Origin of the sequence: Seohaeicola saemankumensis (assembly GCF_042678485.1) — a bacterium.
Classification (GTDB): domain Bacteria; phylum Pseudomonadota; class Alphaproteobacteria; order Rhodobacterales; family Rhodobacteraceae; genus Seohaeicola; species Seohaeicola saemankumensis.
Map to the genome: position 1 here is coordinate 1 of NZ_JBHTKR010000005.1, position 224435 is coordinate 224435.

The window sequence follows — 224435 nt, forward strand, 5'->3', positions numbered from 1 at the left end:
GCGCAGCTTTCGGCCCATTCCTCCTCGAAGCCGGCGGCGTAAGGGACGAGCGCGCCAAGGGGTTTGCGCTTGGCATGGGGGCGAGTGCCATCGGGACGGCGCGGGCCTTTCAAATGTCTGACACGGCCGGTGCTTTCGCCAGTGTCGGTATGATCCTGAATGCCATAATGACCATGCTTCTGGTGCCCCTCTTTCTTGCAACACACTGAAAAGAGAATGCGTCGGGGTGCTGTCCGATCATACTAACTTGAGCGGGACAGGGGGGGCTGGATAGCGTTCATATTAAGAAAACCTGGCTCCGTCCACGGGTTCAAGACATCTTCGGAAATCATCTGCCTAGCTGTGATGTGGTGCGTGGGTTTCCCGCTGTCATAGCTGAATGTCGAGGATTTTCTGCATGAGTGGCGGGATCGAGATAAGCCAAGAGACTGTCGGATTCTTGTGAAACAGGTTTGGCCCGATGTTCGCCGCTGAGATCTGGCGGAACCGGATCAGCCGTATGCGTGCAAGCTCGGACTGGCAATGGCACTGTCAGGGTTGAGACTGGCTCGAATTCGTCTGGCAGCTCTCAATCTGCATCTGCATGGCCGCAGGCATACGGGCGGCGAAGTGTGGGATTTACTACACTGAAGCAAATCGGCGCTGCCAATCGGCAAGAAACCGGTCGATGGCTGAACCGTCGGGCGGAGCACTGAAACCTTCCGCTCCGACGATGGGAGCGCGTAATACTCCGCTTCCGTCAGATGCGATATTTGCAGAAATTCGCCGCTGTCCATTCCTCGGTTCACAACCACTTTAATCAGGAACGCCACCTCTATTCACGCGAAAATTTCAAGGTCAACCGCGCCGCCGCCCTGGTCGAGTGGCGCGGTCTCGGCGCGGCATAAGGGGCAGTGTCACTGTCTAAGCTGAGACTGGTTCGAATTTGTCTGACAACACCCATCTAACCGTTTGGCTGTCGGTTGCGCCGGGTCTACTTTGCCACCATGACCGACAATCAACTCTCCGAAGCTTTACCTATTCGCTACCGTGTCTCGGGCATGGACTGCGCCAAGGATGCGGCGCAGATAGAACGCGCGGCACAGACCGCCGGAATTGCGCCAAACGCGGTGAAGGTATCGGCAGCCACTCACATCATGACCCTCAATGTACCTGAGGGGCGGCTCCCGGAAATCGAAAAAGCAGTTGCTGTTACAGGGTACGGATTTGACCGCATAGAGGGCGACGAGGTGCTGTCAGACGAATTCGAACCAGTCTCAGCTCGGACAGTGGCACTGCCCCTTATGCCGCGCCGAGACCGCGCCACTCGGCCAGAGCGGCGGCACGGTTGAGCTTGAAATTTTCGCGTGCGTAGAGGTGGCGTTCCTGATTGAAGTGGTTGTGTACTGATGAATGGACAGCGGCGAATTTTTGCAAACATCGCATCTGTCGGAAGCGAAGCATCGCACGCTCCCGTCGTCGAAATGGCAGGTGGGAATTCTCCGCCCGATTGTTCAGCCAGCGCCCTGTTTCCTGTTTCCAGATGTTTCCAACGACTTTCATCGCAGCACCATAGGATCGCAGTTTATCCGTCACCAGCACTTCCGGCTGACCATAGCGCTTCATTGATTTTCTGAGAAATTTCAATGCCGACTGGCGATCCCGGCGCTTGGTGACGAAGGTTTCCAGAACTTCGCCTTCGTGATCCACGGCCCGCCACAGATAGTGCGTCTCGCCATTGATCTTCACAAAAACTTCGTCCAGGTGCCATTGCCAGTTCGAGTACGCACGCATTCGGCTGATCCGGTTTCTCCGGATCTCGGCAGCGAACATCGGACCAAATCTGTTCCACCAGAACCGCACGGTCTCATGGCTGATCTCGATCCCCCGCTCATGCAGAAGATCCTCGACATTGCGCAACGACAGCGGGAACCGCACGTACAGCATCACAGCTAGCCGGATAATTTTGGGAGAGGTCTTGAAGTAGCGGAAGGGGCTAGGTTTTGTCATCGAGGAAGGCTAGCCAACCGCCCTGCCCTGCTCAAGCAGGTTTAATCTGACACTGCCCTACGCCACGCTCATGGAGCAAGTCTTCGACGTTCCGAAGCGAAAGCGGGAACCGGATGTACAACATCACCGCCAGTCGGATGACCTCGGGGCTGGTTTTGAAATACCGAAATGGGCTGCGTTTTTTCATCTGGCGAGGCTATGCAACCGTCCTGTCCGTCTCAAGCTGGTTTTCTTTGACAGCGCCTCTCGATAGCATTGAGACCTTGCCCGCCCCTCCCTGTTTGTCTGATATTTTTCTGGTTGATCTCGATCAACGAAGACGCGGGCGACTTAAGCGATGCTGCGGCGAATTCCGAAAACAACTGTTGTTAGAGGCTTCGTTCATGTCTTCCACTGCGATGAGAACGCAGACGAGCCTCCCGTCCTACGCGCTCCTGTTCTTCGCCTTGCTCACGTTCGGCATCACGTGGTGCGTGATCGGCGGCTATATCTACTTCCCGGAACAGGCAACCGCGACCTTCGGCGAGATCAGCGGCGGCCACCCCCTCTACTTCCTAGCCACCTGGGCGCCCGGCATTGCGGGCTTCCTTCTGGTGCTGGCGTTCGGCGGGGTGCGGGGCCTGCGCGCCTTCTTGTCGCGCCTTCTCTACTGGCGCTGCGCCCCAGTCTGGTGGGCCTTCATCCTAATCGGCATCCCCGCCGTCTTCATGATCGGATCGCTGATAAAGAGCGGGCCGCTCCTTGCCCCGATTCTCCCGGAAGGCGTGGACGCCATGGTCGCGCTCATGGTCATGATGCTCTTTCTGGGTCCGATGGAGGAATTCGGCTGGCGGGGCGTCGCCCAGCCGCTCCTGCAGCGTCACATAGCCCCCTTCTGGGCAGGAGCCATAATCGGAGCGGCCTGGGGATTCTGGCATCTGCCCGCCTTCTATCTGGCTGGTGTCGTGTACGAGAACTGGTCCTTCCTGCCCTTCTTCATCGGCAACGTTACGCTTGCGATCCTCGTGACGCCGATCTTCAACGCGTCGCGCGGCAGCCTGCTTCTGCCGATGCTGTTCCACTGGCAACTGATCAACCCGTTCTGGCCCGATGCCCAGCCTTACGACACCTGGATCCTCGTGGTGGTGGCCGTGGTCGTGGTCTGGCTGACCCGCAAGACGATGTTCAGCCGCAACGGCACAGTGACCGAGGTCATCCTGCCCGCACGGGACGCCGCGCCGCAACTGGCGGAGTAGGCAGATGCGACGGGGCCTTCTTATCGCCTTCTCGCTGGCTCTGGGCGGCCTCGCCGCGCCCGTGGCGGCGCAGGACGGTCGGCTGGCCGCGACGCTGGACGAGTTCCTGGAGCGCTATGGCTTTCCGGGCGCCACAGCGGCGATCGCCCTGCCGGACGGCACGGTGATGGCGGCGGCCACCGGCCTCGCCGATGTGGAGATAGGGCGCGCCATGACGCCAGAGACGCCCATGCTGGCTGCGAGCATCGGCAAGAGCTTTGTCGCGGCGACGGTGCTGGCGCTGGAAAGCGAAGGGCGTCTGTCGCGGGCCGATCTGCTGTTGGCCCATCTCGGGGACCGCCCATGGTTTGACGCGCTGCCCAATGCGGGCACCATAACCATCGATCACCTCCTGCAACACACATCTGGGCTGCCGGACCATGTGCATCTGCCCGAGTTCCAGGCAGAGTGGACCCGGTTGACGACGGACGAACGGGACTTCGACCCCGAGCGGCTCATAGACTTCGTGACCGGCGAGGCGCCGCTGTTCGAGGCCGGCCACGCCTGGGCCTACAGCGATACGGGCTATGTCCTGCTGGGACTCGTGATCGAGCAGGTAACCGGACAGGCGTGGCACGAGGCCGTCCGCACCCGTCTGTTGGATCCGCTCGACCTCGGCGGCACGGTCCCGTCGAACCGCCCCGACCTACCGGGGCTCGCGGTGGGCTATATCGCGCCCGACAATCCGTTCGGCCTGCCCGCGCGCACCGCCGATGCCGAGCGGCGGCTTCTGTGGAACCCAGCGGTGGAGGCGGCGGGCGGCGGCTTTGCCTCGACCTCCGCCGATCTGGTGCGTTGGGGACATCTCTTGTTCGGCGGCGAGGCGCTGGAGGGCCCCTATCTGGACCGGCTGCTCGACGGCGTGCCTGTGGCCCCCGACGCACCCGGCATCCTCTACGGCGCGGGCGTCGCGATCTACGCCGATACGCCGCGCGGGCCGGTCTGGGGCCATGGCGGCTGGATCCCCGCCTATGTCTCAAGCCTACGCCACTATCCTGATCACGGCGTCACCGTCGCCTTCCAGATCAACACCGATGTCGGCATCGCGAACGATGAGAGCGATCTTGTCCCGGCGCTCGAGGCGGCGCTAGCAGACCTTGCGATCGAGGCCGTCCGGTGATCGCGCGGCGCGCCCTGCTGACCGGCCTCGCGGGCATCGCGCTCGCAGGCGGAGCATGGAGCGCCGGCGCCTATCGCGGCACGATGGCTGGGGCAGAGGCCCGTATCGCGCGGCGCAGCAGCGTGATCGAGACCCGCGCCGGGGCGCTGGAATACGCTGTCGCGGGCCACGGGCCGCCGCTGATGATGATCCACGGCACCGGCGGCGGGTTCGACCAGGGCCTTCTCTTTGCCCATGGCCTGCTCGAGGCCGGCTTCCGGATTGTCGCGCCGTCGCGCTTCGGATACCTTGGAAGCGGTTTTCCCGACGACGCCTCCCCGGCGCGCCAGGCGGATGTGCTGGTCGACTTGCTGGACCATCTCGGGCTCCAACGGATCGCCGTGGCGGGCGGGTCGGCAGGGGCGCTGACAGCGGCGGAATTCGCGCGGCGCCACCCTGATCGATGCGCGCATCTCATCCTCATCGTGCCGGCGGCGAACCTCATGGGGCGCGACCCGGTGGCATTCACCGCCCTGCAGCGCGTGGCGGTGGAGCGCGTCCTGACCTCGGATCCCTTGTTTTGGGGCTTCGCAACACTTGCCCCCCAAATGCTGCTGCGCACGCTCCTCGCGACAGACCCAGCCCTGCTCGATCGGGTTTCGCCGGAAGAACGGCGGCGGGCCGACCTGATCCGCGAGGGCTTGATGCCGATCAGCCGCAAGGTCGAAGGTTTGCGGAACGACGGCTTTTGGGCGGGAACACCCACGCAGACAGCCTTCGAGACCATCACCCGGCCGACCTTGATACTGTCCTGCGAAGACGATCTATTCGGCACCGCCGATACGGCGCGTCAGCTGGCCGGTCGCATCCCCGATGCGCGGCTGGTCGTCTATCCCGATGGAGGTCACATCTGGCTCGGCCACGATGCCGATCTGACCCGGGAAATCGGCACATTCATTATCGCGGCAACGCGCCCCTGACCCTTTGAGGAGAAGCCCAATGCCCTACACCCGCGTCACACTGAAGGCCTTCGGCGGCCCTGAAAACCTCGAACTTGAAACCGTCGGAGACCTGTCCGAGCCCCGCGAAGGCGAGGTGCGGGTCCGCGTTTTGGTGACCAGCGCGGCCTTCACCGACGTGATGATCCGCAAGGGAATGTATCCGGACGTGAAGGACAAGCCGCCCTTCACTCCTGGCTATGACATGGTGGGGATCGTCGAGGCGACGGGCCCCGATGTCGTTCGGTTCAAGCCCGGCGACCGCGTGGCGGACCTGACCACCATCGGTGCCTACGCCGAATACATCTGCCTGCCCGAGGACCGGCTGACGCGCGTGCCCGACGGTGTGTCAGAGGTGGACGCGCTCGGCATGATCCTGTCGGCCGTCACGCCCTTCCAGATGCTGACCAGGGTCGCGAAGATGACGGCAGGCCAGACCATGCTGATCCACGGCGCGGGCGGCGCGGTGGGCACGGCCATGCTGCAACTGGCGCGCGACTCCGGGATCACGGCCTTTGGCACTGATGTTGCGGCCAAACACGGCCTGATCCACAGCCTCGGCGCCACGCCAATCGACGCCGATGCACCCGAAGCGGCCCTGATCGAGGCTACAGGCGGCGGGGTCGATGCCGTCTTCGACCCACTGGGAGGCGAAAGCCTGGCGCGCTCGCTGCACGCGTTGAAGCCGGGAGGCATGCTGGTGGCCTTCGGTTTCCAGAACGAGGTGCTGGGCCGGGGCGGCTCGATCCCGATGGATTTCGTGAAGCTGAAGCTATGGGACTGGCTACCAAACGGCCATGTGACCGCATTCTACTCGATCGGAGCGATGCGGCGAAAGCACCCCGACTGGTTCCGCGAGGATCTCGCCACCCTCTTCGGGATGTTGGCCGAGGGTCGCTTCGATCCGGTCGTGGCGGAGGTTCTGCCGCTGGCGCAGGTGCGCGATGCACACCAGCGGGTCGAGGCGGGCACTGTCGCCGGAAAGCTGGTGCTGAGGGTTTCGAACCCGTGAGACGCCGCGACGGAGCTTTGGTGCACGGGTTCGGCCGCGCCATAATAGCCGTGATGTCTGTCCTCTTGCCCGGCGGGATCCCGGCAAAGGCCGATGCCCCGGCGCCAGCACACCTGCTGGAAGCGACGATTCCGGTCCGCATGGCTGCGGACGACGTGGTCGGCGCGGTTGTCATGCTGATCGAAGACCGCGCGCTGGTCTGGACAGGCACCTTCGGCATGGCAGACCCGGCAACCGGTCGGCCGATGGGCCCCGACGCCTTGTTTCGGGTGGAGTCGATCTCCAAGCCCGTCACCGCTTGGGGTGCTATGCGGCTGGCCGAGACCGGGCGGCTTGATCTCGACGCACCTATCGGCGATTGCCTGAAGCGTTGGCATCTGCCGGACGGCGCGGCACGAATTACCCCGCGCGATCTTCTGAGCCACAGCGCCGGCATCGGCCTCGGCGACTATGCCGCCCGCTACACGCCCGACGCGCCGAGACCCGACCTGCCAGACCACATCGCCCAGGACTTCAAGATGATCGCCCCGCCCGGCACCCGGTTTGGCTATTCCGATACCGGCTATTCCCTTCTGGAACTGGCGATCGAGGATTGCACGGGCGAGGATTTCGGCAGGTTCATGGCGCGCGAGGTGCTTGGGCCGCTCGGCATGGCGGGCACGCGCTTCGACTGGACAGGCGCCGAAATGCCCGTGGGCCACGACCTGCGCGGGAGACCCGTCGCGCCTTACGTCTATCCGGCCCGCGCCTCAGGCGGGCTGCAGGCCACCGCCGCCGACATCGCGCGTTTTGCCGTCGCCGGGATGGCGGGCGCAGAGCAACAGGTGCTCTCGCCCGAAGCCGTGGCCAGCCTGCACCGGCCCGCCGTCCGTGCAGGTGGCCTTTTCGGCTTCGCCGCCGAGGGCTACGGGCTAGGGCATTTCACCGAGACGCTCTCGGACGGCCGCGCTGCAGTCTGGCATGGTGGCCAGGGCTATGGCTGGATGAGTCACATGCACCTCGTGCCGGAGACGGGCAACGGCATCGTGATCCTGTCGAACAGCCAGCGCGCCTGGCCGCTCTTTGCCGCCATCCTGCGGGACTGGTCGGAGAGCCTTGGCGTCGCACCGGTCGGCATGGCCCGCGTTCTCTGGGCCGAACGGGCTGCGCATGTCGGTATCGCCCTCGGCCTCTTCTTCGCGGCGCTCTCCCTCCGGACCGCGCTGCGTGGCGGACAGCGCCCACTCGTCGCCCGGACCATGGCAGGCGCGATCGGCGCGGCGCTAATCCTCTGGCCGCTCTGGGCCGCGGCACAGGAGTACCTGTTCCTGTTCTCGATCCTGCCAGGCATCTGGCCGTGGCTTGGGGCTACCTCAGGGCTGGTAGGTCTCAGCCTTGCTGCGGTCGCACTCGGCCCTAGGCGCTCGCGGTGAACGGGCATCCGAACCAGCCGCATAGCGGACTTCACCCGCCCGAGGCTCCGGTCAACCGGTCGCCCCGCACGAGGTAGCGTCCATCGATGCGCAGTGCCAGCGGTTCGCCCGAGATCGGTGGGGCGCCCTCTGCCGCCGAGTGTTGAGCGTGGATGTGCAGATGCGGCTCTGTCGATGCGCCGGAATTGCCGACCTCGCCCAGCCGATCGCCTACCCCCACAAGGTCGCCAGGCACGACATGCAGACTGCCCTGCCGCATGTGGGCCAGCACGATCTCGACCGCGCCGCAGCGCAGGATGACGTGATTGCCCAGTCGGTTGACCAGATCCTGCTGCGGCACCTCGAAATCGAGCATACTACCCTCGGCCGCGACCACCTCTCCGTCGCAAGGCGCGCGCAGTTCGGTGCCGAAGATTGCGTAGGCCGCCGGATCGGCGGGCCGCCAGCCGTTCGCGCGAAAACCCCATGGCCCCAGCCCGAAGAAATCCACCGCATGGGATTGCCCGCGCCAGGGCCGGAACCGTTCCACGCTGTCGTCCAGTGTTGATAGATGCACGTTCACCAGCCTGTTCGATCCACCATTGCCGACCAGATACCAGCCCGGCCCGAAGGGGTTGGCAATATCGACGATCTCCACGGGGGGCAGGCGGCTTCCTGCAAGGGCCTTGACACCATACCATCCCCCAAGGCCAAGCAAGAGGATCGAAAGCGCCAGCGCGAGCCATCCCAATACCGCCTCGGGCAGGAGCGGCGTCCCGGTGAAGCGCTTCCTGTAAAGAGAAGCGAGAGCCGCCAGCAACCAGAGCCCACCGTAAACCCAGGGAAGCCACCACCCCGTCACCGCCCATTGCGCAACCCGCGCCAGTGCGAAGAGAAACACCCCTGTGCCCGCTGCCTGCACCGTGAAACCGGTCAGGCTGCCCGCAGGCAGGAAGGCCAGCCAGGCGATCAGCGCGAGCGGTAGCGCTATTTGCAAGGCGAGGATCGTGAGTGTCATGGGCGTGCTCCTGGAAAGCGGATTTCGGTCACCTCGGCGATGAAGAACGGAAAGTAGTCCTCCGTGCCGAACAGGTTGCCCGCTTCGACGCGGAACGGCAGGCGATAGCCCCCCACCTCGCGGAAGTCCGACATGACGGCGCCGAAGGGCTGTAGCCGGTGCACCTTGTCGGGGTTCGCATTGCTCCAGCGCTGAAAAGTGACTTCAACCGGGCGGCCTTCGGCATCGACGGTCACATCGACGGCCTGCTCAAGATCTCCATGGGCCACGGTCACGCGGGCGGTGTTCTGGTCCACGGTCTCCCACGTGACACCCGGCCCGGGCAGCAGCGCCGCGGGCGACCAGATCGCGGCTTCGCCGACATACCGCCCGAAGGCCGAGCGGGTATGGTCGGGATCGCCGCCCAGCCGGGCGACGGGGATCACGCCGAAGATCCGGAACCGCGTCCAGCGCCCCGAATCCGATCCCGACACAGGCATGCCCCCGCGTGTGCGCATCGCCCAGACGAAGCCCTCCGGCGTGGCGAGGATCTGGCGCGCCTCCATCGGCTGGTAGTTCAGGGCGTCCTTGCTGCCGAGGCTGAACTGCCCGCCCATGTCGATCTCGACCACCGACCAAAGCGGCGTCCCCGGGCGGATCGTGTAGCCGAAATAGCGGCGCGCCGGCTCGGGCAGAGCGGCCACCATCTCGGCGGCGAAGATATCGGGATTTGCAGGCTGGAGTGCAGCCAGCCGCGCCCATTCGGCGCGGTCAGCCCGTCGGTCCAGAACCAGCCAAAGCATAAGCGCCGAGACCGCGGGGGCAAATGTGATCAGAATTGCAATTGCGAGTTTCATGCGTTCATTGATCCTAAAGGTGCTGTCAGACTAATTCGAACTTGTCTTTGCCAGGACAGCGGCGCTGTCCTTTATGCCGCGCAGAGAGCGCGCCACTCGGCCAGAGCAGCGGTTCGGTTTTGCTTGAAGTGGTCCCGTTTGGAGAGGCTACGATCCTGGTTGAAGTGATTGAAGACGGAGGAATGGACGGCGACGAACTTCTGCAGACTTCGCATTCGCCGAAAGCGCTGCATGGCTCGTTCTCGTCGTCGGAATGGAAGGTGTGAGTTCTCAACGCGGTTGTTCAGCCAACGACTGCAAGCTTGCCGATCCTCGCACCCCATGTCGCGAAGCGCCGCTTTATATGACGGAAACCGATCGGTTACCAAGACGTCCGGCTGACCGTAGCGCCGCATTAATTTTCTCAACATTTTCAATGCGGCGCTTTTGTTTCTTCGCTTCGTGACGACGCTCTCAAGAACCTCGCCTTCATGATCGACAGCTCGCCACAGGGAGTGCCGCTCACCGTTGATCTTCACGAATACCTCGTCCAGATGCCAGCGCCAAAAGCTGGATTTCATCCCCTCAATCCGCCTCTTTTTGATCTCCGAGGCGAACATTGGGCCGAACCTGTGCCACCAGAAACGGACGGTCTCGTGGCTCACGTCGACGCCACGCTCATGGAGCAAGTCTTCGACGTTCCTAAGCGAAAGCGGGAACCGCACATGCGCTTGCAGTCAGCGTCTGGTCTGCCCCGCTTGGCAAATTCTTCGCACTGGCGGGTCCCACTAACCTGGGTCAGTCCGCCGCCTGCCCCTATCGCCTACCCTTTTCGAGACCGTCGCGCCCGATATCGCGGACCTGCTGGCTAAGGACATCCCATGGCAAAACCCACACCTCCCGCTCCCGAAACCACCTCTCGGTTCAGCTTCCCCTCCGCCTATACCATTCTTTTCGCGCTGATCGTGATCACCGCGGGCCTGACGTGGGGGTGCTGTCAGACAAATTCGACAGTCTCAGCTTGGACAGTGACGCTGTCCTTACGCCGAGCAAAGACCACGCCACTCGGCGAGAGCGGCGGCACGGTTGAGTTTGAAATTCGGTCGAGTTGAGAGGCTGCGGTCCTGATTAAAGTGATTATAGACGGAAGCATGAACAGCGGCGAATTTCTGCAGACTTCGCATGCGCCTGAAACGCAACATCGCCCTCTCCCGTCGTCGGAATGGCAAGTGCGAATTCTCTGCCCTGTTGTTCGTCCACCGACCGGTTTCCTGGAGATCTGCTGCACCGAGCTCCTTCAGCGCCGCGCCATACGATCGCAGTCGATCCGTGACGATAACCTCCGGGCGACCATGCTTACGCATTGCTTTCCTTAGGAATTTCAACGCCGCTGCCTTGTCACGCGTCTTCGTCACAAAGCTTTCCAGGACCTCGCCTTCGTGATCCACGGCCCGCCAGAGGTAGTGCCGCTCACCGTTGATCTTCACGAAGACCTCGTCCAGATGCCACCGCCAACGGCTGGATTTCATTCCGGAAATCCGGCGCTTTCGGATCTCGGCCGCGAACATCGGTCCGAACCGATGCCACCAATACCGCACAGCTTCATGGCTCACGTCGATGCCCCGTTCGTGCAGCAGATCTTCGACGTTTCTTAATGAAAGCGGAAACCGGATGTACAACATCACCGCCAGACGGATGACCTCAGGGCTCGTTTTGAAGTAGCGGAATGGGGAGCGTTTTATCATCCGGCGAAGTTATGCAACCGCCCTGCCCGTCTCAAGTCGGTTTGCTCTGACAACACCTTCACGGATCTTGGCATGGAAGCCATATATGAACTGCAGGTCCAGGACATGCCCGTGACCGTGGCCGTGGACTGTCGTGGGAATTCGATTCACAAATCAGGCCCTGCCGCGTGGCGCAGGTCGCCTGTTCCAGAATAGTCCTAGGCTAGGCAACGGTTCAAATGCCTAACCATGAATGCTCCGCATCATCCCACGCGGCCAGCGCCTGAAGATCAGGAACCCATGCAAGGCCGGTTTTACTGTCGGACGAACGCGCCTCGGGCGAAGTGATTGCGTCGATCAAAACTGTTTGCCCCGCAGCAAGCGCAGAAAAGGCTGCGTCAAGGCAGGGGGCGATTTCCGCTTCGCCTTCGATGCGCCATGCCTGCAAACCAAAAGCCCTGGCCATCGCCGCGTAATCCGCGAATTGAAGTTCCGTGCCCACCGCCTTGCCGAAACGCTCCATCTGATCGCGCACTTCAATGGCCCAAGACCCGTTGTTGCTGACCACGATCAGGATGGGAACCTTGTGGCGCGCGGCTGTATCGATCTCGATCGCGGAAAAACCAAAGGCACCGTCGCCTGTAACCGCCACAACCTGCCTCCCTGGCGCAGCCTTTGCAGCACCGATGGCAAATGGCGTAGCCAACCCGATGCAACCCAAGGGCCCCGGATCGAGATAAGTGGCCGAAGACAGGGCAACCCGCGAAAAGCTTAGAAAGTCGCCACCATCCGCGATGACGACCGCATCCTCAGCCAGTCTTTTTCGGATCTCGCCCAGCAGGCGGTTGGGATGTATGCGTCCCGCTGCGTCTGACGGCGCATTCGCCAACATCTCAGCCAGCCCCGCAGTGCGTTGCAGATGCCGCTCCCGCAGTCCTCGTACCCAATCAAGTTCTCCGGTCTGTCCTTGCAGACGGTCGGAGAGCGCATCTAGGCTAGTGACCACATCACCCAAAAGGGCGATATCGCCTAACCGATTGTCTGTCAGTTCCTGTGCCACATCCGATAGACGCAGAAAACGCGCCTCCCCAAAAACAGCAGGCGCGCCGTAAGCCAACTGGAAATCCAGCTTGCGACCAACCGTAATGACGAGGTCGGCCCCCGTCATCGCCGCACCGCGCATTGCGCCAATGTGAGCGGGATGATCTTCTGGAACGATGCCCTTGGTTTCGCCCGTGTCCAAATATCCTGCCCCGGACACAGTCAGGAATCGCGCAAGTGCCGCAGCCGCTCCATTCGCCCCCCGGCCCGAGATGACGACGGGTCTTTGGGCCGCCGCAATCATCTCGGCCGCGGCATCTAGATCAGCCGCAAAGGCACAGGCGCGCGGCTTGGGACGCCCCGCAATCTGCTCAACCTCGAACAGGACGGACGGCAATACCTCACGCTGAACATCCACGGGAAAGTCGAGAAACGCTGGTCCGGGCTCACCTCCGTGCCCCTGTGCGGCGGAAATAGCATTGTCCAGTTCACGCGGCAGGGCATGAGCATGGCGCACAGTGCGGGCGATCCGCGTGATCGACTGTACTAGCGCGGTGTGGCTCATGTCTTGAAGCGCCCCACGGTTTTCCTGCGGGCGCGGCGGCGTGCCCGACAGTACAAGAACCGGGATTCGCGACACATGGGCATTGGCTATCCCAGTCATCGCATTGGTCACCCCTGGACCCGCTGTGACAAGCGCTACCCCGACCTCACCCGATACCGCGGCACTGGCATGTGCCATGTAGACGGCCGCCCGTTCGTCCCTGACATCAACGATCTCAATACCGACGGCATCCAGCGCCATCCAGATCGGCATGATATGACCACCGCACAGCGCAAAGACACGCTGAACCCCGCGCGCCTTGAGCGTTGCAGCTATCAGATCAGATCCGGTTCGGGTGTTCATGGCCTGTCCTTTCCACATATGTGCGTCATCGGATTGCGGGATTACAGCATCGTATGGGCAAAGCGATCGCGCAGAACCCGGTGCAGTATCTTGCCGCTTGTGTTGCGCGGCATCTCGTCCGCCGTGATGAACAGGATCTCCCGAGGCCGCTTGTAACCGGCCAGCTTGTCCCTCGACCACGCGATCAGATCCGCCTCGCTCAGCTGCGAGTCTTTGCGCCGCACAACGGCAGCCACGACCCTTTCGCCCCAGACGTCATCGGGCCGACCAACCACTGCGACATCCTTGACCGCGGGGTGCTGGGCCAGAACGGCTTCGACCTCGGTCGGATAGATATTTTCTCCACCCGAGATGATCATGTTCTTCTTGCGGTCGATAAGGCGGATATAACCGTGCTCGTCTCGCATCGCCATGTCACCTACCGAGAGGTAAGATCCTCGAAACGCTTCAGAAGTCTTTTCTGGCAGGTTCCAATATCCTTCGAAGGAATAGGGTCCGCAGGAGTAGAGTTCGCCTGGCTGGCCATCCGGCACCTCGTTGCCGTCATCATCCAAGAGCTTGATTGGGGCCGACCCAACCACCTCGCGTCCAACGGTGCCTAGATGGTCGAACAGCTCATCTGGATGCAAGAAGGTCACCCATCCAGCCTCGGTTGAACCGTACAGCTCATAGAGGCCGGAATTCGGAAACATCTCCATGATGGCGCGCTTGGTCTCGACCCGAGCAGGTGCCGAAGACACCAGAAGTTTCGCCACCCTAGAAAATCCAGCGTCACCACGATCGGCCTGCGGTACATCCAGCATCATCATGTAATGCGTAGGTGTCAGCGACGAGAAGGTCACCGCCATGGACCCGATTGTTCGCAGACAAAGGGCCGCATCGAAATTCGCTCTCGAGAAGATCGTGACAGTGGCCCCAATCGCAAGGAAAGAGGTGAAGAAGTTCAGCGAATTCGCATGGCACATCGGCATAACAAGCAAAGCGTTATCGCTGCGCGTGAGCCCCAGTTCGACTTGGGTCATCAAGGCCAGCATCGCCATTCCCCGGTGGCTGCGGATCGCGCCCTTGGGGTTTCCTGTCGTGCCCGATGTATACATGAGACACCACGTGTCGTTGGGCGTCACGGCCACGTTCGGCTCCTCTGCCGAGGCGGCAGCAATCAGATCTTCATAGCTCTGCCACCCGGGACGCTCTTCCGCGCCAATCAGAATGAAATTGGACGCAGGCACCTCCAAATCGGGGCGCATCGCATCGGCAATATCCGCCAACGCCACTTCGGCCACCACAGCCGATACGCTGCAATCGGCACAAATAAAACCCGCCTCCGGCGCGGTCAGGCGAAAATTGATCGGGACCGCCACCAGTCCGGCCTTAGCCACGGCCGCATAGATTTCTGCCCATTCCACACGGTTATACGCCAATACGGCGATCCTGTCCCCTCGGGACAGCCCCAAAGCCAGCAACCCGTTCGCGAGACCGCAGGCCCGGGTGTTCCACTGCGCAAAACTCATCGACCGTTCCAGATCGCGCGCGCCAAGCCGGTCAGGCTGGATGCGGGCCTGCGTGGTGAGCATCTGGCCTATGGTCAGCATCGCGGTCATCTATCAATCCTCCTTCGGGTGTCCAGACCCGTTGCCCGACGCATGGGCGGCCAAAGCGGCACCAAGCGTCTTTGCTGCATCTAGATCATGCTGGATCATCAGTGTTTCGGCGCGTACGGGATCGCCGGCACTGATAGCCACGACGATTTCGGCATGCTGGCGCCAGATCTCGTCAGGCAGCGTTGCGCGGCGCAGCACCTCGCCCATTGCACGCTGAAGGAAACGCCAATGCGGCTCCGCCGTACGGTCCAGGAAAGGATTGCCCGACATCTCGTAGATTAGCCTGTGTAATGCGCGGTCATGGCGCACCTGATCCGCCACCTTGCCCGCCTCGACAGCCTTTGTCCCAAGCTCAAGAATATCTTCAGCGCGGCGTGCAAACGTCTTGGCTAGCCCAGTCTCTGCGTGCAACCTCTGCGCAACAAGGCGCGCAGCCAAACCATCGAGCACTGCCCGCACATCATAATGATGCTCCATCAATGCCGGGTCCAGCCGCGTGACCCAAAGACCACGCCGCCCCTGTTCCTCAACCATGCCATCAGCCTTCAGGCGCGCCATCGCCTGCTGCACAGGCTGGCGTGAGACTGCCAACCGCTCTGCCAGCTCTTCCTGTACCAGATGCGCGCCTGCGGGTAGCGATCCATTGCAGATCTCGTCGACCAGAGCCTCATACACTTGATCCGCAAGACTGACCTGAGGTTTGAGGGCTTTCATGACGCTTTACCGCATTCTGAATTCAGTATTCAAAAAAGAATAGAATGAACACCACGATCAGTCAACTCCGTGATGCAAGGTGACGTTGATGGCGGTCAGCACTTTCCCTTTTGAAGCCATAAACCCAGCAACGCGGTGCTCGGGCAACCCAGTGCGACCTGGAACAGCGGCGTGAACCGCGACCAAGTCCGCGATGGGGCGGCCATTCTAACGGTGTAGATGTCGGTGTTCTTCAGTCTGATGATGTAAAATCCAAACGAGGACTGGGGAAGCCCGTTCTATCTGGTGGTGAGTTGACGCCTGTTAAGTGCTCTTGAGGAACTTACCCAAGTTTTCCGCAGTCCATGGCTTTCCAGTAGCCGTCAAATGCCCCTCTTCGTTGAGCGCCTCAGCCAGTTCGGAATAGTTGGAACAGCTTGGAGACAGCGCCTCGGCTGCGGCTCTGGCGGCTGCCAGCCTTTCGGCCTTGGAGGCAAAAGGATCGAGTTTGCTGGGCCGCTCCGGCGTCGCAAAGGAAGGCTCGATCGTCCCCGCGTTCAGATACTTCTTGATCGTATTGCGCGACAGACCTGTCCGCCGGGCAATCTCCCGGATCGGGAGGCCGTGCCGCAAACGCAGCTTCCGTATAATGTTCAAAAGTCCCATGTGGATCACTCCATTGCCCCCCTGCGCTCGTCGCCTGGGAGAAGGGTCACATGGGTCAATTCTCAATGGAAATTAGGACGCTAAGCGGGTCAGTTCTCGGTGGAAATCAACATGCACTTTGTCAAAGCGCCTAAATGGAGCGAAGGGGATTCGAACCGTCAGCACGCTTTTGTGCTCCCGCAAATTGCTGAGGCAGTTCCGGTTTCCCGGAGCCCCAGCAAGTATCCTTTCCGCCACCGTGCCGATTACGCCTGGATTTGACCAGTTCCGTGCTTTTCTTGTTGTCTTTCAACGGCATCAGAGCATTGCTTGTCTGCCGCTCGGATGAGCGGCGGCAGAGAGTCGCGGGACCTCTGCCCATACTTCAGGAGCAGTACGCATGCGCACGAGTATTTCACATCCCCTTCAGATTGCCGTTGTTCAACCCTTTAAGGGATCGGGTCGGATCGGCATCACCTTCTGCCCGGGCAAGGTGCAGCCCGGCGCGATGTCCGGCAGTTGGCAGCGCGACCTGGGGCTCGACCTTGATGCCGTGTCCAATTGGGGCGCCGTCGCGGTTCTCACGCTGATCGAGGACCATGAACTTGCCACTCTCAAAGTCACGGATATGGGCGCGCAGGTGCGTGCCCGTCATATGGATTGGTTTCACCTGCCGATCCCGGATGTGTCCGTGCCGGATGCGGCATTCGAGCGGCAATGGAAGACCGTCGGCACGGACCTGATGAACCGCCTGCGTGCCGGGTTTGACGTGCTTGTGCACTGCAAAGGCGGCCTGGGGCGCGCCGGGATCATCGCGGCTCGACTGATGGTCGAATTGAGCGTGACCGCCGCCGAGGCGGTGAAGGCCGTGCGGAGCGTCCGACCGGGGGCCATCGAGACCAGCGCGCAACTCGACTATGTCATGAGGCAGGAGGCCGTTCCCGAGCAGGAACCTGCCACCTCGGCAGATGCGATCCGCGACCGCGCGATCGGCGCGCTCATAGGCCTCGCTGTCGGCGACGCTGTGGGCACGACGCTCGAGTTCAAACCGCGCGATACCTATCCGCAGCTTCAGGACATGGTCGGCGGCGGGCCTTTCGGCCTGAAGCCCGGACAATGGACGGATGATACAGCGATGGCCTTGGCCCTCGCGGACAGCCTGCAAAAGAACCCAAACCTCGATGAGACCGACCTGATGCAGCGTTTTGTGGATTGGTACCTACACGGGACCTATTCCTGCACCGGCCAGTGTTTCGACATCGGGATCACCACCCGGCAGGCCCTCGCCCGGTGGCAGAAGACCGGTGATCCCTTTGCCGGATCGACGGATCCGATGAGCGCGGGCAACGGCAGCTTGATGCGGCTTGCCCCTGTCGCCATCCGTCACTTCGAGAACCGCGCTGCGCTGCGCGATGTTGCCGCGCGGCAAAGCCGGACCACCCATGCTGCCCCCGAAGCGGTGGACGCCTGCGTGGCCTATGCCGAGGTCCTGGCCGATACCATCGCGGGCGCCAAGCGGTCGGAAGTCCTGCGCAACCGCGAGGAGGCATTTGCCGGCAAGATCACACCCATCATGGCCGGATCTTGGCGCGGCAAGGCACGCGACAGCATTCGCGCCTCTGGCTACGTGGCCCATTCCCTCGAGGCCTCGCTCTGGAGCGTGGCGCGCAGCGGGGATTATCGCGGCGCCGTGCTGCTGGCCGCCAACCTCGGCGAGGACGCGGACACCACGGGCGCCATTGCGGGTCAGTTGGCCGGGGCGCTCTACGGTGCAGCAGGCATTCCGGCCACCTGGCGCGAGACGCTGGCATGGGGGCCACGCCTCGCGCAGGCAGCGGCGTCACTCTTGTGACGCCGCCTCGGCCTTGCCCTTGCGCGCGATATAGGCAGCCGGAAGCCCAGCCTCGATCTCCGCGATGAGAACGCGTGCATTGGCGGCCATCAGCCTGTTCGCATCTCGATCCTCGGGCTTTCTCAGGCGGACGTATCTCTTATCCAGATAAGACACCGCGCCGCAAAGCGTCAAAAGCGTCATCCGCGCGCCCTCGTAACGCACCACTTCCTGCGGCGTCATCGGCCCATGGTATTCAACCTCGCCCGTGTGAAGATTAATGACGATGTCATCCGGATGTGGCAGCGGATCAGGCAAATGGATGATGCCAAGGCGCGCGCGGCGATCCAGTTCTTGTTCCCAATACGCTTTGTATTCGCAGGCAGACTGTAAAGAACGTTCATGCAACTGGATCGCCGCAGACTGGGCCTTGTCGGTCACCTTCATGAACAACTCCTGCGCCCGCGGCCGGCCCTTCATCGCATCGACCCCGATCTTGCGCATCACGGCCTGCACCATCGGTATCCTTACAACCGAGTCCCGTTCATTGATCTCGATTACCCGATTGGCCTCGGTCAGAACAATGTTACGCAGGTCATAGGCGTCCAGTTCTGCGGGCTTGTTCTTCGATCCGCGCGGCCGCCCCGCGGGATTGCCGGACTGTCCCTTGACGAAGCGTGTCTCCGCAGGTGGTCGCCCGTAGCCGACCTCATGGGACCCAAGCTGCAGCCTTGACGGCTTCAGCTTGGGCTTGTCGTCATCATCCTTGCTCATTCCGCCGCCCTCAAGGCCGCTGCCGGAACAGACGCGCGCGGCCAGCCACAGACCAATTGCACCGCCTCGTCCTTCGCATAGGCCTCCCACCGCGCCAGGATCCGATCGCAATAGAGCGGGTCCAGCTCGCACAGATTGGCCTGCCGCCCCGTCTTCTCGGCAGCAATCAGCGTCGAGCCGGAGCCGCCAAAGATGTCGAGCACGATATCGCCGCGCCCAGATACATCCCGCATCGCATCGGCCATCATCTGCACCGGCTTCACCGTCGGGTGCAGCGCAAGTTCCTCCAGCCGCCCTGCACGACGCGTATTCACGCCCCGGTACTCCCAGACATTGGTGCGGTAGCGCCCATGCTGCCCCAGCTCAAACGTGTTCACATGCGCGGCCGTGCCCTTCTTGAACACGAAGATCAGCTCGTGGCGAGAGCGATAGAAGCTGCCCATCCCGCCGTTATCCTTGACCCAAACGATCATGTTTTTCAGCTCGGCATAGACCGCCGCACCCGCGGCCAGAATCTCGCCCATGTGCCGCCAGTCCATGCAGATGAAGTGGATCGAGCCGTCCATGGAATGGTCATGCAACTGGCGCATCGCCTGGGTCAGAAAGCCCGTGAACTCTTCCCCGCTCATCTCGCCGGCCGCCATCGCGAACTCGCGATGCCGGATCTTGCCAAGATTACCCACATGGCCATCGATCGGCACGTTGTAAGGCGGATCGGTGAACACCATCCGGGCCTGCTCCCCGTCCATCAGCTGGCCGATCACCGCAGGATCCCGCGCGTCGCCACAGATCAGACGATGGCGTCCCAACTGCCAGACATCACCCGGTGCGCAGCGCCGCGGCGGATCAACGGGCAGGATGTCATCCGCGGGATCGCCGGGTTCTTCAGGGGCCAGCCCGTCAATATAGATATCGACCTCGGGAATGGAGAAGCCGGTCACCCCGAGATCGAAGTCAAGGTCCGGATCTGCCGTCAACTCAAACAACTCACTCGCCAGCAGGTCCTCATCCCAGCCCGCATTCGAAGCCAGCTTGTTATCCGCCAGGATATAGGCCCGCTTCTGTGACGCTGTCAGGTGTTCGACCCGGACGCAGGGCACTTCCGCCATACCGAGCGAGCGTGCCGCTTCAATCCGGGCATGGCCCGCCAGGATCATGCCCGTGCCATCGATCAGAACCGGCACCGTGAACCCGAAGGTCGTGATGCTCTGCGCGATCTGCTGGATCTGCTTTTTGGAATGCGTTCGCGCATTCTTGGGATAGGGAACAAGAGACGCTGGGGGGAGATATTCCAACTTCCTGGTCATCGGCAAACCTCTTCTTGGGCCGTTCCACACCCTCGTGCGGACCGGGTCGGCCCCTCGGGGCCGGTGGTGGTGACAGCTAGGTTCTGCAGGACGCGGTTGCTTTATCCACGAGCCCTGCGATGCCAAAAATAGAGCTCCAGGAAAGATGCCAAGGCAAGAAAATTCAGCTGTAATTACTGGTATTTGAGTGGACTTTGGGACTTGGCCATGGCTCACTATCACAGGCGTGATACTCTCACGCTCCGGTCAGTACGGGGGGACGCAACATTCAGCACCCCGATCTGACAGGAAGCCGCGCCATGACCGAATCACCCCTCCCGTCACATCGTCCCTGGATCAGCCTCGAGACCACCGACAGGCCGGCACTGACCGCGCTTTGGACCGACCTCTTCGGCGCAGCCCCGCCGCCCAACATGAGCCAGGTCTTCCTGCGCCGCTTCCTCGCCTTCGAGATGCAGGCGCGCGCGACCTCCCCGCTCCCGCCTGCACTCAAGGCCAGGCTCCTGCGGATCACGGCGGGCAAGGACAGAAGCCCCACCCAGACCCTGCAGCCGGGTGGCCGCTACCTGCGGGTCTGGAACGGCGTCACCCATGTGGTCGACGTCACCGAGCAGGGCTATCTCTGGAAGGGGCAGCACCACCGCTCGCTTTCCGCCATCGCCCGCGCCATTACCGGCGCACAGTGGTCCGGGCCCCGCTTCTTCGGGCCAGTGCAAGGTGGCACCGCCTCCAAACAGGGGCGGGCCGCAAAATGACTGCCCGCCCGCAGATCCGCTGCGCCATCTACACGCGCAAATCCACCGATGACGGTCTTGAGCAGGGCTTCAACTCGCTGGATGCTCAATACGAGGCCTGTGCCGCCTATATCGCCAGCCAGCGCCACGAGGGCTGGCGGCTTCTGCCTGCCCGCTACGATGATGGCGGCCTCTCCGGTGGCACGCTGGATCGCCCTGCCCTGCAGCAGTTGCTGTGCGATGTAGACGCCGGGCGCATCGGCATGGTGGTGGTCTACAAGATCGACCGCCTGACCCGGTCACTGGCCGATTTCGCCAAGCTGGTCGAACGGCTCGATGCGGCCAACTGCTCCTTCGTCTCCGTCACCCAGGCCTTCAACACCTCCTCCTCCATGGGTCGGCTTACCCTCAACGTCCTGCTCTCCTTCGCCCAGTTCGAACGTGAGGTCACCGCGGAACGTATCCGCGACAAGATTGCAGCCTCCAAGAAGAAGGGCCTCTGGATGGGGGGCACCGTCCCGCTGGGCTATGATCCGCACCCCGACCCGCTCCAGCGCAGCCTCGTTCCGAACCCGGAGGAAGCCGTGGTGGTGCAGACACTGTTCGCGCTCTATGAGAACTGCAGCTCGCTGGTCGATCTCGAGGCAACCGCCAAGGCACAGGGGCTGGTGTCCAAACGCCGGGTCTCAGCGGATGGAACCGTCAAAGGTGGGCAGCCCCTGTCTCGGGGACAACTTCATTACCTGCTCAACAATCCGATTTATCGCGGCCAGATCCGCCACAAGGCCGAGCTTCATCCCGGCCAGCATCCGGCCATCATCGATGAAGCCCTCTGGAATAGGGTGCAGGTCAAGTTGCAGCAGGCGAGCCAGCGCTCACGACAAGGCGCAGCCGATCCTGCGGTGGCTGATCTTTCCGGAGTGCCACCCGCGGCGCTCACGGGGCTGCTCCGCGATGAGACGGGCGATCGGCTGACGCCAAGCCATACACGACGCAAGGGGCGGCTGTTTCGCTACTATATCTCCAACCGCCTTGTCTCCGGCGGTACGGATCCCACCGGCTGGCGTCTGCCCGCCACTGCACTCGAGAAAGCCGTGCTTGGAATCATTCTCGGCCATCTGGAAACGGCCGCGCAGACCCACGCCATCCTGGCAGCACCTGATGCAACGACAGCCGCACAGGTCTCAAAGGCCTTGTTGGCGCTGGTGTCCACCCTCCGCACCGAAGGTACAGCTGCGCTATCCACTCTGCTGAGTTCGGGTCATGTGGCCCCGCCAAACCTGCATCTGCAGCTTGCTGCGCCCTTCCTGGCGCAGAGCATGGGCGTCGATCCGCAGGACCTGGCTCCTACATTCCTCAATATCTGCGCACCCTTCCAGCTGCGCCACCGGGGCGTCGAGACCCGTATCGCGGCGGGGCAGATGTCGCCAAGGCCTGACCCGACCTTGCTGCGCATCCTCGCGCAGGCCCATCTCTGGATGGATCGTCTGAGAGCCGGCACGACCTTGGCAGAGGTTGCCCGCGACGCTGGCCATTCAGAAGCCTATATCCGCACCCGTGCCCCCCTGGCCTTCTTGGCCCCCTCCATCCAGAGCGCGATCCTTGCCGGCACGCAGCCGCCAGACCTGACGCTTGCACGTATCGTCCGGACCGGCGTGCCCCTCGATTGGGACGCCCAGGCGCAGCTCTTCGGCTTCGTGTGAAGCGGGGACATCGGAATTCCGGTGTATCAGGATCAACGAAGGAGCCCAACGCGCTCACCGGGCGCTCATTGGTAGAGCTCTCACTCTCACAACAAGCTGAAATCCAATCCCGACGGGAAAACCGGCGGGTCACGGCCGCCAGTGACGGGCATGGCGCCAGTCGGAAATGATGCAAATTCCCTGTAAATTCCCTGTTCTTTGAAAGCGCAGGTGAAACCGAACCGAGGCGCAGGCGCCGCTGAGACTGACCGGACAAATGACAGAGGAAGGGGCGTATTGCGCCGTCTCTCTGCAAGAGTAACGCGCGCAAGGCACGGAAATCGCGTGGGAATATTCGCGAATTGCGTAAACTGGGGGCAGAGACAGGGGTGGGTGGCGGAGGAGGTGGGATTCGAACCCACGGTACGCTTTCACGCACGCCGGTTTTCAAGACCGGTGCAATCGACCACTCTGCCACTCCTCCGGCCGGGATCGTCTAACCATCATTATGTGATTCTGAAAGCATCAAGCGGCAGAGGTTTCTTGCTCATTTTCGATCCCGGCCCCGAGAGCCGCTTTTCTTGAAGCCGGCTTGCCGCTACTGTGCGCGCAAGACGTCTGCCCGTGGAGGGAACAGCCTCTGGCCGATCCGGTCGGAGGAGGTTGCCAAGCCTTGGGCAAACTGGTTGCAGCAATGACCGGAAAACCGGCAAACATGTTCAGAGGCAGAGGGTTAGGGGCAAGTCATGACAGCAGATCGTATCAACACACCATTCCGGCGCAAGGCGGGGACCGCCGTGCTTGTGGCGCTTGGGATGCTTGCACTGACCGGATGCGATGAAAGCGGGCAATTCAGCCTGCTGCAAAACAATGGCGCGTCCGGCGGCGAGACCTCGGCGAACCGCTCCGTGCGCCTGGTAGAGCGCGATGTCGAAGCGCCCGATATCTTTCAGGTGACCGAAGCCGGCCTGTGGGATGGCCGCCCCTCGCTGGGCGGTGTCTGGGTTGCCCATCCGGACGTCACCGAACCGGAGCGTGTCATCATCCGCAACACGAGCAACGGAAATTTCGTGATCGGGGCCCTGTTCCGGCGCGAGGTCAATACACCTGGTCCGCGGGTTCAGGTCTCGTCCGATGCGGCGGCGACGCTGGCAATGCTGGCGGGTCAGCCCGTCCAGTTGAACGTGACCGCCCTGCGCCGCGAGGAAGTGCCGACCGCCGCATCCGAGGAGACGGACGAGGCGCAGGCCATGTCCGAGGCGCTGCCGGCACCCGGCGCGATCACGGAATCGCGGCTGGATCCGATCGCATCCGCCGCCGCCGCGATCGAGGCCGCACCTGTACGCCCGGCCGCCGCCACGGCAAGCCCGACACCGCCGCCCACACGGCCAGCCACCGCGCCGGGAACAGCGGTTCAAACAGCGGCGGCCGCCCCTGCGCCGCGCGCGTCGGGGCTGGACAAGCCCTATCTGCAGATCGGGATTTTCAGCATCGAGGCCAATGCCAACCGCGCCGCGACCGCCATGCGCAATGCCGGGATGGTTCCCGAGGTCAGGCAGCAAACCAGCCAGGGCAAGACGTTCTGGCGGGTGCTGGTCGGCCCAGCCGGTACAGCCGCAGAGCGCAGCACGCTTCTGGCCAAGATCAAGGAAGAAGGCTTCACCGACGCCTATGCCGTCCGGAACTGAGGCCGCGAAGGAAGGTTAGATCCATGACGACACGAACGGACACCCCCCCGCGCCGATCCAGCCGTCTGCGCCATATCCTGTCGGCAACGCTGACCTGCGCGATCCTCATGGCGCCGGCGGCCCAGGCTTTTGACACCCGCGCCACCTCGGCCTGGGTGCTGGATCAGACCACCGGCACCGTGCTTTTGTCAAAGAACGCCGAAGTGCCGCTGCCGCCTGCGTCCATGTCCAAGCTGATGACGCTCTACATGCTGTTCGACGCGCTCAAGCGTGGGGCGGTGACGATGGACACCACCTTTCCCGTCTCGGCGCGGGCCCGTGCCATGGGCGGCTCGACCATGTTCCTGAACGAACTGGATCGCCCCAGCGTGCGCGAACTGATCCTGGGCATCATCGTGAATTCAGGAAATGACGCCTGCGTCGTGGTCGCCGAAGGTCTGTCGCCCACCGGCACCGAAGACGGGTTTGCCGCCCTCATGACCCAGCGTGCGCGCGACATGGGGATGAATGACACCACGCTGGCCAACGCGTCGGGCTGGCCCAATCCCCAGCATCGCATGTCCATGCATGACCTCGGCATTCTGGCCCAGCGCCTGATCGAGGATTTTCCCGATTACTACGCGTTCTTCAACGAGCGTGAATATGACTACAAAGGCCGCGCACCGGCCAACCGTTTCAACCGCAACCCCCTGTTCCAACTGGATATCGGGGCAGATGGCCTCAAGACCGGGCACACCCAGGAGGCAGGTTTCGGCCTTGTCGGCTCGGCCGCCCAGGGGGGGCGCCGCGTGATCTTCGTCATCAGCGGCATGGAAACAGACAGGGTCCGCGCCGAGGAATCGGCGGCCATCGTCAACTGGGCCTTTCGCCAATTTGCCGAACGCACCGTCGCCCAGGCCGGACAGGTGATCACCGAGGCAGAGGTCTGGCGCGGCAACCAACCCAAGGTGGGTCTTGTGCCGGAGACGGATGTGAAGGTCCTGCTGCCGATCCTGACAAGCGACCAGGTGGATGCCGAGGTCGTGCACAAGGGCCCGATCAATGCGCCCGTGGCAAAAGGCGATGTTCTGGGCGAGATGATCCTCAAGCGCGAAGGGCTTGAGCCCCTGCACATCCCCCTTCTGGCCGATCGCGATGTGCCGCTGGGCGGGTTCACCACCCGCGTCCTGACCACGTCAAAGGTGCTGATCGACCGCTTCATCCAACCGCAGCCCGCGACCACCGGGGGCGAGTCTTGACCCCGCGCGGCGGGTTCATCAGCTTCGAAGGCATCGACGGGTCGGGCAAATCGACCCAGGCACGCCTGCTGGCGGCACATCTTGAGGCCCGGGGCCATGCGGTCGTGCTGACCCGCGAACCCGGCGGATCACCGGGCGCCGAGGAGATCCGCAAACTGGTTCTGGAAGGCCCGCCAGACCGCTGGTCGGCCGAAACCGAGATCCTGCTGTTCACCGCAGCCCGGCGCGACCATCTGGAACGCACGATCCGCCCGGCGCTGGCGGCGGGGAAACTGGTGATCTGTGACCGCTTTGCCGATTCGACCCGCATGTACCAGGGTCTGCGCGGCGCGGGTCTGCGCCGGATGGTTGACGCCCTGCACGATCTGATGATCGCGCAGGAGCCGGATCTGACATTGCTGATCGACATGGACCCCGCGATCGGTCTGGCGCGGGCCCTTGCGCGGCAGGGCGGCGAGGAACGGTTCGAATCCTTCGGCCAGTCGATGCAGGAACGCATGCGCGCCGGGTTCCTTGATCTGGCGCACAGCGCTCCGGCCCGGATCCGCGTGGTCGATGGCGCCCGCGCGCAAGACAGGGTCGCCGCCGATGTGGCCGCCATCGTGATGGCCCATCTGGCCGGGACGGATGCCGCATGACCGACGACGCCCTGCCCGAACCCGATCGCCTGGACGGCGCCCCACACCCGCGCGACACGGCCGCACTTTTTGGCCAGGCCACGGCCGAGGCCGGTTTCCTGCAGGCTTTCGCGTCGGACCGGCTGCATCACGCATGGCTGCTGACCGGCCCGCGCGGCGTCGGAAAGGCGACCCTGGCCTGGCGCATCGCACGCTTTCTTCTGGCAACGCCCGCGCCCCAGACGGATGGCCTGTTCGGCGCGCCCCCACCCCCCGAAAGCCTGGACATCTCCCCCGACCATCCGGTCGGCCACCGCCTGCGCGCCCTGTCGGAACCGGGGCTTTTTCTGCTGCGCCGCGGGCCCACGGACAAGGGTGACCGGCTGTCGAATGACATCCGCGTGGACATGGTGCGCAAGCTGGCGAATTTCCTGCAACTCAGCGCCACCGACGGCGGGCGGCGCGTCATCATCGTGGACAGCGCCGACGAGCTGAACCCGCAGGCTGCGAATGCCCTGCTCAAGATGCTCGAGGAACCGCCCGCACGCTGCATCTTTCTGATGGTCTCGCACCAGCCGACCGGGCTTTTGCCGACGATCCGCTCGCGGTGCCGCGAATTGCGCCTGGGCCCGCTTGACCCCGACGCAATGGCGCGCGCGCTGGATCAGGCCGGCATCGACATGCCTGCGGATCCGGCCGCCCTGACCGCGCTTTCGGCCGGATCGGTCGGCGAAGCGATCCGCCTGATCGCGCAGGACGGCCTTGCGATCTATGCCGAACTGGTCGGGCTGTTCGGGCGTCTGCCCGATCTCGACCGCCCCCGCGCCCTGCGCCTGGCCGAGGCCGCGGCCACGCGCGGCGCCACCGACCGGCTGGACCTGCTGCTGGCGCTGACGGATCTGTTCCTGGCCCGCCTCGCCCGTACCGGCGCCACGGGTCGTCCCCCCGCCATCGAGGCCACCCCAGGCGAGGCCGCCCTGCTCGCGCGGTTGTCCTTTAGTCCCGCCCGCGCCCGCGCCTGGGCCGATGCGGCCCATCAGATCAGCGCCCGCACCATGCATGGGCGGGCAGTCAATCTTGACCCCGCCTCCCTAGTCCTAGATACGGTCTTCAGGATTCAGAAAACCGCGGGCGGCTGATCAGTCCCGCAAGGTAGACAATGACCGACCAGCTTCACTCCAAGGCCCGGATCACCGACAGCCATTGCCATCTCGACTTTCCCGATTTCAACGGGGAACTGGATGCCGTGATCGCGCGCGCCCATGCGGCGGGCGTGACGCGCATGGTGACGATCTGCACCAAGGCCCGGAACGAACCTGCCGTCCGCGCCATCGCCGAGGCGCATGACAGCGTGTTCTACGCCTTCGGCATCCACCCCATGTCGGTGGCTGACAGCCCGCAGATCAGCCTTGATGAACTGCTCACCGTCGCAGCCCACCCCAAATGCGTCGGCATCGGCGAAAGCGGGCTGGACTATCACTATACCGCCGAGAGTGCCGCGGCACAGCAGGACAGCCTGCGCACCCATATCGCCGCCGCACGCCAGACGGGCCTGCCGCTGATCATCCACGCCCGCGCCGCCGACGATGACATGGCCCGCATCCTGACCGAGGAATACGGCAAGGGCGCCTATTCCTGCGTGATGCATTGCTTCTCCTCTGGGCCGGATCTGGCCCGCGCCGCCCTGGATCTGGGCTTTTACCTGTCGATGTCCGGCATCGCCACCTTCCCCAAAAGCCAGGACCTGCGCGCCATCTTCGCCGCGGCCCCGCTGGACCGTATCCTGGTGGAAACCGACGCACCCTATCTTGCGCCCAAACCGTTCCGCGGCAAGCGCAACGAACCCGCCTATGCAATCCACACCGCCGAGGTGGGCGCCGAGATCTTCGGCCTGTCCCTGCCCGATTTCGCCGCCGCGACCCAAGCCAATTTCGACCGCCTCTTCACCAAGGCCGCCGATTATCGCAGGGCTGCGGCATGACCGGCGAGATGCGCTTTACCATCCTCGGCTGCGGCTCCTCCGGCGGCGTGCCGCGGCTTGGCGGCCATTGGGGCGATTGCGATCCCGCAAACCCCAGAAACAACCGCCGCCGCTGCTCGCTGCTGATCGAACGCGAAGGGGACGAAGGCATCACTCGCGTCCTGATCGACACCTCGCCCGACCTGCGCGCGCAACTGCTGGATACGGGCGTGGGCGAACTTGACGCCGTGGTCTATACCCACAGCCATGCCGATCACGTCCATGGTCTGGACGATCTGCGCATGATCGTCTTCAACATGCGCCGCCGCCTGCCCGTCTGGGCCGATGGCGACACGCAGAACGATCTCTATTCCCGTTTCGGTTATGCCTTCGTGCAACCCGAGGACAGCCCCTATCCGCCCATCCTGGACATGCATACGATCACCGGGCCGTTCACGATCTCCGGCAAGGGCGGCGACATCACCCTGACGCCATTCCGCGCCAATCACGGGTCGATCGACGCACTGGGCTTCCGCATCCTCGATCTGGCCTATCTGCCCGATGCCGTGCGCCTCTATGACGAGGCGTTGCCGCATCTGCAGGGGCTTGATTGCTGGATCGTCGATGCGCTGCGCCGCAGCCCGCACCCCACCCATGCGCATCTGGACATGACACTGGACTGGATCGCGCAGATGGCGCCGCGCCGGGCGGTGCTGACCAACATGCATATCGACCTTGATTACCAGACAGTGCTGGACGAAACACCGGCCCATGTCACCCCGGCCCATGACGGCATGATCATCCGCTATGCCCTCTGACAGACGCGCGGCCCCTGTTTCTTCTTGCCCCAAATATCCCCCGCGCGGAGCGCTCCCGCCCCCGCAACCCGTGCAAGGGCCGATCTGATGCAAGCCCTCCTGGATGTGATCCTGCCGGTCTTTGGCGTCATCGGCATGGGGTATCTCGCTGTCAGGCTTGGGTATTTCAAGGACAGCTCGGTGGACGGGCTGATGAACTTCACACAGAATTTCGCCATCCCCTGCCTGCTGTTCAGCGCCATCGCGAAACTTGACCTTGGCCAAACCTTCGACCCGCGCCTTCTGCTGTCTTTCTACACCGGGGCTGCGCTCGGCTTTGTCGCGGGGCTTCTGGGCGCGCGCTACATCTTCGGGCGCGACTGGGAAGACAGCGTGGCCATCGGCTTTTGCTGCCTCTTCTCAAACTCGCTGATGCTGGGCCTGCCGATCACCGAACGCGCCTACGGGCCGGACGCCCTCGAGGCGAATTATGCGATCATCGCGATCCATTCCCCCTTCTGCTACGGCCTGGGGATCACCGCGATGGAGATTGTCCGCGCCCGCGGCCAGGGCAAGTCGCCGGCGGAAATCACCATGACCGTCGGGCGTGCGATGTTCCGCAATGCGCTGATCCTCGGGATACTTTTGGGCTTCGTGGTCAACCTGGGTGGCATTCCGCTGCACGCCCCGGTCACCGAGACGGTCGATCTGATGGTGCGCGCAGCCCTGCCTGCCGCGCTCTTCGGTCTGGGCGGCATATTGGTGCGCTACCGCCCCGAAGGCGACATGAAGGTCATCGCCTATGCCGTGGCGGTCTCCTTGCTGCTGCATCCTGCGACCGTCTGGATGATGGGCCGCGCCACCGACCTGTCGCAGGCCAGCTTTCGCTCGGCCGTGCTGACCGCATCGATGGCGCCGGGGGTCAACGCCTATATCTTCGCCAATATGTACGGCCGGGCGCGCCGGGTCGCCGCCTCGACCGTGCTGCTGGGCACGGCCCTGTCCTTCCTGTCGGCCTGGCTCTGGCTGACCCTGCTGCCCTGATCGGAACCGCCGCGCATGACGCCCCTTCCCCCCGCGACAGCAAAGGCCAGCGCGCAATGGGCCTTCGATGCCTATCAGCAGGTGCGCGCCAGCCTGCCGATCGCGCGGTTTTCGGCACAGTCGGGGCATGCCCCCGATCTGACCGCGCTGATTGGGCATTTCGATGTGTTCCTGCTGGACGCTTTCGGCGTTCTCAACATCGGTGAACGCGCGATCCCCGGCGCAATCGCCCATGTGGCCGCGCTGCAGGCGGCGGGCTGTCATGTCATGGTGGTGTCGAATGCCGCCGGCTATCCCAAGCGGTTCCTGATGGCGCGGTTGGCCCGCCTGGGCTGCGCTTTTGCCCCACAAGAGGTTCTGTCCAGCCGTGAGGTTCTGCTGGACGCGCTGCATCACGCGCCATCCCGCCGCTGGGGCCTGATGGCCGAGGCGCGCTATGGTCTTGAAGAACTGGAGCGGCTTGATGCCCGGATCCTGGGCGACGATCCCGCGGACTATGATGCAGCCCAGGGGTTCGCCCTGCTGGGATCGGGCAGCTGGACCGAGGCGCGCCAGTCCCTGCTTGCCAAAAGCCTGGCGCGCAACCCGCGACCGGTGCTGGTCGGCAATCCCGACATCGTCGCCCCGCGCGAAGGCGGGCTGTCGCTGGAACCGGGCCATTTCGCGCACAGGCTGGCCGATCTGGCCGGTGTCGCGCCACGCTTCTTCGGCAAGCCCTACCCCGCGATCTTTGACATGGCGCTGGCCCGCGTCAGGGCCGCACGCCCCGACGTGACCGATGCCGCGCGGATCCTCATGGTTGGCGATACCCTGCATACCGATATCCTGGGGGGTGCCGCGGCGGGCCTGAAGACGGCGCTGATCACCGGCCACGGCGCGCTGGCGGGGCTGGATGCGGCGCGCGCCATCGCAGCGGCGGAAATCGTGCCGGACCTGATCCTGCCCACGACCTGAGCCCCGCGAAACCAGGACGGATGACGCAGCAATCCCCGCACCTGATAAAGACGTGAGGCAAATCGGGTGGAGGTTTGTCATCAACCCGGCTAGTTTCATTCGGGAAGGCCTGCGGTATCTGCCACCGCACGACAAAAGACTGCCGAGGAAAGGACCACAGGTGTTCCAGACCGTATCTGCCCCTGCCCGAACAGCCCGATCCGCTGCGGTCCGCAGGCCAAGGCGCATGGCTGCCTTTCTGGCGCTGGCGCTGGCCGTGGCGACGCCGGCCGCAGCGCTGGACCGGGCCGATGTGATCCTTGAGGCGGGCGGGTCCGACCGGCTGCGCGACCGTCTGGTAGAGGGCTCGCTTCTGGTGGCGGCCCGCCGCGACAGCGTCACCGATCCGCAGGATATCCTGGCCGCAGCCCAGGCCGATTACCGGCGGATGGTCGACCTTCTTTATGCCAGCGGATATTACGGCGGCACCGTCAATATCCGCATCGACGGGCGCGAGGCCGCAACCATTCCCCCGCTTGATCCGCCGACGCGCGTATCGGTGGCCGAGATCCGCATTGATCCCGGCCCGCGTTTCACCTTCGGCCGCGCCGAAATCGAACCGCTTGCCCCCGGGCGTCGCCCCCTCACGGAATTCCGCACCGGTGAGATCGCGCGCGCCACCGTCATTACCGAGTCTGCCAGAACCGGCCTGGCTGACTGGCGCTCGGCAGGCCATGCCAAGGCCGACATCGCCAACCAGCAACTGACCGCCCTGCATCGCGAGGCAAGGCTTGATGCGTCCATCACCCTTTCGCCCGGTCCCGCCGTCACCTTTGGCAATCTTGTCGTGCAGGACGGCAGCCGCGTCCGCACCTCGGCGATCAGGCGCATCGCGGGCCTGCCCGAAGGCCAGCGCTATGATCCCGAAGATGTTGCGAAAGCCGCACAACGGCTGCGCCGCACCGGCGCATTCCGATCCGTCGCTCTGACCGAGGCAGAGCTGCTGGGCCCGAACAATACGCTCGATATCGGCGTGGCGGTGGTCGACGAACGCCCGCGCCGCTTTGGGCTTGGGGCCGAAATCGCCAGCGATACCGGGCTTGGCCTGAGCGGATTCTGGATGCATCGCAACATCCTGGGCCGCGCTGACAGGCTGCGGGTCGAGGGCAATATCGAAGGCATCGGCGCCAATACCGGCGGGCTGGACTATGGTCTGAGCGCCCGGTTCGACCGTCCCGCCGTCTATGGGCCAGATACCGGGTTTTTCGCGATCCTCGGGGCCGAACGTGAGGACGAGGAGTTCTTTCTCACCGAACGGGTCTACATGGGCCTGGGCGTCACGCGCACGTTTTCGGACACGCTTCAGGCCGAACTGGGCCTGACGCTGGAACGGGCCCGTGTCACCTCGCGCGTTCTGCAGCAAATCGCAGGGGCCAGCTCTCCGGTGCGGGAATACAACTTCGTGACCCTGCCCGGCTCTTTGACATGGGATCGGCGCGATGACCTGCTGGACCCGACAAAAGGGTTCTATTTCAAGGCGCAAGCCAACCCATTCATCGATTTCGACAGCCAGGACCCGGGCGGCAAGGTGCGGCTGGACGCGCGCGCCTATCGCGCTCTGGGTGACAGCGACCGGATCGTTCTGGCGGGCCGCGCCCAGTTCGGCGCATTGATCGGTCCCGACCTTCTGGATACGCCACCGGAGTTCCTGTTCTATTCGGGCGGTGGCGGCACGGTCCGCGGCCAACCCTACCAGTCGCTTTTCGTCGATCTGGGCGGTGGAAACGGCATCGGCGGGCGCAGCTTTCTTGGCTTTTCGGGCGAGGTACGCGCCAAAGTGACCAATACGATCAGCATCGTGGGGTTTGCCGATGCCGGCTATATCGGCGCGGAAAGCATCTATGACGGGACCGGCGCCTGGCATTCGGGCGCGGGTCTGGGCCTGCGCTATGACACCACGGTCGGGCCGCTGCGGCTGGATGTGGCCGGTCCCCTGGGCGGTGATACCGGCAACGGGGTGCAGATCTATATCGGGATTGGACAGGCATTCTGATGCACATGGTTCGACATTTCCTTCTACGGCTCGTGATCCTTCTGCCGCTCTGGCTGGCATACGGCCTGGCCCTTCCTGCCGTGGCGCAAACCGAGTCAGAGGATCGCGGCTATCTTCAGGGTCTGCTTGAGGACAATCTGTCCGGCGTTGGCCGCGAGGTGCGGATCACCGGCTTCGAGGGTGCGCTGAGCGCGCGCGCCGCGATCGCCGAATTGACCATCGCAGATGGCGAGGGGGTTTGGCTGCGCCTGTCCGACATCGTCCTGGACTGGAACCGCGCCGCCCTGCTGCGCGGACGGATCGACGTGAACGAACTGACCGTGGCCCGGATCGACCTGATCCGCCCACCGGTCGCGGACCCCAGCCTGCCCGCGGCCGAAGCATCATCAGGCTTCAGCCTGCCGGAACTGCCCGTCTCGGTGCAGATTGGCCAGATTTCCGCCGCCCGTGTCGACATTGGCGCGGATTTCATCGGCCAGCCGGTCGGGATCAGCATAGATGGCTCTGCCACGCTGGGCGACGGAGAGGGCCAGGCCGACCTTTCGATCACCCGGATTGACGGCCCGCAGGGGCAGGTGCAGCTGTCCGGCGCCTATGCCAATGAAAGCCGCCAACTGACGCTGGATCTGGCCGTCGAGGAAGACGCGGGCGGTATCGCCGCCACGCTGCTGGACCTGCCCGGCAGCCCGTCCGTGCGGCTGACCGTGGCAGGGGACGCGCCGATCGACGATTTCGCAGCGGATCTTAGCCTGGCGACCGACGGGCAGGACCGCCTGTCCGGGCAGGTCATCCTGCAAACCTTGCGCGAACCGGCCCCTGTCCTGCAGGGCGCACCGGCACCCGCAGAAGACGCCCCCGCGGCCGAGCTGATCACCCGCCGCGTCGTCGCCCGTATCGGAGGGGATATTGCCCCCGTCTTCGCACCTGATTATCGCGCCTTTTTCGGCCCCGACATCCAGCTAGTCGTGACGGCCACCAGCACACCGGATGGCCGCATGCTGCTGGACGGGCTGGACCTGACCGCAGCGGCGATCCGCCTGTCCGGGGATGCGGCACTGTCCGCCGATGGCTGGCCCGAACGCCTTGCCTTGAGCGGGCAGATCGCGTCCCAGGAAGGCGGCGCGGTGCTGCTGCCCCTCTCGGGTCCGCAGACACGGGTTGATCGGGCCGATCTGAACCTGACATTCGACGCCGCGACCGGCGATGCCTGGACCCTGCGGATGGATATCGACGGGCTGGACCGCCCCGACCTGACCGCCGCGCGCGCGGTTCTGACCGGCGAAGGGCTGATCCGGCGCGGTGATAGCGCAGAGGCCATCGGCCGCGTGACCGGGCAGTTCCGCTTCGACACCGAAGCGCTGGACATGACCGATCCCGCGATGGCCAACGCCCTTGGGGGCGATGTCGCCGGGGCGCTGGCCTTCGACTGGTCCAGCGACGGGCCATTCCTGATCCCGCGCCTGTCCCTGACCCTGGCCGATACCAGCCTGGGCGGCAGCGCCGAAATCGACGCCGGATCAACCGACGCCATGGGGGACCTGAGCGCCGCTTTCGATCTGCGACTGGTCACGGCGGATCTGTCACGCTTTGCGGGGCTTGCGGGGCAACCGCTGAACGGCGCCGCGGACCTGACGGCGCGCGGACAGATCCTGCCCCTGACCGGGGGCTTTCGCATCGACCTGTCAGGCCAGGCACAGGATCTTGCCATCGGCCAGCCGCGTATCGACCCCTTGATCACCGGCGCAAGCCGGATCGCCTTGCAGGCCAGCCGCGACACCGCGGGCACCCGTGTCGACCTGTTCGAGATGACTACAACCGGAACCGACCTGCGCGGACGGGCCATGCTGTCATCCAGCACAAGCACGGTAGACCTTTCAGCGCGGCTACTGGATGCCGGACTGATTCTTGAAGGGGTCAGCGGCCCGGCCAGCCTGACGCTGGATGCGCGCCAGCAGGCCGAAACCTGGCAGATCACGCTGGATGCCGCGGCCCCGGGGCAGACCACCGCGCGGCTGACCGGGTCCGTCAGCGGCGACGGGATCGACAGCCTGCTGGCCGAAGGGCAACTCAGCGCGGCATTCGGCGATCTTCGCCCCTGGTCCAGCCTGGCCGGACGGCCCCTGTCGGGCGCCATGCAGATCAGCCTTGATGCCGCAGGGGACGTGCTGGGGCGCAGCGGCACGGCCAGCGGCCAGGTGAACGGCACCAACCTTGCCCTTGGCCAGGCCAATGCGGATGCGATCCTGCGCGGCGACAGCAGCCTGGCCTTCGAGATCCGCCAGACGCCCGAAGGCATGACCATCCTCGACAAGGTCGAGCTGCGTACGCCCCAGGGCATGACAGATGTGACCGGCCGCATCTCGGCCGATGACAGCCGCCTGCGCTTTGACGCCTTCATTCGTGACATCGGGCTGATCGCACCGGAAGTATCGGGCCAGGCGGCAGCGCGCGGCACCGTGCAGAACTCTGGCGGCGACTGGCAGATCGAAACCACGGCGACCGGGCCGGGCGGGATCACGGCCGAGGTGGCGGGCAGCCTGGCCCCTGACGGGCAGCAGATCAACCTCACGCTGCGGGGCGACGCACCCCTGTCACTGGCCAACAACCGGCTGCGGCCCAATTCGGTGTCCGGCCTGCTGTCCTATGACCTGGCGGTCAACGGGCCACCTGCGCTGTCTTCGGTCTCGGGTGTGTTATCCACGCAGGGCGCCCGCATCGTGCTGCCCGGCGCGGGCCTTGCCCTGTCCGACCTGCAGGCCACCCTGCGCCTGTCCGGCGGGCGGGCGCAGGTCGATGCGGGCGCTGCGCTGACATCGGGGGGGCGGATCGCCTTGTCCGGGCCGATCACGCTGAGCGCGCCCTTTCCGGCCGATCTGACCATTGATCTGTCCCGCGCGGTCTTCAGCCAGCGCAACCTCTACGAGGCCACAGCGGATGGGCAGGTCACCTTGCGCGGGCCACTGACCGGCGGGGCACAGATCGGCGGGCGCATCGCGCTGGATATGGTCGAACTGCGCATCCCTGAATCCCGGGGCCCGACCTTTGCCAACCTGCCGGAGCTGGACCATCGCGGCGAAAATGCCGCTGTGCGTCAGACCCGTATCTGGGCCGGGTTGATCGCAGACCCGACCGCGACAAGCGGCCCGTCCGTCGCCTTTCCGATCGACCTGATCATCGACGCGCCGTCGCGGATTTTCGTGCGCGGCCGCGGGCTGGACGCCGAGTTGGGCGGACGGCTGCGGCTGACGGGGACGACCGCGGCGCTTGTACCGCAGGGCCAGTTCGAACTGGTGCGCGGCCGGCTGAACATCCTGGGCAAGCGCCTGGACCTGACCGAAGGGCTGGTGCGGCTGCAAGGCGCCTTCGATCCCTACCTGCGGTTCATCGCCGAAACCGAGGCGCAGGGCAGCGCGATCCGCATCGGCCTGGAAGGCGTCGCATCGCAACCCGAACTGACGCTCACGTCCAGCCCGGAACTGCCGCAGGACGAGGTGCTGGCGCTGCTTCTGTTCGGGCGCGGGATCACCGACATCTCGGCCCTGCAGGCGGTGCAACTGGCCGGCGCGATCCGCACCCTGTCCGGCAAGAGCAACGGGTTGAGCGAGGGATTGCGCAACTCGATCGGCGTCGATGATCTGGATCTGAGCACAACCGAAGACGGCCAGACCGAAGCGCGCGTGGGCAAGTACATCTCGGAGAATATCTATACCGATGTCACCGTGAACACGGCCGGTGAGACCGAGATCAACCTGAACCTGAATGTGACCCGCTCGATCACGGTCCGGGGGCGGCTTGGATCGGATGGGGGCACCGGGATCGGCGTCTATATCGAGCGCGACTACTGACCGGGATCATCCGGACAGCGCGGTTGCGGTATGGATATTTGAAGCAAGAAGAAACAGGGCGCGCGGGCAACCGTCAGGCCGCGCGCCGCCCCGCCGACCAGACCCCGCGCACCACGGCGCTGCCGGCCACAGGGCGCAGTCGCACCAGGTCGGCGCGCAGCCCCGGCGCGATGCGTCCGCGGTCGGTCAGCCCCGCTGCCTGCGCGGGGGCTGCCGTGACCGTGGCGATGCCACGTGCCAGATCGCCCCAGATCTCACCGAGCATCAGCGCCGATGTCAGCAGCGACGCAGGGACATAATCGGATGACACGATATCAAGCAGCCCCATCCCGGCCAGATCTGCCGCCGCCACATTGCCCGAATGCGACCCGCCCCGGATCAGGTTGGGCGCGCCCATCATGATCGCGATGCCATGCGCGCGGCAGGCGGCAGCCGCCTCGGGCGTGGTGGGAAATTCAGCCAGCCGGATTCCATGCCCCGCGGATACGGCCACATGATCGGCGGTCGTATCGTCATGGCTGGCCAGAACCGCACCATAGCGGCGCGCCTCGGCCACGGCCGCCGCCTCATGCGCCGGGCCGAAACGGGCGCGCATCTCGCGCAGGCGGGCGACATGTTCGACGAATTGCGCCTCGGTGATGTTGTTCTTGCCCATCACATAGGCGCGCAGCTTGTCGATGTCGCGAAACTGCCGCTGGCCCGGCGTGTGATCCATCAGGCTCACGATACCCACCCGGTCTTCCGGGCCAAACAGGGCCATCTCGTCGATCAGGGTCTCGGAACAGACCTCGGCGCGCAGGTGCAGGAAATGGCTGATCCTGAGCGCGCCCTGCGCCCGCAATTCCAGCAATTCGCGCGACAATCCGCGCGCATAAGGCTTGTAGCGCCCGATCCCGGAGGGGATCGAGCCTACGCGCATGGCGTCGAACACCGTGGTGATGCCCACGCTGGCCAGTTCGGCATCATGCGCGATGATCGCCGCCGCATGGGGCCAGTCCACGCCGGGGCGCGGCTGGATATGGCGTTCCAGATTGTCGGTATGCAGCTCGATCAGGCCGGGGATCAGCAGATCGCCCTCGCAATCCTCGCCGCCTTGCACCAAGCCTGCGCCCGTTTCGGCGATCAGCCCGTCACGGATCACAAGATGACCGTGCAGCGTCGTGTCCGGCAGGACAAGCGTGACATTGTTCAGGATGGTTTCAGTCATTTCATGCTCCTGCCGGGTGCTGTATCAGGACCTGTGTCACCGTAGTGTGACAAAACTGGTGCAAGCCCGATCCATGACACGATTTCAAAGATATGCGATCTATGTGATGCCCGAAGGCGCGCTGGCGCGCTTCGGCGCGCATTGGCTGGGCTGGGATCCACTGTCCGGCTGCGCCGTGGATTACGCCGCGGTGGATGGCCTGCCCCGCCCGCTGGCCGAGATCACGGCCACGCCCCGCAAATACGGGCTGCACGCCACGATCAAGCCGCCCTTCCGGCTGGCCGATGGTGCGAACCTTGCGGGGCTGATGGCCGATCTGGCCGCAGTTTGCGACGCGCTGGACCCGGTGACGCTGGACGCCCTGACCCTTGCCCGGCTGGGCGGTTTCCTGGCGCTTGTGCCGGAAGGCCGGGCCGACCGGCTGAATGCCCTTGCCGCCGCGGTGGTGACACGGCTTGACCGCCACCGCGCGCCGCTGACCGAGGCCGAGCTGGCGCGTCGCCGTGCGGGCGGGCGCCTGACGCCGCCGCAGGAGGCGCACCTTGCACAATGGGGCTATCCTTTCGTGCTGGAAGAATTCCGCTTTCACATCACACTGACCGGCCATCTGCCCCGCAAGGAGGCCGAGGCGGTGGCAACCCTGCTGACCCCGCATCTGGCACCGCTTTTGCAAGACCCTTTCGTGATCGCCAGCCTTTGCCTGATGGGCGAGGATGAGGCGGGGATGTTCCATCTGGTCCATCGCTACCCCCTTGGCGCGGCAGCAAGCCGGTCCAGCACGGCAACCAGCGCCTGAACTCCCTCCGCCACAGACCCGCTGTTGTCGATCACCTCATGGGCAATCCCATCCGGCATGGCGACATCCGCACGGGCCAGACGGCGATCCAGATCGGCCCCGCTCTCGCGCCCCCGCGATGCCAGACGGGCGCGCAAGGCGGCACGATCCGCCGTCACCACGACCACCGCCAGATCGGGAAAGAGGACTTGCGCCCGGGGCAACACCGCCCGCGATCCGTTGAACAGAACCGTCCGCCCCGCCTGCATCTGCGCGACAATCCCGGCAGGAATGCCATAGGACAGCCCATGCGCGACCCAGTGCAGCGCAAAGGCGCCCCGCGCCTTGCGCGCCTCGAACTCGACAAGGCTCACGCCTTCATAGGGTTCGCCGCCCGCCTCTTCGGGTCGCGTGATCACGCGGCGCGCCAGCATCAAGGCAGGTCGCCGGGCCAAAGCCCCCGCCAGCAGCGTGTCCTTGCCCGCACCCGATGGACCCACAACAGCGATCAGCCGCCCCGGCGTGACCGGCCCCGCCATCACGCGGCAAGCCCCGGCGTGAAGCGGGTCACGTCCACTACCCGGTCACAGACCCGGTCACGGGCTGCCTCGTCATGGAAAATGCCAAGGATCGCCGCACCGTGCCCCTTGGCCTGCTCGATCAATGTCAGGACCACCTCGCGGTTCGCGACATCGAGGCTGGCGGTCGGTTCATCCAGCAGCAGTGCCGGGTAGCCATGGGCGAAACCGCGCGCGATATTGACGCGCTGCTGTTCGCCGCCCGAGAAAGTCGTGGGCGACAAGGCCCACAGCCTTTCGGGAATATTCAACCGCCCCAGCAGATCACGCGCCCGGTCCAGCGCCGCATCCTGAGGCACGCCCAGCGCCAGCAACGGCTCGGCCACCACCTCCAGCGTGGGGACACGCGGCACGACGCGCAGGAACTGGCTGACATAGCCCAGCGTCGCGCGGCGCAGGGCCAGCACCTCGCGCGGGGCGGCGCGGGCCACGTCCAGATCACCCACCCTGATCGCGCCCGCATCCGCAAGGTAGTTGCCATAGACCATCCGCATCAGCGTGGACTTGCCAGCGCCCGAGGCGCCGATCAGCCCGACGCATTCGCCCGGCGCCACCGACAAGGACGCATCCCGCATCACCGGAATGACAGCGCCACCCTGATTGTGCAGCACGAAATTCTTGCACAGCCCGGAAATCTCGATCATCGCCATGCCCCCGCTCATGCCTGCAACACGCTGGAAACCAGCAATTGCGTATACCCATGCTGCGGATCGTCCAGCACCTGATCGGTCAGACCCGCCTCGACCACATGGCCCGATTTCATCACCATCAGCCGATGCGCCAGCAGCCGCACCACCGCCAGATCATGGGTCACGATGACCGCACTCAGCCCCATCTCGCGCACCAGACCGCGCAGCAGGTCCAGCAGCCGCGCCTGCACGCTGACATCCAGCCCGCCGGTTGGTTCATCCATGAACACCAGACGCGGCCCGGTCACCAGGTTGCGCGCGATCTGCAAACGCTGCTGCATCCCGCCGGAAAAGGCCGTGGGGCGGTCGTCGATCCGGTCTGCCGCGATCTCGACCCGGTCCAGCCAATCCAGCGCTTGCCTGCGGATATCGCCGTAATGGCGCGCGCCCACGGCCATCAGCCGCTCGCCGACATTTCCGCCCGCGCTGACGCCCATCCGCAACCCGTCGCGCGGGTTCTGATGCACGAAAGCCCAGTCGGTGCGCGCCAGCATCCGCCGTTCAGGTTCGGACATGGCCCGCATATCGCGCAGCCCATCGGTACGGGTGTCGAACATCACCTGGCCACTATCCGCCTCAAGATGCCCGGCCAGACAGTTCAGCAGCGTTGATTTGCCCGAACCGCTTTCGCCCACGATCCCCATCACCTCGCCAGGGTAAAGATCGAAACTCACATCCGCACAACCGATCCGCGCGCCATAGCGTTTGGTCAGGCCGGTCACCTGCAACAGCGGGGTCATGCCGCATCCTCCTGTCCCGGCGCGGCAAGCCGCCCCAGATGCCCCGCAGCGCGGCGCGTCTCGCAATAATCCGTGTCGGAACAGACGAACATGCGCCCACCCGCGTCATCCACGATCACCTCATCCAGATAAGAGGTGCCGGAACCGCACAGATCACAGTCATGATCGGCCTTGCTGGCCACGAAAGGGTGATCATCGAAATCAAGGCTGACCACCTTGCAATGGGGGGGCAGCGCGTGAATGCGCTGCTCACGCCCCGCGCCGAACAGCTGGATCGCCTCGCTTTCCAGCTTGGGATTGTCGAATTTCGGGATCGGAGAGGGGTCCATCACGTAACGCCCCTCGACCTTGACCGGATAGGCGTAGGATGTCGCGATCTGCCCATGCCGGGCGATATCCTCGTAAAGCTTCACATGCACCAGCCCGTATTCCTCAAGCGCATGCATCTTGCGGGTCTCGGTCTCGCGCGGTTCCAGAAAGCGCAGGGGTTCCGGGATCGGCACCTGATAGACCAGGATCTGGTCGCGCGTCAGCGGCTCTTCGGGGATGCGGTGGCGCGTCTGGATCAGCGTCGCCTCGGAGGTACGACCCGTGTTGGCGACACCCGCCGTTTTTTCGAAAAACCGCCGGATCGACACGGCATTCGTGGTGTCGTCGGCCCCCTGGTCGATCACCTTCAACCGGTCCTCGGGGATCAGGCAGGCGGCGCTGACCTGCACGCCGCCCGTACCCCAGCCGTAAGGCATCGGCATTTCGCGGCTGGCGAAGGGCACCTGGTAGCCGGGCACGGCCAGCGCCTTGAGGATGGCGCGGCGGATCATCCGCTTGGTCTGCTCGTCCAGATAGGCAAAGTTGTAATCGCTCATTCCACGGCCTCCTGTGCGGCAGCTTCAGCCTTGGCGCGCAAGCGGCGCACCAGTTCCATCTCGGATTGGAAATCGACGTAATGGGGCAGCTTGATATGTTCCAGAAACCCGGTCGCCTGGATATTGTCGGCATGGGACAGCACGAATTCCTCGTCCTGCGCGGGCGCGCCCAGATTATCCTCGCCCAGCTCGCGCCAGCGCAGCGCCCGGTCCACCAGCGCCATGGAAATCGCCTTGCGCTCGGTCTGTCCAAAGACCAGCCCGTACCCACGGGTGAATTGTGCAGGTTCCGTCTTTGATCCCGCAAACTGGTTGACGGTTTCGCATTCGGTCAGCTCGACCTCGCCGATCGCGATAGAGAAACCCAGTTCGGGGATCTCCATCTCGACCGGCACGCGACCGATCCGCAATTCGCCGACAAAGGCGTGGTTGCGCGCATAGCCGCGCTGCGTGGAATAGGCCATGCCCAGCACGAACCCCTCGTCCCCGCGCGTCAGCGATTGCAGCCGCAGGGCGCGGTTGGCAGGAAATTCCAGCGGTTCGCGGGTCAGGTCCGGTGGCACCGCGTCGCTGCGCGCCTCGGCCTGGATCAACCCGTCACGGTTCAGGAATTCCGTGATATGCGGCACCGGGCCTGCCTGCGGCGCGGCCTGCGCGGCGGGCGGCACCGCGCCTTCGGCGGCCAGTTTGAAATCCAGCAGGCGATGCGTGTAGTCGAAGGTCGGCCCCAGCACCTGCCCGCCGGGTGCATCCTTGAACGTGGCCGAGATGCGCCTGTCGCAGGCCATCTCGCCCGTATCCACCGGACAAGAGGACCCGAACCGGGGCAGCGTGGTCCGATAGGCGCGGATCAGGAATATCGCCTCGATCAGATCACCGCGCGCCTGTTTGATCGCCAGCGCGGCCAGATCGGGATCATAAAGCGATCCTTCCGCCATCACCCGGTTCACCGCCAGCGCCATCTGTTCGCGGATCTGCGCCAGGCTCAGTTCCGGCAGGGACGGATCGCCGCGCCGTTCTTCGGCCAGCCAGGCATGGGCATTCTCGATCGCCCGCTCGCCGCCTTTGACAGCCACATACATCAGGACACCTCTGCCGGATCGCGGACAACCGTGCTGCGCGGCAGAGCCGCCAGCCTGTCGTCACAGGTAAGAAAGAAGTCCAGCCCCAGTGGAAACAGGGCGCGGTTGGCCTGCAAGGCCGGCACATCGGGCAGGTTCAGACATGCCGCATCCTTGATGCCCGGACCCGTCAGAACCGGGCCCGCCGATCGCAGACGATCCATCTCGACGATCAGCGTGGCGGATCGGTCGGGATAGGCGGGCGTGCCGATCCGATACGCCGCCAGCGGCAAAAGGCTATCCCAGGCGCCAAGCGCAAAGGCCGCATCGCCGCGCGCATCCACCACGGGCGCGCCGGTGTGAAAGGCGATCCAGCGGCGCAAGGCATCGCTGTCATGCGAAGGCGCCAACCAGACGGGCGTATCCGGATCGCACAGCACCAGCAGCAGCACAGCCGCCGCCGCGCTTGCCGGCGCGGGCGCGACAGCCCCGGTCACGGTCACGATTTCGCCGGGCCGCGCCATCGCCGTCATCGCCGCGCGAAAACCCCGTGCCGCCTGGATCGGCGGATCGTCAAAGCCGCCGGTCATCACCGCCCTATCCATCATTCATCCCCCCGCACCAGCGTGAAAAATTCGACCTTCGTGGCCGCCGCCTTGGCCGCGCGCGCAGCCCGCCCGGCCTGCATCTGGGCGGCCAGCGGTTCCAGCAGCGCGGCACGCACCTGCGCGGCCGTCGGCCCCTGCATCAGCGCATCGACCAATGCGGCCTGTTCCGCCTGCCGCTTGTTGCGCCCCTGCACATAGGCGTGGCCCACCGCGTCACCCTCCAGCGCAAGCGCACAGCGGGTCACCGTCATCTCGCCAAGATTGAACGGCGCGCCGGTGCCGCCCATGCGCCCCTTCACCATGACGGCCCCCACCTCGGGCTGGCGCAACCAGCGAAACCTGGGCGCAACCCCAAGGCCCTGCCACAGGCGATCCAGTGCATCAGCCGGTGCGCGGGCCAGCAGCCCCATCCATTCCTTGCGATCCATCGCCGCCCCCTTTTTCCCGCGCATAGAGCACGTGCAACCAGACATCTTGCCGAGTTGTCTATACTACTATACAACTAGACAAATTCTTACCGACTACCCGCCTTTTCCGCAAGCGCGGCTTCATGAAATTTTGGTGACACTCCATGACGACAACACCGCTCTGGTCCTCGATCGCAGAAACGCTGCGCGCCGAAATTGCCGCCGGACAGTTCCGGCCCGGCGATCGCCTGCCGACCGAGGCCGCGCTTGCACGGCGCTTTGGCGTGAACCGCCATACGGTGCGTCATGCCCTGTCCGGTCTGGTCGAGGATGGCACCGTCACCACACGGCGCGGAGCCGGGGCCTTCGTGACGCGCCCGGCGACGGATTATCCCCTGGGCAAGCGGGTGCGCTTTCACCAGAACCTTGCAGCGGCGGGACGCCTGCCGGAAAAGGTCTTTCTGCATATCGACACCCGCCACGCCGACCCCGACGAGGCCGAGGCGCTGTCGCTCCCCCCAGGCGCAAGGGTTCACCGTGCCGAGGGGATCTCGCTGGCCGATGGCTTGCCCATCGCCCATTTCATCAGCACCTTTCCTGCGGACAGCCTGCCCGATCTGCCAGAGCATCTGCGCCGTACCGGATCTGTCACCCAGGCTCTGGCCGCCTGCGGGGTGCCCGATTACATCCGCGCGGTCACGCGGTTGTCGGCGCGCCGCGCCACCGCCATGCAGGCGCGTCACCTGATGCTGCGCGAGGGCGATCCGGTCCTGCAAAGCCTGGGCATCAACCATGGGCCAGACGGGCAGCCCGTCGAATTCGGCCGCACGGTCTTTGTCGGCGATCACGTCACGCTGATCATGTCGCAAGACGGCTGAAACCGTCACAGAACAGATACGATTGTCGGTTATCCACAGGCCCAGCCAATCAGGGAACCGATGATGTCAGTCCAATTTCACCCCCCCTTGCGCCTTGTCGGCGCCACCACGCTGCGCGACGGCAAGATGCAGAAACGCTCCGTCGCGATCGAAGGCGGCGTGATCTCCAAGGGGCCGCTGCCAGAGGTGGACCTGACCGGCTATCTTGTCCTGCCCGGCATCATCGACCTGCATGGCGATGCCTTCGAGCGGCACATCGCACCGCGCCCCTCTGCGCCGTTTCCGCTTGAAACCGGGCTGCATGCCACTGACCGCGACGCCGCCGCCAACGGTGTGACAACCGCCTGGCTGGCGCAAAGCTGGTCCTGGGAAGGCGGGCATCGCAGCCCCGAGGCGGCCGAAGACATGATGCAGGCGCTGTCGAGCCTGCGGGCGCATCTGATGACCGATCTGCGCCTGCAACTGCGGGTCGAGACGCATACCGTCGATACCGCCGACAGGCTGCTGGCCGCCGTGCGCCGCTTCGGGATCGACTATGTGGTGTTCAACAACCACCTGGACGAGGCGCTGACCCTGGCGCAGGCGCGGCCGGTTGAACTGGCGCTCTGGGCCGCGAAATCCGGCCGCACCCCCGAGGCGCAACTGGCCCTGGTCGAGACTGCGCGCAAGCAATCCCACCAGGTGCCGCGCTACCTGTGCCGCCTGGCCGAGGCTTTCGATACACTGGGCGTTCATTACGGCAGCCATGACGACCCGGATGGCGAAACGCGCGAACGGTTTTCGATGATCGGCGCGCGGATCTGCGAATTCCCCACCACGCGATCCGCCGCGGCCCTTGCCCGCGCCGTGAACGACCCGGTGCTGATGGGCGCGCCCAACGTGGTGCGCGGTGGCTCGCAATCCGGCAATATCGCGGCCGTCGATCTGATCCGGCGCGACCTCTGCGATGCCCTGGTCTCGGATTATTACTACCCTGCCCTTGCGCGCGCGGCCTTCCGGCTTGTCGATGACGGGGTGATGGATCTGCCCGCCGCCTGGGCCATGATCTCTGCCCGCCCGGCGCAGATCCTGCACCTTTCGGACAGGGGCATCATCGATCATGGCAAGCGCGCCGATCTTTGCGTGATCAACGCCACCACCCGGCAGGTCGAGGCGACGCTGGTCGCGGGCCGTCTGACCCATCTGACGGGCGAGGCGGCGCGCCGCTTCCTTGGCGGCCGGGCGGGATTGGCCCTCGCCGCTGAATGAATGGTCTCAGCCTTCGTATCTGTCCAGGAAATCGGCGACCGGCAGCTTGCGGAAATCGTCCAGTGCGGCACGCAGCAGCGCATGATCCCAGTCCCACCAGGCCAGCGCGATCATGCGGGCAGCCAGATCTTCGGGCAGGCGCATGCGGATCACCCGCGCCGGCACGCCCGCCACGATGGCATAGGCCGGCACATCGCGCGTGACCACCGCCCCCGATGCGACAACGGCGCCATGGCCCACGGTCACCTCGGGCTTGATCTGGGCGTTATGCCCGATCACTGTCCGCCGCGCGCGCCGCTTTTCGAACCAATCCGCATCATCCTGCGCATCAGGCCAGTAGGCGGCACTACGATACATGAAATGATGCAGCGAAGCGCGGTCCAACGGATGATCCGTGGCCCCGATCCGCACGAAGCTTGCGATATTGGCGAACATGCCGACCGTGGCATTGGCGATATCGCAATAACGATCGCAATAGCTGTAGTTACCGATCCGGGAATGCGTGATCCGCGATCCGCGCCCCACCTCGCACCAGCCGCCGAATGTGACATCCGTGATCTCGCAATCGGGATGCAACATGGGCGCATCGCCTTTCAGGTCCTTCACGACATCCCGCCTTTCATCGTTCTGCAAATACTCATTGACCCGCTCTCAATGCCCGCTGCCGTCGCCCTTGATCAGCCGCCGTCGCAACGCGCCCGACACCGTGTACATCACCATGACCATCAACACGATCAGCACGATGTAATAGCTCACCTCTTCCCAATCCTTCTGGGTGATGATCGCCTGCGTCAACAGCAGACCGATGCCGCCCCCGGTGATCGCGCCGATCACCGTCGCGCTGCGCGTGTTGCTTTCCAGATAATACAGCACCTGGCTGGCCAGGATCGGCATGATCTGGGGGATCACGCCAAAGCGGTATCGCTGCAGCGGCTTCGCGCCGGTGGAGTGCAGGCCCTCGATCTGCTTGTCATCGACATTTTCCAGCGCCTCGGAAAACATCTTGCCGAAGCCGCCGGTATCCGTGATCAGGATCGCCAGCGCCCCGGTCAGCGGGTCGGGCCCGAAGGCGCGGCTGAGGATGATCGTCCAGATCAGCCCATCCACACCCCGTACGAAATCGAACAGGCGGCGCAGGGCGAAACGCACCGTGCCCAGCGCCATGAAGTTGCGCGCCGCCATGAAGGCCAGCGGCAGCGCGACCAGCGCCGCCCCCATCGTGCCCAGAAACGCCATCAGGATCGTCTCGAAGATCGCCCAGACCACATCCTTGTGCCGCCACATCCGGTTGTTCCAGACATCATGCACCATCGCCGACAGGTTCGACCGGTCGGGAACCACCCGTTCCCCCGACAGGGCCAGAGCGGCCAGCTCACGCGGGGATTTTCCGTAAAACGGGCTGTCCAGCGTGAACCAGAACAGCTCCCACCCGAAGGAATAGCGGAACACTTCCGTCCGGGCGCGGGTCATGCTGATGCGGCCCGCATCGGTCGTGATCATCACCCGGTTGGCGGCGGCATTGATCCAGCCCGGCACCTCGGCCGTGGGCAGGTCCATATCCACTCCCCGCGCTGTCGCGGTCAGGGTGATCACACCGTAATCGGGTATCGTGACGCGGGTCACATCGCCTGCGATGTCAACGCCATGCGCGCCCGGCAAGGTGATGATCGCGCCATCATCGCCCGTCAGCCGCACCCAGTCCGGGGTCATGCCCTGCGGATAGGTGCCCTTGGTCTCGCCCTCGATCGCGATGCTGATGCCGCCATTGCGGTTGTCGCGCGTCACATGGGTCTTGTAGCTGTAGCTGTCGGCCACAAGGATCTTCGCATTGTCCATCCGGGCGCGGTCCGCAAGCCCCGCGATGTCGAAGGCAACAAGGACATAAACGAAATAGGCCAGGATCACGGCGGGAACCGCCAGCGCGAACAGGCGCTTGCGCCGGAACATCGCATGGGCCGCCGCCACGCGCGGCATCGTTGCATCAAGCATCGCCATGGTCAGACCCGCCCCACCAGTTTGTTGCGATAATGCCCGGACAGCTGATCGAAGAAGACGATCGTGCCGAACAGCAGCAGAAAGATCGCCGCCACCTCGTCATAGCGGCCCTGCCCCCAGCTGAAGGCGTTACGCAGGTCATAGCCGATCCCGCCGGCGCCGACGAAGCCCAGGATCGCAGAGGCGCGGATGTTGATCTCGAACCGCAGCAGCCCATAGCTGAGGTAATTCGGCGCAACCTGCGGGATCACGCCCAGCACCATGCGCTGCGACCAGCGCGCGCCCACCGATTGCAGCCCCTCCACCGGCTTGAGGCTGGCATTCTCGTTCACCTCGGAGAACAGCTTGCCCAGCGCACCCGCCGTATGGATCGCGATGGCGATCATCGCAGGCACCGGCCCTGCCCCCATGATGAAGATCAGCACCAGCGCGATCACGATCTCGGGGATGGCGCGCATCATGTCCATCAGGCGACGGAACAGCGGAATCAGCCCGGGCCAAAGCGCCAGCCCCCGGGTCGACAGCAACGACAGCACGATAGCCGCCAGCGCCCCCAGCAGGGTCGAGGCCGCAGCGATATTGATCGTCTCGACCAGAGAGGGCAGAAAGGCCAGCATCAGCCCCGGCAGCAGATCGATCTTTTCACCTGCTTCGGCCAGAACCTCTGACGGGAACTGGAAGATGTTGCCGATGCCGGACCAGAATCCGCCCGCGTTGCGACTGTCGGCCAGCATGAAACCGGATATCATCAGCGCCACGAACAGCGCCATCATGATACCGCCATACATCTGCTTGCGGCGCACCATCGCCATGTAGCTGTCCTGCACGCGCGTCAGGCTTGCCTGCGGCCCCGCCGTCGCACCAGTCATGATCTCTGCCATCACCCACCCCTTTTCCACAGGCAGAACCGGGCCCCGCATCAGGGCCCAGTCCGCACATGTCGCGCGATCACATCTTGGATTTGCGCGCCTCGATGATCGACAGATAGGCATCATGGTTGATCGGCATCAGGCCCATCGCCTCACCGGCCATGAAGTTATAGGCGCAGTCCTTGTCCATGGCCGGCATCGCGGCCAGCATGCCGATCACGTCCAGCTTCACACGCTCGGGAAGCGCGCGGCGCAGAACCACCGGACCTTCCGGGATCGGCCTGGATTTCCAGATCTGCACCAGGTCGTTCATGTCCACCAGACCCGCATCCGAGGCCTTGCGCAGCGCGCCCGAGTTATAGCCGTCTTCCCACGCGCCCAGACCATCGGCCCAGGTCACACCGCCGTCCACATCGCCATTGGCGACGGCGATGATGGTCTGCTCATGCCCACCGACGAACCGGACCTCGCCGAACTAATCGCCAGATTCCATGGTGGCGCCCGTCGCTTCGGGGATTTCGATGGACGGGATCAGATACCCGCTGGTCGAGTTCGGATCACCAAAGGCAAAGACCTTGCCCTTCATGTCCTCCAACGAGGTGATGCCGCTGTCGGCGCGGGCAAACCCGATCGAGTGATAGCCGTAAGAGCCGTCCACATTGACCTTGACCAGCACCGGCTCGACCGCGTCGGGATCGGTCAGATAGGTCTTGGCATAGGCCGATGCCCCCAGCCAGGCCAGGTCGATCGTGCCGCCCAGCAGCCCCTGGATCACACCGTCATAATCTGCGGGTGCGAACAGTTTCGTGGGCACGCCCAGCAATTCTTCCGCCTTCGCCCGGACGCATTCGTTCGAGGTCATGCGGTCCTGCGCGTTCTCGCCGCCCAGGATGCCGATGCGGAATTCGGTGATCTGGTCCTGTGCCATGGCAGGGCTGACAAGGGCGGTGGTGGCCACGATGGCTGCAATCATTTTCTTCATGGGTTTCTCCGGTTTGCAAAAACCCCCGCGCGATGGCGACGGGGGCGGTTTCAGGAGTCTCGTGTCAGACGGCGGCCTCGGCTTCGCGGATGGCGCGCGCGGCGGCCTCGCTGCGCTCCAGCGCCTCGAGGCTAGTGCTGGTGGCCTCTTCGCTGAAGCTGGCATCGGCCCCGTAGATGTCGCGGGCAACGCCCGTGGTCAGTTGCTCGGGCGTGCCGTCAAAGACGATCCGCCCGTCACGCATCCCGATGACCCGGTCGCAATAACGCCGGGCGGTATCCAGCGTGTGCAGGTTCGCGATGACCATGCGGCCGTCTTCCTCGTGGATGCGGCGCAGCGCCTCCATCACGACCTGGGCGTTCATCGGATCAAGGCTGGCGATGGGTTCATCGGCCAGGATGATCTGCGGGTCCTGCATCAGGGCGCGGGCGATCGCCACGCGCTGCTGCTGCCCGCCCGACAGCGCCTCGGCGCGTTTCGGCGCATGATCCGCGATACCCAGACGGTCAAGAATGGCAATCGCCTGTTCGATATCCGATGACGGGTAGAGGTTGAACAGGGTCGCCAGGGTCGACCGGCGGCTCAACGTGCCATGCAGCACATTGCTGACCACATCCATGCGGGGCACAAGATTGAACTGCTGGAAAATCATCGCGCAGGTCGATTGCCAGGCGCGCTTTTCCGCACCTTTGAGGGTCAGGATATCGCGCCCATCGTGCATGACCTCGCCCGATGTCGCATCGGTCAGCCGGTTCAGCATGCGCAGCAACGTCGATTTACCGGCACCCGAGCGGCCGATGATCCCGATCATCTTCGGCGCCGCGACCGAAAAGCTCACATGGTCGCAGGCGGTATTCGCGCCAAAGCGCTTGGTCAGCTTGTTCACGGCAAACATGGCGGTCCCTTCTGCGGTTCGGGACCCGGATACGCGGCCAGCGCAACCGATTTGTTGCGGTCGTGTGAATTTTTTGTAAAGGAAGGCGCGGCAGCGGCCCGCCCTGACCGCCCCTGGCAGAAAGGCCGTTTCATCATGCAGAGCAGCGATATCGCCATCATCGGCGCCGGACTGGCCGGGCTGACATGCGCCCGCTTGTTGCACGAACAGGGCGCAAACGTCACCCTGATCGAGGCCGCGGCGCAGATCGGCGGGCGCATCCAGGCCCTGCGTGATGAAACAGGCAAGCCGCTGGCCGATCTGGGCCCGACCTGGGTCTGGCCACCGCATCAACCCGTCGTGGCCAACTGGCTGGGCCGGCTGGCCCTTGCCACCTTCGTGCAGGCCAATGACGGCGACGCGGTGATCGAAGGCTACCACCCCGCCCCCATGCGCGCGCCTCTGCCGGGCCAGGACGGCATGCTGCGGATCGCGGGCGGCCCGGCGGCAATGGTGCAGGCCATGGGCGCGGGGTTGCCTGACGCGGTCGTGCAGCTGAACCGCCGCATCACCCGGATCGACGTCAGCGGCGACAGGCTGATCCTGACCGATCACGCGGGTCGCCAGACCGGCGCCAGTCACGTGGTGCTGGCGACACCCCTGCGTGTCGCGGCCACCACCATCACCATCCCGGATGCGCCCGCCGCCCTGATCACGGCGATGCGCGCGACACCCACATGGATGGCCGGACAGGCCAAGGCGGTGATGCTCTATGACCGCCCGTTCTGGCGCGAACAAGACCTGTCAGGCCGTATCGCCAGCCGCATCGGCCCGCTGGCCGAGGTGCATGACCACAGCAGCATCGACGGGCAAGCCGCGCTCTTCGGCTTTGTCGGCTGGCCGCCCGAGGCGCGCGACCCGGCCAGGCTTGAGGCGGCGATCCGCGCGCAGCTGATCCGCTGTCTTGGCCCGGACGCGGGCCACCCCCGCCGGATCATGATACAGGACTGGGCCCGCAACCCGCTGATCTGCACAGAGGCCGATCACGATGGGGCCCATCCTGGCCATCCCCCCGCCATCCTGCACCAGCCGCATCTGGACGGACGGCTGCATATCGCGGTGTCCGAGACCTCCAGCCTTAGCCCCGGGCTGATCGAAGGCGCGCTGGACGCCGGACAGAACGCGGCCCAGGCAATACTGACCCGGCACTGACCCCGCCGCTGAGGCTCCTGCGACGCCCTGGTTCTTCTTGCTTCAAATATCCATGCCGAACCGCTCAGCCCAGAGCATGGACGCGGACCGACGGACAGATGCTGCTTGCGATCTCGCACAGATGGCGGTGATGGGTCAGGTAGATGACCTGTCCGACCCCAGCCATATCGGCCAGCAAGGAAAACGTCTCGGCGGCGCGGTCATCGTCGAAGGTTTCCATGATGTCATCGGCGATGAAGGGCACCGTGGTTCTGGCGCCCGCGATCTCGTGATAGCCTGCCACCCGCAACGCAAGGTAAAGCTGGAACCGCGTGCCCTTGGACAGATCGCGCGCCAGTTTCGACCCGCCTTCCGCACTGATCGCAACCAGCACCTCGCGCTCGGCTTCGGATTGGGCGGCAAGACCGCTGTAGGCGCCCCGCGTGATCGTCCGGAACGCATCCGAGGCGCGCTGCATCATCGCGCTGCGGTGGGTGTCGCGATAGCCTTGCAAGGCGTGATCCACCGCCATCGCGCCCAGCCGCAGCCGCAGGAAACCGCGCGCCTCCTCGGCGATCTGCAGCAGCAGGGTCTGCCGGGCGGCTTGCAGCCGGGCCACGGCATCGTCGCCTCCGACCGCCTCGATCCGGGCCTGCGCCTGTGACAGGGTTGCGTAAAGCGCCTGCAGTTCCTGCGCCTGCTGTGCCTGTGTCGTGCTCAACCCGTCGCGTTCCGCCGCCAGCACCGGGCGCTCCAGCCCGTCCAGCGCTGTCATCGCCTGCGTCAGCTGATCCGTGCCCATCGTCTCGCAGATGTCGCGGGCCAGCTGTTCGCGCTGCGCCAGCAGATCGTCACGGCGCTGCGCCTGCGCGACGCAGCGATGCAGATCCTCGGGGCTGGCACACACGAAATGCGCGCACATCTCGTCAAGCCGCGCGGCCTGCCTGGCCTGTGTCTGCCGCAACTCATCCGCAAGGCGCGCGGCCTCCTGCAGCCTCTGGCGCAACTTCCCCGCCTGGGCCTGGCCATCCCGGGCCCGTTGCAGCCTGTCGCGCAACGCGGGCCAAAGCGCGCCTGCGTCATCACCGGACAGATCGAGGGCCTGCGCCAGATCGGCCATCGCGCCATCGAAACCCGCGCAATTGGCCTGCATCTTGGCGATGCGGTCCTTCAACTGACGCAAAGCGGTCCAATGGCGGTCAAGCTGCTGCAGCAGGTCCAGCGCCTCGCCCATCGCCGCGACCGTTTGACCCGCGTCCCCAAGCCCGGTGCGCGCGCAGGCCGCGTGCCAGTCCGCCTGCCAGGTCTGCATCGCGGCGGTGGCTCGCGCCTCGGTCGCCTGTCGCTGCGCCAGATCGGCGGCAGCCGCGGCCCTTGCCGCGCCCTGCGCGGCCAGCTGGCGGCCCCGATCAAGCATCAGCCGCGCCTGGACGATCAGCACCTCCAGCGGCGCGTCGGATGCCACAGCGTGACCGCAGGCGGACATCGCCGCGACCAGCGCAGATTGCGCGGCGCGCAGCCTGTCGAGGGCCGCGCTTTCCTCGCGCTCTGCGGCCTGCACGGCCTCATATGCCTCAAGCGTCCCCTCGCGGCGACGCATCCAGTCCTCAAGCGCGTCCAGCGTCGTCTGGGGATCCAGCCCCTGCGGCACGGCGGCGGACAGGGCCGCCCGCCACGCCTTGTCGGTCTGCACGGCCTCGTCATGCTGGGCTTGGTGGCGCGCCAGCGCTGCCGCAAGGGCGGAAAGACGGGTCTGCGCCTCGGCCCGCCGATGCGCGTCGGCGGCGGCGCGGGCCTGGGTGGCGGCAAGCTGGTCATCCTGCCGCAACGCAGCCTCGAACCGGTCGGCACTGTCCCCCGTCAAGGCGGCACGATGCTCCGACCAGAGCTTTTCGCGCCGGGCCCGGACCTCGGCCGCCTGGTCGATCGTCACCGGCGCGACAGCCCCCGCGGCCTCCAGGTCAGCCTGAAGCAGGGTGATCTCCTCGGCGGTCTGCGCGATCGCGGCGCGGCTGCGTTCCATGGCATGGCGCGCCTCGGACAGACCCTGACGCCAGGTCTGCATCTGGCCGGATGTCGGCAGGGCCACGGCGGCAAGCTTGGCCCCGTCGCCGCGCCAGGGCGACAGCCGTGCCAGGGCGCCCTCGCACTTGTCGCGGGCGGCGCGATGCGCGGCGGTGGCCCTTTCCAAAGCGGCCGCCGGATCGCTGCGCGCAACCCCTTGCATCACCTGTTCCAGCATGTCCAGATCGGGCGGGGTCACATCATCGCCGCCGGTTTGCGCCGCCAGCCCGGCCTGGCGCGCCAGCGCGGCGCGTGTTTCGTCCCGTGCCGCATCCAGGGCCGCGACCACGCCCGAATGACGTTCCATCAGGGCACGCAGATCTGCGATCACGGGGGCAGGCAGCACCAAGGCGGCGGCATCGCCATCCGCGCGTCCCAGTTGGCGCAACAGATCGTCGATCTGCCCTTGCAGGCTGGCGGCTTCGGCCAGGCGGTTGGGCAGATCGCGCACCGCGCCGTCACGGTCTGCCTTCAGCATCTCGACGGCTGCCATCGCATCGGCTTGCGCCAGCATCGCAGGGTCATCGACCGTCGCCGCCAGCTCATCGCGCATGGCGGTGATCTGCCTCTCCTGCTCCTCGATCCTGACGGCAATCTGTCCATGCGCGCGCCACAGACCTGCCAGTTCGTCCGCCCACCCCGCCGGTAGCGGGGCGGCCACGGGCAACGCGGCCAGTTCGGTTTCAAGCAGCTTCAGCCGCGTTGCCAGCGGCAAGGCGGCCAGCAGGCGCTCGACCTCGTGCAGCCGCCGCACGGTCAGCCTTTGCGCCGCATCGACATTGGCCCAGGCGTCCTGCGCCTTGTCCCGGTCCTGGGCCAGTATCGCGAAATCGCGGGCGCCGACATCCTGGTCCTGGATCGATTGATCCAGCGTGGCCAGTTCCTTTTTCAGATCGGCCAACAGGCCGCTGCGGCCGCCCGGACGATAAAAGCCCTGCGCGCGGGCGCGCAATATGTCCAGCGCCTGCCCCATCTCGGCCAGCCCGCTTGATGCGGTGAACAGCATCTGCCCCAGATCGCCCTGGCTGGACAGGATGCTTTCACCGCCCTTTTCCAGAGAATCGTCATCCAAGCTGAACATCGCCTCGTAACCCGCGCGGTCGATTCCGCCCAGAAGGCCCTGAAGCATCGCCTCGGGCAGTGCATTGCCGGCAGGGTCGGTCAACGTGCCGGTCCGCCCCTTGGTGCGGATCACCTCGTGCTGGTCACCGCCCGCATCCATGCAGGCCCCCAGCCGCATCGCGCCATAAGGATGCAGGAAATCCATCCGGCTTTGTGCGGGGATACCATAAAGCAGGTCCAGCCAGCCCTGCATCGTCGTCGATTTTCCGGCCTCGTTCGGCCCGTAGATGATGTGGAAATCCGGCCCCTTCGCCGGTGGCGTGCCGAAATCCAGGCTGCGGTCGGTGAACTTGCCGTAGCGGATCAGATCAAGGCGGCGCAGGCGCATCAGGCCCCGTCCTCCAACCCGTGCAGATGGGCCAGAACCTCGGCCGCGCCATCGCGCAGCAGCGCGTCGCGCGCCGCGGCCTGCGCCTCGGGATCGTCACCGACGATACCGCGCAACTCGCGCGGCAGCACCTTCACCAATGCGTCGATCAGCGCGTCAGCTTCTGTCAGGACATGCGCGGGCAGCGTGGCGGGCGGTGTCGTCATCGCCGCGACAGCACGCGCCAGTTCCGCCAGCGGACCGGCCGTATCGGCGCGGGGCATGTCGCTGCACTCCACCGAGATCCCGTCGATCCACAGCGTGCCGATCGACTCGGCGGTCAGGCGCGCCTCTTCCAGCAGCAGCCCCATGTCGCGCCTGAGCCGCCACAGCAGCGGGGTCCGCCCCGTCAGCACCGGGCGCAGGACCAGGTGATCCTCGGCATGGGCGCGGCGCGCGGCGCGCAGGGCGGCACCCAGCGCCAACACGATCCCCGGCCAGTCCATGTCGTCATCCAGCACCACGTCAAGCCGCGCGAACCGGGCCAGCGCGGTGCTGCGCTCCTCGACCGTCAGGGTGCCATCATCGGCCACGGTGACCAGGGTCACCGACTTTCCCCCGGCCTCGCCGATGTCGCGGCCCTGCGGGATGCCCGGCATGACGACATGCACCGCGCCGGGGTGATGGGCGCGCGCATGAATATGCCCCAGCGCCCAGTAGTCGAACCCGCTGGCCTGAAGATCGCCAAGACGGCAGGGTGCATAGGGATCATGGCCTGGCGATCCATCAAGGCTTGTATGCATCATCCCGATATTGACCGCCCCCGGCACCGGCGCCTTGAATCGGTCCAGCAGGCTGTCCGGCGCATGGGGCCGGGCAAAGCTGATGCCGTGGATAGCGATATGCAGATCGCCCTTGTCGCGCCGCGCAAGCCCCGCCTTGGCCCCGAACACGGTGACGGATGGCGGCAGGATCAGCTGCCCTGTGATGCGCGCCTCCGCGTCATGATTGCCCTTGATGATGAAAGTCTCGATCCCGGCCTCATCCAGCCGCCTGAGCTGCTGCGCCAGAAAGCGGGCGGTCTTCATCGAGGTTTGCGCCCCATCATAAAGATCGCCCGCGATCAGTAGCGCGTCGACCTGCTCTTCAAGGCACAGCGCGATGATCCGCTCGAACACGGCGCGGCTGGCCTGGCCGATCACCTCGGCCAGCGCGGGATCGCGCAGCGCCAGCGATCTGAGCGGCGAATCAAGATGGAGATCGGCCGTGTGAACGAAACGGTAGGGCACGCATTTGTCCATCTGGAGAAGGGAAACAACGGGACCGCCAGCCTGTCGCCATGACCCAGGGTTGTCAAATCCAAAGCAGAGCATCCCGCATTGACGTGGCCCGTCCATGCATAGTTGCGGTGCAGCCAGGCAGGATCCAAGGCCGCCCATTTTGTATTCTTTACAGTGATATACAGCATAAATTGTATACAATGTTGATGATAAAGGCCTGCGCGATCTTGCGGATCTCGTCGATGGTGTTCCTTGTTTTTCCTGACCCCGCCCTGAGGCGGATCGGTGGTCTGCCTCAGGCGCGCGACCCCGCCCGAGGCAAGCACTCTGGACATTGGCAAGGGAGCAATGCCATTCATCGGGCTGAAGGCGCTTGCCTTGGCACTCGTCTTTTTCTTCCCCGGGCTTGCCCTTTGGCTGCCCCAGGCAATCGGATGGTGACATGCTGACTTCTTCCATGGGCTATAATGGCGCGATGAGCGCGCCGCATCGCGCGGCTGCACTGGCCGGACGCGACATCCTGAACGCAGGCGGCACCGCGATCGAGGCGATGGTCGCCGCAGCCGCAGCCATTGCGGTGGCCTATCCGCATATGAACGGCATCGGCGGCGATGGCTTCTGGGTGATCCACCGCCCCGGTCAGGCCCCCGTCGGCATCTCGGGCTGCGGGCGCGCGGCCGGCCTTGCGACACCGGAATGGTATGCCGAACGCGGCGTGACAGGCAGCCTGCCCGCGCGCGGGCCGCTGGCGGCGCTGACCGTGCCCGGCACGATCGACGGCTGGGCCAAGGCCCTTGCGCTGGTGCCCGAAGACCGCCGCCTGCCAATGTCGGACCTGCTGGCGCCCGCCATCGCCCTGGCGAAGGACGGCATCGCCGTCACCGGCAACCAGTCCATGACAACGGCCGCCAAGCTGGACACGCTGAAAGGCGTTCAGGGTTTTGACGAGACATTCCTGGTCAACGGGCAACCCCCCGCCCCCGGCCACCTGCTGCGCCAGACAGCACTTGGCAACACGCTGGCGCGGCTGGCCGAGGTGGGGCTGGACGACTATTACCGCGGCGAGATTGCCGCCACCCATGCGCAGTTTCTGGCCGATGCGGGAAGCCCGCTGCGTCTGGCAGATTTCCACCTGTTCACCGCCGATCAGGTGACGCCATTGACCGTGACGACCGGCGCAGGCCAGCTTTACAACATGATCGCGCCCACGCAGGGCGTGTCATCGCTGATGATCCTTGCGCTGTTCGACCGGCTGGGCGTGCGCCAAGGCGAGGGTTTTGACCATCTGCACGGCCTGATCGAGGCGACCAAGCAAGCCTTCATCCAGCGCAATGCCGAACTGGGCGATCCCGACCAGATGGCCACACCCGCGCAGGACTGGCTCAAGGCGGATCATCTCGACACGCTGGCGGCGAAAATCGACATGGACCGCGCCCTGCCCTGGCCGCATGAGGCGAAACCCGGCGACACGATCTGGATGGGCGCCGCGGACCGCGACGGCATGGTTGTCAGCTTCATCCAGTCGGTGTTCTGGGAATTCGGATCGGGCCTGACCTGCACCGATACGGGCGTCTTCTTCCAGAACCGCGGCGCGGGCTTCTCGCTGGCCGAGGGACCAAACCAGCTGGGTCCGTTCCGTCGCCCCTTCCACACGCTGAACCCGGCGCTGGCGCAGCTGAACGACGGGCGCGTGATGGCCTATGGCACCATGGGCGGCGAAGGCCAGCCCCAGACGCAGGCCGCGGTTTTCACCCGCCACGTGCTGTTCGGGCAGGACCTTCAGGCGGCCGTCACCGCGCCCCGCTGGCTGCTGGGCAAGACCTGGGGCGAGACGACCACGACCCTGAAACTGGAAGACCGGTTCGATCCGGCCCTTGTATCCGCGCTGAAAGATGCCGGCCACGAGGTCGAGATGATCGCCCCCTATTCCGATACCGCAGGCCATGCGGGTGCTGTCGTGCTGCACCCCGAAGGCCTGATCGAGGCAGCATCAGACCCCCGCGCCGATGGCGCGGCGCTTGCCTTCTGACCAAGGAAAAGAACGGATAAAACTTTGGAACTACTGACGAATACGCAGATCACCCTGTTGATCATCGGGGTGATCCTCGCTGCTGGTTTGGGTGGAATTCTCGCTGGCCTCCTGGGTGTGGGTGGCGGCATCGTGATCGTGCCGGTACTTTTTTGGGTGTTCACCTTCCTGGACTTCGACCCGATGCTTGCCATGCCCGTGGCAGTCGCCACATCGCTGGCCACGATCATCGCGACGGCCTTTTCATCGGCCCGCGCGCATCACAAGCGCGGCGCGGTGGACATGGCGCTGGTCAAGCGCTGGGGCCCATGGATGGCGGCGGGCGCGCTTCTGGGCGGGGCCGTCGCGGGACTGGTCGATGCCGGCGCGCTGATGCTGGTCTTTGGTCTTGTCGGGCTGGCCGTGTCGGTCAACCTGGCGCGCACCAATACGCTGGTGCTGGCGCCGGAATTGCCCAAGGGCAAAGCCGGGCAGCCCGCACTGGCCGGCGCGATCGGGACGGTATCGGCAATGATGGGTATCGGCGGTGGCACCTTGGGCGTGCCGATCCTGACCGCCTTTTCGGTACCTGTTCATCGCGCGGTCGGCACGGCATCGGCCTTCGGCCTGATTATCGGGATCCCTGCGGTGATCTCTTTGATCGTGGCGGGTTTGCGCGTCGAGGGATTGCCACCCCTGTCGCTGGGCTATGTCAACCTTGTGGCTGCTGCGATCATCGTGCCGATCTCGACCTTCATGGCGCCGCGCGGTGCGAAACTGGCCCATGCGCTGGATCCAAAATGGGTCAAACGCGCCTTCGCCGTCTTCCTCACGATCACCTCGCTCAGGATGCTCTGGACTGCGCTGACATAGCACCCGCGCGGTTACGTTCCCATTTCTCAAGCATGGCTTGCGCCGCACTCAGCAGATGGCGGCGCAGCGCCTTTTCGGCCAATTGGCCGTCCCGCTCGACGATCGCCTCGACGATCAGGTCATGTTCCGCATTGGATCGCGCCATCCGTTCGGCATCGGCCAGCTGGGACCGGCGAAACGGTGACAGTTTCATCCGCATCGCCTCGGCCATCTCGGCGAAATCCTCGTTATGGCTTCCGGCATAGATCATCTGGTGAAACCGGGTGTTGGCCGCGTCATAGGCTTCGGGATCGCCCGCAGCCGCCATCCGCGCCATCGCCTCATGCTGGTTGAGAAGGGCTGAACGCTCTTCCATCGTCATGCGTTGCGCGGCGAAACGGCCGCAAAGCGCCTCGATCTCGCTCATCGCTTCGAACAGCTGGTCGATCCGCTCATGTGAGATGTCACTGACGACAACACCCTTGTAAGGTTGCCGCATCGCCAGGGACCGGGCGACCACGATCTGCAGGGCCTCGCGCACAGGGGTGCGCGACACGCCAAAGCGTCGGGCCAGCGCGACCTCGTCCAACCGCATGCCGGCCGCGACCTGGCCCAGCAGGATCTCGGCCTCCAGGGTGGCGGCGATCGACTGGCTCAGCACCTGTTTCGGAGTAGCGGACTGGTCGGACATGGTCTTGCCTTTCTTCTTGTGCACAAATTATCCCGGAGCACGGTTGTTCGCATACAGCAAATTGACCATTCCGTAAAAATACCACCGCCAGACCGACGGCATCGCCTCCTGAACGGGCAGGCTCTTGTGCCTTGGGCCTTGCCATGGGCCAACCTGCGGCAGATAAGCGGGCGCATGACAGACAGCACCCCCTTCGAGATCTTTCTGGCCGTCCCCCCGGGCCTGGAGCCGCTGCTGGCCGAAGAAGCCGCAAGCCTGGGTTTCCCGGCGCCCGCCATCGTGCCCGGCGGGGTGACCTTTCAGGGCGGCTGGCCCGATGTATGGCGCGCCAACCTGTCGTTGCGCGGGGCCACCCGCGTGCTGGCGCGGATCGGCAGTTTCCGCGCCATGCATCTGGCGCAGCTGGACAAGCGCGCGCGCCGCTTCGACTGGGCAGGGGTGTTGCGGCCCGATGTGCCGGTGCGGGTCGAGGCCACGTGCAAGGCGTCCAAGATCTATCACGCGGGCGCCGCACGGCAGCGGATCGAGACGGCGCTGCGCGACACGCTGGGGGTCGAGGTGCTGACCGGGCCAGCGGCCGAGGATGCGCCGGACGACATGTCGGAACTGCGGCTGAAGGCCCGGATCGAGGACGACCTGTGCACCTTCAGCCTGGATACAACGGGCATGTCCCTGCACAAGCGCGGCCACAAGCAGGCGATGGCCAAGGCCCCCCTGCGCGAAACGCTGGCGGCGCTTTTCCTGCGCCAATGCGGCTATGATGGAACCGAGCCGGTGGTCGATCCGATGTGCGGGTCGGGCACTTTCGTGATCGAGGCGGCCGAGATGGCGCTTGGCCTGCTGCCGGGCCGCGCACGCCACTTCGCTTTCGAATCCCTGGCAAGCTTCGACCCTGTCGCCTGGGAGGCGCTGCGCGCCACCAGCGCCAACCGGGACACGACGCTGCATTTTCACGGATCGGACCGCGACGCCGGCGCGATCCGCGCCGCCACCGCCAATGCCGAACGCGCGGGCGTTGACCATGTCACGACCTTCAAGACCCACGCGATCAGCGATCTGATGCGCCCTGACGGCCCGCCGGGCCTGGTCATGGTCAACCCGCCCTATGGCGCGCGCATCGGGGACCGCAAGCTGCTGTTCGCCCTTTATGGCGCCCTGGGCAAGACCCTGGCGGAACGGTTTCGCGGCTGGCGCGTGGGCATCGTGACCAGTGACCCCGCCCTGGCCAAGGCAACGGCGCTGCCATTTCTGCCACCCGCGCCGCCGGTATCGAATGGCGGGCTGAAGGTCGCGCTTTACCGCACCGCCCCTTTGCCCTGATACTGCGCGCAAACGACAACAAGGACATCACGGAATGACCCATCCGCTTGTGACGCAGCAGGATATCGACGACTATCAGCGCGACGGCGTCGTGATCATCCGGGGCCTGTTCAAGGATCACGTCGCGACCCTTGCCGCCGGGATCGAACGCAACATGGCCGCGCCCGGCCCCTATGCCGCCGAAAACCTGAAGGCAGGCGAAGGCGGGCGCTTTTTCGATGACTATTGCAACTGGCAGCGGATCCCCGAATTCCAGGAGGTGATCCGCACCTCGCCCGCCGCAGAGGTTGCCGCCGACCTGATGCAGTCGCGATCGGTGCAGCTGTTTCACGACCATATCCTGGTCAAGGAACCAGGCACATCCAAACCCACGCCCTGGCACCAGGACGGGCCCTACTACTTCGTCGAGGGTCGCCAGACCGTCAGCTTCTGGTCACCGCTGGACCCTGTCCAGTCCGCCAGCCTGCGCTGCGTGGCAGGCTCGCACCTGTGGCCGCGCCCGGTCCTGCCCACCCGCTGGCTGTCAGAGGAGAATTTCTATCCCGACGCGGATGCCTATATGCCCGTGCCCGATCCTGACGCCGAAGGCATGGACATCCGCGAATGGCACATGGAACCGGGCGACGCCGTCGCGTTTCACTACAGCACCCTGCATGGCGCGCGCGGCAATGACACCGCGCAGCGCCGCCGCGCCTTTTCGTTGCGGCTGGTGGGCGATGATGCGCGCTATGTAGAACGGCCCGGCCGCACCTCGCCCCCCTTTCCGGGGCATGACATGCGGGCGGGGCAAAAGCTGCGCGAAGACTGGTTCCCGGTGCTTTACACCCGCTGACACTTGCCCTCGCGGCAGGGCTTTCCCTCCCGGATCGGCGGGATTACCCTTGGTCGGTCCAGAAAACGCGAAAGTTGCCGATGCGGTTGCCGGTCCTGTTCATCCTGATCACCGTGGTGATCGACGCCATGGGGATCGGGCTGATCCTTCCGGTCATGCCCGACCTGATCCGCGAGACGACAGGTGGCAGCCTGGCGCAGGCGGCTGTGTGGGGCGGCATTCTGTCCACCGCCTTCGCCGCGATGCAATTTCTGTTCGGGCCGATCCTTGGCGCGCTGTCAGACCGTTTCGGGCGGCGGCCCGTTCTGCTGACCTCGCTGCTGGTCATGGCGGCGGATTACCTTGTGATGGCGCTGGCCGGGTCGATCTGGCTGCTGCTGGCAGGGCGTATCGTCGGCGGGATCACGGCGGCCACACATTCCACCGCCTCGGCCTATATGGCGGATATTTCGCAACCCCATGAAAAGGCGCGCAACTTCGGGCTGATCGGCGCAGCCTTCGGCGTCGGTTTCGTGCTGGGCCCGGTCATTGGCGGTCTGCTGGCCGAATGGGGCACACGCGCGCCCTTCATCGCGGCGGCCCTGCTGGCACTGGCCAACGCGGGCTTCGGCTGGCTGGTGCTGCGCGAGACGGTGACGGACCGGATCCGTCGCCCCTTCACATGGCGCCGCGCCAACCCCTTTGGCGCGATCCGCGCGGTATCGCGGCTGGCCGGGGTCGGCACGCTGATCTGGGTCTATTTCCTCTACCATTTCGCCACGGTCGTCTACCCGGCGATCTGGGCCTATTTCACGGCCGAGCGCTTTGGCTGGTCGCCAGGGCTGATCGGGATCTCGCTGGCCGTCTACGGCCTTTCGCTGGCCGTGGTGCAGGGTACCCTGATCGGCCCCGCGATCCGCGCCTTCGGCGAGGCACGCACCGTGCTGCTGGGCCTTGTGATCGAGGTCGTATCGCTTGTGATCCTGGGCTTCATCTCATCCGGTGTCCTGCTGTTGCTGCTGATCCCGGTCACGGCCCTTGGCGCGATCGGCCTGCCGGCGCTGCAAGGCATCCTGTCGCGCGCCGTGGCGGACAACGCGCAGGGTGAATTGCAGGGCGTACTGACCAGCCTGACGGCGGTGGCCATGGTGCTGGCACCGCTTGTGATGACGCAGACCTTCGCGAGCTTCACCCGCGCCGAGGCCGCGCTCTACCTGCCGGGTGCGCCCTTCCTGCTGTCAGCGGCGATCATGGCGCTGGCCACCGTGATCTATCAGCTCCGCGGGCGGCGCATCGCGCACTGACAACGCAGGTTTCCGACAGGCGCGCGGTTGTTTTGCACTTGCACGGCTGATCAGGCGGGGGCAGGTTCGGGCGGACTGACAGGACCAGATCGGAAAGGAACCCGCCATGCAGATGATCAAGGCCGCCGTATGCCATGCCTTCGGCACCCCCCTGACCATCCAGGAGGTGCGCCTGCGCGCCCCCGAGATGGGCGAGGTCGAGGTCAGGCTTGACGCCGTGGCGATCTGCCATTCCGACATCTCATTCGCCGAAGGCGCCTGGGGCGGCACCCTGCCCGCAGTCTATGGTCACGAGGCCGCCGGCCGCGTGACGGCGGTGGGCGCGGGGGTGGCGGGGCTGGCGGTGGGCGACAGCGTCGCGGTCACGCTGATCCGCGCCTGTGGCGGCTGCACCAATTGCGGATCGGGCAAGCCGACGCTGTGCGAAACCCCCTATAACGGCGACAAGGGGCCGCTGTCCGCTGCTGACGGCGGCGTTCTGCACCAGGGCATGGCCTGCGGCGCCTTTGCCGAAGCTGTCGTGGTCGACCAGAGCCAGGTCGTGAAGATCCCCGATGACCTTGCCAAGGATGTGGCGGCCCTGCTGTCCTGCGGCGTGATCACCGGGGTGGGCGCGGTGGTGAATGCCGCCGGTCTGCGCGCAGGGCAGGACGTGGTCGTGATCGGTGCGGGCGGTGTCGGGCTGAACGCCATCCAGGGCGCGCGGATTGCGGGCGCGCGCCGCATCATCGCTGTCGACATGAGCGAGGAAAAGCTTGAAATCGCGCGCGAATTCGGCGCGACCGACGGCATACTTGCAACCGATGCAAAACCCTGGAGCCGCGCCAAGCGGATCCTGGGCCGTGGCGCTGATGCGGTCATCGTGACCGTGGGCGCAATCCCGGCCTATGACACGGCCCCCCGTTACCTGGGCTATGGCGGGCGCGTGGTGATGGTGGGCATGCCGCATTCCGGCCAGACCTCCAGCTATGAACCCGTGGTCATGGCCGCCGTGGGCCAGGGGCTGATCGGGTCCAAGATGGGCGATGTGGTGATCAAGCGCGATATCCCCTGGATGGTGGATCTTTACCAGCAGGGGCGGCTGAAACTGGACGAGCTGATCTCGGGCCGCTGGACGCTCGCGCAGATCAACGAGGCGATCGCCGACACCAAGACCGGCGCCGCGCGGCGCAATGTGATCATCCTGAACGACTGACGATACCTTTCACTGTTCCAAAAATACTCATGGGAGCGCGCGACGATGAAACTGGGTGACCTCGATATCATCGTCACCGCGCCGCCTGCGCCGGGCTGGGGTGGGCGCTACTGGATCTTCGTGAAGATCACGACCGACACGGGCATCGTCGGCTGGGGCGAATGCTATGCCTCGACGGTGGGTCCCGATGCCATGCGCGCGGTAATCGGAGATGTGTTCAGCCGCCACATGCAGGGCGAGAACCCCGAGAATATCGAAAAGATGTTCCGCCGGGTCTATTCCTCCGGCTTCACGCAGCGTCCCGACCTGACGGTGATGGGCGCGTTCTCGGGTCTGGAAATCGCCTGCTGGGATATCTTGGGCAAGGATCGCGGCCGGCCGGTCTGGGCGCTGCTGGGCGGCAAGATGAACGACCGGCTGCGCGCCTATACCTATCTTTATCCCCTGCCGCATCACGAACACGGGCCCTTCTGGGTATCACCCGAGATGGCGGCGGAATCCGCCATTGATGCCGTGGATCGCGGCTATACGGCGGTCAAGTTCGACCCCGCCGGCCCCTATACGATGCGTGGCGGCCATATGCCCGCAATGTCGGATATTTCCCGATCAGTCGCCTTTTGCCGCGCGATTCGGGATGCTGTCGGCGATCGTGCAGACCTGTTGTTCGGCACCCATGGGCAATTCAGCACCGCAGGCGCGATCCGTCTGGGCCAGGCGCTGGAGCCCTACAGCCCGCTCTGGTACGAAGAACCGATCCCGCCCGATAATCTTTTGGAATTCCAGAAGGTTGCACAGGCGGTTCGGATTCCGCTGGCGACTGGCGAACGGATGACCACCAAGGCCGAATTCGCCACGATTTTGCGTACCGGCGGGGCGGAAATCCTGCAACCCGCGCTGGGTCGTGCCGGCGGCATCTGGGAAATGAAAAAGGTCGCCGCCATGGCAGAGGCGTTCAATGTGCAGATGGCGCCGCATCTTTACGCAGGCCCCGTGGAATGGGCGGCCAATATCCACCTGGCCGCATCCATCCCCAACCTGCTGATGATCGAATCCATCGAAACGCCGTTCCACGACAATCTGATCAAGGGAAAGATCCGGGTCGAAAACGGGCATGTGATCCCCCCCGAAACACCCGGTCTTGGCATCGAGATCGACGAGGATCTGGCCCGCGCACATCCCTTCACCGGAACGGGTCTGCACCTGCAAATGCAGGAAGACCCTTGCGATTATCAGAATGAGAACCATTTTGAAGGGGGCGCGCCGGCCGACAAGCAGTAATGTCGCGCTTTCCGGATGTGTGTGATAATGAAGATGAGCGACCCCATGCAGGAACAGTCAGAGTTGACACCGACACAAAGCCCGCCCGCTCCCCCCTCCGAAATGGCGCGCAGCGCCGAGGCGGCGGCAGCCTTTCTCAAGACGCTGGCCCATGAGGGGCGGCTGATGATCCTGTGTCATCTGGGATCGGGTGAGAAGTCGGTCGGCGAACTGGAAAACCTGCTGGAGATCCGACAGGCCGCCGTCAGCCAGATGCTGGCCCGCCTGCGCGAAGAAGGTCTGGTCACCACCCGTCGCGAGGGCAAGACCATCTTCTACAGCGTGGCCGATGAAAACACCTTTGAGATGATCGGCCTGCTCTACCGGCTGTTCTGCAGCCCCGAGGGCAAGGACACGACCCGCACATCCTGCTGATGCGGGGGCGTCAACACCCCGACCACCATCGGGCGACCTGATCGCGCGTGATGCCCGCCTGCGGCCCAAGCGCGACCAGGCGGGTGCGCGCCACCGCGTCAAGCGCGGGCTTTATCTCGGCGCTGCGGCCCACGACCTGCACCTCCCACCCTGGCCCCTCCGGCGCGCATACCAGCCCCTTGATGCGATAAAGCGCCTGTGGCGCCTGCGAAAGTTTCCCCGCCAGGGACTCGCGGGTCATGACCTCGTCGCCTTCATGGGCCCAGCCCAGATAGGCGGGATGCGCGCCGCCTTCAGGCTTGCCCTGCAAGGGAGAGAGGCCGCCCAACAGCAAGGGCGCCACAGCGGCGTCATCGGCAAGGTCGATCTGCGGCGCGGCGCTGAGCGCGGCAAGACGCGCCGACAAAACGGGGGGCACGCCGCCTTCCGCCTTCGAGATCAGCAGCAGGTCCGCGGTAGCGACTTGGCCCCGGATCTGTGCCCCGATCTGCGGATCGTCCGCCAGGGCAAGCCAGTGCAGCGCGTCCACGACCACGGCAATGCCGCCATAGGCCAGATCCGGCTCGGCCCGTGCCGCCGCAGCGATACGCGCCGGATCAGCGATGCCTGACGCCTCGATCACCAGGTGATCGGGGCGCGGGCGGCGGTCCAGCGCATCGCCCATCGCCATGAACAGATCGGCCCCCATGGTGCAGCAGACACAGCCATTGGTCAGGGTCATGGTGTCGCCATCGGCAGATACCAGCAGATCGGCGTCAATGTTGATCGCGCCGAAATCATTGACCATGACCAGCACACGCTGGCCATGATCCTCGCGCAGCAGGCGGTTGATCAGCGTGGTCTTGCCTGCCCCAAGATAGCCGCCGACCACGGTCAGGGGCAGGCGCGGCAGGGCAGAGGGCGGCAGGCTCATCCCAGGTGAACCCGCCCGTCCAGCACCGTGCCCAGCACCGGCACGTCCTTCAGCGCCATCGGATCGACGGTCGTCGGATCATCGCCAAGGATCGCGAAATCCGCGCGTTTGCCGGTCTCGATACTGCCGATCTCGTGATCCATTTTCAGGGTAAAGGCCGCGCCCAGCGTTATCGCATGCAGCGCCTCGGGCACGGTGATGCATTGCGCCGCCCCCAATGTGCGCCCCGACATCGTCTTGCGGTTGACCGCGCACCAGGCCGTGAACAACGGGCCCAGCGGCGTGACCGGCGCATCGGAATGCAACGCGACATGCACGCCCGCATCCAGTGCCGCACGGGCCGCATTCATCCGGCAGGCGCGATCCTCGCCGACGGTCAGGGCCGCGTGCTGATCGCCGAAATACCAGATATGGTTGGAAAATATGTTGGTGCAGATCCCCAGTTCGACACATCGCACGAACTGATCCATCCCCATCAGCTGGCAATGCTGCAACACGTGGCGCGCATCCTGCCAGGGATGGTGGCGCGCGGCATCGGCGATGGCGTCGATGGCAACGGCGCTGGCCTCGTCGCCATTGACGTGGATATGCATCTGCACACCCGCCCGCTGCATGGTGGCGACCATGCGGTGAATTTCGGCCGGGGCCATGTTCCAGATCCCGTTGGCCTGTCCGCCCACGTAGCCCGGCCATTTCACCCGCGCGGTCCAGCCCTGGATGGACCCGTCCGTCATCAGCTTGACCGCCCCCAGCCGCAGCTTGTCGCGCGACTGCGCCTTGAGCGAGAGGGCCCGCGCCGCAACCTGATCCGGATCGGACCCGGCCACGCCCAGCACCGGCACAAGCCGGGCCGGAAACCCCGGATCATCCGTGACCGCGACCAGTGTCGCCAGATCGGCATCCTCCATCTGCGAATAGAGATCGGTCACCGTGGTCACGCCCGCACGCATGCAGACCTCGCCATAGCTGCGGATCGCGCCTTCGGTTTGCGACAGGCCGCGAAAATCCATGCCGACCCGTCGCATGACCGGGAACATGGCGGCCATCTCCTGCAACTCGCCGGTGGGATCGCCATGTGCGTCCTTGACCACGCCTTCGGCATTGGTGGCGCGGTCATAGCCGGCCATGTCCAGCGCCTTGGAGTTCACGCACATCAGATGAAAATTCGAGAACATGATCGCCACGGGGCGGTCGGTGCTGATCTGATCCAGGTGCTTGCGGCTCAGGCGCTCGCCCGCGAAGAAGATCGGATCAAGCCCCCAGCCCAGCAGCGGCTGCCCCGGTGCAAGCGTCTTTTCATAGTCGGACAGATCGCGCACCACCGAAGCCAGGTCTGGCTTGCCCTTCCACCATCTTCCCTTTGGGTCCATCCGGTCGTGATAGCCGGCATAGGCGAAATTCCACATCGCCCCCGCCATCATATGGGCGTGCCCCTCAACGAGGCCCGGCATCAACACGGCATCCTTGAGGCTGTCATCATGGCGCACCGCGCCCCAGGCATCGGCGCAAGTGGCATCACCCACCGCCAGGATCCGCCCCTCCCTGACCGCGACATGGGTCGCCTCGGGGCGGTTGGGGTCCATGGTGATGATCTTTCGGGCCTTGAAAACAGTGATGTCCGCCATCGCTTCCTCCTAGTGTTGTTCAAGGCGTAAACCAGCTTTGACCTGTGGGAAAATGGTTTTACTGTCAGGAGAAACCTGATCCGATAGGGGAACGGCATGCATTTCACGCTCAAGCAGCTTCGCTATTTCGATGCTGCCATCCGCAGCGGGTCCATCGCCCGGGCCGCTGCCGAGATGAATATTTCGCAATCCTCGATCACCGCGTCGATCGACGCCATCGAACAGCGCCTTGGCATGGAACTGTTCCGCCGCGTGCCCGCCAAAGGGGTGCAACCGACCGAAGCCGGGCAGATCGTGGCCGAACGTATCGCCGAATTTCTTGAACAGGCGCGGGTTTTCGAATCCGACGTGATGTCGTTGTCGGGCGATCCGACCGGCACCTTGCATCTGGGCTGCTATGCCCCCACGGCGCCCTATGTGCTGCCGCGTGTCCTCAAGCATCTTTCGAAAATCTATCCGGCGATCAGGATCGACCTGAAGGAAGACAACCTTGAGGCGCTGCTTGACCTGCTGCAGACGGGCAAGATCGATCTGGCGCTGACCTATCGGCGGCGCGGCGCAGAGGGTGGCCCCTTCCAGCCACTGTTCATGGCCCGCCCCTGGGCCCTGTTGCCGCTTGATTCACCATTGGCCGAAAAAGACAGTGTCGAGCTTGCCGAACTGTCGGGTCTGCCCATGGTGCTGCTGGATCTGCCAACAGCCAAAAGCTATTTCCGGGGTGTGTTCCGCGACCACGGGCTGGATCTGAACGTCGTGCACACGACAAAATCCAGCTCGGTGCTGCGCGGGCTGGTCGCGGCCGGGTTCGGCTATTCGATCCTGAACATATGTTCCAGGGCGGATCGCGACGGATCGAACGGCTACGTGGCGCGGCCCATTGCCGGCCAGGTGGACTCACCCGAATTCGGTGTGGCCTATACGCAGGCCTCGCGCCGCTCGACGTTGGTGCAGGCGGTTCTGGACATCAGCGCGGATCTGGCGCGTCAGGGGATATTCGACGATCTGATCCTTGCGCCTGACAACCGCGCCGTGACCAGCGGGCCATCCGGCTATTCCCACAAAATTTAGATTTATTCTCCACAGAAAACACTGTTTTCCGGGCATAGGGTCGCGGCTAGCGTTGATGGAAAGGGAATAAAACAACAACCCAAAGCCACAACCGGGAGACAGACATGAAAATGATGACACGCCTGATGGGCGCGGCGGTGATTGCTGCGTCCGCTCTTTCCTCGGCCCCGCTGCAGGCTGAAGGCACATTGGTGATCGCCTCCAGCCAGGTGCCGCGCCACCTGAACGGCGCGGTGCAATCGGGGATCGCCACCGCCGTGCCCTCGACCCAGATTTTCGCATCGCCCCTGCGCTATGACGAGAACTGGGAACCGCAGCCCTATCTGGCGGAAAGCTGGACAGTCAGCGATGACGGGCTGAGCGTGACCCTGAACCTGGTGAAAAACGCGACTTTCCACGACGGCACGCCCGTTACATCGGAAGACGTGGCCTTTTCGATCATGACGATCAAGGAGAACCATCCCTTCAAGTCCATGTTCGCCCCGGTCGAGGCGATCGAGACACCGGATACCCATACCGCGGTCATCAAGCTGAGCAATCCGCACCCCGCCCTGCTGCTGGCCCTGTCTCCCGCCCTGGCGCCGATCCTGCCCAAGCATATCTATGGCGACGGTCAGGACGTGAAAGCGCATCCCGCCAACGCGGCGCCGATCGGTTCGGGCCCCTTCATGCTGTCGGAATTCACACCCGGCGAAGCCATCGTGCTGAAGAAGAACCCGAATTTCTTCATCGAGGGTCGCCCGATGCTGGATGAAATCATCATCCGCATCATCAACGATCCTTCGGCCCTGCTGATCGCGATGGAGAATGGCGAGGCGGATGTCTATCCCTTCATGGCCGGCAGCCAGGAGATCAAGCGCCTGAGCGAGGCCGATCACCTGAACGTCACCAACGAAGGCTATGCCGCCGTCGGCCCGATCAACTGGCTGGCCTTCAACACCAAGTCGCCGAAACTGTCGGATGTCCGCGTGCGCCAGGCGATTTCCTATGCCGTCGACCGCGACTTCATCACCAAGGCCCTGCATCGCGGCGTCTCGACTCCGCAGCGCAGCCCGATCATCGAAAGCTCGCCCTTCTTCGATGCCGCCGCCGTCACGGCCTATGACGTTGACCTGGAAAAGGCCAAGGCGCTGATGGCCGAGGCCGGATTTGGCGACGGGATGGAACTGACCGTCGATTATATCCCCGGCCCGGCAGAGCAGCAGAAAAGCATCGCCGAATACCTCAAGTCGCAGCTGGCCAAGATCGGCATCGACGTGACCGTGCGCGCCGCACCCGATTTCCCGACCTGGGCGGGTCGTGTGGGCGGTCATGACTTCGAGCTGACGATGGACGTGGTCTTCAACTGGGGCGATCCGGTGATCGGCGTGCACCGCACCTACCTGACCGACAACATCCGCCAGGGTGTGATCTGGTCGAACACGCAAAGCTATTCGAACGCGCGCGTGGACGAGATCCTGGCACAGGCCGCGATCGAGGGTGATTTCGCCAAGCGCAAGGCGCTCTATTCCGAGTTCCAGGCCCTGGTGACACAGGATGTGCCGATCTACTACATCAACGCGACCCCCTATCACACGGCCTACAAGAAGGACCTTGTGAACGCGCCGATGGGCATCTGGGGCACCATGCACCCGATGGACCAGGTCCACTGGGCCAAGTGATCCCGGCCCGTGAACGGGCCGCCCGCACCCTGCGGCGGCCCGTCTCTTTCCTGTAAGCGGGAGATGCCATGACACCCTCCTACCTGCTGAGGCGCCTGTTCTACGGCCTGTTGCTGATGCTGGGCGTCGTGGTGCTGAACTTCCTGCTGATCCGTCTGGCGCCGGGTGATCCGGCGGTCGTGATCGCGGGCGAGATGGGCGGCGCGGACGAGGCATTGCTGGCGGCGATCCGGGCCGACTATGGCCTGGACAAGCCCGTGCTGACCCAGCTTGGCATCTATATCGGCAATGTGCTGAAAGGCGACCTGGGCCAATCCTTCTTTTTCAATCAGCCTGTCGCGACCCTGATCGGCGACAGGATCGGCCCGACGATCCTGCTGGTGCTTTCCGCGCAGGTCCTGTCGATCCTGCTGGGGGTGTTTCTGGGCGTGATCGCCGCGCGCAAACCCAATGGCGTGCTGTCGGGCTTCGTGTCGGTCTTTGCCACCATCGGCTATGCGGTGCCCGTGTTCTGGACCGGGATCATGCTGATCATCCTTTTTGCCAGCGTCTTTCCGATCTTTCCGGTGGAAGGCATGCAATCCGTGCGCCTGCGCGATGCAGGGGTGCTGACCCGCGCGCTGGACGTGGCCCATCACCTTGTCCTGCCGGCCTTTACCCTCGCGCTGATCTATCTGGCGCAATATGCGCGCCTCAGCCGGGCCTCGATGCTTGAGGTGCTGGGCTCGGATTATATCCGCACTGCGCGGGCCAAGGGGGCCTCGGAACGGTCGGTGCTGTTCAAACATGCGCTGCGCAACGCCTCGCTGCCGATCCTGACGGTGGCGGGCCTGCAGTTCGGCAACCTGATTTCCGGCGCGCTGCTGGTCGAGACCGTGTTCAACTGGCCCGGCATGGGGCGGCTGGCTTTCGATTCCATCCTGCGACGGGATTATCCCACGATCATGGGCGTGCTGTTCTTTGCCAGCGCCATGGTCGTGGTGGCGAACCTGCTGACCGACCTCAGCTATCGCCTGGCGGATCCGCGCCTGCGGGGCAAGTCATGAGCGGCGGCGCACGATTGCGCGCGTGGCAGCGGGGGCCAGCCCCCGTCGCCGCCCCCTGGGCGACGACTCCCCCGAGATATTTGCGGCAAGAAGAAACAGCCGGAAGGAGCAGGCCGTGACCGATGCGACCACGTTCAAGGCCGAAAGCCCCGCCCGCGAGGCGTGGCGCATGTTCCGGCGCAACATTCCCGCCGTTGCGGGCGTGGTCATGCTGACCGGGATCGTGCTGGCCACGCTTTGGGGGACGTTCTTCTATGGCGGCAATCCCTACGAGATCGTCTGGGCCCCGCATGAGCCGCCCGGCGTGACGCCGGACTTTCCGCTGGGCACCGACTATCTGGGGCGCGACATCTTTGCCGGGCTGATCGCGGGAGGCGGGCCCACGCTGGCGGTAGGGGCGGCGGCGGCCCTGATCACCATGGTCATCGGCATCAGCCTGGGCGCGCTGGCGGGCTTTTATGGCGGCTGGGTCGACAACCTGCTGATGCGGATCACCGAGTTCTTCCAGGTCTTGCCGACGCTGCTGTTCGCAATGGTGCTGGTCACGCTGTTCTCGCCCTCGCTTTTCACGATAGCCATGGCGATCGGGGTGGTCAGCTGGCCGCAGACCGCGCGCCTGACCCGCGCCGAGGTCATGAAGATCAAGGAGCTGGAATACGTGACCGCCGCCCGGGCCATCGGCGCGAAGAACCGCCGCATCATCTGGACGGTGATCCTGCCCAATGCCGCACCACCGCTGATCGTGTCGGCCACCCTGACCATCGGTGTGGCGATCCTGTTCGAGGCCGGGCTGTCCTTTCTGGGGTTGGGTGATCCCAACACGATGAGCTGGGGCCTGATGATCGGATCGAACCGCGCCTATATCCTGGACGCCTGGTGGCCGGTCACATTCCCCGGGCTTGCGATCTTTCTGACGGTCTTTTCGGTCAGCCTGATCGGCGACGGGCTGAACGATGCCTTCAATCCGAAGCTGAGGGAAAGATGAGCGCGCTGTTGCAGATCGAGGACCTGCGCGTCACCTTCAACACGCGCCACGGGCCGGTCACGGCGCTGGACTCGGTATCGCTGTCGGTCAATGCCGGCGAGACGCTGGGCGTTGTGGGCGAAAGCGGCTGCGGCAAGTCGATCACCGCGCTGTCGGTCATGGGGTTGATCCCCAGCCCGCCGGGCAAGATCGCAGGTGGCGCGATCCGGCTGGCCGGCGAGGATCTGACCCGCGCCAGCGAGGCGCGGATGCGCGCCCTGCGCGGGGCCGAGATGGCGATGATCTTTCAGGAGCCGATGACCAGTCTGAACCCGGTTTTCACCGTGGGCGACCAGATTGCCGAAGCGATCATGCTGCATCAGAATGTCAGCGCGGACCAGGCGTTCCGCGATGCGGTGGCGCTGCTGGACCGGGTGGGTATTCCCAGCCCGGACCGGCGCGCGCGGGACTATCCGCACCAGTTGTCCGGCGGCATGCGCCAGCGGGTGATGATCGCCATGGCGGTCAGTTGCCGGCCGCGCGTGCTGATCGCGGATGAACCCACCACCGCGCTGGATGTCACGGTGCAGGCGCAGATCTTCGACCTTCTGAACGAGATCCAGCGCGACTTCGGCGCGGCAATCATCCTGATTACCCATGATATGGGCGCGATTTCCGAAATGGCCGACCGTGTGGCCGTGATGTATGCGGGCCGGGTGATCGAACAGGGCAAGGCCGATGACGTTCTGGACCTGCCGCAGCATCCCTATACGCGGGGCCTGATCTCGTGCATTCCGGCCCTGGGCAAGGGCGAGGACAGCTTGCGCGAAATTCCCGGCGTCGTGCCACCGCTGCACTTGCTGGGGGCGGGCTGCGCCTTTGCCGAGCGTTGCGCGCATCGCGCCGCCCGTTGCGACAGTGAAAAGCCGCTGTTGCAGGCCCATGGGCATCACCCCGTGGCCTGCCACGCCGTCGCGGAGGGCCGGATATGAGCCTGCTTCTGGATGTGCGTGACCTGACCGTGCAATTCGCCCTGCCGCGCAAGGGATTTTTCGGGCCCCGCCCCGTGCTGGAGGCGGTGCGGCAAGTATCCTTCAGCCTGGAGCAGGGCCGCGCCCTGGGGATCGTGGGCGAAAGCGGATCGGGCAAGACCACCACCGCGATGGCCACGATCCGGCTGGTCGAGGCCGCAAGCGGCAAGGTCATGTTCCAGGGCGAGGACCTGCTGCAACTGGATGCCGAGACAATGCGCCAGCGCCGCCGCGATGTGCAGCTGATCTTTCAGGACCCCTACAGCAGCCTGAACCCGCGCGCCCGCGTGGCCGATATCGTGCGCGAACCGATGGACCTGATGGAGATCGGCACGCCGGATGAACGCCGCGCGCGGGTCACCGAACTGTTCCGCCTGGTGGGCCTGCGGCCCGATCAGCTGAACCTCTTCCCGCACCAGTTCTCGGGTGGCCAGCGGCAGCGTATTTCCATTGCCCGCGCCCTGACCACGAACCCCAAGCTGCTGGTCTGCGACGAGCCGGTATCGGCGCTGGACGTGGCGATCCAGGCGCAGATCCTGAACCTGCTGGCGCGGCTCAAGGCCGAGCTTGGCCTGAGCTACCTGTTCATCAGCCATGACCTGGGCGTCGTGCGTCATGTCTGTGACGATGTGGCGGTGATGTATCTGGGCAAGATCGTCGAAATGGCCCCGCGCGATGCGCTTTTCGATGCGCCGCAGCATCCCTATACGCAGGCGCTGCTGTCGGCGGCCCCCAGCCTGGCGCGGCGCAAGTCGCGCGGCTATGTGCGGCCCGTCAAGATCAGCGGCGATCCCCCCAGCCCGATCAACCCACCCAAAGGCTGCGCCTTTGCGGATCGCTGCCCCAAGGCGCAGGATGTCTGCCGCCAGATCCAGCCGGGGCTGGACCCGGTGGGGGCAAGCCGCGTCGCCTGCCATTTTCCGGGCTGATCACGGAACCGACGGGGCCTCGGCCTCGATTTCCGAAGCGATCTGACCGATCAGGCCGCGCAGCCAGCGATGCATGGGCGAATGATGGGTGCGCGCGGTCCAGTAGAGGTCGATGGCGAAGGGCGCGGGAAAGGGGCAATCGACGATCCTGAGACCCGCACCGAAAGACCGGGCCGTGCGCAACGGCACTGTGGCGATCAGGTCGGTGCCTGGCAGGATCGCCTTGAGCGTGGCGGGGCTGGGCAGTTCCAGCACCATGTTGGGCACAAGACCCGCCGCCTCCATCTCGAGCAGGTAGCGCGAGCGCCAATTGCCGCCATAGGTCACAACCACTTGCGGCGCGGCGGCAAAGCGGTCCCTGTCCAGCGGGCTGTCGCCCAGCGGATTGCCCGGCGCCATGACGCAGACATAGTGATCACCCAGCAGGCGGCGCCCGAAGAAACCCGCATCTCCGATCTGGACCGGGCCGATCAGCAGGTCGCTTTCGCCCCGGCTGAGTTGCTCGCGCCCGCGCACGGTCGAGGTGATCACCTGCACCTTCAGCCCCGGCGCCAGCGCACGCAGGCGTCGCACCAGCAGCGGCACCAGCGTGGCGCGTTCGTAGTAGTTGCACGACAGCGTCACGGTTGCCGCGGCCCTTGCGGGATCAAAGGCGCGCGGCGTGGTCAGGGCCATGAACTCGTCCAGCATCCGCGCCGCCTCGCGGACGATCTCTTCGCAGCGATCGGTCGGCACGATTCCCGCCCCCTGCCGCACGAACAGGGGATCACCGAAGGCGCGGCGCAGCCGGTCCACCGTATAGCTGACCGAAGACTGGTTGACGCCCAGCGCCTCGGCCGTGCGCGAGAACGAGCCGTGGTCATGCACAAGCCGCAGCACCCGCAGCGCAGCGAAATCCACGCTCATGGGGTCACTGTCCTTGGGTGTCGCCATGCTGTGCCCCTTGATTCCACGCCCCTTCCTGATCAGATTATCCGATACCAAGTATCGGTTCCATCGGATTGTCCCATGCCTCCTGATCCTTTAGGGTTCCCTGACACGTTCAGGCAGGGGAGGGCAGGACCGTGACGCTTGATACATCCGTGGCCCCCGAGGCACCGTTCGATGACCAGATCACCATCCAGCAACTGACGCTTGATCCTTACAGCGTCTACAAGCGGCTGCGCGCCGAAGCGCCGGTGCTGCGGGTCAAGGCAGTGGGCCGCACATTGCTGACCAAGGCAACGGACACGAAATACGTCAAGGACAACCCCGCGCTTTTCAGCTCGAACGATCCCAACACGCCGATGCAGCGGGCATTTCGCGCCCATACCCTGATGCGCAAGGACGGGGCCGAACATGCGGCCGAGCGCGGCGCGATGGCCCCCGCCTTCAGTGCGCGCAACATCAAGCAATGCTGGGAGCCGATCTATACGCAGATCGCCGAGGATTACGTATCCCGCCTGCCCCGCGGCGAAACGGTGGACCTGTTCACCACGCTGGCCGGCCCCTTTGCCGCACGCTGCCTGACCCATCTGCTGGGCATCCCCGAAGCGTCCGACGCCGAGATGCAACGCTGGTCGCAGATCCTGATCGACGGGGCGGGAAATTTCGGCTGGGCGGACGCGCTTTTTGCCCAATGCGACGCCGCCAATGACGAAATGGACGCGCTGTTCGATGCCGCATCCGACCGGCTGCGCGCGGAGCCGGACCAGAGCGCGCTGTCGGTGATGGTCAACGCGGCCGATCCGATCCCGAAAAGCCAGATCTATTCAAACATCAAGATCGCCATCGGCGGCGGCATCAACGAACCGCGCGACGCGCTGCTGACGATCCTTTACGGGCTGTTGCAGGACCTTGATCAATTCGAGGCCGTCAAGCGTGACGGTCTGTGGGCCGATGCCTTCGAGGAAGGTGTGCGCTGGGTCGCCCCGATCCAGGTGTCATCCCGCCTGGTGACCGAGGACACGATGATCCGCGGCTTCCACATCCCCAAGGGCGATACGGTGATGACGATCCAGGCCTCGGCCAACCATGACGAGGAGATTTATGAGGACGGGCACCTCTATAACGTGTTCCGCCCCAAGCTGCCGCATCAGGCCTTTGGCAACGGTCCGCATTTCTGCCAGGGCACCCATGTGGCGCGGCGGATGCTGGCCAATATCATGCTGCCGCTGCTGTGCGACCGCTTCCCGAACATGCGGTTGCCCGAACCGGACAAGGTGCAATTCTACGGCTTCGGCTTCCGCGGCCCGCGCAGCCTTCCCGTGACACTGAACTGACGCGCAGCCGAAGGCCGGGAAAGGTTCGCTATGATACATAATCAATTGCGCTGGCAACAAACCTGACACAAAATGCAACGAAGGGTCGGCCAAACCGGCCCGTTTCTGGGAGGAAACCAATGATTCGACGTAACCTGATGAAGACGGCGGCCGCGGCTGCCTTTGCCCTGGCGCTTGCCCCGGCCAGCCTGTCGGCGCAGGAAGTGACGCTGCGGCTGCACCAGTTCCTGCCGCCCCCCGCGCCGGTTCCGGCCCATATCCTCAAGCCATGGGCCACCGCCGTGGAAGAGCGCGCCGGCGGCAAGCTGAAGATCGAGCATTATGACGCGATGGCCCTGGGCGGACGCCCGACGGATTTGATGGATCAGGCGATCGACGGCACCGTGGACATGGTGATGACCGTGGTGGGCTATACCCCCGGCCGCTTCCCCAAGACCGAAGTGTTCGAGCTGCCCTTCATGATGACCAACCCGGTCGCCACCTCGAAAGCCTTCATGCAGCTGGTCGACAGCGAATTGCAGGCCGAGGAATACAAGGACGTCAAGGTTCTGGGTGCCTGGGTCCACGGGCCCGGCCTGATCCATTCCAAGGATCCGATCAACAGCCTGGAGGACATGGCAGGCAAGAAACTGCGCGGGCCGACCCGCGTGATCACCGACATGCTGAATGAACTGGGCGCAACCCCGGTCGGCATGCCCCTGCCCGCGATCCCGGAATCGCTGTCCAAGGGCGTGATCGACGCTACCGTGATCCCGTGGGAGGTGACGACCGCCGTGCGCGTGTCCGAACTGGTGGGCAACCATGTCGAATTCGCGGGCCCCGAGGCGCTTTACACCGCGACGATCGTTCTGGTCATGAACAAGGCCCGCTACGAATCCCTGCCCGCGGACATCCGCGCCGCCATCGACGCGGAATCAGGTGAAAAGCTGGCGGCCTTCGCGTCGCAGGTCATGTGGGATTATGACGTGCCTGCCCGCAAGATCGCGGTGGATCGCGGCAACAACATCGTCCAGCTGGACGAGGCGGAAGTCGCGCGCTGGAAGGAAAAGGCCCAGCCCGTCATCGACCGCTGGGTGGCCGACATGGGAACCAAGGGGATCGACGGGCGCGCCCTGATCCAGAAGGCCAAGGACCTGATCGCCCAGAACGGCGGCTGATCCACATCGCACGCAGGACAGGGAAGGGCCGTCGGATCATCCGGCGGCCTTTTTCCATGACGTGCCGTGGGAATGAGTATTTGGGGAAAGATGAAGGGACGGGCGACCTATTCGCGGGCAATGCCTTCGGGGGCGTCATGGACCCGCCGCACCGCATCCGGCCTGTGACGGACAACGGCGCGGGCGTTGATCGACCCCTTGTCGGTCACCTCGCCCCGGTCCAGGCCGGGCGGGTCGCGCAGGATCAGCATCCGCGCGATCCTGTTGGAACTGCCGGTTGCAGCGGCCACGAAGGAGGCATGGCGCGCCTCAAGCTCTGCCATGATGCCGGGTCGATCCATGACGCCCTCGGCGGGAAACAGCAGGGCGGCCAGCGCCGGGCGATCCTCGCCCAGGATCACCGCATCGCGGATCAGGCCCCCGAAATGATCCACGAGCCGCGCCCGCAGGGCACCGACCGCGACCCATGTGCCTGTGGCCAGCTTGAAGTTTTCAGCGATGCGGCCATCGAAGAAGAACCCTTGCGTCAGGTCATCCGGATCGGCGGGGCGCAGCGCATCGCCCAGGCAATAGAAGCCCTCATCATCCAGCATCTTCGCGCTGCCGTCCGGATCGCCCAGATACCCCGGCGTGATCGAGGGGCTTTTCAACCGCGCCTCAAGCTTGCCTTCGTTCGGAACCAGCTTCAGGGTGATCCCGCGCGCGGGCAGGCCGACATTGCCGGGTGCCGCCTGCTGCCGCGTGCACATCAACGCGAAAGGCCCGGTTTCGGTGGCGCCCAGGCCCGTCGTCAGCAGAACCTCGCGGCCTGTCACCTGCCGGGCCATGTCCCGCAATCCGTCCCACAGGTGCTGCGCCATCCCGGCGCCCGCATACATCATCAAGTCCAGCCGGCTGAAGAAGCGCGCAGCAAGGTCTGGATCGGCGCGAAACGCGTCCAGCAGCATCTCATAGCCGGCAGGCACGTTGAAATACCATGTCGGCGCGACATCGCGCAGGTTATCCAGCGTGCGCGTGATCAGGGCCGGCGTCGGCTTGCCCTCATCGATGTGATAGGTGCCGCCATTGCAGAGCACCATGTGAAACACCTTGTTGCCGCTGGCCGTATGGCTCCATGGCGCCCAGTCGACCACGACGGGCGGATGATCGGCAAGAAAGCGAAAACAGTCAGCGACCATGTCCTGGTTGCGGGCGATCATGTCATGGGTGTTGATCACCGCCTTGGGGCTGCCTGTCGAGCCGCTGGTAAAGAGGTACTTCGCCACCATGTCACCCTTGAGCGCGGCAAAGGCCGCATCTGCGGCCGCCGTTTCCGGGAGGGGAAGATCGGCGAAAGCCAGCCCCCCCGGTGGCGCGTTGACGGAACAGGCGATCCGCAGCCCTTCGGGCAGAGCTGCCAGAGCCCGGCCATAGCGCGCCCCGTCAGCCGCGTAGACCAGTCCCGGCCTGAGCAGCGCAACGGCATCGCGCAGCTTGTCATGGCTGTCCGACAGAAGCGAAAACGCCGTCGACAATGCCGCTGTCGGCACGCCCGCATATTGCCCGGCCAAAGCCAGAACCGCATGATCCAGCGCGTTTTCCGACAGGATCAGCACCGGACGGTCCTGCCCAAGCCCCTGCGCCAGCAAGCCCGCACCAAGGTGGCGCATGCGTTCCCACAACATGCCGTAGCGGATGCGCTGCCAATCACCGGAAGGCCCGCGCTGCGCCAAGGCCACGCGGTCCGGCGCAGTCCTCGCCCAATGCCCGATCCGGGCCGCGATCGTATCCGCCAGCCGTGGCGCCTGACCCGAATGCTGCATCAGGATCGTGCCATCGTCACGCCGGTCGATATGGAATGCAGGAGTCCAGAAACGTGGTTGCGACATGTTCACCCCTTCTTCGGACCCATATGCGCCGATCCGCTGGACAGGTTCTGGCGTGGGTAGTTATGGTTTATAGCGATAGCATTTGCCACTCAATCCCGATCACCCCACGGAGGGCCGCATGACCCAGTCCATTTTCACCCCAGGCCTGCGCCATGTCTGCGATCTTTTCGTATCCCTTGATCCGATCCGCGAAATGGGGGCCGGCCAGGCCGGACAACGCCGGATCATCCCCATCATTGGCGGTAGGGTAACAGGCCCGGCCATCAATGGCCGCATTCTGAACCTTGGCGCGGACTGGCAGACCATCTGGTCCAATGGCGTGGCCGAACTGGACACCCGCTATGCCATCGAAACCGCGGATGGCGCGACCATCGAGATCAGGAATTACGGCTACCGCCACGGCCCGACCGAGGTGCTGGCCGCCATCGCGAGAGGCGAGGAGGTGGACCCCTCCAGCTATTACATGCGAACGCATGCGCGGCTGGAAAGCGGCGATCCGCGCTATGATTGGGTGAACCGCACACTTTTTGTCGGCACGGGCGCGCGCAAATCGGGGCAAGTCGTCATCTCGCTTTTCGCGCTTGAATAACGCCTGGCCGGAATAACAGCCTGCGGGGCTGGACCCGGCACGCGCGCTGCCCGACAGTCACGCAATCATGAGCCTGATTCTCGTCTTCCTTGCCTTTGGTCTTGGCGGCATCCTGAAAGGGGCCACCGGCGCCGGTGCACCGATCATTGCCGTGCCGGTCATGACGATCTTTTTCGGCGCGCCCTTCGCCGTGGCGGTCTTTGCCATTCCCAATCTGGTCACCAATATCTGGCAGGGCTGGAGCTTTCGCCGCCATGCCCTGGCCAGCCCGCTGACCTTGCATTTCGCGGTGGCGGGCGCCCTTGGCGCGGGGATCGGCAGCTTCATGCTGGCATGGTTGCCCACCGAGGCGCTGAACCTGACCGTGGCCCTGTCCGTTCTGGCCTATGCCGGCTTTCGCGTGTTGCGCCCTGGCTGGACCTTGAGCCTTGCGCGGGCCGAGGCATTGGCCGCCCCGGTCGGCATCCTTGGCGGCATCCTGCAAGGCGCCGCGGGCCTGTCCGCCCCCGTATCGCTGAGCTTCCTGAACGCGCTGAAGCTGGAGCGCGTGCAATTCATCTTCACCATCTCGGTGTTTTTCTTTGCCATGGCAGTCGTGCAGATCCCTCTGCTGACCGGGCTTGGCATCCTGACCGGCGAGCGTTTCGTGATCAGTTGCCTGGCGCTGATCCCGCTGATGGCAACCATGCCGCTGGGGTCATGGCTGGGCCGCCGCATATCGGCCAGCACCTTCGATCGGGTGATCCTGGGCCTTCTGACCGTGCTGGCGCTGCGCCTGGTCTGGCAGGCGGTGGCGGGTTGACGCCACCCCGCAAGCAGCGGGCTTGAAAGCGGCGCGTGACCTTGCCATCTAGGCGCATAAGGCAAGGCAGCGGGGCAAACCCCGCCCGACAGGCAGACAGATAACCAAAAGGAATGACGATCATGCGCCTTCGCGCGATCATCACAAGCATGGCCATGGTCACGGCCACGGCATGGGCAAGCCAGACCCTGGCCGCGCCCACGCAGTGCACGACCAAGATCGAAGGCGAAAGCGTCACGATCTTCTATGATGACGAGGAACCCACCTATTCCTCGTTCCGCGAGCGTTATTTCAGCCGTCGCAACACCTGCCCCGGCGCCGTGGTAATCACCTATCTCATGCCGGATCTGACGGCCGAGGAACGCCAGGTCTTCTGCGCCAATTACGATCCCGAAACACAAAACCATTCACGGCCCGCCCAGGGCCGGAGAGACGCTTTCGGCCGTTGCGCCGAACCCTCGCGCACCTGCAATCTGGTCAACACCACGCGGCAGGAAGCGCTTGCACTTGTCGGTATCGGCACGCGTGCCGAAGAGGACACAGTGTCCGGCCGCCTGTCGTCCACCATTTCGGCTGTCACGCACAGCTCTGGCGCGATGGTCCTTTCGGGAAATACGGCAAGCCTGTCGAGCCTGCTGTCGTCGGCAGGCACCGCCATCGGCACAGCACTTGGCACACCGGCGGTACTGGCCGGGGCCGCGGCCAGTGTCGTGGTCATCGGGGGCGCGGTCTATCTGTGCAGCGACGCGGACTGAAACGATAAATGGCGATCCCAGAAGGACTCGAACCCTCAACCTGCTGATTAGAAGTCAGCTGCTCTATCCAGTTGAGCTATGGGATCGCATTGATCCTATGTGCCGCCGCGCGGCAACAAAGGCAAGCCGTCAATCTATCGGTAATCAGTGGGTCCAGGCGCCGCGACGGTTCGTGGCGAAATTTTCGCCATAGCCACCGGGGCGAATATTAGGCTTGCGGGTCTTGGGTTCGACCACGACAGCGTCGATGCCATGCGCCCGCGCATATTCGACGGCGGCTTCCTTGCTGTCGAACCGCAGCTTCACCTGCGCCTGGGTGTCACCAGAGGATGTCCAACCCATCAGCGGATCCACTTCGCGCGCTTCTGCGGGGGCGAATTCCAGAACCCAGTCATGGGTCTTGGCCATGCCCGAGGACATCGCGGTCTTGGCTGGCTTGTAGATACGCGCTCGCATGGGAACCCTCCGGTTTGCGCCCCCTATATCGGAGAAAGCGGCGCCAAGAACAAGACCGCAGAACGCCACAGGACGCGGTTTTTAAGCGCAGTCAGCGCGAAACGGTCGGAAAATGGGGAAGTCTGGTTGCCGATGCTTGCGCTATGAGCGAGGGGTGGGTCTTGCGCAGGCACCGGCAGCCAGGGTCGTCCACTTGCAACATCAAGGCTAGAAAAAGGAATCTGTTCCTGCAAGAGATTTTCGCAATATCTGTCAGTTTTTTCTTACACAAAACTGTCATCCAAATCATCAAGCCATTGATTTAATTTGATACTCACTGTGCTGAACGATTTTTTCACTTTCGCGCCCGCATCCAACCGGGCGACAGGGGTTGAAACAGGCGGCGAAGGCGTCAATCTCTGCTCTCTGAAAAGGAATCTCTGCCCATGACCCAGCCGGTCCTGCATGCCCCCGCTCCAGATGTGAAAAACCGCCCCAAGCTTGAGGGCGGCCGGCGGTTTGTGATGAAGACCGAATTCCAGGCGGCCGGCGACCAGCCCCGCGCCATTGCAGAACTGACAGCCGGCGTGCTGGCGGGCGAACGTGATCAGGTGCTGCTTGGCGCGACCGGCACGGGCAAGACCTTCACCATGGCCCGCATCATAGAGGAAACACAGCGCCCCGCCATCATCCTGGCCCCCAACAAGACGCTGGCGGCCCAGCTTTATGGCGAATTCAAGGGGTTCTTCCCCGATAACGCGGTGGAATACTTCGTCAGCTACTACGACTACTACCAGCCCGAAGCCTATGTCCCGCGCAGCGACACCTATATCGAGAAGGAAAGCCAGATCAACGAGCAGATCGACCGGATGCGCCACTCGGCCACCCGGGCGCTGCTGGAACGCGATGACGTGATCATCGTGGCCTCGGTCTCGTGCATCTACGGCATCGGCTCGGTCGAGACCTATGGCGCGATGACCCAGGATCTGAAGGTTGGCGGCCGCTATGACCTGCGCGCGGTCATCGCCGACCTGGTCGCCCAGCAATACAAACGCAACGATCAGGCCTTCCAGCGCGGCAGCTTCCGGGTGCGCGGAGACAGCCTTGAGATTTTCCCGGCCCACCTGGAAGATCGCGCCTGGCGGCTGTCCTTCTTCGGCGAAGACCTGGAAAGCATCACCGAATTCGATCCGCTGACAGGGCAGAAGACCGACACATTCGACCAGATCCGCGTCTATGCGAATTCGCATTACGTGACGCCCAAGCCCACGATGCAGCAGGCCATCATCGGCATCAAGAAAGAGCTGCGCCAGCGGCTGGATCTTCTGGTGAACGATGGCAAGCTGCTGGAGGCGCAGCGGCTGGAACAGCGCACGAATTTCGATCTGGAAATGCTAGAGGCGACAGGCGTCTGCAACGGCATCGAAAACTATTCGCGCTACCTCACCGGCCGCGCCCCGGGCGAGCCGCCCCCCACCCTGTTCGAATTCATCCCCGATCATGCCATTGTCTTTGCCGATGAATCCCACGTGTCCGTCCCGCAGATCGGCGGCATGTACAAAGGCGACTACCGGCGCAAGTTCACTCTGGCCGAACACGGGTTCCGCCTGCCCTCCTGCATGGACAACCGCCCCCTGAAGTTCGAGGAATGGGACGCGATGCGCCCGCAATCGGTCTTCGTCAGCGCGACCCCTGCGGCCTGGGAACTGGAACAGGCCGGCGGCGTCTTCACCGAACAGGTGATCCGTCCCACCGGGCTCATCGACCCCGAGATCGAGATCCGCCCGGTCGAGATGCAGGTCGACGACCTGCTGGACGAGGTGCGCAAGGTCGCCGCCAAGGGCTACCGGACGCTCTGCACCACCCTGACCAAGCGCATGGCCGAGGACCTGACCGAATACATGCACGAACAGGGCATCCGCGTACGCTACATGCACAGCGACATCGACACGATCGAACGGATCGAAATCCTGCGCGACCTCCGGCTGGGCGCTTTCGACGTGCTGATCGGGATCAACCTGCTGCGCGAAGGGCTGGATATCCCGGAATGCGGGCTGGTGGCGATCCTGGACGCCGACAAGGAAGGATTCCTGCGTTCGGAAACCTCGCTGATCCAGACCATAGGCCGCGCCGCGCGCAACGCCGAAGGCCGCGTGATCATGTATGCGGACCGCATCACCGGCAGCATGGAACGCGCCCTGGCCGAAACCAACCGCCGCCGCGAAAAGCAGGTCGCCTACAACATCGAACACGGGATCACGCCGCAGACCGTGAAGAAGAACGTCGAGGATATCCTGGCCGGTCTGTACAAGGGCGATGTGGACATGAACCGCGTGACCGCCAGGGTCGACAAGCCGCTCGCCGGGGCGAACCTCAAGGCCGTGCTGGAAGGGCTGCGTACCGACATGCGCAAGGCCGCCGAGAACCTGGAGTTCGAAGAGGCCGCGCGCCTGCGCGACGAGGTCAAGCGCCTGGAAGCCGTGGATCTTGCCATCGCCGACGACCCGATGGCGCGCCAATCCGCCATCGACGCGGCTGTCGAGGCCTCGACCACCTCGCAAGGCCGCTCCACCGCCGGCCGCGGCGGCATGCGCGGCGGCAAGGCAAGGCCACGGCGGCGTTGAGGGCCGACGTCAAGGGATTCGGTGAAGGTGGCGCACCGGATCTGACAAGGTTTGCGACACGAAACCCTGCACCGCATCGAAGTCGACGAACAGAAACGGGTTCCGATAGGGTTCTCTGTCCGCCTCGGTCATTGACAGGTAAAGTTCAAGACCACGGGCGGCGCGCTCAATGGCATTGCGACGGCCTGCGATAAGCAACAGCGAAAGCCCCAAGCGTTCAAGCCATATTGGGAAATCGTGCTCCCAAGCCTTGCAGACCTCAGGTCCAAGTGGCACGGACACCTTCTTGCCCGTTCTGATGACATGCCTGAACCCCCATCTGTTCATCTTGAAAGGCCTGTCGTCGGCGGGATTGCCACGCTCCAGCGTTGCAACATATTCGGGAAGGCTGCGAAACATTTGATGCAGGATCATGCCGTTGCCGGGATGATCCGGCGCCCCTAGCGTAGCATGGCGGCCGGTCAGGGGACGTCCTGACACGACAATCTCGCGCTGAAATTCAGGGGCCGTGACGACATGGGCGTTGAGAACAGTAACAGTTCCCCCGTAGCGCCACAGCATCTTCATGTGATTATGCGGCACGCCGACAAAATCGGGCACGAAAGCATTGCTGAAAGGCGCATCGTCCTTGTCCGGCACCACCCAGTTGAACATCATGGTATCCGGCGCATCATGACGGTTGATATAGGCTGACACCGTAGTGTCACCTGTCAGGGGAACCCAGAACTCATCGACGTCAAGAAACATCACATAATCCGGTTTCACCTGCATACCGTCGATCATGTGCAACGCCAGTTGATAGGCGCGCTTCTGAAACTCATTGATAGGCCAAACCTCACGCCAGGGGTCTGCATCTATGTGAATGACCTCGGGCAGGCGCGCAGCCATCTGCGCGGCCATCACGGCCGTGTCGTCTTCGGAATTGTTGGTCATCAGGATGATGGGCGAAAACCCCATCCGCAAATGATGATAGACGAATTGCGCCATATAGGCCGCTTCGTTCGCGGCAATCGCGACCAGCGCAACCTTGAAATTCTTTGACATCGGGACCCTGTTCACTCGCAACAAACCGCCCCGCACAGGGCAAGATCAGATCATAAAGGGCGGCCCCCTCGAATGCCAGAAAAACCGCGCCTCACTCTCCGGTCACGCTTAGCCCCAGAACCCGCCAGCTTTGCATGCCACCCCGGTAATAGCTGATCCGGTCGGCCGGATAGCCCGTGGCGATCATCGCCCGGATGGCAGAGGGCGATTGCCCGCACCACAGCCCGTTGCAGAACAGCGCCACGCGGCGCGCGTTCTCGCAATCCCAACCGTCGAAATCCGGCTCGCAGCCCAACTCGCCCAAACGGTCCACCATCCGGTCATAGGGCATGTTGACCGCACCGGGGATGCTGCCACCGGCAAACCAGTCGGGCGTGCGGCTGTCGATCACCAGCACATCGGGATCGGCCAGCATCTCAAGAAGCTCCAGCTCACCGATCGTGGTGACGCCATCGGCGGGGCTCATCGGCTGGATGCAGAACGGCGGGCAGGCACGCGAGGTCCGCGCCCATTCTCCCGTCACCTCGTGGTCATTATCCTGAATGCGCCCGATCTCGACCGGGCCCGTCTCGGTCTGGACGGTCACGCTGGGAATATCGGGGCGAATGTTGACGGGCCCCGGCTGCTCGGCCTGTCCCGGTGTCAAAGCCAGCACGGACAGGATCGCGGCCAGCGCGAGTGTCAGGATAGGTGGGCACATGGTCTTCTCTCCTTCGTGTCGCCCGGGCATAACACACGGGCCGATCACACGGGCCTATTACAGGGGCCGATCACACCGGCACGGGCCGGACGGCGCACACGGGCCCTGCGTTCTTCTTGCTTCAAATATCCATGTCCGCCCGCGCCGTGATGGCGCAACGCCCGCTAGCGCAGGACATGCACCGCGCAGCCCGCATGGCGCACCACTGTCGTGGCGGTCGACCCCAGCAGCAGGTCCTGCATGCCGGGACGATGCGAGGCGATGACGATGCAATCGACCCCGTGCTTGTCGGCCCAGTCAAGAATCGTACGGCCCGAATGCCCTTCGACCAGAACCGCTTCAGCCCCCGGCGCGCCCGAGGCCATGGCCTCCAGCTCGGTCTGGATCGCTTTGCGGCTTTCCGTGATGTATTCGGGGGGCATGTAGGAAATCGCATAGCCCGGAATCTGTTCCATCACATGCAGAAGGGTGATTTTCGCGCCCTCGCTGGCCAGTGCCTTGGCCACTCCGATCGCGCCTTCGGCGTCACGATCCTCATCGAACGAAATCGGCACCATGATATTCCTGTACATCGGGTTTTCCTCCTGTGATGGCGCGATCATCAGACACCACAGACCCATGCCGGTCCTTGATCCATGTCATATCCGCGCAATGGCCAGGGTCAGTAGGTCGCGACGACATCATACATGACAGGTTCGAACGTCTTGCACAGCGCGGCCAGGGTCCGGTTGCGCGCGCGCATGTCCGGGGTGCGCAACATGGCCTGGAAATCCTCGCGGCTGCGCCATTGCGAGTAGTTGGCGATGCGCGTCTGGGCATCGTTGACATGCAGCCCCGCGGCAATGAAACCGGGCTGCTTCGAGATGAACTCGGCATAGGCGGCATTCAACGCCTCAAGCAGATCCTGGCAGGTGCCCGGTGTCATTTCGAAGGTCGTGATCACGGTCTGGCAATCGGCGGGTGTCTTGATGCTGGGCATGTCTGGTCCTCCCTGTCCTGCAATGGGCGCGGCGGCTGCGGCCAGCGCAACCCGCCGCCGACATGATAACATGACACGCACCCGCTCCAAAGACGGCGGTGTTAACCATTGATTCACCTTCCCGGATGATCCTGTGCCGGTGGAGGGTTCCCTTGATGGGGCGGTTGCTGGTCATGTTCTGCTGCCTGCTAGCCGGGCATGCCAATGCCGGCGCCTGGCCGCGCGCGGCCGGTACGGGCTTTGCCAGTGCCGGCGTGTGGCATGGGGTGGACGACACCGACAGCTATGCCACGCTTTTCGCTGAATACGGCCTGCTGCCGCGTCTGACCATTGGGCTGGATGCGGGCCGCAGCGTTTCGGGCCAGACAAAGGCGGTGGTCTTCCTCCGCGCGCCGCTTGGGCGGACGCTCGGGTTGCTGACGGCGGGCGAGATCGGACTGGGCGAAATCGCAGGCCAACCCGTGCTGCGCCCCGGCCTGTCCTTCGGACACGAGATATCCACCCGCATGGGCCAGGGCTGGCTGTCGATCGACACTCTGCTGGAGGCGGATCTGGAAACCCGCCGCCTTGATCTCAAGGCGGATATCACGCTGGGGTTCACACCCCATGTCATGACCGGACAGGCCGAGGCCCCGCCCTCGGACTGGACCCTGATGCTGCAACTCCAGACCGGTCTGGTCGATCTGCACGAGAGCCTTTTGCAGCTTCAGACCGAGGGGATTGTCCCCGAACCCAGCTTTCTGCGGCTGGCCCCCTCGGTCACATACCGGATCAACGACCGGACCAGGCTTGAATTCGGCTTCTACAGGGGGCTGCGGGACACGCGCGAACGCGGGTTGAAGTTCGGTGTCTGGACCACGTTCTGAGGCCCCTGCCGCCGGGCAGACCGCGCCGCTTGCCCCGCTTCCGACGCGCCCCTAATCTATGGGCATGAGCACCGACAAACCCAGCCCGATCCGCCCGACGGATGACGAAGCCCGCAACCTGGCGCGGGGGCTGATCGCGCAGGCGCGGCACGCGGCCCTTGGCGTGATCGACCCGGAAACAGGATCGCCCATGGTCACGCGGATAGCCTTTGGCAAGACGCCACAGGGCCATCCCGCGACGCTGGTGTCCGACCTGTCGCATCATACGCGCGCATTGAAGGTCAACCCCTCCGCATCGCTCCTGCTGGGAGAGCCGGGGCCACGGGGCGACCCGCTGACCCATCCACGCCTGACCCTTCAGGCCGTGGCCCATTTCTTGCGACAGGGCGAAGCCGGACATGCCGAGGTGGCCGCGCATTGGCTGCACGACCACCCCAAGGCCAGGCTTTATATCGGCTTTGCCGATTTTTCCTTTGCGCGGTTCGACGTGCAGCGCGCCTATCTGAACGGCGGGTTCGGACGCGCCTTCGTGCTGACAGCGGATGATCTGGGCTTCTGAGCCGTCATGGATTGTCCATCCGCGCCATCACCGATACCGCGCCTGTCACGGCCTGGGGCCAGCCCAGATGGACCTGGTTGCGCGCAGGGCCCTGTTCGGTCACCGCATGGGGCATCTCGTAGCGGATCACGTTGGAGGTGTTGCGGATGGGCCCCCGCGCCACGACGGCCTCGACCTGCTGGACAAAACCACCGAACGGCAGCGGGCCGGCCGCGTTGACCACCCATGTTTCGGCGGCCGTGTTCTGCGTGTGCTGGATCGCGAAAGGGTTGACGATCCCCTGCACCACGGAATTGAACAGGTTGCCCTGGACCAGGATGTTCCGCATCCGGCCATAGTCGAGATCGGCAAACGAGGTATCGACATGTTCGACCCGGTCGATATCACCCCGGATCGCGCGGAACACGTTGCCTGTCATCGTCAGACCGCTGATGAAATGCCCTGCCCCATGCGGCTTGACCACGAAGAAGCGAAACCACGGCGCCACGTCAATCGCCTGGAAGATATTGCCCGTGACACTGAGCGCGCTGAACGAAAACTCGCTGCTGAAGGCGGGTTCGGGATCATGCTCGTTGGTCCATTCGATAAAACAGTTGTCGATGTAATTGCCGATGATCGTCGCACGGTTATGGCTTGAGGTCAGGATCAGGCCGCCGGTCCGCACGCCGCCCGGTTCATCATCGCCCTGGAACCAGTGATTGCCCGCAATGATGCTGGCCGTGCCGCCCAGCACCGCGAAATGGCGAAACTGGGTGATCCGGTTGTTGCGCAGCTTGACGTCGTTGGCATTGCAATTCAACGCGATCGATGCGCGGTCCTGCGCGCGGGTCTGGATCTCGTTGGACAGGAACTGGCAGCGGTCGATCAGCATCCCCTGGCAACCGATCCCGATCGAGGTGATGCCACGGTCACGCGGCGTGGTGAAAAAGCAATCCTTGACGTGAAAGGTCAGGCCCGTGGGGGCCAGCATGATCCCGCTGGCGCGCCCGCCACACAGGAATTCGATATCCGACATGGAAAACCGCGACAGTTGCGAAAAGCCACTGAAATCAAGGATATATTTGAACCGGCGGAACGTGTAGGTCTGCGTGCCGGCCGCATCGAACAAGGGCATCGAAAGGGTAATCTCGCCGGTGCCCACGTTCTTGTCGCGGACATAGACCTCGCGCCCCACGCCGTTGCCCTCGATCAGCGATCCCACGGGGATATTGGCGACATTGGCCACCCCGGTCAGGCGCAGGGGGTCGCCCAGCGCATAGGTCGCCTGCGAGGTGAAGACATCCGTGGCCCAGGCGGCATTCTCCTCGACGAAGAACTGCCCGTTGCGGATATGGCGGCGCTGCGCGAATTGCGTACGGTTCGGCACGGCGGCGGCCATGTCGATCGGAGCGCGCAGCTGGATGCGCCGCCCGCCCAGGTCCAGCGACTCGTGATCCACGTTGTTCAGCAGGGCCTGGAACGCCTTGCGGAAGCCCAGCACCTCGTCCCCGAAAGCGTCGATATAGGCGGGTAGGTCGAAATCCCTGGTCAGCGACAGGATCGCCTCGGTCGGCATGGTCAGCCTGCCCTCGAACTGGATCCGGCTGTTGATCGTAAGGCTCTGCCCGATCCGATAGGTGCCGTTGGAGACAAGGATACGCCGCCCCGCCGCCGCCTGATCAGCCGCGACAAAGGCCGCGCGATCATCGGCAACGCCATCGCCAACGGCCCCGTAATCACGCACATCGACCCAGTTCATCATGTCGCGGTGGAAGACCGATGTGATATCCTCGATCACCAGATCGTCGATCCGCACGATCCCGCCATTCGCGCCGGTCAGGTCCAGTCCGAAATGACCGTACAGCGGCAGACCACCCCAGACCATATCCACGCCAGACCGCGCGCCCGCGCCCACGATCGCGCTGACCTCGGTCACGCGGCCATAGCTTTGCAATGCGACAGCCGGCCCGGTTTGCGGCACACCGGCCACATTGACCCCGCCCGCGCCCCCGGCCCATCCGGCAATCCGCACCGTGGGCAAGGCACCGCTGATCGCCTTTACACGCGCCGTAATCTTCAGGTAGCAGCCCGGCAGCAGCGGGGTTTCCCCCATGTAGCGCAGGCGCTGCACGGTCTGGGTCTTCTGCATCTCGAGACAGCCGGCAAAATCCTGATCCGCCGGAACAAACCCGGCGTTGGCCGCCGAAAGATAGGTGTCCGAACCGGGCGTGCCGTCCTGGCTGGACCACACGTCAAGCCCCGCCTCGAACGGAGGGGGCATCAAGACCACGCCATCGGTAATCGCTTTGTTCATCAGGATCCCTTTCCATCACGGCCGGCATCGCGCCCGGCTGGTCAGGGATCTATCAACGAGTCATTAACGAAGCCCGATGGCACCGTGACGGTGCCCGGTTGCGGATCAGGCGCTGACCTCGGGCTGTTTCAGCAGTTGCACACCATTGATCTGCCAGCCTTCGGGTGTCTGGATCATCTGGTAATCCAGGACATGCACCCGCCCGGCCCCGTCAACGATCTGCACCTTCTGCCAGATCGCACCTGCGATCTCGCGCTGTTCCAGATAGGTGACCTCGGCCGGCCGCCAGACCATCGGGTAACCCTGGCGGACCATGGCGCCGAAATTTTCGGGCGTGCGGAAGATATTCCTGATCGAGGGACTTGCGAAATCGAAGGCTGCGCCGAAGTCATCCGCCTTGAACGCCTCAAGCTGCTGCCCGATCGTGTCTTCGATCCCGCGCTCCTGCGCCTTTGCGGCACCTGTGCCCAACCACAAGGCCAGCACCAGCAGCGCCACCATCCGTCCCAATGCCTGCAAAAACGTCATGGCCGATCCTCCGCGATGTCACGAGGGATCAGCTAGACCGGGGTGGCGGCGCGTCAATCCCTCAGGTCAGATCGCCCGCCAGCGCGCGGTCGATCAGGACCACGGTTTCATCCACGCCGTAAAGGGCGATGAACCCGCCAAAGCGCGGGCCCTGGCTTGCACCCAGAAGCACCTCGTAGAGGGCCGTGAACCAGTCGCGCAGCGGATCGAACCGGTCGCGGCCCACGGCAAAGACCAGGCCTTGCAGGGCCTCGGCATCCAGCCCGCCCTCCCAGGTCTTCAGCTGGTCGCGCAGGTCGATCAGCGCCTCACGCTCCAGGTCGCTGGGCGCGCGGTAAACCTTATGCGGCTTGACGAAATCGTTGTAGTAGCGAACCGCGAAACCGGCCGCCTGATCCATGTCGGGATTGGCCTCGGGCGTGGCGTCCGACGCGTAACGCTGGATGAAGCCCCACAGCTTGTCCTTGTTCTCGGCCGCCGACACCGACGCAAGGTTCAGCAACATCGAGAAGGGCACGACCATGTGGCTCTCGGGCGGGTTGCCGCCATGGATATGCCAGACCGGGTTGTTGACCTTTCCGGCCGCATCCTGATCGGGATAGGCGCGCAGCTGCTGATGATATTCGTCCACCGCGCGCGGGATCACGTCGAAATGCATCCGCTTGGCGGTCTTGGGCTTGAGATACATGAAATACGACAGCGATTCCGTGCTGGCATAGGTCAGCCATTCGTCGATGGTCAGACCGTTGCCCTTGGATTTGCTGATCTTTTCACCATTCTCATCCAGGAACAGCTCATAGGTGAAATGCTCGGGCTTGCGGCCGCCCAGGATCTCGCAGATGCGGTCATAGATCGGCGTGTTGGTGCTGTGATCCTTGCCGTACATCTCGAAATCCACATCCAGCGCCGCCCAGCGCGCGCCGAAATCAGGCTTCCATTGCAGCTTCACATTGCCGCCCGTCACCGGCAGCGTCCATTCGCGCCCGTCCTCGTCATCGAAGGTGATGGTGCCATCCTTGGCATTCACCTCCTTCATCGGCACATACATGACGCGGCCCGTTTCGGGATGGATCGGCAGGAAGATCGAATAGGTCTGCCGGCGTTCTTCACGCAGGGATTTCAGCATCACCTCCATCAGCGCGTCATAGCGCTCTGCCGCGCGCAGCAGGATCGTGTCGAACTGGCCCGACTTGTAGAACTCGGTCGCGCTGATGAAGTCGTACTGGAACCCGAAAGTATCCAGGAAACGCCGCAGCATCGCATTGTTGTGATGGCCGAAGCTTTCATATTGGCCGAACGGATCCGGCACGGACGTCAGCGGGCGTTGCAGATGCTCGCGCAGCATCTCGGGGTTGGGCACGTTTTCGGGGACCTTGCGCATCCCGTCCACATCGTCCGAAAAACAGATCAGCCGTGTCGGGATGTCCGAGATCAGCTCGAACGCGCGGCGGATCATCGTGGTGCGCGCCACCTCGCCGAAGGTGCCGATATGCGGCAGGCCCGAGGGGCCATAGCCTGTCTCGAACAGCACGTAACCCTTTGCGGGCGCCGCCTTTTCATACCGTTTGACCAGTTTGCGCGCTTCTTCGAATGGCCAGGCTTTCGAGGCAAGGGCGGCATCGCGCAAATCGGTCATGTCAGTCTCCATCATATCGGGACAGCAGGCGGGGAACCGCGCAGATCGCGCGGAGTCAATCGTGGCTTCCTATTGCTACGCCCCCTGACAGTCAATATTCTGCGCTGCAACACGCCTTTGTTCGCCCAAATTTCAGGACCTGCCATGACGGATCAACTGCCCCACCCTCTCAGCCCGCAGGATTGCCTGGTTGCCGTGATGATCGCCGTATCCCTGTCGGATGAAAGCATCCGCACATCGGAACTGGTGCGGATCCAGGCCGCGGTGAACCATCTGCCGATCTTCGGGGACTATGACATCGACCGGATGAACCTGACCGCGCAGACCGTGTTCGATCTGTTTTCAGAAGAAGACGGGCTGGATGCCCTGTTCGGGCTGGTGCGCGACAATCTTCCGGAACGCCTGTTCGAAACCGCCTATGCCCTGGCCTGCGACGTGGCTGCCGCCGATGGCAGGATCCTCGAGACCGAGCTGCGCCTGCTGGAAGAAATCCGCTATGAGCTGAATATCGACCGGCTGCACGCCGCCGCGATCGAACGCGGTGCGCGCGCCCGACACATGAAGGCCTGAACGCCAGTTCACCCTGAAAACCGGCCCTTCCCGGGGTGAACGGCATCGCATATGCGGCAAACCTTGGTCGTTGACGTGAACGGTTTGATCCATCGCCCTGTTCACCCACCCATCCCGAAGAGAGGTCGCGATGCAGCGCCCCGCATGTCTTGCCACCGGCTTGTTGATCCTTTGCCCCGTCTCGATCATCGGCGCCCCCGGCTGACGCCGGACGATCGCTGTTGCTGCAATGTGACGTGTCACGCTGCCCGTCTCCGGGCATGTAATCTATGGTTGCGAGGTTTTCCTGGCCGACCTAGCCTTTGATCACTCGATTTGATTCGATTTAGCCTTGATTTCAACAGTGTTTGTGAGTGTCGGAGTAACCAGTCTTGAAAAACGCATTCTTTGCAGGGGTCTTGTTGGCCTCTGGTGTCGCGGCAAGTGCATCGGCGCAAAGCCTTGAGAACCTCACGGTCGAGGGCGGCCTGTCCACCCTGGGCCTCTACATCGCACCGAAGGTCGAAATCGCCGGGCCATGGAGCGCACGCGTACCGCTGTATCTGGGTTCGTTTTCGGATACGTTCGACCTGGACGGTAACGACATCGACGGAAAGCTGACGTCGAACTCTGCCGCGATCATGGCTGATTACGGCCTTGGCAACAGCGGCTTCCGGCTGTCGGGTGGTGTGTCGCTGGGGGGATACAAGCTTGAAGGTACAGCCTCGACCCTGACCATCGAAGGCAACAGCTATACCGGCAACTTCACCGCCAAGATGCAGCAGAAACGCGAGGTGGCGCCGGTGCTGGCCATCGGATATGCCCGGTCCTTCGGCAATAACTGGGGTATCGTTGCGGAAATCGGCGCGCGTATCACCAGCCTGGAACTGACCACGACGGGGCAGGATGCGATCACCAACCCCGTGAGACGGGCGCAGTTCGACGCCGATCTGGCCCAGGCGAACCGGGACCTGAGCGATGTCAAGATACTGCCCTTCCTGACCTTGGGCGTCTCCTACAACTTCTGACGATCACGGCCTGATGTGGCGCGCCTGCAAACGGTGCGTCGCATCAGGCGCGATCGCATCAGGCGCTGTAAAGCGTGCCCCAACGCTCGATCAGGTCCTGTTGCAGGGCCTTGGCACGGCGGTTCCAGCCCTGTGCACCGGCCGGGCGTTCACGTTCGGCGCGCGGGATGCCGTCGCGCCGCTTGGCATCGGCGGCAAAGATCGCGAAGGCCAGGGGGCGCCCGTTGTCTCGGGCCATGTAGCCCGCAAGACCGCTGACAAAATTCAACGTGCCGGTCTTGGCGTTGACCTTGACCTGATGAGCGTCCGTCTTGCGCCCTTTCTCATCCTTCAGCGGATAGGCCCGCAGCAAGTCAGGCAGCATCCCCTGCCGGCGCGCCCGCACAAGGGCCGCCACCATGTCTGCCGCAGCCAGACGCGACTGATCGCCCAGCCCCGAGTGATCGACAAGCGACGGCGACGACAGGCCCAGCGCCGACGCGGCCCAGGCATTCATCGCATTGGCCGATGCCGCCAGCGACCCAGGCTGCCCGCCCTTGGCAAGCGTAGCCGCCAGCCCCACCATCTCGGCGGTCAGGTTCGTGGAATAGCGCAACATGTCGCGCAGGATCTCGGGCAGCGGCAGGCTTTGCTGGCGCACCAGCACCGTCCCGCCCGGCAGGCTGCGGGCCGCACCCTCGGCGGGCAACCGGATTCCATGGGCGCCTGCGAACGTGCGGAACACTTCGCCCGCATAGATGTCGGGGCGTCGCACGGGCAACCATCGCGCGCCCCCCTTGCCCAGGGCTGACTGCGCCACGGTCCATTGATCGACACCCTGCGTATCGGCATAGGTATAAACAGGCAGTTCACGCGCCACGATGGACATGCGCGCCACGCGGACATCGGGCCGGTAACGATCCGATCTTGCATCCATCGTGATGCCATAGCCCTGCCCGTTGCGTTTCCATTCGAAATGCACCCGGTTGAAATTCAGCGAAAGGCCGGACACGGCAGGGTTATAGCCCACATGTTCAGGCTGTTCCGCATCGATCGCGCGGGCATAGGGCAAGGCACCGCCCCAGACCAGGAAGCGGCCCCGCACTTCGCGCACCCCGGCCGTTTTCAGCTTGGCCGCCATTTCGGCCAGCGCATTGGTATCCAGCATGGGATCGCCACCGCCCGCCAGCACCAGATCGCCGGACAGGATCCCGTTCTGCACCGGCCCGGTTGCGATCAGTCGCGTTTCAAAGCGATGCGAGGGGCCCAGCGCATCCAGCGCATAGATCGCCGTCAGGGCCTTGACCACGCTGGCGGGGGGCAGCCCGCGCTGCGGTTGACGCGCCTCCAGCATCTGGCCGGTGTCCGCATCGGCCAGGGCATAGACCACCTCGCCACCCAATTGCGCCTTGCTGACAAGCGCATCGGCCGCAGGCACCGTGGCCGCAAGCCCCCCGGCCGGCCGCAAGGCCGGGCGCAGCGATTGTGAAGGCGCATTCGCGCAGGCGGGAACGCCCGTCAAGGCCAGCGCCGCGACCGAACCGGCAAGGAAACCACGTCTGGAAACAAAATCACTCATGCCTGAATCCTACTCGTCCCGGCCCTGACCAGACAAGCCCACATCCGCGTGAGGCACCTGCCCCGCCATCCAGCCCCCGCGCGCCCGGATCGCCGAAGACGATATATCCCGCAGCGGCACATTCACGAAACACCAGGCCGGGGCATCCGCATGGGCCAGGGCCCGGCTGAACTTGGCCTTGATCCGTGCGGCATGAAAGGTCCGCGCCGCGCGGCTGGCCCGCGCCGGCAGGTTCTGCCCCGGCCGCGCCAGGACGCCGACCGGCACCCGCGCCATGATCTGCCGCCAATCCTGCCACCGATCGAACTGCACAAGGTTATCCGCCCCCATCAGCCAGACAAAGCGCACGCCCGAATAGGTCGCCTGCAACGCCGCGATGGTTTCCGCCGTATAGCGCGTGCCGGCACGCGCCTCGAAGTCGGTGACGATCACGCGCGGATCGCGGATCAGCGCGCGGGCGCGCGCCATCCGGTCCGCCATGGGGGCGGGCCCCCGCGCCTTCAGCGGATTGCCGGGACTGACCAGCCACCAGACCCGGTCCAGCCCGAACAACCGCAGCGCCGCGCGGGTGATATGCACGTGCCCCGCATGGGCCGGATCAAACGATCCGCCGAGAAGCCCGATCACCTGACCGGGGCGTGCATGGGGTATCTCGTGGCGCATCATGTCTCCGTTCCGGGCCCCGTCCTGCCGCGACATCCGGGGGCGCAGTTGTCAACGCCGCGCCCGCTTTGTCAATCAGGGGCGGGTCTGTCCTTCGCGGCGCATTGCCCCCGCGCCCCTTGATCGTTATCTACGGGCCAAATCCACGCATTCCCCTCAAGGAGCGATCCGAATGGCAGCCTATCAATACGTCTATCACATGCAGGGTGTGTCCAAGACCTACCCCGGCGGCAAGAAATGCTTCGAGAACATCCACCTGAACTTCCTGCCGGGCGTCAAGATCGGTGTCGTCGGGGTCAACGGCTCGGGTAAATCGACCCTGCTCAAGATCATGGCGGGCATGGACAAGGATTTCCAGGGTGAAGCCTGGCACGCCGAAGGCGCGACCGTGGGCTACCTGCCGCAGGAGCCGGAACTGGACCCCTCGCTTGACGTGCGCGGCAACGTGATGCTGGGCGTGGCCAAGAAAAAGGCCATCCTGGATCGCTACAACGAACTGGCGATGAACTATTCCGACGAGACGGCGGATGAAATGGCCGCCCTGCAGGACCAGATCGACGCGGAAAATCTGTGGGACCTGGACAGCCAGATCGACATCTCGCTCGAGGCGTTGCGCTGCCCGCCGGATGATGCCGATGTGACCAAGCTGTCGGGCGGTGAAAAGCGCCGCGTGGCGCTGTGCAAACTGCTGCTGGAAGCGCCCGACATGCTGCTTCTGGACGAACCGACCAACCACCTTGACGCCGAAACCATCGCCTGGTTGCAAAACCACCTGATCGCCTATCCGGGCACCATCCTGATCGTCACCCATGACCGTTACTTCCTGGATGACATCACGGGCTGGATCCTGGAACTGGATCGCGGTCGCGGCATACCCTATGAGGGGAACTATTCCAGCTGGCTGGAACAGAAGGCCAAGCGTCTGTCGCAGGAAGCGCGCGAGGACAAGTCCAAGCAGAAGACGCTGGAACGCGAACTGGAATGGATGCGGCAAGGCGCAAAGGCGCGGCAGGCCAAATCCAAGGCCCGTATCAACGCCTATAACGAAATGGCCAGCCAGTCCGAACGCGAAAAGCTGGCCAATGCCCAGATCGTCATCCCCAACGGTCCCCGCCTTGGCAACAAGGTGATCGAGGTGAACGGGCTGAAGAAACACATGGGAGACAAGCTACTGATCGAGGATCTGAGCTTTTCTCTGCCGCCGGGCGGCATCGTCGGCGTGATCGGCCCCAACGGCGCCGGCAAGACCACGCTGTTCCGCATCCTGACGGGGCAGGAACAGCCCGATGAAGGCACCGTGGAATATGGCGACACGGTCAAGCTGTCCTACGTGGATCAGAACCGCGACGATCTGAACCCCAATGAAAACGTCTGGGAAGCCATCGCCGACGGGCAGGACATCATCAAGCTGGGCGATGCCGAAGTGAACGCGCGGGCCTATTGCTCGGCTTTCAACTTCAAGGGCGGCGACCAGCAGAAGAAAGTCTCGCTTCTGTCGGGGGGCGAACGGAACCGGGTGCACATGGCGCGCCTGCTGCGTTCGGGCGGGAACGTCCTGCTGCTTGACGAACCGACCAACGACCTTGACGTCGAAACCCTCCGCGCGCTGGAAGATGCGCTGGTGGATTTCGCGGGCTGCGCTGTTGTCATCTCGCACGACCGTTTCTTCCTGGACCGGATCTGTACCCACATCCTGGCCTTCGAAGGCAATGCCCATGTCGAATGGTTCGAAGGCAACTTCGAACAATACGAGGAAGACAAGAAACGCCGCCTTGGCGCCGACGCGCTGGAACCCAAGCGGATCAAGTTCAAGAAGTTCACCCGCTGAACAAGGGCGGGCGGATTGGTCCGAAAGGCACGATCCGCCCCCAAAACAAGGCACAAGGGTTGCCGCGCCTTGATCGAATCCTCTGGGAATGGCACATCTTTGGTATAGCCAACAAGGATTTGACCCCGACATGATCACGCGCCGCTCTTTTATCGCCTCGACCCTGGCTGCCGCGACCCTGCCGCAGACGGTATTTGCCCAGGCAAAGACGTTTACCCTCAATCCGCGGTTTGCGCCGCAGGATGTGACCATCGACGCCAAATATGGCGTGGGTCAGTTGCTGGTGCTGCCGCGCGCGCATTTTCTGTATTTCGTGACAGATGCGGGACGGGCACGCCGCTATGGCGTGGGCGTCGGCAAGGCCGGGCTGGAATTCACCGGCACAGCCACGATCGACGTCAAGAAACAGTGGCCGACATGGCGCCCCACGAACGAGATGATCGAACGTGATCCCCGCGCCTACGCCAAGTTCATCGACAATGACTATGTCCAGCCGGGTGGGCCGGGCAATCCATTGGGGGCGCGCGCGCTCTATCTGTTCCAGAACGGGCGCGACACCTATTTCCGCATCCATGGCACGACCGAGCCACAAAGCATCGGCCGGTCGGTATCGAACGGATGTATCCGGATGATCAACGACCATGTGATCGATCTTTACGAACGCGTCCCCGTCGGCACGGTCGTCACGGTTCTTTGATCCACACAGTTTCGCCACAAAACAAAAGGGGGCGCCACTGGCACCCCCTTTTTTCATTTTGCCGCGCGACCTTATTTGAAGGCGCAGCCGCTTTTGACGCCAAGTTTGCGGAACACAGTCGCTGCGGGGCAGAAGCCCGTGATCGACGACTGGATCAGGTTCACGCCGATGAAAACGGTGAACCACATGAACAGCGGCGAAACCACCGCAGTCAGCACCACGCTGAGCAAAACCATGAAACCTGCAAACATCATCACGCTACGATCGAGTGTCATCTCTTGATCCTTGTCCGGGGCAGGCCCACCATGCGCCCGCGTTGACCCGAATATAGACCAGATCACTTTGACATTCAAGTATTGGAATACGATTACAGCAAAACGTGCCAAACCAGATAATTCGGCGTCAGAAAGGCGAATGCGATGCAGAACAGCTTGGCGCCATGCACGATCTTGGGGAACAGGCCCTTGCCCTCAGCCGCCTCGCCGAACCCCAACAGGCCCGCCATGACCGCATGACCGCCAGCCATCTGCGCCATGTCCTTGCGCCGGATCGAGGCCATCGCCGCCTCACGCACAGCAGCCTGCCGCTTCGCTTCATCCTCGCGTGCCATCATGAATCCTCCATCCATTCTTGCCGATCCTTCAACTCATCCAAATGCTTTTGATAGCTGCGAGATGTGACGAAACCCCAAAATGTCGAGGGCGGATCGCAAAAACTTCAGACATTTGGCGCAAAATCTGCCCGATCGCGCGAAAGTCCCGAATATCCTTGCCTTATGGGCACCACTCTGCCATACGCGGCCCTGCTACGTTATTCTTTTTCGACCACTGTCTTCCGTCCAACGGCGCTCAGTCCTTCGATCCAGACCGACCAACGCCGGGCCATCGCACTGACGCGGATGGCGACACAAGACAGGAGAACACGGATATGGCTACTGGCACCGTGAAATGGTTCAACACCACCAAAGGCTTCGGCTTCATTGCACCCGATGGCGGCAGCAAAGATGTGTTCGTGCACATCTCGGCCGTCGAGCGTTCGGGTCTGACCGGCCTCGCCGACAACCAGAAAGTGACCTTCGACATCGAAGCAGGTCGTGATGGCCGCGAATCCGCGACCAACCTTTCGCTGGCATGATGTATCGCCCTTAGGGGCGTGAACGGAAACGGGCGTGCAGGAAACTGCGCGCCCGTTTTGCTTTTCGTACTGGTCTTGCAGCCTCGGGCGCGACCGTCAGACCGCGCCCTTGACCCAGTCCACGATCCCCGCCGCGGGCATCGCACCTGACTGGCGCTTGCGCTCGCGCCCGCCGGCGAAAGCCGCCATCGTCGGAATGCCCCGGATATTGTAGAGCGCGCCGGCCTGGGGATTTTCCTCGGTATTCAACTTGACCATCCGGACCTGCCCCGCCAATGAATCCGCCGCTTTGGCAAATTCGGGCGCCATCATCCGGCAAGGCCCGCACCATGGCGCCCAGAAATCGACCACAAGCGGCAGATCATCATTGCGCGCGGCCTTTTGCAGCGTGGCAAGATCAATCTCGACCGCCTTGCCCGAGATCAGCCCTGCGCCGCATGTTCCGCATTTGGGACCAGCGCCCAGCCGTTCCTCGGGCACGCGGTTCACCTGCCCACAGGACAGGCAGGTCAATTTTCTGGATGCCATGACAGCGCCCTCCCTGCAAATATTCGACAATAAATATACGATCTTCGAATCGCCAAAAAAGGCCCCTATCGGCAAAAAACCGCATGAAAAGCCCTGAAAATAGGCGATTTCGGCCAAATATCCCTCTTGAAACGACTCTGGACCGCCCACATAATCCTGAATGCGACGTTACCAATATCGAATAGCCTGCTCCTTCACAGGTCAGTACCTCGATTATGCACTGACTAGCCGGGCTGCCGCACAGTGCGGGCAGCATATCTGTAAAGGAGATGCGGTATGGCCACTGGCACCGTGAAATGGTTCAACACCACCAAAGGCTACGGCTTCATTGCGCCCGATGGCGGCAGCAAGGATGTCTTCGTTCACATTTCGGCAGTCGAGCGTTCGGGCCTGACCGGCCTTGCCGACAACCAGAAGGTCAAGTTCGACATCGAACCCGGCCGCGATGGTCGTGAATCCGCTGTGAACATCTCTCTGGCCTGATCACCGGGTCAACCGAAGACGAAAAAGGGGTCCTGTCGCGGGGCCCCTTTGTCATTGCATCGGGCCGTGACCCACCTGCGCCGGTTCACCCCCGGATCAACCCAGGTTCACCCCCGGATCAACCCGGATCAACCGTTGTCGTCGCGCCGGGCTGCCGCAGCCTCGATCAGTTCCAACACAGCAGGCCCCATCGCATCCACGATCAGACCGACACCTTCCGCATTGGGATGAATGCCGTCATCCTGAAAATAGGCCCGTGCCGCTGACAGGTCGCCTTCCCCCAAACCCTTGAAGAAACTGTCGAAATAAAGCGCGCCATAGGTTTCAGCCAACTCCGGCCAGATCGCCTCGAAGGCAGTCTTGAACTCCGGGCCGTAATTTCCGGGCGCCTGCATGCCCACCAGCAGGACCGGCACATCAGCCGCTTGCGCCGCCTTCAGGATGCCCTCGACATTGGCGCGTGTCACCGCGGGATCCAGCCCGCGCAGCACGTCATTGCCACCCAGCGCCAGGATCATGCCGTGGATATCCGGCGTCAGCGTCCATTCGACCCGCGACAAGCCGCCCGCCGTCGTGTCGCCGGACACACCCGCATTCACAACCCGCACCGCCTGCCCCTGCGCGTCAAGCCAGGCGCGCAATTGCGGCACGAAGCCTTCCTCTTCAAACAGGCCATAGCCCTGTGTCAGACTATCGCCGAAAGCCACGATCGACAGCGGCAGCGTACGCGCCTGCTGTGCGGCAGCCCCCTGGGCCAGGACCAGCCCAAGCACCAGAACAAGGGCGGCGTAGCCCTTGCCCCATGCCCGCAAGGCCCCATATGTCAGACAAGCAATTGAAAGCAGGCGCATACTGATGACATCTCCGGTAATTTCGCTGACTGACGCGGCCCTCTCGCTTGATGGGAACGCAGGCCGCGTGGACATCCTCCACGGCATCTCGCTGGATGTCCAGAAGGGTGAAACGCTGGGTCTTGTGGGGCCATCTGGGTCTGGCAAGTCGTCTCTCCTCATGCTGATGGGCGGGCTTGAGCGCGCCAGCGGTGGACGGATCACGGCCCTGGGTCAGGACCTGACCAACATGACCGAAGACCAGTTGGCCCGCTTCCGCAGGGATCATATGGGGGTGGTGTTCCAATCCTTCCACCTCATTCCCACGATGACCGCGCTGGAAAACGTGGCAACCCCGCTGGAACTGGCCGGGCACAAGGATGCTTTCGCCCGCGCCCGCGCCGAGCTTGAGGCCGTGGGCCTGGCCAGCCGCGCCGATCACTACCCCTCGCAGATGTCCGGGGGCGAACAGCAGCGCGTGGCGCTGGCGCGCGCCTCGGCGCCGCGGCCCCGCATCCTGCTGGCGGATGAGCCGACCGGCAACCTGGACGGCAGCAACGGCACCGCGATCATCGAGCTTCTGTTCGGGCTGCGCGACAAGCACGGGGCAACTTTGGTGCTTGTGACCCACTCGGACGAGCTGGCCGCACGCTGCGACCGTGTGATCCGCCTGCGCGACGGTCGCATCGACACGGACGCCGCCACCAAGGCCGAGGCCGCAGAATGAGCCTGAAGATCGCCGCACGTTTCGCCGCGCGGGAATTGCGTGGCGGGCTCAAGGGGTTTCGCATCTTCCTGGCCTGCCTGACGCTGGGCGTGGCGGCGATTGCCGCCGTGGGATCAGTGCGCTCCAGCATCGAGGCGGGCCTGGCCCGCGAAGGCGCGGCCATCCTGGGCGGCGATGCCGAGATTGATCTGACCTATCGCTTCGCCACGCCGGAAGAACGCGCCGTGCTGGACAGCCTTGCAAAAGCCGTGTCCGAGGTGACGGATTTCCGGTCGATGATCGTCAAGGGCCAGGGCGATACCGCCGAGCGCGGTCTGACACAGGTGAAATCCGTCGATGCGGCCTATCCGCTGATCGGTCAGGTCGAACTCTCGCCCGCGATGCCGCTGTCGCAGGCGCTGGCGGGGTCGGATGGCCTGCCCGGCGCCGTGGTGCATCCATTGCTGATCGACCGGCTGGGCCTTGCGGTCGGGGACACGTTCCGCCTGGGCACGCAGGATTTCCGCCTGGTGGCCGCAATCATGCGCGAACCCGATGCCGGCGCCGACGGCTTTGGGCTGGGGCCGCGCACGATCGTCGCCACGGATGCGCTTGCCAATGCGGGACTTCTGACCGCCGGATCGCTTTATTCCACCGAATACCGGATGCTTTTGCCCGAAGGCAGCGACCTTGACAGCTTGCGCGCGCAGGCCATGGCCGCGTTCGAGGGCGCGGGCGCACGTTGGCGCGACAGTCGCAATGGCGCGCCCAGCGTCGCGCGCTTTGTTGAACGGCTGGGGTCGTTCCTGATCCTGGTGGGCCTGTCCGGCCTGGCCGTGGGCGGCGTCGGCGTCTCGGCCGCGGTGCGCGCCTACCTGGCTGGCAAGACCAGCGTCATCGCGACCCTGCGGACGCTTGGCGCGGATCGTGCCACGATCTTCCAGACCTATTTCCTGCAGATCGGCGCGCTGAGCCTGTTGGGGATCGCCATGGGCCTGATCCTGGGCGCAGCGATACCGCTGGCGATAGGACCGTTTCTTGAAGCGCGCCTGCCGGTGCCTGCCGTCTTCACCATCCACCCCGCCCCCCTGCTGGAGGCGGCGATCTATGGCGCGCTGACGGCGCTGATCTTCACGCTCTGGCCCCTGTCGCGCACGGAAGAGGTGCGCGCGGCCACGCTGTTCCGCGATGCGCTCTCGTCAAGCCGGGTATTGCCGCCGCTGCGGATGCTCGTGGTGATCCTGCTGCTTCTGGCCGCATTGATCGGCACCGCCATGGCCTTTTCCGGTGCGGCGATGCTGACGCTATGGACCGCAGGCGGCATTCTGGGCGCCTTGCTGCTGCTGGTGCTCACCGCGTTTGGGGTGCGCGCCCTGACCAAACGCATGCGCGGCGCGGCCAGGGGCCGCCCGGTGCTGCGCTGGGCGCTGGCGGCCATCGGCGGACAGCGGGACGAAGCGACGTCTGTCGTGCTCTCCCTCGGGCTTGGCCTGTCGGTGCTGGCGGCCGTCGGCCAGATCGACGGGAACCTGCGCGGCGCGATCTCGCGCGATCTGCCGGATGTGGCGCCATCCTACTTTTTCGTCGATATCCAGCGCGACCAGATGCCCGCTTTCATGGAGCGGCTGGAAAATGATCCCGCCGTGTCGCGCATCGACAGCGCACCGATGCTGCGCGGCGTGATCACGCTGATCAACGACCGCCCCGCGCGCGAGGTGGCGGGCGATCACTGGGTGGTCACCGGCGACCGCGCGGTGACCTATGCCGGGGCCATGCCCGACGGCACGCGTATTCTTGCGGGCGAATGGTGGCCCGATGACTACGACGGTCCCCCGCAGATCAGCTTTGCCGAGGAAGAAGCCCGCGAGATGGGCATCGGCCTGGGCGACACGCTGACCATGAACGTACTGGGCCGCGACATCACCGGCACGATCACCAGCCTGCGTGAGGTGGATTTCTCCAGCGGCGGCATGGGCTTCGTTCTGACGATGAACGAACGCGCGCTGGCCGGCGCACCCCATACTTTCATCTCGACCGTCTATGCCGAGGAAGCCGCCGAGGCGCAGATCCTGCGCGACGTGGCGGGATCGGCCCCCAACATCACCGCGATCCGGGTGCGAGATGCCATCGATCAGGTGTCCGGGGTTCTGGCAGGGCTGGCCGCGGCCACATCCTATGGTGCGGCAGCGACACTGCTGACCGGCTTTCTGGTCCTGATCGGTGCCGCGGCGGCGGGCGAACGGGCCCGCACCTACGAGGCGGCCGTGCTCAAGACCCTCGGCGCCAGCCGTGGCCGTATCCTACGCAGCTTTGCCCTGCGCGCCGCCCTTCTGGGGGCGGCAGCGGGTGTCGTTGCCATCGGCGCCGGGATTGCGGGCGGCTGGGCGGTCAGCCATTACGTGATGCAGACAAGCTTTACCGTGATCTGGCCTTCCGCCATCGCCATCGTGCTGGGCGGCGTGCTGGCCACGCTTCTGTCCGGTCTTGCCTTTGCATGGCGCCCGCTTGCGGCGCGCCCGGCACAGGTGCTGCGGGCGAGGGAATAGGCGTCAGCCGTCCAGAATCCCCTGCGCGACAGCTCTGCCCGACATCAGCGCCCCATGCGTTGTGCCGAAATGGACAGACGCGCAGGCCTCGCCCGCGAACCACAGACGGCCATTCCAATCAGGCCCGGCCAAGGCCTGCCGCGCCGCGGGGCCCGTGCCCACGGCATTGAAACTGTAACTGCCAAGGCTGAACGGGTCCTGCGCCCAGCGTGTCACCTGCGCCGCGACGGGCGCGGGAAAGCGCGCGCCGAACATGGCGCGCAGCGCCTGGAGTGCTGCTGCAATCGTGGCCCGGTCATCCAGGCCTTCCAGCGATGCGGCGGCCTCTGCCGCGTTGAAGCCCAGCAAGACAGGCGCCTTCACGGCACGCGCCAGCGACACCCATTCACCCCAATACCCCGGCCTGGGACCAAGCCAGCCGATCCAGTGCACGTCATCCGGCCATGCCACGCGGTCGAAGCGCAACCAGCATTTGTTCAAAAGCCCCATTCCAAGCCCGTTGATCGCGGCCTGCCGCCCAGGCTTCAGGGCCTCGGCAAAGCGGATCCGTTCCGATTGCAGAACCCCCAGCGGGACGGTGCAGATCACGTGATCCGCCGCGATGCGCTGCCCGTCCATCAGACTTACCTGACCAGGCGCGATCATCGCCACGGGCGCGGACAGGCGGATGTCCAGACCGCGCGCCAGATGGGTGGTGATCTGGTCAAACCCCTGCGGAAACAGAACATCGGGTCCGCCGAACGCCGCGCTTTCTTGCCCATACCATGCCGAGAGCTGATGCGCCGGGCTGCCATAGTCCTGCTCCAGCTGGCTGTTGACCAGATACATTACCAAGCGGCGCTGTGCGGCGTCGGCCATTTGCCAGCCGGTCGATGCCTGCAGTGCGGCCAAGACCGAGGTGTCGGCGTCCAGCTGTCCGGTGGCGTCGATCGCGCGGCTCAGGATCGCCTGGGCCTGCTGGAGGTCCGGGTCGATCACCTGGCCGTCAAGGCCAAGCAGGAGTGCCGCGTCATAGCTGGTGGCGATCAGCCGCGCACCGGCGGCCTGCGCCAGCGGGGTCAGCGGGTTGCCCTGCCGCCCGTGGATCCAGCTTGCACCCAGATCCATGGGCAGATCCGGCCAGAGGCGCGAGGTATGTATGCGCCCACCAATGCGGGCGCGCGCCTCGATCACCGTGACCTGCTGCCCTGCATCCACCAGCATCCGCGCGGCGGCAAGACCGGCGATTCCCGCCCCGATCACAGCAATGCGGCGAGGCGCGGCATCGGCCCGCCGAGGGTACACAGGGGCAAGGCTTGCGGCGAGACCCGCCAGAAAGGGGCGGCGCGTCAGATGGTGGGGCATCGCATCACTCTTGACCAGTTGTGAACATTCAACCGCAAAACGCCGCCAAGGGTATCCCTGGCGGCGTTCCGGGCCCATGTCCCATGATGGGACATTTGGCAGGCCCTGCAATATCAGCGCGTTACAGGCTCGCGTTTACCGCTTTTGAACGCTTGGCCCTGTTTCGCGCCCTATTCAGCCGCTTCGGCGTAATCGCTCATCGGCGGGCAGGTGCAGACCAGGTGACGGTCGCCCCATGCGTTGTCCACGCGGTTGACCGGCGGCCAGTACTTGTCCACGCGGAACGCACCCGGCGGAAAGCAGCCCTGTTCGCGGGTATAGGGGCGATCCCAGTCGCCCACCAGATCCTCGACCGTGTGGGGCGCATTCTTCAGCGGGTTGTTCGCGGGGTCGATCCGCCCCTCCTCGATCGCGCGGATCTCGTCGCGGATCGCCAGCATCGCATCGCAGAAGCGGTCCAGCTCGGCCTTAGTCTCGGACTCGGTCGGCTCCACCATCAGGGTGCCTGCGACCGGCCAGCTCATCGTCGGAGCGTGGAAGCCGCAGTCGATCAGACGCTTGGCGATATCCTCGACCGTGACACCGGCGCTGTCGGCGAAGGGACGGACGTCGATGATGCACTCATGCGCGACCCGGCCTGTCGGACCCTTGTAGAGGATCTTGTAGGCCCCTTCGAGCCGCTTGGCGATGTAGTTCGCGTTCAGGATCGCGACGCGCGTCGCCTGTGTCAGGCCCTCGCCGCCCATCATCAGGCAATAGGCCCAGCTGATCGTGAGGATCGAGGCCGACCCGTAGGGCGAGCCGGACACCGGGCCCTCAGTGCCGCCGGTCATCGGATGGCCGGGCAGATAGGGCACCAGATGCGCCTTGACGCCGATGGGGCCCATGCCGGGACCCCCGCCGCCATGCGGGATCGCGAAGGTCTTGTGCAGGTTGAGGTGGCTGACATCGCCGCCCAGATCGCCGGGCCGCGACAGGCCCACCATGGCGTTCATGTTGGCCCCGTCGATATAGACCTGACCGCCGTAGTCATGGGTGATCTTGCAGACCTCGATCACGGTTTCCTCGAACACCCCATGGGTCGAGGGGTAGGTGATCATGCAGCCCGCCAGATTGGCCGCGTGCAGCTTGGCCTTGGCGCGGAAATCATCTAGGTCGATGTCGCCATTGTCCGAGGATTCCACCGGCACCACGGTCCAGCCCACCATCTGCGCGGAGGCCGGGTTGGTGCCATGCGCGTTCATCGGAATGAGGCAGATGTTGCGATGGCCCTGCCCCTGCGCGCGGTGCCATGCGGCGATGGTCAGAAGACCCGCATATTCACCCTGCGCGCCCGAATTGGGCTGCATCGACATGCCGTCATAGCCGGTGACCTGGCACAGCTTCTCGCTCAGATCCTGCACGATATGGGCATAGCCTGCGGCCTGTTCCATCGGCACGAACGGGTGCATGTCCGAGAATTCGGGCCAGCTGAGCGGCATCATCTCGGCGGCCGAGTTCAGCTTCATCGTGCAGCTGCCCAGCGGGATCATCGCGCGGTCCAGCGCAAGGTCGCGGTCTGCCAGACGGCGCATGTAGCGCATCATCTCGGTCTCGGCGCGGTTCATGTGGAAGACGCCATGGGTCAGATAGGGCGTCTGCCGCACCAGCGCATCGGGCAGCGCGTAGCCGGGGGCGATGCCTTCATCCTTGCGGGTGATGCCGAAGGCGCGCCACACGGCCTCGATCGTGGCGGGGCGGGTGACTTCGTCCAGCGTGATACCGATGCGGGTGCGACCCACGGCACGCAGGTTGATCCCCTCATCGACCGCCGATTTCATCACGGCCGCCTGCAGCGGGCCGACATCCACGGTGATCGTGTCGAAGAAATGCGTCTGCTCGACGGTAAAGCCCGCCTCGGTCAGCCCGCGTGCCAGGCGCACGGTCTTGCGGTGGATGCGTTGCGCGATGGCTTTCAGCCCTTCAGGCCCGTGGAACACGGCGTAGAACGAGGCCATGACCGCCAGCAGCGCCTGCGCGGTACAGACGTTCGAGGTGGCCTTTTCGCGGCGGATATGCTGCTCGCGGGTTTGCAGCGACAGACGGTAGGCGCGGTTGCCATGGCTGTCGATGGACACACCCACAAGACGGCCCGGCATGGCGCGCTTGAACGCGTCACGGCACGCCATATAGGCCGCGTGCGGGCCACCATAGCCCAGCGGCACGCCGAAACGCTGCGTGCTGCCCACGGCGATATCTGCGCCCATCGCGCCCGGTTCCTTGAGCAGGCAAAGCGCCAGCGGATCGGCGATCACGATGCCGATGGCCTTGGCGTCATGCAGCGCATCCATCTGCGCGGTGAAGTCGGTCAGGGTGCCGCAAGTGCCGGGGTACTGGAAGATCGCGCCGAACACGCGGTCAGCCTCAAGAGCTTCGGGCGCACCCACGATCACCTCGATCCCAAGGGGTGCGGCGCGGGTCTGGATCACGGCAATGTTCTGCGGGTGGCAGTTTTCATCGACGAAGAACGCGGTCGCCTTGGATTTGGCCACACGCTGCGCCATGGTCATGGCCTCGGCCGCCGCTGTCGCCTCATCCAGAAGCGAGGCATTGGCAATCTCAAGCCCGGTCAGGTCGCTGACCATGGTCTGATAGTTCAGAAGCGCTTCCAGACGGCCCTGGCTGATTTCGGGCTGATAGGGCGTATAGGCCGTGTACCAAGCCGGATTTTCCAGGATGTTGCGCTGGATCGCGGGCGGCGTGACGGTGCCGTGAAAGCCCTGACCGATCAGGCTGGTCAGCACCGTGTTGCGCTTGCCGACCTGACGCATGTGATAGAGCAATTCGCGCTCGGACCGGGGCTTTTCGAATTCCAGCGGCTCTTTCTGCCGGATCGCGGCGGGCAGCGTGTCATCGATCAACGCCCCCAGATCGGCAGCGCCGACCACCTTGAGCATATCCGCCATCTCGGCCGGAGACGGCCCGATATGGCGGCGGTTGGCAAAGTCATACGGCAGATAGTCGGTCGGCTTGAAGCTCATCGCCCGGATCCCTTACTGTTCGATAACATGGCGTCAACGGGCGCTTGCACGCCCGCTTTGGGCCGGCCCCGCGGATCAGCCGCGAAGCTCTGGCCGGGTGGAAACTGTCAATCCACCAGTTGCTTGTATTCGTCCTCATCCATGAACTGATCCAGAGCGGACAGGTCATCGATCTTCATCTTGAAGAACCACGCAGCCCCCATCGGGTCTTCGTTGACCTTGCTGGGTTCGTCCACGATGGCTTCGTTGATCTCGACGATCTCGCCATCCAGCGGTGCGGCGATGTCCGAGGCAGCCTTGACGCTTTCGATCACAACGATCTCGTCACCCGCGGCAACCATTGTACCGACCTCGGGCAGTTCCACGAACACCACGTCCCCCAGTTGCGTACTGGCATGTTCGGTGATCCCGACCACGACCAGATCGCCCTCGACGCGCAGCCATTCATGATCTTCTGTGTATTTCATCGCTCTGGTCCCTCTTGGTTGGCGCTGATGTCATCGTTTGAAATTCGCGGGTGTGAAGGGCAACGCAACCACTGTCACTGGCAGCCGCTTGCCGCGAACATCCCCGTAAAGCCCTGTGCCCTGGGCCGCATGATCCCGCAGGACCAGCCCCATGGCAACCGGCGCGCCCACTGTCGGGCCGAAACCGCCCGACGTGATGTGACCAACCGGATCGCCGCCCTCGGGGGCGGCGTAAAGTGCCACGCCTTCGCGCATCGGCGCGCGGCCCTCGGGGCTCAGGCCGACGCGGGCGCGCGGCGCGCCACCGTCAAGCTCGGCCAGAATCCGCGCCGCGCCGGGAAAACCGCCTTGCCTTGCGCCGCCTGTGCGCCGCACCTTCTGGATCGCCCAGCTCAAACCCGCCTCCACCGGCGATGTGCCAGCGTCGATGTCATGGCCATAAAGGCACAGCCCCGCCTCAAGCCGCAGCGAATCCCTTGCGCCAAGGCCGATGGCCTCGACCCGCGCATCTGTCAGCAGGCGTCGCGCCAGGGCTTCCGCCGCTTCGGCCGGCACCGAAATCTCGAACCCGTCCTCGCCGGTATAGCCCGACCGCGACACCCAGCAATCGGCGCCTTCCAGCACCAGATCCGCCACATCCATGAAACGCATCGCCCGCACATGATCGTTGAGGCCCGCCAGCACATCCTCGGCCAATGGCCCCTGCAAGGCCAGCAGCGCCCGATCCTCGATCACCTCCAGCGTGACATCAGCGGGAAGGCCCGCGCGCATCAGGGCGATATCGGCCGCCTTGCAGGCGGCGTTGATCACCACGAACAGGTGATCGCCCCGGTTGGCCAGCATCAGATCATCCTCGATCCCGCCAGCATCATTGGTGAAAAACCCATAGCGCTGCCGGTTCAGGCCAAGCCCCGCGATATCGACGGGCACCAGCGCCTCGAACGCCTGCGCCACCGCCGCGTAGGACGGCCCGCGCAGGATCACCTGGCCCATGTGGCTGACATCGAAAAGCCCTGCTGCGGCGCGGGTGTGCAGATGTTCCTTCATCACGCCCAGCCCGTACTGGACCGGCATGGAATAGCCCGCGAAAGGCACCATCTTTGCGCCAAGTTCGGTGTGCAGCGCCTCAAGCGGCAGGTGCAAAAGCTCGCTCATCGTATCCCCTTCGATGCGCCGCGCTGACAGTTCTGAAACAATCATCCGGCATCCGTCACCCGCGCGATCCGCAGGTCTTGATGCCCCCTCTGTCCTGTTGCCTGAGATCGTTATCCCGTCGGCGGACGCGCAGGGCGCCACTCTCCAGAGTTTTTCCTGTCTGACCGGTCCTTGGGCCTGAGAGTTTCCGGGGCGGTTGCTCCTTCGGCACCGGTTTCCCGGTTCTCCCGATCTGACATCTTCACGCTTAGCCGAGTCGCATCACCCCGACAAGTGGTCGTTTTCGGATCGCGCCCGCAAAAGGGACTTTCAAGCGCGACAGGCGACAGGCTGCATGATTTCCAGCAGACGTGAATTGCCGCAGACCAGCGCATCCAGCGTGATGTCGTCAAGATGGGCATAAAAGGCTTCGGCCGCATCGGCCACCGCGATCCGCAACCGGCAGGCTTCGACCAGCGGGCAGGTGTTGTCCACATCGGCAAAGCATTCGGTCAGTGGCACCTGGCTTTCCAGCGCGCGAAAGACATCCCCGATGCGGATATCGGCCATCGGCCGACCCAGCATCACCCCGCCTTTGCGCCCGCGCTGTGTATGCAGGTAACCCAACTGCCCCAACTGGTTGATCACCTGCGCCAGATGGTTCTCGGAGGTATTGCAACATTGCGCGATCTCGGATTTCGTGACCAGGCGGTCCTGATGCGCCGCGCAATACATCAGCACCCGCATGGCAAGATTGGTTCTTTTCGTGATACGCATGGCAGCCTCATCCCTCTTTGTGGGCGCGGCCCAGAATGCCCGCATTCCACGGCACGGGGTTTGACATGGATCAACAGGACCGGATTACTTGCATGAAAGATGTGTTTTTCTTTGGCTATGGCTCGCTGGTCAACCGCGCCACGCATGATTACCGGCAGGCCCGCGCCGCAACCCTGCCCGGCTGGCGGCGCGCCTGGCGGCATACCGCCCTGCGGCCCGTGGCCTTCCTGACAGCCGAACCCGATCCCGTCACCACCATCGAGGGGCTGATCGCCACCGTGCCGGGGGCGGACTGGACCGCCCTTGATGCGCGCGAGGCCGCCTATGACCGCCATCCGGTCTGCGATGACGTGCGGCATGATCTGTCACCGCGCCCGCCCGTGTCAGTTTATGCGATCCCGCAGGATCGCCAGCGCGCCCCGACCGAGGCCTATCCGGTTCTGCTCAGCTATCTCGACGTCGTGGTGCAGGGCTATGCACGCGAATTCGGCCCCGAGGGCGTGGCGCGTTTCTTCGCCACCACAACCGGATGGGAGGCGCCGATCCTTGATGACCGCGCGTCCCCCGTCTATCCGCGCCACCAGCGGCTGACCACAGCCGAACGCGCCATGACCGACGCCCATCTGGACCGTCTGGGCGCACGGATCATCACCGCGCGCCCGGCCGGTCTGTAAGCCATCCATTTCTTCTTGCCTGAAATATCCTCGGGGGGGATCGTCGAACTCTGTTCGACGTGGGGGGCAGACAGCCCCCCTTCCCCGGCCCGCAAGGATCACCCCCGCGCGCGGATCACCTGCAACAGCGGCATCAACGCGCCCATGTCGGGCCCATGCGCCTGACCGGTCAGCGCCAGGCGCAGCGGCATGAACAGCCCCTTGCCCTTGCGGCCTGTCGCCTCTTTCACGGCTGCGGTCCACTGACCCCAGGTCTGGTCGTCGAACGGGCCTTCGGGCAGCAGCGCCAGGGCCTGCGCCACGAAGTTGCGATCTTCCTCGGCGATCACCGGCGCGGCCCCGTCACGGCAGAGCGCCCACCATCCGGCCAGATCGGCGCGGGTGGTGATGTTGTCGCGCGCCACCTCCCAGAACCGAGGGGCCAGCGCCGCAGGCACCCCCAACGCGGCCAGATCGGCGGACACTGCCTCAAGCGGCAGCGTCTGCAGATGTTTCGCGGTCAGCGGGAACAGGTCCTGCTCATCGAACTTCGTCGGGGCCGCGCCAAAGCGGGTGATGTCGAAGCCCTCGATCAGCTCATCCATGTTGCCGCGCAATTCGACCGGGTCCGACGATCCCAGCCGCGCCATCAGCGACAGCAGGGCCATCGGCTCCACGCCCTGCGCGCGCAGGTCCTTGATCGACAGCGCGCCCAGCCGTTTCGACAGCGCCTCGCCCTGCGGGCCGGTCAGCAGCGAATGATGGGCAAAGCTGGGCACGGCGCCACCCAGCGCCTGGATGATCTGGATCTGGGTCGCCGTATTGGTCACATGGTCCGAGCCGCGCACGATATGGGTGACACCCATGTCCGTGTCATCCACGACCGAGGCCAGCGTATAAAGCACCTGCCCATCCGCACGGATCAGCACCGGGTCCGAGACCGAGGCCGCATCGATCGAGATCGGCCCAAGGATGCCATCGGTCCATTCGATCCGTTCCTGATCCAGCTTGAAGCGCCAGTAGCCCTCGCGCCCCTCGGCGCGAAAGGCGGCCTTCTGATCCTCGGTCAGACCCAGATGCGCGCGGTCATAGACCGGAGGTTTACCCATGTTCAGCTGTTTCTTGCGCTTGAGGTCCAGCTCGGTCGGGGTCTCGAACACCTCGTAGAAGCGGCCCATGGCGCGCAGGCTGTCAGCGGCCTCGGCATAGCGGTCAAGGCGCAGCGACTGCCGCTCGATCCGGTCCCATTCCAGACCCAGCCATTCCAGGTCGCGCTTGAGCTGGTCGACATATTCCTCTTTCGACCGTTCCTGATCCGTGTCGTCGATCCGCAGGATGAAGGTACCGCCTGATTTGCGGGCGATCAGGTAGTTCATCAGCGCGGTGCGCAGGTTGCCCACATGGATGTAGCCTGTGGGCGATGGGGCGAAACGGGTCGTGGTCATGGGGACATCTCCTGTTGGCTCGTCCTCTGTCACAGGCCGGGGCATTTGTCCAGAAATCGCCGCGCGCGGCGGCTTTGACGCATAAAGGCACATCACGTGATCGCGAGCGCACAACCATCGGAAGACAGACGTGCTATCTTGTCGCGTGCAACAACATCAGGAGGACCTCGATGACCAAGATCAACATGTCCCGCCGTTCCGTTCTGGCCAGCGCCGCAGCCCTGCCGCTGGCAGGCGTTGCCGCCACCGGAGCCAAGGCGGCCGCCCCGCTGATGGGTGCGTCGCGCGCACCCTACAACCGTATCAAGCTGGGTGGCTTCGATGTCACCTCGCTGCTGGCGGGCACCCGCACCGTGCCGGATCCGAACACGATCTTCGGCCTGAACGTCACGCCCGAGGAATTCGCAGCCGCCTCCGATGCCGCGCTAATTCCGACCGATAAATCGCAGTTCTTCTTCACACCCACCGTGATCAATACCGGCGCGGAACTGGTGCTGTTCGACACCGGCCTGAACGGCGCGGGCATCACCGCGGCGCTGGCGGCCGCAGGCTATACGCCCGACCAGATCGATGTGGTCGTGCTGACCCACATGCATGGCGATCACATCGGCGGCCTGATGACCGATGGCGCCCCGACCTTCCCGAATGCGCGCTATGTAACCGGGTCGGCAGAGTTCGACCACTGGAACGGCACCGACAATGAGGGCTTTGCCAACAACGTCCGCCCGATGGCCGAAAAGACCGAGATGATCGGCGACGGCGGCACTGTCGCATCGGGCATCACCAGCATGGCGGCCTTCGGCCACACGCCCGGTCACATGACCTACATGATCGAAAGCGAAGGCCAGCAACTGGTGCTGGGCGCCGATTTCGCCAACCACTATGTCTGGTCGCTGGCCCATCCCGATTGGGAAGTGCGCTTCGACATGGACAAGCAGGCTGCCGCAGCGACACGCCGCAGCATCCTTGGCATGCTGGCCGCAGACCGCATTCCCTTCATCGGTTACCACATGCCCTTCCCGGCACTGGGGTATGTCGAAGCGCGCGGCGAAGGCTTCCACTACGTTCCTGCAAGTTACCAGTTCGTGATGGACAGCTGATCCAGAGTACCAAGACGTTACCGGCTGTCCGGAACGGCGCGCCATCCTCCCTCGGGGGTGGCGCGTTTTTTTTAATGGCTTGCCGCGTCAGACCGATGCGATGAACCGCGCCGCGACGGAGCCGCTCATATGGGTGATCCGCCCGCCCGCGATGGTGGCGCCGACATGACCTGTGTGGTCCATGACCACCAGATCGGCGCGCAGGCCGGGCAGCAATGCGCCGCGATCCGCCAGCCCCAGCAGCCGCGCGGGTCCCGCCGCGACCAGATCCCAGGCCGCTGGCAGGCCAAGCGTATCCGCCAGCATCAGCGCCGCCTGTCGCGGTGCCGGGTAGTGATAGTCCGAGGCAAGCGCATCGCAGAGCCCATGCGCGACCAGATCGGACGCAGAAACATTGCCGGAATGCGAGCCGCCCCGCACCACATTGGGCGCGCCCAGCACGATCCTGTCGCCCCCCGCCCGCGCCGCTTCGGCGGCGATGCGGGTTTCGGGAAATTCCGACACCGCTGCACCGCGCCCGCGCCAATCGCGGCGCGCCTCGGCCGTGGCATCGTCATGACTGCCCAGAATCGCGCCCATCGCCTGCAATTGCGCGCTCAGGTCGTTCAACGCCGTTGGTACCTGCGCGGACTGATCATGCAGCTGTTGCATCAGGCGCAGGTGTTCATCCGGGCTACGCCCGCTTTTCAACGCCTGCCCTGTCAGACGCGGCGGGCGTTTGCCTGCCGACAGGGCCGCATGGGGCAGGTGGTCGTTGAACACGACATAGCCTATTGCGTACCGCGCGACGGTGTCCGCGATGGCGGGATAATCCGCCAACAGATGCGTCTCGACCCGCAATTGCGCGCGCAGGTCGGTGCCAAGCCCGCGATGCGCCGCCAGCACCTCCAGCAAGCGCCGCGCGAAGTCCGGCCCGCGCATCCCGCCTTCCCAGCTCCAGAACTGCGCCAGCACGGCCGTCGTGATCCCGTTCGCGGCCAGCTCGGCCTCGGCCGACGCAAGCCCCTGCCCCAGATCACGCATCGCACCACGCCGCGGGGCCAGATGCCGCTCGAACCCGTCCCCGTGCACGTCGACGATACCGGGCAGCACGCGGAACCCCGTCAGATCGACCCGGCGCGGTTGCGGGTCCGCCACGATCCGCCCCCCGGCCAGCGACAGCGGCACATGGTCAAGGCCACCGGGCAGCAACACCTCGGCCCCGGTCAGGGTCAGGGCCAGCGCCCCGGTCATTCCAGCACCGGCAGCGCCATCACCGCCTGACCCCATGTGATCGAGCGATCGAAGGCGCCATGGCGCAGGAACGCCAGCGTCTGCGCGATCACCAGCGGGTTGTTCATCATGAAGGTATGGGTGACATGCAGCACGATATGATCGGCCATGCCTTCGACCTTGGTCGTCTCGACCGACACCTTGCCATCGTCCGGCCCGTCGATCATCGCCGAAAAGACCGGGTTCAGCGACCTGTCCCCCGCGATCACGCCAAGATCGAAATCCACCGGCGGCAAATGCGCCGGCACCCCTTTTGCACCCGTGCGCAACTGCTTGCCGGCGGGCCCGTTCAGCCAGCCGAATGCCTCCAGATCGCCCATCGCGTCGACCAGCTCGGATCCGGCATTCGGCGGGGCCAGCATGACAACCCGGCCCAGCCGTTCCGGCCGGTTTGCGGTCATCCAGACGCGCGTCAGGATACCCCCCATCGAATGGGTGACGATATGAATGGTCCGGTCGCCACAGGCCGCAATCGCGCCCGGCAGCACCTGCGTCGCCAGATTGATGATCGTTTCCTCGGTCGAGGGATAGCCGGGATTGACCACCTTGAAGCCTTCGGCCTCGAACACCTCCTCCATCAGCAGAAAAGAGGCTTCGGTGCGGGCCAGACCATGCAGCATGATCACACAGTCCCCGGCCTGCGCGCCCTCACCCGCGGACAGGGGTTGCGCGGCCGGGGCCTGTGACAGGCTCAGCATGGCCAGAAAAGATGCGATGGCGTATTTCAGTGGATGGCGTTTCATGCCAGACAGATAGTCGCCTTTGCCACGCTGCAAAAGCCCAATCCGCCCGAGGTCAGATGCCGCAGCCAAGACTTGCCACACGCGCCGTGATCCTGCACGACAACCGGCTTTTGCTGGTCAATGCCTATCGCGATCCCGGATCGGACCTGTGGTGCGCGCCAGGCGGCGGGGCCGAGATGGGCCAGTCGCTGCCGGACAACCTGGCCCGCGAGGTGCATGAGGAAACCGGGCTGACCATCCGCGTCGGCCCGCCCTGCCTGGTGAACGAGTTTCACGATCCCGCGGGCGGCTTTCACCAGGTCGAGGTGTTCTTTCGCGCCACCATCACCGCTGGCCGGTTGACCGAAGACTGGATCGACCCCGAAGGCATCGTCAGCCGACGCCGCCTTGTCACGCGCGAAGAGATGCAGGGTCTGCGGTTCAAGCCCGACAGCCTGCCGCATGTCGCCTGGGCACGGGGCTTCGGCTATGACCCGCTGGAACTGATCCTCCCAGGCTGAGGCCGAAGGGCCGTGCGCGGTTCAGTCCAGCGGCAGACCAAGGGGATAGATCAGATCAGCAGTCACCCCGGCCATGCCCGGCCGGATCGGATAGAGCAATGTGCGCCCCGGTTCCGATGGCGTCACAAGGTTCTGCGCCGCGACATCGGAAAAGCCGAAGCGCCGGAACCAGACGGGATCGCCCACCACGGTCACGGCCTTGGCCCGGTTCTGCCGGGCAAGATCCAGCCCCTGGCGCACCAGCTCATCCTCGATCCCGCGCTTGGCACGCCGCGGATGCACGGCCAGCGTCGCAAGGGACCACCATCCCGCCGGACTTTCGTGCCGCGCAAAGCCAAGATAGCCCTGGATGGTCAGCCCCTCGACCCAGATGAGTTCCAGCGGCATGTCACCGACATCGCGCAAGGTGTCCAGCAGATCGGCCCGTTCGGCCCCACCGTAACAGCTGATCAGCAACGCGCGCAGTGCATCGCGGTCTTCTGGAAGCACATATCGCAGGCTCATGGATCGACCCCTTCCCGTTTTCGGCGCGTCACGCGCGCGCCCGCAGCGATGTGATCCGGCACAAGGACGCCGTGCCACAAGTCAGGCCGGCTGGCCAACAGGTTGCAGGGGATAACAAACCGTTGAGATGCCCGAAAATCAGGCGGCTTTGCCCGGCTTCTGCACCTTTTTCACCCCGGACAGCGCCGCCAGGGCCACGCCGCCCAGAACCAGCGCCGACGCCAGGATGAAACGCAGGCTCATGCCCTCGCCCAGCAGGGCAAGGCCGCCCAGCGCAGCAATCACCGGCACGCAAAGCTGGGCCACCGCCGCGCGCGATGCACCAAGCGCGGGCAGCACGGCATACCACAGCGCATAGCCGCAACCCGATGTCACAGCCCCCGACAGGATCGCCAGCACCGCGCCCTGGGCCGTGACGGTATCGGGCAGCAGCGCAAACAGGATCAGCCCCAGGGGCGTGGCCAGGACAAAATTGCCGGCCGTGGCGCGCAGGGGATCTGTCGCCCCCCGGCCCAGCAGGGAATAGATGCCCCAGCCCAGCGCCGCCGCCGCCATCAACGCGGCCCCCAGCGGATCGGGTGCCGTGGTTCCGGCCGGCCACAGCAGCCAGGCCAGGCCGCACATCGCAAGACCAGCCCCGGCCCAGCGCCGGACAGGCACCGCCTCGCGCAGGATCAGCGCACCCGCGAACATGGTGATCTGCACGCCGCCGAACAGGATCAGCGCACCCACCCCGGCGGGCAGGCTGACATAGGCAAAGGAAAACCCCAGCACGTAAAGCGCAAGGCTGCCTGCGCCCGCGGGATCAAGCCGCGGCCGCCATCCGCCGCCCCGCGCCGCCACCAGAAGCCACAGGCACAGCGCGCCCGAAGCCAGGCGGATCGCCGCGAAGGCGGCAGGGCCGGTCGTGCCATCCTCAAGCGCCATGCGGTTGAGGATGGAGTTCGCGGCAAAGGCCAGCATGGTCAGGGCGGTCAGAAGGAATAGGCGCATGGCGCATCGCTACCGCATCGGCGCGCGGGACAGAAGACGCAAAGCGCGCAACCTGTGCGTGACACCCCCAACCGCAGCGACGCTTGATCCACAAGCACGGGCCGGTCTAGGCTGGAGTTCACTTTGAAAGCTCCAGCAAGGACAAGCACATGCCCCTGGTCCGCGTCAGACGCCGCTCCCGCGCTCGCACATATGGATTGCCCATTGCCATGGCGCTGGCCGTTCTGGCGGCGCTTTATGTCATCAGCGCCTCGATGGGGCTGCACCGCACGGCCAGCCAGCTTCTGACAGCGGGGACCATGGCGCAGCGGGTCAACGCCGCCGCCCCGGCGCAGGACCCGGCAGCCCTTGGCTATCGCGGCGATCCGCAGGTTGCCCTGGGCCTGCCCTTCGAAACACTGGCAATCCAGACGGACCTTGGCCCGGCCGAAGCCTGGCTTGTCCCCGAACCGTTTCAGCCGGGCGCGCCGCAGCCGCATATGGCGGCGCTTTACGTCCATGGGATCGCCGGCGCGCGCGAGGATGGCTATCGCTTTCTGCCGCTGCTGCATGCGGCGGGCCTGCCCACCTTGCTGATCAGCTACCGCAACGACGACAATGCGCCCGCGTCACCGGACGGGCGTTTCGGCTTTGGCCTGACGGAATGGCCCGATCTGGAGGCCGCCGTTCTGGCCCTGCGCGACCGGGGCTATGGCGAGGTCATGATCGTCGCGGATTCGATGGGCGGGGCGATCCTGGGTCAGTTCATGGCCCGCAGCCCCGAGGCGGTGCGCGTCAGCGCCGTCGCGCTGGATTCTCCCGCGCTGGAATTCGACGCGGTGCTGGAACACATGGCGCGCGACATGGGGCTTCCCCTGCCCGGCATCGTGGCCCGCAGCACGATGCTGCTGCTGGGGGTCACGCAGACATCCGATCTGGCCGAGGCCAGCGTGACCGGGCGCTATGCGGGGTTCTATGGCCCGCTGTTCCTGGCGCATGGGGACAAGGATCGCATCGTGCCGCAAGCCACGTCACGGCATCTTCTTGACCTGCGCCGCGTGTCGGATACCGCCGAGATCACAATCAGCCTGCTGACCGGGGCGGATCACCTGCAATCATATGGTGAAGACCCGGCGGCCTTCATGCGCGCCTTCCAGGATTTCCTGGCCCTGACGCGGCGACCCTGACAGACGGCAACCTGTCGCTACAAAGGAAAAGGGCCCGCCACTGGCGAGCCCTTCCCCTGTTTCGATGAAACGGCAGATTACATCATGCCGCCCATGCCGCCCATGTCGGGCATGCCGCCACCGGCGCCTGCACCGTCCTTGGACGGACGATCTGCCACCATCGCTTCGGTGGTGATCAGCAGACCGGCAACCGAGGCCGCATCCTGCAGCGCGGTACGCACAACCTTGGCCGGGTCGATCACGCCGAACTTGAACATGTCGCCATATTCTTCGGTCTGCGCGTTGAAGCCGAAGGTCTTGTCGTTGCTTTCGCGGATCTTGCCCGCGACGACAGAACCGTCAACGCCCGAGTTTTCGGCGATCTGGCGCAGCGGCGCTTCGATGGCCTTGCGCACGATCGAGATGCCGACGTCCTGGTCGCTGTTGGCGCCCTTGAGACCTTCCAGCGTCTTGCCGGCCTGGATCAGAGCCACACCGCCACCGACGACGATGCCTTCCTGAACCGCCGCGCGGGTTGCGTTCAGCGCGTCATCGACGCGGTCCTTGCGCTCTTTCACTTCGGTTTCGGTCATGCCGCCGACGCGGATGACGGCAACGCCGCCTGCCAGCTTGGCCACACGTTCCTGCAGCTTCTCACGGTCGTAGTCGCTGGTGGTCTCTTCGATCTGCTGACGGATCTGGGCCACGCGGGCTTCGATCTCGGCTTTCTCGCCATGGCCGTCCACGATGGTGGTTTCGTCCTTGGTGATCGAGATTTTCTTGGCCGAACCCAGCATGTCGATGGTCACCGACTCCAGCTTCATGCCCAGGTCTTCGCTGATGACCTGACCACCGGTCAGGATCGCGATGTCCTGCAGCATCGCCTTGCGGCGATCACCAAAGCCCGGCGCCTTGACGGCTGCGATCTTCAGACCGCCGCGCAGCTTGTTCACGACCAGCGTGGCCAGAGCCTCGCCTTCCACGTCCTCTGCGATGATCAGCAGCGGCTTTTGCGACTGGATCACGGACTCGAGCAGCGGCACCATCGGCTGCAGCGACGAGAGTTTCTTCTCGTGCAGCAGGATCATGCAGTCTTCCAGATCCGCGATCATCTTGTCGGGGTTGGTCACGAAATAGGGGCTGAGGTAGCCACGATCGAACTGCATCCCCTCGACCACGGTGGTCTCGGTTTCCAGGCCCTTGTTCTCTTCGACGGTGATGACACCCTCGTTGCCGACCTTCTGCATCGCATCCGCGATCTGGCGGCCGATTTCGGCTTCGCCATTGGCGGAAATGGTGCCGACCTGTGCCACTTCGGCGCTGTCGCTCACGTCGCGGGCAGCGGCCTTGATCGCGTCCACGACCTTGGAGGTCGCAAGGTCGATGCCGCGCTTGAGGTCCATCGGGTTCATGCCGGCTGCAACAGCCTTCATGCCCTCTTTGATGATGGCCTGGGCCAGCACGGTGGCGGTGGTGGTGCCGTCGCCTGCTTCGTCATTGGTGCGCGAAGCGACTTCCTTCACCATCTGCGCGCCCATGTTCTCGAACTTGTCTTCCAGTTCGATTTCCTTGGCCACGGATACACCGTCCTTGGTGATGCGCGGTGCGCCGAAGGATTTGTCCAGAACCACGTTGCGGCCTTTGGGCCCCAGCGTGACCTTGACGGCATCTGCCAGCGTGTTGACGCCTTTCAGCATGCGGTTGCGGGCGTCGGATGAAAACTTGACGTCTTTAGCAGCCATGTTGATTGCTCCTGAATTTCAGAATGTCGGGGACGACGATCAGGCGATGATGCCCATGATGTCGGATTCTTTCATGATCAGCAGTTCTTCACCTTCAAGGGTGATTTCAGTGCCGGACCATTTGCCGAACAGGACCTTGTCGCCTGCCTTGACGTCCATGGCGATGCGGTCGCCATCCTCGTCCTTCGCGCCTGCGCCAACGGCGACAACGATACCCTCGGCGGGTTTTTCTTTCGCGCTATCGGGGATGATCAGACCACCCTTGGTCTTTTCGTCGCTTTCCACGCGGCGGACCAGCACGCGGTCATGAAGCGGTGTAAATGCCATCTCTGAGGCTCCTTGGCTCAAAGTTTCTCCCAAACCCCGTTCGGGGTATTAGCACTCATGCTATGCGAGTGCTAACGGCGCATAGCTAGGCATGTGATCAAAGGGTGTCAACAGCGGAGTCGCGAAAAATCGCAACGTTCGGACGGCTCATTCCAGCGCCGCGCGACCCGCATCGGTCAAGGCGTAAACCCCTGTGGACACGCGCCGGAACCAGCCATGGTGGTTGTCGGCCATGATGCGCGTGGCCATCGCCACACCCGATGCTGCGGCCACATCCCGCCCCCGGCTTGGCCCCGCGCCGGACAGCACGGCGGCACAGCGCAGCGCGTCCTGCCGGTAGCCGGTCATCAGCCCCTGCCGGACCGAACCGCCGCGATTCGGATCCCCCGCAAGCCGCTGGAATTCACGCAGCAGGGTCGCCCGCCGCCGCGGCTGCTTGCGCGGCTGAAACGGTCCGGGGTCGGCCTGCGCCATCACCAGCCCGTCGGACAGGCGCACCGTCAGCACGCCCAGCCCCAGCCTTCGGCACAGCCCCACATTGGCGCGCAGGGCCTTGGCCCCGGCCTTGCCCGATGGCTGCGGCACGGCCACATAGACCAGGTCGGTGATCGCCTGCCGCGCGATCGCCTGATGCAACAACGTCAGCGAAAACCCTGTCTTGAGTTCCACGACCAGGGGCGGTTCGTCCCCACGAATGGCCAGCACGTCCAGCGCGCCCACCTCGCCCTTCACGTCGTAGCCCTGCGCCAAAAGGAAGGCCTTGACCGGACCATATAGATCGCTTTCCCGCACCTGTCGCCTTTCCCGCCTTGCCGCGCGGCCCGACTATTCCGCAGCGACCCGGAAATGTCCAACCCGGCCCGAACGGGCCGCCATGCTGCCATGCAGCATCTACAGGTGACAATGCCGCCCTGCATGCCTATAAGGCGCGCAAATCCACCCGTTACAGGACCATTGCAATGACCATTCAGGTTTTCGGACACAAATCCCCCGATACGGATTCCACCGGCTCGCCCATCATCTGGGCCTGGTATCTTACCGACATCAAAGGCACCCCCGCCGAGGCGAAGCTGCTGGGCGAGCCCAACACCGAAGCCGCCTTCGTGCTGAAGCGCTGGAACCTGCCCAAGCCGCAGATCATCGCGGGTGTGGATGCGGGCGCACCTGTGGTCATCGTGGACACGAACAACCCGGCCGAATTGCCCGCAGGCATCAATGACGCCGACATCATCGGCATCATCGACCATCACAAGCTGGTCGGCGGGCTGGAAACCAAGGGGCCGATCGACATCACGATCCGCCCGCTGGCTTGCACCGCCACGATCATGCATGACCTGATCGGCGATGACATGGGCAAGATGCCCGACAGCATCAAATGCGCCATGCTGTCCTGCATCCTGTCCGATACGCTGGAATTCCGCAGCCCCACCACCACCGATCATGACCGCGCCGTGGCCGAAAAGCTGGCGCATGAGCTGGGCATTTCGATCCCGGATTACGCGGCCGAACTGTTCGCGGCGAAATCCGATGTCTCGGCCTTTTCGGATGCGGAACTGCTGCGGATGGACAGCAAGGAATACACCGTCGCCGGCAAGGAGTTCCGTGTGTCCGTGCTGGAAACCACCTCGCCCAAGATGGTGCTGGACCGCAAGGACAGCCTGATGGCCTCGATGGTGGATGTGGCCAAGGAAGATGGCGCCGACCAGGTGATCCTGTTCGTCGTGGACATCCTGAACGAGGAAGCGACCCTGCTGGTGCCGAACGATCTGGTGAAAACGCTGGCCGAGAAATCTTTCGGCGTGACCGTGACCGGCGACACCGTGGTTCTGCCCGGCGTGATGAGCCGCAAGAAACAGATCATCCCGGTGCTGACGCTCTGACCATCACCCCTGTGCATGTGATCCACGGCCCGCGCTCCCAACGGCGCGGGCCGTCCCACTCAAGCCGCATGGAACATCGCAGCGCTCTCGCGTATGCAGGCCCTGACCCCAGCAGGACGGAGCCACAACCATGACCCGGATCATCAACGCCCTTTCCGAGATTTCCAGCACCTACGACGCGCTTTTCGTCGATCTCTGGGGCTGCGTGCATGATGGTGTCCGTGCCTTGCCGGATGCGGTCGCGGCCCTTCAGGCCTATCGTGCCAGCGGCGGGATCGTGGTGCTGGTCACGAACTCGCCCAAGCCGCGCGCAGGGGTCGAGGTGCAGCTGGGCCATTTCGGCGTGCCCCGCGACGCCTGGGACACGATCGCCACATCAGGCGATTCGGCCCGCGCAGCCATGCATCGCGGCGCGGTGGGCGAACGTATCTTCTTTATCGGCGAAGACCGCGACATGCCCTTTTTCGAACCGATCCAGGTGGTCGAAAACCCTGTCAGCATCACGCTGACCCCTCTGGATCAGGCGACGGGCATTGTCTGCACCGGGCCCTTCGATCCGACAGCCGATCCCGCCGATCTGCGTCCGCAACTGCTGTATGCCAAGCAGAAGGGAATGAAGCTGCTGTGCGCCAATCCCGACATCGTGGTGGACCGGGGCGAGAACCGCGAATGGTGCGCCGGGGCTGTGGCGCGTCTTTATACGGAAATGGGCGGCGAAAGCCTTTATTTCGGCAAACCGCATCCGCCGATCTATGATCTGGCCCGCCGCCGCCTGTCGGGTCTGGGCCGTGATATTGCCGATCGCAACATCCTGGCCATCGGGGACGGTATTCATACCGATATCCTTGGCGCCATGGGCGAGGATATCGATTCTCTCTTCATCTCGGGCGGGCTGGCGCGCAGCGAGACGCAAACCGAAGGCCAACCGGATGAAACCGCGCTGCATGCCTATCTAGACAGGGAAAAAGCCGCGCCAACCTTCACGATAGGTCATCTGCGCTGACCCACTTAGCACTTGCTTTTCTGCAATTGCAAAGTAATAAAGTTGCAACTTCGGGCCGCGTACAGTCCGAAAATTACTTTGTGGCTTTATGCTGATGAACAGTCTGGAGGGTCGGATGTTGGACAATATGCCTCGCGGCACGATCTGTATCGAAGATATCGAGATGGGCATGACCCGCCACCTGCGGAAAGTTGTCACCGACCGCGACATCGAACTTTTCGCCGAAGTCTCGACCGACCGGAACCCGGTGCATCTGGACGATGACTATGCCCGCGACACGATTTTCGAAGGGCGCATCGCCCATGGGATGCTGACCGCCGGGCTGATTTCGGCCGTGATCGGTGAACAGCTGCCCGGCCATGGCACTGTCTATATGGGCCAAAGCCTGAAATTTCTTGGCCCCGTGCGCCCCGGCGACATGGTTCATGCCGAGGTCGAGGTGATCGGCATCGACCACGCCAAGCGCCGCGTGCAGCTGGATTGCCGCTGCATGGTGAATGGCAAGAAGGTCCTGATCGGCGAAGCCACGGTTCTGGCCCCCAGCCGCAAGTTCGACTGACCCTGCGGCCACGGTCAAACAGGCTTGCACCGCCCTGCGCCGGGCGCTAACCCTGCGCCATGCGGATCATCCGGGATTACACATATGTGGACCTTGCAGATCGGGGCGCTTCCGCCGCGATCGGCAATTTCGACGGGGTCCATCTGGGCCACCGTGCCGTCATCGACATGGCCCGCAAGGCCGGCGACGCGATCAGCGCGCCACTGGGCGTGATGACCTTCGAGCCGCATCCGCGCCAGTTCTTCGCCCCCGATGCGCCGGCCTTCCGCCTGATGAGCCGCGAAGCGCGCGCGCATCGGCTGGAAAAGCTGGGTGTCGAAAAGCTTTATGAGCTGAATTTCAACGCGGTCCTGTCATCGCTGAGCCCGCGCGACTTCGCACAGCGTGTGATCGCCGACGGGCTGGGCCTGAAGCATGTCGTCATCGGGGCCGATTTCTGCTTTGGCAAGGGCCGCGCCGGCACCGCCCAGCATCTGGTCGATTTCGGGGCCGAGATGGGATTTGGCGTCACCATCGCGCAACTGCTGGAAGGTGACAGCGGCAGCGCCGTCTCCTCGACCGCGATCCGCAATGCGCTGACCGATGGCAAGCCACGGGATGCCGCCGCCATGCTGGGTCATTGGCACCGGATCGAGGGGCGCGTGATCACGGGCGATCAGCGCGGGCGCGAACTGGGCTATCCCACGGCCAACATGTCCATCGACGGGCTGCACCCGCCGCGTTTCGGCGTCTATGCCGTGCTGGTCGATGTGCTGGAAGGCCCGCACAAGGGCAGCTATCACGGGGCCGCCTCGATGGGTGTGCGGCCGATGTTCCCGATGTTCGGGGTGAACAAGCCCAATCTTGAAACCTTCCTGTTCGACTTCAAGGGCGATCTTTACGGCGTGCCGCTGTCGGTCGGGCTGGTCGAGTTCCTGCGCCCCGAGGAAAAGTTCGACAGTCTCGACGCCCTGATCACCCAGATGGATGCCGATTGCGCCCGCGCCCGCAGCATCCTGGCCGCGCTATGACCGATCCGATCAACCGTGACGGGCTGCGCCCGCGCTTCTGGGAAAAGCATCCCGTAGACCGGCTGACCCAGGCGGAATGGGAAGCCCTCTGCGACGGCTGCGGCAAATGCTGCCTCAACAAGCTGGAGGATGAGGATACCGGCGAGGTCGCCCTGACCCGCATCGCCTGCCGCCTGCTGGACGACACGACCTGCCGGTGCAGCCAATACACGATCCGCCACCAGTTCGTGCCGGAATGCATCGTGCTCAGCCCGCAGAACATGGATCGCAACCTCTACTGGATGCCGGAAACCTGCGCCTACAAGCTGCTGTGGACCGGCAAGCCGCTGTTTGACTGGCACCCGCTGATCTCGGGCGACCCGCAGACCGTGCATGATGCCGGTGTGTCCGTTCAGGGGTTCACGATCCCGGAATTCGAAGTCCCGGAAGAGGACTGGGAAGACCACATCATAGAGGAGCCGACCTGATGTTCTTTGCCTCCGACAATGCAGGCCCCGCCCATCCCCAGGTGATGCAGGCGCTGGTCGATGCGAACCAGGGATTCGCCATGCCCTATGGCAACGACCCGATCATGGCCGACGTCCGCGCCCGCCTGCGCGAGATCTTCGAAGCGCCAGAGGCCGCGATCTACCTTGTTGCAACCGGCACCGCCGCCAATTCCCTTGCCCTGGCGACACTGGGCCAGCCATGGCAGACGGTCTTCTGCTCGCCCGTGGCCCATATCCATGAGGATGAGTGCAACGCGCCTGAATTCTACTCGGGCGGCGCCAAGCTGACCCTGGTGGGCGACAGCGACAAGATCACACCCGAGGCGCTGCGTACGGCGATCCATGCCGAAGAAACCCGCGGCGTGCATGGGCCGCAGCGCGGGCCGGTGTCGATCACCAATGTCACGGAACGCGGCCGCGTCTATACCTGCGCCGAGATTGCAGCCCTCAGCGCCGTGGCCAAGGAATTCGGCCTGCCCGTCCATCTGGACGGTGCGCGCTTTGCCAACGCGCTGGTCGCGCTGGATTGCACAGCGGCCGAGATGACATGGAAAGCTGGCGTCGATGCCGTCAGCTTTGGCGGCACCAAGAATGGCCTGCCAGGGGTCGAGGCGGTGATTTTCTTCGATCCCGCGAAAGCCTGGGAATTCGAGCTGCGCCGCAAGCGCGGCGCACATCTTTTCTCGAAGCATCGCTACCTTTCGGCGCAGATGCTGGCCTTCCTGACTGACGATCTGTGGCTTGGCTCGGCCCGTCGCGCCAACGCCAATGCGGCGCGGCTGATCGACGGCCTGCGCGCCATCCCCGCGGCATCCTTCCTGCACGAGCCGCAGGCCAACATGATCTTCGCCAACCTGCCGCGCGCCACGCATCAGCGCCTGCATGACGCGGGCGCGGTCTATTACATCTGGTCCGGCACCCTGGAGGGCGACGATCCGGTCGAACCTCTGGCGGCACGGCTGGTCTGCGACTGGTCAATCGGCCATGACCAGATCGACCAGTTCCTGAAGCTCGCGGCAGGCTGACAGCGCCTCCCGCTTCTTCTTGCCTCAAATATCCCCCGCGCGGCGCGCAGCCGCCGTCAGGCGGGTTCCTGCACCGGGACCTGCGTCCAGAAGCTACGGATCACCTCGGCTACAACCGCGGGATGGGTCATCGGCACCATGTGCCCCGCATCGGGCACCTCTATCTGGACGGCGTCCGGTATGCGGCGGGCCAACCCGTCGTTGATGACGCTGATCGCCACGGGGCTGTCACTGCCCCGGATCAGCAGCACCGGGCAGGCAATCCGTTCAAGCTTTCCGCCCGACAGCATCCCCGCGCAATCGCCGTAGATCGCGGGGTGGCCTGCTTCGATCAGATGAATGCGGGCCGCCATGGCCTGGCGCTGGCTTTCGGGCAATTGTTCCCATCCGCGCCCGTCCCCCCATAGCGACGCGAAGGCCTCCGCCGCCGCATCGCGGTCGCCCGCAGCAAGCGCGGCGCGGTACAGCGCCATGTTCGGCTCTTGCCCTACCTTCAGATCGGGACGATCCGCCATGGCCACGGAAAAGAACACCGGCTCCACCAGCACCAAGGAACGCACCAGATCGGGCCGTTCGACCGCAAGGCGCAGGGCCACGGTGCCGCCGAAGGAATGGCCGACCACATCGACAGGCTTTCCCTTGGCCTGATCGTCCAGCAAGTCCACAGCCATGGCCGTGCTGACATCCTGGATATTGGTTGTTGCGTCCCAATCGGCGCTGCGCCCGTGGCCGGGAAGGTCATAGGCAATGGCGGTCATCAGGTCATCCAGCGCCTTCGCCATCCGGGACCAGCCCCCGGCATGGCCCAGGGAACAATGAATCAGCAAAGCGCGGCGCGGCCCATGGCCAAGGGTGATCCAATGGGTCGGCACCCCGCCCCTGACGTCCTGCGTCATGTCAGAGCTTGCCGGCCAGATGCGCGTCCAGGTCATCCAGACGGTCCTGCCCCCAGAACCGCTGCCCGCTGTCCACGATGTAGAAAGGCGCGCCGAAGACGCCGCGTGACACGGCTTCCTCCAGATTGGCGGCATAGGTTTCAGCCCCCGCCAGAAGACCCTTGTCCGCCAGGCCTGGATCAAAACCCGCAGCGGTCAGGCATTCGCGCACAAGATCGTCCTGCGAGATGTCTTTCTGCTCGGCCCAGCAGGCGCGGCCAAAGCTGTGCACCAGCGCGCCAAGATCGCCACCCCCTGCCGCCTGCGCGGCAATCACCGCATAGGAGGCAGGCGCCGGGTTCACCGGCCAATGCGCGGGTTGCAGGTTGAAATCCATGCCCAGCTTTCTGGCCTGGCGCGGCAATTCCTGTGCCCGGTATTCCTTGCGCGAGGGGTGCCTATCCGCAAGCGCAACCCCACCCGTACGGGCAAAGACCGCCCCCGCATCCACGGGTTTATAGGTGATGCTGGCCCCGTGACGCGCCGCAATCGCCTCAAGCCGGGTTCCCGCCAGATATACATAAGGCGAGAGAACCGTGAAAAAATAATCGATATGGGCCATTTGCGCGTTTCCTTTGCCTGCATCGCTTTGCCCGACGGTAACGAGATGATAGGCAGTGTCAACGTCACGAATCTGTCATTCGCCCTGCGCGGATGCCCCCGCAGAGGAACCGCTGCCATGCCATCCATCACAGAACCGAAACTGATTTCGGGCAATGCCAACCTGCCCTTGGCAAAGGCCATCGCGCGGCGCATGTCGATCCATCGCGGTGTGTCGACCGGCCTTGTGGATGCCCGGATCGAACGGTTCAATGACGGCGAGATCTTCGTTGAAGTCTTCGAGAACGTGCGCGGCGAGGATATGTTCATCATCCAGTCCACCTCGAACCCGGCCAATGACAACCTGATGGAACTGCTGATCATGTCGGACGCGCTGCGCCGGTCCTCGGCGGCGCGGATCACCGCCGTGATCCCCTATTTCGGCTATGCCCGTCAGGACCGTCGCACCAAGGCGCGCACCCCGATCAGCGCCAAGCTGGTGGCCAACATGCTGGTCGAGGCCGGGATCGAGCGGGTCCTGACCCTTGATCTGCACGCCGCCCAGATCCAGGGCTTCTTCGATATTCCGGTGGACAACCTCTATGCCTCGCCGATCTTCGCACTGGACATCAAGGCGCATTTCGCGGGCCGCATGAACGACCTGATGGTCATCTCGCCGGACGTGGGCGGCGTGGCGCGGGCGCGTGAACTTGCCAAACGGATCAACGCGCCGCTGGCGATCGTCGACAAGCGTCGGGAAAAACCCGGCGAGATTGCGGAAATGACCGTGATCGGTGACGTCACCGGCAAGACCTGCCTGATCGTCGATGACATCTGCGATACCGCCGGCACCCTGTGCAAGGCCGCCGAGGTACTGATCGAGAATGGCGCAAGCGAGGTGCATTCCTATATCACCCACGGCGTGCTGTCCGGCCCAGCGGTCGAACGTATCACCAAGTCGGTCATGAAATCGCTGGTAATCACCGATTCGATCGAAGCCCCTGACGCCGTGAAGGCCGCGCCAAACATCCGGATCGTGCCCACCGCGCCGATGTTCGCCCAGGCGATCCTGAACATCTGGAACGGTACATCCGTGTCATCGCTCTTTGAGACGGAGACGCTGGACCCGATCTATGAGGGTACCTTCAAGCTGTGACCGGCCGCGCCAGTCAGTCGATGCGCCAGTCGTCGGGCTCGTAACGCTCGCCTATGGCAAGCCAGCTGACGCGCACACGGGCCACCTTGCTGTCGCCCCAGGTCCGAAAGATGATGGCAAAGCCCTCGGCCGCTATGTCGCTGGCCTGCACGTCGGCACGCGAATTGGCCCTGTTGGACATGTCCCACATGCTCATCGACACATGGACAACCGGCGGTGTCACGAAAGCCTCGCTGAAATGGACAAAGCTGCGGATATGGCGCGGGCCGTCGCCTGTCCACATCTCTCCGTCATGCTCGTAGTCGGAAAACAGGACCATTTCGCCCTGATCGACCCCGATTGAGTTGTTTCTGAACCGCCGCATGAAGCCTCTGTTGTTCTGATATGCCCTTACTGCCGGATCATGGCGGTATCAGGCCAGAAAAATGAAACGGAGCCGCTCGCGCAACCGTGACACGAAAGACATCTTCCTTTTTCTGAGCCGCCGCGCAAGGGCCAGGACAATCTTCACCGCACAAATGAAAAGGCCCTGCGCGGAGGCAGGGCCTTTTGGTGTTCATCGTGTCAGACGATCAGACGCCGACTTCGCTCCGCAGGGCCTGAAGATCGGCCAGCAGCTTGTCGGCCGCGTCCTTGCCATCGGCAAGCGCCTTGGAGGCCGCCTCGGTGGCAAGGCTGATCAGCGCGTCGAAATCGGCAGCCGTCGCTTCCGCAACCGGCATCGCCTTTTCCGCCAGAACCGACGTCCCCTCGCCCGAGATCTCGGCGAAGCCGCCGGTCACCACATAGGCCGCATCCCCCTGCGGGCCGCTCACGCGCAGCACACCGGGGCGCAGGGTCGTGATCAGCGGCGCATGGTCGGGCATCGCTGTCAGGTCGCCATCGGCACCCGGGATCTGCACCTGCGCCACCTGCATCGAGGCAAGCCTGCGCTCGGGGCTGACGAGGTCGAATTGCATGGTCTCAGCCATTTCGGCCCTCCCTTAGGCCGCGTCTGCGGCCATGCGTTCAGCTTTGGCGATCACGTCCTTGATGCCACCAACCATGTAGAAGGCGCCTTCCGGCAGGTGGTCATACTCACCGGCCACAACAGCCTTGAAGGATGCGATCGTGTCTTCCAGCGGAACCTGCACACCGTCCGAACCAGTAAAGACCTTTGCCACGTCGAAGGGCTGCGACAGGAAGCGCTGGATCTTGCGCGCGCGAGCCACGGTCAGCTTGTCCTCTTCCGACAGTTCGTCCATCCCGAGGATGGCGATGATGTCCTGAAGCGACTTGTAGCGCTGAAGCACCTGCTGCACGTCGGTCGCGACCTTGTAATGCTCTTCCCCGATCACGGCGGGGTCCAGCAGGCGCGAGGTCGAGTCGAGCGGGTCCACGGCGGGATAGATTCCGAGTTCCGAAATCGCACGCGACAGAACGGTGGTTGCATCGAGGTGGGCGAAGGACGTTGCCGGCGCGGGGTCGGTAAGGTCGTCCGCTGGCACGTAGATCGCCTGCACCGAGGTGATCGAGCCCGACTTGGTCGAGGTGATGCGTTCCTGCAGCGCGCCCATGTCGGTGGCCAGCGTCGGCTGGTAACCCACGGCGGACGGGATACGGCCCAGAAGTGCGGACACCTCGGAACCGGCCTGCGTGAAGCGGAAGATGTTGTCCACGAAGAACAGAACGTCCGTACCCGACTGGTCGCGGAACTGTTCTGCCAGGGTCAGACCCGACAGCGCCACGCGCATACGCGCACCCGGCGGCTCGTTCATCTGACCGTAGACAAGGGCCACTTTGGATTCGGTCAGGTTATCGGGGACGATAACGCCGGATTCGATCATCTCGTGGTAAAGGTCGTTCCCTTCACGGGTCCGTTCACCCACACCCGCGAACACCGAGAAACCCGAGTGCACCTTGGCGATGTTGTTGATCAGTTCCATGATCAGAACCGTCTTGCCCACGCCGGCACCGCCGAACAGGCCGATCTTGCCGCCTTTGGCATAGGGGGCCAGGAGGTCGATCACCTTGATGCCGGTCACCAGCACTTCGGATTCGGTCGACTGCTCGGCGAATTCGGGGGCGGGGGCGTGGATCGGGCGATGCTCGTCCGCGTTCACGTCGCCCTTTTCGTCAACCGGGTCACCGGTCACGTTCAGAATGCGGCCCAGGGTCGCGTTGCCGACCGGCACCATGATCGGGCCGCCGGTGTCGGACACTTCCTGACCGCGCACCAGACCTTCGGTGGCGTCCATGGCGATGGCACGTACGGTGCCCTCACCCAGGTGCTGGGCGACTTCCAGAACCAGTTTCTTGCCATTGTTGTCTGTGACCAGCGCGTTGAGGATCTCCGGCAGTTGATCCCCGAACTGCACGTCCACAACGGCGCCGATCACCTGGGTGATTTTGCCTTTTGCGTTTGCCATGTTTCGTCTCCGGTTCCTTAGAGCGCCTCTGCGCCCGAGATAATTTCAATAAGCTCGTTCGTGATGACGGCCTGACGCGAGCGGTTGTATTCGATGGTCAGCTTTTCGATCATCTCGCCGGCGTTGCGGGTTGCGTTATCCATCGCGGACATCCGCGCGCCCTGTTCGGACGCCCCGTTTTCCAGCATGGCCGAGAAGATCTGCGTCGCCACACCGCGCGGCAGAAGATCGGCAAGGATCGCCTCTTCGTCCGGCTCGTAATCATAAAGCGTGCTGGCTGCATCCGTCTCTGCCGGCGCGAAGCTGGCAGGGATGATTTGCTGAGCGGTCGGGATCTGGCTGACCACGTTCACGAACTTCGAATAGAAGATCGTGGCCACATCGAAGTCACCCGCATCGAACCGGGCCAGGATGTCGCGTGCGACCTCCTGCGCGTCGGCATAGCCCACGCGCTTGATCTCGGTCAGATCGACATGGCCCACGAAGTGGCTGGCATATTCGCGCTTCATCTGATCGCGGCCCTTCTTGCCCACGGTCAGGATCTTCACGGTCTTGCCCTTGCCCAGCAGCTCTGCCGCCTTCTGCTTGGCCAGCTTGGCGATGTTCGAGTTGAACCCGCCGCACAGGCCACGCTCGGCGGTCATGACCACCAGCAGATGTACCTTGTCGCTACCCGTGCCCGCCAGAAGGCGCGGCGCGCTGTCGCTGCCGCCCACCGACGCCGCAAGCCCCGCCATCACGGCGTTGAACCGCTCGGTGTAGGGGCGCGATGCCTCGGCAGCATCCTGCGCCCGCCGCAGTTTTGCGGCGGCCACCATCTGCATGGCCTTGGTGATCTTGCGGGTCGACTTGACGCTCGCGATCCTGTTTTTCAGGTCCTTGAGGTTTGGCATAGCCTCTTCCCCTTATGCGAAGTCAGCGGCGAAGGCGTCCAGCGCAGCTTTGATCTTGTCCTCGGCCTCGCCCTTGATCTTCGGGTCCTGCTTCGTGATGTACTCCAGCAGATCGGCGTTCTTTGTACGCAGATGCTTGAGCAGACCAGCCTCGAAACGACCGACTTCCTTGACCGGGATCTTGTCCAGATAACCCTTGGTGCCTGCATAGATCACGCAGACGATCTCGGCGTTGGTCAGCGGCGAATACTGCGGCTGCTTCATCAGTTCGGTCAGACGCGCACCACGGTTCAGCAGCTGCTGGGTCGCGGCGTCAAGATCGGAACCGAACTGTGCGAAGGCCGCCATTTCGCGGTACTGCGCCAGTTCCAGCTTCACCGGACCTGCAACGGATTTCATCGCGTTGGTCTGGGCCGAAGAGCCCACGCGCGACACGGACAGACCGGTGTTCACCGCAGGGCGGATACCCTGGTAGAACAGTTCGGTTTCCAGGAAGATCTGGCCATCGGTGATCGAGATCACGTTGGTCGGAATGAACGCGGACACGTCGCCGCCCTGGGTTTCGATGATCGGCAGCGCCGTCAGCGAGCCTGCGCCGAAGTCTTCGTTCAGCTTTGCCGAACGCTCCAGCAGGCGGGAGTGGAGGTAGAACACGTCGCCGGGATAGGCTTCGCGGCCCGGCGGGCGACGCAGCAGCAGCGACATCTGACGGTAGGACACGGCCTGCTTGGACAGATCATCATAGATAATCAGGGCATGGCGGCCGTTGTCGCGGAAATGTTCGGCCATTGCGGTGGCCGAATAGGGAGCCAGGAACTGCATCGGCGCGGGGTCGGATGCGGTTGCGGCCACCACGATCGTGTATTCGATCGCGCCCGATTCCTCGAGCTTCTTCACCAGCTGCGCCACGGTGGACCGCTTCTGGCCGATCGCCACATAGACGCAGTAGAGCTTCTTGCTCTCGTCGTCGCCAGCGGCTTCGTTGTAGGATTTCTGGTTCAGGATGGTGTCCAGCGCAATCGCGGTCTTGCCGGTCTGACGGTCACCGATGATCAGTTCGCGCTGGCCGCGGCCAACGGGGATCATGGCGTCGACGGACTTCAGGCCGGTTGCCATCGGCTCGTGCACCGATTTGCGCGGGATGATGCCGGGGGCCTTCACGTCGGCGATGCCGCGCTTGGAGGTCTTGATCGGACCCTTGCCGTCCAGCGGGTTGCCCAGGCCGTCAACGACGCGGCCCAGCAGCTCGTCACCGACCGGAACGTCCACGATCGACTTGGTGCGCTTGACGGTGTCGCCTTCCTTGATGTCGCGGTCGGAACCGAAGATCACGACGCCGACGTTGTCGGATTCAAGGTTCAGGGCCATCCCGCGGATACCACCGGGGAATTCGACCATCTCGCCTGCCTGGACGTTGTCCAGACCGTAGACGCGGGCGATACCGTCACCGACGGACAGCACGCGACCCACCTCGGCCACTTCGGCTTCCTGGCCGAAATTCTTGATCTGGTCCTTCAGGATCGCAGAAATTTCCGCTGCTTGGATACCCATTTATCCGACCTCTTTCATTGCATTCTGGAGGGAGTTGAGGCGCGATGCGATCGACGTATCGATCATCTTCGAACCAACCTTGACGACAAGGCCACCGATGAGGCTTTCATCGACGGCCGCTTTGATCTTGACGGTCTTGCCGGTACGGCCAGCCAGAAGCTTGGCCAGCTTGTCCGACTGCGCCTTGGTCAGCGCCTTGGCGCTTGTGACCTCGGCGGTGACTTCACCCTTGTCCTCGGCGATGGCGCTGCGAAGTGCGGTTGCCAGTTGCGGCAGCACGAACAGACGGCGCTTTGCGGCCATCAGGCCCAGCACGTTGGTCATGGTGGGGGTAAGCCCCATTTTCTTTGCAATCGCAGCGATCGCTGCGGCCTGCTCGTCGCGGCTGTAGATCGGGCTGCTGATCAGCGCGTTGAAATCGGCGCTGTCCGACAGCGCGGATTCTATCGCATCAAGATCCGCCTCGATCTTGGCGACGCTCTTGGTTTCTTTGGCCAGTTCAAACACGGCCGTCGCGTAGCGCGCGGCAATGCCTGAGGAAATCGAAGCTGGTTCGGACACGTCCACCCTTCCGATATTCTGACCCCGGTCGTTTGATGGCCCTCTGGACCGCCGGGGATGTTACCCTGCCTTGACCCGCGTCAAAGCATCAAAATCGGCGTGGGTGTAGCAGAGCCTTCCAGACCTAGCAACCTGCTATAGAGTCAAAGGGCCGAAAGGAATATATATAAGTTTCAGTCACTTGCCGCAGGTGCGGCGCTTTGCGCCCTATTTGGGCGAAAAAAATTCGTTCTTTTCGCGCCGAAATTTCGATTCCGTGCCCGAAAACCCGGCAGACCCCAAGTCCCGCCGACTGTATGCGTTAGCGGTATCACACCAAGCGGGGCGCGAAAACCACCTTTCAGGCGGGTTTGACCTCGGGTTTGGGGCTGCCCAGACCGTCCAGCGCGTTCAGCGGCCGGCGGATCGCCTCGCGCAGGCCCGGCCCGCTGGACGCCTGCACCCGCTTGGTCGCCTCGACCATCAGGACCCCGCCTGCCAGAACCATGGAAAAGCGCAGGCCCGCGCTTTCCCAGAAACTGGCCGTCTTGCGCCAGAAGCGCCTGTCGGACGGTGGCTGGTAAAGGGCGGTTGCATGCCGCTCCGGCAGGAACGAGTGGCGTTTGAGTTGCGCCTCAAGCTGGCGCAGCGTGTAGGGTCGCCCGTATCCGAATGGCGTGGCATCCGAGCGCGACCACAGACCCGCGCGGTTCGGCACGATGAAAAGCGCGCGCCCCCCCGGCCCGAGGACGCGAAAACACTCCTCCAGCAGCGCCGAAGGCTGTTCGGAGGTTTCCAGACCATGCAGCAACACCAGTTTGTCGACATGTCCCGTCTCCAGCGGCCACGCGGTTTCCTGGCACAGGACCGACACATTCGGCAGGCCGGCGGGCCAGGGCATCACCCCTTGCGGGCCGGGCATCAGCCCCGTCACGCGCCGCGCCTCTTCAAGATAGGGGCGCAGCAAGGGCACGGCGAAACCGAAACCCACGACCGTCTGGCCCTTCGCCTCCGGCCACATCCGCAGCATCTGGTCGCGCACGGCTTTCTGCGCGGCACGCCCCAGCGTGCTGCGGTAATAGAAGTTACGAAGGTCCTGAACATCAAGATGCATTGCGGTCCGCCTCTGGTTCCGCCACTTTAGGGTGCCACCTTACAAAGCGGAAGATGAAACGCCATGCCCCTTGAGATCGTCACCATTCCCTGCCTCAAGGACAATTACGCCTTCCTTGCCCATGACAAGGCCAGCGGCCAGACCGCCGTTGTGGATGTCCCCGAGGCCGCGCCCATCATCGCGGCGCTGCAACAGCGCGGCTGGACACTGACCCATGTCCTGCTGACCCATCATCACTGGGATCATGTCGATGGGCTGGCGGCCTTGCTGGCCGATCACCCCGCAACCGTGATCGGTGCCGCCGCCGACGCGCACCGCCTTCCCCCGCTGGATGTCGCCGTCAGCGAAGGCGACACGATCACCATCGGCGCGGATATCGGCACGGTGATCGACGTGTCTGGCCACACGCTGGGGCATGTCGCGTTTCATTTCCCGGCATCATCGGTCGTCTTCACCGCGGACAGCCTGATGGCCCTGGGGTGCGGGCGCCTGTTCGAAGGCACCCCGGCACAGATGTATGCAAGCCTTGCCAAGCTGGCCGCCCTGCCGCCGGAAACGCTGGTGTGTTCGGGGCATGAATACACGGCGTCCAATGCAAAATTCGCGCTGACCATTGAACCGGGCAATGCCGCGCTTATCTCTCGTGTTGAAAAGATCGAAACCGCGCGCGCGCAGGGCCGCCCGACCGTCCCGTCCCTGTTGTCGACCGAACGCGCCACCAACCCCTTCCTGCGGTCAGACAGCCCTGAAATCCAGGCCAATCTGGGCCTCTCGGGGGCAGATCCCGTCGCTGTCTTTACCGAGGTGCGCCGCCGCAAGGACAGCTTCTGATGCTGAAACCTCACGCATCGGGAACACGTCGAACAAAATGTGACCACCGGGCCAAAGAAAAAACTTGAAGAGCGCCCGATATAGACCACACTTTAATACTATGAGGCCATGTCTGGCGCGGCCAAGACCGCGACAGACCCAGATCAAAGAGGAGCACAGCCGTGCCTTCATTCTCGACCACGCTCGAACAGGCAATCCACGCGGCGCTGGCACTGGCCAACGCCCGCAAACATGAATTCGCAACGCTCGAGCACCTTCTTCTCGCGTTGATCGACGAACCCGATGCGAACCGCGTGATGAAGGCCTGTTCGGTCGATACCGACGACCTGCGTAACACGCTGGTGGAATTCATCGATGACGACCTGTCCAACCTCGTCACCGATATCGAAGGGTCCGAGGCGGTTCCCACCGCCGCGTTCCAGCGCGTGATCCAGCGCGCGGCGATCCATGTGCAATCCTCTGGCCGGACCGAAGTGACGGGCGCGAACGTGCTTGTCGCGATCTTCGCCGAGCGGGAAAGCAACGCCGCCTATTTCCTGCAAGAGCAGGAGATGACCCGCTATGACGCGGTCAATTTCATCGCGCATGGCGTGGCGAAAGATCCCGCCTACGGAGAGGCGCGGCCGGTGACCGGCGCGACCGAATCCGAGGAAACCAATACCGGCTCGTCGACCGAAGCCACCGACCAGAAGGAATCCGCGCTTGGCAAATATTGCGTGGATCTCAACGCCAAGGCATTCAAGGGCGATGTCGATCCGCTGATCGGCCGCGCGGCCGAGGTGGAGCGTTGCATCCAGGTGCTCTGCCGCCGCCGCAAGAACAACCCGCTTCTGGTGGGTGATCCCGGCGTGGGCAAGACCGCCATCGCCGAAGGTCTGGCGCGCAAGATCGTGAAGGGCGAAACCCCCGAGGTACTGTCCAAGACCACGATCTTCAGCCTGGACATGGGCGCGCTGCTTGCGGGCACCCGCTATCGCGGCGATTTCGAGGAACGGCTGAAAGCCGTCGTGAACGAGCTTGAGGCGCATCCCGATGCGGTTCTGTTCATCGACGAAATCCACACCGTGATCGGCGCGGGCGCCACCAGCGGTGGGGCGATGGATGCCTCGAACCTGCTGAAACCCGCATTGCAGGGCGGCAAGCTGCGCTGCATGGGCTCGACCACCTACAAGGAGTTTCGCCAGCATTTCGAAAAGGACCGCGCCCTGTCGCGCCGTTTCCAGAAGATCGACGTGAACGAACCGACCGTGGATGACACGGTGAAGATCCTTCAGGGCCTGAAGCCCTATTTCGAGGAGCATCATTCGGTCCGCTACACCGCAGACGCGATCAAATCCGCCGTGGAGCTGAGCGCGCGTTACATCAACGACCGCAAACTGCCCGACAAGGCCATCGACGTGATCGACGAAGCAGGGGCCGCACAGCATCTGGTGGCGGAATCCAAGCGCCGCAAGACCATCGGCGCCAAGGAGATCGAGGCCGTCGTGGCCAAGATCGCGCGCATCCCGCCCAAGAACGTGTCGAAAGACGATGCAGAAGTGCTCAAGGATCTGGAAAAGACCCTCAAGCGCGTGGTTTTCGGGCAGGACGATGCCATCGTGGCCCTGTCCAGCGCGATCAAGCTGGCCCGCGCCGGCCTGCGCGAGCCGGAAAAGCCGATCGGCAACTACCTGTTCGCAGGCCCCACGGGCGTGGGCAAGACAGAGGTGGCGAAACAGCTGGCCGATACGCTGGGCGTGGAACTGCTGCGCTTTGACATGTCCGAATACATGGAAAAGCACGCGGTCAGTCGCCTGATCGGCGCGCCTCCGGGCTATGTGGGCTTCGACCAGGGCGGCATGCTGACCGATGGCGTGGATCAGCACCCCCATTGCGTGCTGCTGCTGGACGAGATCGAGAAGGCGCATCCCGATGTGTTCAACATCCTGTTGCAGGTGATGGACCACGGCACGCTGACCGATCACAACGGCCGCAAGGTGGATTTCCGCAACGTGATCCTAATCATGACCTCGAACGCGGGCGCCGCCGACATGGCCAAGGCGGCCATCGGGTTCGGCCGTGACAAGCGCACGGGTGAAGATACCGCCGCGATCGAGCGGACCTTTACCCCGGAATTCCGCAACCGCCTGGACGCGGTCATCAGCTTCGGCGCCCTGCCGAAAGAGGTGATCATGCAGGTTGTCGAAAAGTTCGTGCTGCAACTGGAAGCACAGCTGATGGACCGGAATGTGCATATCGAACTGACCAAGCCCGCCGCCGAGTGGCTGGCCGACAAGGGTTACGATGACAAGATGGGCGCCCGCCCGCTGGGTCGTGTAATCCAGGAATACATCAAGAAGCCGCTGGCCGAGGAACTTCTGTTCGGCAAGCTGACGAAAGGTGGTGTGGTGCGTGTGGCCCTGAAGAACGGCGAGATCGATCTGCAGATCGCCGGCCCCGAACAGGCCCGCCTGTCGGGCAACAAGCCACCGTTGCTGACCGCCGACTGATGCGGGCAACCGTGTTGCCGGTACTGATGGCCTCCGCGCTGCCGGGCAGTGCGGGGGCCTTTACTTTGGATCTCCCCGTTGATTGCACCCTGGGTCAGTCCTGCTTTGTCCAGCAATATGTGGACCATGATCCAGGGCCCGGCGCACAGGATTTCACCTGCAAGGGACTAAGTTACGACACCCATACCGGCACCGATATCGCCCTGCCCTCGCTTTCTGCGATGCAGGACGGCGTGGCAGTGCTGGCAGCGGCCCCCGGGCAAGTCAGGGCCCTGCGTGACGGAATGCCCGATACCGGCCTGACAGCCGGGACAGCGGCCCAGATCGAAGGCCGGGAATGCGGCAATGGCGTGGTGATCAGCCATGCCGACGGATGGGAAACGCAATATTGCCATCTGATGCAGGGCTCGGTCAGCGTTACGCAAGGCCAGATGGTGGATGCAGGCACCCCGCTGGGCCAGGTGGGCCTGTCCGGCAATACCGAATTTCCCCATCTTCACATCGCGGTGCGCCGCAACGGCAAGATCGTCGATCCTTTCGATCCTGACGGGCAGATCACCTGCGGCGCGCCCGATCCCGAAACGCTCTGGTCTGCGCCGGTCACCTATGTGCCGGGAGCCCTGCTGAACGCCGGATTTGCCACGGGCATTCCCGACTATGCCAGCATCAAGGCCGGGACCGCGGCCGCCGCGACCATTTCCCGCGACGCCCCCGCGCTTGTGGCCTGGGGCTATGCCTTTGGCGGACAGAAAGGCGATGTGATCCAGATCACCATCACCGGCCCAAGCGGCACGATCACGGATCACAGCGAAACGATCGACAGGAATCAGGCGCAATTTTTTCGTGCCGCAGGCCGCAAGACACCTGCGCGGGGCTGGCCCGCCGGGGACTATGCCGCAAGCGTCAACCTGATCCGGGATGGAATATCCCTGGGTGAACGGGTCCTGAACCTGCGGATCGACTGATCCGCGCGGCAGCCAAGGCCCTTGCCAGCCCCTTGCGCGGCCCATGCGGGGCCCATGCGCGGCATCGTCATTTTTCAGTGAATTTCAACTCGATCCGGCGATTCTGCGCCCGCGCTTCTTCGGTGTCAGCCGTGTTGACGGGGTTATATTCGCCAAAGCCGTTCGCGCTCAGACGATCCGGCGGAATGCCCAGCGAACCGGACATGTAGCGCACCACCGACAGGGCGCGCGCCTGGCTCAGCTCCCAGTTGTCGGTAAATTCGCCCTGCCCTGACAGCGGCACATTGTCAGTGTGCCCATCGACCCGGATCACCCAGTCGATCCCGGCGGGGATATCGCCCGCCACGGCGCGCAGGATCTCGGCCACCTTGGCGACTTCGCCCTGCCCTGCCGCAGACAGGGTGGCGCTGCCCGGCGGGAACAGCACCTCTGACGCAAAGACGAAGCGATCGCCCACAACCTGCACGCCGGGTTGATTTCCCAGCACGTCACGCAGCCTGCCAAAGAACTCGGACCGGTATTTCTGCAGGTCCTGCGCTTCGGCCTCAAGGCGCAGACGCTCGGCCTCTTCCAGCTGACGGCGGCGCCGTTCTTCGGCAGCGGCCCGCGCCAGGGCCGCGTTCAGGTCAGACCCCAGCGATTGCACCTGGATCGAGGCTGCGGCTTCGCGTTCCCGGCTGTCATCCAGAATGGCCTGCAACTGGCCCAGCTGGTTTCGCAGCGCCGCGACCTGCTGATTGAGCAAAGCCTGCGCCCGCTGCGCCTCGGTCGATTTGTCCTGCTCTTCCGCCAGAAGGCGCTGCGCCTGCGCCAGAAGGGCCGCGTCACGCTCGGCCTCGGTCATCCGGGCGCCAAGCTGCGCCTGCAAATCATCGCGCGCGGCTTCGGCGGCCGCCAGCAGGGTCAATGTCTCCTCGGCCCGGCGGCGCTGTTCCTCCAGCGCCAGGGTCATGGCGGTCAGTTCCGTGTCGGCATTCTGCAATCTTGCGCGCAGCGCCTCGGCGGCGGCGGCTTCGGCCAACCGCGCGGCTTCTTCCTCGGACAGTTGCGCCTGTAGCGCGTCCACCTGCCCGCTCAGGGCCTGGGCCTGCGCCTGGGTTTCGGCCTGTTGCGAGCGCAGATCGGCGATCAGCGCCTCCAGCGCCTCGCGCCGCGCAGCGGCAAGGCGGGCCGCCTCGGCGTTTGCGTCGACTTCAGTCCGCGCCTGCGCCAGCGCAAGGTTCAGGGCTTCCTGCTCGGACAGAAGCCTGCCTTGTTCGGCCTCCAGTTCGGCCACGGTGCCCAATGCGGCATCGCGTTCCGACAACAACGCCGCAACCTGCGCCTCGAACGCGGTGATCCGGGTTTGCGCGGCCTCCAGGGCCGCCAGCCCGGCGTCACGCTCGCCGCGCAGGGACAGGATCAACGCCTCCTGCTGCGAAATCTGCGCCCGGGCATCGCCCAGCGTCGCATCCAGCTCTCCCAGCCGCGTCGTCAGATCGGCGCTGCGGCGCTGTTCCAGACCCAGCGCCTGCGCCAGCGCCGCAACCTCGGCACCCAGTGCGTCAAGCTCGGTTGCCTGACCGCTGATCGTCTCGCGCAGCACGAATTGCACCACCATGAAGATGGTCAGCACGAACATCAGCACCAGCAACAGACCGGTCATCGCATCCACGAAGCCAGGCCAGATCGAGGCCTGGAACCTTTGCCCGGTGCGCCGCGACAGGGCCATGGATCAGCCCCCTTCGCCCTTGTTGTCCACCATCCCGCCCAAGGGGCGCGCCACCGCGGGCCGGGCGCGGGACTGTTCCACCGCGCGGGTCAATGCGGCCAGGTCGGTACGCAGCTCGGACATGGTATCCTGCCGACCTGCGCTGATTTCTTCCAGGATCCGCAGAAGCTGCACGTCCATGGACCGCAGGCGCATCCGGCTTTCCGCATCCAGCCCCTCGCCCCGCTCTTGCGCGGACAGGGCCGTGGCAAGACTTTCCTGCCCTTCGGCCAGCCGCAACAAGGCCGCGGTCAGTTCGGATTGCTGCCCACCGCCGGCACCCAACGTATCATTGAGCCCGTCAATGACCGCGCCCAACCGTTCCAGCCGGGCATCCATCGCCGCACGCCCGGTTTCGGCCTGTTCCAGCAGCGCCTGAACGGTTTCCATCTGCTGGACCATGCCATCGACGACCTGCACAAGCATCCCCTGATCCGGCGCGCCCTCGCCTTCACCAGACGAATAACCGACACGGGTGATCGTGCTCAGCCATTCTTCCAGTTCGCGGTAGAACCGGTTCTGGCCGTGACCGGCGAACAATTCCAGCAGCCCCACGACAAGCGAGCCCGCAAGACCCAGAAGGGACGAGCCAAAAGCCACGCCCATGCCGGACAACTGCGCGTCCAGCCCATCCATCAGACGCCCGAAGACGGCAACGCCTTCTTCGCCTTCTTGCGGGGCCAGGCTGCGGATCGTGTCGACCAGCGCGGGCACGGTCGTGGCCAGCCCGTAGAACGTACCCAGCAGACCCAGAAAGATCAGCAGATTGACGATATAGCGCGTGATCTCGCGCGCCTCGTCGATCCGGGTCGCCACGGAATCGAGAATGGACCGGGTGGAACTGGCCCCGATCTGCATGCGTGCGCCACGTGTCCGCAGCAGCGCCGCAAGCGGCGCCAGAAGACGCGGAGCCACCCGCCCGTCGGCGCTACCTTTGGCAAATGCCTCGATCCAGCGAACCGAGGTGATCAGCTGCGCCACTTGCAGGAAACACGCCAGCACACCGATCACGAAGACAAACAGGATGAACCCGTTCAGATAGGGATTGGCCTCGAAAACCGGCAGCACACGCGGCAAGGCCAGCACTACGACGAATGCGGCCAGACCCAGCACCAGCAACATCGACAAGATCTGGCGCAGGGGTTGTGAAAACTGCGGCTCGGCCTCGCGGTCCGGCATGTCCATGCGGACGGCTCCTGACACTGTTTATTGTTGTGGTCGATCCTAGGGGCTGAACCCAGAACTGCCAAGGGGTTATCCCTGCTGACGGGCCTTTATCCGGGTCAGATCTCGCACTCTGCCGTCCAGCCAGGCCAGATCGGGGTCGGCGATTCCCAGACCGTCCAGATGCGCCGCCGTATTGTGCAGATATTCGGTGTTCGGACCCCGCCCGCCCACGGCCTGCGCGATGATCTGCGCCTGCTCTTCCAACGGAAGACCGCCGCAATACTGGACATGGTCAGGGTCGATCACATAGGTCACGGCCTCGACACGCGTGCCATCGGCCAGATCGACCATCAGCACCCGCTCCACATAGGCCGAGGAGATCAGCTCGCGTTCGCGCAGATAGGCCAGAACGGTATCGGCCTGATCGGGGCGAACCCCAAGCGCCAGCCCGTGACATTCGGCCCCGGCGGCTGCATCCAGCGCCAGCACCAGCCCCGGCGCGTCAGGCGTGCCGCGGTGATGGATCGAGCGCATGCAGAAACTGCGATGGTAATCCGGCAGTCGCGCCAGAACCGTCCGGCTGACCTCGAAGCCGGGATTCCACAATAGTGATCCATATCCGAACACCCACATCATGGCGCCACTGGTCCTTCCATTTGCACCCCTGTAAACACCACCAAAGGCGCAGTGAAAAGGGGGGACCCGCCGCGTGAAACGACTGTTGTTCCTGATCATCGTATCGGCCGCGCTCTGGTCCGGTTACTGGTTCTACGGGGCCTCGACCACGCGCAGCGCCTTTGAGGGCTGGTTCGCAGACCGGCGCGCCGATGGCTGGGCCGCCGACTATGACACGCTTGAGGTGTTGGGCTTTCCCAACCGCTTTGACGTGACCCTGACCGATATTGCCCTGGCCGATCCGGCAACAGGCTGGGCCTGGGATGCGCCGTTCTTCCAGATACTGGCGCTCAGCTACAAGCCCCATCACGTCATCGCCGCATGGCCCGACCTGCAACATGTCGCAACCCCGCTGGACAAGTTCGTCATCACCCAGGCCGCGATGCAGGCCAGCGTGGTCCTGTGGCCCAGTACCGATCTTGCACCCGATCGGGTCCGCCTTGTCGCCGATACCTTGCAGATCAGCGCAAGCGATGGCACCGCAACGGCCATGAGCGCGCTGCGCCTTGCCGCCGAAAGGCTGGGCCCGGACGGGCAGCCCGCCACCGCTGCCCCGGAAGACGTCGCAACAGGCTATCGCATTGCCTTGTCCGCCGAAGGGGTTGCACCCGATCTTGGCCTGCGACACCGCATCGACCCGGCAAACAGGCTGCCGCGCACGCTGGATGCCTTGCGCGCCGATGTGACCCTTGGATTCGATCGCCCCTGGGATCGCCGTGCCGTGGAAAAGGCCCGCCCGCAGCCGCGACTGATCTCGCTGCGCCTGGCCGAGGCGCGCTGGGGCGAGCTGGAGCTGAAAGCGGCCGGCGATCTGGATGTGAACCCCGAAGGTCGGGCCACGGGCCGGATCACCGTCAAGGCGCAGAACTGGCGCGAGATCCTTGCCATGGCCCGTGCCTCGGGCGAATTGCCCGCCGGGGTGGCCGACACGCTGGAACGGGCGTTGTCCCTTCTGGCAGGCCGCAACGACGGGATCGACATACCGCTGGATTTCCGCGGTGGCCTGATCTGGATCGGCCCCGTTCCGGTCATGGACAGCCCGGTCTTCGTGCTGCGCTAGCCCGGTCGTACGCCTGGCGCGGCGTCAGCGGCAATAAGGCCCGCCGCGATGGCGTGCGGTATCGAAATGGAAATGATCCTGGTGGAAGCGATCGGAATCCGGCCCCAGCACCGTGCCGAATGTCCCGCAGGCCGCCCTGTGCATCTGTTTCAGCGCCCGCCCATTGCGCCCGGTGCCCCAGTCGCGCAGGACGGTCACGTCGGTCCCGTCACGCAGGCGATAGCCTGACACGTCGATGGCCTTGCCGCGCCCGTGCTCGGAAATGCGCGCGCCCGGCTGATGGTTGCGTGTGCGGCAGGCATAGCTGGCCGCAACCCGGATGGATTGCACGCCACCGCCCTTGTTGCCGACGGCGGCCATCAAGCCCCTGTCGACCCAACTGCCGAAGGCTCGCGCCGTCGGACAGTCAACCACCGCCCCCGAGCTGAGTTGCACGCCATTCACCTCGTGCAGGCGCACGGCGTTGGCGATCCCGCATCCGGTGATACCGCCGGGCACCTCGCCCACGACTTCGCCGCGCAGGGCCGGATCGTTGCAGATCATCGGATAGCCGCTGGTCGATGGCCCCACCCTTGGCGCGGATCGTTCATAGCGCACGCTGCACGCACTTGCGCTGAAAAGCAGCGCCACCAAGGCCAGGGGAAAGATGCCGGCGCGTCTCAACGGACCGCCTTCGTACGTCCGAAATCAGGCGCATCGGTATCCTGCCCCGCCTCGATGATACCGCGCCGGATGGCGCGGGTGCGGGTGAAATAGGCATGCAGGTGATCACCGTCCCCGGTACGGATCGCGCGTTGCAAGGCGAACAGTTCTTCGGTGAAACGGCCCAGGATTTCCAGCGTCGCTTCCTTGTTGGTCAGGAACACGTCGCGCCACATGGTCGGATCGCTGGCCGCGATACGGGTGAAGTCACGGAAACCGGCGGCGGAATACTTGATCACCTCGCTATCGGTCACGCGGCGCAGATCGTCGGCCACGCCGACCATCGTATAGGCGATCAGATGCGGCGCATGGCTGGTCACGGCCAGCACCAGGTCATGATGATCAGCCTCCATCGTATCGACATTGGCGCCGATCCCCTGCCAGAGTCGGGTCAGACGGTCCAGCGCCTCGGGGTCAGTCCCTTCGACCGGCACAAGAATGCACCAGCGATTGTCAAAGAGGGTGGCAAAGCCGGATTCGGGGCCCGAATGTTCGGTACCCGCCAGCGGATGCGCCGGAATGAAGTGCACATGCGGCGGCAGATGCGGGCCAACGGCCTCGATCACGGCGCGCTTCACCGATCCCACGTCGCTGACCGTCGCGCCTTTCGCCAGATGCGGCGCGATCTCGGCCGCGACCTGCTCCATGGCGCCCACGGGCACGCAAAGCACGACCAGATCGGCATCCTTGACCGCCTCGGCCGCCGTGTCGCACACACGGTCGCACAGCCCGATTCGGCGTGCCGTGTCGCGCGTCGCGGCGCTGCGGGCATAGCCCGTCACCTCGCCCGCCAGGCCGCCCCGCTTCATTGCCCAGAACATCGACGAGGCGATCAGCCCCAGCCCGATCAATGCGACGCGATTGTAGACCACGCTCACCTTGCACCCCCCTTGAACTGCCCCACCGCATGGGCCACCCGACGGCAACTGGATTCGTCCCCGACCGTGATCCGCAGGCATTGCGGCAGCTTGTAACCTGCCACGCGCCGCACGATCAGACCCTGCGATTTCAGATAGGTGTCGCAGGCTTCGGCCTCTGCCTGGTCGGCAAAGCGCGCCAGCACGAAATTCGCCATCGAGGTATCGCATTGCACCCCGTGTTCGGCCAGCGCCTGCGCCAGCCAGACCCGCAGACGCGCGTTTTCCGCGCGGCACTTGGCGGCATAGGCCTGGTCGCGCACGGCGGCCTCGGCGGTGGCCAGCGCCGTGTTGGACAGGTTGAACGGCCCCCGGATACGGTTGAGCACATCAATGATCGCGCGCGGCCCATAGCCCCAGCCCACGCGCAACCCGCCCAGGCCATAAAGCTTGGAAAAGGTCCGTGTCATCACGACATTGTCGCGCGCCTCGACCAGGGCGGCGCCGCCATCATAGCCATCGACATATTCGGCATAGGCCCCGTCCAGCACCAGAAGCGCGTGATCCGGCAACCCTTCCGCCAGCCGCGCCAGCTCGTTGCCACCGATCATCGTGCCGGTCGGGTTGTTGGGGTTGGCGATGAACACCAGTCGCGTGGCGGGGGTGACGGCCGCAAGGATCGCGTCCACATCGGTCACACGGTCGCGTTCCTTCACCTCGACGGGCGTGCCGCCTGCGGCAAGCGTGCTGATGCGATACATCGCAAAGCCGTGTTCGGTATGGATCACCTCGTCACCAGGGCCGACATAGGCCTGGCAAAGAAAATGTATGATCTCGTCGCTGCCCACGCCGCAGATGATGCGATCGGCGTCCAGACCGTGCACATCGGCAATCGCGCCGCGCAGGCCCGCGTGATCGGTCGAAGGGTAGCGATGCAACTCATAGCCCGAGCGGCGGAACGCCTCGATCGCGGCCTCGCTCGGTCCGAACGGGTTCTCGTTCGAACTCAGCTTCACCACCTCGCTGACGCCATCCACATGCGCGGCGCCACCCTGGTAAAGCTCGATCTGCATGATGCCGGGTTGCGGCTGGATCTGGGTCATGTCTTCGCTCTCCTTGCGCCCCCTCTTAGCGGCGCGCCCCTTCCAAGAAAAGCGCGAAAGAAGCGGGATCCGTCATGCCGCAGACCAAAGGGCGGCAACTTCATCGTTCCCCAAATACTCAAGCCGCGCCCGCGCCGCCGCAACACCGCGTCAGGTCGCAAGCACATTGCGAAAGAGCCAGGGATCACTTTCGTCGATATCCTCGGGAAACAGCTCCCAACGATCCTGAAGGGGCGTCCAGTCGGTGTAATGCGCCTCCACCGGGCCAAGGTAGGGCCGCTGCACCTCGAGGCAACGGGCGTGATCCATCTCGTCGGTCTCGACGATCCCGGCGCGGGGGTTTTCTAACGCCCAGACCATGCCGGCCAGAACCGCGCTGGTCACTTGCAGCCCGGTCGCGTTCTGATCGGGGGCCAGGGTCCGCGCCTCGGCATTGGACAGGCGCGAGCCGTACCACAGCGCGTTTTTCGCATGCCCGTAAAGCAGCACACCCAGTTCATCTATTCCTTCCACGATTTCGTCGGGGCCCAGGATGTGATGCGCGTGCTGCACCCGGCCCGAGCCGAACATCTCGTGCAGCGACAGCACCGCATCATCGCAGGGGTGATAGGCGTAATGGCAGGTGGGCCGGTATTCGGGCGCGGCGGCATCGCCGATCGTATAGTAATCCGAAATGGAAATCGCCTCGTTATGGGTGACCAGAAAACCGAATTGCGGCCCCGGCGTCGGGCACCAGCTGTGCACGCGGGTGATCGCACCGGGGCGCTCAATCCAGATCGCGGACTGACAGCCCGTGGCATGGCGATAGGCATTATCGGGAAACCATGTCTCATGCGTGCCCCAGCCCAGTTCGGCGGGCTGGAAGCCTTCGGCGATGAAACCCTCGACCGACCAGGTGTTCACGAAAACACCGCGCGGACGCGGCACCGCGCGGGCCTGGGTGTCGCGCTCGGCCACATGCACGCCCTTCACTCCCAGATCGCGCATCAGCATCGCCCAACCCTGCCCATCTCTTGGTGCCTCGATCGCCTGGCCGCAATCCGCGGCCAGTTGCAACAACGCCTCCTTGACGAACCAGCTGACCATGCCGGGATTGGCCCCGCAGCATGACACGGCCGTGGTCCCACCGGGATGGGCGGCCTTCTCGTCGCGCACCTTCTGGCGCAGCGCATAATTCGTGCGCGCCTCATTGTCGGGGGTCTCGAAATAGAACCCTGTCCAGGGCTCCACCACCGTGTCGATATAAAGAACGCCCATCTCGCGGCACAGCCGCATGATATCCAGCGAAGAGGTATCGACCGACAGGTTGACGCAGAACCCTTTTCCATCCGCAAAAAGATCGCCAAGAACCTGGCGGTAGTTGCCCCGTGTCAGGCCGATCGGCATGTGCGGGATGCCCCGCGCAGCCAGATCGGCCACCGCTGCGGGATCTGGTTCGATCACCATCAGACGGTCCGCATCGAAATCGAAATGCCGCTGGATCAGCGGCAGGGTGCCCCGCCCGATCGAGCCATAGCCGATGATGACCACCGCGCCCTCTATACGGCCATGGACCGGCCAGTCACCACGATTACCAGTTGTCATCATTCACCCTCCACCATGCGGCACCGCCGATGATGCCCAGGTTTCCTTGTGACATGAAAAAACCCGCCGCAGAAGCTGCGGCGGGTCCTGATCCCCCGAAAGAGGGGGTAATCCGGTGCGAAGGCTTAGTTCTTCGCGTAGAATTCGACCACCAGGTTCGGTTCCATGATGACCGGATAGGGCACATCGCCCAGGGTGGGGGTGCGCACGAAGGTCGCGGTCAGCTTGGAGTTGTCGACATCCAGGTAATCGGGAACGTCACGCTCGGGCAGCTGGGTGGCTTCCAGGATGGCGGCCATCTGCTTGGACTTCTGGCGAACCTCGACCACGTCACCCTCTTTCACACGGTAGGAGGGGATGTTCACGCGCTTGCCGTTCACGGTCACGTGGCCGTGGTTCACGAACTGGCGGGCGGCGAACACGGTCGGCACGAACTTCGCGCGGTAGACCACGGCGTCCAGGCGGCGCTCCAGCAGGCCGATCAGGTTTTCACCGGTATCGCCCTTGACGCGCTCTGCCTCGGCATAGATGCGGCGGAACTGCTTTTCAGTCAGGTCGCCGTAGTAGCCCTTGAGCTTCTGCTTGGCGCGCAGCTGGGTGCCGAAATCGGACAGTTTGCCCTTGCGGCGCTGGCCATGCTGGCCGGGGCCATATTCGCGGCGGTTCACCGGGGATTTCGGACGGCCCCAGATGTTTTCGCCCATGCGGCGGTCGATCTTGTACTTGGCAGACGTGCGTTTGGTCACGGCTGATCTCCTTCGTTAGAGTATGAAGGGCGTTGTCCTCTGGCAAAAGCCCGACAGGACACCCCTTGCGGGGGCCACCAACACCAATGAAGCCGCGCTTATACGGCCGCCATTCGCAGAGTCAACAGCGATATGACCACAAGGCGCAGGCCGGAAGCGTTGACGACACGCGCGACACCCGCCTAGGGTCGGACACCGAAGCTTGGAGGGTGTCATGCGTAAATGGTTGTTCTGTGTGGGCCTGCTGGCCCTGGCGGGTTGCGGCGTGCCCTTCGTCCCGCTTGTCTGAGGCGCGGCGGTCGCGCCACGCCATCCCGACCGCCCCCATCGCCACGCGGCGGCATCCGCCGGTCTAGGCGGCCTCGTGCATCAGGATGGCCGCCTCCGAGGTGCTCAGCATGCGTCGCGCGGCCGCGCCATAGACATGCGGGTCATATTCCAGCGCCGGGAACATGGCCAGAAGCCGCATCCGGTCCTCTGCGGCCAGGCTTGCAAGATCCGCCTGCGCCGGGTGGAAGCTTTCGGTTTCAAGGCCATTGGCCCACAGAACGTGATGCGAGGGCAGCAACAGGTGCACATAGGTGACTTCCCGCAGCGCCATATCCACCGCGATGGTCTGCCCGTTCACCAGGTCGCGGGCCGCAACCAGAACCTCGTCCGTGTTGAAAAGGGCCTGCGCGGCCCGTCCGCGCAACAACATCCGATGATCAGGTGACACCAGCAGGTCCTGGTCAGGCCGCTCGACGCCCAGCGCGCGGGCGCGGAAACGGATCGGTCGCAGCTTTGGCATCGCGAAAAGTCTTGCGCCGCTCATCCGGCGGCTGCCGACCCACAAGACCTCCTGCGGGCCGCTGTCACGGGTCTGGACCAGGTCGCCCTCGCACAGCTCCTCGACCAGACGCGGGCCATTCGGGGTCGCGATACGCGTGCCGTGCGTAAAGCAGATGACCCCGCTGCCAGAAGGGCCAGCCGCGTTCAGGTGCATCAGGTTCATCGTGTGATGCACGATCCACAGATCGGTATCACGCGGGGGCAATCTATCCAGAAACATCAAAAGCGGAGGGGCGCCCGTGCCCACTTCGATCACCGTGACGGCAAAGCTTTGCGCCCCGTCCGTGACCACAAAGCAACTTTCTTCCAGCGGCGTATTGATTTCAACGCTGTCCAGGTCGCGCGTCTGCGTGATCGCAGCCCCGACAAGGCGACGCACCGTACGCGCCGCACGTTTTCTCAGCTCTGCCTCGCCTTCCGCAGGCCCAAGACGCAACAGGTGACCCGGACCGTCCACCCGCACCGCATCACCACGCCAGGACCAAGAGGCCCCAACCGCCAATGATGCCAAGGGGGCGGCCTCGAGACCGTCCACTTCCGTCTGTGACCAGGAGATGACGAACGTGCCCTCAAAGCCCGTTTCCATACCTGCTCTATCTGCCTCAAGTTATTGTTTTTATTGTTGTTGTCTTTTTTAGTATCAAAAGACTAGCAGACCATGGGCATGGCTGCAAATCCCTCTTGAACACCAAGGGGATTTTGAGGGCAAAAGGGTTGCACGCACGCCACGCGGCGAATGGGCCTTTGTGTGGGCCTGGGTCTTGTCAGAAATTCAGATCCAACCGGATCGACCCCAGGACCTGCCCCTCGCGCTGGCCTTCGAATTCCTTGCCCAACCAGGTCAGACCATAGAAGACAGCGGCGCGGTCGCCCTGCCAATGCATCCCGGCCCGCAGCCTTGTGCGCGCATCGCGCACCACAACACCGGAAGAGGCAGGCAGGAACACGCTATCCGACACTGCCGCGATGTCGCCGCCCATCACGAAGGCAAAGCCTGCCGCATCGCCTTTCACGCTGCGATACCGCTGACCGGTGACCGGATCGCGCACCAGCAATTCGCCCTGGCCAAGATCGCCGAGGGTCACATCCACACCCGCGCGCAGCAGCGTTTCAGCCCCGGCCCGCGCCTCGATGAAGGGGCGCATGCGCGCGCCCGCAGCCAGTGCAACCTCGCGCCCGGCCTCGCCAACCAGCGTGGGGTGAATGCCGTTGCCGACCTGCGCGGCCCGCGTCAGCCTCGAGGCCTTGTCGACACCCACCAGATCATGAAAGCCCGCTTGCAGGTCGTCCAGCCGGGTTTGCGGCCCGGTCATCACCACGTCGCCGCCCATCGCCATTTCAAGCCCGGCGCGCTGAAAATGCGTATGCAGGCCCAGCGAAAGCGCCGTTGCATAGGGACGATCGCCAGCCGCCGGGTTGACCAGGTTTTCAGGGGCGATGATCTCGGCACCCAGGCGCAGTTCCAGAATATCGCCGATATCGTAGGGCAATGCCCCCGCCCAACCGCGCCCCCAGACCCGGCTTGAGGCGACAGACCCGCTCCGCCAACGGTCCTGACCGGTCGCGATATAGTCATTGTTGATAAGGCGGCCATAGCCGATCCGTTCACGCGTCTGCGCCGCAGACATCTGCGGCATGACCATCAAGGCGATGCAGATCGCTGTCAGGACACGAAACATGGTGCTTTCCTTTGTGATTCACGCAACTTACGCCAGCCATACGCGATCTGGACTGCGGGCGACCAGTCGCAACTCAAAAAATCAATTCATCCTGTTGCTGCAACGCCAGATTGAGTGACCTGTCACATTCACCCAGACCGGTTTGCCGCGCCGATACGGATGGGGCATAGTAAGGGAATATGGCGCGATCTGCCCTTAAGCCGGTCATTTTTACGAATTTTTGAAGCGAACCGATCTGAATGGACATCATCCTTGTCACGACCATCATTGCGGCGCTTTTCCTGCTGATCGGCATCGCCGAGCCGCTCGCCGGGCGCCTGCGCCTGCCCTACAGCGTGATTCTGGCGCTTCTGGGGATCATGGTGGCAACGGGTGCGGCCTTTTTCCTGCGGACCGAGCTGACGGACGCCCTCAATCCCGTGGCCGAGGCGATCCTGGGCCTGCCGATCCGGTCGAACGTCTTTCTTTATGTCTTCCTGCCGACCCTGCTGTTTCAGGTGACGCTGGTCATGGACCTGCGGCGCATGATCGACGACTGGGTGCCGATCCTCGTGCTGGCCGTCGTTGCCGTGATCGTGGCGACCGTCGTGATCGGCTATGCGCTGTCCTGGACCTCGACATTGCCGCTGGCGGCCTGTCTGCTGATCGGCGCAATCGTGTCCACCACGGATCCGTCGGCGGTGGTCAGCATCTTCCGCTCGATCTCGGCGCCCAAACGGCTGTCGCGCATCATTGAAGGCGAAAGCCTGCTGAATGACGCGGCCGCCATCGCGCTTTTTGGCCTGTTCATGGGCTTCGTGATGTCCGGGGTGCAAGACCCCTCGTTACGCGGCGCGCTGGAACAGTTTCCGATGCTGATCCTGGGCGGCGCATTGGCGGGTTGGATCATGGCGCGCGCGGCGCTCTGGCTGATGACGCTGGTGGCGCAGCACGATCTGGCCGTGATCTCGATCTCGGTCGCGCTGCCCTACCTGTCCTATGTGGCCGCGGAGCAGCTGGTCGGCGCATCTGGCGTGATCGCGGCGGTCACCGCGGGCCTGACACTGAACCTGCTGGGGCCGGGCCGCCTGCCACCCGCGATCTGGTTGAACCTGCGCGAAGTCTGGGGCCTGCTGGCGCATTGGGCCGGGGCCTTGATCTTTATTCTGGCGGCACTGCTGATCCCCCGCCTGCTGGACGCGGTGCGCCTGTCGGATATCGGCCTGGTGATCGTTGTCATCCTGGCCGCCATCGCCGCGCGGATGATCATCCTGTTCGGCCTTTTGCCGCTGCTGTCGCTGCTGCGCCTCTCGCCGGTCGTCGAACGCCCTTACCGCGTCGCGATCCTGTGGGGCGGGTTGCGCGGTGCCGTCACCCTGGCGCTGGCGCTGGCCGTAACCGAAAGCTTCCGCGTCCCGGTCGAGGTCAAGCGCGTTGTCGGCATTCTGGCCACCGGCTTCACCCTTTTCACCCTGCTGGTACAGGGGACGACCCTGCGCTGGGTGATCCGCAAGCTGGGGCTGGACCGGCTGTCGCCGCTGGATGCAGCCCTGTCCAGGCAGGTCGTCGCCGTGGCGCTTCAGAAAGTGCGCGAGGAGGTATCGACCACCGCTGACAGCTATGAGCTGACGCGCGAAACCGTCCGGTCCGAGGCCAAGCGCTTTGCCGGGCGGCTCGACGAGGCGGTCAAGGCCGCCGAGGAAGGCGAGGAAATCTCGGACAAGAACCGCATAACACTGGGGCTCATCGCCCTGGCCGGCGCCGAACGCGAGATGATCCTGGCGCGGTTTCGCGAACGCGCGATATCTTCGCGGCTGTCGGACCGCATCCTGACCGATGCCGACCGCCTGATCGAAGCGGCGCGCAGCGGCGGGCGCACCGGCTACCAGCGCGCGGCGCGGCGCAGCCTGGGCAACGCGCCCGGCTTTCGCGTGGCGCTTTTCCTGAACAACCGTTTGCGCCTGTCGGGGCCCCTGGGGCGGCTGACGGCCGACCGCTTCGAAGTGCTGCTGTCACAACGGCTGATCCTGCGTGATCTGCACAGCTTTATAGACACGCGCATCCGGCGCATCCACGGTCGCCGCGTGGCCGATCTGCTGCACGATCTGCTGGATCGCCGGCTGGAGCAGGTCGAACAGGGGCTGGACGCGCTTCGCCTGCAATATCCCGGCTATGCCGAAGAGCTTGAGCGCCGCTTCATCCGCCGCACCGCCCTGCGCCTGGAAGAGCGCGAATACGAAACCATGCGCGCCGACGGGCTGATCGGCGCCGAACTGCATGTGGCCCTGACCCAGGAGGTGGCAACAAGGCGCAAACGTGCCGATGACCGGCCCAAGCTGGATCTGGCGGTGCGGAAATCCGACCTGGCACGCCAGTTTCCGCTGTTCACGGATCTGGATGAACGCACCCTGCGACGGCTGAGCCGGTCGCTGGTCACGCGCTATGTCAACACCGGCGAGAAGATCATTCGCCGCGACACACCCGCCCGCAACGTGCATTTCATCGCCTCCGGCGCGGTGGAATTGCAGACCGCAGGCCAGACCTGGCGTCTGGGCCGGGGCGAAATGTTCGGCCAGATGGCAATCTTGATGCAGAAGCCCCGACGGACAGAGGTGACGGCCATTGCCCCCTCCAGCCTGCTGGTCCTGGACGAGGCGCGGTTTCGCAGGCTCCTCAAGCGCAGCGCGCCAATGCAGCAGGCGGTGATCGACAGCGCAAGGCGGCGCGGGCTGGATCCCGCACAGGTCATGGCAGCCGTCGGCCTGACGGTGCCCGAGGACAAGACCAAGGCCAAGCCTGACCCCAAGCCTGACCCCAAGCCTGACCCCAAGCCTGACCCCAAGCCCGGGCCCCAACCAGACACCACACCGGACGCAACGCCCGAAGCCAAACCCGAAACAGCGCCCGAAACAAGCCAGGCGGGAGCACCCGACACCGCTGCGGACACGGCTGCGGAAACGGCTGCGGAAACGGCACCGAAGGACAGCCCCGGAACAGTTTAGAATCGTTCCAAACCTTGACAGTCAGGTGCGGCAAGCGCATATCCTGTGGCAAGCCATGAAAGGGACATACCCGATGTTCATCCAGACCGAATCCACGCCTAACCCGGCCACCCTGAAATTCCTGCCCGGTCAAACCGTGCTGGAAATGGGCACTGCGGATTTCCCGACTGCCGACGGGGCGTCAGTCTCGCCGCTGGCGACGCGCATTTTTGCGGTCAACGGCGTAACCGGCGTCTTCTTTGGCACCGATTTCGTCACCGTGACCAAGGATGCGGGCGTCGAATGGGATCACATCAAACCCGCACTGCTGGGTGCGATCATGGAACATTTCCAGTCCGGTCAGCCGGTCATGGGCGCGGGCGCGCAGGCGGCCTCGGGTCATGCCGACCATGACGGGCCGGATTCGGATGTCGTGGGCCAGATCAAGGAACTGCTGGACACCCGCGTGCGCCCTGCCGTGGCGCAGGATGGCGGCGACATCACCTTCCACGGTTTTGACCGCGGCGTGGTCTACCTGCACATGCAAGGCGCCTGCGCGGGCTGCCCGTCATCGACCCTGACCCTCAAGATGGGGATCGAGAACCTGCTGCGCCATTACATCCCCGAAGTGACCGAAGTGCGGCCCGTGGCCGTCTGATCACGGGCTTTTCGGGCATGAGAACGGCGATGACACAGTGACCCTCAAGCCAGACGATACCACGGCCGAGCCGATCATCCTGGCTTTCGACACATCGGCGGCCTATTGCGCGGCGGCGCTGATGCGCGGCAAGTCCCTTCTGGGGCTGCAATCCGAGGAAATGGGCCGGGGACAGGCGGAACGGCTGGTTCCCATGCTCGACGATCTGATCAAGGGCGCCGGCCTGGAATGGTCCGACATTGACGCGCTGGCCGTGGGCGTCGGGCCCGGCAACTTTACCGGAATCCGCATCGCGGTATCCACAGCGCGCGGCCTTGCGCTGGCGCTGGATATCCCGTCGATCGGTATCAGCACCTTCGAAGCGATCAGCAAATCCGCGACGCTGCCCCATCTTGCCTGCGTGCCGGCACCCCAATCCAAAGTCTACATCGCGCCCGTCGGGACCGAACCGCGCCTTGTCAGCATGGACGAGGCCCATGCCCTCGGCCTGCCGCTGGCGCTGCCCCCTGCCCCTGCCGATCTGGTGGTCGCGATGGCGCGCGTCGCCCGCGTCAAGCTCAGAAAAAGCGAGGGGATGCACGCGCCCGCGCCCCTTTATATTCGCGCGGCGGATGCGGCACCGTCGCGTGACACACCCCCGGTGATGCTGCCCGATGACCGGGACTGACCCGCGCTTCACAAGTCCCGTGGTCGCAAACCCCGGCACAACGCTTGATCCTGACGGGATGGCGGTTCTTCACGCAGCGGCCTACCGGCTGGACCGCCCCTGGACAGCAGCCGAATTCCGGGCCCTGTCCGACAGCCCGCATGTTTTCGCCCTGGGCGATGCGCGCGCCTTCATCCTGGTGCGGGTGATCGCGGACGAGGCCGAAGTCCTGACCATCGCCACACATCCCGACCATCGTCGCAAGGGGCTGGCCCTTGCGCTGCTGGGCCGTTTTCATGCTCTCGCACAGGCGCGGGGGGCAACGACCGCCTTCCTCGAGGTCGCGGCGGACAATGCACCGGCCCTGGCGCTATATCAGGCGGCAGGCTATGCGCGGGTCGGCCAGCGGCGCGCCTACTATGCCCGCAAGGATGCCCCTGCGGCGGACGCCTTGCTGCTGCGGCGGGCGCTGGACTGACCTTGCGCGCCGGCCTTTGCCGGAAAGCGGCCCTGCCGCCACGTCAAGACGCAGTTTCCTGTTGACCCTTGCCGGGCGCTGCGGCGTAAACTGCCCCTTGGTCCGATCTACGTGATCGTATGACGTGGTGCGGAACCAACCGGCACCACCGCTGCCAACCAACGGGAGACCCGATATGACCCTGATGCAGAAATTCCTGGGCGCTGCTGCTGCGACCGCCCTCAGCGCGGGCGCCGCCCTCGCCGAACCGGCCCTGATCTTCGATCTCGGTGGCAAGTTCGACAAAAGCTTCAACGAGGCCGCCTTCAACGGGGCAGAGCGTTGGGCAAAAGAGACCGGCGGCACCTACCTGGAAACGGTGATGCAGTCCGAAGCCCAGCGCGAACAGGCCCTGCGCCGCTTTGCCGAGGCAGGCGCGAATCCGATCGTGACCACCGGCTTTGCCATGAGCGATCCGATCGCCCAGGTCGCACCCGACTATCCCGACACGATGTTCGTGACCATCGACGGCTGGGTCGATCTGCCCAACGTCAAGGTGATCGGCTTTACCGAACACGAAGGTTCCTACCTGGTGGGGATGATGGCGGCGATGGCGTCGAAATCCGGCACGGTCGGCTTCATCGGCGGGATGGACGTGCCGCTGATCCGCAAATTCGCCTGCGGCTATGCCCAGGGCGTCAAGGCGGTGAATGCTGACGCCAATATCATTGCCAACATGACCGGCACCACACCGTCGGCCTGGAACGACCCCGTGAAAGGGTCCGAACTGACCCTGTCGCAGATCGGCCAGGGCGCGGATGTCGTCTATGCCGCCGCCGGCGGCACCGGCGTGGGTGTGCTGCAGACTGCGGCGGACGAAAGCATTCTGTCCATCGGCGTGGACAGCAACCAGAACCACCTGCATCCGGGCAAGGTGCTGACCTCGATGCTCAAGCGCGTCGATGTGGCCGTCTACAACGTCATGATGGCCGGCGCCGATCTGGAATCGGGTGTCGAGGTGCTGGACCTGGCCGCCGAAGGCGTGGGCTATGCACTGGATGAAAACAACGCCAGCCTGGTGTCGGACGAAATGAAAGCCACGGTCGACGCGGCGCGCGAAAAGATCATCGCGGGCGAACTGATCGTGCATGACTACACATCTGACGACAGCTGCCCGGTCCTGACTTTCTGAGGATGACAGGACAGAACGCAAACGGGGCGCGGCAGGCAACTGCCGCGCCCGGTCCGCAGGTGCCCGCCATCGAATTGCGGGGCATCTCCAAGGCGTTCGGCCCCGTGCAGGCCAACAAGGACATCAGCATGCGCGTGATGCCCGGCACGATCCACGGTATCATCGGCGAAAACGGCGCGGGAAAATCCACGCTGATGTCGATCCTCTACGGCTTCTACAAGGCCGACGCGGGCGAGATCGTGATCGGGGGCAACCCCACCCTGATCCCCGACAGCCAGGCCGCCATCACGGCGGGTATCGGCATGGTCTTCCAGCATTTCAAACTGGTCGAGAATTTCACCGTCCTGGAAAACATCATCCTGGGCGCCGAGGATGGCGGGCTGTTGCGCCCCAGCCTGGCCAAGGCGCGCGCGGCCCTCAAGTCGCTGGCTGCGGAATATGAGCTGAACGTCGATCCCGATGCGGTCATCGAGGATATCGGCGTCGGCCAGCAGCAGCGGGTCGAGATCCTCAAGGCGCTGTACCGGCAGGCCGATATCCTGATCCTGGACGAGCCCACCGGCGTGCTGACCCCGGCCGAGGCGGATCACCTGTTCCGCATCCTGCGCAACCTGCGCGACGAAGGCAAAACCATCATCCTGATCACCCACAAGCTGCGCGAGATCATGGAGATCACCGATACCGTCAGCGTGATGCGGCGCGGCGAGATGACGGCGACCGTCAAGACCGCCGAAACCAGCCCCGAACAGCTGGCCGAACTGATGGTGGGTCGCAAGGTCCTGCTGCGCGTCGAAAAAACCCCTGCAACCCCCGGCAAACCCGTGGTGGAGGTCGAGAACCTGCGCGTGGTGGACGCCGCCGGCATCGAACGGCTGCGCGGCGTATCCTTCAGCATCCGCGCGGGCGAGGTTCTGGGGCTGGCGGGCGTGGCCGGCAACGGGCAATCGGAATTGCTGGAGGTTCTGGGTGGCATGATGGCCGCCACGGGCCAGGTCCTGCTGAATGGTCAGCCGATCCCGCTATCCGGCCCCCATGCCGATGGTCAGAGCCGCCGCGCGGCCGGTATCGCCCATGTGCCGGAGGATCGGCAGCGCAAGGGGCTGATCATGGATTACGCCGCCTGGGAGAACAGCGTCTTCGGCTATCACCGCGACCCGGCGATCGGGCGCGGCCCCCTGATGCATAACGCGGCGATTCTGGATCATGCCGAACAGCAGATGCAGCGGTTCGACGTGCGCCCCCCCAACCCGCGCCTGCCCGCCAAGGCCTTTTCCGGCGGCAATCAGCAGAAGGTGGTTCTGGCCCGCGAGATCGAGCGCGGTCCCGATCTGCTGCTGATCGGCCAGCCGACACGCGGCGTCGATATCGGCGCGATCGAATTCATTCACCAACAGATCATCGCCCTGCGTGATGCGGGCAAGGCGATCTTGCTTGTCAGCGTCGAGCTGGACGAGATCATGGCCCTGTCAGACCGCATCGCCGTGATCTTCGACGGCCGCATCATGGGCGAGGTTCCGGCCGATCAGGCCAGCGCGCAAGAGCTGGGCCTGATGATGGCAGGCGTCAGCAGTGGAAAGGCCGCCTGATGGAGCGGATGCCGAAATGGGCCGATGTGGTGCTGATCCCGGTGATCTCGCTCGTGCTGGCGGCGGTGATTTCGGGCCTGGTCATCCTTGCCATCGGCGAGGATCCGATCAACGCGCTGAACCTGATGGTCAAGGGCGCGCTGGGGTCGACCTATGGCTGGGGCTATACCCTCTATTACGCCACGAATTTCCTGTTCACCGGGCTGGCCGTGGCCGTGGCCTTTCACGCGCGTCTGTTCAACATCGGCGGCGAGGGGCAGGCGATGCTGGGTGGCCTGGGGGTGGCCCTTGTCTGTCTCTACCTGCCATGGCCACACTGGTCGCTGGCACTGATCGCGGCCTCTGTGGGCGCGGCCCTCTTCGGCGCGGCCTGGGCCTTTCTGCCAGCGATCCTGCAAGCCAGGCGCGGCAGCCATATCGTGATCACCACGATCATGTTCAATTTCATCGCCGCCGCCTTTCTGAACTGGTTGCTGGTCGGCCCGCTGAAACCGCGCGGCGCGATGGATCCATCAACCGCGCGCTTCCCCGAAGCGGTCCACCTGCCAAGCCTGCATGAGATTCTGGCACCGCTGGGCATCAGCTTTTCCAAGGCAGCCCCGGCGAATGTATCTTTCCTGGTGGGCATCCTCGCCTGCATCCTGGTCTGGGTCCTGATCTGGCGCACCCGTCTGGGATATGAAATCCGCGCCTTCGGCCATTCCGAACCCGCCGCGCGCTATGCGGGCATCAGCCCCACGAAGATCACCGTGATCACCATGCTGATCTCGGGCGGGTTGGCGGGCATGATGGCCATCAACAACGTCATGGGCGAGGCAGAGCGTCTGGTCCTGAACGCAACCGAAGGCGCGGGCTTCATCGGCATCGCCGTGGCCCTGATGGGTCGCAGCCACCCGTTCGGCGTCTTCCTGGCGGCGATCCTGTTCGGATTTCTATACCAGGGCGGGGCGGAACTGGCGCTCTGGACGAATATCCCGCGCGAATTGATCATCGTGATCCAGGCGCTGGTGATCCTGTTCACCGGGGCGCTGGACAACATGGTCCGCATGCCGCTGGAACGGCTGTTCATGGCCCTGCGGCGGAGGGGCGCATGATGGACCTGATGACCATCCTGCAAGTGCTGGATTCCACGGTGCGCCTGGCAACGCCGCTGCTGCTGGCCTGTCTTGCGGGGCTGTTCAGTGAACGCGCGGGCATCTTCGACATCGGGCTGGAGGGCAAGATGCTGGCCGCAGCCTTCTTCAGCGCGGCCATCGCCGCAGTGACCGGGTCGGTCTGGATGGGTCTGGGCGCGGGCATCCTGGCCTCGCTGGCACTGTCGGGATTGCATGGGCTGGCCTCGATCACCTTTCGGGGCAATCAGCTGATTTCGGGCGTGGCCATCAACTTCCTGGCCGCGGGCCTGACCGTGCTGATCGCACAAAGCTGGTTTCAGCAGGGCGGGCGCACCCCCGCATTGCTGAGCGGCGGGCGCTTTGGCGGGATCACCCTGCCGGGGGCCGAGACGCTGCGCGAGGTGCCGGTGCTGGGCCCGATCTATTACGAGCTGATCTCGGGCCATTCGATCCTGGTCTACGTCGCCTTTGCCTGTGTGCCGCTGACGTGGTGGATCCTCTACCGCACGCGGTTCGGCCTGCGCCTGCGCGCGGTGGGCGAAAACCCCGAGGCCGTCGATACGGCCGGAATTTCAGTCATAAGGCTGCGCTATGCCGCCGTGCTGATCTGCGGGTTGCTTTGCGGGATCGCGGGGGCCTACCTTGCGACCGCGCTACAGGCGGGGTTCGTGCAGGACATGACCGCCGGACGCGGATATATCGCGCTGGCGGCGCTGATCTTTGCCAAATGGCGACCATGGCAGGCGCTTTACGCGACACTTCTGTTCGGCTTTCTGCAGGCTGTCGCCCTGCGTTACCAAAACCTTGACCTGGGCTTCATCACACTGCCCGTGCAGGCGATGGATGCGCTGCCCTATATCCTGACCGTGGTGATCCTGGCCGGCTTCATCGGCAAGGCGGTCCCGCCGCGCGCCGGTGGCGAACCCTATGTGAAGGAAAGATGAGCCCCCGATAGGTCCAGTTGGGCCCAGAGGATCAGGCCTGACCACAAAACCACCGTACCGCCGCTTGCCTTTTGAAGCCACCGCGCGCTAGGGATAGTCATGCAGATGTACCTTCCCATAGCCGAGGTCTCGGTCAACGCCTACCTGCTGCTGGGGCTGGGCGGGATCGTGGGCCTGCTGTCGGGCATGTTCGGCGTGGGCGGCGGCTTTCTGATGACGCCGCTTCTGTTCTTCATCGGCATCCCCCCCGCCGTGGCGGTCGCGACAGGGACCACGCAGATCGTGGCCTCTTCCGTGTCGGCCTTTCTGGCCCATCTGCGGCGCAAGACCGTGGACATCAAGATGGGCGGTGTCCTTCTGGGCGGCGGCATGGTTGGCGCGGGCCTGGGCGTTCTGGCCTTCAATTACCTCAAGGCGCTGGGGCAGGTCGACCTGATGGTGACCCTGTTCTATGTGGTATTTCTGGGCACGATCGGCAGCCTGATGTTCATCGAAAGCCTGACGGCGATCCGGCGCGCACGGCGCGCGGGCGGTCCGATCAAGCCGGTGAAACGTCGACATCGCAACTGGGTCCATGTGCTGCCGGTCAAGGTCCGGTTTCGCACATCGGGGCTGTATATCTCGATCATTCCGCCGGTGATCATCGGGATCGGGGTCGGGATTCTGACAGCTATCATGGGTGTGGGTGGCGGTTTCATCATGGTGCCGGCCATGATCTACCTGCTGGGCATGCCGACCAAGGTCGTCATCGGCACATCGCTGTTCCAGATCATTTTCGTGACCGCCTTCACCATGCTGCTGCACGCGATCACCAACCAGACGGTTGATGTGATCCTTGGCGTTTTGCTGCTGCTGGGGGGCGTGATCGGCGCGCAGATCGGCGCGCGCATCGGCGTCAAGCTGAAGGCCGAGCAATTGCGGATCCTGCTGGCGATCCTGGTGCTGGCCGTCTGCGGCAAGCTGGCGCTGGACCTGCTGCTGATGCCATCCGAGCTTTATTCCATCGGTGAAGCGGGGGGCAGACCATGATCCGGCATGCCGCAACCCTGTTGATCGCGATAACGCTAAGCCTGACCCTGCCCCGCGCAGGCGCCACCGAAGAGGTGGTGATGGGCCTGAGCCATAGCAGCGTGTCGATCACCACGAATTTTGCAGGCTCGGACATCCTGATCTTCGGGGCAATCAAGCGCGAAACCGCCATCCCTGACGAAGCGCTGGACGTGATCGTGACCGTGGCCGGCCCTTCGGCCCCGCTGACCGTACGGCGCAAGGATCGCAGGCTGGGCATCTGGGTCAATACCGAGGCGGTCCAGATCGATTCCGCCCCCTCTTTTTACGCCGTGGCCGCGACCGGCAGGCTGACCGATGTGCTGTCACAGACCGAGGACCTGCGCCACAGGGTCTCGATCCCGCTGGCGATCCGGTCCGTGGGCGCGCCCGAAGCCGTGGGGGACGCGCAACGCTTTACCGAGGCGCTGATCCGCATCCGCACAGAAACCGGACTGTACAATCAGCTGGACGATACCGTGGAGTTGCAGGAACAGACACTGTTCCGCAGCTCGATCCGCCTGCCCGCCAACCTGACCGAAGGGGCGTATCGCACCCGGATCTTTCTGGCGCGCGGCGGCGAGGTCATTGCGAAATACGAGACCAGCATCGATGTGCGCAAGGTCGGGCTGGAGCGCTATCTCTACACGATGGCGCATCGCGAACCGCTGCTTTACGGGCTGATGGCGCTGGTTCTGGCCATTGCCGCCGGTTGGGGGGCCTCGGCCTTTTTCCGCGTGGTGCTGCGCCAGGGCTGATCGCGGCGCCGGCGCACAGCAGCGCCGGCAGGATCATGGATATTTGAAGCAAGAAGAAACAGGCTGACCTGTCAGCCGCGCCCGACAAAGGGCATCTTGGTCGCCATGATGGTCATGAACTGCACATTCGCTTCGGGGCCCAGGGCGGCCATCTGCAGCACCGCGCGCGCCACATCGGCCACATCCATCGTCGGCGGGGCGTCGCCGGGATTGGCGGCGATGATCCCTTCCAGCAGGTCCGTGCGCGCATTGCCGATATCGATCTGCCCGCAGGCGATATCAAAGGCGCGCCCATCGAGGCTGAGTGTCTTGGTCAACCCGGTGATCGCATGTTTGGTCGTCGTATAGGCCACCGATCCCGGACGCGGCGCATGGGCCGAAATCGAGCCGTTGTTGATGATGCGCCCGCCCTGCGGGGTCTGCGCCCGCATGGTGCGGAAGGCCGCCCGCGCGCATAGGAACATGCCATGCAGGTTCACATCCACCACCTGGCGCCATTCATCCCACCCCAAGTCGTCGATCATCGCCGCGCGGCCGAAACTGCCCGCGTTGTTGAACAGCACGTCAAGGCGACCTGCCTGCGCCACAAAGCTGTCGAAGGCCGTATCGACCGCATGCGGATCGGTGACATCGCAGGGCAGGATCACCGCGTTATCATGCCCGGCCGCCACCTTTTCCAGCGCATCTGCCCGCCGCGCCATCAGCCCGACCTGCCAGCCCGCGTCCAGAAACGCGCGGGCACAGGCGGCGCCGATCCCGGCACTGGCACCGGTGATGATGATCGTTTTCATATCTGTGGTTCCTCTTCCTGCATGGAAAGGCTGAGGATCGGGGCGGTCTGGGATTTCAGATCGTCAACCCGCAGCGGGCCCGAGGGCTTGGACAGCCGGTTGCGCACGATCCAGTAAAGCCGGTCCTGCGCACGGGTGATGGCAACATAGGCAAGCCTTTTCCACAGGGGCTGACCTGCCTCGGAGCGACCCATCCGGGCCGCGGCGTAAAGATCGGGGGCGAAGACCTGCACGTTTTCCCACTGGCTGCCCTGCGCCTTGTGAATCGTGACGGCCGCGCCGTGCAGAAAGGTCGCCCCCATCGTGGCGGCGTAGGGGATGAACGGCTCTTCCTCGTCCGGCTTCTCGATCTTGACGATCGAGGCGGCGTTGACCTGCGGATCTTCGGCCCCGATCACATGCAGGCGCGAGAAACCCGGTTTCTTGCCCGGCCCCAGATAGATGACCTGCGCGCCCTTGATCAGGCCGCGCGCTTCCAGGTCCAGCCGTTTCTTGCGGTGTTTGAGCGGCAGTTCCAGCCCGTCGCAGATCAGCGGCTCGCCCTCCAGCAACTGATCCTCGGGCGCGCCGTGCACGGCGCGGAACGCGTGGATCAGACGGATGCGCGTGGCATTGCGCCAGACCAGAACCGGGCTGCGCGCCATCAGGTCGACCTCGACCCGCTGGGCCCAGACCACGCGGTCATCACGCGCGGCGGCCTGTTCGACCATCCGTTCGAACCCTTCGAAGGTCAGGTCGGGATCGGCCAGCGCATGGGCAAGATCCAGGATCGGGCTGTCCGCCTCTTGCCGGTGAATGCGGTTCAAGGTCAGCTTCGCGGGTGCGGGCAGACCGTCGAAGACCATGCCCCCCTGTTGGTTGATCGGCGCCAGCTGTGCCGGATCGCCAAACAGGACCAGCGTGGGAAAGATATCCTTGAGATCGGTGAACTGACGCTCGTCCAGCATCGAGGATTCATCGACAAACCCGATATCCAGCGGTTCTTCGCGCCGTTTCCAGCCGGTGATGAAATCCGACCCGCGCAATCCCGCCGCGGCCAGCGCGCCGGGGATCGACTTGTGGATCTGGTAAAAGGCATGGGCCCGGTCCAGCGCCACATCGGTCAGCCCTTCGATCTCGGGGCGGTCCCCTGTTCCGGCCAGCCATTCGGCCACGCGTTCATATTCCGGGTCATAGACGGGCGTATAAAGAATGCGGTGGATCGTGGTCGCAGGCACGCCACGGTTGCGCAGCACCGATGCGGCCTTGTTCGTCGGCGCGAGGATCGCCAGCGTGCGCCGGTCCTTGCGGCGCTTGCCCTCGTAATCGCCTGACACAAGATCGACGCCGGCAGCTTCCAGCGCGCGGGTCAACTGGGCCAGCAACAGCGTCTTGCCCGATCCCGCCTTGCCCAGCACGGCCATGACGCGTGATGCCCCTTCCACCGGGGGCGTCAGGATCCCGTCGTCCAGATCCACGCCAACGCCGCGCAGCGCGCCCGCGATACGGTCCCAGGCTTCGGCCTGATCTTCGGAAAATGTCACGGCTGGCAGGGTCATGGCGCGACCCTACAGCGCAGCATCCGCAAGGGCCAGAGGCGACGGTCACGCCGGTTGCAGACAGAAGGATCCCGCCCCGAAAGCGCGCCGGTACCACAGCTGCGACAGGGCAGGCGAAATGCCCGCACGCCGCGCCACCCGCGCCCGCGCGCCGCCCGTCAATGACCACAAACCCAGGCTGGTCCGGTCCCGCCCCGCGCCGGCGCTGCCCAGAACCTCGGGGCTTGCCCCGATCCGGCGATAGATCCGCTCCATATTGGCATCGAAAACGCCCAGCAGGTGATCAAGCCCTTGCCGCTCCAGCAATTCACCCCCCGCCAGCATCAAGGCGGCGGCCACATGGGGGCCCGCACCCGGCGCAAGGCAAAAGCGCGTGCATTCCCAGATCACCGGGCTGCTGACCTGCACACCGCCATTGAGATGGGCAAAATGGTCGTTGACCATGCACCGCCCCGTCGTGGGCAGAAAGCGCATGGACCCGCCATGCCGGCCACACCCCTGTTCCCAGATGACATAGAGCGGGTCCAGCGCGTCATATTGATCGCGTTCAAGGCCTGCGGCATCCACCGCGACCGCCCAGCCAAGCCGGTCCGAGAATTGGGCCGCCCGGTCGCGGAACATCGCATCGCGCAACCCCGGACACCGCGCCAGCCCTTCGGTTGTCATGTAACGCAGCATCCCTGACCCTTTCCGCTGTGACAGCAGCAAGACCTAGGGAGAAATGATTAACAACTACTGCCAGCAGCGCGCGCAGCCAGGCAGCGCGGGCCTGCGGTTCAACATACGATCAGGCCGCGGCTGATGGCGCGGGCCACGGCATGAGTGGTGTTCGCCGCCCCCAGTTTCAGACGGGCGCTTTCGATATAGGCCCGCAAGGTATGTTCCGAGATCGACAGCGAATTGGCCACCTGCGCCCGGCTGTAGCCCATGGCCAGAAGCGTCATGGCATCGACCTCGCGCGGCGAGAGCGCCTGCCCGGGCGCCGGGGTGCGTCCCGGCTGAAACTCCAGCGCCTTGCTGTTGAAGTAATGTGCAATCAGGATCAGGTCGCGGCTGTGGCGCTGCTCGAAAGCGGCCCATGTCACATCATCGACATCATGGCTGAGGGTGAACAGGGCAAACTGACCGTTGGGGCCACGGATCGGGATGGAAAACCCCTGATGCCCTACGCCATGCGCTATGGCATCAGCCTGAAAGGCGCGCTGCGCCTTGCCGGACCAGTCCAGCTGCTTCCAGTCAACAGGTTGGAAATTCTGCAAGCACCCCTGCACCACGGGGTCGATCCGCAGATAGTCGCGCGCCTTATAGCGGGCAACCCAGTCGGCGCCATAGGTGCCGCAGCCATATTGTTCGCCCGCCGCGCTGACCCAGTGATACACCATATGGCGCACGCCAAAGGAATCCCGCAGCGCTTCGATCGCAACCTGCATGTCCCCTAGCGCTGTCGCGCGTTCTACCGTTTCAAGTATCCGCTCCAGTCCGGTTCTCATCCATCCGCAACGCCTTTGGCGCCTCCAAGCGATTGGATGCCATCTCGATCAGTGCGACGTCGCGGGCCTGATCAAGTTGCCGCGCCAGCAGCGCCATGCCATTTGCCACCGCAAAGGTTTTGAGGTCCGAGATGACGTCCAGAAGCCATTCATTCTGCATGATGACATTGCCCCAAAACTGGTTAAGGAATGATTAACGCGACCAGGGCTCGCGTGGGAAATATGGTCAGTTCACGATGTTTCAGTATAGGCACAGGCCCTTCACGCCCCAAACCCACGAATTCAATCCCCCCATAAATGGCGGGACCGTAAATTCCAAACAGTTGAAATAAAACAGATTTGTCAGGGGTAAAGAAGAAACCCGCGAACGGTTAACCGATTCGCGGGTTTCAATGTCAATTCGGCTGACAGACTGTCAGGTTCAGTTGCGCCCGGCCTCCAGCACATCCTCGACCGTGCGCAGGCCGGTGCGTGGCGCTTGCACCAGAACCGCCATGTTGCCCGGCTTGTGCTGGTTACGCAGCATCTTGGTATGCGCCTGCGGGATCTCGGCCCAGGGGAAAACCTCGGACATGCAGGGGTCAAGCCGCCGCTCGATCATCAGCTTGTTGGCGGCACTTGCCTGTTTCAGATGCGCGAAGTGGCTGCCCTGCAGGCGCTTCTGATGCATCCACATGTAGCGCACATCGAAGGTACAGTTGAACCCGGTGGTGCCGGCACAGATCACGACCATGCCGCCTTTCTTGCAGATCAGGGTCGAAACCGGGAATGTCGCCTCGCCCGGATGTTCGAACACCATGTCGACGTTCACACCCTTGCCGGTGATGTCCCAGATCGCCTTGCCGAACTTGCGCGCCTCTTTCAGCCACTCATTGTATTCGGGGGTGTTGACCGTTGGCATCTGGCCCCAGCAATTGAAGTCCTTGCGGTTGATGACGCCCTTTGCGCCCATCGCCATGACGAAGTCGCGCTTGTCCTCTTCCGAGATCACACCGATCGCATTGGCGCCAGCCGTATTCGCCAACTGGATCGCGTAGGAGCCCAGACCGCCCGACGCCCCCCAGACCAGCACGTTCTGGCCGGGCTTCAACTCATGCGGGGCATGGCCGAACAGCATCCGGTAGGCGGTGGCCAGCGTCAGCGTGTAGCATGCGCTTTCTTCCCATGTCAGGTGCTTGGGGCGCGGCATCAACTGCTGTGCCTGCACGCGGGTGAACTGTGAAAAGGCCCCGTCCGGTGTCTCGTAGCCCCAGATCCGCTGGGTCGGCGACATCATCGGGTCGCCGCCGTTGCACTCCTCGTCATTGCCGTCGTCCTGGTTGCAATGCACCACGACCTCGTCCCCGACTTTCCAGGTCTTCACGGCGGACCCGACTTTCCACACGATGCCGGACGCGTCAGAACCCGCGATGTGATAGGGCTGCTTGTGACCGTCGAAGGGGCTGATCGGCGTACCCAGACCGGCCCAGACACCGTTGTAGTTGACGCCCGCCGCCATCACGAGAACCAGAACCTCGTTGCTGTCGATCTCCCATGTGTCGACAACCTCGACCTGGAAGCTTTTTTCGGGCTCGCCGTGCCGGTCGCGACGGATCGCCCAGGCATACATCTTTTTGGGCACATAGCCGACCGGGGGCATTTCGCCGATCTCGTAGAGGTCCTTTTCAGGTGCCTCGTAGGGGGCGATCCCGGTGTGCGTATCCAAAGCCATCTCAACCTCCGTGCTGGTCACTGCTTAATGGTCGTTTCAAGGTCATGCCGCAATGCAGAATCGCGGCGCTGATCTTCGGGATAAAGTTGGCCGCGCAATAATGCAACATCAATTGCGCCCATTTTGTAATTTTATGACCCCGCAGCCGCAGCATTATCGCGATCCTGTGCTGCGACCGCGAAAGAGATGCGCGATGGAGGCTGCGTAGAATTCCAGCAGGCCGCGCTCTTGCGGCTCCAGCAGGATGAAGCCGCCCGCCTCGTCCACCAGGTGGCGCTGCGTCAGCATACGCAGACCTACCTCGACCATATATCCCACATCCTGGCGCGGCATGTGCAGATGCGCCTCGGGCAGGTCATCCACCAGCCTCCGAACCGCGCGGTCCAGCTCGGCGCGGTTCAACGGCTCTTCGGCTTGCAACAGCGCGGTCGCCACCAGCGGCACAGGCAGCACAGGCACCTCGGCGGCGATGCGCGCCATCAACTCATCCGCCAGCGCCGGCACATCGGATCCGAACGTCTTTAGGGACAGCGGTTCGCCAAAGCTGACCGAGGCATAGCCGAAGCGGTGGAACTGCCCCTTCAGGCGCAACCGCAGCATCTTTCCGACAAAGCCCAGAACCGTCCCCAACCGCGCGGTGAACCGCCGCTCACCGGCCGCACGGGCAGCCAGAAGCACCCGGTCTTCCAGCACCCGATCGTAATTGACCGCCACCGGCACGAAGACCACATCCCGCGCGTCCGGGTCATGCCCTTCGACGATATACTTGAGGATACCACGCTTGGGTGGCGCAATTGCCCCGGTCAGGCTCAACCCGCCTTCGGGGAACACGGCCTGGGTTACGCCTGCCTCGGTGGCAAGCTGGACGTAACGCGACAGAACCGCCTTGTAGAGAGGTCCGAACCGCTTGCGCCGGATGAAATAGGCCCCCATCGCCCGGATCAGCGCGCTCAGCGGCCAGACGCGGCCCCATTCCCCCACCGCATAGGACAGGGCGGATCGTTCGGCGGCCAGATAGGTCACCAGCACATAATCCATGTTGCTGCGGTGGTTGATCACGAACACCACCGTCGCATCCCGATCCACCTGTGCCAGCGCATCGCCCGCATAATGGCCCAGCCTGACACGGTAAAGCGATGTGCTGATCATCCGCGCAAGCCGCGTGGCCACCCCGAAATAGGCGCTCGCACTGAAGGATGGCACGATCTCGCGCGCATAGCGCCGGGCCTGCTCGAACGCCACGTTTTCCGGCACGCCCTCGGCCGCCGCATGGGCTGCCACCGCGCGCAGCACCTCGGGGTCATAGATCAGCCGCTGGATCATGTCATAGCGCCGCGCCAGCTTGAACGGCTGGATCGGCCGCTCCAGCCGTTTGTTCAACTCGGCGATCACACGCTCGGCGCGTTTGCGGAAAAACCAGCGCACAGAGGGGAACAGAAAATGCGATGCAAAGGTCACGCCCGCGAAAAGCAGGATCAGGACCAGTAGCCAGACAGGCATTTCAACCGTTGCACCCATACCGGCGACAATGGCGTGAATCCCGTCAGAGGTAAATCAAATGCGATGCCTGACGTGGCGCCAGCCCATGCCGCAATGCAGCGAATTGACAGCGCCATAAAATTCCAAGTATCAACACGGGAACGCAATAAAATTGCCGACACTGATTCACACGATGACCCGCGAGGCCCCATGACCGAGATGCAAAAAGACAAGCCCTGGCTGTTTCGTACATATGCAGGCCATTCCACGGCAAAAGCCTCGAACGCGCTTTATCGTTCCAACCTCGCCAAGGGGCAAACGGGCCTCTCGGTGGCCTTCGACCTGCCCACGCAGACCGGCTATGACAGCGATCACATTCTGGCCAAGGGCGAGGTCGGCAAGGTAGGCGTCCCCGTCTGCCACCTGGGCGACATGCGCACGCTGTTCGATGCGATCCCGCTGGAGCAGATGAACACCTCGATGACGATCAACGCCACCGCGCCGTGGTTGCTGGCGCTTTATATCGCCGTGGCCGAAGAACAGGGCGCGGATATCGCCAAGCTGCAAGGCACCGTGCAGAACGACATCATCAAGGAATACCTCAGCCGGGGCACCTATATCCTGCCGCCGAAACCATCGCTGCACCTGATCACCGATGTCGCGGCCTATTGCTATACCAATGTGCCGAAATGGAACCCGATGAACGTGTGTTCCTATCACCTGCAAGAGGCGGGCGCGACACCGGAACAGGAACTGGCCTTTGCCTTGGCCACCGCCACTGCCGTGCTGGACGATCTGAAGAACAAGGTGCCCGAGGCGGATTTCCCGCAGCTGGTGGGCCGCATCTCTTTCTTCGTGAACGCGGGCATCCGCTTTGTCACCGAGATGTGCAAGATGCGCGCCTTCGTCGATCTGTGGGATGAAATCTGCGAGACCCGCTACGGCGTGACCGATCCGAAATTCCGCCGCTTCCGCTATGGCGTGCAGGTCAACAGCCTTGGCCTGACCGAACAGCAGCCCGAAAACAACGTCTATCGCATCCTGATCGAAATGCTGGCCGTGACCCTGTCGAAAAAGGCCCGCGCCCGCGCCGTGCAGCTGCCCGCCTGGAACGAGGCGCTTGGCCTGCCCCGCCCCTGGGATCAGCAATGGTCGCTGCGGATGCAACAGATCATGGCCTATGAAACGGATCTTCTGGAATATGACGACCTGTTCGATGGCAACCCCGCCGTCGACCGCAAGGTCGAGGCGCTGAAGGACGGCGCGCGGGCGGAGCTGGCCAACCTCGACAGCATGGGCGGCGCGATCAGCGCGATCGACTACATGAAGTCACGCCTTGTCGACAGCAACGCGGAACGCCTGAACCGGATCGAACGGAACGAGACGATCGTGGTCGGTGTGAACAAGTGGCAGCAGGGCGAAGCCTCGCCGCTGATGACGGGCGACGGCGGCATCATGACCGTCGATCCGGCGGTCGAGGCCGAACAGATCGGCCGCCTGAACGCCTGGCGCAGCACCCGCGACGCAACTGCCGTGGCCGAGGCGCTGGCAGACCTGCGCGCCGCGGCAAAGGAAGGCCGCAACATCATGGAACCCTCGATCCGGGCTGCCAGGGCTGGCGTCACCACCGGCGAATGGGCCGCACAGATGCGGGCCGTGTTTGGCGAATATCGCGGCCCCACGGGCGTGTCGCGGTCTGTCAGCAACAAGACCGAAGGGCTGGACGAGATCCGCGATGCCGTCAACACCGTCTCCGACAGGCTGGGCCGCCGTCTGCGGTTCCTTGTGGGCAAGCCGGGGCTGGACGGCCATTCCAACGGGGCTGAACAGATCGCCTTCCGCGCCCGCGACTGCGGGATGGACATCGACTATGAAGGCATCCGCCTCACGCCCGAGGAAATCGTCAAATCCGCCAGCGAAGGCCAGGCCCATGTCATCGGCCTGTCAATCCTGTCAGGCTCTCACATGCCGCTGATGGCCGATCTGATGGAGCGTCTGCGCGCTGCGGGCCTCACGCATATCCCCGTGGTCGTGGGCGGCATCATCCCCGAGGATGACGCGAAACGCTTGGCCGAAATGGGTGTGGCCCGCGTCTATACGCCCAAGGATTTCGAGCTGAACACGATCATGATGGATATCGTGACCCTGGCCGATCCCAAGGCTGTCGCCGCCGAATGATACAGGCCCGCAGAGGCTGACGGAACGGGGGGGGGCAACCGCCCCCGCCTTGCCTGCCAGAGCCTGCTTGCACTCCACAGCGGCACTCCCCATCATGGCGGCAACGCCACGACAGGACATCCGCCATGCCGCTGACCATCCGCCCCCTCGCCGCCACGGACGAACCCGAATGGCGTCGCCTCTGGACCGCCTATCTGACCTTCTACGAAACCACCCTGCCCGAAGACATCTTCGCCACCACTTTCGCCCGCCAGCTTGACCCCGCCCATCCCGAACGCTGCTGCTTCATCGCCGATCTGGATGGCCGCGCCGTGGGACTGGTCCACGCGATCTGGCACGCCCACAACTGGCGCGTGGAAGATGTCTGCTATCTGCAGGACCTCTATGCCGACCCGGACGTGCGCGGCCAGGGCATCGGTCGCGCCCTGATCGAAGCCGTCTATGCCGAGGCCGACCGTCGCGGCACCCCCGCCGTCTACTGGATGACGCAGGACTTCAACACGACCGCGCGGCTGCTGTACGACCGCATCGCGCATGTGACCCCATTCATCAAGTACAGCCGCTGACCTCGCGCAAAGGACCCCGACAATGACCATCCATATCGGTGCAAAGCCTGGCGATATCGCCGAAACCGTCCTTATGCCCGGCGATCCCCTGCGCGCGAAATGGGCCGCCGAGACCTTCCTGACCGAGTCGCGTCTGGTCAACGAGGTGCGCGGGATGCTGGGCTACACCGGCCTCTGGCGCGGCAACCGGGTGACGATCCACGGCTCGGGCATGGGCATGCCGTCGCTGTCGATCTATGCCAATGAACTGATCCGCGACTACGGCGCAAAGACCCTGATCCGCATCGGCTCCTGCGGGGCGATGCAATCCCATGTGGGCCTCCGCGACATCATCATCGCCATGACGGCCACAACCCTGTCCACCCCCTCGTCAGGCATCTTCCGCGAGCTGAACTTCGCCCCCCACGCCGATTGGTCGCTCCTGCGCGCCGCGGTCGCTGCGGCCGAAGCGCGCGGTGTGACCACCCATGTGGGCGGCATCTATTCATCAGATGTCTTTTATGACGAACGCCCCGACCTGAACGAGGTCATGACCCGCCACGGCATCCTCGGGGTCGAGATGGAAGCCGCCGAACTCTACAACCTCGCCCTGCGCCATGGCGCCCGTGCACTGGCGGTTCTGACCGTGTCCGATCACCTGCTGACCGGTGCGGCTCTGCCGGCCGATCAACGGCAAGGCAGCTTTGGCGACATGGTCGAGATTGCCCTTCACGCAGCCTTTCCAGGGACCGCGTGACACTCAACGCCCATGGCTGCGGTCATAGGCGTTGACCCTGGGGCTGACCCAATCGCCAAGCACATCCGCGGGCGTTTCGAACACCTCGACCAATAACGGATGGCACGCCGCCTGATCCGAGGAATGTTGCGCCGAACAATCGCCCCCCGGACAGGCCGACAGCGCCCCCAGCAGCGGGATTTCCGCAAGGAACTCCAGATAGTCGCCGGGCCGCACCGGGCTCGCTTTCATGAAATACTGCCCCGTGTCGCGGGTGAACCCGGTGCACATGAAGACGTTCAGCACGTCATGCACATGCCGCTCCGCCTCCTGCAACGGCAGGCCGGTGGCATCGGCCAGCGCGCGGGTCAGGTTGGAGTGGCAGCAATGGTGATACTGCCCGCCTGACAGCAGGTTATGCGTATAGGGATCGCAGCGCGTGCCGATCACGTCATGGACCGATCCGCCGAAATCGTCCTTGCCATACCATCCCAGCGTATCCGCCACGATGGTAGCCATGGGGCGCAGCGTGGGAAAGGACGACCACAGCCGCTGTCCCGTCGTCACATGCGTGCCGTGCAGCGCCCGTGTCTTGCCCGAATAGAACCGCTCCGACAGGTCTTCCGCATGCCACAGGTTCAGATCGCCCACCTGCGGCCCTTCAATCGACGAGATGCGGAAAAACCCGCCCGCAGGCACCCGGAATGTCCCCGCCGCGCGCGGCGCCACCACGACCTCGCCGGTCTTGACCGCCTGCGCCCGAAAACCTGCATAAAGCGCCATGTCAGGCTGCGGCAGGGTATCGACCGGATAGCAGATCACGGGTTTGACGGCGCGGCGCGCGGTGGCATCGGCTGGTTCAGTCATGGTGCGTCTCGCCCTTTCCCGGTCTTGCGCGGATCGCGGCAATCCTGCGGTGTTTTGCCCGCCGGAACAAGCGCCTCGGCGCCGCATGCCGCACAGCGGAAGAACTGCAATCCATCGCGATCCCGGGTCCGGTCCATCCGCCAGCGACAGGACCGCATCCCGCGCCGCGCGAAGATCGCGATCAGCACGAAGGCGATGATCAACCCGATGGGGATCAGCACGCGACAAGCCCTTTCACATGCAAAAGGGGCAGGCCATCGCGCCCACCCCCTTCATCGTTCTTCAAATACTCAAGCGACGGTCGCGTCACACGGTCCGCTCGACCATCATCTTCTTGATCTCGGCAATCGCCTTCGCGGGGTTCAGACCCTTGGGGCAGGTCTTGGCGCAGTTCATGATCGTGTGGCAACGATACAGTTTGAACGGATCTTCCAACTCGTCCAGACGCTCGCCCGTCGCCTCGTCGCGGCTGTCGATGATCCAGCGATAGGCATGCAGCAAGGCGGCCGGTCCCAGATACCGATCACCATTCCACCAGTAGCTGGGGCACGAGGTCGAGCAGCAGGCGCACATCACGCATTCATAAAGCCCGTCCAGCTTTTCGCGATCCTCGACCGACTGGCGCCATTCCTTGGCGGGACGGTTGGTCTTGGTCTCGAGCCAGGGCATGATGCTGGCATGCTGGGCATAGAAATGCGTGAGGTCCGGGATCAGGTCCTTGATCACGGGCATATGCGGCAGCGGATAGATTTTCACATCACCCTTCACGTCATCCATGCCATGCAGGCAGGCCAGCGTGTTGATCCCGTCGATGTTCATCGCGCAGGACCCGCAGATCCCCTCGCGGCAAGACCGGCGGAAGGTCAGCGTGGGGTCGATCTCGGATTTGATCTTGATCAGCGCATCCAGGATCATCGGCCCGCAGGTATCCAGATCGACATGATAGGTATCAAGCCGCGGGTTTTCCCCGTCATCGGGGTTCCAGCGGTAGATCTTGAAGGTCCGCAGATTCTTGGCGCCTTCGGGCTTGGGCCAAGTCTTGCCGGTCCGCATCCGGCTGTTCTTCGGCAGTGTCAGTTGCACCATGATGTCTCTCCCGTCACAGAAGGGCTGGCAGGCCATTGGCCAGCAGGCAGGTCAGCGTGTCCGGCCGGGACACGATCGAATTCACAAGCTCCACGGTATTCGCCGTGGGTCCGGTCAGGCTGTCCGCGGCCAACGCCAGCAATTCGCGCGCGGTTGCATTCTGGATGATGCACTCGAGCGCGGGTTCCAGCGGCACGCCGGGGAAGCGTTGCACCAGCACCGGCGTGATCGCGGCGCGGGCGGCGTCGCGGGTCAGCCGGTCCTGATCGGCAGGCGTACAGGCGGCCAGCGTGGCGGCACAAAGCGCCGCCAGACCCAGCCCCCGCAGGGCGCCTATGCCATGGGCAAGGATCAATAGACCCGTGCCTTGGGGGCGATCTTCTTCATGTCGATCCCGCCTTCGGCTTCCTTGGTCAAGGGCTCTGTCACGACCCGGCGATAGCTGAGGTCGACCTTGGTGCCATCGACCCGCGCGATCGTATGCTTGCGCCAGTTGGCATCGTCCCGATCGGGATAATCCTCATGGGCATGGGCGCCGCGCGATTCCTTGCGCGCCTCGGCCCCCACGATGGTGGCCAGCGCGTTCGGCATCAGGTTGGTCAACTCCAGCGTCTCCATCAGGTCGCTGTTCCAGATCAGGCTGCGATCGGTGACCTTGACGTCATCCATCTTGCCCGCGACGGCGGTCATCTTGGCGACACCTTCGGCCAGCGTCTTGTCGGTGCGGAACACGGCCGCATCGGCCTGCATGGTCTTTTGCATCTCAAGACGCAGCTCGGCCGTGCCCACGGTGCCATTCGCATGCCGCAACCCGTCGAAGCGGTTGAAGGCAAAGTCGATCGAGGCCGCGTTCGGCTTGGGATTCGGCGCACCGGCCGTCACGACCTGCCCTGCCTTGATCGCGGCGGCGCGGCCAAAGACCACAAGGTCGATCAGAGAGTTCGAACCAAGGCGGTTCGCCCCATGCACCGAGGCACAGCCCGCCTCGCCCACGGCCATCAGGCCGGGCACGATCCGGTCGGGATCATCCGCGGTGGGGTTCAGCACCTCACCCCAGTAGTTGGTGGGAATACCACCCATGTTGTAATGCACGGTCGGCAGGACCGGGATCGGCTCTTTGGTCACGTCCACGCCTGCGAAGATACGCGCGCTTTCCGAGATGCCGGGCAGGCGCAGATGCAGCGCCTCGGGCGGCAGGTGGTTCAGGTGCAGGTGGATATGGTCACCATCCGGGCCCACGCCGCGACCCTCGCGGATCTCCATCGTCATGCAGCGGCTGACCACATCGCGGCTGGCCAGATCCTTGTAGGTCGGCGCATAGCGTTCCATGAAACGCTCGCCTTCCGAGTTGGTCAGATACCCGCCCTCGCCGCGCGCGCCCTCGGTGATCAGGCAGCCCGCGCCATAGATGCCGGTCGGGTGGAATTGCACGAATTCCATATCCTGCAGCGGCAGACCCTGACGCGCCACCATCCCGTTGCCGTCGCCGGTGCAGGTATGGGCTGATGTGGCGCTGAAATAGGCGCGGCCATAGCCGCCCGTGGCCAGCACCACCATCTTGGCGTTGAACACATGCATCGTGCCATCGTCCAGCTTCCAGCAGACGACACCCTGACACACGCCATCTTCGGACATGATCAGGTCGATGGCGAAATATTCGATATAGAACTCGGCCTTCTGCTTCAGGCTCTGGCCATAGAGCGTGTGCAGGATCGCGTGGCCGGTCCGGTCGGCGGCGGCACAGGTGCGCTGCACCGGCGGGCCTTCACCGAATTCGGTCGTATGCCCGCCGAAGGGGCGCTGATAGATCTTGCCTTCCTCGGTGCGCGAGAACGGCACGCCGTAATGTTCCAGCTCATAGACCGCCTTGGGCGCCTCGCGCGCCAGGTATTCCATGGCATCGGTATCACCCAGCCAGTCGGACCCCTTCACGGTGTCATACATGTGCCACTGCCAGTGATCCGGCCCCATGTTCGACAGGGACGCCGCGATACCGCCCTGTGCGGCCACCGTATGGCTGCGGGTCGGAAAGACCTTGGTCACGCAAGCGGTGCGAAGGCCCTGTTCGGCCATGCCCAGCGTCGCGCGCAGACCGGCGCCACCGGCCCCGACCACCACGACATCATAATCATGGGTCTCGTATTGATAAGCTGCCATTGCAACACTCTCCGAAAGTTAAAGCGCGATCTTCGCGATGGCGAACAACCCGGTGGCGGCCGCGCCATAGCTCAGGCAGGTCACCGCGATGATCACGATTTTCTGTGTCGTCCCGTGGACATAGTCCTCGATCATGGTTTGGGCACCCTCGTTGAAGTGCTTGAAACCCACGATCAGCGTCAGCGCCGCCACGATGGCCGGGAAAGGATGGGCGAAATAGGCCAGCACCTCTTCATGCGGTGCGCCCAGCATCGGCCCGAAGGTAAAGACGAACAGCGGGATCAGGATCAGCAGCGCCACCGAGGACACTTTCATCGACCAGAAATGGGCAGTGCCCGTCTTGGCCGATCCCATTCCCATCGCGCGCTTGCGGTCTGTCAGGTAACGCATCTCTCAGCCCTCTCAGATCACGGCCACGGTCAGCAGGGTCAGCAGAACCGACCCGCCGATCACCGCATAGCCCAGCTTGTAGGCGCTTTCGATATCCAGCATCTTCGCGTTGTCCCAGATCAGGTGCCGGACGCCCGCCAGCGTGTGATACCACAGCGCCCAGAGCGACAGGAACATCACAAGATCCCCGAACCAGCTGGTGATGACCGCATCGGCCAGGGCGAAATATGCGGGCGAGGTCGCCGCCGCCAGGAACCACCACACGATCAGCAGCGCCGCCAGCAGCAGCGCATTGCCGGTGATCCGCGTCAGGATCGAGGTGATCGAGGTCAGTTGCGGGCGATAGATTGACAGGTGCGGCGAAAGCGGGCGATTGCCCCGGTTCACGTCAGCCATGTGTCCCTTCCTTCCTGGGTTGCGAAAGGCCCGCCGCGATTTCTGCACACGACGGTATACTTTCCGATGCCTTTTGCGGCCTTGATACTCTTTTTAGCGGCTCTGTCACGTCAGCACAGCCCCGATATGCATAAAAATACGCGCGAAGTGACGCAACCAGAGCATTCGTGATCACAACAGGTTTCACTGTGATCACAAACCCGCCGCCCGACAGCCCCCAAATGGGAATCATGCCATCACGTGGCGACCGCCCAGATGCCTTTTGTGCAGGACTCCGGCACCAAAACCCGCCCGGCCGCGGTGAAAGCCCCGGCCATTTTTGTGATCACATCGGCATCAGCGCCCAATAGTCCAGATCCAGCAGCACATGCGGCTGGTACTTGCCATCGTCGCTTTTCAGCCGGAATGCCCCCGCTGCATTCGTCGCCACCAGGCGCAGGCGGATCGCGCCGACGCCGGGCGCCGATGTCTCGGCCTTGTCCAGAACCTCGGACCAGGCGCGGATCGTGTCACCGCTGAAACAGGGGTTGGCATGCGCGCCCGCGTTCAGCCCCACGATCATCTGCGCATTGGCCAGACCGTTGAACGACAGCGCGCGCGCCATGCTGATCACATGACCGCCATAGATCAACCGCCGCCCGTCGGCGCGGTTGGTGGCATCGAAATGCACCTTGGCCGTGTTCTGCCACAGCCGCGTGGCAATCATGTGCTCGGCTTCTTCGATCGTCACGCCGTCCACATGGTCGATCGTCTCGCCGATCTCGTAATCGCTCCAGCGATGCGGCTCGCCGGACAGGGTGAAATCGTAATTGGTTAAATCCAGCCCCTCGGGCACCACCAGTTGATCGGGCGTCAGCACCGGTGCCAACTGCGGCACGACCGTTTCGGGCGCGGGTGCATCGGTGTTGTTCTTGCGCACCATCACCCAGCGCACATAGTCCAGAACCACCTCGCCCCGCTGGTTCAGGCCGCGCGTACGCACATAGACCACGCCGGACTGTCCGTTGGAATTCTGCTTCAGCCCGATCACCTCGGAGCTGGAGCGGATCGTATCGCCCGCATAGACCGGACGCAGCCAGCGGCCCTGCGCGTAGCCCAGATTGGCAATGGCGTTCAGCGACACATCGGGCACGGTCTTGCCAAAGACGATGTGAAACGCCGCCAGATCGTCCAGCGGGCTTTGCGGCAATCCGCAGGAGCGCGCGAATTCATCCGACGAATACAGCGCATGCCGCGCGGGATAGAGCGCATGATAAAGCGCCCTTTCCCCGCCCGACACAGTACGCGGCACGGCATGGTCGATCACCTGACCGATGCTGTAATCCTCAAAGAAGCGTCCTGCGGTCGTCTTGATCGGCACCACGTGAAATTGCGGGGCTTTCATTTACTGCTCTCCCAGCTTGAGATCGGGCGAATAGGTGCCGGGCACGTCCTTGATCACGGCCTGTCCGCAGCGCATCACGCCATTGGCCGCATCAAAAGCATAGGTCGGGCTGCCATGCAGCACCCAGCCGGCGTTCAGGGCCCGCGTCACCTTGTGACAGAATGCATCGGTGTCATCGGCGGTCAGGAAACGATAAAGCTGCATGGGATCACCCCGGGAATGGCCAGACACCCAGCCACGCATGGATCGCTGTCATGACCCCGAACAGGACCAGCGTGATCACGACCAGCAGGATGTCTTTCTTTGCCTCGCCCGGTGCAGGGCGCACCCAGACTTCGGAACGGTTGATCAGGATGACAGATGCCACCGCCCAGGCCAGCATGCCCCCGAACAGGATGATCGAGGCCAGATCCCCGTTTACCAGCAGATGCGCCACCGCCCAGATCTTGACCGCCGTCAGTTGCGGATGGCGCATCTTGCCACGCAAGCGGCCCTTGGTGGCGCTCATCCCGTAGACGAAGACCGCAACCAGCATCATCAGATTGTTCAGGTGCACCGTCCATGTGGGCGGAGCCCAGACATGGATGAAATCAGCGCCGCGATAGCCGAAGATCATCATCAGAAGGCTGGCCACGATGGCCGCGGCCACCACCGCCTTGCCCCTGTCGCCCATCGGCGCACGCAGGCCGGGGGCCAGGCGCTTGAAGAAATGGGCCGCGGCCCAGAGGATCACACCGAGGGTCAGCAGGAACATGAAAGATATCTCCGATCAGAGGGATGAAATGGCCGAGGCCATGGCAAGGATCTTCTTTGCGGTCTCGACATGCAGGTTTTCGACGATCTTGCCATCCACGACGGCAACACCCTGACCGCTGGCCTCGACCTCTTCATAGGCGGCGATCTGGCGGCGCGCCAGATCGATCTCGGCCTCGGACGGGGCAAAGGCGGTATTGGTCACATCCACCTGTGCCGGGTGGATCAGGGTCTTGCCGTCAAACCCCATGTCGCGGCCCTGCTCGCATTCGGCACGCAGGCCGTCATCATCCTTGAACTGGTTGTAGACACCATCAATCGCGATCACCCCATGGGCGCGGGCCGCCATCAGGATGGTCTGCAAGGCCATCTGCATCGGCAGACGGTCAGCCCGGTAGCGGCAGTTCAGCTCTTTCGCCAGATCGTTGGTGCCTGCGACGAAGCCGGTCAGCTGCGGATGAGCGGCGATCTCGGCCGCGTTCAGGATGCCCAGCGGCGTTTCCATCATCGCCCAGATCGGCGTCCCGTTGCCCAGCAGGTCGGACAGCGCCTGCACGTCGGCTGCGGAATTCACCTTGGGAAGCAGGAACACATCCGCGCCGGCATCGCGCAGCGCCTCGACATCGCCGGCGCCCCATTCCGTATCAAGCCCGTTGATGCGGATGATCTTGACGCGTGCGCCATAGCCGCCGACCGCCAGCGCCTGTGCCAGCGTCGCGCGCGCCTCGACCTTGGCATCGGGCGTCACCGCGTCTTCCAGGTCGAATATGATCGCATCGACGGGCAGTTCGCGCGCCTTGTCCAGCGCACGCTCCTTCGAGCCGGGGATATACAGAACCGAGCGATAGGGGCGAATGTCCATGGCCTGAGTCTTCCTTGTAATAATCTTGCGCAGAGATGGCATTTTTTGGTGTAAACCTTCAAGGCTATTCGTGCCGCGATGCAGAAAAAAGCGCATGCCATGGGATACTGTCGGCAAGATGCCTGCGCCGCGCGTGCTGTTAACTTCAATGAAATCCTTCTGGTGCAGCCTGTGGTCCATGCGATCATGGAAAGGGCAAACCGATGGCATATGAACGGACGATACTGACGACTGGTGTGGTTCTGCTGACCTTGGCCCTGGCCACCATGGCCCCCGCCGCGGACCCCCGCAACGCCGCCAACTGCGCCCCGCGCGACAAGGTCGTGGAACGGCTGGCCGGCACCTACGGGGAAACCCGCCGCTCGATCGGCCTTGGCGCCAACAACGCACTGATCGAAGTGTATGCCAGCGATGACAGCGGCTCCTGGACGATCACGGAAACGCTGCCGTCTGGTCTGACCTGCCTTGTCGCCTCGGGGCAGGCCTTTGAAACCCTGGCCGACACGCCCCCCGCCACGGGCAAGGGTGCTTGACCGACACCCGACCGGGATCAGGTCAGCGCATCCCAGATCAGCTTGATCCCGGTGATGGTCAGCAAGATGTAGGTCAGCGCGAAAAAGGCGCGTTCCGGCACCATGTGATGCGCCTTCACGCCCAGCCATGCCCCCAGCAGCGCGACGGGCGCCAGGAACAGATCGGCCAGCAGCGTCTCGGCCGTGAATATGCCCAGGAAGGCGTAAGGAATGAACTTGGCGATATTGACCGCCCAGAAGACGATCACGGTCGTCGCCTGATAGGGCGTCTTGCCCAGCTTGCGCGACAGCAGCCATACCGCGGCCGGCGGCCCGCCCGCGTGGCTGACGAAACTGGTGAAGCCGGCGGTGGCCCCGGCCAGCGCCCCGGCCCACAGCGGCAATTCGGCGCGCGCCGCGCGGATCAGGCCCAGTTTCAGCCCCATCTGCCATACCACGAACCCGACCGATATCACGCCGATCAGCAGCCGGAACACATCCGCATCGGCAATCGTGTAAAGCCAGGCCCCCAGCGCCACACCGGGCAGCGCGCCCAGGATCAGCAGCTTCGCGTCAGGCGCGCTCCATTTCTTCCAGTAGGGGCGCAGGTTCGCCACATCCATCAGCATCAGGAGCGGCAACATGATGCCCAGCGCCTGCCCCGGCTCAAGCGCGACAGCCAGAATCGACGCAGCGGCAAAAGCCGCGCCCGATCCGAACCCGCCCTTCGAGATCCCGGCGAACAGAACCGCCGGTATCGCTACCATGAAAAACTGCGCGTCCAGCTCCATCCTTGGCCCTGATCCCGAAAATTGCGCCCTGTCACGCATTTAGCCCCATCGCGCGGCAGGGAACAGCCCCCCTTGCCGCCGCAGCGCAGCGCAGCACTCTTGCGCGACGACGCGGAAGCGACTAGGCCATGCGGCAAATTCAACCAAGCGGAGACAGTTCCAATGGCCAGACCCAAGATTGCCCTCATCGGCGCCGGACAGATCGGGGGCACGCTTGCCCACCTCGCCGCGCTGAAAGAGCTGGGCGACATCGTCCTGTTCGACATCGCCGAGGGCACACCCGAAGGCAAGGCGCTCGACATCGCGGAATCCGGCCCCTCCGAAGGGTTCGACGCGGCGCTGCGCGGCACCCAGTCCTATGAGGATATCGCGGGCGCGGATGTCTGCATCGTCACCGCCGGTGTCCCCCGCAAGCCGGGCATGAGCCGCGATGACCTGCTGGGCATCAACCTCAAGGTCATGAAATCCGTGGGCGAAGGCATTGCCGCGCATGCCCCCGACGCATTCGTCATCTGCATCACCAACCCGCTGGATGCGATGGTCTGGGCGCTGCGCGAATTCTCGGGCCTGCCGCACAACAAGGTCTGCGGCATGGCGGGCGTTCTGGACTCTGCGCGCTTCCGCCACTTCCTGAGCCTGGAATTCGGCGTGTCGATGCGCGATGTCACCGCCTTCGTGCTGGGCGGCCATGGCGATACGATGGTGCCGCTGGTGCGCTACTCCACCGTGGCCGGCATCCCGCTGCCCGACCTGGTGAAGATGGGCTGGACCACGCAGGACAAGCTGGACGCGATCGTGCAGCGTACCCGTGATGGCGGCGCCGAGATCGTGGGCCTGCTGAAGACCGGTTCGGCCTTCTACGCCCCCGCCACCAGCGCCATCGAAATGGCCGAAGCCTATCTGAAAGACCAAAAGCGCGTTCTGCCCTGCGCGGCCTATGTGGATGGCGCCTACGGCCTCAAGGGTTTCTACGTCGGCGTGCCCACCGTGATCGGTGCCGGTGGCGTCGAGAAGGTCGTGGATATCACGATGAACAAGGACGAACAGGCGATGTTCGACAAATCGGTCGACGCCGTCAAAGGTCTGGTCGCCGCCTGCAAGGAAATCGACCCCTCGCTGGCGTGATCGGTTTCCACCACAGGTTTCGCGCGCGAAACCGCTGTCATATCCTGTCAGGGCTGGCCATGCGCCGGCCCTGATTCTTTGGCGAACATGCCAAATGCCGCGAGTCCAGTTTGTGATCACAGATTTTGAGCGTGTGATCACAAACACGCAAAATATCGCGCAAAACCCGGAAAACCCAAGAAAACCGTTTATTTCCTGCCGCATCCTGTGCCAAACCCCGGCGCAATCGCAGCAAGACGGGACAATTTCATGAACATTCATGAGTATCAGGCGAAGGCCCTCCTTCGCACCTACGGCGCCCCGGTCTCGGACGGACGTGTCGTCTTCCGGGCCGAAGAAGCCAAAACCGCCGCAGGCGAGCTGGACGGACCCCTCTGGGTCGTGAAAGCCCAGATCCACGCGGGCGGACGCGGCAAGGGCAAGTTCAAGGAAGCTGACGCCGGCGAAAAGGGCGGTGTCCGTCTTGCCAAATCAGTCGAGGAAGCCGCCGAAGAAGCCAAGAAGATGCTGGGTCGCACCCTTGTGACCCACCAGACCGGCCCCGTGGGCAAGCAGGTCAACCGCGTCTATATCGAAGACGGATCTGGCATCCAGACCGAGCTTTACCTGGCGCTTCTGGTCGATCGCCAGACCAGCCGCATCTCGTTCGTCTGCTCGACCGAAGGCGGCATGGACATCGAGGAAGTGGCCGCATCCACACCCGAAAAGATCCTGTCCTTCAGCGTCGATCCGGCCACCGGCTACCAGGGTTTCCATGGCCGCCGCATCGCCTTCTCGCTGGGTCTGGAAGGCGCGCAGGTCAAGCAGTGCGTCGGCCTGATGGGCCTGCTCTACAAAGCCTTCGTCGAGAAGGACATGGAGATGCTGGAGATCAACCCGCTGATCGTCACCGACAAGGGCGACCTGAAGGTGCTGGACGCCAAGGTCAGCTTTGACGGCAACGCCGTCTATCGCCATGCCGATGTCGCCGCCCTGCGCGACGAGACGGAAGAAGACCCCAAGGAACTGGCCGCATCGAAATACGACCTGAACTACATCGCGCTGGACGGCGAGATCGGGTGCATGGTCAACGGCGCGGGCCTGGCGATGGCCACCATGGACATCATCAAGCTTTACGGCGCCGAACCTGCCAACTTCCTGGACGTGGGTGGTGGCGCCACCAAGGAAAAGGTGACCGAGGCGTTCAAGATCATCACCTCTGACCCGAATGTCAAAGGCATCCTGGTCAACATTTTCGGCGGCATCATGCGCTGCGACGTGATCGCCGAGGGCGTGATCGCCGCGGTCAAGGAAGTGGGCCTGAAAGTGCCGCTGGTCGTGCGTCTTGAGGGCACGAACGTGGACAAGGGCAAGGAAATCATCCGCAACTCCGGTCTGGATGTGATCGCGGCAGACGACCTGCGCGATGGCGCCGAAAAGATCGTCAAAGCGGTGAAGGGATAAGAGCATGGCAGTCCTCGTCAACGAAAACACACGCGTCATCTGCCAGGGCTTCACCGGCTCGCAGGGCACGTTCCATTCCGAACAGGCGATTGCCTATGGCACCCAGATGGTCGGCGGCGTGACACCGGGCAAAGGTGGCTCCACCCACCTGAACCTGCCTGTCTTCAACTCGGTCCATGAGGCCAAGCACGTGACCGAAGCCAACGCATCGGTGATCTACGTGCCGCCCCCCTTCGCGGCCGACTCGATCCTGGAAGCGATCGACGCCGAGATGGAGCTGATCGTCTGCATCACCGAAGGCATTCCGGTGCTGGACATGATGAAGGTCAAGCGCGCGCTGGAGGGTTCCAAATCCCGCCTGATCGGGCCGAACTGCCCCGGCGTGATCACACCCGGCGCCTGCAAGATCGGCATCATGCCGGGCCATATCCACAAGCGCGGATCGGTCGGTGTCGTATCCCGTTCGGGCACCCTGACCTATGAGGCGGTCAAGCAGACCTCCGACAGCGGCCTGGGCCAGTCCTCGGCCGTGGGCATCGGCGGTGACCCGATCAAGGGGACCGAGCATATCGACGTGCTGGAAATGTTCCTGGCCGACCCCGAAACCCAGTCGATCATCATGATCGGCGAAATCGGCGGTTCCGCGGAAGAAGAAGCGGCGCAGTTCCTCAAGGACGAGAAGAAGCGTGGCCGCTGGAAACCGACCGCCGGTTTCATCGCGGGCCGCACCGCGCCGAAAGGCCGCCGCATGGGCCATGCCGGCGCCATCGTGGCCGGTGGCAAGGGCGACGCCGAAAGCAAGATCGAGGCGATGAAATCCGCCGGGATCATCGTGGCCGACAGCCCCGCAGGTCTGGGCGAAGCCGTGCTGAAAGCCATCGGCTAAACCGCTTATCAACAACCCCGGCGGTATACCGCCGGGGTTTTCCCACGTTCAGGTGACATCATGACCGAGCAATCCCCCAACGACATCTTCCACGCCTCCAGCTTCATGCAGGGGCATAACGCGGAATACCTGGAACAGCTTTACGCGCGCTACGCGGCCGACCCGAACGCGGTCGACGAGGCGTGGCAGGCGTTCTTCCGGGCAATGGGCGACACCGACCATGATGTGAAACGCGAGGCCGCAGGCCCCAGCTGGGCCCGCGCCGACTGGCCGCCCGCACCGGCGGACGAGCTGACCTCCGCGCTGGACGGGCAATGGCCCGCCCCGGCGGAAACCCGTGCTGCCGGACAGAAGATCGCGGCCAAGGCGGCCGAAGTGGGTGTCAAGGTCACCGACGATCAGGTCAAGCGCGCCGTGCTGGATTCCGTGCGCGCCCTGATGATCATCCGCGCCTACCGGATCCGCGGCCATCTGGCCGCCGATCTGGATCCGCTGGGCCTGCGCGAACCGACCCCGCATCCCGAACTTGACCCGAAATCCTACGGCTTTTCTGACGCCGACATGGACCGGCCCATCTTCATCGACAATGTGCTGGGTCTTCAGATCGCGTCGATGCGCCAGATCCTGGACATCGTGAAGCGGACCTATTGCGGCACCTTCGCGCTGCAGTACATGCATATCTCGGACCCCGAGCAATCGGCCTGGCTGAAGGAACGGATCGAGGGTTACGGCAAGGAAATCACCTTCACCCGCGAAGGCCGTCGCGCCATTCTGAACAAGCTGGTCGAGGCCGAGGGCTTCGAGAAGTTCCTCCATGTCAAATACATGGGTACCAAGCGTTTCGGCCTGGATGGCGGCGAAAGCCTGATCCCCGCGATGGAGCAGATCATCAAGCGCGGCGGCAACCTTGGCGTCAAGGAAATCGTCATCGGCATGCCCCACCGGGGCCGCCTGTCGGTTCTGGCCAATGTGATGGGTAAACCGTACCGCGCGATCTTCAACGAATTCCAGGGCGGCAGCTTCAAGCCCGAGGACGTGGATGGATCGGGCGATGTGAAATATCACCTCGGCGCGTCCAGCGACCGCGAATTCGACGGCAACGAGGTGCACCTGTCGCTGACGGCAAACCCCTCGCACCTGGAAGCGGTCAACCCCGTGGTGCTGGGCAAGGTGCGCGCCAAGCAGGCGCAGATGAACGACGCGGACCGGTCCAAGGTGCTGCCCGTGCTTCTGCATGGTGACGCGGCCTTTGCGGGCCAGGGTGTCGTGGCCGAATGTTTCGCACTTTCGGGCCTGGTCGGTCACAAGACCGGCGGCACGATGCATATCGTGGTGAACAACCAGATCGGTTTCACCACCGCGCCGCATTTCAGCCGCTCCAGCCCCTATCCCACCGATAACGCGCTGGTGGTCGAGGCGCCGATCTTCCACGTGAACGGCGACGATCCCGAGGCCGTGGTCCATGCCGCCAAGGTCGCCACCGAATTCCGTCAGCTGTTCCACAAGGACGTGGTGCTGGACATCATCTGCTACCGTCGCTTCGGTCATAACGAAGGCGACGAGCCGATGTTCACCAACCCGGTGATGTACAACAAGATCAAGAAGCAAAAGACCACGCTCACGCTTTACACCGAGCGCCTGGTCAAGGATGGCCTGATCCCCGAAGGCGAGATCGAGGATATGAAGGCCGCATTCCAGGCCCGCCTGAACGAGGAATTCGAGGCCGGCAAGGATTACAAGCCCAACAAGGCCGACTGGCTGGACGGGCGCTGGTCGCACCTGGACCGCCGTGACCAGAAGAAATACCAGCGCGGCAAGACCGCGATCAAACCAGAGACCCTGCAGCAGATCGGCGAGGCGCTGACCCGCGCACCGGCAGGTTTTCCCATGCACAAGACGGTCGAACGGCTGCTGGAAACCCGCAAGAAGATGTTCGACACCGGCGAGGGTTTCGACTGGGCCACGGGCGAGGCGGCGGCCTTCGGGTCGCTGCTGCTGGAAGGCTACCCCGTCCGTCTTTCGGGTCAGGACAGCACGCGCGGCACCTTCAGCCAGCGCCACTCGGCCCTGATCAACCAGGACACTGAAGAACGCCACTATCCGCTGAACCACATCCGCGAAGGGCAGGCCCGCTACGAGGTCATCGACTCGATGCTGTCGGAATACGCGGTGCTGGGGTTTGAATACGGCTATTCGCTGTCCGAACCCAACGCCCTGGTGATGTGGGAAGCCCAGTTCGGCGATTTCGCCAACGGCGCGCAGATCATGTTCGACCAGTTCATCAGCTCGGGCGAAAGCAAATGGCTGCGGATGTCGGGCCTGGTGTGCCTGCTGCCGCATGGCTACGAGGGGCAGGGCCCGGAACATTCCAGCGCCCGCCTTGAACGCTTCCTGCAGATGTGTGGACAGGACAACTGGATCGTGGCCAATTGCACCACTCCGGCCAACTATTTCCACATCCTGCGTCGCCAGCTGCACCGGACCTTCCGCAAGCCGCTGATCCTGATGACCCCGAAATCCCTGCTGCGTCACAAGCTGGCGATCTCGGATGCGGATGATTTCACCACCGGGTCCAGCTTCCACCGCGTGCTGTGGGACGATGCCGAAAAGGGTCATTCCGACACCAAGCTGGCGGCCGATGACAAGATCAAGCGCGTCGTCATGTGTTCGGGCAAGGTCTATTACGACCTGCTGGAAGAACGCGACGCCCGCGGGATTGATGACATCTACCTGCTGCGGATCGAACAATTCTACCCCTTCCCGGCGATGAGCCTGGTGCGCGAACTGGAACGCTTCAAGGATGCCGAGATGGTCTGGTGCCAGGAAGAGCCCAAGAACCAGGGCGCCTGGACCTTCATCGAACCGAATATCGAATGGGTTCTGGGCCGCATCAATGCCCGGCATCAGCGCCCGGTCTATGTGGGCCGCGCCGCCAGCGCCTCGCCCGCGACGGGCCTGGCCTCGACCCACAAAGCACAACAACAGGCGCTGGTTGACGAAGCGCTGACCATCAAAGGGAATTAACCGATGACAACCGAAGTCCGCGTCCCCACCCTTGGCGAATCCGTGACCGAGGCCACCGTGGCCACCTGGTTCAAGAAGCCGGGCGATGCCGTCGCCGTCGATGAGATGCTGTGCGAGCTGGAAACCGACAAGGTGACCGTCGAGGTGCCCGCCCCCGCCGCCGGTGTGATGGGCGAGATCATCGCAGAAGAAGGTGCAACCGTCGGCGTTGACGCGTTGCTGGCAACGATCAGCGAAGGTGCCGCCGCCGCACCCGCCGCGAAAGCCGCCAAGGCCGATGACAAGCCCGCCAAGGCCGGCAAGGCCGACAGCGTCGCCGTGATGGTGCCATCCTTGGGTGAATCCGTGTCCGAGGCGACTGTATCGACCTGGTTCAAGAAGGTGGGCGACACCGTCGCGCAGGATGAAATGCTGTGCGAGCTTGAAACCGACAAGGTCAGTGTCGAGGTGCCCAGCCCCGCCGCGGGCGTGCTGGCCGAAATCGTGGCGCCGGAAGGCACCACCGTGGATGCGGCCGCGAAACTGGCCGTGATTTCGGCCTCGGGTGCTGCGGCACCTGCCGCCAAACCTCAAGCCCCTGCCGCTGCACCTGCGCCCGCAGCAAGTGGCAAGGATATCGAAGACGCCCCCGCCGCGAAAAAAGCGATGGCCGAGGCCGGCATCAGCCGCGATGCGGTAACAGGAACAGGACGTGACGGACGCATCATGAAAGACGACGTGCAAAAGGCCATCGCCGCAGGTACCTCTGCGGCACCTGCATCAGCGCCCGCGCCTGCCACGGCACCGCGCGCGCCCGTGCCCGCCGATGACGCCGCCCGCGAGGAACGCGTCAAGATGACCCGCCTGCGCCAGACCATCGCGCGCCGCCTCAAGGACGCGCAGAACACCGCCGCCATGCTGACCACCTATAACGAGGTGGACATGAGCGCGACGATGGACCTTCGCAAGGAATACAAGGACATCTTCGAGAAGAAGCACGGCGTCAAACTGGGCTTCATGTCCTTCTTCGTGAAGGCCTGCTGCCATGCGCTGCGCGAAGTCCCCGAGGTGAACGCCGAGATCGACGGCACCGACGTGGTCTACAAGAACTTCGTTCACATGGGCGTGGCCGTGGGCACGCCCTCGGGTCTGGTCGTGCCGGTCGTGCGCGACGCCGATCAGATGGGCTTTGCCGCTATCGAGAAGAAGATCGCCGAACTGGGCGTGCGCGCCCGCGACGGCAAGCTGTCCATGGCGGAAATGCAGGGCGGCTCCTTCACCATCTCGAACGGCGGCGTCTATGGCTCGCTGATGTCCTCGCCGATCCTGAACCCCCCGCAGTCGGGCATTCTGGGAATGCACAAGATCCAGGACCGCCCCGTGGCGATCAACGGCCAGGTTGTCATCCGCCCGATGATGTATCTGGCGCTGTCCTATGATCACCGTATCGTGGATGGCAAGGGCGCCGTCACCTTCCTGGTGCGGGTGAAAGAGGCGCTGGAAGATCCGCGCCGCCTGCTGATGGATCTGTAAGCCTTCACCCCTCACGGGGCGCGTGATCCGCGCGCGCCCCGTGGTCTGCACCTCAGTGCATCCCCCTTATGTTTCCGGTATTTCACCATGACCGCCGCATCAGACAAGACAGCCCTCGTCTCCTGCATGCGTAACGAGGGGCTGTTTGTCCTTGAATGGCTGTCCTATCACCAGACCCTTGGCTTTGATCATGTGGTCGTGGTCAGCAATGACTGCACCGATGGGTCGGACGCGCTGCTGGATGTGCTGGCGGCAGGTGGCCACCTGACCCATATCCGCCAGACCGTAGCTGCAGGGGTGCCGCCGCAGGACAGCGGCATGGCGCTGGTGCTGGACTGGGCGCGCCAGAACCATGTGACATGGCTTCTGCATATCGACAGCGACGAATTCCTGAACATCACCGCAGGCGACGGGCGCCTGCCCACCCTGATGGCGAACGCGACCGAGGCGGATGTGATCGCGATCCCATGGCAGCTTTTCGGCGATGCGGGCATCACCGCATGGACCCCCGGCATGGCCGTTCTGCCCAGCTTCACCCGCGCCGAAGCCGCGCCCGAACCGCGCGTCGCCAAGTCGAAATGCCTGTTCCGCGCCGCCAGCTTCAGTGCCGCCACCGACCACAACCCTCGCAACCCGCTGGTGGACAGCCCCGTCGTGGTCAACCCGGATGGCATACCGCTCAACGCCGCCAGCCTTTATCAGGACCGCTCCAGCCGCTTTCGCCCGCATGATCTGGCCGCCATCAACGCGACCGCGCGGATCAACCATTATGCCGTCAAATCCCGCGATCTCTTCATGATGAAGAACGATCGCGGCGACGGGCAGGGCAAACAGGGCGAGACGAAATACCACCTCGGCTCCAACTGGCACCGCAGCGCCAACAAGAACGATGTCGAGGATCGCACCATCCTGCGCCACTGGCCGGAAACCGAGGCAAGGCTGATGACGCTGCGCCAGGATCCCGGCCTCGCTGCGGCCGAACAAGCCTGTTTCGACTGGTTCACCGCGCGCAAATCCGCCATCCTGACGCCTGACACACTGGCCATCTGGACCCGCCGCGAAAGGCCCACCGCATGACGCAGACCATGACACCGGAACTGACCGCCCTGGCGCTGGCGGGCCTGTTGCAGGTGGTGCAATTCGCGCTGATGTCGGTCCCCGCCAATCTTGAACTCGGCCCCGGCAAGACCCTTGGCCCGCGCGATCCCGACCGCCTTGGCAAGCCGCTGATCGAACAGGTCAGCCCCCGCACGGGCCGTCTGTTCCGCGCGCTGAACAACCATTTCGAAGGGTTGATCCTGTTCACCCTCGCCGTGGTCGTCGTCACGCTGTCGGGTCAATCCAGCGGCTTCACCGCCGCCTGCGCCTGGGCTTATCTGGCCGCGCGCGTCCTCTATGTGCCCGCCTATGCTTTCGGCCTCGTGCCCTGGCGGTCGCTGATCTGGATGGTGGGCTTCGGCGCCACCACCCTCATGCTGCTGGCGGCGCTGTTCTGATGCCCATGCCGCAGCACAAACCCTTTGCAATGTCCACGGCCTCAAGGAGATTTCCCCATGGCAAGCTATGACGTGATCATCATCGGCGCAGGCCCCGGCGGCTATGTCGCCGCTATCCGCTGCGCCCAGCTGGGCCTCAAGACCGCCTGTGTCGAAGGCCGCGCCACCCTGGGCGGCACCTGTCTGAACGTGGGCTGCATCCCCTCCAAGGCGCTGCTCCATGCCAGCCACATGCTGCATGAGGCGGAACACAACTTCGCCAAGATGGGCCTCAAGGGCAAATCGCCCTCGGTGGACTGGAAACAGATGCTGGCCTACAAGGACGAAACCGTCGAGGGGAACACCAAGGGCATCGAATTCCTGTTCAAGAAGAACAAGATCGACTGGCTGAAGGGCTGGGGCTCGATCCCCGCGCCCGGCAAGGTCAAGGTCGGCGACGAGGTGCACGAGGCCAAGAACATCGTCATCGCCACCGGTTCCGCGCCCGCCAGCCTGCCCGGCGTGACCGTGGACGAGGACATCGTCGTGACATCGACCGGCGCGCTGACGCTGGGAAAGGTTCCGAAAACCATGGTCGTGATCGGCGCAGGCGTGATCGGCCTTGAACTGGGGTCGGTCTATGCGCGTCTGGGTACGCAGGTCACGGTTGTCGAATATCTGGATGCGATCACCCCCGGCATGGATGCCGAGGTGCAGAAGACCTTCCAGCGGATGCTGACCAAGCAGGGGCTGACCTTTGTCATGGGCGCCGCCGTTCAGGGCGTCGAAACCCTCAAGACCAAGGCCAAGGTCACCTACAAGCTGCGCAAGGATGACAGCGAACATGTGCTGGATGCCGATTGCGTGCTGGTGGCGACGGGTCGCAAGCCCTTCACCGACGGGCTGGGACTGGCCGATCTGGGGGTCGAGACGTCCAAGCGCGGGCAGATCCAGACCGACGCCCATTGGCAGACCAACATCAAAGGCATCTATGCAATCGGCGATGCAATCGACGGCCCGATGCTGGCCCACAAGGCCGAGGATGAGGGCATGGCCGTGGCCGAGGTTCTGGCCGGCAAGCACGGCCATGTAAACTATGGCGTGATCCCCGGCGTGATCTATACCCATCCCGAGGTGGCCAATGTCGGCAAGACCGAACAGCAGCTCAAGGAAGAAGGTGTCGCCTACAAGGTCGGCAAATTCTCGTTCATGGGCAACGCGCGGGCCAAGGCGATGTTCCAGGGCGACGGTTTCGTCAAGATCCTGGCCGACAAGCAGACTGACCGCATCCTGGGCGCGCATATCATCGGCCCCTCGGCGGGCGATCTGATCCATGAGATCTGCGTCGCGATGGAATTCGGCGCCTCGGCGCAGGATCTGGCACTGACCTGCCATGCCCACCCCACCGTATCCGAAGCCGTGCGCGAGGCGGCCCTGGCCTGCGGCGACGGCCCGATCCACGCCTGATCGAACCAACGAAAAAGGGGGCCGCGCGGCCCCCTTTCCTGTTCCGGGCAGACCCCTGCCCTTTCATCGTTCTGCAAATACTCAAAAATCCCGGCCTGTCACCACAGCGCCGCCAGTGATCGCTTTTCCCAGTCCACGTCGAAATCGCTGCCGCCCATCTCGCCGGCAGTCACATCGGCCAGGATATCGCCCAGCGTCGGCAGGCCGGCGGCATCGTCACGCTGCCAGATGCCCGAGCGCATGACCGCGCGGGAACACTGCGCATAGACCTCGGCCAGGCGCACCACGATCACCGTCGCGGGCCGCGCGCCATCGCGCGCGAAACTGTCGCGTAGCGCCTCATCCGCCGTCAGCTTCGCCTGCCCGTTCACCCGCACCATGATCTGCGAGCCGGGAACCAGGAAGATCAACGAGATGCGCCCGTCCGTCACGATATTACGCAAGGAATCCAGCCGGTTGTTGCCACGCCAGTCTGGCATGGCCAACGTCAGCGGATCCAGCACGCGCACCACCGGACCATCGTCACCGCGCGGGCTGCCATCGGTGCCCCCCTCGCCCACGGTCGAGACGACGCAGAAGCGCGACGCCTCGATCCAGTGGCGATAGCTGGGCGTCAGGTGTTGCGCCACCTTGCGCTGCGATCCGACAGAGGCCGCGCCATAAAGCGCCTCCAAGCCCTCGATCCGGTCGATGAACTCCATCTCACGCCTCCCCAAGGCTGGCGCGGGCTTCGGCGATCAGGCGATCGGATGCGGTTTCAACATCTTCCTCCAGCCGCGCCATGAACGTGTCGCGGTCCAGCCCCGCGGGAATGATCGGCAGGAATTCGACCACCGCAAGACCCGGCTTGCGATAGATGCCGGTCCGGGGCCAGAAGACGCCCACATTGGTGGCCACAGGCGCGCAATCCTGTTGCATCTGATCGTAGAGCGCGCCCGTGCCGATCTTGTAGGGTTTCTTCACCCCCGGCGCGACGCGGGTGCCTTGGGAATAGATGATCAGCTGCGCCACGGACTGGTGGCCTGACGCGACATCGGCCAGCATCTTCTTGATGGCGACACCGCGCTTGCCGCGGTTTACCGGCACGCAACCCAGTCGATAGGCATAAAGACCGATGATCGGGGTCCAGAGGATCTCGCGCTTCATGATGAAGATGGCGGCGGGCAAGGCGTTGAAGATCAGAATAATGTCCAGAAAGGACTGGTGCTTTGCCGCCACCAGCGCCCCGCCGGTGGGCGGCGTGCCGCGCACGTCGCAGTGCAGCCCCACCATCAAGCGTGCGGTCCAGATCACCCAGCGGCAATAAGCCTTGCAGCCCCGCCTTGCGCCTTCGGCCGACAGGATGGCGCCGGGTAGATAGAGCAGGCCGATCACCAGCATCATCACATACATCTGGCCCACGAAAACAAGCGACCGCAGCCAGCGCCAAGCCTTTTCCATCAGGACAACTCCTTCAAGGTACGATGCGCCGCCTGCCGTGTGGCGGCATAGGCGACAGCGGCGCCAAGCAGCGGAATGCACAGCGGCCAGACCCAATGCCAGCCCTGAAAGCCCAGCCCGGTCAGGAAACCCGCCTCGGCCTGGGCCGATGGCAGCACAAGCACGGCCAGCATCCCCAGAACCGTCCCAACCAAGGCGCCGCCAAGCGCCCGCAAGGTGAAGCGGCGCACGAAGGCCCCCGCGATATAGGCGTCACGCGCACCGACCAGGCGCAGCACGGCGATGACCTGCGCGTTTGCGGCCAGCGCGGCCTGGGCGGCCATGGTGATCATCGCGGCCGTGGCGGCGCCGATCAGGCCGATCGACAGCCAGCCCAGCAGCCGCAGCCGATCCGCCGCCGTGACCAGCGGACGCCGCCAGCGTGTGTGATCATCCAGCACGGCCCCCGGCACTTCCGCGGCAAGACGCAGGCGCAGCCCGGCCGCGTCATAGCCGGCTTCATCCTCGATCACCTCGATCAGCTGGGGAATGGGCAGGCTGGCCACCGGCAGGTCGGGACCGAACCATGGCTCCAGCAAGGCGCGCTGCTCATCTTCCGACAGGGCGCGGGCGGTGGCGATGCCGGGCGTTGTCTCAAGCACGCGCAGGGCGGCGGCGGTCTGGGCCGCGCGCTGATCCATCGGCGCGGATATGCGCAAGGTAGAGGCACGCGCCAGCTCATCGCTCCAGCGATCGGCCAAACGCCCCGTCGCCAGCGACAGCGCCATCGCGAAAACCGTCAGGAACGCCATCGCGGCCGCCGCAAAAATCGTCAGCCGTGCGGTGAAACCCGTAGGCGGAACCAGCCGGTCGGCCTGTGCATCCCCGGCCAGCAGCCTTGTCATGGCGGTCAGGTCCAGTTTCACAGGTCCGCCCCCGCCGCTTGCAACCGGCGCTGCGAAATCCGCAGCACACGCGCCTGCACCTGGGTTTTGGCCGCGCGGATCAGGTTCATGTCATGGGTGGCGATCATGATGGTCTTGCCCATCCGGTTCAGCTCGACCAGCAATTGCAGCAGACGTTGCGACATCTCCCAGTCGATGTTGCCGGTCGGCTCATCCGCCAGGATCACCTCGGGCGACATGATGACGGCACGGGCCAGCGCGGCGCGCTGCCGCTCGCCCCCTGACAGTTCGGCAGGCAGTGCATCGGCACGCTTGCTCAAACCGACCCAGTTCAGCAACTCGCGCAGGTTTTCGGCCTCGCTGTCGCGATCATGGCCCGAAACGATCAGCGGCAGCGCCACGTTATCGGCAAGTGGCAGGTGTTCCAGAAACTGCACATCCTGGTGAACGACCCCGATGCGGCGCCGGGCCAGCGCCACGTCATCGCGCGACATCGTACGCAGGTCCGCACCAAACAGCCGGATATGCCCCGCCGTGGGCAACAGCGCCCCGTAGCACAGTTTCAGAAAGGTGGTCTTTCCAGCGCCGGAAGGTCCGGTCAGGAAATGGAACGACCCCGGTGACAGGGTCAGGGAAATGTCGCCAAGCAACTCTCCCCCGCCATAGCTCATTGCGACTTGTTCCAGTTCGATCACGTCGCGATCCCTTTTCTGCTCAGTTCCCTCTTGCCCCAATGCGGGCAGTGTTGCAATCCGGTCGGCATGGCCTGTCACAGCATCCTTTGCACTTTTCCGCCAATGTATTACACCATAAGGTAGGAAAAACACTGCACAGGTCCGGACAGCAGGCCATGCACCACAGGCGGCAGGGGAACAGATGCGACTGATTTGCCCGAATTGCGGGGCACAATACGAGGTGCCGCAAAGCGTTATCCCAGAAAACGGGCGCGACGTTCAATGCTCCAGTTGCGGGCATACCTGGTTCCAGAAGCACCCTTTGCAAGACAACGCGATCCCCGCAGAGGGCGCGGATGACGACATGTGGGAAGACCATGACACGGGTCAACACAGGGATCATGACGCCGCTGCCAGCCAGACGGTGGATGACGCCCCCGAAGACGAGTGGCAAGGTTTTCCGACCGACCCCGGCATTGACGACATGCCCACCCCGGATACCAGGCTTGTGCCTGACCCCGAGGATCTGCCGCAGCAATTCCCCATCGTTGACGAAGACGATTACGAAGAGGATCCCGCCCGCGACCTTCCGACCCCGCGCCGCACGCTGGATACATCCGTGGCCGATCTGCTGCGCGAGGAAGCCGAGCGCGAGGCGCGCGCCCGCGCAGCCGAACGCGATCCGGGCCTGGAAAGCCAGCCGGATCTTGGCCTTGATGCAGCGCCTGCGCCCATGCGCGACAGCGAGGCAGAGCGCCGCGCCGCGGAATCACGAGAGCGGATGGCCCGCCTGCGTGGCGAGACGCCGCAAATCCCCGAGCCGCAGGACGCGCGTATCGCCCCCCCTCCGCCGCCCCAACCCAGTCCGCCCCAACCCAGGTCTTTCGACCGGGACGAGGCGCAGATCGCAGCGGCGGCCGCAGCGGCAGTGGCCGAATCGCGCAGCGCGCTTCTGCCCGATATCGAGGAAATCAATTCAAGCCTCAGCTCGACCTCGGATCGTCGCCCGGCACGGGCCGATGACCACGAGAAACCCGGCAGAAGCGTTGATCCGCGCGACGTCACCGTCGAGACACCGCGCGGGTTCTCCAGGGGGTTTGCGATTGTCCTGCTGCTGGCGGTCCTGCTGATCGCTCTTTACGTCTTTGCGCCCGCGCTGGCCGAAGCCGTTCCCGCAACCGCACCGGCCATGGCAACCTATGTCGAGGCGGTCAACGGGCTGCGGGTCATGCTGGACGCGCAAGTCCAGAAACTGTCGGTCTGGCTGGCGCAGATCGCGGGCCTGACCAACTGATCATCACCTGCACAGCCCAGGTGGCGCCACGCAACGGGTCCGACGTGCCGCCGGGCCCCGGGTGACGCGCCGGGATCAGAACCGCTCCAGCAACCGCTTGAGGTAATCAAGCTCTTCCTCGGGGCGGACCCCGTCACCCGTGCGGCGGCGGATCTCGTCCAGAAGATCGCGGGCACGGCGATAGACATCCTCGCCCTGCAGCAGGTTCTCATCCGTTCCGGTCTGCCCGCTGGAGCCACTGTTGCGCCCCAAGGGATCACGGCGTTCGCCACCCGCGCTGCCCATTTCCTGACCCTGGCCACCGCGCTGTTCACGCTCTGCCTGCGCCAGGGCCTCGCCCATGTTCCGCATGCCTTCGCGCAGCGCATCCATCGCCTCGGCCTGGCGGTCGATGGCTTCGGGCAGGTCATTGCCGCGCAGGGCCTGTTCGGCGCCATCCATGGCCCGACCGGCCCGATCCAGCGCCTCGCGCGCGGCCTCGCCGGCCTCTCCGCCGATGCCGGGAAGATTGCCGCGTTGGCGGTTCAGCTCGTTACGCAGCGCCCTTTGGCGGTCTGCCAGCGAGCCTTGCGCATCGCCCTGCCCCTCGCCTTGCTGATCCGCGCGATCCTGGCCCTGTCCTCGGCCCTGTCCTTGGCCCTGCTGCTGCCCCTGGCCCTGCTGACCCTGGCCCTGCTGCTGGCTCTGCTGGCCCTGGCCCTGCTGCCCCGGCTGTTGTCCCTGTTGCTGACCCTGCTGGCCACCGGGGTTGAACTGCTCCTGAAGGTCGCGGAACGCCTGATCCGACAGACCCTGCTGGTCACGCAGCGTTTCAGCCAGCCCTTCCATGGCCTGCTGACCGGGTGATTGCTGCCCCTGCCCGCCCTGGCCTTGCGTGACCTGCATGTTTTCCATCAGCCGCTGCAATTCCTCCAGCGCCTGCTGCGCCTCGGCCATGCGGCCTTGCTCCATCAGCTCCTGGATGCGGTCCATCATGGCCTGCAGGTCATCCTGACCCATCTCCATGCCGCCTTCGGACATTTGCTGATTGTCCTGGAAGGTGCCGTCGCGCATGGCCTGCTGGGCCAGCTGGTTCATGTAATTTTGCGTGGCGTCCCGCAATTCCTGCATCAGCTCGGCGATTTCCTCGTCCGAGGCACCGTTCTTCATCGCCTCGGACAGCCGTTCCTGCGCGCGCTGAAGCCGCTCCAGCGCATCGTCCAGATCGCCATCCTCCAGCAATAGCGCCAGATCCCAAAGAGCCTGTGCAATCTCGTCGCGCTGATCGGATGTCAGCCCGTATTCGGTCATCGTCTCTAGCCGTCGCAGAATGACACGAAACCGCAGATAGGCGGTTTCCGACCGGAACAGGCCTTCCTCGGGGCGGTGCGACAGGGTCCGCATCACCTGCGACACACGGGTGGCATTGTCGCGGCTCCATAGCAGGTCGCGCCGCTGTTCGATCACGGCATTTGCCAACGGGTCGAAAAACCGCCGTGCGGGCAGGATCATCTGTTCGGCCCCGCTGGACCCTTGCAGACCGGCGGCATCGTTGACCGAAAGCTCCACCGTCACCGGCAGATTGGCCCAAGGGTGCTCTGACAGGTTTTCAACCAGCGTTTCGGTAAAGGCAGCCCGATCGCCGGTGATCGGCATCGGCAGGTCCAGAACGATCGCCTCGCGCGGTTCCGGCGCGACGGTCAGACCGTGACGCCGCTGGATCACGGCAAGATCCAGCATGATCCGCGCCTGCCCGCCCAGAATGCCGTAGTCATCCTTGGCCGAGAAGGGCAGCGTCATCTGCCCCTCGGCCCGCGCCTGCGCAAGGGCCTGCATCTGGTCGGGCGTCTCGGGCGCGGCATCGCCGAAAGCCACGGTGGGGGCTGCATCCTGGCGCATCATCATGTCCCAGCCACGCCCGCCGGGCCCCTCGATATCCAGACGTCCGGATCGGTTCAGCGTGAACTCCTGGGCCGGGGCGGCCGGATCGGCGATTTCGGCGCCCAGCGCCTCGGCGATGTCCTGCGTCACGCGCAGGGCGCCCACCTCGCCATAAAGGCGCAGGGTGATGCGGCTGCCCAGCGGCGCCTCGATTGTGTCGCCCGTCTGATCGGCCAGATAGAGCGTGGGTTGCCCGGTATAGGCGGGCGGTTCGATCCAGCCTTCCCATGTGGGTCCGCCCGCCAGCGCCTGTGCGCCGCCCGGCGTCATCTCGGCCACGGACCCGACACGCAGGATCGACCCGAACAAAAGCCCCACCGCCAGCGCCAGAAGCGCGACATAGCGGGTCGCAAAGGGATCGCTTGGGGCCATGTCCAGATGCGGGGCTACCGGCTGCGCCAGCGCCGCGCGGGCCGCCATGCGCGCCTGATGCGCCTGCCACACCGCGACCGAAGCCGCGTCACCGCTGCCAATGGCCTGCCTGTCCAGCACCGCCGAAATCGGGCGTCCGGGCAGGCTGGCATCCAGGCGCGCCAGCGCCTCGGCGCGCAGCGGCCAGCGGAACCGCCTGACCCCGCGCACCGTCGCCCACACGACACCCAGCCCCGCCGCCATGACACCGGCCCAGACCGCCTCGACGGGAAGGCTGTCGTGCAGACCCAGCATCAATGCCGCAAGCGCCAGGATCATCACGGACCACAGCGGCCAGAAGGCCTGCCAGACCCGTTCGGCCAGCAAACCGGCCCGGGTCAGGACCAACGGCCAACGCAACCGCGTCAGAAGGCTTTCAGGGGTCTGTCCGGTGTCTGCCATACAATGATCCCGCGCTGCTGCGCGGGGATCGCGTCAGAGCCATTCGGGAATGGTATCCCGATTTATCATTTCGTCAAAGGTCGGACGTCGGCGGATAACCGCGAATTGATCGCCCTTCACCAGAACCTCGGGGATCAGCGGGCGGGTGTTGTATTCGCTGGACATGACCGCGCCATAGGCGCCTGCCGACCGGAAGGCCACCAGATCGCCTGCCCTCAGCGGCGGCAGCGGGCGCTGCCGGGCAAAGGTGTCACCGGACTCGCAGACCGGCCCGACCACGTCATAGGGGCGGTTTTCGGACCCGGGCGCGGGTTCAATGACCGGCACGATATCATGATGCGCGTCATACATGGCTGGCCGGATCAGGTCGTTCATGGCCCCGTCCAGGATCAGGAAATCGCGCCCCTCGCCTTCCTTCACATAGATCACCTGGCTGACCATGATGCCCGCATTGCCCACGATCAGGCGGCCGGGTTCGATCTCGATCTCGCAGCCCAGGTGCCCCAGCTCCTCGCGAATCATCCCGCCATAGTCGATCGGCAGGGGGGGTGCTGCATTGCTGCGCTCATAGGGAATGCCAAGGCCACCACCCAGATCCAGCCGCTCGATCCGGTGACCATCGGCGCGCAGCACCTCGCACAGCTCCGCGACCTTGCGATAGGCCAGGCGAAACGGCTCCAGATCCGTCAGCTGGCTGCCTATATGCACGTCGATGCCGACCACCCGCAGACCCGGCAGGCGCGCGGCATGGGCATAGACCTCGCGCGCGCGCGAAATCGGGATGCCGAACTTGTTCTCGCTCTTGCCGGTCGCGATCTTGGCATGGGTCTTGGCATCCACATCGGGGTTCACCCGCACGGTGATGGGGGCGACCTTGCCCAGATCCAGCGCCACGCGGTTCAGCGCCTCCATCTCGGGTTCGCTTTCCACATTGAACTGACGCACGCCGCCTTCCAGCGCCAGGCACATCTCGGCCTCGGTCTTGCCCACGCCGGAAAAGACGATCCGCGCGCCCGGCACGCCGGCGGCTTTCGCGCGCAGGTATTCCCCGCCCGAAACCACATCCATGCCCGCCCCCAGCGCCGCCAGCGTCTTGAGGATCGCGACATTCGACGCGGCCTTCATCGCATAGCAGACCAGATGATCCATGCCCTCAAGCGCCTCGTCGAACAGGCGGAAATGGCGTTCCAGCGTGGCCGTGGAATAGCAATAGAAGGGCGTGCCGACGCTGGCCGCGATTTCCGACACCGGCACATCCTCGGCGTAAAGCGCGCCGCCCCGATAAAGAAAGTGATCCATGTCGAAAATCCCTTGCTGCGTCACAGCCTCTTAGCAGGTCGCGCGCGCCGATCAATGCCGCACGGTGCCTGCTTCATCGTTCCACAAATACTCAAATGCGCCGTTCAGACCGGGCGCGTCCGCAGGAACAGGTAAAGCGGCAGGCCGCAACTGACCCCGATGCAGAAGGTGGCCGGGATCGCGATCAGCGCCAGCCAGTTCCGCCGCACCGCCACCTCGGCGATGATCCAGACCGTCAGGGTGATCGCGGCGATGGTCAGATCCCAGGTCAGGCCCGTGGTCGAGGCGTTCACATACCAGGCGTCGATCAGACCGGACAGGCCGGTGCCGGTCTCGACCATATGGGTGACGAACCAGTACATCGGGTGAATGGCGCCCCAGATCGCCAGCGCCAGGTAGATCATCCGCAGCGGCGACATCGACATCACAAGCCCACCCGCAGGCTGACAGGGCCCTTGTTCACGCCGACACTGGCCGAGGGATAGATGCCGCCCGGCGTGATCGACACGCCCGCATCCAGCGAAGGGCGCAGCGGCGCACCCTCGACCCCGCAGGCGGCCAGCGCAAGCAGGCACAGACTGCCGAAAATGAAAGCCTTCATGTCACCAATCCCCTCAATTGATCGTCCGTGTCACGCCGACCCGCGCCGACCCCGACACGGTCAACCCGGTCGCGGCGGGCGCAGCCTGTGTGCCTCGCTCCGAAACCGTCCCGCCCGTCGGCACGGCGCAAGCGGCCAGCGCCAGCAGCGCTGTACCAACGATCGCCATCCCGATGCCGCGTCTCATCCCAGCCGGTCCTTCCAGCGGGCCACCTGCGCGCGCACCTGTGCGGGCGCGGTGCCCCCGTAGGACATGCGCGAGGCGACGGAATTTTCAACACCCAGCACGCCAAAGACATCCGCCGTGATGCCTGCATGGACCGATTGCATGTCCTCCAGCGCCAGATCGGGCAGATCGCAGCCGCGCGCCTCGGCCATGCCGACAAGGGTTCCTGTGACGTGATGCGCCTCGCGGAAGGGCAGGCCCAGCGCGCGCACCAGCCAGTCGGCCAGATCCGTCGCGGTCGAGAAACCCGCCCCTGCCGCCGCGGCCATCGCCGGGCGGTTGGCGGTCATGTCGCCCACCATGCCCGTCATCGCGGCCAGCGCCAGCATCAGGTTGTCGGCGGCATCAAAGACCTGTTCCTTGTCTTCCTGCATGTCCTTCGAATAGGCCAGCGGCAGACCCTTCATCACCATCATCAGCGCCACATTGGCCCCGAAAATACGCCCGATCTTGGCGCGGATCAGTTCGGCCGCGTCAGGGTTGCGCTTTTGCGGCATGATCGACGACCCCGTCGACCATTTGTCCGGCATCCTCACGAAACGGAACTGCGCCGAGGACCAGATCACCAGCTCTTCGGCAAAACGCGACAGATGCATCGCACAGATCGAGGCGCAGGACAGGTATTCCAGCGCGAAATCACGATCGCTGACCGCATCCAGCGAATTGGCCGTGGGCCGGTCGAAACCAAGGCTGTGCGCCGTCATCTCGCGGTCGATGGGAAAGCCCGTGCCCGCAAGCGCGGCGGACCCAAGGGGCGACTCGTTCATCCGCGCCCGCGCATCGGCAAAGCGGCTGTGATCGCGGCCCAGCATTTCCACATAGGCCATCATGTGATGCCCCCATGTGACGGGCTGCGCGGTTTGCAGATGGGTAAAGCCGGGCATCACCCAATCGGCCCCGGCTTCGGCCTGCGCCAGGAAACCGCGCTGCAACGCCTCGATCCCGGCCATGGCCGCATCCATCTGGTCACGCACCCAAAGGCGGAAATCGGTCGCCACCTGGTCATTGCGCGACCGCGCGGTGTGCAGCCGGCCCGCCGGTTCGCCGATGATCTCTTTCAGCCGCGCTTCCACGTTCATGTGGATATCTTCCAGCGCGGTGGAAAAATGGAAATTCCCAGTCTCGATCTCTGACAAGACCGTGAGCAGCCCTTCCCGAATGGCGGTCGCGTCGCTATCACTCAGGATACCTGTTGCCGCCAGCATCTCGGCATGGGCCCTCGAGCCGGCAATGTCCTGCGCCGCCATCCGCTGATCGAACCCGATCGAGGCATTGATCGCCTCCATGATCGCGTCCGGGCCAGCGGCGAAACGGCCGCCCCACATCTGGTTCGAGGTCTTGTCGGTCATGTGCTGCACCTTGGAGGGAATATGCGTCTTCTTCGTCAGATCGTCCTTTATACGGCTCTTGCCCTTGGTGCAAACACCGCCCTTGCCGACACTGCCGCGCTGGAGGCGCTGCGCGATGGCGACATGAAGAAGCTGAATTTCCATTCCGAACCGCAACCAGTGTCGGCACAGCCCTTCACCACCTGGGAAGGACAGGAAGGCCGACTTGCGGATTATGCGGGCAAATACATCGTGCTGAATTTCTGGGCTACATGGTGCGCCCCCTGCCGCAAGGAAATGCCGCAGCTGTCGCAGTTGCAGGCCGAGATGGGCGGCGATGCCTTCGAGGTCGTGACCATCGCGACCGGACGCAACCCGCCGCAGGCGATGCAGCGCTTCTTCGATGAGATCGGCGTCGACAACCTGCCGCTGCACATGGACCCCAAGCAGCAGCTGGCCCGCGACATGGCCATCTTGGGCCTGCCGATCACGGTGATCCTGAACCCCGAGGGTATGGAAATCGCGCGTCTGCGCGGCGATGCCGACTGGTCCTCAGACAGCGCCAAGGCCATCATCGCGGCCCTTGTTTCGGGGATGTGATCAGCGCAGCCCTGCCACCTGGGCGTGGCGGGGGCAGCCGGTCAGGTGATCGTTGACCAGCCCCGCCGCCTGCATGAAGGCATAGGCGATTGTCGGACCGCAGAACTTGAACCCCGCGCGCTTGAGGTTTTTCGACAATTGATTGGAAATATCGGTCTGCGCGGGCAGTGCTGACAAGCTGTCGAAACGGTTCTGCAACGGCACACCGCCCACATGATCCCAGACCCAGGCGGCAAAGCCTTGCGCGGCCTCGATCACCTGATAGGCACGGGCATTGCCGATCATCGCCTCGACCTTGCCGCGATGGCGGATGATGCGCGGATCCTGCATCAGGCGCGCCACCTCTGTCGGCCCCCATTCTGCGATGACATCAGGATCAAACCCCTGAAAAGCATCACGAAAACCCTCGCGTCGCTTGAGAATGGTGATCCAGCTCAACCCCGCCTGGAACCCCTCGAGGCAGAGAAGTTCCCACAAGGCGCGCCCGTCGCGCTGCGGCACGCCCCATTCGGTATCATGATAATCAATGTAAATCTGTTCGGGTCCCGCCCAGCCGCATCTGCCATCCATCCGTCCGCCCCTCCGTTGATCGCGTTGGAGTTTAGGAAAATTAGAACAAAAAGGGAATATTATCTCTTTGATAACGGGTTTCGCGTCAATCTGCGGCGAGATCACCTCAGAGGCAGAACATGCGAAACGGGAAAGCAAGATTCGCAGACTTGGAACCCGGCGAGACCTCGCCGCTGGATTACGCCGTGATCTCGCGTGACCGTAAAACCATGGCCATGGTCGCCGATGCCCTGCGCCACCGCGACACGATGCTGGCCTTTCAGCCCGTCGTGCAATCGCAAAGGCCCGATCGCATTGCCTTCTACGAAGGCTTGATCAGGGTTCTGGATGACACTGGCCGGATCATCCCCGCGCGCGAATTCATCAATGCTGTGGAAAACACCGAAACGGGGCGCATCCTGGATTGCGTGGCGCTGGAAACCGGCCTGCGCGTCTTGCAGAAAACGCCGCATATCCGACTGTCTATCAACATGTCGGCCCGTTCCATCGGATTTCCGCGATGGATGCGCAGCCTCAAACAGGGATTGCAGGGCGATCCGACCATCGGCGAAAGGCTGATCCTGGAAATCACCGAACGCAGTGCAATGACCGTGCCGGAACTGGCCGCGCGCTTCATGCTGGACCTGCAAAAGCGCGGCATCGCCTTCGCACTGGACGATTTCGGATCGGGCTACACGTCCTTGCGCTACCTGCGGGATTTCCACTTCGATCTGGTCAAGATCGACGGGGAATTCGTGCGCGGTGTGCATGGGGACGCCGACAACCAGGTCCTGACCCGCGCCATGGTCGAGATTGCGCGCCAGTTCGACATGTTCACCGTGGCGGAAAGCGTGGAAAGCCAAGCTGATTCCCGTTGGCTGGCCAGTATCGGTGTCGACTGTCAGCAGGGCTATTTCTTTGGCGCACCCACGGTACAGCCCCCTTGGGACCCGCCTGCGCGCTTGCAGGCCACCCTGCATCGGGCAGGTTAGGGCAGAAGTGCTGTTGCCGCAGCACCCGCCTTCCATTATCACCTTTCCCAAGGCGGGGAGTCCGGTACCCGCAACCTCGCGTGCCGGGTGATCCTCGATCTTCAAATTGGTGGAGGATAAACATGACCAATGTCGTAATCGCCTCGGCGGCGCGGACCGCTGTCGGTTCTTTCGGGGGTGCATTCGCGAATACGCCCGCCCATGATCTTGGGGCCGCCGTGCTCGAAGCCGTCGTCGCCCGCGCGGGCATCGACAAGTCGGAAGTCTCCGAAACCATTCTCGGCCAGGTTCTCACCGCCGGTCAGGGTCAGAACCCCGCCCGCCAGGCGCATGTCAACGCAGGGCTGCCGATCGAATCCTCGGCATGGTCGATCAACCAGGTCTGTGGCTCGGGCCTGCGCGCCGTGGCGCTGGCGGCCCAGCACATCCAGCTTGGCGACGCGTCGATCGTTGCGGCAGGCGGCCAGGAAAACATGACCCTCAGCCCCCATGTGGCGCATCTGCGCGCCGGCGTGAAAATGGGCGATGTGTCCTATATCGATTCGATGATCCGCGATGGCCTGTGGGACGCGTTCAACGGCTATCACATGGGCCAGACCGCAGAAAACGTCGCCGAAAAATGGCAGATCAGCCGCGATGCACAGGACGAATTCGCGCTGGCCAGCCAGAACAAGGCCGAAGCCGCGCAAAAGGCGGGCCGCTTCGACGATGAGGTGATCGATTTCATCGTGAAAAGCCGCAAGGGCGATATCATCATCAACAAGGATGAATACATCCGCCACGGCGCCACCATGGAAGCGCTGCAAAAGCTGCGCCCCGCCTTCACCCGCGACGGATCGGTCACAGCCGCCAACGCATCGGGCCTGAACGATGGCGCGGCCGCCGTCCTGCTGATGACAGCGGACGAGGCGGAAAAGCGCGGGATCACCCCGCTGGCGCGCATCGCGTCCTATGCCACGGCGGGTCTTGATCCGTCGATCATGGGCGTGGGTCCGATCCATGCCAGCCGCAAGGCACTGGCCAAAGCCGGCTGGTCGGTCGAGGATCTGGATCTGGTCGAGGCGAACGAGGCCTTTGCCGCGCAAGCCTGCGCCGTCAACAAGGACATGGGCTGGGATCCGTCGATCGTGAACGTGAACGGCGGCGCCATCGCCATCGGCCACCCGATCGGCGCCTCGGGCTGCCGCATCCTGAACACGCTGCTGTTCGAGATGCAGCGCCGCGACGCCAAGAAAGGTCTTGCAACCCTGTGCATCGGCGGCGGCATGGGCGTTGCCATGTGCCTCGAGCGGGTCTGATCAGGCCGGACCTGACGCATATCAAAGGGGGCGCCGATGGTGCCCCCTTTTGGTCTGTGGTGTGTGAAAATGCGTGGGTTTGCGCGAAAATACGTACGCAATAATCTTGCGTACAAAAGCCATTCAAAGTAACCAAGTTACTGAAGCTTAAGCCAGACTGGAGGATATCATGGCAAGAACAGCACTCGTCACGGGCGGATCACGCGGAATCGGCGCAGCCATTTCCATCGCCTTGCGCGATGCGGGCTACACCGTCGCGGCCACCTATGCCGGAAATGACGAGGCCGCCGCGGCATTCACCAAGGAAACCGGCATCAAGACCTACAAGTGGAATGTCGGCAATTACGAGGAATGCGCCGCCGGTATCGCGAAGGTCGAGGCCGATGTCGGCCCGATCGACGTTCTGGTGAACAACGCAGGCATCACCCGCGACGCGCCCTTCCACAAGATGACACCGCAGCAATGGCATGACGTGATCGACACCAACCTGACGGGCGTATTCAACATGACCCACCCGATCTGGCCCGGCATGCGCGAGCGCAAGTTCGGCCGCGTCATCATCATCTCGTCGATCAACGGCCAGAAAGGCCAGTTCGCACAGGTGAACTATGCCGCCTCCAAGGCCGGCGATCTGGGTATCGTCAAGTCGCTGGCGCAGGAAGGCGCGCGTTTCGGCATCACCGCCAACGCGATCTGCCCGGGCTATATCGCAACGGATATGGTGATGGCCGTGCCGGAAAAGGTCCGCGAAAGCATCATCGCACAGATCCCCGCAGGCCGTCTGGGCGAGCCGGAGGAAATCGCGCGTTGCGTCGTGTTCCTGGCCTCTGACGATGCGGGCTTCATCAACGGCTCGACCATCTCGGCCAACGGCGGGCAGTTCTTCGTCTGATCCCGAAAACCGCGATCAAAGCCCCCTGCCACACGGCCGGGGGCTTTTTTCATGCCCGCGACATCGCCGCCATGTGCGATCCTGCACAGAATACGCGCCCGAATGCGCGTTTTCTGCGCGGCCATGCGGCGCATATTCTGCCGCAAAGGAGAATTGACATGCTGACCCAGATCAACGGACTGCACCATGTGACCTCGCTGGCCAGCGGGGCACAATCGAACAGTGATTTCTTCACCAAGACCCTCGGCCTGCGCCGCGTCAAGAAAACCGTGAATTTCGACGCGCCCGAGGTCTATCACCTCTACTACGGGGACGAGATGGGCACGCCCGGCTCGGTCATGACCTATTTCCCCTTCCCAGGTGCGCGCCGCGGCCGCCCCGGCGCGGGCGAGGTCAGCATCACGACCTTCGCGGTGCCCAAGGGATCGTTGCCCTTCTGGGCCGATCGCCTGGCCACCTTCGATGTCAAGAACATCAAGGCCGAAACCCGCTTCGGTGAAAACCGCCTGCGCTTTGACGGGCCGGACGGTGACGGCTTCGCCCTAGTCGAGGTCGAGGATGAGCGCACCCCCTGGGAAGGCCAGGGCGTCAGCGCCGAGCATGCGATCCGCGGCTTTCATTCCGCCGACATGCGCCTGCGCGATGCGGGTGCCAGCGCTGAACTGCTGCGCTTCATGGGCTATGAGAAGATCGACACCGAAGGCGATATCACCCGCTTCCGCGTACCCGCCGGAAATGGCGCCGATGTCGTGGATATCGAGACGCTGCCGGGTGCCGCCCCCGCCCAGCAGGGCGCAGGCTCGGTGCATCACCTTGCCTTTTCGGTCACCGACCGCAAGGCGCAGCTTGAGGTACGCAAGGCGCTTCTGGATACCGGCTGGCAGGTCACACCCGTGATCGATCGCGATTATTTCTGGGCGATCTATTTCCGTACACCCGGCGGCGTTCTGTTCGAAGTGGCAACGAACGAGCCCGGTTTCGACCGGGACGAGGATAGCGCGAACCTGGGCCAGGCCCTGAAACTTCCCCGCCAGCATGAACATCTGCGCGACGTTCTGGAAAGCCGTTACCTGGAGAAGATCCGTGACTGACGCGACCTATATCCATGCCACGACGCGGGGGCGCGCAGGTGCGCCCCTGCTGATGACCTTTCATGGCACCGGCGGCAATGAACATCAGTTCCATGGCTTTGCCGAAAGGCTGATCCCCGGCGCACATGTCGTCTCGCCGCGCGGTGACGTGCTTGAGGGCGGGATGAGCCGCTATTTCCGCCGCACCGGGGAAGGCGTCTATGACATGGCCGACCTGGAACAGCGCCGCGAGAAAATGGCGCGCTTCATGCTGGACCAGAAAGCGCGTACCGGGTCCAGCCATCTGGCGGGCCTGGGCTATTCCAACGGGGCCAATATCCTGATGGCCGTGGCGCTGGTCCATCCCGACCTGGTGGACCGGATGGTGCTGATGCATCCGCTGATCCCGTGGTCACCCGAACCGCAACCCGGCCTTGCCGGGCGCCGCATCCTGATCACCGCAGGCAAGCGCGATCCGATCTGCCCCGCGCCGATGACCCAGGCCCTTGCCGATTATCTTGTGGATCAGGGCGCCGAGGTGACGCTGGAATGGCACGCCGGCGGGCATGAGATCACCCAAGGAGAGGTTCAGGCCGTGACGGATTTCATGGCCGGCTGACCAAGGCCACAATGAAAAGGCCAGCCGGTTGCACGGCTGGCCTTGCCCCTGTGTTGCAAGGGGGCTTTTCCTGTCATTTCCGGGAGTTCAGGCGTTAGCGCTCAAACGCTCGATTTCTTCTTTCAGGCGAAGCTTCTGTTTCTTGAGAGTGGCAATTTCGGCGGTGCTGATGCCCGGGGCGCGCTGCGCCTCTTCAACCTTTTCCGAGAGCGTGCGGTGTTTCTTCTTCAGTTCTTCGACATGGGAACTCAAGCTCATGGGCAGTCTCCTCTCCAATGTAACAACTACAAGACAAGTGCATCACAGATTCGTCTACAAGTCACGCTGCGCCCGCAGCATCCGGCAAAGAATTTCCAACGCATTTGATACAGCGCAGGGTGGCGCCACTCAAAACGGCAGGGCCGCGCCGTCCCGCAGCACAGAGGTGACCAGCGCGGTATAGTCGTCGCGGTCCCCGTCATGGGTGGCCCCTTCGTGCATCAGCACCGGATCCAGCAGCCGGAACGCGGCGCGCCCGCCCTTGCGGCCACGGATCAGCACCAGCTGTGCCGCACGCCCCCGGCGCGGCGCAAAGGGCAGCACCTCGACCGATCCCAGCCGCTGCGTCATCACCGCGATCAACTCGGGCAAACGCTCCGCCCGCTGGATGAATGTCACGTGACCCCCATCGACAACCCGGCGCGCGGCAACCTCTACCCAGTCGGCCAGGGCGGTGCCCTCACCAAGGGCCGTTTCGCGCCCCTTGTCGCGTGCTGGCATGCTCCGGTCTCGCTGGAAATAGGGCGGGTTGGCGATCACATGATCGAATTGCCGCTGGCGCAAGCTGCCGGGAAGATGTGTCAGATCGGCGGTTTCCACATGCAGCGCATGACCCGTCTGCGCGGCATTGCGCCGCGCCAGGTAGGCATAATCGGCCTGGATCTCGACCCCGGCCAGATCCAGCCCCGCCACCCGCGCCGCCAGACACAGCGATGCAACGCCCACGCCGCAACCCAGCTCCAGCACCGACTGGCCCGCGCGCGCCGGCACCGAGGCGGCCAGCAGGACCGGATCAACACCGGCCCGATAGCCTTGCCGAGGTTGCAGGATCATCAGCCGCCCGCCCAGAAAGGCATCGCGGCTCAGGTCCGCCTCATCCATCGGGACCCATGCCATTATCTATGATCACCCGCAGGGCGGCGTCATAATCGTCCGCATGCACCATCAGGCGGCGCGGCAGGATACCGATACTGCCTTCAAGGACGCTCATGTTTACGTCGATTTCAAAGCAGTCTATACCCTCGCCCTGAAGCAGGGATATCGCCATCGCCATCGAGACCGGATTGTTGGTGCGCATCAGCTGTTTCATAAAGGGCAGATAAGAGCATGGTGTGCGATTTGTCGACCCGTGCAGCAGGGAAAACATGAGCCTCGACCGCGCCACGGCAACCGCCGCCACCAAACCGCATGAACTTCTGGCCAACCACCTTGCCGCAGGCATGGAGGCGGTCAATGCGCTGATCGCAGAGCGTATGGCCTCGGAACATGCGCCGCGCATTCCGCAGGTCACGGCGCATCTGGTGGGTGCCGGCGGCAAGCGCCTGCGCCCGATGCTGACCCTCGCCGCGGCCGAGCTTTGCGGCTATGATGGCCCCTTCCACGTGCATCTGGCGGCGACCGTGGAATTCATTCACACGGCCACGCTGCTGCATGACGATGTCGTGGACGAAAGCGCGCAACGGCGCGGCCGGCCCACGGCGAACCTGCTGTGGGACAACAAGTCATCGGTTCTGGTGGGCGATTACCTCTTTGCCCGTGCCTTCCAGCTGATGGTGGAACCGGGCAATCTGCGGGTGCTGGAAATCCTGTCCAATGCCGCCGCCACCATCGCCGAGGGTGAGGTGCTGCAACTCAGCGCGGCACAGGATCTCAAGACAGATGAAGGCATCTACCTCAAGGTGGTACGCGGCAAGACGGCTGCGCTGTTTTCCGCCGCAACCGAAGCGGGCGGCGTCCTGGCCGGGGCAGACCCGGCGCAGGTGCAGGCGCTGTTCGATTATGGCGATGCCCTTGGGATTGCCTTCCAGATCGTCGATGACCTGCTGGATTACGAGGGCGACAGCGGCGCGACCGGCAAGAATGTCGGTGACGACTTCCGCGAACGCAAGCTGACCCTGCCCGTGATCAAGGCCGTGGCGCTGGCCACCCCCGAAGAACGCGCCTTCTGGTCGCGCACCATCGAAAAGGGCGATCAGCACGAGGGCGATCTGGATCATGCCATCACCCTCATGCGCCATCATGGCACGCTTGTGGCGACGCGCCGCGATGCGCTGGACTGGGCCGACCGCGCCAAGGGCGCGATGGAGACCCTGCCTGATCATCCGCTGCGTCAGATGTTGGTGGATCTGGCCGATTACGTGGTCGCCCGTCTGCGCTGAGCCCGCGCTGCCTTGCGTTTCTTCTTGCCTTAAATATCCCCGCCGGAGGCATCTGCCCCCGCGGCAAAGGGCAACGCCTAGCGCAGGCGCACGGCCCGCACCCACCACCCCGGCCGCGCCAGCGATGTGGCGGCAAGGCCCGCGGCCTGTGCATCGGCATAAAGCCCGAAACAGGTCGCACCCGATCCCGACATCCGCGCCAGAAGGCAGCCATCCGTCGCGGCAATCGCCGCGATCACCTGCCCCACGACGGGTGCGGCGGCAATGGCCGCGGCCTGCATGTCATTGCGCTGCCCTGCCAGCCAACCGGCAAGCGTTGCGGCATCGCCCCACACCGGCAGCACCGCAGGCATCGGCGGGTTGTCCTTGCGCGCAAGGCTGCGAAAGATCGTGGCGGTCGACACGGCCACACCGGGATTGACCAGAACAGCATGCAGCGGGGGCAGATCCTCGACCGGGTCCACCTGCTCGCCGATCCCGCGCATCCGCGCGGCCCGCGCCCGCAGGCAGACCGGCACATCCGCCCCCAGCGACAGACCCTGATCTGTGGGCAGACCCATGTCAGGCCGCAAAGCCACGATCCCGCGCAGCACCGCCGCAGCATCCGCCGATCCGCCACCGATCCCCGCCGCCGCAGGCAGGTGCTTGTCCAGCCGGATATCAAGCGCAACGCCCATGCTGGCGGCTGCGCGCAACACAAGGTTCTCGGGGCCCGTGGGCACAGCCTGCGCCATCGGCCCCGCCACATGCAGCGCAGGCGCATCCGCCGGTGTCAGCGTCAGGCGGTCGCCCAGATCGGCAAAGACCACCAGACTATCCAGCAAGTGATAGCCATCGGCGCGCTGTCCGGTGACATGCAGTGTCAGGTTGATCTTGGCCGGGGCCAGCTCCTCATGGCGGCCCTTGGGCACGCCATCGTCAGTTGCCATTCGCGACCTGTTTCAGGGGGGCGGCACCTTCTTCGGCAAGCACCGCATCCAACCCGACCTCAAGCTTGCGGCGGATACGGGTTGCATCCTTCTCCTCGGGATCAAAGGACAGCGCGCGGGTCCACTGGAAACGCGCCTCGCGGAAGCGCCCCACGGACCACAGGACATCGCCAAGGTGATCGTTCACGATCGGATCCACCGGCATCAGTTCGGCCGCGCGTTCCATGTGCACGATGGCTTCCTCGTAGCGGCCAAGCCGGTAGAGCACCCAGCCAAGGCTGTCCACGATATAGCCACTGTCGGGACGCGCCGCGACAGCGCGTTCGATCATGTCGAGCGCCTCGTCCAGCTTCATCTGCTTTTCCACCAGGGAATACCCCAGGTAGTTCAGAACCTGCGGCTGATCGGGGTTCAGATCCAGCGCCTTGCGGAAATCGGCCTCGGCCTTGTCCCAGTTGTCCTGGCGTTCATGCGCGATGGCACGGGCGTAATGGATGAACCACTGGCTTTGATCTTCGGCAGGGTAAAGCGCCAGCGCCTTGTCATAGGCGGTCACCGCATCCGCGAACCGCTCCATCTGGCGCATCAGATCGCCCAGGGTCACATGGACGATGGCCAGGTCCGCATGGCTGCGCACCAGCTGTTCCAGCACCTCGACCGCGGCATCGACGCGGTCCAGACGGCGCAGCGCCTCGGCGCGGCCAAGTTCGGCGGCATGAAAGGACGGATCACTGGCGGGCACCTGCCTGTAGGTCTCGACCGCCAGTTCAAAGCGTTCCATCGATTCCAGAAGCGAGGCGGTCATCAGCAGCGCATCGGTATGTTCGGGCCGCAGATAGGTGGCGACGCGGGCATAGAGCAGGGTATATTCATCCCCGGCCTCGCGGCGCAGGAAGGCCGAGACCGAGAAATAGACCTCGGCGATACCGTCCACCGGATCGCCGATCAGGGTGAAGGGCAGCACTTCGTCGTTGGCCAGCGCGACGCGCATCGCGGCCAGGGCCGGGTCAAGATCGGTGCCGAACATCTCGTCCAGCAGAGCCACGGCATCGGCGTCACGATCCAGCTGGCTGAGGATCTGCGCCCTCGCAATCGCGGCCCGGCGGGTCAGCAGCAAGGGGCCAGCCGCATCCGAGGCCATCAGCGCCTCTGCCCCCTCGAAATCGCCCACCATCGCAAGCGCAAGCGCCTTGTGATAGCTGGCGAAGGGACCAAGCCCCGGCTGGTTTGCCAGATCGTCAAAAGACTTGAGGGCGGCGGACACATCGCCCTTGCCCATATGCGCCCAGGCGGTCGTCAGCCCATCGACAAGCGGGCCGGTGCCGCGCCCGTCAGCCATCCGGGACAGCAGCGCCTCGAAATTACCGGACTTCGCCTCGGTGGCGCCAAGGATCATGCTGGCGATCTGGCTTTCCAGCCCCTCGGCCTCCATCCGCTGCGCGATCGGCAGCGCGCGGTCCAGATCACCCAGCGACAGAAAGGACAGCGCCGCGTTTTCCAGGATCATCGGGTTCGCCGGATCGCGTGTCAGGGCCAGTGTGAAATATTCTGCCGCAGACCTGTAGTCGCCCATCAGCACGGCTTGGCGCGCGGCCAGGTAAGCACCGGTATTCGGTTCGGCCCGCACCGGGGCGCCTCCAACCAGAAGGGCGGTCCATACCGCCAGGGCCAGTGATCGTCCTGCCCAAATCCTGCCCGCCAATACCTTGCCTCCCGGTTGATGCCAGCCTGTTCTGCGGGCCGCGCCCGAGCAGACCTTGTGGCCTTTTGTCAAAACCTAACGCTTCTGCCGCCAAACGCAATGAGAGGCGGCAATTCGCCGCCTCTCTGATCAGGTTTCCGCCGTAAAACGCGCCATTCGCGCCCCTTGCGGACAGGTGTCACATGTTGGGGTAGTTCGGCCCGTCGCCACCCTGCGGGGTGGCCCAGTTGATATTCTGGCTGGGATCCTTGATGTCACAGGTCTTGCAGTGCACGCAGTTCTGGAAGTTGATCACGAAACGCGGATCCTTGCCTTCCTCTGCGACCACCTCGTAGACGCCAGCCGGGCAATAGCGCTGCGCGGGTTCGTCATATTTCGGCAAGTTGACCGCGATCGGCACGGACGCATCGCGCAGTTGCAGATGGCACGGCTGGCTTTCCTCGTGATTGGTCATTGAGAAGCTGACATTGGTCAGACGATCGAAGGACAGCTTGCCGTCGGGCTTGGGATAGGCGATCGGCTTGTGCTTGTCGGCAGGCTCGGTCGCGGCGGCATCGGTCTTGCCATGGCCCAGCGTGCCGAACAGCGAAAAGCCAAGCGTGTTGGTCCACATGTCCATGCCACCCAGCGCAAGGCTGGCGGTCAGGCCGTATTTCGACCAGAGCGGTTTGACGTTGCGTACTTTCTTGAGGTCTTTTCCGATCGCGCCAGTCCGCACCTCGGTCTCATAGGCGGTCAGTTCGTCGCTGGAACGCCCCGCCGTGATCGCCTCGAACGCGGCTTCCGCCGCCGCCTTGCCCGACAGCATGGCATTATGGTTGCCCTTGATGCGCGGCACGTTGACCATGCCGACCGAACAGCCCAGCAGCGCCACGCCCGGCGCCACCATCTTGGGCATCGACTGATACCCGCCCTCGGAAATCGCGCGCGCGCCGTAAGCCACGCGCTTGCCGCCCTTCAGAAGCTCGGCCACCATCGGGTGATGCTTGAAGCGCTGGAATTCCATGTAGGGGAACAGATGCGGGTTCTTGTAATTCAGGTGCACCACGAAACCCACGTAGACCTGGTTGTTCTCGAGGTGATAGATGAACGACCCGCCGCCCGCATTGGCGCCCAGCGGCCAGCCCATCGTATGGGTCACGGTGCCGATCCGGTGCTTTGCGGGGTCGATTTCCCAGATTTCCTTCATGCCAAGGCCGAATTTCTGCGGCTCCTTGCCTTTGGACAGATCGTATTTCGCGATCACTTCCTTGGCCAGCGACCCGCGCACACCTTCGGACAGGAAAACATATTTGCCGTGCAGCTCCATCCCCGGCTCATAGGCATCGCCCATCGACCCGTCGGGGTTGCGGCCGAATTCGCCCGCGACCACGCCCTTGACCTCGCCAGCGTCGCCGTAAACCAGCGCGGAACAGGACATGCCGGGGAAAATCTCGACCCCCAGCGCCTCGGCCTGTTCGGCCATCCAGCGGCAGACATTACCCATCGACACGATATAATTGCCGTGGTTGTTCATCAGCGGCGGCATCGGCCAGTTGGGGATGCGGATCTCGCCCGCCTCGCCCAGCATGTAGAAATTGTCCTCGGTCACAGGCACGTTCAGCGGCGCGCCCTTGGCTTTCCAGTCAGGGATCAGCGCATCCAGACCGCAGGGGTCCAGCACCGCGCCAGACAGGATATGCGCGCCCACTTCCGAGCCTTTTTCCAGAACGACCACGTTCAGGTCGGCATCCAGCTGCTTCAGCCGGATCGCCGCCGACAGGCCCGCGGGACCCGCGCCCACGATGACGACATCATATTCCATGGTTTCGCGTGTGATATCCGACATGGCAGGCCCCTTCCGACAGTGCGCGCAATAAAATTGCCGCGATGGTTACCGCGCCGCAGCATTGCACGTCAATCGCGACACGACGTTACATGCGCCGAAAGCGCTGTTCAGGGGCAGATTGGCACTGTTGCGCCGCATCATGGCTTCGACTATTGCAATGCCTGTGCGCCCTGGGGCAGGGTGTAGCGCACCGAGGCGCAATTGCAAACCCGACCCCTTCCCGCAGACCAGTTAGACGGAACCCGTTCGATGGAAAAGATACCCATGACCCGCGCAGGTCACGCAGCACTTGAGGCCGAGTTGAAACAGCTCAAATCCGTCGAGCGTCCCGCCATCATCAAGGCGATTGCCGAAGCGCGCGAGCATGGTGACCTGTCCGAGAACGCGGAATATCATTCGGCGCGCGAAAAGCAGTCCTTCATCGAAGGCCGCATCAAGGAGCTTGAGGGTATCATTTCGCTGGCCGAGGTGATCGACCCCAAATCCCTGTCCGGCGCGATCAAGTTCGGTGCGACCGTGACGCTTGTGGATGAGGATACGGACGAGGAAAAGACCTGGCAGATCGTTGGCGAACATGAGGCCAGCATCGAAAAAGGGCTGCTCAACATCCGCTCGCCCATCGCGCGTGCCCTGATCGGCAAGGATGAGGGCGATTCCGTCGAGGTGCGTACACCGGGCGGTGAGAAGTCTTACGAGATTGTAAAGATCGCCTATATCTGACCCGTTTTTGCAGGGAATAACTGGCTCATGGTCGGCAAGAACGACGGCAAATCGACTCCGCTCGGGATCTATGACCGTGCGCGCACGGCGCAGATCACCTCGGTCGAGGTGGTCGCGGTCGCCTTGTCATTCGTCTGGCTGATTCTCTGCGGGCTGTTTTTCATGCTGGTCCCGGCAGCAGACGCGCCGGACGAAAGTGGCGCGCTGCGGTTCATGATGACCATGCTGGCGATTTTCATGCCCGTGGCGATGATCTGGGTGTCCGCCACCGCGGCGCGGGCCAGCCGCGTGATGCGCGAGGAAAGCCAGCGCCTGCAGGCCGCCATCGACGCGATCCGCCAGGCCTATGTGGCGCAGTCACAGGGCCGCGCCCTGGGGACCGAACCCTCTGTCGCCCGCAAGCTGGACGAAATCGCCGCCGCCACCCGAAAGACGGAAACCGAACTGGCCAAGTTCACCTCAAGCCGCGCGCAGGCAACGCCCCTGCGCCCCCGGCCCGAGGCACAGGCAAAAGCCACGGCCGAAGATCAGGCCGCGCTGCCGCTGGGAACCCCAGCCGAGGAAATCGGGCCGCCCCTGTCGCGCGAGGATTTCATCCGGGCCCTGAACTTCCCCGAAACCGCCGAGGACGAGGCCGGATTTGCCGCCCTGAGGAAGGCCTTGCGCGACCGTCAGGCGGCGCAGCTTGTCCAGGCCAGCCAGGATGTGCTGACGCTGCTGTCGCAGGATGGCATCTATATGGACGACCTGCGCCCCGACATGGCCCGCCCCGAGATCTGGCGTCGTTTCGCCGGGGGCGAAAGGGGCCGCGCCATCGCGGCGCTGGGCGGCATCAGGGACCGCTCCTCGCTGGCGCTGACCGTCGGGCGCATGAAGCAGGACCCGATCTTTCGCGATGCGGCCCATCACTTCCTGCGCCGCTTCGACAAGATGTTCACCGAATTTGAACGCGATGCGACGGATGCCGAGATCTCGGACCTGTCCAACACCCGCACGGCCCGCGCCTTCATGCTGCTGGGCCGGGTCGCGGGCATCTTCGACTGACCCCGGGGCAGGCAACGTGGCGGTGCTGTCCGGTGATCCCGCGCTGTGCCGCCCCGCGCGCGCCTTTTGCCCGCTACGGCCGGCCGCCAGCGCCTCCTGCCCCTGCTCTATCGGCAATTGAATCTCCTCCAAGCACGCCTTAGGGGTGTGTCACGTCCTGATCCAAAGGCCCATGATGACCGTCACCACCCCACATTCCGCCTATTGGGAAGGCGTCCGCGACGGGCTGCCCTTCATCCTGGTCGTTGCGCCATTTGCGCTGCTGTTCGGTGTCGTCGCGACCGAGGCGGGCCTGAACGTCTGGGAAACGCTGGCCTTTTCGGTGGTCGTGATTGCGGGTGCGGCGCAATTCACCGCGCTGCAACTCATGCAGGAAAACGCGCCCACGGTGATTGTCCTTGCCTCGGCGCTGGCGGTGAACCTGCGGATGGCGATGTATTCCGCCTCGCTGACGCCGCATCTGGGGGCCACACCGCTCTGGCAGCGGGCACTGGCCGCCTATGTGATGGTCGATCAATCCTATGCCTGTTCGATCCTGGCCTATGAGCGCAATCACGACTGGACGCCCCGGCAAAAGATGGCCTTCTATTTTGGCGCCGTCACCCCGGTCATCCCGGTGTGGTACGCCATGACCGTCGCCGGTGCGCTGATCGGATCGTCGATGCCGGCAGGGCTGGCACTGGATTTCGCGGTGCCCATCACCTTCATCGCGATGATCGCCCCCGCGCTGCGTACACTGGCGCACAAGGCCGCGGCCATCGCATCCGTGGTGCTGGCGCTTGGCTTTGCCTTCGTGCCCTTCAACCTTGGCCTGATCATCGCGGGGATCGGCGGCATGATGGTGGGCGCACAGGTCGAACTCTGGATGGAACGGAGGGTGCGGGCATGACCGATCCGATCATCGCCAAAGGGACGCTCTGGACCGTGATCATCCTGCTGGGGCTTGGCAGTTTCGCGCTGCGCTTCGCCTTCCTGGGGCTGATCGGCAACCGCCCCATGCCCGACTGGATCATGCGCCATCTGCGCTATACCGCCGTGGCGGTCCTGCCCGGCCTGGTCGCACCGCTGGTGGTCTGGCCGAATGCCACGGACGGGGTGCTGGACATGCCGCGCCTGATGGCGGCGCTGACCACATTGACCGTCGGCTATCTGACCAAGAACGTACTGGCCGCGATCTTTTCCGGCGCGGGCATGCTGTATCTGATGCTCTACCTGCTGGGCTGAACTGGCGCGACGCGCCCGGCCTTATTCGGCCTTGTCTGCGTCCTGTGCCGCGCGCGAGGCTTTCACACGGTCTGGATCGAAGGATTCCAGCGCCTTGAACCTGTCAGCATCGTCATATTCGTAAAGCCGCTGTGTCGTCGCGCCAGGCAGGCTGCCGAATTGATCGGCCAGCTGGTTGGGAAACCATGTCGTGCGAA

General features: G+C 64.3%; 215 protein-coding genes, 2 tRNA genes, 8 pseudogenes and 1 riboswitch (1 of these 226 running past the window's edge). Of the genes and pseudogenes, 106 read left to right on the top strand and 119 right to left on the bottom strand.

Features of this window, described 5'->3' with window-relative positions; translation table 11 throughout:
• The 4 genes and pseudogenes from ACFQ3C_RS12250 to ACFQ3C_RS12265 form a co-directional block, all read left to right on the top strand.
• On the top strand, positions 1 to 209 hold a 209-nt coding region (locus ACFQ3C_RS12250; protein ID WP_380792155.1), incomplete at its 5' end, for an LrgB family protein.
• Positions 210 to 327: 118 nt separating this feature from the next.
• Positions 328 to 529, top strand: a pseudogene (locus tag ACFQ3C_RS12255) (IS6 family transposase); the annotation flags it as partial.
• A 106-nt stretch (positions 530 to 635) separates the two neighbouring features.
• A pseudogene (locus ACFQ3C_RS12260) lies at positions 636 to 887 on the top strand (IS6 family transposase); the annotation flags it as partial.
• Positions 888 to 986: 99 nt separating this feature from the next.
• Positions 987 to 1331, top strand: coding sequence for a heavy-metal-associated domain-containing protein (locus tag ACFQ3C_RS12265; protein WP_380792157.1), 345 nt, complete (start codon positions 987 to 989; stop codon positions 1329 to 1331).
• On the opposite strand, the gene ACFQ3C_RS12270 is transcribed toward ACFQ3C_RS12265, so the two are convergent.
• Both ACFQ3C_RS12270 and ACFQ3C_RS18905 read right to left on the bottom strand, forming a co-directional pair.
• On the bottom strand, positions 1282 to 1989 hold the full coding sequence (locus ACFQ3C_RS12270; RefSeq protein ID WP_380792159.1) for an IS6 family transposase: 708 nt from the start codon (positions 1987 to 1989) through the stop codon (positions 1282 to 1284). The genes ACFQ3C_RS12265 and ACFQ3C_RS12270 overlap by 50 nt on opposite strands.
• 58 nt (positions 1990 to 2047) lie before the next feature.
• Positions 2048 to 2128 (bottom strand): annotated as a pseudogene (locus ACFQ3C_RS18905) (IS6 family transposase); the annotation flags it as partial.
• Here ACFQ3C_RS18905 and ACFQ3C_RS12280 point away from each other — a divergent pair.
• Genes ACFQ3C_RS12280 through ACFQ3C_RS12300 form a run of 5 tightly spaced genes read left to right on the top strand, consistent with a single transcriptional unit; the run spans position 2103 to position 7784 of the window.
• Positions 2103 to 3224: a CPBP family intramembrane glutamic endopeptidase gene (locus ACFQ3C_RS12280; protein ID WP_449329186.1), complete on the top strand. Its 1122-nt coding sequence runs from the start codon at positions 2103 to 2105 to the stop codon at positions 3222 to 3224. The pseudogene ACFQ3C_RS18905 and the gene ACFQ3C_RS12280 overlap by 26 nt on opposite strands.
• A 4-nt stretch (positions 3225 to 3228) precedes the next feature.
• Entirely contained in the window at positions 3229 to 4383 is a 1155-nt protein-coding gene (locus ACFQ3C_RS12285) for a serine hydrolase domain-containing protein (RefSeq protein WP_380792161.1), read from the top strand.
• On the top strand, positions 4380 to 5342 hold the full coding sequence (locus tag ACFQ3C_RS12290) for an alpha/beta fold hydrolase (RefSeq protein ID WP_380792163.1): 963 nt from the start codon (positions 4380 to 4382) through the stop codon (positions 5340 to 5342). Before ACFQ3C_RS12285 ends, ACFQ3C_RS12290 begins: the two co-directional genes overlap by 4 nt.
• Before the next feature lie 19 nt (positions 5343 to 5361).
• Entirely contained in the window at positions 5362 to 6372 is a 1011-nt protein-coding gene (locus tag ACFQ3C_RS12295) for a medium chain dehydrogenase/reductase family protein (RefSeq protein ID WP_380792165.1), read from the top strand.
• A gap of 53 nt (positions 6373 to 6425) precedes the next feature.
• Positions 6426 to 7784 (top strand): serine hydrolase domain-containing protein, encoded by a 1359-nt coding sequence (locus ACFQ3C_RS12300; protein ID WP_380792167.1) that lies wholly within the window; start codon positions 6426 to 6428, stop codon positions 7782 to 7784.
• Positions 7785 to 7815: 31 nt separating this feature from the next.
• On the opposite strand, the gene ACFQ3C_RS12305 is transcribed toward ACFQ3C_RS12300, so the two are convergent.
• The 4 genes and pseudogenes from ACFQ3C_RS12305 to ACFQ3C_RS12320 all read right to left on the bottom strand — a co-directional run bounded on the left by ACFQ3C_RS12305 (position 7816) and on the right by ACFQ3C_RS12320 (position 11341).
• Complete coding sequence (locus ACFQ3C_RS12305; RefSeq protein WP_380792169.1) at positions 7816 to 8781, bottom strand: M23 family metallopeptidase; 966 nt, start codon at positions 8779 to 8781, stop codon at positions 7816 to 7818.
• A complete protein-coding gene (locus tag ACFQ3C_RS12310; RefSeq protein ID WP_380792171.1) occupies positions 8778 to 9617 on the bottom strand; it encodes a DUF6544 family protein in 840 nt (279 codons plus the stop codon). The genes ACFQ3C_RS12305 and ACFQ3C_RS12310 overlap by 4 nt, the downstream gene beginning before the upstream one ends.
• A gap of 71 nt (positions 9618 to 9688) precedes the next feature.
• A pseudogene (locus ACFQ3C_RS12315) lies at positions 9689 to 10324 on the bottom strand (IS6 family transposase); the annotation flags it as partial.
• Between the two features lie 312 nt (positions 10325 to 10636).
• The gene (locus tag ACFQ3C_RS12320; protein ID WP_380792173.1) at positions 10637 to 11341 is read right to left on the bottom strand and encodes an IS6 family transposase; all 705 of its coding nucleotides are present in this window, start codon (positions 11339 to 11341) and stop codon (positions 10637 to 10639) included.
• Positions 11342 to 11407: 66 nt separating this feature from the next.
• Here ACFQ3C_RS12320 and ACFQ3C_RS12325 point away from each other — a divergent pair.
• Positions 11408 to 11536: pseudogene (locus ACFQ3C_RS12325) on the top strand (fumarate hydratase C-terminal domain-containing protein); the annotation flags it as partial.
• A gap of 19 nt (positions 11537 to 11555) precedes the next feature.
• On the opposite strand, the gene ACFQ3C_RS12330 reads toward ACFQ3C_RS12325, so the two are convergent.
• From ACFQ3C_RS12330 to ACFQ3C_RS12345, 4 genes and pseudogenes are all read right to left on the bottom strand, one after another.
• Positions 11556 to 13268, bottom strand: coding sequence for a thiamine pyrophosphate-binding protein (locus ACFQ3C_RS12330; protein WP_380792175.1), 1713 nt, complete (start codon positions 13266 to 13268; stop codon positions 11556 to 11558).
• A 41-nt stretch (positions 13269 to 13309) separates the two neighbouring features.
• Positions 13310 to 14869 (bottom strand): class I adenylate-forming enzyme family protein, encoded by a 1560-nt coding sequence (locus ACFQ3C_RS12335; RefSeq protein WP_380792177.1) that lies wholly within the window; start codon positions 14867 to 14869, stop codon positions 13310 to 13312.
• 3 nt (positions 14870 to 14872) lie between these two features.
• Positions 14873 to 15583, bottom strand: a complete 711-nt coding sequence (locus ACFQ3C_RS12340; protein WP_380792179.1) for a GntR family transcriptional regulator — start codon at positions 15581 to 15583, stop codon at positions 14873 to 14875.
• A 465-nt stretch (positions 15584 to 16048) separates the two neighbouring features.
• Positions 16049 to 16228, bottom strand: a pseudogene (locus ACFQ3C_RS12345) (helix-turn-helix domain-containing protein); the annotation flags it as partial.
• Positions 16229 to 16607: 379 nt separating this feature from the next.
• Here ACFQ3C_RS12345 and ACFQ3C_RS12350 point away from each other — a divergent pair.
• Positions 16608 to 18059, top strand: coding sequence for an ADP-ribosylglycohydrolase family protein (locus tag ACFQ3C_RS12350; protein WP_380792181.1), 1452 nt, complete (start codon positions 16608 to 16610; stop codon positions 18057 to 18059).
• Here ACFQ3C_RS12350 and ACFQ3C_RS12355 read toward each other — a convergent pair.
• Together ACFQ3C_RS12355 and ACFQ3C_RS12360 are read right to left on the bottom strand one after the other, a co-directional pair.
• Complete coding sequence (locus tag ACFQ3C_RS12355; RefSeq protein ID WP_380792184.1) at positions 18048 to 18812, bottom strand: DUF5681 domain-containing protein; 765 nt, start codon at positions 18810 to 18812, stop codon at positions 18048 to 18050. The two genes, ACFQ3C_RS12350 and ACFQ3C_RS12355, sit on opposite strands and share 12 nt — an antisense overlap.
• On the bottom strand, positions 18809 to 19969 hold the full coding sequence (locus tag ACFQ3C_RS12360) for a DNA modification methylase (protein ID WP_449329187.1): 1161 nt from the start codon (positions 19967 to 19969) through the stop codon (positions 18809 to 18811). Before ACFQ3C_RS12360 ends, ACFQ3C_RS12355 begins: the two co-directional genes overlap by 4 nt.
• A gap of 449 nt (positions 19970 to 20418) precedes the next feature.
• On the opposite strand from ACFQ3C_RS12360, the gene ACFQ3C_RS12365 reads away from it, so the two are divergent.
• Together ACFQ3C_RS12365 and ACFQ3C_RS12370 are read left to right on the top strand one after the other, a co-directional pair.
• Positions 20419 to 20874, top strand: a complete 456-nt coding sequence (locus ACFQ3C_RS12365; protein WP_380792190.1) for a DUF2924 domain-containing protein — start codon at positions 20419 to 20421, stop codon at positions 20872 to 20874.
• Positions 20871 to 22556, top strand: a complete 1686-nt coding sequence (locus ACFQ3C_RS12370; protein ID WP_380792193.1) for a recombinase family protein — start codon at positions 20871 to 20873, stop codon at positions 22554 to 22556. The genes ACFQ3C_RS12365 and ACFQ3C_RS12370 overlap by 4 nt, the downstream gene beginning before the upstream one ends.
• Before the next feature lie 373 nt (positions 22557 to 22929).
• On the opposite strand, the gene ACFQ3C_RS12375 is transcribed toward ACFQ3C_RS12370, so the two are convergent.
• A tRNA-Ser gene (locus ACFQ3C_RS12375) sits at positions 22930 to 23019 on the bottom strand.
• Positions 23020 to 23281: 262 nt separating this feature from the next.
• On the opposite strand from ACFQ3C_RS12375, the gene ACFQ3C_RS12380 reads away from it, so the two are divergent.
• The 10 genes from ACFQ3C_RS12380 to ACFQ3C_RS12425 all read left to right on the top strand — a co-directional run bounded on the left by ACFQ3C_RS12380 (position 23282) and on the right by ACFQ3C_RS12425 (position 36710).
• Entirely contained in the window at positions 23282 to 24223 is a 942-nt protein-coding gene (locus ACFQ3C_RS12380) for an SPOR domain-containing protein (RefSeq protein WP_380792196.1), read from the top strand.
• Positions 24224 to 24246: 23 nt separating this feature from the next.
• On the top strand, positions 24247 to 25461 hold the full coding sequence (locus ACFQ3C_RS12385) for a D-alanyl-D-alanine carboxypeptidase family protein (RefSeq protein ID WP_380792199.1): 1215 nt from the start codon (positions 24247 to 24249) through the stop codon (positions 25459 to 25461).
• Positions 25458 to 26099 carry a dTMP kinase gene (tmk, locus tag ACFQ3C_RS12390; RefSeq protein ID WP_380792204.1) on the top strand — a complete coding sequence of 214 codons (642 nt, stop codon included), beginning with the start codon at positions 25458 to 25460 and terminating at the stop codon, positions 26097 to 26099. The genes ACFQ3C_RS12385 and tmk overlap by 4 nt, the downstream gene beginning before the upstream one ends.
• Positions 26096 to 27217: a DNA polymerase III subunit delta' gene (locus tag ACFQ3C_RS12395; RefSeq protein WP_380792207.1), complete on the top strand. Its 1122-nt coding sequence runs from the start codon at positions 26096 to 26098 to the stop codon at positions 27215 to 27217. Before tmk ends, ACFQ3C_RS12395 begins: the two co-directional genes overlap by 4 nt.
• Before the next feature lie 20 nt (positions 27218 to 27237).
• Positions 27238 to 28059: a TatD family hydrolase gene (locus ACFQ3C_RS12400; protein WP_380792210.1), complete on the top strand. Its 822-nt coding sequence runs from the start codon at positions 27238 to 27240 to the stop codon at positions 28057 to 28059.
• Complete coding sequence (locus tag ACFQ3C_RS12405) at positions 28056 to 28856, top strand: MBL fold metallo-hydrolase (protein WP_380792213.1); 801 nt, start codon at positions 28056 to 28058, stop codon at positions 28854 to 28856. Before ACFQ3C_RS12400 ends, ACFQ3C_RS12405 begins: the two co-directional genes overlap by 4 nt.
• Before the next feature lie 87 nt (positions 28857 to 28943).
• The gene (locus tag ACFQ3C_RS12410) at positions 28944 to 29879 is read left to right on the top strand and encodes an AEC family transporter (protein WP_380792216.1); all 936 of its coding nucleotides are present in this window, start codon (positions 28944 to 28946) and stop codon (positions 29877 to 29879) included.
• Positions 29880 to 29894: 15 nt separating this feature from the next.
• The gene (locus ACFQ3C_RS12415) at positions 29895 to 30833 is read left to right on the top strand and encodes a TIGR01459 family HAD-type hydrolase (protein WP_380792219.1); all 939 of its coding nucleotides are present in this window, start codon (positions 29895 to 29897) and stop codon (positions 30831 to 30833) included.
• 226 nt (positions 30834 to 31059) lie between these two features.
• The gene (locus tag ACFQ3C_RS12420; RefSeq protein WP_380792222.1) at positions 31060 to 32865 is read left to right on the top strand and encodes an autotransporter assembly complex protein TamA; all 1806 of its coding nucleotides are present in this window, start codon (positions 31060 to 31062) and stop codon (positions 32863 to 32865) included.
• A 32-nt stretch (positions 32866 to 32897) separates the two neighbouring features.
• Positions 32898 to 36710, top strand: a complete 3813-nt coding sequence (locus ACFQ3C_RS12425) for a translocation/assembly module TamB domain-containing protein (RefSeq protein WP_380792226.1) — start codon at positions 32898 to 32900, stop codon at positions 36708 to 36710.
• A gap of 73 nt (positions 36711 to 36783) precedes the next feature.
• Here the strand turns inward: ACFQ3C_RS12425 and ACFQ3C_RS12430 are convergent.
• Positions 36784 to 37923, bottom strand: a pseudogene (locus tag ACFQ3C_RS12430) (alpha-D-ribose 1-methylphosphonate 5-triphosphate diphosphatase); the annotation flags it as partial.
• A 67-nt stretch (positions 37924 to 37990) separates the two neighbouring features.
• Here ACFQ3C_RS12430 and ACFQ3C_RS12435 point away from each other — a divergent pair.
• Positions 37991 to 38713, top strand: a complete 723-nt coding sequence (locus ACFQ3C_RS12435; RefSeq protein WP_380792228.1) for a DUF1045 domain-containing protein — start codon at positions 37991 to 37993, stop codon at positions 38711 to 38713.
• On the opposite strand, the gene phnN is transcribed toward ACFQ3C_RS12435, so the two are convergent.
• From phnN to phnG, 7 genes are read right to left on the bottom strand one after another with little or no spacing between them, the layout of a single operon-like run.
• Complete coding sequence (phnN, locus tag ACFQ3C_RS12440) at positions 38662 to 39231, bottom strand: phosphonate metabolism protein/1,5-bisphosphokinase (PRPP-forming) PhnN (protein WP_380792231.1); 570 nt, start codon at positions 39229 to 39231, stop codon at positions 38662 to 38664. The genes ACFQ3C_RS12435 and phnN overlap by 52 nt on opposite strands.
• Positions 39231 to 39914, bottom strand: coding sequence for a phosphonate C-P lyase system protein PhnL (gene phnL / locus ACFQ3C_RS12445; RefSeq protein WP_380793315.1), 684 nt, complete (start codon positions 39912 to 39914; stop codon positions 39231 to 39233). Before phnL ends, phnN begins: the two co-directional genes overlap by 1 nt.
• Before the next feature lie 14 nt (positions 39915 to 39928).
• Positions 39929 to 40699: a phosphonate C-P lyase system protein PhnK gene (gene phnK, locus ACFQ3C_RS12450; protein WP_380792233.1), complete on the bottom strand. Its 771-nt coding sequence runs from the start codon at positions 40697 to 40699 to the stop codon at positions 39929 to 39931.
• Entirely contained in the window at positions 40696 to 41565 is an 870-nt protein-coding gene (locus tag ACFQ3C_RS12455) for an alpha-D-ribose 1-methylphosphonate 5-phosphate C-P-lyase PhnJ (RefSeq protein WP_380792236.1), read from the bottom strand. The genes phnK and ACFQ3C_RS12455 overlap by 4 nt, the downstream gene beginning before the upstream one ends.
• A complete protein-coding gene (locus ACFQ3C_RS12460) occupies positions 41562 to 42647 on the bottom strand; it encodes a carbon-phosphorus lyase complex subunit PhnI (protein WP_380792239.1) in 1086 nt (361 codons plus the stop codon). Before ACFQ3C_RS12460 ends, ACFQ3C_RS12455 begins: the two co-directional genes overlap by 4 nt.
• Complete coding sequence (gene phnH / locus ACFQ3C_RS12465) at positions 42647 to 43231, bottom strand: phosphonate C-P lyase system protein PhnH (RefSeq protein ID WP_380792242.1); 585 nt, start codon at positions 43229 to 43231, stop codon at positions 42647 to 42649. Before phnH ends, ACFQ3C_RS12460 begins: the two co-directional genes overlap by 1 nt.
• Positions 43231 to 43662 (bottom strand): phosphonate C-P lyase system protein PhnG, encoded by a 432-nt coding sequence (gene phnG, locus ACFQ3C_RS12470; protein WP_380792245.1) that lies wholly within the window; start codon positions 43660 to 43662, stop codon positions 43231 to 43233. The genes phnH and phnG overlap by 1 nt, the downstream gene beginning before the upstream one ends.
• 143 nt (positions 43663 to 43805) lie before the next feature.
• On the opposite strand from phnG, the gene phnF reads away from it, so the two are divergent.
• On the top strand, positions 43806 to 44519 hold the full coding sequence (phnF, locus tag ACFQ3C_RS12475) for a phosphonate metabolism transcriptional regulator PhnF (protein ID WP_380792247.1): 714 nt from the start codon (positions 43806 to 43808) through the stop codon (positions 44517 to 44519).
• A gap of 63 nt (positions 44520 to 44582) precedes the next feature.
• Positions 44583 to 45767: an alpha-D-ribose 1-methylphosphonate 5-triphosphate diphosphatase gene (locus ACFQ3C_RS12480; RefSeq protein ID WP_380792249.1), complete on the top strand. Its 1185-nt coding sequence runs from the start codon at positions 44583 to 44585 to the stop codon at positions 45765 to 45767.
• Positions 45768 to 45773: 6 nt separating this feature from the next.
• Here the strand turns inward: ACFQ3C_RS12480 and ACFQ3C_RS12485 are convergent, their stop codons facing one another.
• The 5 genes and pseudogenes from ACFQ3C_RS12485 to phnC all read right to left on the bottom strand — a co-directional run bounded on the left by ACFQ3C_RS12485 (position 45774) and on the right by phnC (position 50508).
• On the bottom strand, positions 45774 to 46373 hold the full coding sequence (locus ACFQ3C_RS12485) for a chloramphenicol acetyltransferase (RefSeq protein ID WP_380792251.1): 600 nt from the start codon (positions 46371 to 46373) through the stop codon (positions 45774 to 45776).
• Between the two features lie 45 nt (positions 46374 to 46418).
• A complete protein-coding gene (gene phnE, locus ACFQ3C_RS12490; protein ID WP_380792253.1) occupies positions 46419 to 47762 on the bottom strand; it encodes a phosphonate ABC transporter, permease protein PhnE in 1344 nt (447 codons plus the stop codon).
• A gap of 2 nt (positions 47763 to 47764) precedes the next feature.
• Positions 47765 to 48631 (bottom strand): phosphonate ABC transporter, permease protein PhnE, encoded by an 867-nt coding sequence (gene phnE, locus ACFQ3C_RS12495; RefSeq protein ID WP_380793317.1) that lies wholly within the window; start codon positions 48629 to 48631, stop codon positions 47765 to 47767.
• Positions 48632 to 48710: 79 nt separating this feature from the next.
• Positions 48711 to 49613 (bottom strand): annotated as a pseudogene (phnD, locus tag ACFQ3C_RS12500) (phosphonate ABC transporter substrate-binding protein).
• Positions 49614 to 49677: 64 nt separating this feature from the next.
• Positions 49678 to 50508, bottom strand: coding sequence for a phosphonate ABC transporter ATP-binding protein (gene phnC / locus ACFQ3C_RS12505; RefSeq protein WP_380792256.1), 831 nt, complete (start codon positions 50506 to 50508; stop codon positions 49678 to 49680).
• A gap of 135 nt (positions 50509 to 50643) precedes the next feature.
• Between phnC and ACFQ3C_RS12510 the strand changes: the two genes are divergently transcribed.
• Positions 50644 to 51699: a flavin monoamine oxidase family protein gene (locus ACFQ3C_RS12510; RefSeq protein ID WP_380792258.1), complete on the top strand. Its 1056-nt coding sequence runs from the start codon at positions 50644 to 50646 to the stop codon at positions 51697 to 51699.
• A gap of 64 nt (positions 51700 to 51763) precedes the next feature.
• Here the strand turns inward: ACFQ3C_RS12510 and ACFQ3C_RS12515 are convergent, their stop codons facing one another.
• Both ACFQ3C_RS12515 and ACFQ3C_RS12520 read right to left on the bottom strand, forming a co-directional pair.
• Complete coding sequence (locus tag ACFQ3C_RS12515) at positions 51764 to 55192, bottom strand: AAA family ATPase (protein ID WP_380792261.1); 3429 nt, start codon at positions 55190 to 55192, stop codon at positions 51764 to 51766.
• Positions 55192 to 56460 carry a metallophosphoesterase family protein gene (locus tag ACFQ3C_RS12520; protein ID WP_380792263.1) on the bottom strand — a complete coding sequence of 423 codons (1269 nt, stop codon included), beginning with the start codon at positions 56458 to 56460 and terminating at the stop codon, positions 55192 to 55194. The genes ACFQ3C_RS12515 and ACFQ3C_RS12520 overlap by 1 nt, the downstream gene beginning before the upstream one ends.
• Before the next feature lie 433 nt (positions 56461 to 56893).
• Here ACFQ3C_RS12520 and ACFQ3C_RS12525 point away from each other — a divergent pair, with 433 nt between their 5' ends.
• Positions 56894 to 58480: a gamma-glutamyltransferase family protein gene (locus tag ACFQ3C_RS12525; RefSeq protein WP_380792266.1), complete on the top strand. Its 1587-nt coding sequence runs from the start codon at positions 56894 to 56896 to the stop codon at positions 58478 to 58480.
• A gap of 24 nt (positions 58481 to 58504) precedes the next feature.
• Entirely contained in the window at positions 58505 to 59332 is an 828-nt protein-coding gene (locus ACFQ3C_RS12530) for a sulfite exporter TauE/SafE family protein (RefSeq protein ID WP_380792268.1), read from the top strand.
• On the opposite strand, the gene ACFQ3C_RS12535 is transcribed toward ACFQ3C_RS12530, so the two are convergent.
• Positions 59304 to 60002 carry a GntR family transcriptional regulator gene (locus ACFQ3C_RS12535; protein WP_380792271.1) on the bottom strand — a complete coding sequence of 233 codons (699 nt, stop codon included), beginning with the start codon at positions 60000 to 60002 and terminating at the stop codon, positions 59304 to 59306. The two genes, ACFQ3C_RS12530 and ACFQ3C_RS12535, sit on opposite strands and share 29 nt — an antisense overlap.
• Positions 60003 to 60176: 174 nt before the next feature.
• Between ACFQ3C_RS12535 and ACFQ3C_RS12540 the strand changes: the two genes are divergently transcribed.
• The 6 genes from ACFQ3C_RS12540 (at position 60177) to ACFQ3C_RS12565 (ending at position 66324) form a co-directional block, all read left to right on the top strand.
• Positions 60177 to 61322 carry a THUMP domain-containing class I SAM-dependent RNA methyltransferase gene (locus tag ACFQ3C_RS12540; RefSeq protein ID WP_380792273.1) on the top strand — a complete coding sequence of 382 codons (1146 nt, stop codon included), beginning with the start codon at positions 60177 to 60179 and terminating at the stop codon, positions 61320 to 61322.
• 34 nt (positions 61323 to 61356) lie between these two features.
• Positions 61357 to 62154: a phytanoyl-CoA dioxygenase family protein gene (locus ACFQ3C_RS12545; protein ID WP_380792276.1), complete on the top strand. Its 798-nt coding sequence runs from the start codon at positions 61357 to 61359 to the stop codon at positions 62152 to 62154.
• On the top strand, positions 62151 to 63437 hold the full coding sequence (locus ACFQ3C_RS12550) for a TCR/Tet family MFS transporter (protein WP_380793319.1): 1287 nt from the start codon (positions 62151 to 62153) through the stop codon (positions 63435 to 63437). Before ACFQ3C_RS12545 ends, ACFQ3C_RS12550 begins: the two co-directional genes overlap by 4 nt.
• Before the next feature lie 106 nt (positions 63438 to 63543).
• Positions 63544 to 64632 carry a Zn-dependent alcohol dehydrogenase gene (locus ACFQ3C_RS12555; RefSeq protein WP_380792278.1) on the top strand — a complete coding sequence of 363 codons (1089 nt, stop codon included), beginning with the start codon at positions 63544 to 63546 and terminating at the stop codon, positions 64630 to 64632.
• A 45-nt stretch (positions 64633 to 64677) separates the two neighbouring features.
• Positions 64678 to 65910 (top strand): mandelate racemase/muconate lactonizing enzyme family protein, encoded by a 1233-nt coding sequence (locus tag ACFQ3C_RS12560; protein WP_380792281.1) that lies wholly within the window; start codon positions 64678 to 64680, stop codon positions 65908 to 65910.
• Positions 65911 to 65943: 33 nt separating this feature from the next.
• Positions 65944 to 66324, top strand: a complete 381-nt coding sequence (locus tag ACFQ3C_RS12565; RefSeq protein WP_380793321.1) for an ArsR/SmtB family transcription factor — start codon at positions 65944 to 65946, stop codon at positions 66322 to 66324.
• 10 nt (positions 66325 to 66334) lie between these two features.
• On the opposite strand, the gene ACFQ3C_RS12570 is transcribed toward ACFQ3C_RS12565, so the two are convergent.
• Both ACFQ3C_RS12570 and ACFQ3C_RS12575 read right to left on the bottom strand, forming a co-directional pair.
• Positions 66335 to 67237 carry a CobW family GTP-binding protein gene (locus ACFQ3C_RS12570; RefSeq protein ID WP_380792284.1) on the bottom strand — a complete coding sequence of 301 codons (903 nt, stop codon included), beginning with the start codon at positions 67235 to 67237 and terminating at the stop codon, positions 66335 to 66337.
• Positions 67234 to 68862 (bottom strand): amidohydrolase, encoded by a 1629-nt coding sequence (locus ACFQ3C_RS12575; protein ID WP_380792287.1) that lies wholly within the window; start codon positions 68860 to 68862, stop codon positions 67234 to 67236. Before ACFQ3C_RS12575 ends, ACFQ3C_RS12570 begins: the two co-directional genes overlap by 4 nt.
• A gap of 96 nt (positions 68863 to 68958) precedes the next feature.
• On the opposite strand from ACFQ3C_RS12575, the gene ACFQ3C_RS12580 reads away from it, so the two are divergent.
• The 6 genes from ACFQ3C_RS12580 to ACFQ3C_RS12605 all read left to right on the top strand — a co-directional run bounded on the left by ACFQ3C_RS12580 (position 68959) and on the right by ACFQ3C_RS12605 (position 75561).
• Positions 68959 to 69930, top strand: a complete 972-nt coding sequence (locus ACFQ3C_RS12580) for a LysR family transcriptional regulator (RefSeq protein WP_380792290.1) — start codon at positions 68959 to 68961, stop codon at positions 69928 to 69930.
• Positions 69931 to 70034: 104 nt separating this feature from the next.
• A complete protein-coding gene (locus ACFQ3C_RS12585; protein WP_380792292.1) occupies positions 70035 to 71591 on the top strand; it encodes an ABC transporter substrate-binding protein in 1557 nt (518 codons plus the stop codon).
• Positions 71592 to 71659: 68 nt separating this feature from the next.
• Positions 71660 to 72637 (top strand): ABC transporter permease, encoded by a 978-nt coding sequence (locus tag ACFQ3C_RS12590; protein WP_380792295.1) that lies wholly within the window; start codon positions 71660 to 71662, stop codon positions 72635 to 72637.
• Positions 72638 to 72752: 115 nt separating this feature from the next.
• Positions 72753 to 73622, top strand: a complete 870-nt coding sequence (locus ACFQ3C_RS12595) for an ABC transporter permease (protein ID WP_380792298.1) — start codon at positions 72753 to 72755, stop codon at positions 73620 to 73622.
• The gene (locus tag ACFQ3C_RS12600; RefSeq protein WP_380792301.1) at positions 73619 to 74593 is read left to right on the top strand and encodes an ABC transporter ATP-binding protein; all 975 of its coding nucleotides are present in this window, start codon (positions 73619 to 73621) and stop codon (positions 74591 to 74593) included. The genes ACFQ3C_RS12595 and ACFQ3C_RS12600 overlap by 4 nt, the downstream gene beginning before the upstream one ends.
• Entirely contained in the window at positions 74590 to 75561 is a 972-nt protein-coding gene (locus ACFQ3C_RS12605; RefSeq protein WP_380792304.1) for an ABC transporter ATP-binding protein, read from the top strand. The genes ACFQ3C_RS12600 and ACFQ3C_RS12605 overlap by 4 nt, the downstream gene beginning before the upstream one ends.
• Here the strand turns inward: ACFQ3C_RS12605 and ACFQ3C_RS12610 are convergent, their stop codons facing one another.
• Positions 75562 to 76494: a LysR family transcriptional regulator gene (locus ACFQ3C_RS12610; RefSeq protein ID WP_380792307.1), complete on the bottom strand. Its 933-nt coding sequence runs from the start codon at positions 76492 to 76494 to the stop codon at positions 75562 to 75564.
• Between the two features lie 131 nt (positions 76495 to 76625).
• Between ACFQ3C_RS12610 and ACFQ3C_RS12615 the strand changes: the two genes are divergently transcribed.
• A complete protein-coding gene (locus ACFQ3C_RS12615; RefSeq protein WP_380792310.1) occupies positions 76626 to 77822 on the top strand; it encodes a cytochrome P450 in 1197 nt (398 codons plus the stop codon).
• Between the two features lie 119 nt (positions 77823 to 77941).
• A complete protein-coding gene (locus tag ACFQ3C_RS12620; protein WP_380792313.1) occupies positions 77942 to 78979 on the top strand; it encodes a TRAP transporter substrate-binding protein in 1038 nt (345 codons plus the stop codon).
• A 107-nt stretch (positions 78980 to 79086) separates the two neighbouring features.
• Here the strand turns inward: ACFQ3C_RS12620 and ACFQ3C_RS12625 are convergent, their stop codons facing one another.
• Positions 79087 to 80847, bottom strand: a complete 1761-nt coding sequence (locus ACFQ3C_RS12625) for a feruloyl-CoA synthase (RefSeq protein ID WP_380792316.1) — start codon at positions 80845 to 80847, stop codon at positions 79087 to 79089.
• Positions 80848 to 80965: 118 nt separating this feature from the next.
• Here ACFQ3C_RS12625 and ACFQ3C_RS12630 point away from each other — a divergent pair, with 118 nt between their 5' ends.
• From ACFQ3C_RS12630 to ACFQ3C_RS12640, 3 genes are all read left to right on the top strand, one after another.
• A complete protein-coding gene (locus ACFQ3C_RS12630) occupies positions 80966 to 81436 on the top strand; it encodes a DUF3237 domain-containing protein (protein ID WP_380792319.1) in 471 nt (156 codons plus the stop codon).
• Between the two features lie 67 nt (positions 81437 to 81503).
• Positions 81504 to 82238 (top strand): sulfite exporter TauE/SafE family protein, encoded by a 735-nt coding sequence (locus tag ACFQ3C_RS12635; RefSeq protein WP_380792321.1) that lies wholly within the window; start codon positions 81504 to 81506, stop codon positions 82236 to 82238.
• Positions 82239 to 82360: 122 nt separating this feature from the next.
• On the top strand, positions 82361 to 82993 hold the full coding sequence (locus ACFQ3C_RS12640) for a hypothetical protein (protein ID WP_380792323.1): 633 nt from the start codon (positions 82361 to 82363) through the stop codon (positions 82991 to 82993).
• A 9-nt stretch (positions 82994 to 83002) separates the two neighbouring features.
• Here the strand turns inward: ACFQ3C_RS12640 and ACFQ3C_RS12645 are convergent.
• Together ACFQ3C_RS12645 and ACFQ3C_RS12650 are read right to left on the bottom strand one after the other, a co-directional pair.
• Positions 83003 to 83079, bottom strand: a tRNA-Arg gene (locus ACFQ3C_RS12645).
• Between the two features lie 58 nt (positions 83080 to 83137).
• Positions 83138 to 83449: an ETC complex I subunit gene (locus tag ACFQ3C_RS12650; RefSeq protein ID WP_380792325.1), complete on the bottom strand. Its 312-nt coding sequence runs from the start codon at positions 83447 to 83449 to the stop codon at positions 83138 to 83140.
• Between the two features lie 425 nt (positions 83450 to 83874).
• Here ACFQ3C_RS12650 and uvrB point away from each other — a divergent pair, with 425 nt between their 5' ends.
• Complete coding sequence (gene uvrB / locus ACFQ3C_RS12655) at positions 83875 to 86052, top strand: excinuclease ABC subunit UvrB (protein WP_380792327.1); 2178 nt, start codon at positions 83875 to 83877, stop codon at positions 86050 to 86052.
• A gap of 9 nt (positions 86053 to 86061) precedes the next feature.
• Here the strand turns inward: uvrB and ACFQ3C_RS12660 are convergent, their stop codons facing one another.
• The 4 genes from ACFQ3C_RS12660 to ACFQ3C_RS12675 all read right to left on the bottom strand — a co-directional run bounded on the left by ACFQ3C_RS12660 (position 86062) and on the right by ACFQ3C_RS12675 (position 88775).
• Positions 86062 to 87096 carry a glycosyltransferase family 2 protein gene (locus ACFQ3C_RS12660; protein ID WP_380793323.1) on the bottom strand — a complete coding sequence of 345 codons (1035 nt, stop codon included), beginning with the start codon at positions 87094 to 87096 and terminating at the stop codon, positions 86062 to 86064.
• 91 nt (positions 87097 to 87187) lie between these two features.
• The gene (locus tag ACFQ3C_RS12665) at positions 87188 to 87796 is read right to left on the bottom strand and encodes a rhodanese-like domain-containing protein (RefSeq protein ID WP_380792329.1); all 609 of its coding nucleotides are present in this window, start codon (positions 87794 to 87796) and stop codon (positions 87188 to 87190) included.
• 164 nt (positions 87797 to 87960) lie between these two features.
• Complete coding sequence (locus ACFQ3C_RS12670; RefSeq protein ID WP_380792332.1) at positions 87961 to 88368, bottom strand: universal stress protein; 408 nt, start codon at positions 88366 to 88368, stop codon at positions 87961 to 87963.
• Between the two features lie 89 nt (positions 88369 to 88457).
• Positions 88458 to 88775, bottom strand: a complete 318-nt coding sequence (locus tag ACFQ3C_RS12675) for an antibiotic biosynthesis monooxygenase family protein (RefSeq protein WP_380792335.1) — start codon at positions 88773 to 88775, stop codon at positions 88458 to 88460.
• Positions 88776 to 88930: 155 nt separating this feature from the next.
• Here ACFQ3C_RS12675 and ACFQ3C_RS12680 point away from each other — a divergent pair, with 155 nt between their 5' ends.
• Both ACFQ3C_RS12680 and ACFQ3C_RS12685 read left to right on the top strand, forming a co-directional pair.
• On the top strand, positions 88931 to 89641 hold the full coding sequence (locus tag ACFQ3C_RS12680) for a hypothetical protein (protein WP_380792337.1): 711 nt from the start codon (positions 88931 to 88933) through the stop codon (positions 89639 to 89641).
• A 64-nt stretch (positions 89642 to 89705) separates the two neighbouring features.
• The gene (locus tag ACFQ3C_RS12685; protein ID WP_380792339.1) at positions 89706 to 90200 is read left to right on the top strand and encodes a HugZ family pyridoxamine 5'-phosphate oxidase; all 495 of its coding nucleotides are present in this window, start codon (positions 89706 to 89708) and stop codon (positions 90198 to 90200) included.
• Between the two features lie 4 nt (positions 90201 to 90204).
• Here the strand turns inward: ACFQ3C_RS12685 and ACFQ3C_RS12690 are convergent, their stop codons facing one another.
• From ACFQ3C_RS12690 to ACFQ3C_RS12700, 3 genes are all read right to left on the bottom strand, one after another.
• Positions 90205 to 92493, bottom strand: a complete 2289-nt coding sequence (locus ACFQ3C_RS12690) for a glycosyl hydrolase family 28-related protein (RefSeq protein ID WP_380792341.1) — start codon at positions 92491 to 92493, stop codon at positions 90205 to 90207.
• Between the two features lie 105 nt (positions 92494 to 92598).
• Entirely contained in the window at positions 92599 to 93021 is a 423-nt protein-coding gene (locus ACFQ3C_RS12695) for a DUF4864 domain-containing protein (protein ID WP_380792344.1), read from the bottom strand.
• Positions 93022 to 93082: 61 nt separating this feature from the next.
• Complete coding sequence (locus ACFQ3C_RS12700; protein ID WP_380792347.1) at positions 93083 to 94657, bottom strand: lysine--tRNA ligase; 1575 nt, start codon at positions 94655 to 94657, stop codon at positions 93083 to 93085.
• A 144-nt stretch (positions 94658 to 94801) separates the two neighbouring features.
• Here ACFQ3C_RS12700 and ACFQ3C_RS12705 point away from each other — a divergent pair, with 144 nt between their 5' ends.
• Together ACFQ3C_RS12705 and ACFQ3C_RS12710 are read left to right on the top strand one after the other, a co-directional pair.
• Positions 94802 to 95227, top strand: coding sequence for a tellurite resistance TerB family protein (locus ACFQ3C_RS12705; protein WP_068290558.1), 426 nt, complete (start codon positions 94802 to 94804; stop codon positions 95225 to 95227).
• A 371-nt stretch (positions 95228 to 95598) separates the two neighbouring features.
• Positions 95599 to 96234, top strand: coding sequence for a hypothetical protein (locus tag ACFQ3C_RS12710; protein WP_380792349.1), 636 nt, complete (start codon positions 95599 to 95601; stop codon positions 96232 to 96234).
• Positions 96235 to 96292: 58 nt separating this feature from the next.
• Here ACFQ3C_RS12710 and dacB read toward each other — a convergent pair whose 3' ends face one another.
• Together dacB and ACFQ3C_RS12720 are read right to left on the bottom strand one after the other, a co-directional pair.
• Positions 96293 to 97792, bottom strand: coding sequence for a D-alanyl-D-alanine carboxypeptidase/D-alanyl-D-alanine endopeptidase (dacB, locus tag ACFQ3C_RS12715; RefSeq protein ID WP_380792351.1), 1500 nt, complete (start codon positions 97790 to 97792; stop codon positions 96293 to 96295).
• 9 nt (positions 97793 to 97801) lie between these two features.
• A complete protein-coding gene (locus ACFQ3C_RS12720) occupies positions 97802 to 98455 on the bottom strand; it encodes a nicotinate-nucleotide adenylyltransferase (RefSeq protein ID WP_380792353.1) in 654 nt (217 codons plus the stop codon).
• A 172-nt stretch (positions 98456 to 98627) separates the two neighbouring features.
• Between ACFQ3C_RS12720 and ettA the strand changes: the two genes are divergently transcribed.
• Together ettA and ACFQ3C_RS12730 are read left to right on the top strand one after the other, a co-directional pair.
• On the top strand, positions 98628 to 100283 hold the full coding sequence (gene ettA / locus ACFQ3C_RS12725) for an energy-dependent translational throttle protein EttA (protein WP_380792355.1): 1656 nt from the start codon (positions 98628 to 98630) through the stop codon (positions 100281 to 100283).
• 130 nt (positions 100284 to 100413) lie between these two features.
• Positions 100414 to 100980, top strand: a complete 567-nt coding sequence (locus tag ACFQ3C_RS12730) for a L,D-transpeptidase (RefSeq protein ID WP_380793325.1) — start codon at positions 100414 to 100416, stop codon at positions 100978 to 100980.
• Positions 100981 to 101051: 71 nt separating this feature from the next.
• On the opposite strand, the gene ACFQ3C_RS12735 is transcribed toward ACFQ3C_RS12730, so the two are convergent.
• Together ACFQ3C_RS12735 and ACFQ3C_RS12740 are read right to left on the bottom strand one after the other, a co-directional pair.
• A complete protein-coding gene (locus ACFQ3C_RS12735; protein ID WP_380792357.1) occupies positions 101052 to 101255 on the bottom strand; it encodes a YgaP family membrane protein in 204 nt (67 codons plus the stop codon).
• 92 nt (positions 101256 to 101347) lie between these two features.
• The gene (locus ACFQ3C_RS12740; RefSeq protein ID WP_380792359.1) at positions 101348 to 101608 is read right to left on the bottom strand and encodes a hypothetical protein; all 261 of its coding nucleotides are present in this window, start codon (positions 101606 to 101608) and stop codon (positions 101348 to 101350) included.
• Between the two features lie 299 nt (positions 101609 to 101907).
• Here ACFQ3C_RS12740 and ACFQ3C_RS12745 point away from each other — a divergent pair, with 299 nt between their 5' ends.
• Positions 101908 to 102114 (top strand): cold-shock protein, encoded by a 207-nt coding sequence (locus tag ACFQ3C_RS12745; protein ID WP_068290548.1) that lies wholly within the window; start codon positions 101908 to 101910, stop codon positions 102112 to 102114.
• Positions 102115 to 102210: 96 nt separating this feature from the next.
• On the opposite strand, the gene trxC is transcribed toward ACFQ3C_RS12745, so the two are convergent.
• Complete coding sequence (gene trxC / locus ACFQ3C_RS12750; protein ID WP_380792362.1) at positions 102211 to 102642, bottom strand: thioredoxin TrxC; 432 nt, start codon at positions 102640 to 102642, stop codon at positions 102211 to 102213.
• Positions 102643 to 102918: 276 nt separating this feature from the next.
• On the opposite strand from trxC, the gene ACFQ3C_RS12755 reads away from it, so the two are divergent.
• A complete protein-coding gene (locus tag ACFQ3C_RS12755) occupies positions 102919 to 103125 on the top strand; it encodes a cold-shock protein (protein ID WP_068290543.1) in 207 nt (68 codons plus the stop codon).
• Positions 103126 to 103253: 128 nt separating this feature from the next.
• Here ACFQ3C_RS12755 and ACFQ3C_RS12760 read toward each other — a convergent pair whose 3' ends face one another.
• On the bottom strand, positions 103254 to 103976 hold the full coding sequence (locus ACFQ3C_RS12760; protein ID WP_380792366.1) for an arylesterase: 723 nt from the start codon (positions 103974 to 103976) through the stop codon (positions 103254 to 103256).
• A gap of 4 nt (positions 103977 to 103980) precedes the next feature.
• On the opposite strand from ACFQ3C_RS12760, the gene ACFQ3C_RS12765 reads away from it, so the two are divergent.
• Positions 103981 to 104682 (top strand): ABC transporter ATP-binding protein, encoded by a 702-nt coding sequence (locus tag ACFQ3C_RS12765; protein WP_380792368.1) that lies wholly within the window; start codon positions 103981 to 103983, stop codon positions 104680 to 104682.
• A complete protein-coding gene (locus ACFQ3C_RS12770) occupies positions 104679 to 107207 on the top strand; it encodes an ABC transporter permease (RefSeq protein ID WP_380792371.1) in 2529 nt (842 codons plus the stop codon). Before ACFQ3C_RS12765 ends, ACFQ3C_RS12770 begins: the two co-directional genes overlap by 4 nt.
• 3 nt (positions 107208 to 107210) lie before the next feature.
• Here ACFQ3C_RS12770 and ACFQ3C_RS12775 read toward each other — a convergent pair whose 3' ends face one another.
• The 5 genes from ACFQ3C_RS12775 to ACFQ3C_RS12795 all read right to left on the bottom strand — a co-directional run bounded on the left by ACFQ3C_RS12775 (position 107211) and on the right by ACFQ3C_RS12795 (position 113949).
• On the bottom strand, positions 107211 to 108551 hold the full coding sequence (locus ACFQ3C_RS12775; protein WP_380792374.1) for a flavin monoamine oxidase family protein: 1341 nt from the start codon (positions 108549 to 108551) through the stop codon (positions 107211 to 107213).
• A 170-nt stretch (positions 108552 to 108721) separates the two neighbouring features.
• The gene (gene gcvP, locus ACFQ3C_RS12780; protein WP_380792377.1) at positions 108722 to 111571 is read right to left on the bottom strand and encodes an aminomethyl-transferring glycine dehydrogenase; all 2850 of its coding nucleotides are present in this window, start codon (positions 111569 to 111571) and stop codon (positions 108722 to 108724) included.
• 107 nt (positions 111572 to 111678) lie between these two features.
• Positions 111679 to 112038 (bottom strand): glycine cleavage system protein GcvH, encoded by a 360-nt coding sequence (gene gcvH, locus ACFQ3C_RS12785; protein ID WP_380792380.1) that lies wholly within the window; start codon positions 112036 to 112038, stop codon positions 111679 to 111681.
• 30 nt (positions 112039 to 112068) lie between these two features.
• The gene (gcvT, locus tag ACFQ3C_RS12790; protein WP_380792383.1) at positions 112069 to 113193 is read right to left on the bottom strand and encodes a glycine cleavage system aminomethyltransferase GcvT; all 1125 of its coding nucleotides are present in this window, start codon (positions 113191 to 113193) and stop codon (positions 112069 to 112071) included.
• A gap of 155 nt (positions 113194 to 113348) precedes the next feature.
• Positions 113349 to 113433: riboswitch (glycine riboswitch) on the bottom strand.
• A 69-nt stretch (positions 113434 to 113502) separates the two neighbouring features.
• The gene (locus ACFQ3C_RS12795) at positions 113503 to 113949 is read right to left on the bottom strand and encodes an RrF2 family transcriptional regulator (RefSeq protein ID WP_380792386.1); all 447 of its coding nucleotides are present in this window, start codon (positions 113947 to 113949) and stop codon (positions 113503 to 113505) included.
• A gap of 92 nt (positions 113950 to 114041) precedes the next feature.
• On the opposite strand from ACFQ3C_RS12795, the gene ACFQ3C_RS12800 reads away from it, so the two are divergent.
• Positions 114042 to 114623: a gamma-glutamylcyclotransferase family protein gene (locus ACFQ3C_RS12800; RefSeq protein ID WP_380792389.1), complete on the top strand. Its 582-nt coding sequence runs from the start codon at positions 114042 to 114044 to the stop codon at positions 114621 to 114623.
• Between the two features lie 98 nt (positions 114624 to 114721).
• On the opposite strand, the gene gltX is transcribed toward ACFQ3C_RS12800, so the two are convergent.
• The gene (gene gltX, locus ACFQ3C_RS12805) at positions 114722 to 116047 is read right to left on the bottom strand and encodes a glutamate--tRNA ligase (protein WP_380792392.1); all 1326 of its coding nucleotides are present in this window, start codon (positions 116045 to 116047) and stop codon (positions 114722 to 114724) included.
• 170 nt (positions 116048 to 116217) lie between these two features.
• Between gltX and ACFQ3C_RS12810 the strand changes: the two genes are divergently transcribed.
• Entirely contained in the window at positions 116218 to 117147 is a 930-nt protein-coding gene (locus ACFQ3C_RS12810; RefSeq protein WP_380792395.1) for an MBL fold metallo-hydrolase, read from the top strand.
• An 87-nt stretch (positions 117148 to 117234) separates the two neighbouring features.
• On the opposite strand, the gene ACFQ3C_RS12815 is transcribed toward ACFQ3C_RS12810, so the two are convergent.
• Positions 117235 to 118380 carry an alpha-D-ribose 1-methylphosphonate 5-triphosphate diphosphatase gene (locus ACFQ3C_RS12815; protein ID WP_380792398.1) on the bottom strand — a complete coding sequence of 382 codons (1146 nt, stop codon included), beginning with the start codon at positions 118378 to 118380 and terminating at the stop codon, positions 117235 to 117237.
• On the bottom strand, positions 118377 to 119162 hold the full coding sequence (locus ACFQ3C_RS12820) for an esterase/lipase family protein (protein WP_380792401.1): 786 nt from the start codon (positions 119160 to 119162) through the stop codon (positions 118377 to 118379). The genes ACFQ3C_RS12815 and ACFQ3C_RS12820 overlap by 4 nt, the downstream gene beginning before the upstream one ends.
• Before the next feature lie 56 nt (positions 119163 to 119218).
• Here ACFQ3C_RS12820 and ACFQ3C_RS12825 point away from each other — a divergent pair, with 56 nt between their 5' ends.
• On the top strand, positions 119219 to 119662 hold the full coding sequence (locus ACFQ3C_RS12825) for an NUDIX domain-containing protein (protein ID WP_380792404.1): 444 nt from the start codon (positions 119219 to 119221) through the stop codon (positions 119660 to 119662).
• Between the two features lie 21 nt (positions 119663 to 119683).
• Here ACFQ3C_RS12825 and ACFQ3C_RS12830 read toward each other — a convergent pair whose 3' ends face one another.
• Entirely contained in the window at positions 119684 to 120166 is a 483-nt protein-coding gene (locus ACFQ3C_RS12830) for a GNAT family N-acetyltransferase (RefSeq protein ID WP_380792407.1), read from the bottom strand.
• Positions 120167 to 120304: 138 nt separating this feature from the next.
• Positions 120305 to 121159, bottom strand: coding sequence for a DMT family transporter (locus ACFQ3C_RS12835; RefSeq protein WP_380792410.1), 855 nt, complete (start codon positions 121157 to 121159; stop codon positions 120305 to 120307).
• A 149-nt stretch (positions 121160 to 121308) separates the two neighbouring features.
• On the opposite strand from ACFQ3C_RS12835, the gene ACFQ3C_RS12840 reads away from it, so the two are divergent.
• The gene (locus ACFQ3C_RS12840) at positions 121309 to 122325 is read left to right on the top strand and encodes an alpha/beta hydrolase family protein (RefSeq protein WP_380792413.1); all 1017 of its coding nucleotides are present in this window, start codon (positions 121309 to 121311) and stop codon (positions 122323 to 122325) included.
• Between the two features lie 77 nt (positions 122326 to 122402).
• Here the strand turns inward: ACFQ3C_RS12840 and groL are convergent, their stop codons facing one another.
• The 3 genes from groL to ACFQ3C_RS12855 form a co-directional block, all read right to left on the bottom strand.
• On the bottom strand, positions 122403 to 124046 hold the full coding sequence (groL, locus tag ACFQ3C_RS12845; protein ID WP_380792416.1) for a chaperonin GroEL: 1644 nt from the start codon (positions 124044 to 124046) through the stop codon (positions 122403 to 122405).
• Positions 124047 to 124085: 39 nt separating this feature from the next.
• Entirely contained in the window at positions 124086 to 124373 is a 288-nt protein-coding gene (locus ACFQ3C_RS12850; RefSeq protein WP_380792419.1) for a co-chaperone GroES, read from the bottom strand.
• Positions 124374 to 124520: 147 nt separating this feature from the next.
• On the bottom strand, positions 124521 to 125165 hold the full coding sequence (locus ACFQ3C_RS12855; RefSeq protein ID WP_380792422.1) for a DUF2161 domain-containing phosphodiesterase: 645 nt from the start codon (positions 125163 to 125165) through the stop codon (positions 124521 to 124523).
• Positions 125166 to 125332: 167 nt separating this feature from the next.
• On the opposite strand from ACFQ3C_RS12855, the gene ACFQ3C_RS12860 reads away from it, so the two are divergent.
• The 6 genes from ACFQ3C_RS12860 (at position 125333) to ACFQ3C_RS12885 (ending at position 130338) form a co-directional block, all read left to right on the top strand.
• The gene (locus tag ACFQ3C_RS12860) at positions 125333 to 126253 is read left to right on the top strand and encodes a manganese-dependent inorganic pyrophosphatase (RefSeq protein ID WP_380792425.1); all 921 of its coding nucleotides are present in this window, start codon (positions 125333 to 125335) and stop codon (positions 126251 to 126253) included.
• Between the two features lie 130 nt (positions 126254 to 126383).
• On the top strand, positions 126384 to 127256 hold the full coding sequence (locus ACFQ3C_RS12865) for a TIGR01459 family HAD-type hydrolase (RefSeq protein WP_380792428.1): 873 nt from the start codon (positions 126384 to 126386) through the stop codon (positions 127254 to 127256).
• Positions 127257 to 127371: 115 nt separating this feature from the next.
• Positions 127372 to 127815: a MaoC family dehydratase gene (locus ACFQ3C_RS12870; RefSeq protein ID WP_068290609.1), complete on the top strand. Its 444-nt coding sequence runs from the start codon at positions 127372 to 127374 to the stop codon at positions 127813 to 127815.
• Between the two features lie 59 nt (positions 127816 to 127874).
• Entirely contained in the window at positions 127875 to 128825 is a 951-nt protein-coding gene (locus tag ACFQ3C_RS12875; RefSeq protein ID WP_380792432.1) for a bifunctional riboflavin kinase/FAD synthetase, read from the top strand.
• Positions 128822 to 129292: a YcgN family cysteine cluster protein gene (locus tag ACFQ3C_RS12880; protein ID WP_380792435.1), complete on the top strand. Its 471-nt coding sequence runs from the start codon at positions 128822 to 128824 to the stop codon at positions 129290 to 129292. The genes ACFQ3C_RS12875 and ACFQ3C_RS12880 overlap by 4 nt, the downstream gene beginning before the upstream one ends.
• Positions 129292 to 130338 carry a threonine aldolase family protein gene (locus ACFQ3C_RS12885; RefSeq protein ID WP_380792438.1) on the top strand — a complete coding sequence of 349 codons (1047 nt, stop codon included), beginning with the start codon at positions 129292 to 129294 and terminating at the stop codon, positions 130336 to 130338. Before ACFQ3C_RS12880 ends, ACFQ3C_RS12885 begins: the two co-directional genes overlap by 1 nt.
• 56 nt (positions 130339 to 130394) lie before the next feature.
• Here ACFQ3C_RS12885 and ACFQ3C_RS12890 read toward each other — a convergent pair whose 3' ends face one another.
• Entirely contained in the window at positions 130395 to 131270 is an 876-nt protein-coding gene (locus ACFQ3C_RS12890; protein ID WP_380792441.1) for an alpha/beta fold hydrolase, read from the bottom strand.
• Positions 131236 to 131835: a 2-hydroxychromene-2-carboxylate isomerase gene (locus ACFQ3C_RS12895; protein WP_380792444.1), complete on the bottom strand. Its 600-nt coding sequence runs from the start codon at positions 131833 to 131835 to the stop codon at positions 131236 to 131238. Before ACFQ3C_RS12895 ends, ACFQ3C_RS12890 begins: the two co-directional genes overlap by 35 nt.
• Positions 131836 to 131952: 117 nt before the next feature.
• Between ACFQ3C_RS12895 and ACFQ3C_RS12900 the strand changes: the two genes are divergently transcribed.
• Positions 131953 to 132969 (top strand): ribose-phosphate pyrophosphokinase, encoded by a 1017-nt coding sequence (locus tag ACFQ3C_RS12900; RefSeq protein ID WP_380792447.1) that lies wholly within the window; start codon positions 131953 to 131955, stop codon positions 132967 to 132969.
• Between the two features lie 13 nt (positions 132970 to 132982).
• On the opposite strand, the gene ACFQ3C_RS12905 is transcribed toward ACFQ3C_RS12900, so the two are convergent.
• The 7 genes from ACFQ3C_RS12905 to ACFQ3C_RS12935 all read right to left on the bottom strand — a co-directional run bounded on the left by ACFQ3C_RS12905 (position 132983) and on the right by ACFQ3C_RS12935 (position 139475).
• Complete coding sequence (locus tag ACFQ3C_RS12905) at positions 132983 to 133333, bottom strand: H-type lectin domain-containing protein (protein ID WP_380792450.1); 351 nt, start codon at positions 133331 to 133333, stop codon at positions 132983 to 132985.
• A 208-nt stretch (positions 133334 to 133541) separates the two neighbouring features.
• Positions 133542 to 133940: a F0F1 ATP synthase subunit epsilon gene (locus ACFQ3C_RS12910; protein ID WP_380792453.1), complete on the bottom strand. Its 399-nt coding sequence runs from the start codon at positions 133938 to 133940 to the stop codon at positions 133542 to 133544.
• Between the two features lie 12 nt (positions 133941 to 133952).
• Positions 133953 to 135377, bottom strand: coding sequence for a F0F1 ATP synthase subunit beta (gene atpD, locus ACFQ3C_RS12915; protein WP_380792456.1), 1425 nt, complete (start codon positions 135375 to 135377; stop codon positions 133953 to 133955).
• 17 nt (positions 135378 to 135394) lie between these two features.
• Positions 135395 to 136270, bottom strand: a complete 876-nt coding sequence (locus ACFQ3C_RS12920) for a F0F1 ATP synthase subunit gamma (RefSeq protein WP_380792459.1) — start codon at positions 136268 to 136270, stop codon at positions 135395 to 135397.
• A gap of 12 nt (positions 136271 to 136282) precedes the next feature.
• Positions 136283 to 137821 carry a F0F1 ATP synthase subunit alpha gene (atpA, locus tag ACFQ3C_RS12925; protein ID WP_380792462.1) on the bottom strand — a complete coding sequence of 513 codons (1539 nt, stop codon included), beginning with the start codon at positions 137819 to 137821 and terminating at the stop codon, positions 136283 to 136285.
• The gene (locus tag ACFQ3C_RS12930) at positions 137822 to 138382 is read right to left on the bottom strand and encodes a F0F1 ATP synthase subunit delta (RefSeq protein ID WP_380793327.1); all 561 of its coding nucleotides are present in this window, start codon (positions 138380 to 138382) and stop codon (positions 137822 to 137824) included.
• Positions 138383 to 138722: 340 nt separating this feature from the next.
• Positions 138723 to 139475 carry a class I SAM-dependent methyltransferase gene (locus tag ACFQ3C_RS12935; protein ID WP_380792465.1) on the bottom strand — a complete coding sequence of 251 codons (753 nt, stop codon included), beginning with the start codon at positions 139473 to 139475 and terminating at the stop codon, positions 138723 to 138725.
• 63 nt (positions 139476 to 139538) lie between these two features.
• Between ACFQ3C_RS12935 and gloB the strand changes: the two genes are divergently transcribed.
• The 3 genes from gloB (at position 139539) to ACFQ3C_RS12950 (ending at position 143760) form a co-directional block, all read left to right on the top strand.
• On the top strand, positions 139539 to 140306 hold the full coding sequence (gloB, locus tag ACFQ3C_RS12940) for a hydroxyacylglutathione hydrolase (protein ID WP_380792468.1): 768 nt from the start codon (positions 139539 to 139541) through the stop codon (positions 140304 to 140306).
• 161 nt (positions 140307 to 140467) lie between these two features.
• Positions 140468 to 142795, top strand: coding sequence for an ATP-dependent Clp protease ATP-binding subunit ClpA (gene clpA, locus ACFQ3C_RS12945; RefSeq protein ID WP_380792471.1), 2328 nt, complete (start codon positions 140468 to 140470; stop codon positions 142793 to 142795).
• 65 nt (positions 142796 to 142860) lie between these two features.
• On the top strand, positions 142861 to 143760 hold the full coding sequence (locus tag ACFQ3C_RS12950) for a M23 family metallopeptidase (RefSeq protein ID WP_380792474.1): 900 nt from the start codon (positions 142861 to 142863) through the stop codon (positions 143758 to 143760).
• A gap of 67 nt (positions 143761 to 143827) precedes the next feature.
• Here ACFQ3C_RS12950 and ACFQ3C_RS12955 read toward each other — a convergent pair whose 3' ends face one another.
• The 3 genes from ACFQ3C_RS12955 to ACFQ3C_RS12965 form a co-directional block, all read right to left on the bottom strand.
• A complete protein-coding gene (locus ACFQ3C_RS12955) occupies positions 143828 to 145471 on the bottom strand; it encodes a peptidoglycan -binding protein (RefSeq protein ID WP_380792477.1) in 1644 nt (547 codons plus the stop codon).
• A 3-nt stretch (positions 145472 to 145474) separates the two neighbouring features.
• Positions 145475 to 146695, bottom strand: coding sequence for a biopolymer transporter ExbB (locus ACFQ3C_RS12960; protein WP_380792480.1), 1221 nt, complete (start codon positions 146693 to 146695; stop codon positions 145475 to 145477).
• Positions 146696 to 146764: 69 nt separating this feature from the next.
• Positions 146765 to 147310, bottom strand: a complete 546-nt coding sequence (locus ACFQ3C_RS12965; protein WP_380793329.1) for a gamma-glutamylcyclotransferase — start codon at positions 147308 to 147310, stop codon at positions 146765 to 146767.
• Positions 147311 to 147386: 76 nt separating this feature from the next.
• Here ACFQ3C_RS12965 and ACFQ3C_RS12970 point away from each other — a divergent pair, with 76 nt between their 5' ends.
• Complete coding sequence (locus tag ACFQ3C_RS12970) at positions 147387 to 148412, top strand: DUF2125 domain-containing protein (RefSeq protein ID WP_380792483.1); 1026 nt, start codon at positions 147387 to 147389, stop codon at positions 148410 to 148412.
• A 24-nt stretch (positions 148413 to 148436) separates the two neighbouring features.
• Here ACFQ3C_RS12970 and ACFQ3C_RS12975 read toward each other — a convergent pair whose 3' ends face one another.
• The 8 genes from ACFQ3C_RS12975 to ACFQ3C_RS13010 all read right to left on the bottom strand — a co-directional run bounded on the left by ACFQ3C_RS12975 (position 148437) and on the right by ACFQ3C_RS13010 (position 156161).
• Complete coding sequence (locus ACFQ3C_RS12975; RefSeq protein ID WP_380792486.1) at positions 148437 to 149075, bottom strand: extensin-like domain-containing protein; 639 nt, start codon at positions 149073 to 149075, stop codon at positions 148437 to 148439.
• Entirely contained in the window at positions 149072 to 149992 is a 921-nt protein-coding gene (locus tag ACFQ3C_RS12980; protein ID WP_380792489.1) for a prephenate/arogenate dehydrogenase family protein, read from the bottom strand. Before ACFQ3C_RS12980 ends, ACFQ3C_RS12975 begins: the two co-directional genes overlap by 4 nt.
• Positions 149989 to 151074: a histidinol-phosphate transaminase gene (gene hisC, locus ACFQ3C_RS12985; RefSeq protein ID WP_380792492.1), complete on the bottom strand. Its 1086-nt coding sequence runs from the start codon at positions 151072 to 151074 to the stop codon at positions 149989 to 149991. The genes ACFQ3C_RS12980 and hisC overlap by 4 nt, the downstream gene beginning before the upstream one ends.
• Before the next feature lie 150 nt (positions 151075 to 151224).
• A complete protein-coding gene (locus ACFQ3C_RS12990; RefSeq protein WP_380792495.1) occupies positions 151225 to 152658 on the bottom strand; it encodes a homospermidine synthase in 1434 nt (477 codons plus the stop codon).
• Between the two features lie 125 nt (positions 152659 to 152783).
• Positions 152784 to 153404: a 30S ribosomal protein S4 gene (gene rpsD, locus ACFQ3C_RS12995; protein WP_380792498.1), complete on the bottom strand. Its 621-nt coding sequence runs from the start codon at positions 153402 to 153404 to the stop codon at positions 152784 to 152786.
• 352 nt (positions 153405 to 153756) lie between these two features.
• On the bottom strand, positions 153757 to 154821 hold the full coding sequence (locus tag ACFQ3C_RS13000) for a Hint domain-containing protein (RefSeq protein WP_380792501.1): 1065 nt from the start codon (positions 154819 to 154821) through the stop codon (positions 153757 to 153759).
• Positions 154822 to 154999: 178 nt separating this feature from the next.
• A complete protein-coding gene (locus ACFQ3C_RS13005) occupies positions 155000 to 155914 on the bottom strand; it encodes a lipid A-modifier LpxR family protein (protein ID WP_380792504.1) in 915 nt (304 codons plus the stop codon).
• Between the two features lie 73 nt (positions 155915 to 155987).
• On the bottom strand, positions 155988 to 156161 hold the full coding sequence (locus ACFQ3C_RS13010) for a hypothetical protein (protein WP_380792507.1): 174 nt from the start codon (positions 156159 to 156161) through the stop codon (positions 155988 to 155990).
• Here ACFQ3C_RS13010 and ACFQ3C_RS13015 point away from each other — a divergent pair.
• From ACFQ3C_RS13015 to ACFQ3C_RS13060, 10 genes are all read left to right on the top strand, one after another.
• On the top strand, positions 156154 to 158895 hold the full coding sequence (locus ACFQ3C_RS13015) for a cation:proton antiporter (protein ID WP_380792510.1): 2742 nt from the start codon (positions 156154 to 156156) through the stop codon (positions 158893 to 158895). The genes ACFQ3C_RS13010 and ACFQ3C_RS13015 overlap by 8 nt on opposite strands.
• Positions 158896 to 158968: 73 nt before the next feature.
• On the top strand, positions 158969 to 159532 hold the full coding sequence (locus ACFQ3C_RS13020) for a NifU family protein (protein ID WP_380792513.1): 564 nt from the start codon (positions 158969 to 158971) through the stop codon (positions 159530 to 159532).
• Positions 159533 to 159569: 37 nt separating this feature from the next.
• Complete coding sequence (gene tsaB / locus ACFQ3C_RS13025) at positions 159570 to 160199, top strand: tRNA (adenosine(37)-N6)-threonylcarbamoyltransferase complex dimerization subunit type 1 TsaB (protein WP_380792516.1); 630 nt, start codon at positions 159570 to 159572, stop codon at positions 160197 to 160199.
• On the top strand, positions 160186 to 160656 hold the full coding sequence (locus ACFQ3C_RS13030) for a GNAT family N-acetyltransferase (RefSeq protein WP_380792519.1): 471 nt from the start codon (positions 160186 to 160188) through the stop codon (positions 160654 to 160656). The genes tsaB and ACFQ3C_RS13030 overlap by 14 nt, the downstream gene beginning before the upstream one ends.
• A 175-nt stretch (positions 160657 to 160831) precedes the next feature.
• Positions 160832 to 161827, top strand: a complete 996-nt coding sequence (locus ACFQ3C_RS13035; RefSeq protein ID WP_380792522.1) for a BMP family lipoprotein — start codon at positions 160832 to 160834, stop codon at positions 161825 to 161827.
• Positions 161828 to 161829: 2 nt separating this feature from the next.
• Positions 161830 to 163413, top strand: a complete 1584-nt coding sequence (locus ACFQ3C_RS13040) for an ABC transporter ATP-binding protein (protein ID WP_380792525.1) — start codon at positions 161830 to 161832, stop codon at positions 163411 to 163413.
• Positions 163413 to 164507, top strand: coding sequence for an ABC transporter permease (locus ACFQ3C_RS13045; RefSeq protein WP_380792528.1), 1095 nt, complete (start codon positions 163413 to 163415; stop codon positions 164505 to 164507). Before ACFQ3C_RS13040 ends, ACFQ3C_RS13045 begins: the two co-directional genes overlap by 1 nt.
• Positions 164507 to 165472, top strand: coding sequence for an ABC transporter permease (locus ACFQ3C_RS13050; RefSeq protein ID WP_380792531.1), 966 nt, complete (start codon positions 164507 to 164509; stop codon positions 165470 to 165472). Before ACFQ3C_RS13045 ends, ACFQ3C_RS13050 begins: the two co-directional genes overlap by 1 nt.
• A gap of 99 nt (positions 165473 to 165571) precedes the next feature.
• The gene (locus ACFQ3C_RS13055) at positions 165572 to 166501 is read left to right on the top strand and encodes a sulfite exporter TauE/SafE family protein (protein ID WP_380792551.1); all 930 of its coding nucleotides are present in this window, start codon (positions 165572 to 165574) and stop codon (positions 166499 to 166501) included.
• The gene (locus ACFQ3C_RS13060) at positions 166498 to 167277 is read left to right on the top strand and encodes a TIGR02186 family protein (protein WP_380792554.1); all 780 of its coding nucleotides are present in this window, start codon (positions 166498 to 166500) and stop codon (positions 167275 to 167277) included. The genes ACFQ3C_RS13055 and ACFQ3C_RS13060 overlap by 4 nt, the downstream gene beginning before the upstream one ends.
• A gap of 71 nt (positions 167278 to 167348) precedes the next feature.
• Here ACFQ3C_RS13060 and ACFQ3C_RS13065 read toward each other — a convergent pair whose 3' ends face one another.
• The 8 genes from ACFQ3C_RS13065 to ACFQ3C_RS13100 form a co-directional block, all read right to left on the bottom strand.
• Positions 167349 to 168068, bottom strand: a complete 720-nt coding sequence (locus tag ACFQ3C_RS13065) for an SDR family oxidoreductase (RefSeq protein ID WP_380792557.1) — start codon at positions 168066 to 168068, stop codon at positions 167349 to 167351.
• Positions 168065 to 169606 carry an ATP-dependent DNA helicase gene (locus ACFQ3C_RS13070; protein ID WP_380792560.1) on the bottom strand — a complete coding sequence of 514 codons (1542 nt, stop codon included), beginning with the start codon at positions 169604 to 169606 and terminating at the stop codon, positions 168065 to 168067. The genes ACFQ3C_RS13065 and ACFQ3C_RS13070 overlap by 4 nt, the downstream gene beginning before the upstream one ends.
• Positions 169607 to 169651: 45 nt before the next feature.
• A complete protein-coding gene (locus tag ACFQ3C_RS13075; protein WP_380792563.1) occupies positions 169652 to 170284 on the bottom strand; it encodes an acyl-homoserine-lactone synthase in 633 nt (210 codons plus the stop codon).
• 98 nt (positions 170285 to 170382) lie between these two features.
• Positions 170383 to 171036, bottom strand: a complete 654-nt coding sequence (locus ACFQ3C_RS13080) for a helix-turn-helix transcriptional regulator (RefSeq protein ID WP_380792568.1) — start codon at positions 171034 to 171036, stop codon at positions 170383 to 170385.
• Positions 171037 to 171067: 31 nt separating this feature from the next.
• Positions 171068 to 171256, bottom strand: a complete 189-nt coding sequence (locus ACFQ3C_RS13085) for a hypothetical protein (RefSeq protein ID WP_380792571.1) — start codon at positions 171254 to 171256, stop codon at positions 171068 to 171070.
• Between the two features lie 261 nt (positions 171257 to 171517).
• Positions 171518 to 172807, bottom strand: coding sequence for a crotonyl-CoA carboxylase/reductase (gene ccrA / locus ACFQ3C_RS13090; RefSeq protein ID WP_380792574.1), 1290 nt, complete (start codon positions 172805 to 172807; stop codon positions 171518 to 171520).
• Position 172808: 1 nt separating this feature from the next.
• A complete protein-coding gene (locus tag ACFQ3C_RS13095) occupies positions 172809 to 172961 on the bottom strand; it encodes a hypothetical protein (protein ID WP_380792577.1) in 153 nt (50 codons plus the stop codon).
• Entirely contained in the window at positions 172961 to 174325 is a 1365-nt protein-coding gene (locus ACFQ3C_RS13100; protein WP_380792580.1) for a 1-acyl-sn-glycerol-3-phosphate acyltransferase, read from the bottom strand. The genes ACFQ3C_RS13095 and ACFQ3C_RS13100 overlap by 1 nt, the downstream gene beginning before the upstream one ends.
• A 171-nt stretch (positions 174326 to 174496) precedes the next feature.
• Between ACFQ3C_RS13100 and ACFQ3C_RS13105 the strand changes: the two genes are divergently transcribed.
• The 3 genes from ACFQ3C_RS13105 to deoD all read left to right on the top strand — a co-directional run bounded on the left by ACFQ3C_RS13105 (position 174497) and on the right by deoD (position 177766).
• Complete coding sequence (locus ACFQ3C_RS13105) at positions 174497 to 176464, top strand: methylmalonyl-CoA mutase family protein (RefSeq protein ID WP_380792583.1); 1968 nt, start codon at positions 174497 to 174499, stop codon at positions 176462 to 176464.
• A 125-nt stretch (positions 176465 to 176589) separates the two neighbouring features.
• Positions 176590 to 177030 carry a GNAT family N-acetyltransferase gene (locus tag ACFQ3C_RS13110; RefSeq protein WP_380792586.1) on the top strand — a complete coding sequence of 147 codons (441 nt, stop codon included), beginning with the start codon at positions 176590 to 176592 and terminating at the stop codon, positions 177028 to 177030.
• Between the two features lie 22 nt (positions 177031 to 177052).
• Entirely contained in the window at positions 177053 to 177766 is a 714-nt protein-coding gene (deoD, locus tag ACFQ3C_RS13115; RefSeq protein ID WP_380792588.1) for a purine-nucleoside phosphorylase, read from the top strand.
• 3 nt (positions 177767 to 177769) lie between these two features.
• Here deoD and ACFQ3C_RS13120 read toward each other — a convergent pair whose 3' ends face one another.
• From ACFQ3C_RS13120 to ACFQ3C_RS13170, 11 genes are all read right to left on the bottom strand, one after another.
• Positions 177770 to 178612 (bottom strand): urea carboxylase-associated family protein, encoded by an 843-nt coding sequence (locus ACFQ3C_RS13120; protein WP_380792590.1) that lies wholly within the window; start codon positions 178610 to 178612, stop codon positions 177770 to 177772.
• Positions 178609 to 178833, bottom strand: a complete 225-nt coding sequence (locus ACFQ3C_RS13125) for a hypothetical protein (protein WP_380792593.1) — start codon at positions 178831 to 178833, stop codon at positions 178609 to 178611. Before ACFQ3C_RS13125 ends, ACFQ3C_RS13120 begins: the two co-directional genes overlap by 4 nt.
• An 85-nt stretch (positions 178834 to 178918) precedes the next feature.
• Positions 178919 to 179698, bottom strand: coding sequence for a succinate dehydrogenase iron-sulfur subunit (locus ACFQ3C_RS13130; protein WP_375573128.1), 780 nt, complete (start codon positions 179696 to 179698; stop codon positions 178919 to 178921).
• 13 nt (positions 179699 to 179711) lie between these two features.
• A complete protein-coding gene (locus tag ACFQ3C_RS13135) occupies positions 179712 to 180053 on the bottom strand; it encodes a hypothetical protein (RefSeq protein WP_380792596.1) in 342 nt (113 codons plus the stop codon).
• The gene (gene sdhA, locus ACFQ3C_RS13140) at positions 180050 to 181855 is read right to left on the bottom strand and encodes a succinate dehydrogenase flavoprotein subunit (protein WP_380792599.1); all 1806 of its coding nucleotides are present in this window, start codon (positions 181853 to 181855) and stop codon (positions 180050 to 180052) included. The genes ACFQ3C_RS13135 and sdhA overlap by 4 nt, the downstream gene beginning before the upstream one ends.
• An 18-nt stretch (positions 181856 to 181873) precedes the next feature.
• Positions 181874 to 182245 carry a succinate dehydrogenase, hydrophobic membrane anchor protein gene (sdhD, locus tag ACFQ3C_RS13145; protein ID WP_380792602.1) on the bottom strand — a complete coding sequence of 124 codons (372 nt, stop codon included), beginning with the start codon at positions 182243 to 182245 and terminating at the stop codon, positions 181874 to 181876.
• A gap of 12 nt (positions 182246 to 182257) precedes the next feature.
• Positions 182258 to 182641 (bottom strand): succinate dehydrogenase, cytochrome b556 subunit, encoded by a 384-nt coding sequence (gene sdhC / locus ACFQ3C_RS13150; protein WP_380792604.1) that lies wholly within the window; start codon positions 182639 to 182641, stop codon positions 182258 to 182260.
• A 325-nt stretch (positions 182642 to 182966) separates the two neighbouring features.
• A complete protein-coding gene (locus ACFQ3C_RS13155; protein ID WP_380792607.1) occupies positions 182967 to 184025 on the bottom strand; it encodes a MaoC family dehydratase in 1059 nt (352 codons plus the stop codon).
• Positions 184026 to 184229: a DUF1737 domain-containing protein gene (locus tag ACFQ3C_RS13160; protein ID WP_380792610.1), complete on the bottom strand. Its 204-nt coding sequence runs from the start codon at positions 184227 to 184229 to the stop codon at positions 184026 to 184028.
• Between the two features lie 4 nt (positions 184230 to 184233).
• Positions 184234 to 184779: an NnrU family protein gene (locus ACFQ3C_RS13165; protein ID WP_380792612.1), complete on the bottom strand. Its 546-nt coding sequence runs from the start codon at positions 184777 to 184779 to the stop codon at positions 184234 to 184236.
• A 15-nt stretch (positions 184780 to 184794) separates the two neighbouring features.
• On the bottom strand, positions 184795 to 185640 hold the full coding sequence (locus ACFQ3C_RS13170; RefSeq protein WP_380792616.1) for an HpcH/HpaI aldolase/citrate lyase family protein: 846 nt from the start codon (positions 185638 to 185640) through the stop codon (positions 184795 to 184797).
• Between the two features lie 203 nt (positions 185641 to 185843).
• Between ACFQ3C_RS13170 and ACFQ3C_RS13175 the strand changes: the two genes are divergently transcribed.
• Positions 185844 to 186173: a hypothetical protein gene (locus tag ACFQ3C_RS13175; protein WP_380792619.1), complete on the top strand. Its 330-nt coding sequence runs from the start codon at positions 185844 to 185846 to the stop codon at positions 186171 to 186173.
• Positions 186174 to 186190: 17 nt separating this feature from the next.
• Here the strand turns inward: ACFQ3C_RS13175 and ACFQ3C_RS13180 are convergent, their stop codons facing one another.
• Entirely contained in the window at positions 186191 to 186919 is a 729-nt protein-coding gene (locus ACFQ3C_RS13180) for a sulfite exporter TauE/SafE family protein (RefSeq protein WP_380792622.1), read from the bottom strand.
• Between the two features lie 186 nt (positions 186920 to 187105).
• On the opposite strand from ACFQ3C_RS13180, the gene mdh reads away from it, so the two are divergent.
• From mdh to lpdA, 8 genes are all read left to right on the top strand, one after another.
• Complete coding sequence (gene mdh, locus ACFQ3C_RS13185) at positions 187106 to 188068, top strand: malate dehydrogenase (RefSeq protein WP_380792625.1); 963 nt, start codon at positions 187106 to 187108, stop codon at positions 188066 to 188068.
• 249 nt (positions 188069 to 188317) lie between these two features.
• Positions 188318 to 189511 carry an ADP-forming succinate--CoA ligase subunit beta gene (sucC, locus tag ACFQ3C_RS13190; protein WP_380792628.1) on the top strand — a complete coding sequence of 398 codons (1194 nt, stop codon included), beginning with the start codon at positions 188318 to 188320 and terminating at the stop codon, positions 189509 to 189511.
• A gap of 4 nt (positions 189512 to 189515) precedes the next feature.
• Positions 189516 to 190397 carry a succinate--CoA ligase subunit alpha gene (sucD, locus tag ACFQ3C_RS13195; protein WP_380792631.1) on the top strand — a complete coding sequence of 294 codons (882 nt, stop codon included), beginning with the start codon at positions 189516 to 189518 and terminating at the stop codon, positions 190395 to 190397.
• 60 nt (positions 190398 to 190457) lie between these two features.
• Entirely contained in the window at positions 190458 to 193421 is a 2964-nt protein-coding gene (locus ACFQ3C_RS13200; RefSeq protein ID WP_380792634.1) for a 2-oxoglutarate dehydrogenase E1 component, read from the top strand.
• Positions 193422 to 193424: 3 nt separating this feature from the next.
• Entirely contained in the window at positions 193425 to 194933 is a 1509-nt protein-coding gene (odhB, locus tag ACFQ3C_RS13205; protein ID WP_380792637.1) for a 2-oxoglutarate dehydrogenase complex dihydrolipoyllysine-residue succinyltransferase, read from the top strand.
• A gap of 87 nt (positions 194934 to 195020) precedes the next feature.
• Complete coding sequence (locus ACFQ3C_RS13210) at positions 195021 to 196010, top strand: glycosyltransferase family 2 protein (RefSeq protein WP_380792640.1); 990 nt, start codon at positions 195021 to 195023, stop codon at positions 196008 to 196010.
• Between the two features lie 8 nt (positions 196011 to 196018).
• A complete protein-coding gene (locus ACFQ3C_RS13215) occupies positions 196019 to 196429 on the top strand; it encodes an MAPEG family protein (protein ID WP_380793331.1) in 411 nt (136 codons plus the stop codon).
• Positions 196430 to 196486: 57 nt separating this feature from the next.
• Positions 196487 to 197875, top strand: a complete 1389-nt coding sequence (gene lpdA / locus ACFQ3C_RS13220) for a dihydrolipoyl dehydrogenase (protein WP_380792643.1) — start codon at positions 196487 to 196489, stop codon at positions 197873 to 197875.
• A 98-nt stretch (positions 197876 to 197973) separates the two neighbouring features.
• On the opposite strand, the gene ACFQ3C_RS13225 is transcribed toward lpdA, so the two are convergent.
• Genes ACFQ3C_RS13225 through ACFQ3C_RS13240 form a run of 4 tightly spaced genes read right to left on the bottom strand, consistent with a single transcriptional unit; the run spans position 197974 to position 200894 of the window.
• On the bottom strand, positions 197974 to 198576 hold the full coding sequence (locus ACFQ3C_RS13225; RefSeq protein WP_380792646.1) for a pyridoxamine 5'-phosphate oxidase family protein: 603 nt from the start codon (positions 198574 to 198576) through the stop codon (positions 197974 to 197976).
• A 1-nt stretch (position 198577) separates the two neighbouring features.
• A complete protein-coding gene (locus tag ACFQ3C_RS13230; RefSeq protein WP_380792649.1) occupies positions 198578 to 199315 on the bottom strand; it encodes a lysophospholipid acyltransferase family protein in 738 nt (245 codons plus the stop codon).
• A complete protein-coding gene (locus ACFQ3C_RS13235) occupies positions 199315 to 200199 on the bottom strand; it encodes a cell division protein FtsX (RefSeq protein ID WP_380793333.1) in 885 nt (294 codons plus the stop codon). The genes ACFQ3C_RS13230 and ACFQ3C_RS13235 overlap by 1 nt, the downstream gene beginning before the upstream one ends.
• Positions 200200 to 200216: 17 nt before the next feature.
• Entirely contained in the window at positions 200217 to 200894 is a 678-nt protein-coding gene (locus tag ACFQ3C_RS13240) for a cell division ATP-binding protein FtsE (protein WP_380793336.1), read from the bottom strand.
• Positions 200895 to 201075: 181 nt separating this feature from the next.
• Between ACFQ3C_RS13240 and ACFQ3C_RS13245 the strand changes: the two genes are divergently transcribed.
• Positions 201076 to 202167 (top strand): zinc-ribbon domain-containing protein, encoded by a 1092-nt coding sequence (locus tag ACFQ3C_RS13245; protein WP_380792652.1) that lies wholly within the window; start codon positions 201076 to 201078, stop codon positions 202165 to 202167.
• 75 nt (positions 202168 to 202242) lie between these two features.
• On the opposite strand, the gene ACFQ3C_RS13250 is transcribed toward ACFQ3C_RS13245, so the two are convergent.
• The 6 genes from ACFQ3C_RS13250 to argH form a co-directional block, all read right to left on the bottom strand.
• Complete coding sequence (locus tag ACFQ3C_RS13250; protein ID WP_380792655.1) at positions 202243 to 204900, bottom strand: TIGR02302 family protein; 2658 nt, start codon at positions 204898 to 204900, stop codon at positions 202243 to 202245.
• A gap of 33 nt (positions 204901 to 204933) precedes the next feature.
• Entirely contained in the window at positions 204934 to 206199 is a 1266-nt protein-coding gene (gene lysA, locus ACFQ3C_RS13255) for a diaminopimelate decarboxylase (RefSeq protein WP_380792658.1), read from the bottom strand.
• Between the two features lie 104 nt (positions 206200 to 206303).
• Entirely contained in the window at positions 206304 to 206618 is a 315-nt protein-coding gene (locus tag ACFQ3C_RS13260; protein ID WP_380793338.1) for a DUF2834 domain-containing protein, read from the bottom strand.
• A 5-nt stretch (positions 206619 to 206623) separates the two neighbouring features.
• The gene (locus tag ACFQ3C_RS13265; protein WP_380792661.1) at positions 206624 to 206800 is read right to left on the bottom strand and encodes a hypothetical protein; all 177 of its coding nucleotides are present in this window, start codon (positions 206798 to 206800) and stop codon (positions 206624 to 206626) included.
• A 13-nt stretch (positions 206801 to 206813) separates the two neighbouring features.
• A complete protein-coding gene (locus ACFQ3C_RS13270; RefSeq protein WP_380792664.1) occupies positions 206814 to 206987 on the bottom strand; it encodes a hypothetical protein in 174 nt (57 codons plus the stop codon).
• Positions 206984 to 208375, bottom strand: coding sequence for an argininosuccinate lyase (gene argH, locus ACFQ3C_RS13275; RefSeq protein WP_380792667.1), 1392 nt, complete (start codon positions 208373 to 208375; stop codon positions 206984 to 206986). Before argH ends, ACFQ3C_RS13270 begins: the two co-directional genes overlap by 4 nt.
• Before the next feature lie 21 nt (positions 208376 to 208396).
• Between argH and ACFQ3C_RS13280 the strand changes: the two genes are divergently transcribed.
• The gene (locus ACFQ3C_RS13280; RefSeq protein WP_380792670.1) at positions 208397 to 208954 is read left to right on the top strand and encodes a TlpA family protein disulfide reductase; all 558 of its coding nucleotides are present in this window, start codon (positions 208397 to 208399) and stop codon (positions 208952 to 208954) included.
• Here the strand turns inward: ACFQ3C_RS13280 and ACFQ3C_RS13285 are convergent, their stop codons facing one another.
• Positions 208955 to 209524 (bottom strand): DNA-3-methyladenine glycosylase I, encoded by a 570-nt coding sequence (locus ACFQ3C_RS13285; RefSeq protein WP_380792673.1) that lies wholly within the window; start codon positions 209522 to 209524, stop codon positions 208955 to 208957.
• A gap of 119 nt (positions 209525 to 209643) precedes the next feature.
• Here ACFQ3C_RS13285 and ACFQ3C_RS13290 point away from each other — a divergent pair, with 119 nt between their 5' ends.
• The 5 genes from ACFQ3C_RS13290 (at position 209644) to ACFQ3C_RS13310 (ending at position 214374) form a co-directional block, all read left to right on the top strand.
• Positions 209644 to 210495 (top strand): EAL domain-containing protein, encoded by an 852-nt coding sequence (locus ACFQ3C_RS13290; protein WP_380792676.1) that lies wholly within the window; start codon positions 209644 to 209646, stop codon positions 210493 to 210495.
• A 122-nt stretch (positions 210496 to 210617) separates the two neighbouring features.
• Positions 210618 to 211793, top strand: a complete 1176-nt coding sequence (locus ACFQ3C_RS13295; RefSeq protein ID WP_380792679.1) for an acetyl-CoA C-acetyltransferase — start codon at positions 210618 to 210620, stop codon at positions 211791 to 211793.
• A gap of 169 nt (positions 211794 to 211962) precedes the next feature.
• Positions 211963 to 212685: an acetoacetyl-CoA reductase gene (gene phbB / locus ACFQ3C_RS13300; protein WP_380792682.1), complete on the top strand. Its 723-nt coding sequence runs from the start codon at positions 211963 to 211965 to the stop codon at positions 212683 to 212685.
• Between the two features lie 158 nt (positions 212686 to 212843).
• Entirely contained in the window at positions 212844 to 213776 is a 933-nt protein-coding gene (locus tag ACFQ3C_RS13305) for a VOC family protein (protein WP_380792685.1), read from the top strand.
• Positions 213769 to 214374, top strand: a complete 606-nt coding sequence (locus ACFQ3C_RS13310; RefSeq protein ID WP_380792688.1) for an alpha/beta hydrolase — start codon at positions 213769 to 213771, stop codon at positions 214372 to 214374. Before ACFQ3C_RS13305 ends, ACFQ3C_RS13310 begins: the two co-directional genes overlap by 8 nt.
• Positions 214375 to 214461: 87 nt before the next feature.
• Here ACFQ3C_RS13310 and ACFQ3C_RS13315 read toward each other — a convergent pair whose 3' ends face one another.
• The 3 genes from ACFQ3C_RS13315 to ACFQ3C_RS13325 all read right to left on the bottom strand — a co-directional run bounded on the left by ACFQ3C_RS13315 (position 214462) and on the right by ACFQ3C_RS13325 (position 215722).
• A complete protein-coding gene (locus ACFQ3C_RS13315; protein ID WP_380792691.1) occupies positions 214462 to 214632 on the bottom strand; it encodes a YdcH family protein in 171 nt (56 codons plus the stop codon).
• A 129-nt stretch (positions 214633 to 214761) separates the two neighbouring features.
• Positions 214762 to 215514 carry a tRNA1(Val) (adenine(37)-N6)-methyltransferase gene (locus tag ACFQ3C_RS13320; RefSeq protein ID WP_380792694.1) on the bottom strand — a complete coding sequence of 251 codons (753 nt, stop codon included), beginning with the start codon at positions 215512 to 215514 and terminating at the stop codon, positions 214762 to 214764.
• Positions 215507 to 215722: a putative signal transducing protein gene (locus ACFQ3C_RS13325; RefSeq protein ID WP_380792697.1), complete on the bottom strand. Its 216-nt coding sequence runs from the start codon at positions 215720 to 215722 to the stop codon at positions 215507 to 215509. Before ACFQ3C_RS13325 ends, ACFQ3C_RS13320 begins: the two co-directional genes overlap by 8 nt.
• Before the next feature lie 55 nt (positions 215723 to 215777).
• Here ACFQ3C_RS13325 and ACFQ3C_RS13330 point away from each other — a divergent pair, with 55 nt between their 5' ends.
• Positions 215778 to 216791: a polyprenyl synthetase family protein gene (locus ACFQ3C_RS13330; protein ID WP_380792700.1), complete on the top strand. Its 1014-nt coding sequence runs from the start codon at positions 215778 to 215780 to the stop codon at positions 216789 to 216791.
• A 77-nt stretch (positions 216792 to 216868) separates the two neighbouring features.
• On the opposite strand, the gene ACFQ3C_RS13335 is transcribed toward ACFQ3C_RS13330, so the two are convergent.
• The 3 genes from ACFQ3C_RS13335 to ACFQ3C_RS13345 all read right to left on the bottom strand — a co-directional run bounded on the left by ACFQ3C_RS13335 (position 216869) and on the right by ACFQ3C_RS13345 (position 221250).
• Complete coding sequence (locus ACFQ3C_RS13335; RefSeq protein ID WP_380792703.1) at positions 216869 to 217720, bottom strand: 4-(cytidine 5'-diphospho)-2-C-methyl-D-erythritol kinase; 852 nt, start codon at positions 217718 to 217720, stop codon at positions 216869 to 216871.
• Positions 217710 to 219347 carry a tetratricopeptide repeat protein gene (locus tag ACFQ3C_RS13340; RefSeq protein ID WP_380792706.1) on the bottom strand — a complete coding sequence of 546 codons (1638 nt, stop codon included), beginning with the start codon at positions 219345 to 219347 and terminating at the stop codon, positions 217710 to 217712. The genes ACFQ3C_RS13335 and ACFQ3C_RS13340 overlap by 11 nt, the downstream gene beginning before the upstream one ends.
• A 253-nt stretch (positions 219348 to 219600) precedes the next feature.
• Positions 219601 to 221250, bottom strand: a complete 1650-nt coding sequence (locus ACFQ3C_RS13345; protein WP_380792709.1) for an electron transfer flavoprotein-ubiquinone oxidoreductase — start codon at positions 221248 to 221250, stop codon at positions 219601 to 219603.
• A gap of 249 nt (positions 221251 to 221499) precedes the next feature.
• Here ACFQ3C_RS13345 and greA point away from each other — a divergent pair, with 249 nt between their 5' ends.
• The 4 genes from greA (at position 221500) to ACFQ3C_RS13365 (ending at position 224238) form a co-directional block, all read left to right on the top strand.
• Positions 221500 to 221970: a transcription elongation factor GreA gene (greA, locus tag ACFQ3C_RS13350; RefSeq protein ID WP_068286145.1), complete on the top strand. Its 471-nt coding sequence runs from the start codon at positions 221500 to 221502 to the stop codon at positions 221968 to 221970.
• Positions 221971 to 221997: 27 nt separating this feature from the next.
• A complete protein-coding gene (locus ACFQ3C_RS13355) occupies positions 221998 to 223014 on the top strand; it encodes a hypothetical protein (RefSeq protein WP_380792713.1) in 1017 nt (338 codons plus the stop codon).
• Between the two features lie 175 nt (positions 223015 to 223189).
• Positions 223190 to 223903, top strand: coding sequence for an AzlC family ABC transporter permease (locus tag ACFQ3C_RS13360; RefSeq protein ID WP_380792716.1), 714 nt, complete (start codon positions 223190 to 223192; stop codon positions 223901 to 223903).
• Positions 223900 to 224238 (top strand): AzlD domain-containing protein, encoded by a 339-nt coding sequence (locus ACFQ3C_RS13365; protein WP_380792719.1) that lies wholly within the window; start codon positions 223900 to 223902, stop codon positions 224236 to 224238. Before ACFQ3C_RS13360 ends, ACFQ3C_RS13365 begins: the two co-directional genes overlap by 4 nt.
• 21 nt (positions 224239 to 224259) lie before the next feature.
• Here the strand turns inward: ACFQ3C_RS13365 and ACFQ3C_RS13370 are convergent, their stop codons facing one another.
• On the bottom strand, positions 224260 to 224435 hold the 3' end of the coding sequence (locus ACFQ3C_RS13370; RefSeq protein ID WP_380792722.1) for a hypothetical protein. The gene runs 487 nt beyond the window's last position; only the last 176 of its 663 coding nucleotides appear in the window; the start codon falls outside the window, past its right edge — the gene reads right to left on this strand; the stop codon is at positions 224260 to 224262.

Bases quoted from the DNA above. Each gene is read 5' to 3' on its own strand.
- ACFQ3C_RS12265 (WP_380792157.1), top strand. From the start codon at position 987: ATGACCGACAATCAACTCTCCGAAGCTTTACCTATTCGCTACCGTGTC.
- ACFQ3C_RS12270 (WP_380792159.1), bottom strand. From the start codon at position 1,989: ATGACAAAACCTAGCCCCTTCCGCTACTTCAAGACCTCTCCCAAAATT.
- ACFQ3C_RS12280 (WP_449329186.1), top strand. From the start codon at position 2,103: ATGTACAACATCACCGCCAGTCGGATGACCTCGGGGCTGGTTTTGAAA.
- ACFQ3C_RS12285 (WP_380792161.1), top strand. From the start codon at position 3,229: ATGCGACGGGGCCTTCTTATCGCCTTCTCGCTGGCTCTGGGCGGCCTC.
- ACFQ3C_RS12295 (WP_380792165.1), top strand. From the start codon at position 5,362: ATGCCCTACACCCGCGTCACACTGAAGGCCTTCGGCGGCCCTGAAAAC.
- ACFQ3C_RS12300 (WP_380792167.1), top strand. From the start codon at position 6,426: ATGTCTGTCCTCTTGCCCGGCGGGATCCCGGCAAAGGCCGATGCCCCG.
- ACFQ3C_RS12305 (WP_380792169.1), bottom strand. From the start codon at position 8,781: ATGACACTCACGATCCTCGCCTTGCAAATAGCGCTACCGCTCGCGCTG.
- ACFQ3C_RS12310 (WP_380792171.1), bottom strand. From the start codon at position 9,617: ATGAAACTCGCAATTGCAATTCTGATCACATTTGCCCCCGCGGTCTCG.
- ACFQ3C_RS12320 (WP_380792173.1), bottom strand. From the start codon at position 11,341: ATGATAAAACGCTCCCCATTCCGCTACTTCAAAACGAGCCCTGAGGTC.
- ACFQ3C_RS12330 (WP_380792175.1), bottom strand. From the start codon at position 13,268: ATGAACACCCGAACCGGATCTGATCTGATAGCTGCAACGCTCAAGGCG.
- ACFQ3C_RS12335 (WP_380792177.1), bottom strand. From the start codon at position 14,869: ATGACCGCGATGCTGACCATAGGCCAGATGCTCACCACGCAGGCCCGC.
- ACFQ3C_RS12340 (WP_380792179.1), bottom strand. From the start codon at position 15,583: ATGAAAGCCCTCAAACCTCAGGTCAGTCTTGCGGATCAAGTGTATGAG.
- ACFQ3C_RS12350 (WP_380792181.1), top strand. From the start codon at position 16,608: ATGCGCACGAGTATTTCACATCCCCTTCAGATTGCCGTTGTTCAACCC.
- ACFQ3C_RS12355 (WP_380792184.1), bottom strand. From the start codon at position 18,812: ATGAGCAAGGATGATGACGACAAGCCCAAGCTGAAGCCGTCAAGGCTG.
- ACFQ3C_RS12360 (WP_449329187.1), bottom strand. From the start codon at position 19,969: ATGATCCTGGCGGGCCATGCCCGGATTGAAGCGGCACGCTCGCTCGGT.
- ACFQ3C_RS12365 (WP_380792190.1), top strand. From the start codon at position 20,419: ATGACCGAATCACCCCTCCCGTCACATCGTCCCTGGATCAGCCTCGAG.
- ACFQ3C_RS12370 (WP_380792193.1), top strand. From the start codon at position 20,871: ATGACTGCCCGCCCGCAGATCCGCTGCGCCATCTACACGCGCAAATCC.
- ACFQ3C_RS12380 (WP_380792196.1), top strand. From the start codon at position 23,282: ATGACAGCAGATCGTATCAACACACCATTCCGGCGCAAGGCGGGGACC.
- ACFQ3C_RS12385 (WP_380792199.1), top strand. From the start codon at position 24,247: ATGACGACACGAACGGACACCCCCCCGCGCCGATCCAGCCGTCTGCGC.
- ACFQ3C_RS12395 (WP_380792207.1), top strand. From the start codon at position 26,096: ATGACCGACGACGCCCTGCCCGAACCCGATCGCCTGGACGGCGCCCCA.
- ACFQ3C_RS12400 (WP_380792210.1), top strand. From the start codon at position 27,238: ATGACCGACCAGCTTCACTCCAAGGCCCGGATCACCGACAGCCATTGC.
- ACFQ3C_RS12405 (WP_380792213.1), top strand. From the start codon at position 28,056: ATGACCGGCGAGATGCGCTTTACCATCCTCGGCTGCGGCTCCTCCGGC.
- ACFQ3C_RS12410 (WP_380792216.1), top strand. From the start codon at position 28,944: ATGCAAGCCCTCCTGGATGTGATCCTGCCGGTCTTTGGCGTCATCGGC.
- ACFQ3C_RS12415 (WP_380792219.1), top strand. From the start codon at position 29,895: ATGACGCCCCTTCCCCCCGCGACAGCAAAGGCCAGCGCGCAATGGGCC.
- ACFQ3C_RS12420 (WP_380792222.1), top strand. From the start codon at position 31,060: ATGGCTGCCTTTCTGGCGCTGGCGCTGGCCGTGGCGACGCCGGCCGCA.
- ACFQ3C_RS12435 (WP_380792228.1), top strand. From the start codon at position 37,991: ATGACACGATTTCAAAGATATGCGATCTATGTGATGCCCGAAGGCGCG.
- phnN (WP_380792231.1), bottom strand. From the start codon at position 39,231: ATGGCGGGGCCGGTCACGCCGGGGCGGCTGATCGCTGTTGTGGGTCCA.
- phnL (WP_380793315.1), bottom strand. From the start codon at position 39,914: ATGATCGAGATTTCCGGGCTGTGCAAGAATTTCGTGCTGCACAATCAG.
- phnK (WP_380792233.1), bottom strand. From the start codon at position 40,699: ATGACCCCGCTGTTGCAGGTGACCGGCCTGACCAAACGCTATGGCGCG.
- ACFQ3C_RS12455 (WP_380792236.1), bottom strand. From the start codon at position 41,565: ATGAGCGATTACAACTTTGCCTATCTGGACGAGCAGACCAAGCGGATG.
- ACFQ3C_RS12460 (WP_380792239.1), bottom strand. From the start codon at position 42,647: ATGTATGTGGCTGTCAAAGGCGGCGAGCGGGCGATCGAGAATGCCCAT.
- phnH (WP_380792242.1), bottom strand. From the start codon at position 43,231: ATGGATAGGGCGGTGATGACCGGCGGCTTTGACGATCCGCCGATCCAG.
- phnG (WP_380792245.1), bottom strand. From the start codon at position 43,662: ATGGATCGCAAGGAATGGATGGGGCTGCTGGCCCGCGCACCGGCTGAT.
- phnF (WP_380792247.1), top strand. From the start codon at position 43,806: ATGACGACAACACCGCTCTGGTCCTCGATCGCAGAAACGCTGCGCGCC.
- ACFQ3C_RS12480 (WP_380792249.1), top strand. From the start codon at position 44,583: ATGTCAGTCCAATTTCACCCCCCCTTGCGCCTTGTCGGCGCCACCACG.
- phnE (WP_380792253.1), bottom strand. From the start codon at position 47,762: ATGGCGATGCTTGATGCAACGATGCCGCGCGTGGCGGCGGCCCATGCG.
- phnE (WP_380793317.1), bottom strand. From the start codon at position 48,631: ATGACTGGTGCGACGGCGGGGCCGCAGGCAAGCCTGACGCGCGTGCAG.
- phnC (WP_380792256.1), bottom strand. From the start codon at position 50,508: ATGTTTGCCGTGAACAAGCTGACCAAGCGCTTTGGCGCGAATACCGCC.
- ACFQ3C_RS12510 (WP_380792258.1), top strand. From the start codon at position 50,644: ATGCAGAGCAGCGATATCGCCATCATCGGCGCCGGACTGGCCGGGCTG.
- ACFQ3C_RS12515 (WP_380792261.1), bottom strand. From the start codon at position 55,192: ATGCGCCTGCGCCGCCTTGATCTGATCCGCTACGGCAAGTTCACCGAC.
- ACFQ3C_RS12525 (WP_380792266.1), top strand. From the start codon at position 56,894: ATGCTGACTTCTTCCATGGGCTATAATGGCGCGATGAGCGCGCCGCAT.
- ACFQ3C_RS12535 (WP_380792271.1), bottom strand. From the start codon at position 60,002: ATGTCCGACCAGTCCGCTACTCCGAAACAGGTGCTGAGCCAGTCGATC.
- ACFQ3C_RS12540 (WP_380792273.1), top strand. From the start codon at position 60,177: ATGACAGACAGCACCCCCTTCGAGATCTTTCTGGCCGTCCCCCCGGGC.
- ACFQ3C_RS12545 (WP_380792276.1), top strand. From the start codon at position 61,357: ATGACCCATCCGCTTGTGACGCAGCAGGATATCGACGACTATCAGCGC.
- ACFQ3C_RS12555 (WP_380792278.1), top strand. From the start codon at position 63,544: ATGCAGATGATCAAGGCCGCCGTATGCCATGCCTTCGGCACCCCCCTG.
- ACFQ3C_RS12560 (WP_380792281.1), top strand. From the start codon at position 64,678: ATGAAACTGGGTGACCTCGATATCATCGTCACCGCGCCGCCTGCGCCG.
- ACFQ3C_RS12565 (WP_380793321.1), top strand. From the start codon at position 65,944: ATGAGCGACCCCATGCAGGAACAGTCAGAGTTGACACCGACACAAAGC.
- ACFQ3C_RS12570 (WP_380792284.1), bottom strand. From the start codon at position 67,237: ATGAGCCTGCCGCCCTCTGCCCTGCCGCGCCTGCCCCTGACCGTGGTC.
- ACFQ3C_RS12575 (WP_380792287.1), bottom strand. From the start codon at position 68,862: ATGGCGGACATCACTGTTTTCAAGGCCCGAAAGATCATCACCATGGAC.
- ACFQ3C_RS12580 (WP_380792290.1), top strand. From the start codon at position 68,959: ATGCATTTCACGCTCAAGCAGCTTCGCTATTTCGATGCTGCCATCCGC.
- ACFQ3C_RS12585 (WP_380792292.1), top strand. From the start codon at position 70,035: ATGAAAATGATGACACGCCTGATGGGCGCGGCGGTGATTGCTGCGTCC.
- ACFQ3C_RS12590 (WP_380792295.1), top strand. From the start codon at position 71,660: ATGACACCCTCCTACCTGCTGAGGCGCCTGTTCTACGGCCTGTTGCTG.
- ACFQ3C_RS12600 (WP_380792301.1), top strand. From the start codon at position 73,619: ATGAGCGCGCTGTTGCAGATCGAGGACCTGCGCGTCACCTTCAACACG.
- ACFQ3C_RS12605 (WP_380792304.1), top strand. From the start codon at position 74,590: ATGAGCCTGCTTCTGGATGTGCGTGACCTGACCGTGCAATTCGCCCTG.
- ACFQ3C_RS12610 (WP_380792307.1), bottom strand. From the start codon at position 76,494: ATGGCGACACCCAAGGACAGTGACCCCATGAGCGTGGATTTCGCTGCG.
- ACFQ3C_RS12620 (WP_380792313.1), top strand. From the start codon at position 77,942: ATGATTCGACGTAACCTGATGAAGACGGCGGCCGCGGCTGCCTTTGCC.
- ACFQ3C_RS12625 (WP_380792316.1), bottom strand. From the start codon at position 80,847: ATGTCGCAACCACGTTTCTGGACTCCTGCATTCCATATCGACCGGCGT.
- ACFQ3C_RS12630 (WP_380792319.1), top strand. From the start codon at position 80,966: ATGACCCAGTCCATTTTCACCCCAGGCCTGCGCCATGTCTGCGATCTT.
- ACFQ3C_RS12635 (WP_380792321.1), top strand. From the start codon at position 81,504: ATGAGCCTGATTCTCGTCTTCCTTGCCTTTGGTCTTGGCGGCATCCTG.
- ACFQ3C_RS12640 (WP_380792323.1), top strand. From the start codon at position 82,361: ATGCGCCTTCGCGCGATCATCACAAGCATGGCCATGGTCACGGCCACG.
- ACFQ3C_RS12650 (WP_380792325.1), bottom strand. From the start codon at position 83,449: ATGCGAGCGCGTATCTACAAGCCAGCCAAGACCGCGATGTCCTCGGGC.
- uvrB (WP_380792327.1), top strand. From the start codon at position 83,875: ATGACCCAGCCGGTCCTGCATGCCCCCGCTCCAGATGTGAAAAACCGC.
- ACFQ3C_RS12660 (WP_380793323.1), bottom strand. From the start codon at position 87,096: ATGTCAAAGAATTTCAAGGTTGCGCTGGTCGCGATTGCCGCGAACGAA.
- ACFQ3C_RS12665 (WP_380792329.1), bottom strand. From the start codon at position 87,796: ATGTGCCCACCTATCCTGACACTCGCGCTGGCCGCGATCCTGTCCGTG.
- ACFQ3C_RS12670 (WP_380792332.1), bottom strand. From the start codon at position 88,368: ATGTACAGGAATATCATGGTGCCGATTTCGTTCGATGAGGATCGTGAC.
- ACFQ3C_RS12675 (WP_380792335.1), bottom strand. From the start codon at position 88,775: ATGCCCAGCATCAAGACACCCGCCGATTGCCAGACCGTGATCACGACC.
- ACFQ3C_RS12680 (WP_380792337.1), top strand. From the start codon at position 88,931: ATGGGGCGGTTGCTGGTCATGTTCTGCTGCCTGCTAGCCGGGCATGCC.
- ACFQ3C_RS12685 (WP_380792339.1), top strand. From the start codon at position 89,706: ATGAGCACCGACAAACCCAGCCCGATCCGCCCGACGGATGACGAAGCC.
- ACFQ3C_RS12690 (WP_380792341.1), bottom strand. From the start codon at position 92,493: ATGAACAAAGCGATTACCGATGGCGTGGTCTTGATGCCCCCTCCGTTC.
- ACFQ3C_RS12695 (WP_380792344.1), bottom strand. From the start codon at position 93,021: ATGACGTTTTTGCAGGCATTGGGACGGATGGTGGCGCTGCTGGTGCTG.
- ACFQ3C_RS12700 (WP_380792347.1), bottom strand. From the start codon at position 94,657: ATGACCGATTTGCGCGATGCCGCCCTTGCCTCGAAAGCCTGGCCATTC.
- ACFQ3C_RS12705 (WP_068290558.1), top strand. From the start codon at position 94,802: ATGACGGATCAACTGCCCCACCCTCTCAGCCCGCAGGATTGCCTGGTT.
- dacB (WP_380792351.1), bottom strand. From the start codon at position 97,792: ATGAGTGATTTTGTTTCCAGACGTGGTTTCCTTGCCGGTTCGGTCGCG.
- ACFQ3C_RS12720 (WP_380792353.1), bottom strand. From the start codon at position 98,455: ATGCGCCACGAGATACCCCATGCACGCCCCGGTCAGGTGATCGGGCTT.
- ettA (WP_380792355.1), top strand. From the start codon at position 98,628: ATGGCAGCCTATCAATACGTCTATCACATGCAGGGTGTGTCCAAGACC.
- ACFQ3C_RS12730 (WP_380793325.1), top strand. From the start codon at position 100,414: ATGATCACGCGCCGCTCTTTTATCGCCTCGACCCTGGCTGCCGCGACC.
- ACFQ3C_RS12735 (WP_380792357.1), bottom strand. From the start codon at position 101,255: ATGACACTCGATCGTAGCGTGATGATGTTTGCAGGTTTCATGGTTTTG.
- ACFQ3C_RS12740 (WP_380792359.1), bottom strand. From the start codon at position 101,608: ATGGATGGAGGATTCATGATGGCACGCGAGGATGAAGCGAAGCGGCAG.
- ACFQ3C_RS12745 (WP_068290548.1), top strand. From the start codon at position 101,908: ATGGCTACTGGCACCGTGAAATGGTTCAACACCACCAAAGGCTTCGGC.
- trxC (WP_380792362.1), bottom strand. From the start codon at position 102,642: ATGGCATCCAGAAAATTGACCTGCCTGTCCTGTGGGCAGGTGAACCGC.
- ACFQ3C_RS12755 (WP_068290543.1), top strand. From the start codon at position 102,919: ATGGCCACTGGCACCGTGAAATGGTTCAACACCACCAAAGGCTACGGC.
- ACFQ3C_RS12760 (WP_380792366.1), bottom strand. From the start codon at position 103,976: ATGCGCCTGCTTTCAATTGCTTGTCTGACATATGGGGCCTTGCGGGCA.
- ACFQ3C_RS12765 (WP_380792368.1), top strand. From the start codon at position 103,981: ATGACATCTCCGGTAATTTCGCTGACTGACGCGGCCCTCTCGCTTGAT.
- ACFQ3C_RS12770 (WP_380792371.1), top strand. From the start codon at position 104,679: ATGAGCCTGAAGATCGCCGCACGTTTCGCCGCGCGGGAATTGCGTGGC.
- ACFQ3C_RS12775 (WP_380792374.1), bottom strand. From the start codon at position 108,551: ATGCCCCACCATCTGACGCGCCGCCCCTTTCTGGCGGGTCTCGCCGCA.
- gcvP (WP_380792377.1), bottom strand. From the start codon at position 111,571: ATGAGCTTCAAGCCGACCGACTATCTGCCGTATGACTTTGCCAACCGC.
- gcvH (WP_380792380.1), bottom strand. From the start codon at position 112,038: ATGAAATACACAGAAGATCATGAATGGCTGCGCGTCGAGGGCGATCTG.
- gcvT (WP_380792383.1), bottom strand. From the start codon at position 113,193: ATGAGCGAGCTTTTGCACCTGCCGCTTGAGGCGCTGCACACCGAACTT.
- ACFQ3C_RS12795 (WP_380792386.1), bottom strand. From the start codon at position 113,949: ATGCGTATCACGAAAAGAACCAATCTTGCCATGCGGGTGCTGATGTAT.
- ACFQ3C_RS12800 (WP_380792389.1), top strand. From the start codon at position 114,042: ATGAAAGATGTGTTTTTCTTTGGCTATGGCTCGCTGGTCAACCGCGCC.
- gltX (WP_380792392.1), bottom strand. From the start codon at position 116,047: ATGACCACGACCCGTTTCGCCCCATCGCCCACAGGCTACATCCATGTG.
- ACFQ3C_RS12810 (WP_380792395.1), top strand. From the start codon at position 116,218: ATGACCAAGATCAACATGTCCCGCCGTTCCGTTCTGGCCAGCGCCGCA.
- ACFQ3C_RS12815 (WP_380792398.1), bottom strand. From the start codon at position 118,380: ATGACCGGGGCGCTGGCCCTGACCCTGACCGGGGCCGAGGTGTTGCTG.
- ACFQ3C_RS12820 (WP_380792401.1), bottom strand. From the start codon at position 119,162: ATGAAACGCCATCCACTGAAATACGCCATCGCATCTTTTCTGGCCATG.
- ACFQ3C_RS12825 (WP_380792404.1), top strand. From the start codon at position 119,219: ATGCCGCAGCCAAGACTTGCCACACGCGCCGTGATCCTGCACGACAAC.
- ACFQ3C_RS12830 (WP_380792407.1), bottom strand. From the start codon at position 120,166: ATGAGCCTGCGATATGTGCTTCCAGAAGACCGCGATGCACTGCGCGCG.
- ACFQ3C_RS12835 (WP_380792410.1), bottom strand. From the start codon at position 121,159: ATGCGCCTATTCCTTCTGACCGCCCTGACCATGCTGGCCTTTGCCGCG.
- ACFQ3C_RS12840 (WP_380792413.1), top strand. From the start codon at position 121,309: ATGCCCCTGGTCCGCGTCAGACGCCGCTCCCGCGCTCGCACATATGGA.
- groL (WP_380792416.1), bottom strand. From the start codon at position 124,046: ATGGCTGCTAAAGACGTCAAGTTTTCATCCGACGCCCGCAACCGCATG.
- ACFQ3C_RS12850 (WP_380792419.1), bottom strand. From the start codon at position 124,373: ATGGCATTTACACCGCTTCATGACCGCGTGCTGGTCCGCCGCGTGGAA.
- ACFQ3C_RS12860 (WP_380792425.1), top strand. From the start codon at position 125,333: ATGACCATTCAGGTTTTCGGACACAAATCCCCCGATACGGATTCCACC.
- ACFQ3C_RS12865 (WP_380792428.1), top strand. From the start codon at position 126,384: ATGACCCGGATCATCAACGCCCTTTCCGAGATTTCCAGCACCTACGAC.
- ACFQ3C_RS12870 (WP_068290609.1), top strand. From the start codon at position 127,372: ATGTTGGACAATATGCCTCGCGGCACGATCTGTATCGAAGATATCGAG.
- ACFQ3C_RS12875 (WP_380792432.1), top strand. From the start codon at position 127,875: ATGCGGATCATCCGGGATTACACATATGTGGACCTTGCAGATCGGGGC.
- ACFQ3C_RS12880 (WP_380792435.1), top strand. From the start codon at position 128,822: ATGACCGATCCGATCAACCGTGACGGGCTGCGCCCGCGCTTCTGGGAA.
- ACFQ3C_RS12885 (WP_380792438.1), top strand. From the start codon at position 129,292: ATGTTCTTTGCCTCCGACAATGCAGGCCCCGCCCATCCCCAGGTGATG.
- ACFQ3C_RS12890 (WP_380792441.1), bottom strand. From the start codon at position 131,270: ATGACCTGGACGCGCATCTGGCCGGCAAGCTCTGACATGACGCAGGAC.
- ACFQ3C_RS12895 (WP_380792444.1), bottom strand. From the start codon at position 131,835: ATGGCCCATATCGATTATTTTTTCACGGTTCTCTCGCCTTATGTATAT.
- ACFQ3C_RS12900 (WP_380792447.1), top strand. From the start codon at position 131,953: ATGCCATCCATCACAGAACCGAAACTGATTTCGGGCAATGCCAACCTG.
- ACFQ3C_RS12905 (WP_380792450.1), bottom strand. From the start codon at position 133,333: ATGCGGCGGTTCAGAAACAACTCAATCGGGGTCGATCAGGGCGAAATG.
- ACFQ3C_RS12910 (WP_380792453.1), bottom strand. From the start codon at position 133,940: ATGGCTGAGACCATGCAATTCGACCTCGTCAGCCCCGAGCGCAGGCTT.
- atpD (WP_380792456.1), bottom strand. From the start codon at position 135,377: ATGGCAAACGCAAAAGGCAAAATCACCCAGGTGATCGGCGCCGTTGTG.
- ACFQ3C_RS12920 (WP_380792459.1), bottom strand. From the start codon at position 136,270: ATGCCAAACCTCAAGGACCTGAAAAACAGGATCGCGAGCGTCAAGTCG.
- atpA (WP_380792462.1), bottom strand. From the start codon at position 137,821: ATGGGTATCCAAGCAGCGGAAATTTCTGCGATCCTGAAGGACCAGATC.
- ACFQ3C_RS12935 (WP_380792465.1), bottom strand. From the start codon at position 139,475: ATGCATCTTGATGTTCAGGACCTTCGTAACTTCTATTACCGCAGCACG.
- gloB (WP_380792468.1), top strand. From the start codon at position 139,539: ATGCCCCTTGAGATCGTCACCATTCCCTGCCTCAAGGACAATTACGCC.
- ACFQ3C_RS12955 (WP_380792477.1), bottom strand. From the start codon at position 145,471: ATGGCCCTGTCGCGGCGCACCGGGCAAAGGTTCCAGGCCTCGATCTGG.
- ACFQ3C_RS12960 (WP_380792480.1), bottom strand. From the start codon at position 146,695: ATGGACATGCCGGACCGCGAGGCCGAGCCGCAGTTTTCACAACCCCTG.
- ACFQ3C_RS12965 (WP_380793329.1), bottom strand. From the start codon at position 147,310: ATGTGGGTGTTCGGATATGGATCACTATTGTGGAATCCCGGCTTCGAG.
- hisC (WP_380792492.1), bottom strand. From the start codon at position 151,074: ATGACCCAGATCCAGCCGCAACCCGGCATCATGCAGATCGAGCTTTAC.
- ACFQ3C_RS12990 (WP_380792495.1), bottom strand. From the start codon at position 152,658: ATGACAACTGGTAATCGTGGTGACTGGCCGGTCCATGGCCGTATAGAG.
- ACFQ3C_RS13000 (WP_380792501.1), bottom strand. From the start codon at position 154,821: ATGGAAACGGGCTTTGAGGGCACGTTCGTCATCTCCTGGTCACAGACG.
- ACFQ3C_RS13005 (WP_380792504.1), bottom strand. From the start codon at position 155,914: ATGTTTCGTGTCCTGACAGCGATCTGCATCGCCTTGATGGTCATGCCG.
- ACFQ3C_RS13015 (WP_380792510.1), top strand. From the start codon at position 156,154: ATGGACATCATCCTTGTCACGACCATCATTGCGGCGCTTTTCCTGCTG.
- ACFQ3C_RS13010 (WP_380792507.1), bottom strand. From the start codon at position 156,161: ATGTCCATTCAGATCGGTTCGCTTCAAAAATTCGTAAAAATGACCGGC.
- ACFQ3C_RS13020 (WP_380792513.1), top strand. From the start codon at position 158,969: ATGTTCATCCAGACCGAATCCACGCCTAACCCGGCCACCCTGAAATTC.
- ACFQ3C_RS13030 (WP_380792519.1), top strand. From the start codon at position 160,186: ATGACCGGGACTGACCCGCGCTTCACAAGTCCCGTGGTCGCAAACCCC.
- ACFQ3C_RS13035 (WP_380792522.1), top strand. From the start codon at position 160,832: ATGACCCTGATGCAGAAATTCCTGGGCGCTGCTGCTGCGACCGCCCTC.
- ACFQ3C_RS13040 (WP_380792525.1), top strand. From the start codon at position 161,830: ATGACAGGACAGAACGCAAACGGGGCGCGGCAGGCAACTGCCGCGCCC.
- ACFQ3C_RS13045 (WP_380792528.1), top strand. From the start codon at position 163,413: ATGGAGCGGATGCCGAAATGGGCCGATGTGGTGCTGATCCCGGTGATC.
- ACFQ3C_RS13050 (WP_380792531.1), top strand. From the start codon at position 164,507: ATGGACCTGATGACCATCCTGCAAGTGCTGGATTCCACGGTGCGCCTG.
- ACFQ3C_RS13055 (WP_380792551.1), top strand. From the start codon at position 165,572: ATGCAGATGTACCTTCCCATAGCCGAGGTCTCGGTCAACGCCTACCTG.
- ACFQ3C_RS13060 (WP_380792554.1), top strand. From the start codon at position 166,498: ATGATCCGGCATGCCGCAACCCTGTTGATCGCGATAACGCTAAGCCTG.
- ACFQ3C_RS13065 (WP_380792557.1), bottom strand. From the start codon at position 168,068: ATGAAAACGATCATCATCACCGGTGCCAGTGCCGGGATCGGCGCCGCC.
- ACFQ3C_RS13070 (WP_380792560.1), bottom strand. From the start codon at position 169,606: ATGACCCTGCCAGCCGTGACATTTTCCGAAGATCAGGCCGAAGCCTGG.
- ACFQ3C_RS13075 (WP_380792563.1), bottom strand. From the start codon at position 170,284: ATGCTGCGTTACATGACAACCGAAGGGCTGGCGCGGTGTCCGGGGTTG.
- ACFQ3C_RS13080 (WP_380792568.1), bottom strand. From the start codon at position 171,036: ATGCAGGTTGCGATCGAAGCGCTGCGGGATTCCTTTGGCGTGCGCCAT.
- ACFQ3C_RS13085 (WP_380792571.1), bottom strand. From the start codon at position 171,256: ATGCAGAATGAATGGCTTCTGGACGTCATCTCGGACCTCAAAACCTTT.
- ccrA (WP_380792574.1), bottom strand. From the start codon at position 172,807: ATGGCTTTGGATACGCACACCGGGATCGCCCCCTACGAGGCACCTGAA.
- ACFQ3C_RS13095 (WP_380792577.1), bottom strand. From the start codon at position 172,961: ATGCTGCGGCTGCGGGGTCATAAAATTACAAAATGGGCGCAATTGATG.
- ACFQ3C_RS13100 (WP_380792580.1), bottom strand. From the start codon at position 174,325: ATGGGTGCAACGGTTGAAATGCCTGTCTGGCTACTGGTCCTGATCCTG.
- ACFQ3C_RS13105 (WP_380792583.1), top strand. From the start codon at position 174,497: ATGACCGAGATGCAAAAAGACAAGCCCTGGCTGTTTCGTACATATGCA.
- ACFQ3C_RS13110 (WP_380792586.1), top strand. From the start codon at position 176,590: ATGCCGCTGACCATCCGCCCCCTCGCCGCCACGGACGAACCCGAATGG.
- deoD (WP_380792588.1), top strand. From the start codon at position 177,053: ATGACCATCCATATCGGTGCAAAGCCTGGCGATATCGCCGAAACCGTC.
- ACFQ3C_RS13120 (WP_380792590.1), bottom strand. From the start codon at position 178,612: ATGACTGAACCAGCCGATGCCACCGCGCGCCGCGCCGTCAAACCCGTG.
- ACFQ3C_RS13130 (WP_375573128.1), bottom strand. From the start codon at position 179,698: ATGGTGCAACTGACACTGCCGAAGAACAGCCGGATGCGGACCGGCAAG.
- sdhA (WP_380792599.1), bottom strand. From the start codon at position 181,855: ATGGCAGCTTATCAATACGAGACCCATGATTATGATGTCGTGGTGGTC.
- sdhD (WP_380792602.1), bottom strand. From the start codon at position 182,245: ATGCGTTACCTGACAGACCGCAAGCGCGCGATGGGAATGGGATCGGCC.
- sdhC (WP_380792604.1), bottom strand. From the start codon at position 182,641: ATGGCTGACGTGAACCGGGGCAATCGCCCGCTTTCGCCGCACCTGTCA.
- ACFQ3C_RS13155 (WP_380792607.1), bottom strand. From the start codon at position 184,025: ATGAAAGCCCCGCAATTTCACGTGGTGCCGATCAAGACGACCGCAGGA.
- ACFQ3C_RS13160 (WP_380792610.1), bottom strand. From the start codon at position 184,229: ATGCAGCTTTATCGTTTCCTGACCGCCGATGACACCGATGCATTCTGT.
- ACFQ3C_RS13165 (WP_380792612.1), bottom strand. From the start codon at position 184,779: ATGTTCCTGCTGACCCTCGGTGTGATCCTCTGGGCCGCGGCCCATTTC.
- ACFQ3C_RS13170 (WP_380792616.1), bottom strand. From the start codon at position 185,640: ATGGACATTCGCCCCTATCGCTCGGTTCTGTATATCCCCGGCTCGAAG.
- ACFQ3C_RS13175 (WP_380792619.1), top strand. From the start codon at position 185,844: ATGGCATATGAACGGACGATACTGACGACTGGTGTGGTTCTGCTGACC.
- ACFQ3C_RS13180 (WP_380792622.1), bottom strand. From the start codon at position 186,919: ATGGTAGCGATACCGGCGGTTCTGTTCGCCGGGATCTCGAAGGGCGGG.
- mdh (WP_380792625.1), top strand. From the start codon at position 187,106: ATGGCCAGACCCAAGATTGCCCTCATCGGCGCCGGACAGATCGGGGGC.
- sucC (WP_380792628.1), top strand. From the start codon at position 188,318: ATGAACATTCATGAGTATCAGGCGAAGGCCCTCCTTCGCACCTACGGC.
- sucD (WP_380792631.1), top strand. From the start codon at position 189,516: ATGGCAGTCCTCGTCAACGAAAACACACGCGTCATCTGCCAGGGCTTC.
- ACFQ3C_RS13200 (WP_380792634.1), top strand. From the start codon at position 190,458: ATGACCGAGCAATCCCCCAACGACATCTTCCACGCCTCCAGCTTCATG.
- odhB (WP_380792637.1), top strand. From the start codon at position 193,425: ATGACAACCGAAGTCCGCGTCCCCACCCTTGGCGAATCCGTGACCGAG.
- ACFQ3C_RS13210 (WP_380792640.1), top strand. From the start codon at position 195,021: ATGACCGCCGCATCAGACAAGACAGCCCTCGTCTCCTGCATGCGTAAC.
- ACFQ3C_RS13215 (WP_380793331.1), top strand. From the start codon at position 196,019: ATGACACCGGAACTGACCGCCCTGGCGCTGGCGGGCCTGTTGCAGGTG.
- lpdA (WP_380792643.1), top strand. From the start codon at position 196,487: ATGGCAAGCTATGACGTGATCATCATCGGCGCAGGCCCCGGCGGCTAT.
- ACFQ3C_RS13225 (WP_380792646.1), bottom strand. From the start codon at position 198,576: ATGGAGTTCATCGACCGGATCGAGGGCTTGGAGGCGCTTTATGGCGCG.
- ACFQ3C_RS13230 (WP_380792649.1), bottom strand. From the start codon at position 199,315: ATGGAAAAGGCTTGGCGCTGGCTGCGGTCGCTTGTTTTCGTGGGCCAG.
- ACFQ3C_RS13235 (WP_380793333.1), bottom strand. From the start codon at position 200,199: ATGACAAGGCTGCTGGCCGGGGATGCACAGGCCGACCGGCTGGTTCCG.
- ACFQ3C_RS13245 (WP_380792652.1), top strand. From the start codon at position 201,076: ATGCGACTGATTTGCCCGAATTGCGGGGCACAATACGAGGTGCCGCAA.
- ACFQ3C_RS13250 (WP_380792655.1), bottom strand. From the start codon at position 204,900: ATGGCAGACACCGGACAGACCCCTGAAAGCCTTCTGACGCGGTTGCGT.
- lysA (WP_380792658.1), bottom strand. From the start codon at position 206,199: ATGGATCACTTTCTTTATCGGGGCGGCGCGCTTTACGCCGAGGATGTG.
- ACFQ3C_RS13260 (WP_380793338.1), bottom strand. From the start codon at position 206,618: ATGTCGCCGCTGCGGATGATCTACCTGGCGCTGGCGATCTGGGGCGCC.
- ACFQ3C_RS13265 (WP_380792661.1), bottom strand. From the start codon at position 206,800: ATGAAGGCTTTCATTTTCGGCAGTCTGTGCCTGCTTGCGCTGGCCGCC.
- ACFQ3C_RS13270 (WP_380792664.1), bottom strand. From the start codon at position 206,987: ATGAGACGCGGCATCGGGATGGCGATCGTTGGTACAGCGCTGCTGGCG.
- argH (WP_380792667.1), bottom strand. From the start codon at position 208,375: ATGACCGACAAGACCTCGAACCAGATGTGGGGCGGCCGTTTCGCCGCT.
- ACFQ3C_RS13280 (WP_380792670.1), top strand. From the start codon at position 208,397: ATGCGTCTTCTTCGTCAGATCGTCCTTTATACGGCTCTTGCCCTTGGT.
- ACFQ3C_RS13285 (WP_380792673.1), bottom strand. From the start codon at position 209,524: ATGGATGGCAGATGCGGCTGGGCGGGACCCGAACAGATTTACATTGAT.
- ACFQ3C_RS13290 (WP_380792676.1), top strand. From the start codon at position 209,644: ATGCGAAACGGGAAAGCAAGATTCGCAGACTTGGAACCCGGCGAGACC.
- ACFQ3C_RS13295 (WP_380792679.1), top strand. From the start codon at position 210,618: ATGACCAATGTCGTAATCGCCTCGGCGGCGCGGACCGCTGTCGGTTCT.
- phbB (WP_380792682.1), top strand. From the start codon at position 211,963: ATGGCAAGAACAGCACTCGTCACGGGCGGATCACGCGGAATCGGCGCA.
- ACFQ3C_RS13305 (WP_380792685.1), top strand. From the start codon at position 212,844: ATGCTGACCCAGATCAACGGACTGCACCATGTGACCTCGCTGGCCAGC.
- ACFQ3C_RS13315 (WP_380792691.1), bottom strand. From the start codon at position 214,632: ATGAGCTTGAGTTCCCATGTCGAAGAACTGAAGAAGAAACACCGCACG.
- ACFQ3C_RS13320 (WP_380792694.1), bottom strand. From the start codon at position 215,514: ATGGATGAGGCGGACCTGAGCCGCGATGCCTTTCTGGGCGGGCGGCTG.
- ACFQ3C_RS13325 (WP_380792697.1), bottom strand. From the start codon at position 215,722: ATGAAACAGCTGATGCGCACCAACAATCCGGTCTCGATGGCGATGGCG.
- ACFQ3C_RS13330 (WP_380792700.1), top strand. From the start codon at position 215,778: ATGAGCCTCGACCGCGCCACGGCAACCGCCGCCACCAAACCGCATGAA.
- ACFQ3C_RS13335 (WP_380792703.1), bottom strand. From the start codon at position 217,720: ATGGCAACTGACGATGGCGTGCCCAAGGGCCGCCATGAGGAGCTGGCC.
- ACFQ3C_RS13345 (WP_380792709.1), bottom strand. From the start codon at position 221,250: ATGTCGGATATCACACGCGAAACCATGGAATATGATGTCGTCATCGTG.
- greA (WP_068286145.1), top strand. From the start codon at position 221,500: ATGGAAAAGATACCCATGACCCGCGCAGGTCACGCAGCACTTGAGGCC.
- ACFQ3C_RS13355 (WP_380792713.1), top strand. From the start codon at position 221,998: ATGGTCGGCAAGAACGACGGCAAATCGACTCCGCTCGGGATCTATGAC.
- ACFQ3C_RS13360 (WP_380792716.1), top strand. From the start codon at position 223,190: ATGACCGTCACCACCCCACATTCCGCCTATTGGGAAGGCGTCCGCGAC.
- ACFQ3C_RS13365 (WP_380792719.1), top strand. From the start codon at position 223,900: ATGACCGATCCGATCATCGCCAAAGGGACGCTCTGGACCGTGATCATC.